General features: G+C 60.1%; 222 protein-coding genes, 2 tRNA genes and 1 pseudogene (2 of these 225 only partly in view). 106 read left to right on the top strand and 119 right to left on the bottom strand.

The window, feature by feature from the left end:
* The 7 genes from hisI to M0808_RS09655 all read left to right on the top strand — a co-directional run.
* Positions 1–147, top strand: partial view of a phosphoribosyl-AMP cyclohydrolase gene (gene hisI / locus M0808_RS09685; RefSeq protein ID WP_003220851.1) — the end only. 255 nt of this gene lie to the left of the window's left edge; 147 of the gene's 402 nt are visible here — the last part of the coding sequence; its start codon lies off the left edge, out of view; its stop codon occupies positions 145–147.
* On the top strand, positions 140–472 hold the full coding sequence (locus M0808_RS09680) for a phosphoribosyl-ATP diphosphatase (RefSeq protein WP_003220849.1): 333 nt from the start codon (positions 140–142) through the stop codon (positions 470–472). Before hisI ends, M0808_RS09680 begins: the two co-directional genes overlap by 8 nt.
* A gap of 25 nt (positions 473–497) precedes the next feature.
* Complete coding sequence (locus tag M0808_RS09675; protein ID WP_003220847.1) at positions 498–779, top strand: twin-arginine translocase TatA/TatE family subunit; 282 nt, start codon at positions 498–500, stop codon at positions 777–779.
* Positions 780–788: 9 nt separating this feature from the next.
* Positions 789–1,244, top strand: coding sequence for a Sec-independent protein translocase protein TatB (tatB, locus tag M0808_RS09670; protein ID WP_098966798.1), 456 nt, complete (start codon positions 789–791; stop codon positions 1,242–1,244).
* Entirely contained in the window at positions 1,241–2,032 is a 792-nt protein-coding gene (tatC, locus tag M0808_RS09665) for a twin-arginine translocase subunit TatC (RefSeq protein ID WP_027611295.1), read from the top strand. Before tatB ends, tatC begins: the two co-directional genes overlap by 4 nt.
* On the top strand, positions 2,029–2,736 hold the full coding sequence (locus M0808_RS09660; protein ID WP_098966796.1) for a 16S rRNA (uracil(1498)-N(3))-methyltransferase: 708 nt from the start codon (positions 2,029–2,031) through the stop codon (positions 2,734–2,736). Before tatC ends, M0808_RS09660 begins: the two co-directional genes overlap by 4 nt.
* Positions 2,737–2,860: 124 nt before the next feature.
* Positions 2,861–4,777, top strand: coding sequence for a methyl-accepting chemotaxis protein (locus M0808_RS09655; RefSeq protein ID WP_247840902.1), 1,917 nt, complete (start codon positions 2,861–2,863; stop codon positions 4,775–4,777).
* Positions 4,778–4,923: 146 nt separating this feature from the next.
* On the opposite strand, the gene M0808_RS09650 is transcribed toward M0808_RS09655, so the two are convergent.
* From M0808_RS09650 to hutC, 18 genes are all read right to left on the bottom strand, one after another.
* Positions 4,924–5,658 carry an amino acid ABC transporter ATP-binding protein gene (locus M0808_RS09650; protein ID WP_247840900.1) on the bottom strand — a complete coding sequence of 245 codons (735 nt, stop codon included), beginning with the start codon at positions 5,656–5,658 and terminating at the stop codon, positions 4,924–4,926.
* Positions 5,651–6,610 (bottom strand): amino acid ABC transporter permease, encoded by a 960-nt coding sequence (locus M0808_RS09645; RefSeq protein WP_027611292.1) that lies wholly within the window; start codon positions 6,608–6,610, stop codon positions 5,651–5,653. The genes M0808_RS09650 and M0808_RS09645 overlap by 8 nt, the downstream gene beginning before the upstream one ends.
* A gap of 132 nt (positions 6,611–6,742) precedes the next feature.
* Positions 6,743–7,540, bottom strand: coding sequence for a transporter substrate-binding domain-containing protein (locus M0808_RS09640; protein WP_003220833.1), 798 nt, complete (start codon positions 7,538–7,540; stop codon positions 6,743–6,745).
* Between the two features lie 371 nt (positions 7,541–7,911).
* Positions 7,912–10,482 carry a glucans biosynthesis glucosyltransferase MdoH gene (gene mdoH, locus M0808_RS09635; RefSeq protein ID WP_223007183.1) on the bottom strand — a complete coding sequence of 857 codons (2,571 nt, stop codon included), beginning with the start codon at positions 10,480–10,482 and terminating at the stop codon, positions 7,912–7,914.
* Positions 10,475–12,259 (bottom strand): glucan biosynthesis protein G, encoded by a 1,785-nt coding sequence (locus M0808_RS09630; RefSeq protein ID WP_167734086.1) that lies wholly within the window; start codon positions 12,257–12,259, stop codon positions 10,475–10,477. The genes mdoH and M0808_RS09630 overlap by 8 nt, the downstream gene beginning before the upstream one ends.
* Before the next feature lie 307 nt (positions 12,260–12,566).
* Positions 12,567–13,004 carry a D-aminoacyl-tRNA deacylase gene (gene dtd / locus M0808_RS09625; RefSeq protein WP_098966789.1) on the bottom strand — a complete coding sequence of 146 codons (438 nt, stop codon included), beginning with the start codon at positions 13,002–13,004 and terminating at the stop codon, positions 12,567–12,569.
* Positions 13,001–13,972, bottom strand: a complete 972-nt coding sequence (gene pip / locus M0808_RS09620) for a prolyl aminopeptidase (RefSeq protein ID WP_003220824.1) — start codon at positions 13,970–13,972, stop codon at positions 13,001–13,003. The genes dtd and pip overlap by 4 nt, the downstream gene beginning before the upstream one ends.
* Before the next feature lie 227 nt (positions 13,973–14,199).
* Positions 14,200–15,003, bottom strand: a complete 804-nt coding sequence (gene hutG / locus M0808_RS09615) for an N-formylglutamate deformylase (protein WP_247840898.1) — start codon at positions 15,001–15,003, stop codon at positions 14,200–14,202.
* A 10-nt stretch (positions 15,004–15,013) separates the two neighbouring features.
* Positions 15,014–16,219: an imidazolonepropionase gene (hutI, locus tag M0808_RS09610; RefSeq protein WP_247840896.1), complete on the bottom strand. Its 1,206-nt coding sequence runs from the start codon at positions 16,217–16,219 to the stop codon at positions 15,014–15,016.
* A 245-nt stretch (positions 16,220–16,464) separates the two neighbouring features.
* The gene (gene hutH / locus M0808_RS09605; RefSeq protein WP_247840894.1) at positions 16,465–17,997 is read right to left on the bottom strand and encodes a histidine ammonia-lyase; all 1,533 of its coding nucleotides are present in this window, start codon (positions 17,995–17,997) and stop codon (positions 16,465–16,467) included.
* Between the two features lie 116 nt (positions 17,998–18,113).
* Complete coding sequence (hutH, locus tag M0808_RS09600) at positions 18,114–19,637, bottom strand: histidine ammonia-lyase (protein WP_247840893.1); 1,524 nt, start codon at positions 19,635–19,637, stop codon at positions 18,114–18,116.
* Between the two features lie 179 nt (positions 19,638–19,816).
* Positions 19,817–20,647, bottom strand: coding sequence for a glycine betaine/L-proline ABC transporter ATP-binding protein (locus M0808_RS09595; protein WP_047601084.1), 831 nt, complete (start codon positions 20,645–20,647; stop codon positions 19,817–19,819).
* Positions 20,644–21,495 (bottom strand): proline/glycine betaine ABC transporter permease, encoded by an 852-nt coding sequence (locus M0808_RS09590; protein ID WP_007949591.1) that lies wholly within the window; start codon positions 21,493–21,495, stop codon positions 20,644–20,646. Before M0808_RS09590 ends, M0808_RS09595 begins: the two co-directional genes overlap by 4 nt.
* A gap of 84 nt (positions 21,496–21,579) precedes the next feature.
* On the bottom strand, positions 21,580–22,548 hold the full coding sequence (locus M0808_RS09585) for an ABC transporter substrate-binding protein (RefSeq protein WP_097086983.1): 969 nt from the start codon (positions 22,546–22,548) through the stop codon (positions 21,580–21,582).
* A 69-nt stretch (positions 22,549–22,617) separates the two neighbouring features.
* On the bottom strand, positions 22,618–24,090 hold the full coding sequence (locus tag M0808_RS09580) for a cytosine permease (protein WP_247840891.1): 1,473 nt from the start codon (positions 24,088–24,090) through the stop codon (positions 22,618–22,620).
* Positions 24,091–24,253: 163 nt separating this feature from the next.
* Positions 24,254–25,954 (bottom strand): urocanate hydratase, encoded by a 1,701-nt coding sequence (gene hutU / locus M0808_RS09575; RefSeq protein ID WP_183783819.1) that lies wholly within the window; start codon positions 25,952–25,954, stop codon positions 24,254–24,256.
* A gap of 458 nt (positions 25,955–26,412) precedes the next feature.
* The gene (locus M0808_RS09570; protein WP_247840889.1) at positions 26,413–26,982 is read right to left on the bottom strand and encodes a HutD family protein; all 570 of its coding nucleotides are present in this window, start codon (positions 26,980–26,982) and stop codon (positions 26,413–26,415) included.
* A complete protein-coding gene (hutC, locus tag M0808_RS09565) occupies positions 26,979–27,647 on the bottom strand; it encodes a histidine utilization repressor (protein WP_230679353.1) in 669 nt (222 codons plus the stop codon). Before hutC ends, M0808_RS09570 begins: the two co-directional genes overlap by 4 nt.
* A 189-nt stretch (positions 27,648–27,836) precedes the next feature.
* Here hutC and M0808_RS09560 point away from each other — a divergent pair, with 189 nt between their 5' ends.
* Positions 27,837–29,201 carry a formimidoylglutamate deiminase gene (locus M0808_RS09560; protein ID WP_247840887.1) on the top strand — a complete coding sequence of 455 codons (1,365 nt, stop codon included), beginning with the start codon at positions 27,837–27,839 and terminating at the stop codon, positions 29,199–29,201.
* Between the two features lie 118 nt (positions 29,202–29,319).
* Here M0808_RS09560 and M0808_RS09555 read toward each other — a convergent pair whose 3' ends face one another.
* Both M0808_RS09555 and M0808_RS09550 read right to left on the bottom strand, forming a co-directional pair.
* The gene (locus M0808_RS09555; RefSeq protein WP_096794672.1) at positions 29,320–29,889 is read right to left on the bottom strand and encodes a lipocalin family protein; all 570 of its coding nucleotides are present in this window, start codon (positions 29,887–29,889) and stop codon (positions 29,320–29,322) included.
* A gap of 31 nt (positions 29,890–29,920) precedes the next feature.
* On the bottom strand, positions 29,921–30,175 hold the full coding sequence (locus M0808_RS09550) for a hypothetical protein (protein ID WP_003220802.1): 255 nt from the start codon (positions 30,173–30,175) through the stop codon (positions 29,921–29,923).
* 282 nt (positions 30,176–30,457) lie between these two features.
* Here M0808_RS09550 and M0808_RS09545 point away from each other — a divergent pair, with 282 nt between their 5' ends.
* Positions 30,458–32,350, top strand: a complete 1,893-nt coding sequence (locus M0808_RS09545) for a methyl-accepting chemotaxis protein (RefSeq protein ID WP_201136020.1) — start codon at positions 30,458–30,460, stop codon at positions 32,348–32,350.
* Between the two features lie 201 nt (positions 32,351–32,551).
* On the opposite strand, the gene M0808_RS09540 is transcribed toward M0808_RS09545, so the two are convergent.
* The 5 genes from M0808_RS09540 to M0808_RS09520 all read right to left on the bottom strand — a co-directional run bounded on the left by M0808_RS09540 (position 32,552) and on the right by M0808_RS09520 (position 42,162).
* Positions 32,552–33,154 carry a DUF924 family protein gene (locus M0808_RS09540; RefSeq protein WP_247840885.1) on the bottom strand — a complete coding sequence of 201 codons (603 nt, stop codon included), beginning with the start codon at positions 33,152–33,154 and terminating at the stop codon, positions 32,552–32,554.
* 3 nt (positions 33,155–33,157) lie between these two features.
* Entirely contained in the window at positions 33,158–34,168 is a 1,011-nt protein-coding gene (locus M0808_RS09535; protein WP_007961744.1) for a class 1 fructose-bisphosphatase, read from the bottom strand.
* 329 nt (positions 34,169–34,497) lie between these two features.
* Positions 34,498–35,862: a DUF3999 domain-containing protein gene (locus M0808_RS09530; RefSeq protein WP_247840883.1), complete on the bottom strand. Its 1,365-nt coding sequence runs from the start codon at positions 35,860–35,862 to the stop codon at positions 34,498–34,500.
* On the bottom strand, positions 35,859–39,455 hold the full coding sequence (locus tag M0808_RS09525) for a DUF2339 domain-containing protein (protein ID WP_247840881.1): 3,597 nt from the start codon (positions 39,453–39,455) through the stop codon (positions 35,859–35,861). The genes M0808_RS09530 and M0808_RS09525 overlap by 4 nt, the downstream gene beginning before the upstream one ends.
* Positions 39,456–39,711: 256 nt before the next feature.
* A complete protein-coding gene (locus tag M0808_RS09520; RefSeq protein WP_097086973.1) occupies positions 39,712–42,162 on the bottom strand; it encodes a glycogen/starch/alpha-glucan phosphorylase in 2,451 nt (816 codons plus the stop codon).
* A gap of 259 nt (positions 42,163–42,421) precedes the next feature.
* Here M0808_RS09520 and M0808_RS09515 point away from each other — a divergent pair, with 259 nt between their 5' ends.
* Positions 42,422–42,859 (top strand): YkgJ family cysteine cluster protein, encoded by a 438-nt coding sequence (locus M0808_RS09515; RefSeq protein ID WP_016985748.1) that lies wholly within the window; start codon positions 42,422–42,424, stop codon positions 42,857–42,859.
* Positions 42,860–43,187: 328 nt separating this feature from the next.
* Here the strand turns inward: M0808_RS09515 and typA are convergent, their stop codons facing one another.
* Positions 43,188–45,008: a translational GTPase TypA gene (gene typA / locus M0808_RS09510; RefSeq protein WP_007961739.1), complete on the bottom strand. Its 1,821-nt coding sequence runs from the start codon at positions 45,006–45,008 to the stop codon at positions 43,188–43,190.
* 139 nt (positions 45,009–45,147) lie between these two features.
* On the bottom strand, positions 45,148–46,602 hold the full coding sequence (gene thiI / locus M0808_RS09505; protein ID WP_027611269.1) for a tRNA uracil 4-sulfurtransferase ThiI: 1,455 nt from the start codon (positions 46,600–46,602) through the stop codon (positions 45,148–45,150).
* Between the two features lie 328 nt (positions 46,603–46,930).
* On the opposite strand from thiI, the gene glnA reads away from it, so the two are divergent.
* The 5 genes from glnA (at position 46,931) to ntrC (ending at position 52,499) form a co-directional block, all read left to right on the top strand.
* Positions 46,931–48,337, top strand: a complete 1,407-nt coding sequence (glnA, locus tag M0808_RS09500; RefSeq protein ID WP_003220788.1) for a glutamate--ammonia ligase — start codon at positions 46,931–46,933, stop codon at positions 48,335–48,337.
* A 285-nt stretch (positions 48,338–48,622) separates the two neighbouring features.
* Positions 48,623–49,135: a DUF4124 domain-containing protein gene (locus M0808_RS09495; RefSeq protein WP_226499821.1), complete on the top strand. Its 513-nt coding sequence runs from the start codon at positions 48,623–48,625 to the stop codon at positions 49,133–49,135.
* Entirely contained in the window at positions 49,132–49,749 is a 618-nt protein-coding gene (locus M0808_RS09490; protein ID WP_247840879.1) for a DUF4124 domain-containing protein, read from the top strand. Before M0808_RS09495 ends, M0808_RS09490 begins: the two co-directional genes overlap by 4 nt.
* A gap of 231 nt (positions 49,750–49,980) precedes the next feature.
* A complete protein-coding gene (glnL, locus tag M0808_RS09485; RefSeq protein WP_007961730.1) occupies positions 49,981–51,066 on the top strand; it encodes a nitrogen regulation protein NR(II) in 1,086 nt (361 codons plus the stop codon).
* The gene (gene ntrC, locus M0808_RS09480; RefSeq protein WP_007961729.1) at positions 51,063–52,499 is read left to right on the top strand and encodes a nitrogen regulation protein NR(I); all 1,437 of its coding nucleotides are present in this window, start codon (positions 51,063–51,065) and stop codon (positions 52,497–52,499) included. Before glnL ends, ntrC begins: the two co-directional genes overlap by 4 nt.
* A gap of 519 nt (positions 52,500–53,018) precedes the next feature.
* Here the strand turns inward: ntrC and M0808_RS09475 are convergent.
* Positions 53,019–53,459, bottom strand: a complete 441-nt coding sequence (locus tag M0808_RS09475; protein ID WP_098966760.1) for a hypothetical protein — start codon at positions 53,457–53,459, stop codon at positions 53,019–53,021.
* On the opposite strand from M0808_RS09475, the gene M0808_RS09470 reads away from it, so the two are divergent.
* Entirely contained in the window at positions 53,458–53,913 is a 456-nt protein-coding gene (locus tag M0808_RS09470) for a tRNA (cytidine(34)-2'-O)-methyltransferase (protein WP_003220777.1), read from the top strand. The two genes, M0808_RS09475 and M0808_RS09470, sit on opposite strands and share 2 nt — an antisense overlap.
* Before the next feature lie 130 nt (positions 53,914–54,043).
* Here the strand turns inward: M0808_RS09470 and secB are convergent, their stop codons facing one another.
* The 3 genes from secB to M0808_RS09455 are packed head-to-tail and all read right to left on the bottom strand — an operon-like array spanning position 54,044 to position 55,256.
* Positions 54,044–54,529 (bottom strand): protein-export chaperone SecB, encoded by a 486-nt coding sequence (gene secB, locus M0808_RS09465; protein WP_027611264.1) that lies wholly within the window; start codon positions 54,527–54,529, stop codon positions 54,044–54,046.
* Positions 54,530–54,586: 57 nt separating this feature from the next.
* Positions 54,587–54,841, bottom strand: a complete 255-nt coding sequence (grxC, locus tag M0808_RS09460; protein ID WP_247840877.1) for a glutaredoxin 3 — start codon at positions 54,839–54,841, stop codon at positions 54,587–54,589.
* A gap of 1 nt (position 54,842) precedes the next feature.
* Positions 54,843–55,256 (bottom strand): rhodanese-like domain-containing protein, encoded by a 414-nt coding sequence (locus M0808_RS09455; RefSeq protein WP_007961724.1) that lies wholly within the window; start codon positions 55,254–55,256, stop codon positions 54,843–54,845.
* Positions 55,257–55,410: 154 nt separating this feature from the next.
* On the opposite strand from M0808_RS09455, the gene gpmI reads away from it, so the two are divergent.
* The 6 genes from gpmI (at position 55,411) to M0808_RS09425 (ending at position 63,715) form a co-directional block, all read left to right on the top strand.
* Positions 55,411–56,937, top strand: coding sequence for a 2,3-bisphosphoglycerate-independent phosphoglycerate mutase (gene gpmI / locus M0808_RS09450; RefSeq protein ID WP_202370820.1), 1,527 nt, complete (start codon positions 55,411–55,413; stop codon positions 56,935–56,937).
* 240 nt (positions 56,938–57,177) lie between these two features.
* The gene (locus M0808_RS09445; protein ID WP_027611262.1) at positions 57,178–58,464 is read left to right on the top strand and encodes a murein hydrolase activator EnvC; all 1,287 of its coding nucleotides are present in this window, start codon (positions 57,178–57,180) and stop codon (positions 58,462–58,464) included.
* A gap of 31 nt (positions 58,465–58,495) precedes the next feature.
* Positions 58,496–59,815, top strand: a complete 1,320-nt coding sequence (locus M0808_RS09440) for a S41 family peptidase (RefSeq protein ID WP_247840875.1) — start codon at positions 58,496–58,498, stop codon at positions 59,813–59,815.
* Between the two features lie 2 nt (positions 59,816–59,817).
* Positions 59,818–60,594, top strand: a complete 777-nt coding sequence (locus M0808_RS09435) for a divergent polysaccharide deacetylase family protein (protein ID WP_247840873.1) — start codon at positions 59,818–59,820, stop codon at positions 60,592–60,594.
* A gap of 130 nt (positions 60,595–60,724) precedes the next feature.
* A complete protein-coding gene (locus M0808_RS09430) occupies positions 60,725–62,203 on the top strand; it encodes a serine protease (protein ID WP_247840871.1) in 1,479 nt (492 codons plus the stop codon).
* Between the two features lie 207 nt (positions 62,204–62,410).
* Positions 62,411–63,715 (top strand): Vps62-related protein, encoded by a 1,305-nt coding sequence (locus M0808_RS09425; RefSeq protein WP_247840869.1) that lies wholly within the window; start codon positions 62,411–62,413, stop codon positions 63,713–63,715.
* On the opposite strand, the gene M0808_RS09420 is transcribed toward M0808_RS09425, so the two are convergent.
* The 7 genes from M0808_RS09420 to M0808_RS09390 all read right to left on the bottom strand — a co-directional run bounded on the left by M0808_RS09420 (position 63,696) and on the right by M0808_RS09390 (position 69,512).
* The gene (locus M0808_RS09420; RefSeq protein WP_247840867.1) at positions 63,696–64,451 is read right to left on the bottom strand and encodes an ABC transporter substrate-binding protein; all 756 of its coding nucleotides are present in this window, start codon (positions 64,449–64,451) and stop codon (positions 63,696–63,698) included. The genes M0808_RS09425 and M0808_RS09420 overlap by 20 nt on opposite strands.
* Positions 64,452–64,524: 73 nt before the next feature.
* Complete coding sequence (gene hisF / locus M0808_RS09415) at positions 64,525–65,295, bottom strand: imidazole glycerol phosphate synthase subunit HisF (RefSeq protein WP_007909211.1); 771 nt, start codon at positions 65,293–65,295, stop codon at positions 64,525–64,527.
* Between the two features lie 9 nt (positions 65,296–65,304).
* Entirely contained in the window at positions 65,305–66,042 is a 738-nt protein-coding gene (gene hisA / locus M0808_RS09410; protein WP_096796693.1) for a 1-(5-phosphoribosyl)-5-[(5-phosphoribosylamino)methylideneamino]imidazole-4-carboxamide isomerase, read from the bottom strand.
* Between the two features lie 42 nt (positions 66,043–66,084).
* Positions 66,085–66,345, bottom strand: coding sequence for a DUF2164 domain-containing protein (locus tag M0808_RS09405; RefSeq protein WP_003220751.1), 261 nt, complete (start codon positions 66,343–66,345; stop codon positions 66,085–66,087).
* A complete protein-coding gene (hisH, locus tag M0808_RS09400) occupies positions 66,346–66,984 on the bottom strand; it encodes an imidazole glycerol phosphate synthase subunit HisH (RefSeq protein ID WP_027611254.1) in 639 nt (212 codons plus the stop codon).
* On the bottom strand, positions 66,984–67,577 hold the full coding sequence (hisB, locus tag M0808_RS09395) for an imidazoleglycerol-phosphate dehydratase HisB (RefSeq protein ID WP_007909204.1): 594 nt from the start codon (positions 67,575–67,577) through the stop codon (positions 66,984–66,986). Before hisB ends, hisH begins: the two co-directional genes overlap by 1 nt.
* A 270-nt stretch (positions 67,578–67,847) precedes the next feature.
* Positions 67,848–69,512 (bottom strand): OFA family MFS transporter, encoded by a 1,665-nt coding sequence (locus M0808_RS09390; RefSeq protein ID WP_096796694.1) that lies wholly within the window; start codon positions 69,510–69,512, stop codon positions 67,848–67,850.
* 223 nt (positions 69,513–69,735) lie between these two features.
* On the opposite strand from M0808_RS09390, the gene M0808_RS09385 reads away from it, so the two are divergent.
* The 6 genes from M0808_RS09385 (at position 69,736) to M0808_RS09360 (ending at position 74,518) form a co-directional block, all read left to right on the top strand.
* Positions 69,736–70,140 (top strand): acetyl-CoA sensor PanZ family protein, encoded by a 405-nt coding sequence (locus M0808_RS09385; protein ID WP_135294767.1) that lies wholly within the window; start codon positions 69,736–69,738, stop codon positions 70,138–70,140.
* A 78-nt stretch (positions 70,141–70,218) separates the two neighbouring features.
* Positions 70,219–72,444: an AsmA family protein gene (locus tag M0808_RS09380; protein WP_247840865.1), complete on the top strand. Its 2,226-nt coding sequence runs from the start codon at positions 70,219–70,221 to the stop codon at positions 72,442–72,444.
* Positions 72,441–73,508, top strand: a complete 1,068-nt coding sequence (gene mutY, locus M0808_RS09375) for an A/G-specific adenine glycosylase (protein ID WP_247840863.1) — start codon at positions 72,441–72,443, stop codon at positions 73,506–73,508. The genes M0808_RS09380 and mutY overlap by 4 nt, the downstream gene beginning before the upstream one ends.
* Positions 73,505–73,777: an oxidative damage protection protein gene (locus M0808_RS09370; RefSeq protein ID WP_003220737.1), complete on the top strand. Its 273-nt coding sequence runs from the start codon at positions 73,505–73,507 to the stop codon at positions 73,775–73,777. The genes mutY and M0808_RS09370 overlap by 4 nt, the downstream gene beginning before the upstream one ends.
* A 103-nt stretch (positions 73,778–73,880) precedes the next feature.
* Positions 73,881–73,956: transfer RNA gene (locus M0808_RS09365), tRNA-Phe, on the top strand.
* Between the two features lie 211 nt (positions 73,957–74,167).
* On the top strand, positions 74,168–74,518 hold the full coding sequence (locus M0808_RS09360) for a hypothetical protein (RefSeq protein ID WP_247840861.1): 351 nt from the start codon (positions 74,168–74,170) through the stop codon (positions 74,516–74,518).
* A 48-nt stretch (positions 74,519–74,566) separates the two neighbouring features.
* Here M0808_RS09360 and M0808_RS09355 read toward each other — a convergent pair whose 3' ends face one another.
* A complete protein-coding gene (locus tag M0808_RS09355; RefSeq protein WP_247840859.1) occupies positions 74,567–75,016 on the bottom strand; it encodes a carboxypeptidase regulatory-like domain-containing protein in 450 nt (149 codons plus the stop codon).
* A gap of 261 nt (positions 75,017–75,277) precedes the next feature.
* Here M0808_RS09355 and M0808_RS09350 point away from each other — a divergent pair, with 261 nt between their 5' ends.
* From M0808_RS09350 to M0808_RS09335, 4 genes are all read left to right on the top strand, one after another.
* A complete protein-coding gene (locus M0808_RS09350) occupies positions 75,278–76,336 on the top strand; it encodes a PDDEXK nuclease domain-containing protein (RefSeq protein ID WP_247840947.1) in 1,059 nt (352 codons plus the stop codon).
* Between the two features lie 68 nt (positions 76,337–76,404).
* Positions 76,405–77,379 carry an alpha/beta fold hydrolase gene (locus tag M0808_RS09345; RefSeq protein ID WP_247840857.1) on the top strand — a complete coding sequence of 325 codons (975 nt, stop codon included), beginning with the start codon at positions 76,405–76,407 and terminating at the stop codon, positions 77,377–77,379.
* 28 nt (positions 77,380–77,407) lie between these two features.
* Complete coding sequence (locus tag M0808_RS09340; protein ID WP_247840856.1) at positions 77,408–77,821, top strand: hypothetical protein; 414 nt, start codon at positions 77,408–77,410, stop codon at positions 77,819–77,821.
* A 6-nt stretch (positions 77,822–77,827) separates the two neighbouring features.
* On the top strand, positions 77,828–78,280 hold the full coding sequence (locus tag M0808_RS09335; RefSeq protein ID WP_247840854.1) for a hypothetical protein: 453 nt from the start codon (positions 77,828–77,830) through the stop codon (positions 78,278–78,280).
* Between the two features lie 70 nt (positions 78,281–78,350).
* Here the strand turns inward: M0808_RS09335 and gabP are convergent, their stop codons facing one another.
* Positions 78,351–79,742 (bottom strand): GABA permease, encoded by a 1,392-nt coding sequence (gene gabP, locus M0808_RS09330; RefSeq protein WP_027611243.1) that lies wholly within the window; start codon positions 79,740–79,742, stop codon positions 78,351–78,353.
* Positions 79,743–80,294: 552 nt separating this feature from the next.
* Here gabP and M0808_RS09325 point away from each other — a divergent pair.
* From M0808_RS09325 to M0808_RS09285, 9 genes are all read left to right on the top strand, one after another.
* Positions 80,295–81,068 (top strand): ABC transporter ATP-binding protein, encoded by a 774-nt coding sequence (locus M0808_RS09325; RefSeq protein ID WP_041071351.1) that lies wholly within the window; start codon positions 80,295–80,297, stop codon positions 81,066–81,068.
* 13 nt (positions 81,069–81,081) lie between these two features.
* On the top strand, positions 81,082–81,831 hold the full coding sequence (locus tag M0808_RS09320) for an ABC transporter substrate-binding protein (RefSeq protein ID WP_027611242.1): 750 nt from the start codon (positions 81,082–81,084) through the stop codon (positions 81,829–81,831).
* A gap of 77 nt (positions 81,832–81,908) precedes the next feature.
* The gene (locus M0808_RS09315; protein ID WP_007961693.1) at positions 81,909–82,604 is read left to right on the top strand and encodes an ABC transporter permease; all 696 of its coding nucleotides are present in this window, start codon (positions 81,909–81,911) and stop codon (positions 82,602–82,604) included.
* Positions 82,601–83,290: an ABC transporter permease gene (locus M0808_RS09310; RefSeq protein WP_007961692.1), complete on the top strand. Its 690-nt coding sequence runs from the start codon at positions 82,601–82,603 to the stop codon at positions 83,288–83,290. The genes M0808_RS09315 and M0808_RS09310 overlap by 4 nt, the downstream gene beginning before the upstream one ends.
* Positions 83,271–84,506 carry a methyltransferase gene (locus tag M0808_RS09305; protein WP_247840852.1) on the top strand — a complete coding sequence of 412 codons (1,236 nt, stop codon included), beginning with the start codon at positions 83,271–83,273 and terminating at the stop codon, positions 84,504–84,506. The genes M0808_RS09310 and M0808_RS09305 overlap by 20 nt, the downstream gene beginning before the upstream one ends.
* Positions 84,507–84,926: 420 nt before the next feature.
* Positions 84,927–85,002, top strand: a tRNA-Thr gene (locus M0808_RS09300).
* Positions 85,003–85,127: 125 nt separating this feature from the next.
* On the top strand, positions 85,128–85,631 hold the full coding sequence (locus tag M0808_RS09295) for a hypothetical protein (RefSeq protein ID WP_247840850.1): 504 nt from the start codon (positions 85,128–85,130) through the stop codon (positions 85,629–85,631).
* On the top strand, positions 85,628–86,077 hold the full coding sequence (locus M0808_RS09290) for a hypothetical protein (protein ID WP_247840848.1): 450 nt from the start codon (positions 85,628–85,630) through the stop codon (positions 86,075–86,077). The genes M0808_RS09295 and M0808_RS09290 overlap by 4 nt, the downstream gene beginning before the upstream one ends.
* Before the next feature lie 452 nt (positions 86,078–86,529).
* On the top strand, positions 86,530–86,901 hold the full coding sequence (locus M0808_RS09285; RefSeq protein WP_247840846.1) for a hypothetical protein: 372 nt from the start codon (positions 86,530–86,532) through the stop codon (positions 86,899–86,901).
* Positions 86,902–87,359: 458 nt separating this feature from the next.
* On the opposite strand, the gene M0808_RS09280 is transcribed toward M0808_RS09285, so the two are convergent.
* Positions 87,360–87,578: a hypothetical protein gene (locus M0808_RS09280; protein ID WP_247840844.1), complete on the bottom strand. Its 219-nt coding sequence runs from the start codon at positions 87,576–87,578 to the stop codon at positions 87,360–87,362.
* 244 nt (positions 87,579–87,822) lie between these two features.
* On the opposite strand from M0808_RS09280, the gene M0808_RS09275 reads away from it, so the two are divergent.
* Both M0808_RS09275 and M0808_RS09270 read left to right on the top strand, forming a co-directional pair.
* Complete coding sequence (locus M0808_RS09275) at positions 87,823–88,011, top strand: hypothetical protein (protein WP_247840842.1); 189 nt, start codon at positions 87,823–87,825, stop codon at positions 88,009–88,011.
* 8 nt (positions 88,012–88,019) lie between these two features.
* A complete protein-coding gene (locus M0808_RS09270; RefSeq protein WP_247840840.1) occupies positions 88,020–88,316 on the top strand; it encodes a hypothetical protein in 297 nt (98 codons plus the stop codon).
* A gap of 723 nt (positions 88,317–89,039) precedes the next feature.
* Here the strand turns inward: M0808_RS09270 and M0808_RS09265 are convergent.
* The 24 genes from M0808_RS09265 to M0808_RS09150 form a co-directional block, all read right to left on the bottom strand.
* On the bottom strand, positions 89,040–90,017 hold the full coding sequence (locus M0808_RS09265) for a hypothetical protein (RefSeq protein WP_247840838.1): 978 nt from the start codon (positions 90,015–90,017) through the stop codon (positions 89,040–89,042).
* Positions 89,990–90,694: a hypothetical protein gene (locus M0808_RS09260; protein WP_247840836.1), complete on the bottom strand. Its 705-nt coding sequence runs from the start codon at positions 90,692–90,694 to the stop codon at positions 89,990–89,992. The genes M0808_RS09265 and M0808_RS09260 overlap by 28 nt, the downstream gene beginning before the upstream one ends.
* The gene (locus tag M0808_RS09255) at positions 90,691–91,236 is read right to left on the bottom strand and encodes a DNA-binding protein (RefSeq protein WP_247840834.1); all 546 of its coding nucleotides are present in this window, start codon (positions 91,234–91,236) and stop codon (positions 90,691–90,693) included. The genes M0808_RS09260 and M0808_RS09255 overlap by 4 nt, the downstream gene beginning before the upstream one ends.
* Complete coding sequence (locus M0808_RS09250) at positions 91,233–92,156, bottom strand: hypothetical protein (RefSeq protein WP_247840832.1); 924 nt, start codon at positions 92,154–92,156, stop codon at positions 91,233–91,235. Before M0808_RS09250 ends, M0808_RS09255 begins: the two co-directional genes overlap by 4 nt.
* On the bottom strand, positions 92,153–92,860 hold the full coding sequence (locus M0808_RS09245) for a hypothetical protein (RefSeq protein ID WP_247840830.1): 708 nt from the start codon (positions 92,858–92,860) through the stop codon (positions 92,153–92,155). Before M0808_RS09245 ends, M0808_RS09250 begins: the two co-directional genes overlap by 4 nt.
* An 8-nt stretch (positions 92,861–92,868) precedes the next feature.
* Positions 92,869–94,527, bottom strand: a complete 1,659-nt coding sequence (locus M0808_RS09240; RefSeq protein WP_247840828.1) for a phage tail protein — start codon at positions 94,525–94,527, stop codon at positions 92,869–92,871.
* 9 nt (positions 94,528–94,536) lie between these two features.
* Positions 94,537–95,061 (bottom strand): phage tail protein, encoded by a 525-nt coding sequence (locus M0808_RS09235; protein WP_226500337.1) that lies wholly within the window; start codon positions 95,059–95,061, stop codon positions 94,537–94,539.
* Positions 95,058–96,230, bottom strand: a complete 1,173-nt coding sequence (locus M0808_RS09230; protein WP_247840826.1) for a baseplate J/gp47 family protein — start codon at positions 96,228–96,230, stop codon at positions 95,058–95,060. The genes M0808_RS09235 and M0808_RS09230 overlap by 4 nt, the downstream gene beginning before the upstream one ends.
* Positions 96,227–96,544, bottom strand: coding sequence for a DUF2590 family protein (locus M0808_RS09225; RefSeq protein WP_047293153.1), 318 nt, complete (start codon positions 96,542–96,544; stop codon positions 96,227–96,229). The genes M0808_RS09230 and M0808_RS09225 overlap by 4 nt, the downstream gene beginning before the upstream one ends.
* The gene (locus tag M0808_RS09220) at positions 96,541–98,526 is read right to left on the bottom strand and encodes a phage tail tape measure protein (protein WP_247840824.1); all 1,986 of its coding nucleotides are present in this window, start codon (positions 98,524–98,526) and stop codon (positions 96,541–96,543) included. The genes M0808_RS09225 and M0808_RS09220 overlap by 4 nt, the downstream gene beginning before the upstream one ends.
* Before the next feature lie 5 nt (positions 98,527–98,531).
* Positions 98,532–98,672, bottom strand: a complete 141-nt coding sequence (locus tag M0808_RS09215; RefSeq protein WP_039013052.1) for a hypothetical protein — start codon at positions 98,670–98,672, stop codon at positions 98,532–98,534.
* A gap of 23 nt (positions 98,673–98,695) precedes the next feature.
* Entirely contained in the window at positions 98,696–98,986 is a 291-nt protein-coding gene (locus M0808_RS09210) for a putative phage tail assembly chaperone (protein WP_247840822.1), read from the bottom strand.
* 8 nt (positions 98,987–98,994) lie between these two features.
* On the bottom strand, positions 98,995–99,498 hold the full coding sequence (locus M0808_RS09205; protein ID WP_247840820.1) for a lysis system i-spanin subunit Rz: 504 nt from the start codon (positions 99,496–99,498) through the stop codon (positions 98,995–98,997).
* Complete coding sequence (locus tag M0808_RS09200) at positions 99,498–100,031, bottom strand: lysozyme (RefSeq protein ID WP_247840945.1); 534 nt, start codon at positions 100,029–100,031, stop codon at positions 99,498–99,500. Before M0808_RS09200 ends, M0808_RS09205 begins: the two co-directional genes overlap by 1 nt.
* A complete protein-coding gene (locus tag M0808_RS09195; RefSeq protein ID WP_247840818.1) occupies positions 100,028–100,324 on the bottom strand; it encodes a hypothetical protein in 297 nt (98 codons plus the stop codon). Before M0808_RS09195 ends, M0808_RS09200 begins: the two co-directional genes overlap by 4 nt.
* On the bottom strand, positions 100,321–100,533 hold the full coding sequence (locus tag M0808_RS09190) for a TraR/DksA C4-type zinc finger protein (protein ID WP_047293138.1): 213 nt from the start codon (positions 100,531–100,533) through the stop codon (positions 100,321–100,323). Before M0808_RS09190 ends, M0808_RS09195 begins: the two co-directional genes overlap by 4 nt.
* Positions 100,533–100,985, bottom strand: coding sequence for a phage protein (locus M0808_RS09185; protein WP_247840816.1), 453 nt, complete (start codon positions 100,983–100,985; stop codon positions 100,533–100,535). The genes M0808_RS09190 and M0808_RS09185 overlap by 1 nt, the downstream gene beginning before the upstream one ends.
* A 6-nt stretch (positions 100,986–100,991) precedes the next feature.
* The gene (locus tag M0808_RS09180; protein WP_247840814.1) at positions 100,992–102,107 is read right to left on the bottom strand and encodes a DUF2586 domain-containing protein; all 1,116 of its coding nucleotides are present in this window, start codon (positions 102,105–102,107) and stop codon (positions 100,992–100,994) included.
* A gap of 11 nt (positions 102,108–102,118) precedes the next feature.
* A complete protein-coding gene (locus M0808_RS09175) occupies positions 102,119–102,802 on the bottom strand; it encodes a virion morphogenesis protein (protein WP_247840812.1) in 684 nt (227 codons plus the stop codon).
* Positions 102,789–103,241: a phage tail protein gene (locus tag M0808_RS09170; RefSeq protein ID WP_247840810.1), complete on the bottom strand. Its 453-nt coding sequence runs from the start codon at positions 103,239–103,241 to the stop codon at positions 102,789–102,791. Before M0808_RS09170 ends, M0808_RS09175 begins: the two co-directional genes overlap by 14 nt.
* Positions 103,238–103,699 (bottom strand): head completion/stabilization protein, encoded by a 462-nt coding sequence (locus tag M0808_RS09165; RefSeq protein ID WP_247840809.1) that lies wholly within the window; start codon positions 103,697–103,699, stop codon positions 103,238–103,240. Before M0808_RS09165 ends, M0808_RS09170 begins: the two co-directional genes overlap by 4 nt.
* Positions 103,700–103,797: 98 nt before the next feature.
* Positions 103,798–104,517 (bottom strand): phage terminase small subunit, encoded by a 720-nt coding sequence (gene gpM / locus M0808_RS09160; protein WP_247840808.1) that lies wholly within the window; start codon positions 104,515–104,517, stop codon positions 103,798–103,800.
* On the bottom strand, positions 104,514–105,533 hold the full coding sequence (locus M0808_RS09155) for a phage major capsid protein, P2 family (protein ID WP_041074608.1): 1,020 nt from the start codon (positions 105,531–105,533) through the stop codon (positions 104,514–104,516). Before M0808_RS09155 ends, gpM begins: the two co-directional genes overlap by 4 nt.
* Before the next feature lie 2 nt (positions 105,534–105,535).
* Positions 105,536–106,477 carry a GPO family capsid scaffolding protein gene (locus M0808_RS09150; RefSeq protein WP_041074610.1) on the bottom strand — a complete coding sequence of 314 codons (942 nt, stop codon included), beginning with the start codon at positions 106,475–106,477 and terminating at the stop codon, positions 105,536–105,538.
* Positions 106,478–106,639: 162 nt separating this feature from the next.
* Between M0808_RS09150 and M0808_RS09145 the strand changes: the two genes are divergently transcribed.
* The 3 genes from M0808_RS09145 (at position 106,640) to M0808_RS09135 (ending at position 109,796) form a co-directional block, all read left to right on the top strand.
* Complete coding sequence (locus tag M0808_RS09145; protein WP_247840807.1) at positions 106,640–108,682, top strand: terminase family protein; 2,043 nt, start codon at positions 106,640–106,642, stop codon at positions 108,680–108,682.
* Entirely contained in the window at positions 108,594–109,463 is an 870-nt protein-coding gene (locus M0808_RS09140) for a phage portal protein (protein WP_247840943.1), read from the top strand. Before M0808_RS09145 ends, M0808_RS09140 begins: the two co-directional genes overlap by 89 nt.
* A 75-nt stretch (positions 109,464–109,538) precedes the next feature.
* The gene (locus tag M0808_RS09135; RefSeq protein ID WP_047293252.1) at positions 109,539–109,796 is read left to right on the top strand and encodes an ogr/Delta-like zinc finger family protein; all 258 of its coding nucleotides are present in this window, start codon (positions 109,539–109,541) and stop codon (positions 109,794–109,796) included.
* 55 nt (positions 109,797–109,851) lie between these two features.
* On the opposite strand, the gene M0808_RS09130 is transcribed toward M0808_RS09135, so the two are convergent.
* Positions 109,852–110,037 carry a hypothetical protein gene (locus tag M0808_RS09130; RefSeq protein ID WP_121183161.1) on the bottom strand — a complete coding sequence of 62 codons (186 nt, stop codon included), beginning with the start codon at positions 110,035–110,037 and terminating at the stop codon, positions 109,852–109,854.
* 102 nt (positions 110,038–110,139) lie between these two features.
* Positions 110,140–110,490, bottom strand: coding sequence for a helix-turn-helix transcriptional regulator (locus M0808_RS09125; RefSeq protein WP_121183159.1), 351 nt, complete (start codon positions 110,488–110,490; stop codon positions 110,140–110,142).
* An 84-nt stretch (positions 110,491–110,574) separates the two neighbouring features.
* On the opposite strand from M0808_RS09125, the gene M0808_RS09120 reads away from it, so the two are divergent.
* From M0808_RS09120 to M0808_RS09065, 12 genes are all read left to right on the top strand, one after another.
* Positions 110,575–110,787 (top strand): DNA-binding protein, encoded by a 213-nt coding sequence (locus M0808_RS09120; protein WP_121183157.1) that lies wholly within the window; start codon positions 110,575–110,577, stop codon positions 110,785–110,787.
* A gap of 29 nt (positions 110,788–110,816) precedes the next feature.
* Complete coding sequence (locus tag M0808_RS09115; protein WP_121183155.1) at positions 110,817–111,290, top strand: YmfL family putative regulatory protein; 474 nt, start codon at positions 110,817–110,819, stop codon at positions 111,288–111,290.
* Positions 111,287–111,652 (top strand): hypothetical protein, encoded by a 366-nt coding sequence (locus M0808_RS09110; protein ID WP_247840806.1) that lies wholly within the window; start codon positions 111,287–111,289, stop codon positions 111,650–111,652. Before M0808_RS09115 ends, M0808_RS09110 begins: the two co-directional genes overlap by 4 nt.
* A gap of 74 nt (positions 111,653–111,726) precedes the next feature.
* A complete protein-coding gene (locus tag M0808_RS09105; RefSeq protein ID WP_247840805.1) occupies positions 111,727–111,978 on the top strand; it encodes a hypothetical protein in 252 nt (83 codons plus the stop codon).
* Entirely contained in the window at positions 111,975–114,668 is a 2,694-nt protein-coding gene (locus M0808_RS09100) for a toprim domain-containing protein (protein WP_247840804.1), read from the top strand. The genes M0808_RS09105 and M0808_RS09100 overlap by 4 nt, the downstream gene beginning before the upstream one ends.
* 23 nt (positions 114,669–114,691) lie before the next feature.
* Positions 114,692–115,525, top strand: coding sequence for a hypothetical protein (locus M0808_RS09095; protein ID WP_247840803.1), 834 nt, complete (start codon positions 114,692–114,694; stop codon positions 115,523–115,525).
* A gap of 81 nt (positions 115,526–115,606) precedes the next feature.
* Entirely contained in the window at positions 115,607–115,870 is a 264-nt protein-coding gene (locus M0808_RS09090; protein ID WP_121183147.1) for a hypothetical protein, read from the top strand.
* Positions 115,867–116,079: a hypothetical protein gene (locus M0808_RS09085; RefSeq protein WP_121183145.1), complete on the top strand. Its 213-nt coding sequence runs from the start codon at positions 115,867–115,869 to the stop codon at positions 116,077–116,079. The genes M0808_RS09090 and M0808_RS09085 overlap by 4 nt, the downstream gene beginning before the upstream one ends.
* A gap of 120 nt (positions 116,080–116,199) precedes the next feature.
* A complete protein-coding gene (locus tag M0808_RS09080) occupies positions 116,200–116,412 on the top strand; it encodes a hypothetical protein (protein ID WP_080769328.1) in 213 nt (70 codons plus the stop codon).
* The gene (locus M0808_RS09075) at positions 116,409–117,557 is read left to right on the top strand and encodes an integrase (RefSeq protein WP_247840802.1); all 1,149 of its coding nucleotides are present in this window, start codon (positions 116,409–116,411) and stop codon (positions 117,555–117,557) included. The genes M0808_RS09080 and M0808_RS09075 overlap by 4 nt, the downstream gene beginning before the upstream one ends.
* Before the next feature lie 107 nt (positions 117,558–117,664).
* A complete protein-coding gene (locus M0808_RS09070) occupies positions 117,665–118,795 on the top strand; it encodes a hypothetical protein (protein ID WP_247840801.1) in 1,131 nt (376 codons plus the stop codon).
* Positions 118,796–119,344: 549 nt separating this feature from the next.
* Positions 119,345–119,584 (top strand): hypothetical protein, encoded by a 240-nt coding sequence (locus M0808_RS09065; RefSeq protein WP_041071339.1) that lies wholly within the window; start codon positions 119,345–119,347, stop codon positions 119,582–119,584.
* An 81-nt stretch (positions 119,585–119,665) separates the two neighbouring features.
* Here the strand turns inward: M0808_RS09065 and M0808_RS09060 are convergent.
* The 3 genes and pseudogenes from M0808_RS09060 to M0808_RS09050 all read right to left on the bottom strand — a co-directional run.
* Positions 119,666–119,821, bottom strand: a pseudogene (locus tag M0808_RS09060) (transcriptional regulator); the annotation flags it as partial.
* 48 nt (positions 119,822–119,869) lie between these two features.
* Positions 119,870–120,295: a type II toxin-antitoxin system HicB family antitoxin gene (locus tag M0808_RS09055; protein ID WP_139053587.1), complete on the bottom strand. Its 426-nt coding sequence runs from the start codon at positions 120,293–120,295 to the stop codon at positions 119,870–119,872.
* A gap of 30 nt (positions 120,296–120,325) precedes the next feature.
* Positions 120,326–120,508: a type II toxin-antitoxin system HicA family toxin gene (locus tag M0808_RS09050; protein WP_041071532.1), complete on the bottom strand. Its 183-nt coding sequence runs from the start codon at positions 120,506–120,508 to the stop codon at positions 120,326–120,328.
* A 468-nt stretch (positions 120,509–120,976) separates the two neighbouring features.
* On the opposite strand from M0808_RS09050, the gene M0808_RS09045 reads away from it, so the two are divergent.
* Positions 120,977–121,252, top strand: a complete 276-nt coding sequence (locus M0808_RS09045; protein WP_115985254.1) for a DUF3077 domain-containing protein — start codon at positions 120,977–120,979, stop codon at positions 121,250–121,252.
* Between the two features lie 51 nt (positions 121,253–121,303).
* On the opposite strand, the gene M0808_RS09040 is transcribed toward M0808_RS09045, so the two are convergent.
* Together M0808_RS09040 and M0808_RS09035 are read right to left on the bottom strand one after the other, a co-directional pair.
* The gene (locus tag M0808_RS09040) at positions 121,304–121,984 is read right to left on the bottom strand and encodes an RES family NAD+ phosphorylase (protein ID WP_247840800.1); all 681 of its coding nucleotides are present in this window, start codon (positions 121,982–121,984) and stop codon (positions 121,304–121,306) included.
* The gene (locus M0808_RS09035) at positions 121,981–122,391 is read right to left on the bottom strand and encodes an MbcA/ParS/Xre antitoxin family protein (RefSeq protein ID WP_007961687.1); all 411 of its coding nucleotides are present in this window, start codon (positions 122,389–122,391) and stop codon (positions 121,981–121,983) included. Before M0808_RS09035 ends, M0808_RS09040 begins: the two co-directional genes overlap by 4 nt.
* A 738-nt stretch (positions 122,392–123,129) precedes the next feature.
* On the opposite strand from M0808_RS09035, the gene M0808_RS09030 reads away from it, so the two are divergent.
* Entirely contained in the window at positions 123,130–124,056 is a 927-nt protein-coding gene (locus M0808_RS09030) for a LysR family transcriptional regulator (protein WP_007961685.1), read from the top strand.
* Here M0808_RS09030 and M0808_RS09025 read toward each other — a convergent pair.
* The 6 genes from M0808_RS09025 to M0808_RS09000 all read right to left on the bottom strand — a co-directional run bounded on the left by M0808_RS09025 (position 123,973) and on the right by M0808_RS09000 (position 128,668).
* Positions 123,973–124,290, bottom strand: a complete 318-nt coding sequence (locus tag M0808_RS09025) for an AzlD domain-containing protein (protein ID WP_003220702.1) — start codon at positions 124,288–124,290, stop codon at positions 123,973–123,975. The two genes, M0808_RS09030 and M0808_RS09025, sit on opposite strands and share 84 nt — an antisense overlap.
* A complete protein-coding gene (locus M0808_RS09020; RefSeq protein ID WP_247840798.1) occupies positions 124,269–124,985 on the bottom strand; it encodes an AzlC family ABC transporter permease in 717 nt (238 codons plus the stop codon). The genes M0808_RS09025 and M0808_RS09020 overlap by 22 nt, the downstream gene beginning before the upstream one ends.
* Positions 124,982–125,359, bottom strand: coding sequence for a GNAT family N-acetyltransferase (locus M0808_RS09015; protein WP_003220700.1), 378 nt, complete (start codon positions 125,357–125,359; stop codon positions 124,982–124,984). The genes M0808_RS09020 and M0808_RS09015 overlap by 4 nt, the downstream gene beginning before the upstream one ends.
* A 79-nt stretch (positions 125,360–125,438) precedes the next feature.
* Entirely contained in the window at positions 125,439–126,185 is a 747-nt protein-coding gene (locus M0808_RS09010; protein WP_003220699.1) for a 2OG-Fe dioxygenase family protein, read from the bottom strand.
* Positions 126,186–126,416: 231 nt separating this feature from the next.
* Positions 126,417–127,703, bottom strand: a complete 1,287-nt coding sequence (locus M0808_RS09005; protein WP_027611233.1) for an OprD family porin — start codon at positions 127,701–127,703, stop codon at positions 126,417–126,419.
* A 296-nt stretch (positions 127,704–127,999) separates the two neighbouring features.
* Complete coding sequence (locus tag M0808_RS09000) at positions 128,000–128,668, bottom strand: DsbA family protein (protein ID WP_247840796.1); 669 nt, start codon at positions 128,666–128,668, stop codon at positions 128,000–128,002.
* 256 nt (positions 128,669–128,924) lie between these two features.
* Between M0808_RS09000 and M0808_RS08995 the strand changes: the two genes are divergently transcribed.
* A complete protein-coding gene (locus M0808_RS08995; protein WP_247840794.1) occupies positions 128,925–131,018 on the top strand; it encodes a TonB-dependent siderophore receptor in 2,094 nt (697 codons plus the stop codon).
* 186 nt (positions 131,019–131,204) lie between these two features.
* Here M0808_RS08995 and M0808_RS08990 read toward each other — a convergent pair whose 3' ends face one another.
* The 3 genes from M0808_RS08990 to M0808_RS08980 form a co-directional block, all read right to left on the bottom strand.
* Positions 131,205–131,417 carry a hypothetical protein gene (locus M0808_RS08990; RefSeq protein WP_007961849.1) on the bottom strand — a complete coding sequence of 71 codons (213 nt, stop codon included), beginning with the start codon at positions 131,415–131,417 and terminating at the stop codon, positions 131,205–131,207.
* Positions 131,418–131,662: 245 nt separating this feature from the next.
* A complete protein-coding gene (gene aguA / locus M0808_RS08985) occupies positions 131,663–132,769 on the bottom strand; it encodes an agmatine deiminase (protein WP_247840792.1) in 1,107 nt (368 codons plus the stop codon).
* A 250-nt stretch (positions 132,770–133,019) separates the two neighbouring features.
* Complete coding sequence (locus M0808_RS08980) at positions 133,020–135,932, bottom strand: aminotransferase (protein WP_247840790.1); 2,913 nt, start codon at positions 135,930–135,932, stop codon at positions 133,020–133,022.
* 147 nt (positions 135,933–136,079) lie between these two features.
* Here M0808_RS08980 and rfbC point away from each other — a divergent pair, with 147 nt between their 5' ends.
* Genes rfbC through M0808_RS08960 form a run of 4 tightly spaced genes read left to right on the top strand, consistent with a single transcriptional unit; the run spans position 136,080 to position 140,310 of the window.
* Complete coding sequence (gene rfbC / locus M0808_RS08975) at positions 136,080–136,625, top strand: dTDP-4-dehydrorhamnose 3,5-epimerase (protein WP_103368291.1); 546 nt, start codon at positions 136,080–136,082, stop codon at positions 136,623–136,625.
* Between the two features lie 42 nt (positions 136,626–136,667).
* Positions 136,668–138,476: an ATP-binding protein gene (locus M0808_RS08970; protein WP_247840788.1), complete on the top strand. Its 1,809-nt coding sequence runs from the start codon at positions 136,668–136,670 to the stop codon at positions 138,474–138,476.
* The gene (locus M0808_RS08965; RefSeq protein WP_098966712.1) at positions 138,473–139,858 is read left to right on the top strand and encodes a sigma-54 dependent transcriptional regulator; all 1,386 of its coding nucleotides are present in this window, start codon (positions 138,473–138,475) and stop codon (positions 139,856–139,858) included. Before M0808_RS08970 ends, M0808_RS08965 begins: the two co-directional genes overlap by 4 nt.
* Entirely contained in the window at positions 139,855–140,310 is a 456-nt protein-coding gene (locus M0808_RS08960; RefSeq protein ID WP_134785197.1) for a YiiD C-terminal domain-containing protein, read from the top strand. The genes M0808_RS08965 and M0808_RS08960 overlap by 4 nt, the downstream gene beginning before the upstream one ends.
* 207 nt (positions 140,311–140,517) lie before the next feature.
* Here the strand turns inward: M0808_RS08960 and cysQ are convergent, their stop codons facing one another.
* Positions 140,518–141,351, bottom strand: a complete 834-nt coding sequence (gene cysQ, locus M0808_RS08955) for a 3'(2'),5'-bisphosphate nucleotidase CysQ (RefSeq protein ID WP_098966709.1) — start codon at positions 141,349–141,351, stop codon at positions 140,518–140,520.
* A 5-nt stretch (positions 141,352–141,356) separates the two neighbouring features.
* On the bottom strand, positions 141,357–141,923 hold the full coding sequence (gene nudE, locus M0808_RS08950; protein ID WP_047600934.1) for an ADP compounds hydrolase NudE: 567 nt from the start codon (positions 141,921–141,923) through the stop codon (positions 141,357–141,359).
* 88 nt (positions 141,924–142,011) lie between these two features.
* Here nudE and yrfG point away from each other — a divergent pair, with 88 nt between their 5' ends.
* A complete protein-coding gene (yrfG, locus tag M0808_RS08945) occupies positions 142,012–142,674 on the top strand; it encodes a GMP/IMP nucleotidase (RefSeq protein ID WP_247840786.1) in 663 nt (220 codons plus the stop codon).
* 102 nt (positions 142,675–142,776) lie between these two features.
* On the opposite strand, the gene lysM is transcribed toward yrfG, so the two are convergent.
* Entirely contained in the window at positions 142,777–143,217 is a 441-nt protein-coding gene (gene lysM, locus M0808_RS08940) for a peptidoglycan-binding protein LysM (RefSeq protein WP_027611221.1), read from the bottom strand.
* Positions 143,218–143,405: 188 nt separating this feature from the next.
* Between lysM and fdhD the strand changes: the two genes are divergently transcribed.
* The 3 genes from fdhD to M0808_RS08925 all read left to right on the top strand — a co-directional run bounded on the left by fdhD (position 143,406) and on the right by M0808_RS08925 (position 147,399).
* A complete protein-coding gene (gene fdhD, locus M0808_RS08935; RefSeq protein ID WP_027611220.1) occupies positions 143,406–144,245 on the top strand; it encodes a formate dehydrogenase accessory sulfurtransferase FdhD in 840 nt (279 codons plus the stop codon).
* Positions 144,242–146,590 carry an FdhF/YdeP family oxidoreductase gene (locus M0808_RS08930; RefSeq protein WP_247840784.1) on the top strand — a complete coding sequence of 783 codons (2,349 nt, stop codon included), beginning with the start codon at positions 144,242–144,244 and terminating at the stop codon, positions 146,588–146,590. Before fdhD ends, M0808_RS08930 begins: the two co-directional genes overlap by 4 nt.
* Before the next feature lie 329 nt (positions 146,591–146,919).
* The gene (locus M0808_RS08925; RefSeq protein WP_027611218.1) at positions 146,920–147,399 is read left to right on the top strand and encodes a glycine zipper domain-containing protein; all 480 of its coding nucleotides are present in this window, start codon (positions 146,920–146,922) and stop codon (positions 147,397–147,399) included.
* A gap of 64 nt (positions 147,400–147,463) precedes the next feature.
* Here the strand turns inward: M0808_RS08925 and M0808_RS08920 are convergent, their stop codons facing one another.
* From M0808_RS08920 to M0808_RS08905, 4 genes are all read right to left on the bottom strand, one after another.
* Entirely contained in the window at positions 147,464–147,895 is a 432-nt protein-coding gene (locus M0808_RS08920) for a thioesterase family protein (protein WP_247840782.1), read from the bottom strand.
* A gap of 31 nt (positions 147,896–147,926) precedes the next feature.
* Positions 147,927–149,150: a 3-hydroxyacyl-CoA dehydrogenase gene (locus tag M0808_RS08915; RefSeq protein ID WP_247840780.1), complete on the bottom strand. Its 1,224-nt coding sequence runs from the start codon at positions 149,148–149,150 to the stop codon at positions 147,927–147,929.
* A 142-nt stretch (positions 149,151–149,292) separates the two neighbouring features.
* Positions 149,293–151,227: an ATP-dependent DNA helicase RecQ gene (locus M0808_RS08910; protein ID WP_247840778.1), complete on the bottom strand. Its 1,935-nt coding sequence runs from the start codon at positions 151,225–151,227 to the stop codon at positions 149,293–149,295.
* Positions 151,228–151,408: 181 nt separating this feature from the next.
* Positions 151,409–151,912 (bottom strand): polysaccharide deacetylase, encoded by a 504-nt coding sequence (locus tag M0808_RS08905; protein WP_096796723.1) that lies wholly within the window; start codon positions 151,910–151,912, stop codon positions 151,409–151,411.
* Between the two features lie 302 nt (positions 151,913–152,214).
* On the opposite strand from M0808_RS08905, the gene M0808_RS08900 reads away from it, so the two are divergent.
* The 5 genes from M0808_RS08900 to nadS all read left to right on the top strand — a co-directional run bounded on the left by M0808_RS08900 (position 152,215) and on the right by nadS (position 155,082).
* Positions 152,215–152,499: a hypothetical protein gene (locus M0808_RS08900; protein WP_027611213.1), complete on the top strand. Its 285-nt coding sequence runs from the start codon at positions 152,215–152,217 to the stop codon at positions 152,497–152,499.
* Between the two features lie 82 nt (positions 152,500–152,581).
* On the top strand, positions 152,582–153,724 hold the full coding sequence (locus M0808_RS08895; RefSeq protein ID WP_223008833.1) for a hypothetical protein: 1,143 nt from the start codon (positions 152,582–152,584) through the stop codon (positions 153,722–153,724).
* 342 nt (positions 153,725–154,066) lie between these two features.
* A complete protein-coding gene (locus M0808_RS08890) occupies positions 154,067–154,366 on the top strand; it encodes a hypothetical protein (protein ID WP_098966691.1) in 300 nt (99 codons plus the stop codon).
* A 111-nt stretch (positions 154,367–154,477) separates the two neighbouring features.
* Complete coding sequence (locus tag M0808_RS08885; protein ID WP_011331970.1) at positions 154,478–154,792, top strand: type II toxin-antitoxin system RelE/ParE family toxin; 315 nt, start codon at positions 154,478–154,480, stop codon at positions 154,790–154,792.
* A gap of 2 nt (positions 154,793–154,794) precedes the next feature.
* Entirely contained in the window at positions 154,795–155,082 is a 288-nt protein-coding gene (gene nadS / locus M0808_RS08880; RefSeq protein WP_098966690.1) for a NadS family protein, read from the top strand.
* Positions 155,083–155,147: 65 nt separating this feature from the next.
* Here nadS and M0808_RS08875 read toward each other — a convergent pair whose 3' ends face one another.
* Positions 155,148–156,689: a phosphoenolpyruvate carboxykinase gene (locus tag M0808_RS08875; protein ID WP_027611209.1), complete on the bottom strand. Its 1,542-nt coding sequence runs from the start codon at positions 156,687–156,689 to the stop codon at positions 155,148–155,150.
* A 181-nt stretch (positions 156,690–156,870) separates the two neighbouring features.
* Positions 156,871–157,773 carry an Hsp33 family molecular chaperone HslO gene (gene hslO / locus M0808_RS08870; RefSeq protein WP_247840776.1) on the bottom strand — a complete coding sequence of 301 codons (903 nt, stop codon included), beginning with the start codon at positions 157,771–157,773 and terminating at the stop codon, positions 156,871–156,873.
* Positions 157,774–157,878: 105 nt separating this feature from the next.
* On the opposite strand from hslO, the gene M0808_RS08865 reads away from it, so the two are divergent.
* On the top strand, positions 157,879–158,682 hold the full coding sequence (locus M0808_RS08865) for a phosphatase PAP2 family protein (RefSeq protein WP_247840774.1): 804 nt from the start codon (positions 157,879–157,881) through the stop codon (positions 158,680–158,682).
* Positions 158,683–158,848: 166 nt separating this feature from the next.
* Here M0808_RS08865 and M0808_RS08860 read toward each other — a convergent pair whose 3' ends face one another.
* The gene (locus M0808_RS08860) at positions 158,849–159,256 is read right to left on the bottom strand and encodes an RNA-binding S4 domain-containing protein (RefSeq protein ID WP_098966686.1); all 408 of its coding nucleotides are present in this window, start codon (positions 159,254–159,256) and stop codon (positions 158,849–158,851) included.
* A 234-nt stretch (positions 159,257–159,490) separates the two neighbouring features.
* Here M0808_RS08860 and M0808_RS08855 point away from each other — a divergent pair, with 234 nt between their 5' ends.
* The gene (locus M0808_RS08855) at positions 159,491–159,952 is read left to right on the top strand and encodes an ATP-dependent zinc protease (protein ID WP_007964698.1); all 462 of its coding nucleotides are present in this window, start codon (positions 159,491–159,493) and stop codon (positions 159,950–159,952) included.
* On the top strand, positions 159,949–160,854 hold the full coding sequence (rimK, locus tag M0808_RS08850) for a 30S ribosomal protein S6--L-glutamate ligase (RefSeq protein WP_007949201.1): 906 nt from the start codon (positions 159,949–159,951) through the stop codon (positions 160,852–160,854). The genes M0808_RS08855 and rimK overlap by 4 nt, the downstream gene beginning before the upstream one ends.
* Before the next feature lie 194 nt (positions 160,855–161,048).
* Here the strand turns inward: rimK and M0808_RS08845 are convergent, their stop codons facing one another.
* Entirely contained in the window at positions 161,049–162,362 is a 1,314-nt protein-coding gene (locus M0808_RS08845) for an ATP-binding protein (RefSeq protein WP_027611205.1), read from the bottom strand.
* Between the two features lie 112 nt (positions 162,363–162,474).
* Positions 162,475–163,215: a two-component system response regulator OmpR gene (ompR, locus tag M0808_RS08840; protein WP_003220637.1), complete on the bottom strand. Its 741-nt coding sequence runs from the start codon at positions 163,213–163,215 to the stop codon at positions 162,475–162,477.
* A gap of 358 nt (positions 163,216–163,573) precedes the next feature.
* Between ompR and M0808_RS08835 the strand changes: the two genes are divergently transcribed.
* The 7 genes from M0808_RS08835 (at position 163,574) to tauD (ending at position 172,129) form a co-directional block, all read left to right on the top strand.
* Complete coding sequence (locus M0808_RS08835) at positions 163,574–165,898, top strand: Tex family protein (RefSeq protein WP_247840772.1); 2,325 nt, start codon at positions 163,574–163,576, stop codon at positions 165,896–165,898.
* Entirely contained in the window at positions 165,898–166,281 is a 384-nt protein-coding gene (locus M0808_RS08830) for a PaaI family thioesterase (RefSeq protein WP_134785189.1), read from the top strand. The genes M0808_RS08835 and M0808_RS08830 overlap by 1 nt, the downstream gene beginning before the upstream one ends.
* A 318-nt stretch (positions 166,282–166,599) precedes the next feature.
* On the top strand, positions 166,600–168,183 hold the full coding sequence (gene gshA / locus M0808_RS08825; protein ID WP_247840770.1) for a glutamate--cysteine ligase: 1,584 nt from the start codon (positions 166,600–166,602) through the stop codon (positions 168,181–168,183).
* Positions 168,184–168,512: 329 nt separating this feature from the next.
* Complete coding sequence (tauA, locus tag M0808_RS08820) at positions 168,513–169,490, top strand: taurine ABC transporter substrate-binding protein (RefSeq protein ID WP_098966681.1); 978 nt, start codon at positions 168,513–168,515, stop codon at positions 169,488–169,490.
* A gap of 16 nt (positions 169,491–169,506) precedes the next feature.
* Positions 169,507–170,301 (top strand): taurine ABC transporter ATP-binding subunit, encoded by a 795-nt coding sequence (gene tauB / locus M0808_RS08815; RefSeq protein ID WP_098966679.1) that lies wholly within the window; start codon positions 169,507–169,509, stop codon positions 170,299–170,301.
* A complete protein-coding gene (gene tauC / locus M0808_RS08810; RefSeq protein ID WP_247840768.1) occupies positions 170,298–171,131 on the top strand; it encodes a taurine ABC transporter permease TauC in 834 nt (277 codons plus the stop codon). Before tauB ends, tauC begins: the two co-directional genes overlap by 4 nt.
* A 155-nt stretch (positions 171,132–171,286) precedes the next feature.
* Entirely contained in the window at positions 171,287–172,129 is an 843-nt protein-coding gene (gene tauD, locus M0808_RS08805; protein WP_247840766.1) for a taurine dioxygenase, read from the top strand.
* 209 nt (positions 172,130–172,338) lie between these two features.
* Here the strand turns inward: tauD and mgrA are convergent, their stop codons facing one another.
* The 3 genes from mgrA to M0808_RS08790 all read right to left on the bottom strand — a co-directional run bounded on the left by mgrA (position 172,339) and on the right by M0808_RS08790 (position 177,085).
* Positions 172,339–173,376, bottom strand: a complete 1,038-nt coding sequence (gene mgrA, locus M0808_RS08800) for an L-glyceraldehyde 3-phosphate reductase (protein WP_115988448.1) — start codon at positions 173,374–173,376, stop codon at positions 172,339–172,341.
* Between the two features lie 159 nt (positions 173,377–173,535).
* Entirely contained in the window at positions 173,536–174,855 is a 1,320-nt protein-coding gene (locus tag M0808_RS08795) for an LLM class flavin-dependent oxidoreductase (RefSeq protein WP_247840765.1), read from the bottom strand.
* 1 nt (position 174,856) lies between these two features.
* Complete coding sequence (locus tag M0808_RS08790) at positions 174,857–177,085, bottom strand: TonB-dependent receptor (RefSeq protein WP_247840764.1); 2,229 nt, start codon at positions 177,083–177,085, stop codon at positions 174,857–174,859.
* Between the two features lie 205 nt (positions 177,086–177,290).
* Between M0808_RS08790 and M0808_RS08785 the strand changes: the two genes are divergently transcribed.
* Together M0808_RS08785 and M0808_RS08780 are read left to right on the top strand one after the other, a co-directional pair.
* A complete protein-coding gene (locus M0808_RS08785) occupies positions 177,291–178,328 on the top strand; it encodes a LacI family DNA-binding transcriptional regulator (protein ID WP_247840762.1) in 1,038 nt (345 codons plus the stop codon).
* Positions 178,329–178,511: 183 nt separating this feature from the next.
* A complete protein-coding gene (locus tag M0808_RS08780; RefSeq protein ID WP_025110994.1) occupies positions 178,512–178,772 on the top strand; it encodes a hypothetical protein in 261 nt (86 codons plus the stop codon).
* A 24-nt stretch (positions 178,773–178,796) separates the two neighbouring features.
* Here the strand turns inward: M0808_RS08780 and betT are convergent, their stop codons facing one another.
* Together betT and epsC are read right to left on the bottom strand one after the other, a co-directional pair.
* The gene (gene betT, locus M0808_RS08775; RefSeq protein WP_247840941.1) at positions 178,797–180,758 is read right to left on the bottom strand and encodes a choline transporter BetT; all 1,962 of its coding nucleotides are present in this window, start codon (positions 180,756–180,758) and stop codon (positions 178,797–178,799) included.
* Between the two features lie 471 nt (positions 180,759–181,229).
* On the bottom strand, positions 181,230–182,156 hold the full coding sequence (epsC, locus tag M0808_RS08770; protein WP_103368657.1) for a serine O-acetyltransferase EpsC: 927 nt from the start codon (positions 182,154–182,156) through the stop codon (positions 181,230–181,232).
* Between the two features lie 190 nt (positions 182,157–182,346).
* Between epsC and M0808_RS08765 the strand changes: the two genes are divergently transcribed.
* From M0808_RS08765 to M0808_RS08710, 12 genes are all read left to right on the top strand, one after another.
* Entirely contained in the window at positions 182,347–183,345 is a 999-nt protein-coding gene (locus M0808_RS08765) for a D-cysteine desulfhydrase (protein ID WP_247840760.1), read from the top strand.
* A 332-nt stretch (positions 183,346–183,677) separates the two neighbouring features.
* Positions 183,678–184,478: a cystine ABC transporter substrate-binding protein gene (gene tcyJ, locus M0808_RS08760; RefSeq protein ID WP_247840758.1), complete on the top strand. Its 801-nt coding sequence runs from the start codon at positions 183,678–183,680 to the stop codon at positions 184,476–184,478.
* Positions 184,478–185,143, top strand: coding sequence for a cystine ABC transporter permease (gene tcyL / locus M0808_RS08755; RefSeq protein WP_003220607.1), 666 nt, complete (start codon positions 184,478–184,480; stop codon positions 185,141–185,143). Before tcyJ ends, tcyL begins: the two co-directional genes overlap by 1 nt.
* A gap of 4 nt (positions 185,144–185,147) precedes the next feature.
* Complete coding sequence (tcyN, locus tag M0808_RS08750; RefSeq protein ID WP_098966659.1) at positions 185,148–185,897, top strand: L-cystine ABC transporter ATP-binding protein TcyN; 750 nt, start codon at positions 185,148–185,150, stop codon at positions 185,895–185,897.
* A gap of 465 nt (positions 185,898–186,362) precedes the next feature.
* Positions 186,363–187,127 carry a hypothetical protein gene (locus M0808_RS08745; RefSeq protein WP_115988455.1) on the top strand — a complete coding sequence of 255 codons (765 nt, stop codon included), beginning with the start codon at positions 186,363–186,365 and terminating at the stop codon, positions 187,125–187,127.
* A gap of 395 nt (positions 187,128–187,522) precedes the next feature.
* Positions 187,523–188,764: an SfnB family sulfur acquisition oxidoreductase gene (locus M0808_RS08740; RefSeq protein ID WP_097086876.1), complete on the top strand. Its 1,242-nt coding sequence runs from the start codon at positions 187,523–187,525 to the stop codon at positions 188,762–188,764.
* A gap of 35 nt (positions 188,765–188,799) precedes the next feature.
* The gene (locus tag M0808_RS08735; protein ID WP_247840756.1) at positions 188,800–189,993 is read left to right on the top strand and encodes an SfnB family sulfur acquisition oxidoreductase; all 1,194 of its coding nucleotides are present in this window, start codon (positions 188,800–188,802) and stop codon (positions 189,991–189,993) included.
* Complete coding sequence (locus M0808_RS08730) at positions 189,993–191,351, top strand: LLM class flavin-dependent oxidoreductase (RefSeq protein WP_247840754.1); 1,359 nt, start codon at positions 189,993–189,995, stop codon at positions 191,349–191,351. The genes M0808_RS08735 and M0808_RS08730 overlap by 1 nt, the downstream gene beginning before the upstream one ends.
* Positions 191,352–191,472: 121 nt before the next feature.
* A complete protein-coding gene (locus M0808_RS08725; protein WP_134785177.1) occupies positions 191,473–192,282 on the top strand; it encodes a MetQ/NlpA family ABC transporter substrate-binding protein in 810 nt (269 codons plus the stop codon).
* Between the two features lie 2 nt (positions 192,283–192,284).
* On the top strand, positions 192,285–193,406 hold the full coding sequence (locus tag M0808_RS08720) for an ATP-binding cassette domain-containing protein (protein WP_247840752.1): 1,122 nt from the start codon (positions 192,285–192,287) through the stop codon (positions 193,404–193,406).
* Entirely contained in the window at positions 193,396–194,040 is a 645-nt protein-coding gene (locus M0808_RS08715; protein WP_027611182.1) for a methionine ABC transporter permease, read from the top strand. The genes M0808_RS08720 and M0808_RS08715 overlap by 11 nt, the downstream gene beginning before the upstream one ends.
* Before the next feature lie 172 nt (positions 194,041–194,212).
* Positions 194,213–194,842 carry a class I SAM-dependent methyltransferase gene (locus tag M0808_RS08710; protein ID WP_247840750.1) on the top strand — a complete coding sequence of 210 codons (630 nt, stop codon included), beginning with the start codon at positions 194,213–194,215 and terminating at the stop codon, positions 194,840–194,842.
* A gap of 102 nt (positions 194,843–194,944) precedes the next feature.
* Here the strand turns inward: M0808_RS08710 and M0808_RS08705 are convergent, their stop codons facing one another.
* From M0808_RS08705 to M0808_RS08695, 3 genes are read right to left on the bottom strand one after another with little or no spacing between them, the layout of a single operon-like run.
* Complete coding sequence (locus M0808_RS08705) at positions 194,945–197,998, bottom strand: efflux RND transporter permease subunit (RefSeq protein WP_027611180.1); 3,054 nt, start codon at positions 197,996–197,998, stop codon at positions 194,945–194,947.
* Positions 197,995–199,059 carry an efflux RND transporter periplasmic adaptor subunit gene (locus tag M0808_RS08700; RefSeq protein ID WP_247840748.1) on the bottom strand — a complete coding sequence of 355 codons (1,065 nt, stop codon included), beginning with the start codon at positions 199,057–199,059 and terminating at the stop codon, positions 197,995–197,997. The genes M0808_RS08705 and M0808_RS08700 overlap by 4 nt, the downstream gene beginning before the upstream one ends.
* On the bottom strand, positions 199,056–200,159 hold the full coding sequence (locus M0808_RS08695; RefSeq protein ID WP_247840746.1) for an efflux RND transporter periplasmic adaptor subunit: 1,104 nt from the start codon (positions 200,157–200,159) through the stop codon (positions 199,056–199,058). Before M0808_RS08695 ends, M0808_RS08700 begins: the two co-directional genes overlap by 4 nt.
* 202 nt (positions 200,160–200,361) lie before the next feature.
* Here M0808_RS08695 and M0808_RS08690 point away from each other — a divergent pair, with 202 nt between their 5' ends.
* A complete protein-coding gene (locus tag M0808_RS08690; protein ID WP_247840744.1) occupies positions 200,362–201,558 on the top strand; it encodes an AAA family ATPase in 1,197 nt (398 codons plus the stop codon).
* Between the two features lie 120 nt (positions 201,559–201,678).
* On the opposite strand, the gene M0808_RS08685 is transcribed toward M0808_RS08690, so the two are convergent.
* The 15 genes from M0808_RS08685 to M0808_RS08615 all read right to left on the bottom strand — a co-directional run bounded on the left by M0808_RS08685 (position 201,679) and on the right by M0808_RS08615 (position 215,500).
* Positions 201,679–202,560 carry a transporter substrate-binding domain-containing protein gene (locus tag M0808_RS08685; RefSeq protein WP_096797446.1) on the bottom strand — a complete coding sequence of 294 codons (882 nt, stop codon included), beginning with the start codon at positions 202,558–202,560 and terminating at the stop codon, positions 201,679–201,681.
* Positions 202,557–203,339 carry an amino acid ABC transporter ATP-binding protein gene (locus M0808_RS08680; protein WP_247840742.1) on the bottom strand — a complete coding sequence of 261 codons (783 nt, stop codon included), beginning with the start codon at positions 203,337–203,339 and terminating at the stop codon, positions 202,557–202,559. Before M0808_RS08680 ends, M0808_RS08685 begins: the two co-directional genes overlap by 4 nt.
* Positions 203,336–203,995, bottom strand: coding sequence for an amino acid ABC transporter permease (locus M0808_RS08675; protein WP_047290785.1), 660 nt, complete (start codon positions 203,993–203,995; stop codon positions 203,336–203,338). The genes M0808_RS08680 and M0808_RS08675 overlap by 4 nt, the downstream gene beginning before the upstream one ends.
* Positions 203,976–204,641 (bottom strand): amino acid ABC transporter permease, encoded by a 666-nt coding sequence (locus M0808_RS08670; RefSeq protein ID WP_247840741.1) that lies wholly within the window; start codon positions 204,639–204,641, stop codon positions 203,976–203,978. Before M0808_RS08670 ends, M0808_RS08675 begins: the two co-directional genes overlap by 20 nt.
* Before the next feature lie 654 nt (positions 204,642–205,295).
* Positions 205,296–206,093: a MetQ/NlpA family ABC transporter substrate-binding protein gene (locus M0808_RS08665; RefSeq protein WP_027611172.1), complete on the bottom strand. Its 798-nt coding sequence runs from the start codon at positions 206,091–206,093 to the stop codon at positions 205,296–205,298.
* Positions 206,094–206,260: 167 nt separating this feature from the next.
* Complete coding sequence (locus M0808_RS08660; RefSeq protein ID WP_096797445.1) at positions 206,261–207,193, bottom strand: sigma 54-interacting transcriptional regulator; 933 nt, start codon at positions 207,191–207,193, stop codon at positions 206,261–206,263.
* Between the two features lie 56 nt (positions 207,194–207,249).
* On the bottom strand, positions 207,250–207,831 hold the full coding sequence (locus tag M0808_RS08655; protein ID WP_103520458.1) for an alpha/beta hydrolase: 582 nt from the start codon (positions 207,829–207,831) through the stop codon (positions 207,250–207,252).
* A gap of 290 nt (positions 207,832–208,121) precedes the next feature.
* Positions 208,122–208,523 carry a biopolymer transporter ExbD gene (locus tag M0808_RS08650; RefSeq protein WP_003220570.1) on the bottom strand — a complete coding sequence of 134 codons (402 nt, stop codon included), beginning with the start codon at positions 208,521–208,523 and terminating at the stop codon, positions 208,122–208,124.
* A gap of 1 nt (position 208,524) precedes the next feature.
* A complete protein-coding gene (locus tag M0808_RS08645) occupies positions 208,525–209,250 on the bottom strand; it encodes a MotA/TolQ/ExbB proton channel family protein (RefSeq protein ID WP_027611170.1) in 726 nt (241 codons plus the stop codon).
* A 44-nt stretch (positions 209,251–209,294) separates the two neighbouring features.
* Positions 209,295–210,110, bottom strand: a complete 816-nt coding sequence (locus tag M0808_RS08640) for an energy transducer TonB (RefSeq protein WP_247840739.1) — start codon at positions 210,108–210,110, stop codon at positions 209,295–209,297.
* Between the two features lie 274 nt (positions 210,111–210,384).
* Positions 210,385–210,720, bottom strand: coding sequence for a hypothetical protein (locus tag M0808_RS08635; RefSeq protein ID WP_247840737.1), 336 nt, complete (start codon positions 210,718–210,720; stop codon positions 210,385–210,387).
* Positions 210,721–210,770: 50 nt separating this feature from the next.
* Complete coding sequence (locus M0808_RS08630) at positions 210,771–211,094, bottom strand: hypothetical protein (RefSeq protein WP_098966632.1); 324 nt, start codon at positions 211,092–211,094, stop codon at positions 210,771–210,773.
* 162 nt (positions 211,095–211,256) lie between these two features.
* A complete protein-coding gene (locus M0808_RS08625; RefSeq protein ID WP_098966630.1) occupies positions 211,257–211,583 on the bottom strand; it encodes a hypothetical protein in 327 nt (108 codons plus the stop codon).
* Positions 211,584–211,772: 189 nt separating this feature from the next.
* Entirely contained in the window at positions 211,773–213,116 is a 1,344-nt protein-coding gene (locus M0808_RS08620; protein WP_247840735.1) for an aryl-sulfate sulfotransferase, read from the bottom strand.
* A gap of 23 nt (positions 213,117–213,139) precedes the next feature.
* Complete coding sequence (locus tag M0808_RS08615; RefSeq protein WP_247840733.1) at positions 213,140–215,500, bottom strand: TonB-dependent receptor; 2,361 nt, start codon at positions 215,498–215,500, stop codon at positions 213,140–213,142.
* Between the two features lie 165 nt (positions 215,501–215,665).
* On the opposite strand from M0808_RS08615, the gene M0808_RS08610 reads away from it, so the two are divergent.
* The gene (locus tag M0808_RS08610; RefSeq protein WP_247840731.1) at positions 215,666–216,610 is read left to right on the top strand and encodes a LysR family transcriptional regulator; all 945 of its coding nucleotides are present in this window, start codon (positions 215,666–215,668) and stop codon (positions 216,608–216,610) included.
* 190 nt (positions 216,611–216,800) lie between these two features.
* Positions 216,801–218,417 (top strand): alkaline phosphatase family protein, encoded by a 1,617-nt coding sequence (locus M0808_RS08605; RefSeq protein ID WP_247840729.1) that lies wholly within the window; start codon positions 216,801–216,803, stop codon positions 218,415–218,417.
* A gap of 107 nt (positions 218,418–218,524) precedes the next feature.
* On the opposite strand, the gene M0808_RS08600 is transcribed toward M0808_RS08605, so the two are convergent.
* Positions 218,525–219,445, bottom strand: coding sequence for a TauD/TfdA family dioxygenase (locus M0808_RS08600; RefSeq protein ID WP_247840727.1), 921 nt, complete (start codon positions 219,443–219,445; stop codon positions 218,525–218,527).
* Between the two features lie 181 nt (positions 219,446–219,626).
* Here M0808_RS08600 and M0808_RS08595 point away from each other — a divergent pair, with 181 nt between their 5' ends.
* Positions 219,627–220,547, top strand: coding sequence for a LysR family transcriptional regulator (locus M0808_RS08595; RefSeq protein WP_045122247.1), 921 nt, complete (start codon positions 219,627–219,629; stop codon positions 220,545–220,547).
* A 122-nt stretch (positions 220,548–220,669) separates the two neighbouring features.
* Here the strand turns inward: M0808_RS08595 and M0808_RS08590 are convergent, their stop codons facing one another.
* A complete protein-coding gene (locus tag M0808_RS08590; RefSeq protein WP_247840725.1) occupies positions 220,670–221,683 on the bottom strand; it encodes an ABC transporter substrate-binding protein in 1,014 nt (337 codons plus the stop codon).
* A gap of 408 nt (positions 221,684–222,091) precedes the next feature.
* On the opposite strand from M0808_RS08590, the gene M0808_RS08585 reads away from it, so the two are divergent.
* The 3 genes from M0808_RS08585 to M0808_RS08575 are packed head-to-tail and all read left to right on the top strand — an operon-like array spanning position 222,092 to position 226,126.
* Positions 222,092–223,690: an ABC transporter permease gene (locus tag M0808_RS08585; RefSeq protein WP_247840723.1), complete on the top strand. Its 1,599-nt coding sequence runs from the start codon at positions 222,092–222,094 to the stop codon at positions 223,688–223,690.
* Positions 223,687–224,502 carry an ABC transporter ATP-binding protein gene (locus M0808_RS08580; protein WP_134785163.1) on the top strand — a complete coding sequence of 272 codons (816 nt, stop codon included), beginning with the start codon at positions 223,687–223,689 and terminating at the stop codon, positions 224,500–224,502. The genes M0808_RS08585 and M0808_RS08580 overlap by 4 nt, the downstream gene beginning before the upstream one ends.
* Positions 224,503–224,515: 13 nt before the next feature.
* Positions 224,516–226,126 carry an arylsulfatase gene (locus M0808_RS08575; RefSeq protein ID WP_247840721.1) on the top strand — a complete coding sequence of 537 codons (1,611 nt, stop codon included), beginning with the start codon at positions 224,516–224,518 and terminating at the stop codon, positions 226,124–226,126.
* 103 nt (positions 226,127–226,229) lie between these two features.
* Here the strand turns inward: M0808_RS08575 and M0808_RS08570 are convergent, their stop codons facing one another.
* Positions 226,230–227,303, bottom strand: coding sequence for a fatty acid desaturase (locus M0808_RS08570; RefSeq protein ID WP_247840720.1), 1,074 nt, complete (start codon positions 227,301–227,303; stop codon positions 226,230–226,232).
* Between the two features lie 100 nt (positions 227,304–227,403).
* Here M0808_RS08570 and M0808_RS08565 point away from each other — a divergent pair, with 100 nt between their 5' ends.
* A protein-coding gene (locus M0808_RS08565) for an AraC family transcriptional regulator (RefSeq protein WP_047601016.1) crosses the window boundary here: on the top strand, positions 227,404–227,932 show its 5' portion. Its footprint extends 476 nt past the window's final position; only the first 529 of its 1,005 coding nucleotides appear in the window; it begins with the start codon at positions 227,404–227,406; the stop codon falls past the right edge of the window.

Here is a 227,932-nt window from a genome sequence, read left to right as displayed (position 1 = left end):
ATGGTCGAACAGATCGGCGACATCGCTTGCCATACCGGCCGTCAAAGCTGCTTTTACCGCGTCTACGAAAACGGCGACTGGAAGACAGTCGACCCGGTTCTGAAAGACCCGCACGCTATCTATTCCGCAGGACACAAACATGAGTGACACCCTGACCCGCCTCGCTCAGGTGCTTGAAGAGCGCAAGGGCGCCGCTGCCGACAGCTCATATGTAGCTAGTCTGTATCACAAGGGCCTGAACAAGATTCTGGAGAAAGTCGGCGAAGAGTCGGTCGAAACCATTATTGCCGCCAAGGACGCCGCCATCAGCGGTGACTGCAGCGATGTGATCTACGAGACTGCCGACCTGTGGTTCCACAGCATGGTCATGCTCGCCCAACTGGGGCAGCATCCGCAGGCCGTGCTGGATGAACTGGATCGTCGCTTCGGTCTGTCCGGACACGTCGAGAAAGCCTCGCGTCCGTCCGCCTGAACAATTTTTAGAGAGGAACAGCAACATGGGCATTTTTGACTGGAAACACTGGATCGTCATTCTGGTAGTCGTGGTGCTGGTGTTCGGCACCAAGAAACTGAAAAACCTCGGCACCGACGTCGGCGAGTCGATCAAGGGCTTCCGTAAAGCCATGAACGATGACGAAAAACCGGCCGCCGATCCGACCGTAACGCCTGCGCAGCCCGTTCCACCGGTGCAGCCGCAGGCCACCGCTCAGGCCAATCCGCCGCACACCATCGACGTGCAGGCGCAGAAAGTCGAAGAGCCGATCCGCAAAGACGTGTGAGACTGACAAATGTTTGGTATCAGCTTCTCTGAACTGCTGCTCGTCGGCCTCGTCGCCCTGCTGGTGCTGGGCCCCGAGCGTCTGCCGGGCGCTGCGCGCACCGCCGGCCTGTGGGTCGGCCGGCTGAAGCGCAGCTTCAACGCGATCAAACAGGAAGTTGAACGTGAAATCGGTGCCGACGAGATCCGTCGGCAACTGCACAACGAGCACATTCTGTCGCTGGAGCAGGAGGCGCGGAAGATTTTCACGCCGGTTCAGCAGGAGCCGACGCCGGTTGAGCATGTGGGTGAGCAGACGATTCACAGCCCTGCTGCCGCGACGGCGCCACCAGCACCTGCTGCCGTTGTAGCTCCGACAGAAACGGCGCCAGCCGCCGTGGAACCATCTGTTGAACACGTTGCGCCAAACGCCGCGCCGATTACACCCGCGCCTCACGACCCAACACTGCCGCCGCGAGCCCCATGAGCGATCTCCCTGAAAACGACCAGCACATGCCGCTGGTATCGCACCTCACCGAGTTGCGCACCCGCCTGCTGCGTTGTGTGGCGGCGGTGTTCATCATCTTCGCCGGGTTGTTCGCGTTCACCCAGCAGATCTACACCTTCGTCTCGACGCCGCTGCGCCAGTACCTGCCGGTCGGCGCGACGATGATCGCCACGGATGTGTCGTCGCCGTTCCTGACGCCGCTGAAGCTGACGATGATGGTCTCGCTGTTCCTCGCGATTCCGGTGATCCTGCATCAGATCTGGGGCTTCATCGCGCCGGGGCTGTACAAACATGAGAAGCGCATCGCCGTGCCGCTGCTGGTGTCGAGCATCCTGCTGTTCTACACCGGCATGGCATTCGCCTATTACTTCGTGTTCCCGCTGATCTTCAAGTTCTTCGCCGCCGCCACCCCGGCCGGCGTGGAAATGATGACCGACATCACCAGTTACCTCGACTTCGTGATGACGCTGTTCTTTGCCTTTGGTGTCGCGTTCGAAATCCCGGTGGCCGTGGTGCTGCTGGTGTGGATCGGCGTGGTCGACGTCAAATACCTGAAGAAGATCCGCCCGTACGTGATCATCGGCTGCTTCGTGGTCGGCATGATCCTTACGCCGCCGGACATCTTCTCGCAGACCCTGCTGGCGGTACCGATGTGGATGCTGTTTGAAATCGGCATTCTATTCGGCGGCCTGATCAGCAAGCGCGAACGCCCGGACGAAACACCGGCCGACGATCACAACGACCAGCCGCCAGCGACCCAGGCATGAACCTGCTGTTGCTCGAAGAGGCCGACTTCATCGCGGCCGACCGCGTCGTGCTGCGTGACCGGCGCCTGACCCACATGCAGGAAGTTCACCGCTCGGAAGTCGGCGACAGCCTGCGGGTCGGGCGCATCAATGGCTTGATGGGCTCAGCCGAACTGCTGCGCCTTGAGGCCGGCGAAGCGGAATTGCGCGTCAGCCTCGATCAGTCACCGCCGGCCAAGCTGCCGCTGACCCTGGTACTGGCCCTGCCGCGTCCGAAGATGCTGCGGCGGGTGTTCCAGACCGTGGCGACCATGGGCGTGTCGAAGGTGATTCTGGTCAACAGCTACCGGGTCGAGAAGAGTTTCTGGCAGACGCCGTTTCTCGAGCCGGAAGCGATTCGCGAGAACCTGATTCTCGGCCTCGAACAGGCCCGCGATACCGTGCTGCCGGAAGTCATCATCGAGAAGCGCTTCAAACCGTTCGTCGAAGATCGTCTGCCAGCGATCAGCGAAGGCACCCTCGGCCTGGTCGGCCATCCCGGCAATTACCCGCCGTGCCCACGTGCATTGAGCGAACCGGTGACCCTGGCGATCGGCCCCGAAGGTGGCTGGATTCCCTACGAAATCGACCTGCTGGGCAAATCCGGCCTGCAACCGGTGCAACTGGGCGAACGTATCCTGCGCGTCGAAACCGCCGTCACCGCCCTGCTCGCCCGCCTGTTCTGACACACCGCTCCCCTGCGGCAGCTCCTACAGAGTGGCGGTGTCGGACAAATCGGGTTACAGATTGCCATCACCCAGCCGATACAGTCCCCATAAGTCCAATTAGTGGTCCGAGGGGAGTCGTCGCATGTACCGTTGGTTAGCCGAGAATCTTGGGAACGTCAGCGTCAAACGCAAGCTGGGCATCGGTTTCGGCCTGGTGCTGTTGCTCACCCTGCTGATTACCTTTACCGGCTGGACCGGCATGGGCGGCATTATCAGCCGTGGCGACAAGCTCGGCTTCATCTCCAGCCTCAATGAACTGACCAAGGACCTGCGCCTGGCGCGTCTGGACTATGAAGCGCGTCGTGGCGAACAAGGCCCGGGCGCGGTCAACGAGTTGCTGGCCAAACTCGCCAGCGGCTTGCAAACCGCGCGCGGCCTGATCGAGCAGCCCTCAGATGCGGCCATGGTCGATCAGCAACTGGCCGCTGTCGCCGAGTACAAACGTGCCTTCGCCGACATGACACAGGCCACCGTGCAGCGTGAGGACGCGCGCAGCAAGCTCGGCGCGAGTGCCGACAATGCCGTGGCCAAAGTCTCGGAAGTCGAGAAATCCATGCTGCAGGGTGACAGCGTCGCGCAATTCAACAGCGTGATCGAACTGAGCAAACTGTTGCAGCAAGCGCGCTATCAGGTGCGCGGCTACACCTACAGCGGTAAGGCCGAGGCGGAGCAGCCCGCGCTGGACGCCATCGACAACGCACTGAAAAACCTCGACAGCCTGCCGGCGAAACTGCCCGAACAGCACATCGCCAACCTGCAACAGGCCACCGACTCGATCAAGGCTTATCGCGCGGCGGTCGCTCAGTTCCGCGACTCGCAGGTGAACAATGCCAAGGCCGGGGCAACCATGACGGCGCAGGGCGACATCCTCCTCGACGTCAGCAAGAAGCTCACCGAATCACAAACCGTGGTGCGCGATACCGATGCCGCGCACGCCAAGAACCTGCTGATCATCGCCACCCTGCTGGCCGTGGCCTTCGGTTTGCTGGCCGCGTGGGCGATCACCCGGCAGATCATCATTCCGCTGAATCAGACCCTGAAGGTCGCCGAGCGCGTGGCTGCCGGCGACCTGACCCACAATCTGGTGTCTCAGCGTCGCGACGAACTCGGCCAGTTGCAACGTTCGATGCAGAGCATGACCCAAGGCCTGCGCGAGTTGATCGGTGGCATCAGCGACGGCGTTACGCAAATCGCCAGCGCTGCCGAGGAATTGTCAGCGGTGACCGAGCAGACCAGCGCCGGGGTCAACAATCAGAAGATCGAGACCGATCAGGTCGCCACCGCCATGAACGAAATGGCCGCCACTGTGCAGGAAGTCGCGCGCAACGCCGAGGAGGCTTCCGAAGCCGCCGTGGCCGCCGACCAGCAAGCCCGCGAAGGCGACAAGGTGGTCGGTGAAGCCATCGCGCAGATCGAGCGTCTGGCCGTCGAAGTCGGCCACTCCACCGAAGCCATGGGCGAACTCAAGCGCGAGAGCGACAAGATCGGCAGCGTGCTCGACGTGATCAAGTCGGTGGCCCAGCAAACCAACCTGCTGGCGCTCAACGCCGCGATCGAAGCAGCGCGTGCCGGTGAGGCCGGGCGTGGTTTTGCGGTGGTCGCCGATGAAGTGCGCAGCCTCGCCCAGCGCACGCAGAAGTCCACCGAAGAGATCGAAGAGCTGATCGTCGGCCTGCAGAACGGCACCCAGCAAGTGGCAACGATCATGGACAACAGCCGCAGCCTGACCGACAGCAGCGTCGAACTGACCCGCCGCGCCGGTGGCTCACTGGAAAGCATCACCCGCACCGTCTCGGCGATTCAGGCGATGAACCAGCAGATTGCAGCGGCAGCCGAGCAGCAGAGTGCCGTGGCCGAGGAGATCAACCGTAGCGTGCTGAATGTGCGGGATGTGTCGGATCAGACGTCGGCGGCGAGTGAAGAAACGGCGGCGTCGAGTGTTGAGCTGGCGCGGCTGGGGACGCATCTGCAGATGCTGGTGGGGCGGTTCAAGGTTTGAGGTGATCCGAAAACCTCGGTTCGCTCTGAACCGAGGTGATGCATTCGCGAGCAAGCCCGCTCCCACAGTTGACCTGGTTGTCCATGCGGACGCGGTCTAATGTGGGAGCGGGCTTGCTCGCGAAAGCGGTAGCTCAGACGCTGAAATTAAAGGACCTGACGCAGAAAGGCTTGCGCCCGCGAATCCTTCGGCGCATCAAAGAACTCCGCCGGGGAAGCATCTTCCAGCAATTTGCCGTGATCGAAGAACAGCACCCGATCCGCCACTTCCCGGGCGAAACCCATTTCGTGGGTCACGCAAACCATGGTCATGCCTTCCACGGCCAGGTTCTTCATCACATCCAGCACTTCGCCGACCATTTCCGGGTCGAGGGCCGAAGTCGGTTCGTCGAACAGCATCACTTTCGGGTCCATCGCCAGCGCCCGGGCAATCGCCACACGCTGTTGCTGACCGCCGGACAGGCGTGACGGGTATTCGCGAGCCTTTTGCGCAATACCGACCTTTTCCAGCAACGCCAAGGCCTTGGCCTCGCTTTCCTTCTGCCCACGCTTGCGCACGACTTTCTGCGCCAGACAGAGGTTTTCCAGCACGGTCATGTGCGGGAACAGGTTGAAGTGCTGGAAGACCATGCCGACTTCGCGGCGGTAGGCGTTGACGTCGGTTTTCGGGTCGGCCAGTTGCAGCCCGTCGATGCTCACCGAACCCGAGTCGAATTCTTCCAGGCCATTGAGGCAGCGCAGGAAGGTCGATTTACCCGAGCCGGACGGGCCGATCACCACCAGCACTTCGCCCTTGGCCACCGTAGTAGTGACGTTATCCACAGCCCGGACTACCTGACCACGGGTGTCGAAAACTTTTACCAGATCGCGGACTTCAATCACTTTGCGCGAGCCTCCGCTCAAGACGGCTGGCGATTTTCGACAGCGGCAGGTTAATCAACAGATACAGGCCGGCAACGCAGAACAGAATCTCGAACGGCGAGAACGAGGTGGTGATGACTTCACGGCCGCTTTTCAGCAGCTCGGTGATGGCGATCACCGACACCAGCGAGGTGTCCTTGACCAGACTGATGAACTGCCCGGCCAGCGGCGGCAGTACGCGTTTGAATGCTTGCGGCAGTACCACGTGGCGCATCGACTGGCCCGCGCTCAGACCGAGCGAACGCGCCGCTTCGTTCTGGCCACGGGCAATCGACTGCACCCCGGAACGGATAATCTCGGCCACGTAGGCGCCGGTAAACAGCGACAGCGCGGCGATCCCGGCGAACTCCCGGGACAGGTTCATCACCGTGCCGATGAAGAAGTAGAAAATGAAGATCTGCACCAGCAGCGGCGTGCCGCGCACCAGTTCGACGTAGATGCTCGACAGGTCGCGCAGGGTCGGGTTGCTCGACAGGCGGCACAACCCGGTGACGAGACCGATCAGCAGACCGAGCACACCCGACACCACCGACAGCCACAGCGTGGTCCAAAGGCCCCACAGCAGCGGCCCTGCCGCCCAGTGCCGGGTCACGCCCACGACGTCGCCTTCGGCCACATCGTCGCCCTGAGCGAATTGCAGGCTGTTCTCGTCGACAGTCAGGTGCTGCTCGTCACCGGCATCGTTGCGCAGAGTGACCTGCGCGCTACCGCCCTTGCGCACCAGCTCGGTGACGGTGGAGATATCGGTGGCACGCTGGGATTCTTCGGCCTGATAGGCGAAGTACTGCGGCACGCGGTTCCAGCGCCATTCGTAGGACATCAGCGACGTGGCGTAATACAACGCGCCCGCCAGGCCGACCAGCACCAGCACGGTCAGGACGTGCCAGGGCCATTGGGCTTTTTTCTGTTTCATTGCAGGTTCCGGATTTTGTGTTGCCTGGCAGGCCCTCTTCGCGAGCAAGCCCGCTCCCACATTTGGACTGCATTTCAAATGTGGGAGCGGGCTTGCTCGCGAATGGGGCGACTCGGTCTGACTGACCCAGTGTTATTCCATGTCCTTGAGCCACTCGGTGCTCTTGAACCACTTGTCATGGATGCGATCGTAGGTGCCGTCTTCGTGGATCTGGTGCAGGAAGTTGTTGATGAAGTTGATGCTGTCGTAATCACCCTTCTTCAGACCGAAGGCCAGCGGCTCGTAGGTGAACGGCTTGTCGAGGAACACCAGTTTGCCGGCGCCGACCTTGTTCACCGCGACCACGTTGTACGGCGCGTCGTAGATGAAGGCGTCGGCCTTGCCATTGACCACGTCGAGCACGGCTTCCTGCTCGTTGTCGTAGCCGTGGTACTTGGCTTTGGCGATCAGCTTCTTGGCGACCATCTCACCGGTGGTGCCGAGCTTGGAGGTGATGCGATAGTCGGCGGTGTTCAGGTCTTTATAGGACTTGATGGTGCCTTCCAGCTCCTTGCGGATCAGCAGGGTCTGGCCGACCACGATGAACGGTTCGCTGAAGTTCAGGCGCAGGTTGCGCTCCTGAGTCAGGGTCATGCCGCTGCCGATCATGTCGAACTTGTCGGTCATCAGGGCCGGAATGATCCCGTCGTAACCGGTGGACACCAGCTCCAGCTTGACGCCCATGGCCTTGGACATGGCTTTGAGGATGTCGACTTCGAAGCCGATGATTTCGCCGCGCTTGTTGGTCATTTCGAACGGCATGTAGGTCGGATCCATACCGACTTTCAACGTGCCGCGCTTGACCGCGTCATCGATTGCACCGGCGTGCGCCGCATTGACTGCAACCAGTGCCGTGACGCCGACCAGCAGCATCGACAGATACTTCTTCATCTTCAAGTCCCCAAAACCATTGCAATTGCGGCGCGAAAACCGACTGAAATGGACAAGATCGTCCGGGCGCGCCAATTCGGGGACGGATGCTAACGCACTCGATTTTTTGCACAAGGTTTAATGGACGATTTGTTTAACATTCAAAGGCCACCCCTCACCCCAGCCCTCTCCCAGAGGGGAGAGGGGGAAAGGGAGCCGATCGGGGAAATATTCGAAAGCTAAGTTCGACTCGATTTCTCAGGTCGATGCAACTCGAATATACAATCCGGTCAGTCCCCTCTCCCTCCGGGAGAGGGTTAGGCGGGCGGCGTTCCGATGAGGGGGCTTTTCAGCGCCATAAAAAAACCCCGCTAGTTAGCGGGGTTTCTTCATCAGGCCGGTTGCGCCTGCAAGCTCACAGGCTTGAGTGGCAACAGCGGCGCATGCGGATCGGCTTTTACCGAAGCACGCCAGGCATCCAGCCATTCCTTGTGATCTTCGGACCAGACCAGCTCGTGCAGACGCGCCAGGGCCACCGGATCGCTCAGCAGTTGCAGGCGATCATGGTTGCTCAGTGCCGCCGGGCCAGCCTTCAGGGCGTGACGTACACGTTCCTGACGCAGCCATTCGATCGGCTCGGCCTGACCGTGACGGGCCGTCGCCAGCGAGCACGCCAGGGCGTTCTGCTGCGGATCGACCACGGCGCGGATGAAGCCGTCGTTCAGTGCATGCCAGCGGTTCTCGTGGGTGTACTGATCGGTCGCCAGCAGCGCCTGTGGCGGATTGTATTCCTCTGGGATGAGGAACAGGCTCTCGTCACGGGACTTCAGGCCCAGACCGACACGGCTGGAAATCACCGACACCGGGATCGACAGCATCAGCGAACCGACGATCGGCACCAGCCACCACAGGAAGCTCGGGTTCAGCCAGATCACCAGCAGCGCCCAGCAGAAGCCCAGCAGGGTCTGCGGACCGTGGCGCTTGACCGCCTCGCTCCAAGGTGTGGAGTCATCGTCACGCTGCGGCGAGTTCCAGGTCGCGGCCCAGCCGAGGAACGCGGCGAGCACGAAACGGGTGTGGAAAATCATCCGCACCGGCGCCAGCAGCATGGAGAACAACATCTCCAGCAGCATCGACAGGGTCACCTTGAACTTGCCACCGAACTCTTTCGCGCCCTTGGCCCAGATCAGGATGATGCTCAGCAGTTTCGGCAGGAACAGCAGCACGATGGTGGTCGAGAACAGCGCGATCGCCTTGTCCGGGTGCCATTGTGGCCACAGCGGATAGAGCTGACGCGGTTCCAGGAAGTACTGCGGCTCCATCAGTGTGTTCACCGCCAACAGCGCGGTCGACAGCACCAGGAAGAAGAACCACAACGGCGCCGACAGGTACGACATCACGCCGGTGAGGAACACTGCGCGGTGCACCGGGTGCATACCTTTGACCAGGAACAGGCGGAAGTTCATCAGGTTGCCGTGGCACCAGCGACGGTCACGCTTGAGCTCGTCGAGCAGGTTCGGCGGCAGTTCTTCATAGCTGCCCGGCAAGTCGTAGGCAATCCACACGCCCCAGCCGGCACGGCGCATCAGCGCAGCTTCGACGAAGTCGTGAGACAGGATCGCCCCGGAGAACGCACCTTTGCCCGGCAACGGCGCCAAGGCACAGTGGTCGATGAACGGCTTCATGCGGATGATCGCGTTGTGACCCCAGTAGTGGGATTCACCCAACTGCCAGAAGTGCAGACCGGCGGTGAACAGCGGACCGTACACGCGGGTAGCGAACTGCTGCATGCGCGCATACAGGGTGTCCATGCCCGACGCTCGCGGCGCGGTCTGGATGATCCCGGCGTCCGGCGTGGCTTCCATCAGGCGCACCAGACTGGTCAGGCACTCGCCGCTCATCACCGAGTCGGCGTCGAGCACGACCATGTACTTGTAGTCACCACCCCAGCGACGGCAGAAGTCGTCGAGGTTGCCGCTCTTGCGTTTCACACGGCGGCGACGGCGGCGATAGAAGATTTTGCCGAAGCCCTTGGCTTCACGGCAGACGTCCAGCCAGGCTTGCTGCTCGGCGACGCAGATATCGGTGTCGTTACTATCGCTGAGGACGAAGAAGTCGAAGCGATCCAGATCACCGGTAGCGGCGACCGACTCGAAGGTGGCGCGCAGACCGGCGAATACCCGAGGCACGTCTTCGTTGCAGATCGGCATCACCAGCGCAGTACGAGCATCTTTCGGAATCGGCTCGTTGCCCGCGCTTTTGCCGGAGATACGGTATTTATCGTGACCGGTGAGCAACTCGAGGAAGCCCATCAGTGCCGTCCAGAAACCGGCCGAGACCCAGCAGAACAGAATCCCGAACAGGATCAGGATGCTGGTCTGCAGCGCATACGGCAGAACTTGCGTGGCGGTTTGCAGCAGCGGCTGGTGCAGCACTTCGTCCAGATCGACGAACGACCAGCCCTGGTACGGCATGATGCCTTTCATGTACCAGCCGGCAACGATGGTCTGACCGAGCATCAGCAGCAACAGAATGTAACGTCGAATCGAACCAACCGTGCGCCAGCGCGCTGCCGGCAAGACGTTTTCGTCCTTCGGCGGCTGCGGCGGGTTGGTGCGCCCGGTCAGGCGGCGCCAGCCACGCACCAGAATATTGGTGCGCCATGGCTCCGGCACGACTTTGGTCCGACGGATCGGCGGAGTCGCCTTCATGCTGACCCGACCGCTGGCGTCGAGCACCAGCATTTCCGCCTCTTCCAGCTCCTCGGCGGTGCTCAGGGTCAGGCGCTTGCCCACCGAAGCCTGGGCGGCTTCGGCAGGCGCGTCGAACGTCGGCGACGACAGGCGCTGGTGCAGTTCGCTGAAGGACTGGCAGCCCGCGAGTTCCGCGCGCTGCTCGTCGGTCATCGGCAGATGCGCCAGATACTCGGACAGAGTCTCTGGCTGTACTTGAGAGTTACTCATCGGCAGGCAACTGATAGCTCCAGGTCTCGGTCAGGACTTCTTCAGTCGGTGCCGATTCCGGTGTGGCTGGGGCCGCGTTCGCAGCCGCTGGCTGCTTGGCGTCTTTGTTGGCCTTGTCCTTGGCATCTGCGGCTGGCTTGGCGTCGGCCTGTTTGGCCTCGGCTGCCTTGGCTTCCTTCTCGTCTTTCTCTTGTTGCTTGGCCGCGACCTTGTCCGCCTTGGCCACCGACGAATTCGACGCCGGTACCGAAGACTTGGCCAGATCAGCGGTCACCACTGGCTGTACCAGGGCAGCACGCATCTCGGTGGACTTGCTCGCGTCCTTGATCTTCATCCGCAGGGTCAGGCGCCAGCCCTTGGTTTCCGGGTTGTAACGCACGCTGTTCTCGACCAGTTCGGCGTTATCGCCAACGCTGACCTGACTGCGCACGTCGGCATCCGGGGCCAGAGCCGCCAGCGATGGACCTTCGAAGTCGACCAGGTAGGCAACGCTGCCATCCGGTTGACGGATCAGGTTCGACTGCTTGACGTCACCGGTCGAACGCAGCGTCTGCTTAACCCAGGCGCTGTCGGGGGCGTGAATCGCCGCTTCGTCCATGGTCCAGTGCAGGCGGTAGGCGAAGTCCAGCGGCTTGCCTGGCTCCGGCATGGTTTCCGGGCTCCAGAACGCAACGATGTTGTCGTTGGTTTCGTCGGCAGTCGGAATCTCTACCAGATCAACGGTGCCCTTGCCCCACTCGCCCTTCGGCTCGATCCAGGCGCTTGGGCGCTTGTCATAGCGGTCGTCGAGGTCTTCGTAGTGGCTGAAGTCGCGACCACGCTGCAGCAGACCGAAACCACGCGGGTTCTCGACGCTGAAGTTGCTCACGGCCAGGTGTTTCGGGTTGTTCAGCGGACGCCAGATCCACTCGCCGTTGCCGGCATGGATCGACAGACCGCTGGAGTCGTGCAGTTCACGACGGTAGTTGAGGACTTTCGACGGCTGGTTGGCGCCGAACAGGAACATGCTGGTCAACGGTGCGATGCCCAGTTTGCCGACCTTGTCACGCAGGAACATCTGCGCCTTGACGTCGACAATGGTGTCGCTGCCCGGACGCAGGATCAGGCGATAGGCACCGGTGGCGCGCGGCGAATCCAGCAGGGCGAAGATCACCAGATGCTTGTCGCCCGGCTTCGGCTGCTGAATCCAGAACTCGCGGAAACGCGGGAACTCTTCGCCCGACGGCAGCGCGGTGTCGATGGCCAGACCACGGGCCGACAGACCGTAAGTGTGACCCTTGCCGACGACGCGGAAGTAGCTCGCGCCGAGCATGGTCATGATTTCGTCTTGCTTGTCGGCCTTGTTGATCGGGTACAGCACACGGAAACCGGCGTAGCCCAGTTGCTCAGTGGCTTTCGGATCGAACTTGAGGTCGCCGAAATCGAAGCGGGTCGGATCGTATTTGATCTCTTCGACGGTGTTCGCCGTGATTTCGTTGATTTTCACCGGCGTATCGAAGTGCATGCCCTGGTGATAGAAGGACAGCTTGAACGGTGTCTTCTGATCGGCCCACTCAGCCTTTTCGGTGAGGAAGCGGATTTTCTGATAATCCGCGAACTTCATGTCACGGAATTCGTTCGGCAGGTTGCTGCGCGGGGCTTCGAACTTCTGCCCGGCCAGCTCTTTAGCCTTGGCTGATACATCGTCAAGATTGAACGCCCAAAGCTGGCCGGCGCTGAGCAGGCACAGGAGCGCCGAGCCGGCTACCAGGGCACTTCGCATGCGTTTGGCAGACATTTTTGCTGCATTACAGGGACTAACAATCACGAGCAACCCTCGCCGAAAACAGATCAAAAAACCAACGGCCAGCTATCTATATGCCAGGTTGGCGAGCATTGTTCCGACTCCGCTGGGGCAAAATGATTCCCCAATCGGATCCAGACAAGTCTCTACCTAAGTCAAAAATGGAACAGCGAACGCTGATCCCCATAGCGCGCGATTATCTAGTAGCCCGCGTGACAACGCATCAGGGGTAACAAAGTATTTATCGCGAAAAACGCCTGTTTTCAGTCGAAAAGCCCTTGAAAAGGTGTTTCAAGGGCTTTCATGTCTGTAACAGGAAGGTTACCGGGCCATCGTTGACCAGGTGCACCTGCATATCCGCGCCGAATCTACCTGATGCCACAGTGCCATGCATCTGTTTCGCTTTGCTGAATAGATAGTCGAACAATTCCTCGCCCAATGCCGGAGGGGCCGCGGTCGAGAAACTCGGACGCAACCCGCTCTTGGTGTCGGCAGCCAGGGTGAACTGAGAGACCAGCAGCAACCCGCCGCCCACATCCGCCAGGGACAGATTCATCTTGCCCTCGGCGTCACTGAATACCCGATAGTTAAGCAGCTTATGCAAAAGTTTGTCGGCACTGGTACGCGTGTCGTCGGGTTCGACCGCCACCAACACCAGCAAACCCTGATCCACCGCGCCGACTGTCTCTCCCGCAACCTCTACCCGCGCACCGCGCACGCGTTGTAAAAGCCCCTTCATGCTTCTTCGGGCGGCAGGTCGAGCAAGCGACGGGCCATGTTGCTCGCGGCACGCACCAGCGCATCGGTGATGCCCGGCTCGGAGGCGGCGTGACCGGCGTCGCGAATCACCTGCAGTTCGCTGTTCGGCCACGCCTGATGCAGCTCCCAGGCGTTGTCCAGCGGACAGATCACGTCGTAACGACCGTGAATGATCACCCCCGGCAGATGGGCGATCTTGCCCATGTCGCGGATCAGTTGATTCGGCTCGAGGAACGCATTATTGGTGAAGTAGTGACACTCGATCCGCGCGATCGACAGGGCGCGCTGCGGTTCGGAGAAACGGTCGACCACCAGCGGGTTCGGCCGCAGGGTCGCGGTGCGTCCTTCCCACGTCGACCAGGCCTTGGCCGCGTGCATCTGAGCGATCTGATCGTTACCGACCAGGCGCTTGTGGAAGGCGCTGAGCAGATCGTCGCGCTCGTCCAGCGGGATCGGCGCGATGTAATCCTGCCAGTAATCGGGAAACAGACGGCTGGCACCGGCCTGATAGAACCACTCGATTTCCTGCGGACGGCAGAGAAAGATCCCACGCAGGATCAGACCGTGTACGCGCTCCGGGTGGGTTTGCGCGTAGGCCAGCGCCAGAGTCGAACCCCACGAACCGCCGAACAGCACCCATTTATCGATGCCCAAGTGCTTGCGGATACGCTCAAGGTCAGCGACCAGATCCCAGGTGGTGTTGTTTTCCAGGCTCGCATGCGGGGTGGAGCGTCCGCAGCCGCGCTGGTCGAAGGTGACAATGCGATACAGGTTCGGATCGAAATAGCGACGGCTCTGCGCGTCGCAACCGGCACCCGGGCCGCCGTGGATGAACACCACCGGCAAGCCTTCCGGCGAGCCGCTTTCATCGACGTACAGCGTGTGGGTGTCATCGACAGCCAGATCGTGCCGGGCGTGGGGTTTGATCTGCGGAAACAATGTCTGCATTGCGCGCTCCGTAAGGGGTCGAGGTCATCCCTGGGGGGACTTCTATTATTCTGCCGTCCGGCATCATAAACCCGATTTACGTCAATGAGCATGCCCGTACGCAGTCACAATTTTTCTGCTGCATACAAAACCTGTGGGAGCGGGCTTGCTCGCGAAAGCGCTGTGTCATTCAACGCATATGTTGCCTGATGCGCCGCCTTCGCGAGCAAGCCCGCTCCCACAGTGGGTTATGCGGTGTAATGCGACTTTGCCCAGGCCAGCAGGCCCTGCAGCAATTCCTTGAGCACCACCCGCGTCGGCTCCGCCAGATCGGCGCGGTAGCGGAACGGTTCGAACTCTTCCATGTAGGTGCTCTGGCACAACTCCAGTTGCACGGCGTGGATGTTCTCGGCCGGGTTGCCGTAATGGCGGGTGATGTGGCCGCCCTTGAAGCGGCCGTTGAGCACGTGGCTGAAATGGTCGTGACGGGCGCAGATGGCTTCCAGTTGCGTCGCCAATTGTGGATCGCAACTGGCGCCATTGAAGGTGCCAAGGTTGAAATCCGGCAGTTTGCCGTCGAACAGGTGCGGAATGATCGAGCGGATCGAGTGCGCGTCGAACAACAACGCGTAGCCGAACTCGGCCTTCAACCGCGCAAGCTCTTCCTGCAAGGTGCGGTGGTATGGCGTCCAGATCTGCTCCAGATAAGTCGCGCGCTCCTCTTTCGAAGGCTCCAGGCCTTCCTTGAACAACGGGATACCGTCAAACAGCGTCGCCGGGTACAGCCCGGTGGTGGCGCCGGCATACAACGGTTTGTCATCGGACGGACGGTTAAGGTCGATGACGAACCGCGAGTATTCGGCGGCCAACGTGCTGGCGCCCAGTTCCTCGGCAAAGTCATAGAGCTGCGGAATGTGCCAGTCGGTGTCCGGCAGGCTTTTCGCGTCCGCGATCAGCCCGGCTTCGACCGCTGGCGTCAGGCGCACGCCGGCATGCGGCATGCTGATCAGCAGCGGTACGCGACCTTGTTTGAAACTCAGAACCTTATCCACAACCGCTCTCCTACAGACTTGATTCGACGCCGTGACGCACGACGCGTTTGTCCAGATCACCGCCGAGCCAATAGGCCAGATCCGCCGGACGATCGATGTGCCAGGCGACGAAATCCGCGACCTTGCCGACTTCCAGCGAACCGTGGGAATCAGCCATGCCCAGCGCTTGTGCGGCATGGATGGTCGCGCCGGCCAGGGCTTCTTCCGGAGTCATGCGGAAGCAGGTGCAGGCCATGTTCAGCATCAGGCGCAACGACAGCGCCGGCGAGGTACCGGGGTTGAGGTCGCTGGCGATGGCGATCTTGACCTTGTGCTTGCGCAAAGCGTCCATTGGCGGCAGCCGGGTTTCGCGCAGGAAGTAGAACGCCCCCGGCAGCAGCACGGCGACGGTGTCGGATTTGGCCATGGCGATGGCGTCGTCTTCGTCCATGAACTCCAGATGATCGGCGGACAACGCGTGATACCGCGCCGCCAGACTGGAGCCGTGCAGCGATGACAGTTGTTCGGCATGCAGCTTCACCGGCAGGCCGAGTTTTTGCGCGGTGATGAACACCCGCTCGACCTGCTCCGGCGAGAACGCCAGGTATTCACAGAACGCGTCCACCGCATCGACCAGCCCTTCGGCGGCCAGCGCCGGAAGCATCTCGGCGCAGATGTGCTCGATGTAGTCGTCAGCGCGATCCTTGTACTCCGGCGGCAGCGCATGAGCCGCCAGACAGGTGCTGCGCACGCTGATCGGCAGCTCTTTTTCCAGGCGACGAATGACGCGCAGGATCTTGCGTTCGCTGGCCAGATCCAGACCGTAGCCAGACTTCATCTCGACCGTGGTCACGCCGTCGAGCATCAGGCTTTTCAGGCGCTTGGCGGCGCTGGCAAACAGCTCGTCTTCAGTCGCTTCACGGGTGGCGCGCACAGTGCTGGCGATGCCGCCGCCCTGCGCGGCGATCTCGGCGTAGCTGACGCCTTGCAGGCGCTTCTCGAATTCGCCGCTGCGGTTGCCGCCGAACACTGTGTGGGTGTGGCAGTCGATCAGCCCCGGGGTGACCCACGCGCCTTGCAGATCGTTGACCGCCGGATATTCGCCGGAAGGCAGCAGATTGCGCGGACCGATCCACTCGATGTGCGCACCGGACGTGACGATGGCTGCGTCCTCGATGATCGAGTAGACGCCCTGCGCCATGGTTGCGACGTGGCAGTGTTGCCAGAGGGTTTTCACTGTTGGCCTCCGTTGGAATTGGTTTGGTGGGGAGCCTTCAAAAGCCCCTCACCCTAACCCTCTCCCGGAGGGAGAGGGGACTGACCGGGTTGTTCTGTCGAGATACATCGACCTGAGAATCTTGAGCCGAACTCCGGCTCTGAAAACAATGAAGATTGGCTCCCTTCCCCTTCTCCCCCTTGGGGGAGAGGGCTGGGGTGAGGGGGATCGATTTCAGCAACAACAAAACTCCCCCTGAAAAACACTTACAAACTAGGCAGCAATTTCGCCGGAACCAATTCGCTCAAGCAGCGCGACGCCAACAACTCGGTCGCCGCATTGATGTCCGGCGCAAAGAAGCGATCCTTCTCATAGAACGGTACTTCGCGGCGCAGAATCGCCCGCGCCTGCTCCAGCTTGGCCGAAGTCTTCAGACCGTTACGCAGATCCAACCCCTGCACCGCCGCCAGCCATTCCACCGCGAGAATCCCGCGGGTGTTCTCGGCCATTTCCCACAGGCGCTTGCCGGCGGCCGGAGCCATCGACACGTGGTCTTCCTGGTTGGCCGAGGTCGGCAGGCTGTCGACCGAATGCGGATGGGACAGCGCCTTGTTCTCGCTGGCCAATGCTGCGGCGGTGACCTGAGCGATCATGAAGCCGGAGTTGACCCCGCCATTGGCCACCAGGAACGGCGGCAGTTGCGACATGTGCTTGTCCATCATCAGCGAGATACGGCGTTCGCTCAGCGAGCCGATTTCAGCGATGGCCAAGGCCATGTTGTCGGCGGCCATGGCCACCGGTTCGGCGTGGAAGTTGCCACCGGAAATCACATCGCCTTCAGCGGCGAATACCAACGGGTTGTCGGAGACGGCGTTGGCTTCAACCACCAGCACGTCGGCGGCCTGACGGAACTGGGTCAGGCAGGCACCCATGACTTGTGGCTGGCAACGCAAGGAGTACGGGTCCTGAACCTTCTCGCAGTCCTGGTGCGAGTCGGACACTTCGCTGCGCTCGCCGAGCAGATCGCGATATGCGGCTGCAGCATCGATCTGACCTTTCTGACCGCGAGCGGCGTGAATACGTGCATCGAACGGCGAGCGCGAACCGAGCACCGCTTCCACCGTCAGACCGCCAATAGCCAGCGCGCCGGCAAACAGGTCTTCACCTTCAAACAGACCGCGCAGGGCAAATGCGGTAGACACTTGAGTGCCGTTGAGCAGTGCCAGACCTTCTTTCGCCGCCAGGGTCAGCGGGGTCAGACCGGCGACGTTCAGCGCTTCGGTGGCTTCCATCCACTCGCCCTTGTAGCGCGCCTTGCCTTCGCCCAGCAGCACCAGCGACATATGCGCCAATGGCGCGAGGTCACCGGATGCACCCACCGAACCCTTGAGCGGAATATGCGGATAAACCTCGGTGTTGATCAGCGCGATCAGCGCGTCGATCACCACGCGGCGGATGCCGGAAAAACCACGGCTGAGGCTGTTGACCTTGAGCACCATGATCAGGCGCACCAGTTCATCGCTGATCGGCTGGCCGACGCCGGCGGCATGCGACAGCACCAGCGAACGCTGCAGGTTTTCCAGGTCTTCGCTGGCGATCCGGGTCGAAGCCAGCAGGCCGAAACCGGTGTTGATGCCGTAGGCGGTGCGGCTCTCGGCGAGGATCTGTTCGACGCAAGCGACGCTGGCCTCGATCTGCGCCGCAGCGCTGTGGTCGAGGGTCAGCTTGACCGGTTGCTGATAGACGTCACGCAGTTGGGCCAGGCTCAGTTGGCCGGGAATCAGGTTCAGCGCAGTCATTAAAATGCTCCTTTTGAACATTGTTATTAACTACCAGTCGCTCCGGAGCATTCCGTTATCCGTCACTTCTCGTCTTGTGGACGATCCGCGCCTTGGCACGCTGGTATGGGTAGTTGTCAGTGCAGATTCGGTAATACGTTGTGCAGCGCATTCGGGTTTTTCAGCACGCTGGCGGCGGCGGCGATATCCGGCGCCAGCCAGCGATCCTGATCGTAGGCCGGGACGGTTTCCCGCAGCAGCCGCCACGCCCGGTCAGTGCCCGCGCCAAAGCGCTGCTCCTTGAGGAATTCAAAGGCCTGCGCCGCCAGCAGATATTCGATGGCGAGGATCTGCGTGCAGTTTTCCAGGGCGCGGTGCAGCTTCAGTGCAGCGCTGGTGCCCATGCTCAGGTGGTCTTCCTGCAGGCCCGAGGTGACGTAGTTGTCGAGCACCGCCGGTTGCGCCAGTTGGCGATTCTCGGCACATAGCGAAGCGGCGACGTATTGCACGATCATCATCCCGGAGTTCACCCCCGGGTTGGCCACCAGAAACGCCGGCAGACCGCTGACGTGCGGGTTGACCAGACGATCGAGGCGGCGCTCGGCAATCGAGCCGATTTCAGCCATGGCAATCGCCAGCAGATCCGCCGCCATCGCCACCGACTGACCGTGCGGGTTGGCTTGGGACATCACCCGGAAGTTGTCCGGCGTGCCCAGCAGCAACGGGTTGTCGGTGCAGCCGTTGAGTTCGGCTTCGACCTGTTTGATCGCATGTTCCAGTTGATCGCGCGCAGCGCCATGCACTTGCGGGATCGAGCGGATGCTCAGCGCATCCTGAGTACGAATGCCTTTGCTCGTCGCGATCACTTCACTGCCATCGAGCAAGGCGCGCAGGTTGCTACCGACCTGCTGCATGCCGGGGTGCGGCTTGAGCGCGATGATCTCGGCATCGAACGCGGCGATCTGCCCGCGCTGCGCTTCGAAACTCATGGCGCCGATCACATCGGCCCATTGCACCAGACGCGTCGCGTCGGCAATCGCCAGGCAACTGAGGCCGGTCATGCACGGCGTACCGTTGACCAGGCACAAACCGTCTTTCGCGCCGAGTTGCACCGGTTGCAGGCCTTCTTCGGCCAGCGCCTGTTGCGCCGAAGTGATCTGCCCGCGATAGCTGACATTGCCCACGCCCAGCAGCGCGATGCCGATGTGCGCCATGTGCGTCAGGTAACCCACCGAACCTTGCGACGGAACCTGCGGGGTGATGCCGCGATTGAGCAGCGCCAGCAACGCTTCGACCACCCGCCGGTGAATGCCGGATTTGCCGTGGCTGTAGTTGTGGATTGCGGCGCAGATGATCGCGCGGGTCTGCTCATCAGGCAGCACCGGGCCGACGCCGCAGGCGTGGCTGAGCAAGGTGTTGCGTGAGAGCTGGCTGAGTTGTTCGTCCTTCAGCGAAACGTTGGACAGACCACCCAGACCGGTGTTGACGCCATAGGCACGCTCGCCGCTTTCGACGATGCGCTGGACGATGCCCTGAGCGTTTTCGATGCGCGCCCAGGTTTCGCTCGATAACTCCAGTTGCGCGCCGTGACGGGCGACGGCGACCACGTCCTGCCAACGCAGGGGGCTACCGGTGATGATGATTTTTTCAGCCTGGGACATCTAAAACCTCATGCCAATTATTTGATACAAAACCTGTGGTGAGGGGATTTATCCCCGATGGGCTGCGCAGCAGTCCCAAAACCTGCAGCCAGGATGTTTCAGGTGCATCGCATGCAATGTTTGGGGGCGCCTTCGCCACCCATCGGGGATAAATCCCCTCGCCACAAAGGCAATCCATTTCAGACTACTGCCGCCCGCCGCTGCACGAACCGGTCGACATACTCATCCGCTGGCGAATGCAGGATCTCTCTTGGCGTGCCGACCTGAATCAGGCGGCCATCCTTGAGGATCGCGATGCGGTTGCCGATGCGCACGGCCTCGTCGAGGTCGTGAGTGATGAAGACGATGGTCTTATGCAGGGTCTTTTGCAGCTCCAGCAACTGGTCCTGCATCTCGGCGCGGATCAGCGGGTCCAGCGCACTGAACGCTTCGTCCATCAGGATGATGTCGGTGTCGGCCGCCAGTGCCCGGGCCAGGCCCACGCGCTGACGCATGCCGCCGGAGAGCTGGTGCGGATATTTGTTTTCGTAGCCTTTGAGGCCGACGGTGTTGATCCAGTGCAACGCGCGTTCAGCGCACAGTTGCTTGCTTTCACCGCGCACTTTCAGGCCGTAGGCGACGTTCTCGATCACGGTCTTGTGCGGCAGCAGACCGAAGCTCTGGAACACCATGCTGATCTTGTGCCGGCGAAATTCGCGCAGCGCTTCCATGTCGTATTGCAGGATGTCCACGCCGTCGACCAGGATCGCACCGCTGGTGGGGTCGATCAGGCGATTGAAGTGGCGCACCAGGGTCGATTTGCCGGAGCCGGACAGGCCCATGATCACGAAGATCTCGCCGGTGCCGATACTCAGCGACAGGTCGTTGACCCCGACCACGCAGCCGGTTTCGTTCAGCACCTGATCCTTGGTCTTGCCTTGGCCGACCATCGCCAGTGCGTCCTTGGCGCGGTTGCCGAAAATCTTGAAGACGTTTTTGACTTCGATCTTGCTCACGGTTGCGTTATTCATTTGCTCACCTCATGCCGTGGCCGACCGTACGCCTGAGTAATGCGGTCGATGACCACCGCGAGAATCACGATCGCCAGACCGGCTTCGAGGCCGCGTCCGACGTTGAGGGTCTGAATCCCCACCAGCACATCTTCACCCAGGCCACGGGCGCCGATCATCGAGGCGATCACCACCATCGACAGGGCCATCATGGTGGTCTGGTTGATCCCGGCCATGATGCTTGGCAAAGCCAGCGGCAGTTGCACGCCGAACAGTTGCTGCCAGCGGTTGGCACCGAAAGCATTGATCGCTTCCATCACTTCACCATCGACCTGGCGAATGCCCAGATCGGTCAGACGGATCAGCGGCGGCGCGGCGTAGATCACCGTGGCGAAAATCGCCGGGACCTTGCCCAGACCGAACAGCATCAGCACCGGGATCAGGTACACGAAACTCGGCATGGTCTGCATGATGTCGAGCAGCGGCATCAGCACCGAACGCAGGCGGTTGCTGCGCGCCGAGAGAATCCCCAGCGGAATGCCGATCAGCACCGAAATGATCGTCGCAACCATCATCAGCGCCAGGGTCTGCATGAGTTTGTCCCACAGGCCGACAGCACCCACCAGAAACAGCAGACCGACGATGACGGCGGTGGTCACCACTTTGCGCGTGGCGTGCCAGGCGACGACGCCGACGATCGCCAGCATCAACCACCACGGCGCCGCTCGCAGCAGGCCTTCGAGGTTGACGATGGCCCACAGCAGGGTGTCCGAGATATGGCGGAACACATCACCGTAGTTGGTGACCAGCGAATCGACCCAACCGTTGACCCAGTCGGCGATGGAAAAGGTAAAGCTTTCGGGAAACATAAGCGGCTCTCAATCAGAAATCTCAATCAAGCGATTTACGGCATATCTCCCGGCCAGCCTCACGGTTGACCGGGAGGTATCGACCTACAGCGCCGCGTCGATTTTCTTGGCTGCGTCGTCACTGACCCACGCATGCCAGACTTCAGGATGTTCCTTGAGGAAGATTTTCGCCAGTTTTGGCGACTCGATACGTTCCTTCGCCATGCGTCCCAGGTTCTGGTTCAGCAGGTCGATCGGCAGGTTGACCTTTTCCAGCACGGCCACCAGTTCTGGCGCCTGCTCGTGGAAGGTTTTCGACAGGCCGACCTTGATGCTCACGCTTTTGTCGACGCCCGGTTTTTCTTCGAGTTTGACCGCGTCGATCTGGCCCATCAGCGGGGTTGGCGACCAGTAATAAAACAGGATCGGCTCGCCACGCTTGTAGCTCGACAGCACCGCCGCATCCAGCGCCGGGCCGGTGCCCGGGCGGAAGTTGGTGTAGCTGTTTTCCAGACCGTAGCTCTTGAGCATTTCGCTGTTGTCCAGCTCGCAGGTCCAGCCCGCCGGGCAGTTATAGAAACGGCCCTTGGACGGCTCTTCGGCGTCTTTGAAAACAGCCGCGTACTTGCCCAGATCGGCAATGTTTTTCAGCTCCGGGGCTTTTGCCTCGATCTTGCGTTTGGCGTCGCCTTCGATCACGTAGCGCGGCACGTACCAGCCTTCGATTGCGCCGACGATCGGGGCGCCGACACCGACGACCTTGCCGGCCTTCTCGGCCTTGTTCCAGACTTCGCTGCGGCCGACCCATTCTTCGGCGAACACTTGAATGTCGTTGCTGCTCAGGGCGTTCTCCATGGTGATGGAGTTGCCCGGCAGGCTGTCGGTCTTGCAGTCGTAACCTTTCTCCAGCACCACTTGCAGCACGTCGGTCAGCAGCATGCCGCTTTCCCAGTTCAGACCGGCGAATTTCACCGGTTTACCGGACTCGCACCAGCCGGCAGCCTGAGTGGCACCGGCACTGGCCAGCAGGCCCATGGACAGCAGTGTGGTGAGCAGGGTCTTGTTCGATTTCATTGTTGCGACGCTCCTAATCATGAATTGGCTTACGGCAGTCAAGAGGCATCCAGCCCTGTCCACGTCCAATCAGGCCTGCGCCGCAGCGCGCCCGGCCCCACTTTTTTCAGGTGGTACAACGCTGTTCTGCTCGACCGGCAGAATCAGTTGATCAGGCACCGAGCCGTGCCATTTTTTTGCGCACACGTAATAGAGGGCAGCAGGCAGCACCAGACCGATGATCCAGGAGATATCCACGTCACCGAGGGAGGCCACCAGCGGGCCGGTATAGAACTTGGTGGAGATGAACGGCAGTTGCACCAGCACGCCGAACACATAGACGCTGATCCCGAGCAGGTTCCAGCGCCCGTAGCGACCGTTCGGATCGGCCAGCGCCGGCACGTCATAGCGCTCGCGGGTGATGCAGTAGTAGTCGACCAGGTTGATCGCGCTCCATGGCGTGAAGAACGCCAGCAGGAACAGGATGAACGACTTGAACGCACCGAGGAACGAGTGCTGACCGAGCAAGGCGATCAGGGTTGCCGCGCCGACGATCACCAGCACGAACACCAGACGCTGCATACGCGTAACGGTCAGGTGCCCTTTGAAACCACTGATGATGGTGGCGATGCACATGAAGCTGCCGTAGGAGTTCAGCGTCGAAATGGTCACCTTGCCGAAGGCGATGCTGAAGTACAGCAGCGCGGCGGTGGCACCTGTGCCGCCCAGACCGACGATGTAGGCCACTTCGTGACCGGCAAACTGGCCGTTGGCCGAAGCTGCCGCGAACACGCCGAGGACCATCGCCACCTGCGCGCCGATGACCGAACCTGCGCCAGCGGCAAAGAAGGTTTTCACCGAAGAAACCTTGCTCGGCAGGTAACGCGAATAGTCAGCCACATAAGGGCCGAACGCGATCTGCCAGGAGGCCGCGAGCGACACCGCCAGCAGGAAGCTGCTCCAGCTGAAGTGACGGATCTGCAACAGTGCGCCCACGTCCACCTGACTCAGCAGACGGCTGAACAGATACACGAAGGCAATCACGCCGATGACACTGGCAACCCGGCCGATCCAGTGGATCACCCGATAACCGAGCACCGTGACCACTACGATGACACTGGCGAACAGCAGGATGCCGACGGTGTCGCTGACGCCAAACAACTGGCCCAGCGCCTGGCCGGAAAGCACCGTACCGGTGGCGGTGAAGCCCAGGTACATCAGGCACACCAGCACGATCGGGATCGCCGCGCCGTAGACGCCGAATTGCACGCGGCTGGAAATCATCTGCGGCAGGCCCAGTTTCGGCCCTTGCGCCGCATGCAGCGCCATCACGCCACCGCCCAGCAGTTGACCGATCAACAGACCGATCAACGACCAGAACACATCACCGCCCAGCACCACGGCCAGGGCCCCGGTGACAATCGCAGTGATTTGCAGATTCGCACCCATCCACAGGGTGAACTGGCTCAACAGACGACCGTGTCTTTCCGCTTCCGGGATGTAGTCGATCGAACGCCTTTCGATCAACGGTTTGTTGCCTGCACGATCGGGGGTTACAGCCATGATTCAACCTCTGTGGATTGTTTTAATTGTTCACTGAGCTTCGGTAGGGCTGCTTTTCTGTGGGAGCGAGCTTGCTCGCGAATTGGCCAGCACATTCAACATCTGTGCTGGCTGACAGATTGCTTTCGCGAGCAAGCTCGCTCCCACATAAAGCCAAAGCGTTTTACTTGCCGCCGGTAATCATCGGCAGGTTCAGGCCCTGCTCCTTGGCGCAGTCGATAGCGATCTGGTAACCGGCATCGGCGTGACGCATGACACCGGTCGCCGGGTCGTTGTGCAGCACGCGTGCAATACGCTCGGCCGCTTCGTCAGTACCGTCGCAGACAATCACCATGCCCGAGTGCTGTGAGAAGCCCATGCCCACGCCACCGCCGTGGTGCAGGGAAACCCAGGTCGCGCCGCTCGCGGTGTTCAGCAGGGCGTTGAGCAGTGGCCAGTCGGACACGGCGTCGGAACCGTCCTGCATCGATTCGGTTTCGCGGTTCGGGCTGGCAACGGAGCCGGAGTCGAGGTGGTCGCGACCGATCACGATCGGTGCCGACAGCTCGCCGCTGCGCACCATTTCGTTGAACGCCAGACCGAGCTTGGCGCGCAGGCCCAGACCGACCCAGCAGATACGTGCCGGCAGACCCTGGAAGCTGATGCGCTCACGGGCCATGTCCAGCCAGTTGTGCAGGTGCGCGTCGTCCGGGATCAGCTCTTTGACTTTGGCGTCGGTTTTGTAGATGTCCTGCGGATCACCCGACAGCGCCGCCCAGCGGAACGGGCCGATGCCACGGCAGAACAGTGGGCGGATGTAGGCCGGTACAAAGCCTGGGAAGTCGAACGCGTTCTCCACGCCTTCTTCTTGCGCCATCTGACGGATGTTGTTGCCGTAGTCGAAGGTCGGAATGCCTTGTTTCTGGAAGTCCAGCATCGCTTTGACGTGGACGGCCATCGACTGCTTGGCGGCCTTGATCACAGCGGCCGGCTCGGTCTTGGCGCGGGCGCGGTATTCGTCCCAAGTCCAGCCAGCCGGCAGGTAGCCGTTCAGTGGGTCGTGGGCGCTGGTCTGGTCGGTGACCATGTCCGGGCGCACACCGCGCTTGACCAGTTCCGGGAGAATTTCTGCCGCGTTGCCCAGCAGCGCGATCGAGATCGCCTTGCCTTCAGCGGTGTATTTGGCGATGCGCGCCAGGGCGTCGTCGAGGTCTTTGGCTTGCTCGTCGACATAACGGCTTTTCAGGCGGAAATCGATGCTCACCTGCTGGCATTCGATGTTCAGCGAGCAGGCACCGGCCAGGGTAGCGGCCAGTGGCTGAGCACCGCCCATGCCACCCAGACCTGCGGTGAGCACCCACTTGCCTTTGAGGTTGTCGTTGTAGTGCTGGCGACCGGCTTCGACGAAAGTTTCGTAGGTACCCTGAACGATGCCTTGGCTGCCGATGTAGATCCAGCTGCCGGCGGTCATCTGGCCGTACATGGCCAGGCCTTTGGCGTCGAGTTCGTTGAAGTGTTCCCAGCTCGCCCAGTGCGGCACCAGGTTGGAGTTGGCGATCAATACGCGCGGGGCGTTGCTGTGGGTCTTGAACACGCCGACCGGTTTGCCCGACTGCACCAGCAGGGTTTCATCGTCGTTCAGATTGGTCAGGCTTTCGACGATCTTGTCGTAGCACTCCCAGTTACGCGCAGCGCGACCGATGCCACCGTAGACCACCAGCTCTTTCGGGTTCTCGGCCACTTCCGGATCGAGGTTGTTCATCAGCATGCGCAGCGGCGCTTCGGTCAGCCAGCTCTTGGCGGTCAGCTTGTTGCCGCGCGATGCACGGATTTCGACGTCACGTCTCTTTGTATAAACGGCAGTTGTAGGCTTATTGTCAGTCACGAAAAAGACTCCTCAGCGATCAATTCAAACCAACCCTGGCAGTGGGCAAGCAGCCTGCGCACCTCAATGCGCGACAAGCGAATCAGTGGACGCTGCGGACTTATACGCATACGTCTTTACTTGTACATACAAGCATATGCAATCAAGCGGCCAACTTGCTGAAGGATCGCTCAGGAAAAATTGCGGACAGGGCCGCAGAGCGCCTGAGACAAGGGTTGCGGCGTGGATGAAAATTTTTGCGGGGAGGAATTGAGGATTCGGCAGATCGTTACGAACCCGTGGTTTTGCGCCACGCTGGGGCGTTCGGTAACAAGTTGGTGCGCCGAGGGAAACAGGAATTAAAATGCAATTGTGGTGAGGGGATTTATCCCCGATGGAGCGCGTAGCGGTCCCAAAAGGTCTGCTGCGCCGCCATCGGGGATAAATCCCCTCACCACAGGAGTGTTACCAGAGTTGGATCAGCGCGCGGTCAGCTCAATCACGCAGCAGCCCGCATTGACCGCGACTTCAACCAGCCCGGTGTTACCGTCCAGTTGCAGGCAATCATGGCGCCCCAGTTGCGCGACGCTGTCACCGACTTTCGCCTCAAGTAGCTCACTGACACTGAACACCAGCACCGTCGTCGCCGAGCTGAAAAACCGCTGCTCGCCTTCCAGCCACTGCAACCGCGCGCTGTAACGCTGTGGCGCGTAGATCAGGTTGAAGTCGCGGATCGCACCACCGAGCAAAGTGCAGGACACCTGGCTTTCGCCGCTGAACGCAAACGGATCCAGCGGTAACAATGGGCGCGTGTCATCGCCGTCGACACACAGGGTCATGCCATCGCCCTGCAGCACCGTAATCACTCGCTGGTAACCAGCAAAAGTCGAGAATCCACCGGACTCGGCAATGTCGGCAATCGACAGGCGCCAGCCGAAACCATCCAGACCTGCACCGGCGTCACGGGTGATTTCCTCGGTGCTGCCGCCGCCGTTTTTCCACGGCATGCGCGGGTAACCCTCAGCGCGTAAAACCTTCAAACCATTCATTTATGAAAGCGTCCTTCCAGACGATGACGGGAACCTGGGTGAATCAAACGCGCGGCGGTCACCGGCTGACGCCCCGACCACGTACGGCGACGGATCAGCAGGCAAGGCTCGCCTTTTTCGATCTGCAGCAACTTGCACTCGGACGGCTCGGCGAGGATCGCCTCGACGACGTGCTCGCCTTCGGTCAGTGGCGCGACCTGGTTGAGATAGGCGTAAGGGGTCTGCAGGGTGAAATCCTGCTTGAGGTATTCCGGGGCGACCAGCGCGTTGACGAAGCGGTCTTCGATTTGCACAGGAATGTCGTTTTCGTAATGCACAATCAGCGAGTGGAAGACCTTCTGCCCTTCGCGCATGTCCAGCGCCAGCGCGCGCTCGGAGCCGGCGGCCTCTTCTTCGAGGGTGATCACCTGACAGGTGTGGCGATGGCCACGGGAGGCAATTTCATCAGCGATGTTGTGCACTTCGAACAACGCAGACTGGCTCTTCGGTTCAGCGACAAACGTGCCTACACCTTGCATGCGCACGAGCAGGCCGTCGGCGGTCATTTCACGCAGCGCGCGGTTGATGGTCATGCGGCTGAAACCGAGCTGGCTGACCAGTTCGCTTTCCGATGGCACGCGGTAGTGCGGTGGCCAGTTACCGCTGTCGATCTGCTGGGTGATCATCTGTTTGACGCGGGCGTACAAGGGCGCCGGACTGTCGCCCAGGTTCGCGGCCAACGGAGAGACTGGAGGCGGAGTCGGCACGGTTGATCCCTGTTCATTGGATGAAGGTTGCTAGCTTGCCGGAGTTTACCGGGCAGGCAAACGTCTGTATATGTATATACAAATAACACACGATGGGGGTGCTGAACCATGTCCGCTTTCTTTGCCGAACGCGCGCTGCTGCCTAACGGATGGGCCAACAATGTACGTCTTGAGGTCAGCGCCGATGGCGTGCTGACCCAAATCCTGGCCGATTCCACCGCAGACGGCGCCGAACGGCTGAGCGGTCCGCTGCTGCCGGGCATGCCCAATCTGCACTCCCACGCCTTCCAGCGCGCGATGGCCGGGCTGGCTGAAGTAGCCGGCAATCCCAACGACAGTTTCTGGACCTGGCGTGACTTGATGTATCGCCTCGTCGGAAAAATCAGCCCCGAGCAACTCGGCGTGATCGCCCGTCAGCTGTACATCGAAATGCTCAAGGCCGGTTACACCTCGGTTGCTGAATTCCACTACGTGCACCACGACAACAACGGTCAGCCGTATGCCGATCCGGCCGAACTGGCACTGCGCATCAGTCAGGCAGCGAGCGAAAGCGGCATCGGTCTGACCCTGCTGCCGGTGCTTTACAGCCATTCCGGATTCGGCGGCCAGACGCCGAATGATGGGCAGCGCCGCTTTATCAACAGCACCGAAAATTACCTGAATCTGCAATCGCGCTTGCAGCCATTACTCGCTCAGCAAAAAGCGCAGTCGCTGGGTCTGTGCTTCCACTCGTTGCGCGCGGTTACCCCGCAGCAGATCAGCGAAGTGCTGGCAGCCAGCGACAAGCAGTGCCCGGTGCACATTCACATCGCCGAACAGCAGAAGGAAGTCGATGACTGCCTGAGCTGGAGCGGTCGTCGTCCGCTGCAATGGCTCTACGAAAACACCGAGGTCGATCAGCGCTGGTGCCTGGTTCACGCGACCCACGCCAACCCGGAAGAAGTCACGCTGATGGCCAAGAGTCGCGCCATCGCCGGCCTGTGCCTGACCACCGAAGCGAATCTGGGCGACGGGATTTTCCCGGCGGTGGATTTCCTCGCTCAGGGCGGGCGCATGGGCATCGGTTCCGACAGCCATGTGTCGCTCAGCGTGGTCGAGGAATTGCGCTGGCTGGAATACGGCCAGCGCCTGCGCGATCAGCGGCGTAACCGTTTGTATGGCGCGGATCAACCGATGGTCGGGCGCACGTTGTATGACGCGGCGCTGGACGGCGGTGCCCAGGCTTTGGGGCAGCCGATTGGCGCGCTGCAAGTCGGCAAGCGGGCGGATTGGATCGTGCTCGATGGCAATGATCCGTATCTGGCCACCGCCAGTGGTGACGGGATTTTGAATCGCTGGTTGTTCGCTGGCGGAGATCGCCAGGTGCGCGATGTGCTGGTCAATGGTCAGTGGGTGGTGCGCGATGGACGGCACGCGGGCGAAGAGGAAAGCGCACGTGCCTTCACCCAGGTCCTGCGCGAACTTTTAGGCTGACACAAAACAAAATGTGGGAGCGGGCTTGCTCGCGAAAGCGGTGTATCAGTCAATATTTCAATCGACTGACACGCCCTCTTCGCGAGCAAGCCCGCTCCCACATTTGATCTTCGAAGGCTTAGTTCGAAGTCTTGGCCATCTGCCGATCCGACGCTCGCCAGATCAGTCGCGTGGTGTCGTAACCCTGCTGCCGCGCCTTGCTCAGCAACTCCTCACGCACCACACCGTTGACGGTCGGCGTGCGCGACAGCAACCACATGTACTTGCGACTCGGGTCGCCGACGATGGCGGTCTTGTAGTCGTCGCTGACGTACAACACCCAGTATTCGCCTTTCGCCACACCCGGAATCAATCGCGAGAACCAGGTATCGAACTCGACCCACAACTTGTCGGTCTTGCCCGGCACCTGTGGATAAGCCTTGCCTTTGGCTTCTTCCCACTGCCAGTCGGAGGTCAGGCAGCGATTGAGCACATCGACATTGCCGTCGGGTCTGAGCGAGTAGTGGGCTTCGGACTGCGCGCAGTTGCGCTGGAAGTACATCGGCAGGCGCGCCAGTTCATACCAGGTGCCCTGATAACGCTTGAGATTGACACTGTGAGCCGTCTTGGGCGCCAGCGGATCTTCACCGTGGGTGGCGCAGCCGGCCAGTACCAGGCCGGCAAAAAGGACGAACAATAACCGCTTCATTATTTTTCTCCCGTGGGCGCGTAGCCCCGGTTTACTTCAGGCCTTGGCCGGAAAACATCAGCACTTTGTCACCGGCGTACTGCACGCTGATAAAGCTGTTTTTATCGCCCCAGGTGCAACTGGACATGCCGAGCGCGCCCGAACAGTCGGTGGGTTTGCCGAGCAGCGTCTCAACCTCGGCCTTGGCCATGCCGGCCGAAAGCTTGGAATAGTTTTCCTGATTGACCTTGCTGCACGCGGCCAACAGCACGCAAAAAGTCAGAAGGGCGATAGATCGCAGCGACATGAAGTAACTCCTGGAGCGGAAGGGGGATGGCATGGTGCCAACCAGAAGCTTAGAAGAGAAAACCCTCATCTGGTTCCCTTCAGAAAGGGCTATTTATCGCTCCGCTCGTCTGGCATTTACCGGTAAATCAGACACTTTGTGCGGCTATTGAGCATTTCGTCGCATTTCATCAAAGACGCCTAATCTTTGGCGCGCGGCGGTCGAAATAAGAGCAGCGCAAAGCTCCCGAGTGTGGCAAATTGCCGCCCTTTCTCGACCAGCCCCTTCGCGGTAGTTCATTCGATGACCAGAAACATGAAATTCAGCCACAAGATCTTGTTGGCTGCCGCCCTCGTGGTGGCCGTTGCGTTCGCCTGTTTCATTTTGTTCAACGACTATCGACAACGCGAAGCCCTGAGCAGCAGCACCGAAGCCTCGATGCAGGAACTCGGCAGCCTGACCACCAGCAACATCCAGACCTGGCTGGAAAGCCGTATCCAGTTGCTGCAATCGCTGTCGCAGCAGGTCGCCGCCGACGGCAGCGCCCCGGCCAGCCTCAAGCGCATCATCGACCTGCCCGCCTATACCGGCAATTTCCAGCTCAGCTACTTCGGCGGCGCTGACGGCGTGATGTTCTCGGTACCCGCCGGCAATCGCGCGCCGGACTACGACCCGCGCGCCCGTGGCTGGTACAAGGCCGCCAACAGCGCCCAACAGACCATCGTCACCGAACCCTACATCGCCGCTTCCTCGGGCAAACTGGTAATCACCGTCGCCACTCCGGTGCAGCGTCAGGGCCAGATGATCGGTGTGGCCGGCGCGGATATCGACCTGACCAGCGTCAGCGCGATCATCAACTCGCTCAACTTTGGTGGCCACGGCCATGCGTTCATCGTCAGCGCCGATGGCAAGATCCTGATTCACCCGGACAGCAAACTGGTGCTGAAAACCCTCGCCGAGGCTTATCCAAACGGCGCACCGAAAGTCAGCCCGGGCCTGAAAGAAGTCGAATTCGACGGCAAGACTCAACTGATCTCCTTCACCCGCGTTAACGGCGTGCCATCGGCCGACTGGTACGTGGCGCTGGTGCTGGACAAAGACACCGCGTTCTCGATGCTCAGCGAATTCCGCACCTCGGCGCTGATAGCCATGGTGATCGCGGTGGTGATCATCATCGCCCTGCTCGGCATGCTGATCCGCGTGCTGATGCAACCGCTGCTGACCATGGGCCGCGCCATGCACGACATCGCCGAAGGTGAAGGCGACCTGACCAAGCGTCTGGTGATCCACGGCCATGATGAATTTGGCGCGCTTGGCCTGTCGTTCAACCGCTTCGTCGAGCGTATTCACACCTCGATCCGCGAAGTGTCCTCGGCCACCGGCCAGGTCAACGAAGTCGCCCTGCGTGTGGTCGCCGCATCGAATTCGTCGATGTACAACTCTGATCAGCAGGCCAGCCGCACCAACAGCGTGGCCGCGGCGATCAACCAGCTCGGCGCCGCCGCTCAGGAAATCGCCCAGAACGCCGCCCTCGCCTCGCAGCACTCCAGTGATGCGCGCAGTCTGGCGGTCGACGGTCAGCAGGTTGTTGATAAAACCATTCAGGCCATGCAGCAACTGTCGGCAAAAATCAGCGACTCCTGCGGCAACATCGAAACCCTCAACAGCAACACAGTGAACATCGGGCAGATTCTGGAAGTGATCACCAGCATCTCGCAGCAGACCAACCTGCTGGCGCTAAACGCTGCCATCGAAGCGGCCCGCGCCGGTGAGGCTGGCCGTGGTTTCGCCGTGGTCGCTGACGAGGTGCGCAACCTCGCTCACCGCACCCAGGATTCGGCGCAGCAAGTGCAGAAGATGATCGAAGAACTGCAAGTCGGCGCGCGTCAGGCCGTGAGCATCATGACCGAGAGCCAGCGCGAGAGCGAAAGCAGCGTCGGCATCGCCAACCAGGCCGGCGAACGCCTGGGCAGCGTGACCCAGCGCATCGGCGAGATCGACGGGATGAACCAGTCGGTGGCTACCGCGACTGAGGAGCAGACGGCTGTGGTCGAATCGATCAACGTCGACATCAACGAGATCAACACGCTGAACCAGGAAGGTGTGGAGAACCTGCAGGCAACCTTGCGCGCTTGTTCGGATCTGGAGCAGCAGGCGGCGCGATTGAAGCAGCTGGTGGGCAGCTTCCGGATCTAAGATCAAGAGCCACCCCCTCACCCCAGCCCTCTCCCCCAAGGGGGCGAGGGGGGGAAGGGAGTAGATCTTCAAGCTTTTCAAACCTGAGTTCGACTGGATGCTTCAGGTCGACGTATAGCGACAAAACACCTCGGTCAGTCCCCTCTCCCTCCGGGAGAGGGTTAGGGTGAGGGCTGGTTGTTGAGGTTGCCGAGAATCGTTCTAAAAACGCGAACCTGGCTCTTTCAAAAACGCCAACTCCTCAGCTGTCGACTCCCGCCCCAACACCGCATTGCGATGCGGAAACCGTCCAAATCGTGCAATCACCTTCCGATGCCGCTCGGCATAATCCAGATTGTCGGCGAACACTGCACGTTGCGCTTGCGGCTGTTCAGCCAGCAGATCGATAAAACGCGAAACGGCTTCGTTCTGCACCGCGAGGTTTTCGCAGTGTTCGAACACCAGATAAATGAATACCCGCTGAATCGGCTTCAGTTGCCGGTCGAAGTCCGCCGCAATGCCCTGCGCGACAAGTTTCTGCGCGCGCAGATCACCGGAAAATGCTTTGGGAGAGTCGCGAAAGATCATTCGCGGCAGTTGATCGAGCAGCAGCAGCACCGCCAGCCAACCTTCGGGACGTTGCGTCCATTCGGCCAATTCGCCAGCGAGGGCCTGATCGACAAAGACCCCGAAACGCTCACGCGCTTCGAGGTCCTGGCTGTCTTTCTTGCCAAACCACAACTTGCCCTTGTCAGCCGCAATCTCGTCCGGTGATTCGGCATGTCCGAACCACCAATCGAGCAACGGCTGCCAGGGCGCGGTCATGGCTTATTCCTTGTGGTAAGCCGTGGCGCGGGCGACTTCTTCTTTCGAGCCGAGGAACACCGCTACGCGCTGGTGCAGGCCTTCGGGCTGAATGTCGAGGATGCGTTGGTGACCGTCGGTGGACGCGCCGCCGGCCTGTTCCACCAGGAACGACATCGGGTTGGCTTCGTACATCAGACGCAGTTTGCCGGGCTTGGATGGCTCACGGCTGTCGCGTGGGTACATGAACAGACCGCCACGGGTCAGGATGCGATGCACGTCGGCCACCATCGCCGCGACCCAGCGCATGTTGTAGTTCTTCTTCAGCGGGCCTTCTTCGCCGGCCAGCAGTTCGCTGACGTAGCGTTGTACCGGGGCTTCCCAGTGGCGCTGGTTGGACATGTTGATCGCGAATTCCTGGGTGGTTTCAGGAATGGTGATGTCTTCGTGGGTCAGTACGAAGCTGCCCATTTCGCGGTCCAGGGTGAAGCCTTTGACGCCGTCGCCCAGAGTCAGCACCAGCATGGTCTGCGGGCCGTAGATCGCGTAACCGGCGGCAACCTGCTGGGTGCCTGGCTGCAGGAAGGCTTTTTCGTTCAGCGGCTCGTTCTGGCTCAGGTATTCGTTCGGGCAACGCAGTACCGAGAAGATGGTGCCGACCGGAGCGTTGATGTCGATGTTCGACGAGCCGTCCAGTGGGTCGAACACCAGCAGGTAGGCGCCTTTCGGGTATTTGCCCGGGATCTGGTAGGCATTATCCATTTCTTCGGACGCCATGCCGGCCAGGTGACCGCCCCATTCGTTGGCTTCGAGCAGGATCTCGTTCGACAGCACGTCGAGCTTCTTCTGCACTTCGCCTTGGACGTTTTCAGTGCCCATGCTGCCCAGAACACCACCCAGGGCGCCTTTGGACACGGCGTGGCTGATCTCTTTGCAGGCACGCGCCACCACTTCGATCAGGAAGCGCAGATCGGCAGGAGTGTTATTGCTGCGGGTCTGCTCAATCAAATAGCGACTCAGGGTAACGCGGGACATGGACGGCTCCGGTGGAATGGGGGGCTAAAAACCCGCGCAGTTTACAGGGAGTCTGAAAACGTAGCGAGCGATGACGCCCGGTAACGTGCATTGGGGCGCAATTGCTTGTATCAGACGTGATCGGGTCGAGAGAGTTCAGGTACCGGATTGAGCGTAGTTCGAAACGGGACGGGTGGTGCGTGCGCAACCGCGACCGATCTGAAATTCTCGTTGGCCGATCAGCCGCCTTCGCGAGCAAGCCCGCTCCCACAGTTGACCGAGTAGCCCTGCTGGACGCGATCAATGTGGGAGCGGGCTTGCTCGCGAATGGCGCGCAGCGCCAGCCATTCTCAGGAATTGGTCGGCGGCTTGCGCAACAGGCTCGCCGCCATCGCCCCGAGGAACACCACACTCACCAGCAACACCGCCCACAGGCCGATTTTCTTCCAGTTGGTCTCGGCTACCGCCGTCGTGGTTGCCGGCGTAGCCTGTGTGGCAATCACTTCACCCTGCACCGTTGCCTTGCCCAGCGCCGCGAGTTTTTCCGCTTTGAAATCCGGAATCAGCGTGCTCAGCGGCAGGTTCGCGGTTTTCACCGTCGGATTGCCCAGCGCCAGGCTGTAAGGCCCGTCACCCCGTGCGAGGAAAATCACCTGGGTCGCCCGCACCGCGTACTTCAGGCTCGGTGCCTGCTCACCCAGACCGCCGCCGCGCTCGTCCACGCTCAGTTTCAGCTGCTGCACAGTCTGCCCGTACAACTGCAATTCGTTCTGCACCACGTCCTGACCATTCTGAGTCAGGCGATACAGCAAACCGTTGCTCAGTGTCTGCCACGGCAGGCTGCTTTCGCGGCGGCCCGCGAGTGTGACCGGAGCCAGACTGTTCGGTTGTTTCAGCTCGACCTGCACCCGCTCGACATTCAGCCCCATCGGCAATTGCCATGTGTACTCGCCGGGCTTGGTGCTACTGCCCGCGAGCGCTTGCGACCAGACCAACGGCAGCGGCACGTTACGCGGATCGCTGCTTTTCAGTTGCGCCGACGTGAGGATGGGCGCCGAGGTTGGCGCATCCCACAGCAGGCGCAGATAGCGCGCCGATTGCCCCGGCAGCGTCACCTCATGCTGCTCGATGCGCTCGTCGGAAAAGGTCAGCCGTGCCACCTGCCCATCACCCCACGCCTGCCAATGCTGCAAGTCATCACTGGCCTCGATGCTGAAACGCTGGAAGCCGTCACGCTCGCTGGTCCAGTCGAGAATCAGCTGCTGCAGCGGCGCCTTGATCGCACTGGCATCGAGCAGCCAGCCACGCAGCACTTCTTCACCAGCCTCCAGCTGAGTCGACGGTTGCACTTCCACCAGTGTGCCGGTGGTGGTCGATTGCACGCGCACGTTCGGCGCACGCTCACTGGCATCGGCGGCGTTGTACAGCGGGAACCACTTCACCTCATGCAACTGCCCGTCGTCGCGGGTCTGCGCCGATTCGCGGGCCAGGGCGTAGGCTTGCGGTTCACCGGCGGCGTTGAATATGCGCAGGTCGCTGAGATCGGTCTGGCGTGCCTGCAATTGCGCGCTCAGCGGCAGGTCGAGGCGATACCACGGACCGTTGCCACTCACCGCCAGCGGCACCTGCGTGGCGAAGTCCGCCGGTTTTTCCAGGGCGCCGGCAGTCATCACCACACCCAGCGCCAACCACCCCAGATTCAGCATGCGACTCAAGATGAAACTCCTTCGGTGTCCGGGACGGGTTTGTCCGCCGCCGGTTCGGCTTCGACGCGTTTCGGTGGCAGCGGTGCAAAGTAGCCCACCACCAGCAGCAACACACCGACACCGATAAACGAGACGATCCGGGCGAGGCCGCCACGGTTGCTCAATTCGACAAAAATCAGTTTGGCCACCACCAGCGCAATCAGCGCCGCGCCGATCAGCCACACTTCGCGACGATGGCGCAGATGCCCGCCGATCATCAGCCCCAGCGCCATCAGGGTCCAGACGATGGACAACCCGGCCTGCACCAGCATCGATTCGAGCAGCAGATCCAGCTCGAACGGAATGCCCGCCCAATGGTGTGCGGCGCGGGTCACCAGCGCGGTGCAGAAGGCGAACAGCGAAACCCCGGCGACCAGTTGCGTGGCGTACTCGGCGTAATCCTTGCGCAGGGCAAACTGCGTCACCGCATGACGCGACCACACGTAAACCCCGAACAGGGCGAACAGCAGGCCCAATTCCAGCGGGTTGAGCAGCGGCACATACGGCAGCGGTTCGGCGTTGCCGTCGCTGACACCGTTGGCCAGCCAGAACCACGCCAGCATCAGCACTGCCAGCGGCGCGGCGGCGTACAAACGATATTCGCGAGGGAACGCTGCCACCGGCCACGGCCAGTTGCGCGGAGCCGCCGCCAACAGCAGATACAGGCTCGGCAGGATCGCCCAGCCCAGCCAGCGCCAGGCGTTGTATTGCTCGGACAACAGCAGCAGACCGTAGCGCAGCTCCAGCGCCAGTACGCCGATCAGCAGCCAGCAACCCAGCACATGCGCAGTGCTCAAGGCCCGAGCCGGCAGCATCGGCGCCAGACGCCGCAGGCTGAAGAAATGCACGGCGAACACCAATACCCACGCCAGCCAACCAAAATTCGCCGCTGGGTGATAACGCGCATGCCACGCCGCCAGCAACACCAGCCCCGTCGCCGGAATCAGCAAGGAGCAGAGCAGGCCCAACGCCGGCCATTTCAGGCGCAGCGCCAACAGCGTCCACAACGCCACACTCAGCGCAGCGACCAGCAGCAACAGCGACGCCTGCAGATTCAGCGGCGCAAAACGCAGCACCTCACTGACCCACGCCAACGCCCACCAACCGGCGCCCCACACCAGCAGCACTTCAGACAGGCGTTGCAAACTCAGCGCATCGAAGGCCGAGGCGTGATTGCCCAGTTGCAGACGCCAGGCACCGACCAGCGCGGCCAGCCCCAATACCAGCGGCGTCCAGAAACCGCCATGGGCCAACGGCCGCAGACCTTCGCTGGACAGCGGCCCGAGCAACTCGGGGCCGGCCAACAAGAACGCCGCGCCACCGATCAACTGCAACAACAGCCCAAAGACAAAACTCACGCGCTGTTTGAGGTACAGGCTCAGCCAGATGATCAACAGACCGCTCGCCGCCCACACCGCACTCGCGGTTTGCCACGGCAGCACGAACAGCACCGCCAGATTGATCAGCACCAACCCCGCCAGCAACACCACCGACAACCCGCGCAGCAGCCGCACATCGCCGCGCACCATCTCGTCGCGCGCCGCCAGCAGCATCCCGCCGATCAACGCCACACCGATCAGCGATGCGCTGAGCAAACCGCTCCACCCGGCGCTGAACACGGCCGCCGAATCCTCACCTGCACCTTGCAGGCGCAACAGGAACAACGCACCGCCGAGCAACTGCACGGCGAACGCGGTGAACAGGAACGTGCGCGATTGCAGGCGCAGGCCGACGAACAGGGTCACCAGTCCGGCCAAGGCCCAACTGATCGCTGTCGCCTGAACCAGGAAAAACAGCGGCGCCAACAGGTACAGGAAGGTCAGACCCAGCGCCGCCAGCACCGGCAAGCCCTGGCGCTCCCACGGCGAAGCCTGTTCCGCCGAGGCTTTGCGCAATTGATAGAAACTGAACAGCAGCGCGATGCCGAGCATCAATGCGCCCAACGGTGCGCCGTCGAGCAGGCTGCTTTCACCAACTCGCAACTGACTGAGAAAGGCCAGCGCCGACCCCAGTTGCAGCAGCAGGGCAAACGCTCGGGCGAACGGCCGATGCTGACGCAGGCCGAGCCAGAAAATCCCCGCGCCCTCCACTGCCCACGCCGCCGAAGTCCAGCGCGCATCGAGGCCCAGCGGGATCGCCAGACTGGCGAAAATCACCCCCAGCGCCAGACAGGTTTCACCCAGCAACAAGGCGCGGCCGCCCATCAACACCCGGGCCAGGCCCATGTAGATCACGCCCAGTGCGAGTGCGCTGAACGCAGCGGCGAACTCCAGGTGCTGCACCAGCGCAAACTGCAGACCGAAGCCCACGATCGGCGGGCCGAACAGCATCGTGCCGTCGACGTAGTCGCCCTTGCGCGCCGACCAGTGCAGCAGCGCCTCGCGATCGCCGTCTGCTGGCGCATCGGGCATGTCGAGCAACTTGCGTCGGGCGAACAACTGGCCGATGCCCAGGTACATCAGGAAGAACAGGATCAGGAACGGCTCGGTGCTCCACAGCAACTCAGGTGCGTAGGAACGCAGTCCCCAGGCGAAACCGATGCCGAAGGTACCGACAAAACCGATCAGGTTGAGCAGGCGCCAGGCCTTGAACCAGGCAATGGCGAGAATGCCGGCATTGAGCAACGCGAAATAGCTGAACAGCGCGACATGGTTGCCCTCCCCGGTCGAGGTCAGGATCGGCGCGGCGAAACCGCCCAATGCTGCAGCCGCCGCCAGCCCCAGCGCATCCTGAGTGATGGCGAGAATCGCCGAGAAAACCGTGACCGCCACCAGCAACCCCAGCGCGGCGGACGGATCGAGCAACGGATGCAGACGCATCGCCGCAAACACCGTCAGGTACAGCACCGCGATCCCGGTGCCTTGCAGGATCAGCGCATAGCTGTTGTTGCGTGTGCGCAGCCACCAGCCCAGCGCCAGCAGGGCCAACGCCGCTGCCGCAACACCGGCGTAACGCAATTCGATCGGCACTACCATGCCCTCGGTGGCGTAGCGCAGCAGGAACGCCAGACCGAAAAACAGCAGCACCACGCCAACCCGCAGCACGGTGTTGCCACCGAACAGCCAGTTACGCGCAGCGCTGATGCCACGCTCGATCAGGTTCGGGCCACGAGGTTCGGCAGGCTGTGCCGGCGCTGCTGGCTCGTCGGTAACAGCATCCAGACGCCAGACATCCGCCGGCAGCGGCTGGCTGGTTTCGCTGGCAACGGCAGAGATCGGTTCGAGTTCGGGTGGCAGTTCCCAGACCAAATCCGGCGTGGGGGAGGATGATTGTTCGGCGACGATGATCGGCTCAACGATGGCGTCCGGCATCGGCGCCACGCTCGGCGGTGTGGTGCGCACGCTGGCACCTTCCAGCAGAAACAGACGCTGCTCGACAGCTTGCAGGGCGACCTTGGCCTGTTCCAGTTGACGCTGTTGGTCGGTGGCCTGCGAGCCAAGCCGGGCGATACGCAGCGTTTGCCCGATCGCCAGCCCGAGCAGTGCACCGAGCAGCGCGGCACTGAACGACTCGTCGAGCAGCCAGCCGAGCAGCAGCCCGATCAACATGAACATCCATTGCATGGTCGATATCCCTAAGCAGCCCCGAGGCGGGGCAATCCCGACAGTTGCTTCAGTCTAGGCAAAATCCAATGTGGGAGCGGGCTTGCTCGCGAAGGCGTTGTGTCAGTCGATATCCGGTTGACTGATACAACGCCTTCGCGAGCAAGCCCGCTCCCACAAGGGGTCTTATGCTGACTGACACATTCGGTAAACCGGCGCTCAGTATATCGATCCGGCCCAACAAACGTTGGGCCTTACGCACATTTGTTGCAGAAAATCACTCCAGTGCCTTCCAGATATCCGTGGCGTACTCGCGAATCGTCCGGTCGGACGAGAACCAGCCCATCCGCGCCGTGTTGAGCACTGCCGAGCGCCACCAGTTGTTGGAATCGTGCCAGTGCGCATCGACGCGTTTTTGCGCTTCCCAATAGGAATCGAAGTCGGCGCAGACCAGGAAGCGATCGTAGTCCACCAGCGAATCGATCAGCCCGGTGTAGCGCGACGTGTCATCCGGCGAGAACACACCACTGCGGATCGCTTGCAGCACGTCGCTCAAACGATGCGACGCGGCGATGTCCGGCGCGGCGCTGAACTCGTGGTTCTGTTTGCGCGCCTCGACCTGCTGTGCGCTGAGGCCGAAGATGAACATGTGCTCGGCGCCGATGCGCTCGCACATTTCCACGTTGGCGCCGTCGAGGGTGCCGATGGTCAGCGCACCGTTGAGGCCGAACTTCATGTTACTGGTGCCCGAGGCTTCGAACCCGGCCGTGGAAATCTGCTCGGACAAGTCCGCCGCAGGAATGATGCTTTCCGCCAGGCTGACGTTGTAGTTGGGCAGGAACACCACTTTCAGCAAACCGCGCACTGTCGGGTCGTTGTTCACTACCCGGGCGATGTCGTTGGTCAGTTTGATGATCAATTTGGCCTGGTGATAACTGGCCGCCGCTTTACCGGCGAAGATTTTCACCCGAGGTACCCAGTCGACTTCAGGCTCGGCGCGGATTGCCTGATACAGCGCCACGGTGTGCATCAGGTTGAGCAACTGGCGCTTGTATTCGTGGATCCGTTTGACCTGCACGTCGAACATCGCCGCCGGGTTGACCGCGATCCCCAGCCGCTCGTGAATCAGATAGGCCAGGGCCTTTTTGCTGTGCAGGCGCTGTTCGGCGAAGGCTTTGCGGAAGGCGGGTTGCTCGGCGAACGGTTCGAGGTCGAGCAAGCGTTCTTCCGGGTTATCCAGCACCTCCGGGCCGAGGGAGTCGACCAGCATCGAGGTCAGCTCGGAGTTGGCCTGGAACAGCCAACGGCGGAAGGTGATGCCGTTGGTTTTGTTGTTGATCCGTTCCGGGTAGAGCTTGTGCAGTTCGGCGAATACAGTCTTGCGCATCAACTGCGTGTGCAGCCCGGATACGCCGTTGACGCTGTGCGAACCGAGGAACGCGAGGTTGCCCATGCGCACCCGGCGACCGTTGTCCTCTTCGATCAGCGACACCGCGCGCAGCACGTCGAAATCGTGAATCCCTTTGGCCCGCAGCGAGTCGATGTGCTGGGCGTTGATCAGATAAATGATCTGCATGTGCCGCGGCAGCATGCGCTCCATCAGGCCGACCGGCCAGGTTTCCAGCGCTTCGGGCAACAGCGTGTGGTTGGTGTACGACAAGGTATCGACGGTGACTTGCCACGCCGCATCCCAGGCCACGTCGTAGACGTCGACCAGTTGCCGCATCAATTCAGCAACGGCAATCGAAGGGTGGGTGTCGTTGAGCTGGATCGCCGCGTGATCGCCCAAGGTCAGCACCGAGGTGTGCATGTTGCGATGACGACGCAGCAAATCCTGCAAGGAAGCGGCGACGAAGAAGTATTCCTGGCGCAGGCGCAGTTCCTGCCCGGCCTCAGTGCTGTCTGCCGGGTAAAGCACGCGGGAAATACTTTCAGCGCGGGCGACTTCGGCGACGGCACCCAAGTGGTCACCGGCGTTGAAGCGCTCCAGGTGCAGATCTTCCATGGCTCGCGCACGCCACAGCCGCAGGGTGTTGACGCTCGCCCCGCGCCAGCCGACCACTGGCGTGTCATAGGCAATCGCGCGCACGGTTTCCGCAGGCGACCAGACCTGTTTGGTCTTGCCGCTGGCATCGGTGACGGTTTCGACGCTGCCGCCGAAGCCGATCGAGTACACCACTTCCGGACGTTCGAACTCCCACGGGTTGCCGAAATCCAGCCAGTGCTCGGTCTGCTCCTGCTGCCAACCATCGACGATGGCCTGCCGGAACAGCCCATGCTCGTAGCGAATGCCGTAGCCGTGCCCGGCGATGCCGAGGGTCGACATGCTTTCCATGAAGCACGCCGCCAGACGCCCGAGGCCGCCGTTGCCGAGTGCCGCGTCGGGTTCCAGCAGGCGGATCCGTTCCAGATCGACGCCCAGCTCGGTCAGCGCTTCACGGGCGACGTCGAGCAGGCCAAGGTTGCTCAGGCTGTCGTAGAGCAAACGGCCGATGAGAAATTCCAGCGAGAGGTAATACACCCGCTTCTGGCCTTTGCGGTAGATCTGCCGGGTGTGGTCCATCCAGTGTTCGACCATGTGGTCGCGCGCCGCCAGGGCAATGGCTTCGAACCAGTCATGGTCGAAAGCGTGATCCGGGTCTTTACCCACTGCATAGGTGAGCTTGGTCAGGACGGCATCGCGGAATGCGGCCACCTCTGCTTCGCGAACTAGTGGTTCTTGAGTCATCGATAGGACCTCGAGCGAGCGGGGAATTGTCTGAGCCTAGACGGTCTGACCGACGGTAGAGGCGCTGGTTCGGCAGTTTTTCCGAAGTCGGTGAGATAGCCCGGCATTACCTTGGCGAGTGGGCTAATGAATGCAGGGGCCGTGCCGGACTGAATGACATTTGCGCGGCATTTGCAAAAATCTGGCGAAAGGTTGTTCAAAAATCCACCAGTCCCGGTATGATCGCGCGCCCTGATGCACACACGCCTGGTAACCCCCGATGATGAAGCCCAACCTGATTGCCGCCGCCGAGATCGACCGTCTCGATACGTGGGCCAAATATTCGGCCCCGATGTGCGGCTCTTGTGTCTCCAGCTGCTGCACCCTGCCGGTCGAGGTCAAGATCAAGGACCTGGTACGCATCGGCGTGGTCGACGAGTTCGAGCTGGGCGATCCGCCGAAGAACATCGCCAAGCGCCTGCAAAAGGAAGGGCTGGTCGAGCGCTTCAACCAGAAGTCGGGGATCTTTACTCTACAGCGCATGAGCAACAACGATTGCTACTACCTGGATCGTAAGAGCCGCCTGTGCACCATTTATGACAAACGCCCGGACACTTGCCGCAACCACCCGAAAATCGGCCCGCGGCCGGGGTATTGCGCGTACAAGCCGAAAGAAGTCGAGCGGGTGCAGAATTTCCGCGCGATTGAGAAGTTCTAAAAGCTTACCCTCACCCCAGCCCTCTCCCGGAGGGAGAGGGGGCCGACCGAGGTGTCTGGCGCCATACATCGACCTGAAACACCCAGTCGATTATGGATTCGATAAAGCCCCACCAAATCGATTATGGATTCAGCAGAATTCTTGCAAGTCGGTGCATCTCACGAATATCCCCCATTCAGTCCCCTCTCCCTCCGGGCGGTCCGACGTTTCGGGAGGGCTAGGGTGAGGGGCTTTTGATCTTCAAGGCTCAATCCACATTTCCCCCAGACAAACAAAAACGCCCCCGGTCTCGCGACCGGGGGCGTTTTTTTTCAGCCTGGGCTAAATCTTATGCCTTGGCTTTCTTGGCAGCGCGGGTACGCTCGCTTTCGTCCAGGATCTTCTTGCGAAGACGGATGGACTTAGGCGTGACTTCGCACAGCTCGTCTTCCTGGATGTATTCCAGAGCCTGTTCCAGAGTGAAGCGAACAGGTGGTACCAGAGCGATGGTTTCGTCTTTACCCGAAGCACGCATGTTGTCGAGCTTCTTGCCTTTGGTAGGGTTCACACCCAGGTCGTTGTCGCGGCTGTTCTGACCAACGATCTGACCGTTGTAGATCTCCTGGCCGTGTTCTACGAACAGCTTGCCACGAGCCTGCAGGGTTTCCAGCGAGTAGGTCAGTGCCTTGCCGGTTTCAACCGAAACCAGAACGCCGTTCTGACGGCCGGACATGTGGCCCGACTTCACTGGAGCGTAACGATCGAAGATCGAGGTCAGGATGCCAGCACCGTTGGTCAGGGTCAGGAACTGGTTACGGAAACCGATCAGACCGCGAGCAGGGATGTTGTATTCCAGACGAACACGGCCCTTGCCATCCGGCACCATGTTGCTCAGGTCGCCCTTACGCAGACCCATCTCTTCCATGACCTTGCCCTGCGATTCTTCAGGGATGTCGATGGTGACGTTTTCGAACGGTTCCTGCTTCACGCCGTCAACTTCACGGATGATCACTTCAGGACGGCCCAGGGCCAGCTCGAAGCCTTCGCGACGCATGGTTTCGATCAGTACCGAGAGGTGCAGCTCACCACGGCCGGAAACCTTGAACTTGTCAGCCGAGTCGCCTTCTTCAACGCGCAGTGCAACGTTGTACAGCAGCTCTTTGTCCAGACGATCCTTGATGTTACGGGAGGTCACGAACTTGCCTTCTTTACCGCAGAATGGCGAATCGTTTACCTGGAAGGTCATGGAAACGGTTGGCTCGTCAACGGTCAGCGGCTTCATCGCCTCGACGGTGTTGATGTCGCACAGGGTGTCGGAGATGAACAGCTCGTCGAAGCCGCTGATGCAGACGATGTCGCCGGCTGCTGCTTCTTCAACGTCAATGCGGTGCAGACCGTGGTGACCCATCAGCTTCAGGATACGACCGTTGCGGCGCTTGCCGTCGGCGCTGATCGCGACAACCGGGGTGTTCGGCTTGACGCGACCACGAGCGATACGGCCAACACCGATAACACCCAGGAAGCTGTTGTAGTCCAGAGCGGAGATCTGCATCTGGAACGGACCGTCACGGTCAACGGCCGGAGGCGGAACGTGGTCGACAACTGCCTGGTACAGCGCAGTCATGTCTTCGCCCATGGCGGTGTGATCCAGACCGGCGATACCGTTCAGGGCCGAAGCGTAAACAACCTGGAAGTCCAGTTGTTCTTCGGTAGCACCGAGGTTGTCGAACAGGTCGAAGATCTGGTCCAGAACCCAGTCCGGACGCGCGCCTGGACGGTCAACCTTGTTGATGACCACGATTGGACGCAGGCCGGCTTCGAACGCCTTCTTGGTCACGAAACGGGTTTGCGGCATAGGGCCGTCTTGAGCGTCAACCAGCAGCAGAACGGAGTCAACCATCGACATTACGCGTTCTACTTCGCCGCCGAAGTCGGCGTGGCCCGGGGTGTCCACGATGTTGATGTGGTAGCCGTTCCAGTTGATGGCGGTGTTTTTCGCCAGAATGGTAATACCGCGCTCTTTTTCCTGGTCGTTGGAGTCCATCACGCGCTCGTCGTTGAGCTCGTTGCGCTCCAGAGTGCCGGATTGACGCAGGAGTTTGTCTACCAGGGTGGTCTTACCATGGTCAACGTGGGCAATGATGGCGATGTTACGTAGATTTTCGATCACTTGTGTATCTCGATCAGAGGATTCGGTTTGCTGACAAGTCTTGGCAGCGATTAACAGTAGTGTCCGGCATGGCCGTTACAGCTTGACGGCGGTGTCGGGGGGCCGGTGACGCAGGCCACAGGCAAACAGCCCCGGGCACTTAGCTCGGTCGATAAACGCGCACATTGGCATGCCCCTCACTGAGCAAATGGTGAGCATGCAGGCGACTCATCACGCCTTTGTCGCAATACAGCAGGTACTGGCGAGTCGGATCCAGCTCCTTGAAACGAGCGTTCACTGCGTAGAACGGCATCGTCTGTACTTCTATGCCGGCAAGTTCCAGCGGGTCATCCTCGGCCGCATCCGGGTGACGGATGTCGATGACGATCTGACCGGCCAGCGCTTCGCCGACTTCTTCGATCTGCAAGTCCTGGCCCAATTCGTCGATCACTCGATCGATCGGCACCAGCTTGGCGTTTTCGAGCGCACGCTCGAGAACCGCCATGTCGAATTCTTTCTCTTCGTGCTCAACACGGTGGCGCTTGGCGGCAGTCTTCGGATTGACCGAGATGACCCCGCAGTACTCCGGCATGTGCCGGGCGAAATCGGCGGTGCCGATCTCGTTGGCCGTGTCGATGATGTCCTGCTTGTGCGCAACGATCAGTGGGCGCAGGACCAGTTTGTCGGTCACACAGTCGATCACCGACAGGTTCGGCAGCGTCTGGCTCGATACCTGGGAGATCGCTTCGCCGGTAACCAGCGCGTCGATGTGCAGCCGGTCGGCGATGGCCGACGATGCGCGCAACATCATACGCTTCAATACGACGCCCATATGACTGTTATCGACTTTGCCGAGAATTTCGCCCAACACTTCTTCGAACGGAACACTGACAAATAGCACGCGTTGCGAGCTGCCGTACTTCTTCCAGATGAAATGCGCGACTTCCATCACGCCCAATTCGTGGGCACGACCGCCGAGATTGAAGAAGCAGAAATGCGCCATCAGGCCGCGGCGCATGATCTGGTACGCGGCAACCGTCGAGTCAAAGCCGCCGGACATCAGTACCAGCGTCTGCTCCAGGGCGCCGAGCGGGTAACCGCCGATGCCGTTGTGCTGGCTGTGGATGACAAACAACCGTTGGTCGCGAACTTCGATGCGAACTTCGATTTCCGGGTCTTTGAGGTCGATTCCGGCCGCACCGCACTCACGACGCAGCTTGCTGCCGACGTATTTTTCGACGTCCATCGAGCTGAACGGGTGCTTGCCGGCACGCTTGCAGCGCACCGAGAAAATCTTCCCGGCCAGTACATCGCCGTAGTGCTGTTTGCACTTCTCGGTGATGTCGTCGAAGTCGCCCAGCGGGTACTCGTCGATCTGCAGAAAATGCGCGACACCCGGGGTGCAGGTCAGGCGCTCACCCATCTCTTTCAAGGCTTTGGGGTCGGTAACGCGGGTTTCCAGCTCGAGATTGTCCCACACACCGTTCACCACCACGGCCGGGTCCAGATCGCGGAGCACGGCGCGGATGTTCTTGGCCAACTGGCGGATGAAACGCATCCGGACAGGGCGGCTTTTGATGGTGATCTCGGGGAAGACTTTTACGATTAGTTTCATGAAAACAGCGCGCGCAGGGCCAGCCGAAAAAGGGGGGCGCGGATTATAGCGGAAATTGCTCAAGGTTTAACCAGTTAATATGCAGAAGGTTTCACTTGCACCAAAACGGGTCATTTCTGATTTGAAGCGCTACATTAAGGGGCGAGATTTTCGCCTTTATGGCGCTTTGCAGTGCTCAAAGCGTGAAATTGGGGCAAAAAACCCATGCTGGGGCACTGGCATGCAATTTGCTCCCTTGTGAGGCAGGTTGCCTTGGCAGAGTATCTGCGCCGGCATCACCCCTATTAAGGGCATCCACTACCAAGCCCTAAGCCACCCGGAGGACACTATGTCGAAGTCGGTTCAACTCATCAAAGATCATGACGTCAAGTGGATTGATCTGCGCTTCACGGACACCAAAGGCACTCAGCACCACGTGACCATGCCGGCTCGCGATGCGCTGGAAGACGACTTCTTCGAAGTCGGCAAGATGTTCGACGGCTCCTCCATCGCTGGCTGGAAAGGCATCGAAGCCTCCGACATGATCCTGCTGCCGGACGACGATACTGCCGTTCTCGACCCGTTCACCGAAGACGCAACCCTGATCCTGGTTTGCGACATCATCGAACCGTCGACCATGCAAGGTTACGATCGCGACCCGCGCGCCATCGCTCACCGCGCCGAGGAATACCTGAAGACCACCGGTATCGGTGACACCGTCTTCGCCGGTCCCGAGCCAGAATTCTTCATCTTCGACGAAGTGAAGTTCAAGTCCGACATCTCCGGCTCGATGTTCAAGATCTACTCCGAACAAGGCTCGTGGATGTCCGACCAGGACATCGAAGGCGGCAACAAAGGCCACCGTCCTGGCATCAAAGGCGGCTACTTCCCGGTTCCGCCGTTCGACCACGACCACGAAATCCGTACTGCCATGTGCAACGCACTGGAAGAGATGGGCCAGACCGTTGAAGTTCACCACCACGAAGTGGCGACTGCCGGTCAGAACGAAATCGGTGTCAAGTTCAACACCCTGGTGAAGAAAGCTGACGAAGTTCAGACTCTGAAATACGTTGTCCACAACGTTGCCGACGCTTACGGCCGCACTGCGACCTTCATGCCGAAGCCACTGTACGGCGACAACGGCTCGGGCATGCACGTGCACATGTCCATCGCCAAAGACGGCAAGAACACCTTCGCAGGTGAAGGCTATGCCGGCCTGTCCGAAACCGCCCTGTACTTCATCGGCGGCATCATCAAGCACGGTAAGGCCCTGAACGGCTTCACCAACCCGGCTACCAACTCCTACAAGCGTCTGGTGCCAGGTTTCGAAGCGCCGGTGATGCTGGCCTACTCGGCTCGCAACCGTTCCGCCTCGATCCGTATTCCTTACGTCAACAGCCCACGCGGCCGTCGTATCGAAGCACGCTTCCCGGATCCGGCTGCCAACCCGTACCTGGCTTTCGCAGCACTGCTGATGGCCGGTCTGGACGGCATCCAGAACAAGATCCACCCAGGCGATGCCGCTGACAAAAACCTGTACGACCTGCCGCCTGAAGAGGCGAAAGAGATCCCACAAGTTTGCGGCAGCCTGAAAGAAGCCCTGGAAGAGCTGGACAAGGGCCGTGCGTTCCTGACCAAGGGCGGCGTGTTCTCCGACGACTTCATCGACGCTTACATCGCGCTGAAATCCGAAGAGGAAATCAAAGTCCGCACCTTCGTACACCCACTGGAATATGAGCTGTACTACAGCTGCTGATCCGGTAGCGCCGCGCTACGCGGCGTGACAAAAAGAGGCCTCCTTCGGGAGGCCTTTTTATTGCCCAAGATTTATGAAACTACGCAAACCCCCTGTGGGAGCGGGCTTGCTCGCGAAGGCGTCGTGTCAGCCACCATCACCTTCAATGACCGACCGCATTCGCGAGCAAGCCCACTCCCACAGGGATTTTTGGCGTCTGAATGATCTCCGGATATGTCCCGGGTTGGGCCAACCGCCGCACCTGGCCTATGCTGCACCCCATCGCTTTCTTTCCCGGTCGATTTCATGGGTCGCACCTTTCTCTACCTCCTGCTGCTGATCGCCCTGCCCGCCGCCGCGCAGATCTACAAGTACACCGATGCCAATGGCAACACGGTTTACAGCGATCACTCGCCGGACGGTGTTCAGGCGCAGCCGGTGGAGTTGCCGCCACTCAACCGCGTCGAGCCACAGGCACCGAGCGCGCCAGCGCCTTCAAGCACCGACACACGCCCCGCGGCACGCAGTGCCTACGAGGTGCTGGAACTGACCGGCCTGCCCAGCGAAGAAGCGCTGCGCGCCAACAACGGCACCTTCACTGTCAATGTGCTGATCAAGCCGCGCCTGCAGGCGCCGCACCAATTAAGGCTGGTGCTGGACGACGCACCTTACGGCCAGCCGAGCAACGTGCCGATCCTGCAATTGGTGAATGTCGATCGCGGCGAGCATCGTCTCGCGGTGCAGGTGATCGACGGCGAAGCGATCATCCAGCAGAGCCCGGCGGTGGTGTTCACCGTACAGCGGGTGCACAAGCCATGAGATTTTTCTGGCTGATCCTGTGCCTGTTCGCCCTGCCCGCTTCGGCAGAGGTCTTCACCTATGTCGACGCGCAGGGCAATCGCGTCTACACCGACCAGCCGCGCGGCAACGCCAAGCGCGTGCCTATCGCCACCAGCAATCGCATGTCGGCCAACCCCACGGCTGCAGCACCGATCAGCGCTGTAAAAAAGGTCGCGGAACAACCACCGTTTCACTACGACATGCTGCGCATCCTGATCCCCGAGCCGGATGCGACCCTTCGCAGCAGCGCGGGCGAGGTGATCGTCAGTGTCACCAGCGAACCTGGCTTACAGCAGGGCCATCGCTATCGCCTGCTGCTGGACGGCCAGGCCACTGGCGAGCCGGGACTGAGTCCGGTATTCCCGCTGAGCAACATCGACCGCGGCAGTCACAACCTGTCGGTGGAAATCCTTGATGAGCAGGGTCGCACTGTCGAGCGCACCGCCAACCAGCCGTTCCACATGCTGCGCATCTCGCTGGCGCAGAAACGCCAGGTCAAACCCTGCGTCAGCGAGGACTACGGCGTGCGCCCGGAATGTCCGCTGAAAGACAAACCCGCCGAAGAAAAAAATCCCTTCCTGCGCTTCTTCTAACGCCATTCAGCTTTACGCACTATATTGGTGCAACAGGCTGCACCGTACCCAGATTCCAACCCATTTTGGTTCGAAACTTCCCGTTTGAGCTGGCACCCTGCCACGCAAACGAGCGTCAAACGCCTGTTTCACGGGTTGAACGCTTCTTTTCGGAGCCTTGGTTTGGTTTTTGCATTTTCCGTTTAACGACGCCTGCTTCTTGCGCACGCTCCGCCCCCAAAAGAGGCTCCGATGACTATTAGCGACGCAATCCACCGTTTGCTGCTCGACAACCTGACCACCGCCACCATCCTGCTCGACGCCGAACTGCGCCTCGAATACATGAACCCGGCGGCCGAGATGCTGCTGGCCATCAGCGGTCAGCGCAGCCATGGGCAGTTCATCAGCGAGTTGTTCACCGAGTCCACCGAGGCGCTCAACTCGCTGCGTCAGGCGGTCGAACAGGCGCACCCTTTCACCAAGCGCGAAGCGATGCTCACCGCCCTCACCGGCCAGACTCTGACCGTGGACTACGCAGTGACACCGATCCTCAGCAACGGCGCGACCATGCTTCTGCTTGAGGTGCACCCGCGTGATCGCCTGCTGCGGATCACCAAGGAAGAGGCGCAACTGTCCAAGCAGGAAACCAGCAAGATGCTGGTGCGTGGTCTCGCTCACGAGATCAAGAACCCGCTCGGCGGCATCCGGGGCGCCGCGCAGTTGCTGGCCCGCGAACTGCCGGAAGACAGCCTGCGCGACTACACCAACGTGATCATTGAAGAGGCCGACCGTCTGCGCAATCTGGTCGACCGCATGCTCGGCTCGAACAAGCTGCCGTCGCTGGCGCTGTGCAACGTTCACGAAGTGCTGGAGCGCGTCTGCCAACTGGTCGAAGCGGAAAGCCAGGGCTGCATCACCTTGGTGCGCGACTACGACCCGAGCATTCCCGACGTATTGATCGACCGCGAACAAATGATTCAGGCCGTACTGAACATCGTGCGCAACGCCATGCAGGCGATCAGCAGCCAGAACGAGCTGCGTCTGGGCCGCATCAGCCTGCGCACCCGGACCATGCGCCAGTTCACCATCGGCCACGTCCGTCATCGCCTGGTGACCAAAATCGAGATCATCGACAACGGCCCGGGGATCCCTGCAGAACTTCAGGAAACCATCTTCTTTCCCATGGTCAGCGGCCGCCCGGACGGTACCGGGCTGGGCCTGGCCATCACCCAGAACATCATCAGCCAGCACCAGGGCCTGATCGAGTGTGACAGCCACCCCGGCCACACCACGTTCTCGATCTTTCTGCCACTGGAACAAGGAGCCACATCGACATGAGCCGTAGTGAAACCGTGTGGATCGTCGATGACGACCGTTCTATCCGTTGGGTTCTGGAAAAGGCCTTGCAGCAGGAAGGCATGACCACGCAGAGCTTCGACAGCGCCGATGGCGTGATGAGTCGTCTGGCCCGTCAGCAGCCTGATGTGATCATTTCCGACATCCGCATGCCGGGCGCCAGTGGCCTCGACCTGCTGGCACGTATCCGCGAACAGCACCCACGGCTGCCAGTGATCATCATGACCGCGCACTCCGACCTCGACAGCGCCGTTGCGTCTTATCAGGGCGGCGCTTTCGAATACCTGCCGAAGCCGTTCGACGTCGACGAGGCGGTATCGCTGGTCAAGCGCGCCAATCAGCATGCGCAAGAGCAGCAAGGCCTGGAAGTGGTGCCGGCGCTGACCCGCACCCCGGAAATCATCGGCGAAGCGCCGGCGATGCAGGAGGTGTTTCGCGCCATCGGCCGCTTGAGTCACTCCAACATCACCGTGCTGATCAACGGCGAATCCGGCACCGGTAAAGAACTGGTGGCCCACGCCCTGCACCGCCACAGCCCACGCGCGGCCTCGCCGTTCATCGCGCTGAACATGGCGGCGATCCCCAAGGACCTGATGGAATCCGAGCTGTTCGGCCACGAGAAAGGCGCATTCACTGGCGCGGCCAACCTGCGTCGCGGACGCTTCGAACAGGCTGACGGCGGCACGCTGTTCCTCGACGAAATCGGCGACATGCCGGCCGATACCCAGACCCGTTTGCTGCGGGTGCTGGCCGACGGCGAGTTCTATCGCGTTGGCGGGCATGTGCCGGTCAAGGTCGACGTGCGGATCATTGCTGCAACTCACCAGAATCTGGAAACCCTGGTGCATGCCGGGAAATTCCGTGAGGACTTGTTCCACCGCCTCAACGTGATCCGCATCCACATCCCGCGTCTGTCTGATCGTCGCGAAGACATCCCGACCCTGGCCAAGCACTTCCTCAGCCGCGCTGCGCAAGAACTGGCGGTGGAGCCGAAGCTGCTGAAAAGCGAGACCGAGGAATACCTGAAGAACCTGCCATGGCCGGGCAACGTGCGGCAGCTGGAGAACACCTGCCGCTGGATCACCGTGATGGCCTCCGGACGCGAAGTGCACATCAGTGACCTGCCACCGGAACTGCTGAGCCTGCCGCAGGACTCGGCGCCAGTGACCAACTGGGAGCAGGCGCTGCGCCAGTGGGCCGATCAGGCGTTGGCCCGTGGCCAGTCGAGCCTGCTCGACAGCGCGGTACCGGCGTTCGAGCGGATCATGATCGAGACTGCACTGAAGCACACGGCCGGTCGCCGTCGTGATGCGGCGGTATTGCTCGGCTGGGGGCGTAATACCCTGACGCGCAAGATCAAGGAATTGGGGATGAAAGTGGACGGTGGGGATGATGATGAGGGGGATGAGGGCTGATCAACCACGCCCTCTGTGAGAGTGGGCTTGCTCACGAAAGCGCTGTTCATGAAACGTATCAGTGACTGACGCGACGCCTTCGCGAGCAAGCCCGCTCCCACAGTGGCCCCGCCGTGCACCAACCTAATGCACTTTGACCCGTGATCGGGCATCGCAGCCGGTGCAAAAACCATCCAGGCAAGACTGAAAAAACCGACCAGTAAAAACTCGAAAGCCCCGATTTATGGGGCTTTCGCGCATCTGAATCTTTTTTCTGTTTCGAAATACTAAAACTGGCACGCGCCCTGCAATAACCCTTACAGGTGATTCGATTCACCACCCGTTTCGGGGACCTTGGTACAGGCAGGCCGGGGATTCCCCTCTTTACACCGGGTTCAAACCGCAACGCGGCGAACCCACCCTTTTGGGATCCTTGGTACAGGCAGGCCGGGGGTTCCCTCTTTACACCGGACCGACGCTCTCAGCGAAGTCCACCCCGTTTTGGGAGCCCTGGTACAGGCAGGCCGGGGATTCCCGCTTTTATTGCTCCCGGAGATGGATCTCCAGCCGCCAGCGGTCATCGACCTTGCTCCCGGCCCACTCCCCTTGCAGCGGCCGCGCCGCCAGCACCGTCAGCAACAACCCACCGTCACTCACGCGCGTTCGCCAGTTCACATCCTTGCCGTTGAGCTTGAGCTGACCCTTTTGCGCCTTGCCCTCTGCCTGAAACAACAGGGCCACGGTGCCATCGATGATTTCACCGTGCAGCTTCGGTTCGTTGTTGAACCACACCACCAGGCCGTCACCGGTCACGTCGACCTGCTGCAGCACGCTGGGGTCCGGCGTGGTCAGGCGGCCGATCATCAAACCGACCATCACGCCGACAATCGCCAGCGAACCGATCACCCGCGGGAATAGTTTCGAACGCGGGTCGGCTTGCGGCGTAGAATGCGCGTCATCTTTACCTTCGGAGCCGTGCATGTTTCACGTCATCCTTTTTCAACCAGAAATTCCGCCGAACACCGGCAACGTTATCAGGCTGTGCGCCAACAGCGGCTGCCACCTGCATTTGATCGAACCGCTGGGTTTCGAGATGGACGACAAGCGCTTGCGCCGGGCCGGTCTCGACTACCACGAATATGCCACGTTGCAGCGCCACGCCGACCTCGCCAGTTGCCTGGAAAGCCTCGGCAACCCACGGCTGTTCGCGTTCACCACCAAGGGCTCGCGGCCGTTTCACGACGCCGCGTTCGTCCCGGGCGATGCGTTCATCTTCGGCCCGGAAAGCCGTGGCCTGCCGCCGGAAGTGCTCGACGCCCTGCCCGCCGAACAGCGCCTGCGCCTGCCGATGCGTGAAGGCTGCCGCAGCCTGAACCTGTCCAACACCGTGGCGGTGGCTGTTTACGAAGCGTGGCGGCAGAACGACTTCAAATAACACCGGATAACAAATGTGGGAGCGGGCTTGCTCGCGAAGGCGTCGGATCAGATGACATTGATGTCGCCTGACACTGCGCTTTCGCGAGCAAGCCCGCTCCCACATTGGACTTGCGTCGTCGCTCAGATACTTACTGAACGGTCGGCGTCTCGCCAGCTTCCTGCATGCGCTGCAGCTCTTGCGCGTACAGGGCGTCGAAATTCACCGGCGCCAGCATCAGGGCCGGGAACGAACCACGGGTCACCAGGCTGTCCAGGGTTTCGCGCGCGTACGGGAACAGGATGTTCGGGCAGAACGCACCCAGAGTGTGGCTCATCGAAGCCGCGTCGAGGTTCTTGATCAGGAAGATACCGGCCTGTTGCACTTCAGCGATGAAAGCCACTTCGTCGCCGTTTTTCACGGTCACGGACAGGGTCAGTACCACTTCGTAGAAATCGCCTTCCAGCTCTTTCTGACGAGTGTTCAGGTCCAGGCCGACGGTCGGGTCCCACTGCTGGCGGAAGATCGCCGGGCTTTTCGGGGCTTCGAAGGACAGATCGCGTACGTAGATGCGCTGCAAGGAGAATTGCGGTGCGGTTTCTTCTTCGCTGGCTGCAGTGTTCTGTTGGTCAGTCATCTCAGATCCTTTCTGATCTTGGGTCTTTTAGGGATTGCTGTACGTGGGTGCAGCCGTTCAGGCCTTGAGCAGCGCGTCGAGCTTGCCGGCGCGCTCCAGGGCATACAAATCATCACAACCGCCGATGTGCTTGTCGCCGATCCAGATCTGCGGCACGGAGGTGCGTCCGGCCTTCTGGCTCATGGCAGCACGAATCTGCGGCTTGCCATCGACCTTGATCTCTTCGAAGGCCACACCTTTGTTCACGAGCAATTGCTTGGCTCGCATGCAGTAAGGGCAGTAATCGCTGGAGTAGACGATGACTTCGCTCATATCACTTCACCAGCGGCAGGTTGTCGCCTTTCCAGCTGGAGATCCCGCCGGACAGCTTGGCGGCAGTGAAGCCGGATTTCATCAGCTCGCGAGCGTGGGTGCCAGCGGTCTGGCCCAGGGCGTCGACCAGAATGATGGTCTTGGCCTTGTGCTTTTCCAGCTCGCCGGTACGCGCAGCCAGCTTGTCTTGAGGAATGTTGATCGCGCCAACGATATGGCCGGCGGCGTAATCTTTCGCCGGACGGATGTCCACCACCACGCCTGCGTCCTTGTTGACCAGTGCGGTCAGTTCGCCGGTGCTCAGGCTTTTACCGCCGCCCTGCATCGTGTGCGCCAGCAGCAGAGCCAGCAGTACGACGAAGATACCGACAAGAATGTAGTGGTTAGTGGCAAATTCAATCAGGTGAGCAACCATCGAAGGAGGTTCCAGGGCGTTAAAATGTCGGCCAGTATACACAGCCACTATGGTGGGCCAAACCCCGTCCGGCGGTGACGTGGTCGGAACTAAGCATTAAACTCGCCACTCCCTTTTCCATCGCCCTCTTCTTTATTAGCCACGAGTGGATTCCATGACTACCACGCCTAAACCTTTGGTCCTGATGATTCTCGACGGCTTCGGTCACAGTGACAGCCACGAATCCAATGCCGTGTATGCGGCGAAGAAGCCTGTGCTCGATCGTCTGTGGGCCACGGTGCCGAACGGCCTGATCTCGGGCAGCGGCATGGACGTTGGTCTGCCGGACGGCCAGATGGGCAACTCCGAAGTCGGCCACATGAACCTCGGCGCCGGGCGCGTGGTGTATCAGGACTTCACTCGCGTGACAAAAGCGATCCGCGACGGTGAGTTCTTCGACAACCCGACCATCTGCGCTGCCGTGGATAAAGCCGTGGCCGCCGGCAAAGCCGTGCATTTCATGGGTCTGCTGTCCGATGGCGGCGTGCACAGCCACCAGGATCACCTGATCGCCATGGCCGAACTGGCCTTCAAGCGCGGCGCCGAGAAAATCTACCTGCACGCCTTCCTCGACGGTCGCGACACGCCACCGAAAAGCGCCGCGTCGTCAATCGAACTGCTCGACGCGACCTTCCAGGCGCTCGGCAAGGGCCGCATCGCCAGCCTCATCGGTCGCTACTTCGCGATGGACCGTGACAACCGTTGGGACCGCGTATCTCAGGCCTACAACCTGATCGTTGACGGCAACGCCGAATTCAACGCCGCCACCGCTCAGGAAGGCCTCGACGCCGCCTACGCCCGTGGCGAGAGCGACGAATTCGTCAAAGCCACCACCATCGGCGAGCCGGTCAAGGTCGAAGACGGCGACGCCGTGGTGTTCATGAACTTCCGCGCCGATCGTGCCCGCGAGCTGAGCCGAGTATTTGTCGAAGACGATTTCAAGGAATTCGAGCGCGCGCGCCAGCCAAAAGTGCAGTACGTGGGCTTGACCCAATACGCCGCCAGCATTCCAGCCCCTGCAGCCTTTGCTCCGGGCAGTCTGGAAAACGTGCTTGGCGACTACCTGGCAAAAAACGGCAAGACTCAGCTACGCATCGCCGAAACCGAAAAATACGCGCACGTGACCTTCTTCTTCTCCGGCGGCCGCGAAGAGCCGTTCCCGGGTGAAGAGCGCATTCTGATCCCGTCGCCGAAAGTCGCCACCTACGACCTGCAACCGGAAATGAGCGCACCCGAGGTCACCGACCGCATCGTCGACGCCATCGAGCATCAGCGTTACGACGTGATCGTGGTCAACTACGCCAACGGCGACATGGTCGGCCACAGCGGCGTGTTCGACGCTGCGGTAAAAGCCGTGGAATGCCTGGACACCTGCGTCGGGCGCATCGTCGAGGCGCTGGAAAAGGTTGGCGGCGAAGCGTTGATCACCGCCGACCACGGCAACGTCGAAAAAATGGCCGATGAAGAAACCCATCAGGCGCACACCGCGCACACCACCGAGCCGGTGCCGTTCATTTATGTCGGCAAGCGTGACCTCAAGGTTCGTGAAGGCGGCGTATTGGCGGACGTCGCGCCGACCATGCTGATGCTGCTGGGCCTGGAAAAACCGGCGGAGATGACGGGGACTTCGATTCTGGTGTAATTCGCCAGATCAAACACCGCCAAACCCTGTGGGAGCGGGCTTGCTCGCGAATGCGGAGTATCAGCAACGTTGATGTTGACTGACGCCCCGCATTCGCGAGCAAGCCCGCTCCCACATTGGTTTTGCGCTATTTTTATTACCGAATCTGCTCCAGTTATCACACAAGCCCAATTGGGCGTTTTTTTTGCAGCCCCGGGCGGGCATACTAGGCCGTCCATTACCCTGGTGCCGCCCGCCTCTATGCTCCGCGTCCTGATCGCCCTCGCTCTGACCTGCCTGCTCCAACCGGCCTTCGCTGACGAGCGCGCGCAAACCCAACAGCAGCTGGATGCCACGCGTCAGGACATTGCCGAGCTGAAAAAGCTGCTGGGCAAGCTACAGGAAGAAAAATCCGGTGTGCAGAAAGAGCTCAAGGGCACCGAAACCGAGATGGGCAAGCTCGAGAAGCAGGTCGACGCCCTGCAGAAAGAGCTGAAGAAAAGCGAATCCGAGCTGCAGCGACTCGATGCGGAGAAAAAAAAACTCCAGAGCGCGCGCACTGAACAGCAGCGACTGATCGCCATCCAGGCCCGCGCGGCCTACCAGAATGGCCGTCAGGAATACCTCAAGCTGCTGCTCAACCAGCAGAATCCCGAGAAATTCGCCCGCACCCTCACCTATTACGATTACCTGAGCCAGGCCCGCCTGGAGCAGTTGAAGAACTTCAACGAAACCCTGCGCCAACTGGCCAATGTCGAAAAAGACATTGCCATGCAGCAGGCGCAATTGCTGGTGCAGAAAAGCAGCCTCGACACCCAGCGCGACGAGCTGGAAAAAGTCCGCAAGGAACGCCAGCAAGTCCTCGCCAAGCTCAACGATGACGTGAAAGCCCGCGACCAGAAACTGGCCGCCCGCGAGCAGGATCAGGCAGACCTGTCTAAAGTCCTTAAAACCATTGAAGAAACCCTGGCCCGTCAGGCCCGTGAGGCAGAAGAAGCGCGGCAGAAAGCGCTGATCGCCCAGCAGGAAGCGGAAAAAAAGCGTTTGCGTGAGGCGCAGGCTGACAACAGCGACGCCCCACGAAAACCCGTCAAATCAACCCCCGGCGCACTGGTGTCCAGCAGCGGCGAGACCTTCGGTGGCCCTTTTGCTGCAACCCGGGGAAAACTTCCGTGGCCGGTTGATGGTCGATTGCTGGCACGCTTCGGCGAAAGCCGTGGCGACGATGCCCGCACCAAGTGGGATGGCGTGATGATCAGCGCCGCCGCCGGCAGCCAGGTGCATGCCGTGCACGGCGGGCGCGTGGTGTTCGCCGACTGGCTGCGTGGCGCCGGGCTGCTGGTGATCCTTGATCACGGCAATGGTTATCTGAGTCTTTACGGTCACAACCAGACACTGCTCAAGTCGGCCGGTGACGTGGTAAAAGCCGGTGAGTCGATCTCCACTGTGGGTAACAGTGGCGGTCAGGACACACCAGCGCTGTATTTCGCAATTCGTCAGCAGGGTCACCCGAGTGATCCGGCGCAATGGTGTCACGCGCAAGGATAAGCGCGTCGCCTAATTCAGGAGTTCGTTCGACATGCTGCATTTGTCCCGCCTTACCTCGCTGGCCCTGACGATCGCCCTGGTGATCGGCGCGCCTCTGGCGTTCGCCGCTCAACCGGCTCCGGCCGTCGCCCCGGCAGGCACTGCCGCGACCGCCAAGGCACCGTTGCCGCTGGAAGAGTTGCGCACCTTTGCCGAGGTCATGGACCGGATCAAGGCGGCGTATGTCGAGCCGGTGGATGACAAGACCCTGCTGGAAAACGCGATCAAGGGCATGCTCAGCAACCTCGATCCGCACTCCGCGTATCTCGGCCCTGAAGACTTCACCGAACTGCAGGAAAGCACCAGCGGCGAATTCGGCGGTCTGGGCATCGAAGTCGGCTCCGAGGATGGCTTCATCAAGGTCGTCTCGCCGATCGACGACACCCCGGCGTCGAAGGCCGGCATTCAGGCCGGTGACTTCATCGTCAAGATCAACGGCCAGCCGACCCGTGGCCAGACCATGACCGAAGCCGTGGACAAGATGCGCGGCAAGATCGGCCAGAAGATCACCCTGACCCTGGTGCGCGATGGCGGCACGCCGTTCGATGTGACCCTGGCCCGCGCCGTGATTCAGGTGAAGAGCGTCAAGGCGCAGCTACTGGAATCTGGCTACGGCTACATCCGTATCACCCAGTTCCAGGTCAAGACCGGCGAGGAGGTCTCCAAGGCTCTGGCCAAGTTGCGCAAGGACAACGGCAAGAAGCTCAACGGCATCATCCTCGACCTGCGCAACAACCCGGGCGGCGTGTTGCAGGCAGCAGTGGAAGTGGTCGACCACTTCATCAAGAAAGGCCTGATCGTTTACACCAAAGGCCGGATCGCCAACTCCGAACTGCGCTTCTCCGCCACCGGCAAGGACGAAAGCGAAGCGGTGCCGATGGTCGTGCTGATCAACGGTGGCAGTGCCTCGGCTTCGGAAATCGTCGCCGGCGCCCTGCAGGATCAGAAACGCGCGGTAGTCATGGGCACCACCAGTTTCGGCAAAGGCTCGGTGCAGACCGTGCTGCCGCTGAACAACGACCGCGCGCTGAAGATCACCACCGCGCTGTACTTCACGCCGAACGGCCGCTCGATCCAGGCCCAGGGCATCGTCCCGGACATCGAAGTGCGCAAGGCCAAGATCACCAACGAAGCGGACGGCGATTACTTCAAGGAAGCCGACCTGCAAGGCCACCTGGGCAACGGCAACGGCGGCGCGGACAAGCCGACCGGTTCCGGCACCAAGGCCAAGGCCATGCCGCAGGATGACGATTACCAGTTGGCCCAGGCCTTGAGCCTGCTCAAAGGGCTGAGCATCACGTCCGGCCGTTGAGGATGTCGTTGCGCTTCCTCCTCGTCCTGCTCTGCTGTCTGGCGGGTGCTGCTCACGCAGAACCCGCCAGGACGCCACCGCAAAAAGCCTACCTGACGCTGATCATCGACGACCTGGGGCAGAACCTGCCCCGGGATCGCCGCGTGCTGGCCCTGCCCGGCCCGGTGACCACGGCGATCATGCCAGATACCCCGCACGCCACTGAATTCGCCCGCGAAGCCCATCGCGCCGGCAAGATCGTGATCCTGCATATGCCCATGGACCCGGCCACCGGCCCGTATGCCTGGCATCCCGAACTGCCGCTCGAAGAGCTGCAAAAGCGCCTCGACGCCGCGTTCAAAATGGTCCCTTACACCGCGGGCATCAACAACCACATGGGCAGTCGCATGACCGCCCAGCCTGTGGCGATGGCGTGGCTGATGGGCGAGTTGCAGCGTCGGCACAAGTTCTTCGTCGACAGCCGCACCAGCGCCCAGACCGTGGCGGCGCAGCAAGCACAGAAGATCGATCTGGCGAGTGTTTCGCGCGATGTGTTTCTCGATGACGAACGCACCGAAGCCGCCATTTTCAACCAGCTGCAGACGGCGATCAGCCTGGCCCGCAAGCAGGGCTCGGCAGTGATGATCGGCCACCCTTACCCGCAGACGCTGGCGGTGCTGGAACGTGAATTGCCGAAGCTCAAGGCGCAAGGCATCGAGTGGATCGATATCAAGCAGATGATCAGCGTGCGGAGTAACAAAGCGACAGCTGCGCACGGGAAAAATGGAATTTATCGTTAAGCTATCAACTTATTAAATTCTCATAAGCCTCTACGTCCAAAATAAGCAGCAATAACTTATAGAACCGACTCAAACATAACTGTCTTATTCTGCGCCAGTCTTGCACCCATATATTAGCCAAGGACTGGCCATGAACTTTAAATATATCCACCCAAGCTTTTTATTACTGACTGCCTTCTCACTTCCTGCCTGTTCCAGCCCTGTCGATTACGGCAAGGGCGCTGAAAACTTCTCACCGTCGCAACACCTGACTAACAAAGATGGCGAAAATAACCACTGGATGGGAATCGGTGAGTACAAAAGCCGCGAGCACGGCTCCTGCACCGCCTTCCTGATCGACACAAACAGCTCTCGCCCCTCTGATTCCGCCTATGCACTGACCAGTGCCCACTGCGTGGGCAAGGAAAACGGGGTCATGCGAACAGATGACCCTATCGAAGCCAGCATTACCTTCAACAACTTCATCGATACGACTGCTGCCTCCAGGACTGTGCCTCTGAAGAAAGTAGCCTGGAGCAGTATTCAGGGTGTCGACCTGGCTCTGTTGGGGCTTGGAGTGTCACAGGGCGAACTTCTGGCTCAGGGCATCACGCCCATGAAACTGGCCCGGCAGGCGCCGGCAGAAGATAGCGACATTCTGATTGTGCACAAACCCGTTGGCTCTCCATTACAAATGTCAGCCTGCACCCACATGCCCTCCCCGGCGATTTTCGAAAAGCCTTGGGTTTGGCGGCATACCGTCAGCAACCAATGCAAAGATATTGCTTCCGGAAGCTCGGGGAGTCCGGTCATCGTTCGAGCGACCAACGAGGTCTATGGCGTCCTTGGGACCTTGGCTCACCATCTGACGCCGCTGCCTGGATACGGTCAGATGCCGAGCGGCAGTTACGGCAGTCCCACCTCGGCTTTCAACAACTGCTTTATCGATGGCAAACTCAATACGGATCCGCAGGTGTGCGAATTATTTCCGGCAGCCTCTATCAGACTGCATGCCCAACTGCCAACGCATGCAAAGATCAGCGTAAACGCTCAGGGCAACTACGTTTATCCAGAATGGAACTTTGAAATAACCGCCAGCACCCGGTTTATCCGGACCAAACGCACGTCGGACCCGGTCGAATGCGAAGTTCCGCAAGACTACAGCCAGCCAATCACCACCGGCACTGCGCCGACTCGATTAAATGTTCCGATGGGACCTGAAACCGGGCCTAGCAACCTTTGCATCATCGCCACAAACAGTACTGAGGACATATTACCCGCAGGCACTTATCGCAATGCCGTCACTGTTCCCACTTATCTGGTTGATGCGGGCCCGACGCCTGTTCCGACCATAGAGACTTCGTTCAACAAAGAGATAAACAGGGCGCTGATTCTGTGGCCGGAACGCAAGAACGAAGGTCTTGATCGATACGAGGTAAAAGGCGGCCTTGCTGAAAAAGTCAGTTGCGAAGACCCACAGGGTTATAGGCATGTGACCTCCAATTGGCTACGCCCGCAAAGCAACTTCCCCCTCAAACTCTGCGTTTACGCTGTCGACCCCAACAATCAGCGCTCAGAATTGAAGGAATACATCCTGGAATGGGAAGCGCTCGAAAACAGCGCCCCCTGAGCTGATCAGTGACGTCGGCCTTGTGCTTCTGCATCAATAGGCAAAACAGGAGCGCAAGGCTGCCCAAGGCAAGGAACGGTTTTTTTGGAAATAACTGGTCACGACGTCATACATAGTTACCGCCAGAGACCGGTTGCGATTACCGATAGTGAGACCTGCAACGGGTCGCGACTCCCTTGAGTCGCCGTTCAACTATCAGGAGTGACCATGACCATTCATGACCAGGCCGCAGCGCCATCCAGGCAAATCGAGCCGATCCGACACGACAATCTGCTGATCCATTTCACCACGGAATTTCACCGGATCTGGGACAGCACCGGCTCACGGGCTAAACCCGCGGCCTTCTGGCGCCCGACTCCGGCGCCGGATGTATTGCCGGGCTATTTCCCGCTCGGCGACGTGTTCGTCGCCGGGCACGACAACATTAACGGCAGCACCGTGGTAGCTGTGGTTTGCGAAGCCGATGCACCCAGTGCAGATCCGGCCAGGGGCCCGGCATTAAGGCGCCCGGACGATTTCGAGCTGATCTGGAAAGATTCCGGCTCAGGCTCGAAGAAAGACGGTGCAGTATGGCGACCGATCGCCCCGCAAGGCTATGTGGCCATGGGCGCGGTCTGCTCCAATGATCACGAAAAACCTTCACTCAACGCGGTTCGCTGTGTACGGGCCGATCTGGTGATCGCCTCGGACGTTGGCGAACTGATCTGGAATGACAGGGGCAGCGGTGCCAGACAGAGTTTCAGCGCCTGGAGCGTCACGCCGACGAATGCGCCGCCGGGAGAGATTCATTTCGCACCAGGCACCTTTGTTGGGGCAAGCAGTTTCAACCGGCCAGAGAGCAATGTCGGTGCCTATTCACTACGGATGCAGATCGCGCCACTGATCCAGTCATCGCCACAGCTGCCGATGCTCTTGGCAGCGGATGCCCCCGAAACCAAGGGAGCGGCCACCCTCGCCCAAGTCATCGAGCTGCCATGGTTCGTGGTCAAGGATGACTTGTCGCCAATTGATCAATTACGCACCACGCCGTTTTATCGCCTGGAAAGAACCGACCAGTACTATCTGGTTGGGAGCGGACACAACACGGGCGAGGAGGCACGGGCTTTCAAGTGGACTGCGCAGCGGCTGCAGAATCCGAAGACGCTGCGTCTGTTCACTCAACTTACTGCGATCAGTTTTGTGAGCCCGTGGGCAACGAAGGCAGACGCTCCTGCGTCACTCCCATTTTCGGCAAGACTGGACAGCCAGTTCACTCACAGCGAGACGTCAACCAGTGGCTGGCAGACTCCGTTTGTTACCCATGTGATCGCGATGGCCGGCAAAGGCAAATTCGTCGCGGTTTATCAGCTGGAGAGTTTCTACGAGCTGCGTCGTGCTGACGGCTCGCAAGCGGGGATCAATCTGGCTTACACCCAGAACGATAACCTGAGTCTGCTGCAGTATCCGCCGCAAGAATGCACCCACCAGGCAACAGACAAGTCGTTGCCGACGGCTACAGATAGCGCCCCATGATCTCGTCGACAACCCCGTCCTTGCGCATCTGATCCAGCGCCGCCTGCAGCCTGGCGACCGTTGCGTCCGACACATCCTTGTTCAGCGCCAGATATAACTCGGCGCTGTTGAAGCGCAACACGGTCTTGAGCCCAGTGACCCCGTCCTGCCGCGCCAGATAACGCCCGGCAGGATCACCCGTGGCCCACAGGTCGATCTGGCCGTTGACCAGTTTTTTCGCGTTGTCCTGATCGCGCAGTACGACCATAGGCTTCAAGCCCTGCTTGGCCAGCGTCTCGGCAATCGCATCGCCTTTGTAGGCACCGATCTTGTATTTGCGTGCATCGTTGAGGGTGTCGAGGGTGATCTTGCTGTCGGCCCTGGCCAACATGATCCAGTCGTCCGGACCGATCGGGCCGACCCATTTGAACAGGTTTTCGCGGTCCGGCAGGCGGGCCATCACGAAGGCGCCGTAACCGGGGTTTTCCAGCGCCAGTTTGTAGACGCGCTCCCATGGGAAGCGCAGCGTCAGGCTATAGGTGAGCCCGGCGCGCTTGAACATTTCGCGCACGATGTCGGCGGCAATGCCGTTGATGTTCTCGCCCTTGGCGAAATTCTTGCCGTCTTTCGCCATGTTGTAGGGCGGAAAGTTTTCGGTGAGGAGCACCAGATCGGTGTCGGGACTGTTTTCGGCCCGCGCCGTGTTGAGCAACAACACAGAGGCACTGGCGAGAACAAGAAGCAGGCGTTTGATCATGTCGGGCTACCGGAATCCATGGCGTGCCCAAGAGTGCCTTGGGTACGCCATGCTGTCCACTGGCCTGTACGGTTTAGCGCATCACGATGCCGCGTTTGGCCATGTACGCTTTCGCTTCCTGCACGGTGTATTCGCCGAAGTGGAAAATACTCGCCGCCAGTACCGCGCTGGCGTGGCCTTCAAGGATGCCGTCGGCCAGATGCTGCAGGTTGCCGACGCCGCCGGAAGCGATCACCGGAATGCCCAGCGCATCGCTGATCGCGCGAGTCACGCCGAGGTCGAAGCCGTTTTTCATGCCGTCCTGATCCATGCTGGTCAGCAGGATCTCGCCGGCACCGAGGCCTTCCATTTTCTTCGCCCACTCGACCGCGTCGAGACCGGTCGGCTTGCGCCCGCCGTGGGTGAAGATTTCCCAGCGCGGGGTTTCGCCCGGGCCGGAGACTTTCTTCGCGTCGATGGCGACGACGATGCATTGCGAGCCGAAATGCTGCGCCGCTTCGCCAACGAATTCCGGATTGAACACCGCTGCGGTGTTGATCGAGACCTTGTCCGCACCGGCATTGAGCAGGTTGCGGATGTCCTGCACGGTGCGCACGCCACCGCCGACGGTCAGCGGAATGAACACCTGGCTGGCCATGCGCTCGACGGTATGCAGCGTGGTGTCGCGACCATCGACGCTGGCAGTGATATCGAGAAAGGTAATCTCGTCGGCACCCTGCTCGTCATAACGACGGGCGATTTCCACCGGGTCGCCGGCATCGCGGATGTTCTCGAACTTCACACCTTTGACGACCCGGCCGTTGTCCACGTCCAGGCAAGGGATGATGCGTTTGGCCAGCGCCATGGTCAGTCCTCAGCCTTGGTACGCATCGCAGAAAGCTTGCGCTTCAGCGACGTCGAGGGTGCCTTCGTAGATCGCCCGGCCGGTGATTGCACCGATGATGCCCGGCGCCTTGGCGTCGAGCAGCGACTTGATGTCACCCAGATTGTGGATACCGCCGGACGCGATCACCGGGATCTTCGTCGCTGCCGCCAGTGCAGCGGTGAACGGTACGTTGCAGCCCTGCATCATGCCGTCTTTGGCGATGTCGGTATAAACGATCGACGATACACCGTCGGCTTCAAACTGCTTGGCCAGGTCGATGACCTGCACGGTGCTGATTTCAGCCCAGCCGTCGGTGGCGACGAACCCGTCTTTGGCATCCAGACCAACGATGATCTTGCCCGGGAACGCGCGGCAGGCTTCAGCGACGAACGCCGGATCTTTAACGGCTTTGGTGCCGATGATCACGTAGCTCACGCCCGCCTTGACGTAGTGCTCGATGGTTTCCAGCGAGCGGATACCGCCACCGATCTGGATCGGCAGGTTCGGGTAGCGCTTGGCGATCGCAGTAACCACTTCACCGTTGACCGGCTGACCTTCGAATGCGCCGTTCAGATCGACCAGATGCAGACGACGGCAACCGCCCTCCACCCACTTGGCAGCCATGCTCACCGGGTCCTCGGAGAACACTGTGGAATCTTCCATGCGGCCCTGGCGCAGACGTACGCAGGCACCGTCCTTGAGATCGATAGCGGGAATAATCAGCATCTGGCAAACCTTCAAATTTGAATGTTCAGCTTGGCTCGGAAATCAGTTTTTCTCGAGCGCCCACAGGTCGCTTTCGATGCTTTCAAACCGCTCTTTGAGGTGGGTCTGCACATCGAAAATCGCCCTGTTGTAATAGTGCGGAGCAATTTCGCGGGTAAACAACTCAAGAATTTCCGCCGCCTCGAACGAACCCAGGTCAAGTTCGAACCGATCCTCCATGAACCGCTGGATCTTGCGGTTGGCCTCGTTCTCCTGTTCGGGAGTGAGGGTCAGGATCGGCGGTTTGGACTTCTTGGCAGCCATTTACCAGCGACCGTCCCACGCGGCGAAGTTCTGCAGCAATTGCAGGCCATGGGTATGGCTCTTCTCCGGGTGGAATTGCACGGCGAAACGCGAGCCTTCGGCCAGCGCTGCAGCGAAATCGACCCCGTAATGACCGCTACCGACTACCTGCCGCGCATTGGCGGCAGCGATGTAGTAGCTGTGCACGAAGTAGAAGCGCGCCATGTCCGGAATGTCGTGCCACAGTGGGTGACTGACCTTCTGCTGCACTTCGTTCCAGCCCATGTGCGGGACTTTCAGGTGCTCGCCGTCTTCGTGCAGGTCTTTGCCGAAGAACTTCACCGCGCCCGGGAACAGGCCGATACAGTCGACACCGTCGTTCTCTTCGCTGCTGTCGAGCAGGGCTTGCATGCCGACGCAGATGCCGAGGAACGGACGATCCTGGCTGACTTCACGCACCAGCGCGTCGAAACCGAGGCGACGGATCTCCGCCATGCAATCGCGGATCGCACCAACGCCCGGGAATACCACACGGTCGGCTTCGCGGATCACGTCGGCATCGCTGGTGATCAGCACCTTGCCGGCACCGACGTGCTCGAGGGCCTTGGCCACCGAGTGCAGGTTGCCCATGCCGTAGTCGATAACTGCAACCGTCTGCATTACAGAACGCCTTTGGTCGATGGCATTTGCCCGGCCATGCGCTCGTCCAGCTCGACGGCCATGCGCAGCGCGCGGCCGAAAGCCTTGAACACGGTTTCGATCTGGTGGTGGGTGTTGGTGCCACGCAGGTTGTCGATGTGCAGGCTGACCAGTGCGTGGTTGACGAAGCCCTGGAAGAATTCCTGGAACAGGTCGACGTCGAAGCCGCCCACGGTGGCGCGGGTGTAGGGCACGTGCATCTGCAGGCCTGGACGGCCGGAGAAGTCGATCACCACACGCGACAGCGCTTCATCGAGCGGCACGTAGGCGTGACCGTAGCGACGGATGCCTTTCTTGTCGCCGATGGCTTTGGCAAAGGCCTGGCCGAGGGTGATACCGACGTCTTCCACGGTATGGTGGTCGTCGATATGCAGATCGCCCTTGCATTCAATATCCAGGTCGATCAACCCGTGACGGGCGATCTGATCCAGCATGTGCTCAAGAAAAGGAACGCCGATATCGAATCGGGCCTTTCCGGTGCCATCAAGGTTGATCGAGGCTTTGATCTGGGTTTCCAGAGTGTCGCGCTCGACAGACGCCTTACGTTCGGCCATCACCAGCTCCGCAAAATCATTGGGCGAAAAAGGCAGCCATTATAGGCACGCGGGGCCGAAACAGAAACACGCGACGTGATATGCCTGACGGACAGACTCCCGTGTTGTCGGGGATAGACATATCCATACAAGCCATTTGAAGCAGCACAAAACAAATGTGGGAGCGGGCTTGCTCGCGAAGAGGGAGTGTCAGTCAACATCAATGCTGAATGACATACCGCCTTCGCGAGCAAGCCCGCTCCCACAGGGGTACTGCGTTTTACCCATTACTTAGTGAAACAGTACCGCCGTCTTCTGCAGGGTCACCCACACACCCCACGCCAACGGAATACCCACCACCAGCCACGCAGCGATTGCCAGCGGCTTGCTGCCCGGTGCGGCTTTCCACTCCAGCACGGTGCTCGCATCAGCCCCTTTGTCGTGGCCCAGCGCCTGTTCGGCGGCCAGTTCGGCGTCGGTCATGAAGTACTTGTCGGCCACCGGACGCACCATCAGGTTGCACAGGAAACCCAGCACCAGCAGGCCGGCGAGGATGTACAGAGTGATGTCGTAAGCGGCAGCGCGTTCAACGCCGATGCTCAACTGATACTCACGCAGGTAGTTCACCAGCACCGGGCCGAGCACGCCGGCGGCGGCCCAGGCAGTCAGCAGACGACCGTGGATCGCACCGACCATTTGCGTGCCGAACAGGTCGGCCAGATACGCTGGAACGGTCGCAAAACCACCGCCGTACATCGACAGGATGATGCAGAACGCCGCCACGAACAGCGCAACGTTGCCCAGATGCCCCATGTTCGGGATCAGCGCGTACAGGGCAAAACCGAGGGCGAAGAACACGAAGTAAGTGTTTTTGCGACCCAGGTAGTCCGAGAACGAAGCCCAGAAGAAGCGGCCACCGATGTTGAACAGGCTCAGCAGACCGGTGAAGCCGGCAGCGATCGCGGCGATCGAAGCCAGTTGCCCGGCATCCAGTTGACCGAACGGCACGTCAACGCCCAGCAACTTGCCGCCGAACACTTCCTGCAGCAGTGGCGAAGCCATGCCGAGAATGCCGATACCGGCGGATACGTTCAGGCACAGCACCAGCCACACCAGACGGAACTGCGGGGTTTTCCACGCAACATTCACGTGCACGTGACGGTGGGTGATCATCGCGTTCGAAGCTTTCTTCGCTGGAGCGGTCCAGCCTTCAGGCTTCCAGCCGGTTGGCGGCACGCGGTAAGCCAGGGCGCCACCGATCATGAACACGAAGTAGATCGCAGCCATGGCCACGAAGCTTTGCCACACGCCGACACCGGCAGGCGAAGCGAAGTGGCTCATCAGCGCAGTGGCCAACGGTGCACCGACCATCGCGCCGCCACCGAAGCCCATGATCGCCATGCCGGTCGCCATGCCGCGCTTGTCCGGGAACCACTTGATCAGGGTCGAGACCGGCGAAATGTAGCCCAGGCCCAGACCGATACCGCCGATCACCCCGGAGCCGATCCACATCAGCCAGATCTGGTGGGTGTAGATACCCAGTGCAGAGATCAGCAGACCGCCGCACCAGCACAGTGCCGATACCACACCGGCCTTGCGTGGCCCGGCGTGTTCCAGCCAGCCACCCCAGATCGCTGCCGAGCAGCCGAGGAAGATGAAGAACAGGGTGTAGATCCAGCCGAGCATGGAGATCGGCCAGTCGCATTGCGAAGAGAAGACCTGAGCGATGAAGCTCATGTCCGGTGCGCAAGCCACCGGAGCCGTGACGCCCAATGCCTTGGACAGCGGCAGCCAGAACACCGAGAAACCGTAGGCCATGCCGATGCACAGGTGGATGGCCAGAGCGGCCGGTGGCACCAGCCAACGGTTGAAACCGGGCTTGGCGATGATGCGTTCCTTGGACAGGAACGCAGGCTGGTCGGCGCGAAGGCCGTCCGCCGTGATGCTCGTGCTCATTGTGTATCCCCCAATTATTAGTATGGTTCGCCAGCCACTGCTCACCCTCGGCCTTTATGCACGCAGGCATGACCGTTTTTTCGGGTGAAGCTCCTTGAAGGCGCGACGTTAAGTCGCAGAAGGACGGACGAACCGGCGAAGGTTACCATTTGCACGTGACAGAAAAACCAAACTGATATCACCTTTTTCATGTCATCTGATCTCGTCCCCACAGGAAAAAGCCATGCCGATCGCTGTCCAAGCGCTGAACGATGCCAGTTACCAGGATCAACAGGACCTGCAAAAAATCTATCGTGACGCTCCGCAATGGCTGTTCGCACCGTATTCCGGGGACGCTCAACTGATCGAAAACAGCCTGGCTGACGGCTCTTTGATTGCAGGACGTTTCAACGATCGCCTGCTCGGTGCAGCACGCCTGACAAGGCACGACAAGGTTTGGTACTTGTCACATTTGTGTGTACGAAAAGTCACCCGGCGCCGTGGGGTAGCCGAGAGACTGGTGAACCAAGCACAGAAAATGGCGTCGCAAGCGGGTGCCCAACTGCGCCTGCTGGCACCGGCCGGACACCTTGAAATCCAGGCGCTGGCCGCCAAATTGCAATTGCCGCTGGACGTCATCGCGACATGACAGCGCCCCGAACCGGGCGGATGCAGCGCTATACTCCCCGGCTAAATTACGAATTCGACTAACTACAAGGACTCGCCCATGAAAGCGTTCGGCAAAATCCTGGGTCTGGTACTTCTCGGGCTGTTGCTGATCATTGTGGCGGCGGGCTTCGCCCTGACCCACCTGTTTGATCCCAACGACTACAAAGACGAGATCCGCCAGATAGCCCGCGACAAGGCCCACATCGAGCTGACGCTCAATGGCGATATCGGCTGGAGCCTGTTCCCGTGGCTCGGCCTGGAACTGCATGAGGCCAGCATCGCCACCCTGATCAACCCGACCGAACCGTATGCCGACCTGCAGATGCTCGGCCTGTCCGTGCGCGTGCTGCCGCTGTTGCGCCGCGAAGTGCAGATGAGTGATGTGCGTGTCGAAGGCCTGAACCTGCGCCTCAAACGCGACAAGAACGGCCACGGCAACTGGGAAGACATCGGCAAGCTGCCACCTCCCGCCACGCCTGCCGGCAGCCCGACGCCTGCCAGCCCGCCTGTTGCAGAGGCCCCCGTCCAGCCGGAAAAACCGCCGCAGCCGATCCGCCTCGACATCGACAGCCTGACCGTCAACAACGCCCGTGTTGAATACACCGACGAGCAGACCGGCAAGCAGTACAGCGCCGAAAGCATCCAGCTGAGCACCGGTGCAGTACACGACTCGACCAACATTCCGCTGAAAGCCACGGCGTTCCTCAGCACCAATCAGCCTGTGCTGCGGGTGCGCACCGAGCTTAACGGCGAGCTGCGCATCGAACGCGCCCTGCAACGTTACAAGTTCGAAGACATGAAACTGTCCGGCGAACTGACCGGCGACCCACTACAGGGCAAGGCCATGACCTTCTCCGCCCAAGGCCAGATTTCCCTGGACAAGGCGGCGAACGTCGCCGAATGGACCGGGATCAAGATCTCCGCCAACCAGTTGCGTGCCCTCGGTGAGCTGAAAGCCAACGACCTCGACAAGACCCCGCAGATCACTGGCGGAATCTCGATCGCCCAGTTCGATCTGGCGAAATTTGTCGACAGCATCGGCCAGACGTTGCCAGCCATGGCGCCCGGCAGCCTGAGCAAGGTCGAACTGGTCAGCCGCGTGGCCGCCACGCCAACCAGCGTCGCCTTCGACAACATCAACCTGAAACTCGACGACAGCAGCTTCAGCGGGCGCATTGCCGTGGAAGATTTCGCCAAGCAGTCGCTGCGCGCGATCCTCAAGGCTGACACGTTCGACGTCGACCGCTACCTGCCGCCGAAATCGGAAAAAGCCAAAAACGCCACGCAAGTGCGTCAGGCCGAAGTCGCCAGCACCGAAGCCGATGCCATGGCCGGCGCCGGCAGCACACCGTTGCCGGACAAACCAAGCAAAAGCGCCTGGAGCACCGAGCGTCTGCTGCCGGTCGAGCGTCTGGCCAAACTCGACGTCGATGCCGACCTGACCTTCGGCCAACTAACCCTCGACAAACTGCCGATCCAGAACGCCGCGCTCAAAGCCACCGGCCAGGGCGGCCTGCTGACCCTGGAGAACCTGCGCGGTGGCCTGTACAACGGCGACTTCGAAGCCAAGGGCACCCTCGACGTGCGCCCGAGTGCGCCGGTGCTGAACCTGCAAACCAGGATCAACCGCGTGCCGGCCGAGAAAATCCTCGAAAGCAAGGGCAAGAATCCGCCGGTCAAAGGTCTGGTCACGCTGACCAGCAGCCTCACCGGCAGCGGCAACAGCCAGCAGGCGCTGATCGAAACCCTCAACGGCAACGCCAGTTTCGTGATCAACAATGGTGTGCTGCTCAACGCCAACCTTGAACAGCAACTGTGCAAAGGCATCGCCACCCTCAACCGCAAAACCCTCAGCGGCGAGCCACGGGGCAAGGACACGCCGTTCCAGGAACTCAAGGGCAACCTGACCTTCCGCAACGGTATCGCCAGCAACCCGGACCTGAAAGTGCGCATCCCCGGCATGACCGTCAACGGCGATGGCGACATCGACCTGCGGGTGCTGGGCATGGATTACCGCGTCGGCATCATCGTCGAAGGCGACACCAGCGCCATGCCGGATCCGGCCTGTCAGGTCGGCGAGAAATTCGTCGGCATCGAGTGGCCGCTGCGTTGCCGTGGCCCGCTGGAGCTGGGCGCCAAGGCCTGCCGTGTGGATAACGAACGTCTCGGCCAGGTCGCGACCAAAATGGCCGGCGACAAACTCAGCGAGAAGATCGATGAAAAACTCGGCGACAAGGTCAGCCCGGAATTGAAAAACGCATTGAAGGGGCTGTTCAAGCGATGACAGCGGAGCAGTTTTCCACGGCGGTGCTGGAATGGTTCGACCGCCACGGCCGCCACGATTTGCCTTGGCAGCAGGACATCAACCCGTATCGGGTGTGGGTCTCGGAGATCATGTTGCAGCAGACCCAGGTCAGCACCGTGCTCAATTACTTCGACCGCTTTATGGCCGCGCTGCCAACGGTGCAAGCCCTGGCCGAAGCGCCGGAGGACGAAGTGCTGCACCTGTGGACCGGGCTGGGTTACTACACCCGCGCGCGCAATTTGCAGAAGACCGCGAAGATCGTCGTCAGCCAGTACGACGGCGAATTTCCGCGGGACGTCGAAAAGCTGACGGATTTGCCGGGAATCGGCCTGTCCACCGCCGGCGCCATCGCCAGCATCAGCATGGGCCTGCGCGCGCCGATCCTCGATGGCAACGTCAAACGCGTTCTGGCGCGCTTTACCGCGCAGGAGGGTTACCCGGGTGAACCGAAGGTCGCCAAACAGCTGTGGGCCAATGCAGAGCGTTTCACGCCGCACGATCGGGTCAACGCCTACACCCAGGCGATGATGGATCTCGGCGCCACGCTGTGTACGCGCAGCAAACCGAGCTGCCTGCTGTGTCCGCTGGAAAAGGGCTGCGAGGCGCACATGCTCGGGCTGGAGACACGCTACCCGATCCCCAAACCGCGCAAGGCCATCCCGCAGAAACGCACGCTGATGCCGCTGCTGGCCAACGGCGAAGGCGCGATTCTGCTTTATCGCCGCCCGTCCACGGGGCTTTGGGGCGGCTTATGGAGCCTGCCGGAACTCGATGATCTCGACGACCTGCAACATCTGGCCGCCCAGCACTCGCTGACCATGGGCGAGCAGCAGGCGCTGCCAAGCCTCATCCACACGTTCAGCCATTTCCAGCTGTCCATCGAACCCTGGCTGGTTCAGGTGCAGGAGGCCGGTCAGCACGTGGCCGAGGCCGACTGGCTCTGGTATAACCTCGCCACCCCGCCGCGCCTGGGCCTTGCCGCCCCGGTCAAAACCTTGCTCGAACGCGCGGCCGCCGTATTGAACGCAGGAGAGTCGTCATGACCCGCACCATCATGTGCCGCAAGTACAAAGAAGAACTGCCCGCGCTGGAACGCGCTCCTTTCCCGGGCGCCAAAGGTCAGGATATTTTTGACCACGTCTCGGCCAAAGCCTGGGCTGACTGGCAGAAACACCAGACCCTGCTGATCAACGAAAAGCGCCTGAACATGATGAACGCCGAAGACCGCAAATATCTGCAGGGCGAAATGGACAAGTACTTCTCCGGCGAGGATTACGCCAAGGCGGAAGGCTACGTTCCGCCTGCAGAGTAAACCTGCAAAATCGGGGGGCGGATCGTAAGCGACGGAATTAATTTAAGAAATTTTAAAAAAGTCGTTGACGTAAATCCGAAAAACCCTTTTAATGCGCCCCGTTGCCCAGATAGCTCAGTCGGTAGAGCAGGGGATTGAAAATCCCCGTGTCGGCGGTTCGATTCCGTCTCTGGGCACCAAATACCGAAAACCCTGAATCGCAAGATTCAGGGTTTTTTTATGCCTGCGATTTGATGGCGGCTCAATCCAGCCCCTTTGCGCAGCCCAGAAAAAACCCGCGAGCCTTTCCCAGGCATCGCGGGTTTTGATTGCGCAAATGCGCGACGGGTTTCGAACAAAGGCGATCCGCGCTACTTTGGCTGCACCTTATGGAAGAGGGTCATCCGTTCGATGAACCAGAAAAGAACCCGCGTGCCCCTGCCCCATCCGCCACCCTATCGCCAGAGTCGGACTGCATTCTGGCTGACGGCGCTGGTCGGCGTACTGATCGCCTTCCTCATCGGCGCGTCGATTTATCTGATCGTCCACAGCTTGATCAGCGGCTCCATCACCACATGGAACCGCTCCGGTCCACGCCACACCTACACCCTTGCACTGCAACCGCGAATGTTCTGGTTCGAGATCGTGTCGCAGTGCGTTGGTACCCTGTTCCTGATAGCCGTCGGCTGGATTGGACTGTGGATTCACCGCATGGCGCGCGAGCCCGGCGACAAGCAGAAGGCCAAGCGTACGCGGGGGTAAGGAAGGCGCGGGATTGAACCGCGCCTCGATTCTTCAATACACCCGACGTTATCCAGCGTCATTCCAGTGGAACACCAGATTGCGCGCAGTGCCGCTGCCAACGTCTGTTACGTCACGCCGTGTTTCGCCATTGCGCGTGGCGACCACGGTGTATTTACCAGGTGGCAATTGCACGTAAACCAGCGGGCCGGTTTGGGTGAGAGTCAGTACGGTTTGCCCTGGTGACTTTTGAATCATCACATCGACATCAGCGGTGTACTGGTCTTGCGCCCCCACCGCGAACGTCATGTGCAGGTTGTAACCGGTGGATTGTTGAATGGCTTTTGCCTCATCAACGCCAATCCCGCCGGACAAGTAGTTGATGCCGTTTTGCTGCTGTTGTTGAGCCTGTACGCCTGCGCTGTCGACGGGCTCAAGGCTGGCCGCCTGCAGCATCGCCGGAAAAGCCAATACAGCGACCGCAGCGACTGGCAGCATGAATGAAAGAATGCGCTTCATAATCTCTACTCCCGGACTCTTTTAGAGCCCAACCGTGGCTCCTTATTTGATCCAGCCAGGGAAGCACGCGTTTTAGATTGATTGGAACTTGGCCTGTGTACGAAATGGACTACAGACCATCACTCACTGAAACACCTTTTGCCGGCAACGTCCTGCAATACCCATCCCTTCTTCCTGCCGCCTATACAGGGCTCGCCCGACATCGCCGAGCGGCGAATCCCGGCATGCTTTGCGTCTGTTTCCACTGATGCGGAAGACTCGATGAGCCAGGTAAAACCTACTGAGGCGCAAGACCCGAAAATCGATTCATTGCTGGGGGATTTGGGCGAACTGATTCGCCAGGCGCGGCAAAAAGTGCTGCGTGCGGTTGATACGATTCAAGTCCAGACCTGTTGGCAGATCGGCCGGCATATTGTCGAGTTTGAACAGCAAGGGGCGCAGCGGGCGGGGTATGGCAAGCAGTTGCTGGCCTTGTTGGCGAAGGATCTGACGGCGCAGTTCGGGAAGGGATTTGATGCTTCCAACCTGCGCTATATGCGCCTCTTTTATCAGGCATTTCCAATTCGTGACGCACTGCGTCACGAATTGAGCTGGACCCACTATCGGCGGCTTTTGGGCGTCACCAGTGAAAAGGCTCGCCATTGGTACATGGAAGAATCTGCCAATCTGAACTGGTCCAGTCGCGCCCTTGATCGACAGATCAATACGCTTTACTACGAGCGACTGCTGATGAGTCGAGACAAAGCCGATGTGATCGAAGAGGCCACCACCCACATTGAAGCCATGAAACCCCATCCTCGGGAATTCATTCGCGACCCCGTCATACTCGAGTTTCTTGGGCTGCCGTCGGCCGGCAAGGTCAGGGAGAGCCGTCTTGAACAGGCCCTCATCGACCATCTGCAGGGGTTTCTCCTGGAGCTGGGTAAAGGCTTTTCCTTTGTCGCTCGGCAACAACGCATCAGTACCGATGGTGACGATCTGTACATCGATCTGGTGTTCTACAACTACCTGCTCAAATGCTTCGTGATCATTGACCTCAAGCGCGGCAAGCTCAGCGCCGGCGATGTCGGACAGATGGACATGTATGTACGCATGTACGACGAACTCAAGCGCAACGAGGGCGACAAGCCGACAGTCGGGATCATTCTGTGTGCAGAAAGCAATGATTCGGTCGCGCGTTACTCGATGCTCAAGGGCAATGAGCAACTGTTCGCCAGCAGTTACAAGACGATTCTGCCGAGTGAGGAAGAATTACGCGCAGAACTCAATCGGGAACAGGCCTTGATCGAAGAACGCCTGCTCATTCAATCGACTGAATAAACCTTCTGGATTGTTGCCGGGCGGCGCCGAGACTATCGTTGGCAACTTAACCGCAAAGGTGGAAAGCCATGACCTGTCAGGACACGCCCGCGATGCAGGATATGCAGTCAAGGTTGCCAATTTTGACCGCGGCGCAAGGTGAACCCTTCACGGAAGCCGCCGAGGATGGCTTTGCCCTGGGCGGCTTCACCTGGCGTCACGCCCTGCCCGATGCGCAATGCCCGGTAGTCATCATCAACGCCGCCACCTCGGTACGCTGCCGACACTATTCACGCTTCGCCGATTACCTGTTCGCCAATGGCTTCGACGTGATCACCTACGACTACCGAGGCATCGGCGAATCGCGTCCGGCAACCCTGAAAGGCCTTGAGGCTTCATGGACCGACTGGGGCGCGCTGGATTTCGAGGCGATGCTCAAACGCGCGCAACGGGAGTTTCCCGGCCAGCCAATCGATGTGGTCGGCCATAGCTTCGGCGGTTGCGCGGCTGGGCTCGGCGAGTCCGGGCAGGTCATTCGTCGACTGGTGACGGTCGGCGCGCAGTTCGCTTACTGGCGCGACTATGCGCCGGCACAGCGCTGGCGCATGTTTGGTAAATGGCATTTGCTGATGCCGCTGCTGACGCGGCTCTGTGGCTATTTCCCGGGCAAACGCCTCGGCTGGCTCGAGGACACGCCAGCAGGCGTCGTACGCGACTGGAGCACGCCTGCCGCGCGCTACGAGCAGCGTCCGAGCGGTCGCCGACTGCTGAAGGCAAGCGGTCGCCTGCCCTTCGCCAACGTCCGCGCACACACCCTGGCGATCAGTATCAGCGACGACCCGTACGGCACGATCCCGGCCATCGAACGCCTGCTCGGCTACTTCAGTCATGCGCACAAAACCCACTTGCGCATCGAGCCGCAGGACATCGGCGAACAACAAGTCGGACATTTCGCCTTTTTTCGCAGCGCATACCAAGCCACACTATGGCCCATCGCTCTGACCTGGCTGCAAACCGGCGAGTTGGCCCCCGACACACCCGGGCGGCCAGTGCCACGCAGCTGAGCCCTTTCAACGCACGACGGAACACACCATGGCCTCCGCCAACAAGCAGCAAAAACGCGCCGCCCGGGCCAAGACCAAGGCCAAGCAAAACCGCAGCAAACGCGCCGAGGCGCCGGTCGAACTGGACCCGAACGATGACCGTATCGACTTCGAGTCGGTGGACCTGACCGAGCTGTTCAAGAAAATGATCGACGCCGAGAAGATCAGCCAGCAAGTCATGTGCACCACATTCCTGGAAGATCCGCTGCTGGAGCTGGTTTACGAGCAGGAAGGCGAAGAAGGCGCGATGGACTTCATCCTCGCCGCGCTGATCGAGTATCGCCAGTGGTCCCAGGAAACCGACGAAGCCGGCGCCCTGGCGTGGATCGAATCCCCGGCCTTCCAGGCCGACTATGTGGCGGCGTCCGACGCGATCGCCGCACAAACCCAACAGAAGAACTGAGTTCCCATGGCATCCCTGAACAAGCAACAGAAACGCGCCAAACGCGCCAAGGCCAAAGCCAAACACATCCGCATGGTCGGCCGTAAGCCGCTGGACCAGGACGACAGCCTCGGGCATCTGGAAGAGCCGATCCCGGAATACACCCTCGCAATGTTCAGCAAAATGCGCGACGCCGAAGCCGTCAGCCGCAACGAAATGCTGCTGACCCTGCTGCGCGAACTGGCCTTCATCATCGTTGACCATCCAGAGCTGCTGGACATGGAAAATGCCGAGAACGAAGGCATGGCCGCCACTCACCTGGCCGCCGACATGCTGATCGACTACCGCATGTGGGCCGACGGCATGGACATCGAAACCGCCCAGGCCTGGCTGACCGAGCCACAGTTCATCACCGATTTCGGGATTGCGCTGGATACTTACGGCAAGTCGCTGGACACCCAGGAAGACAAGGGCGAATAAACCCCGCGCACAAACAAAAACGGCCGCTCGTCATCACTGACAGCGGCCGTTTTGCATTACGCGTTACGGATCAGTTCAACACCACCGCACCACGGTTTTCCAGCTTGCGGCGGCGCGCCACCAGCAGGCCTGCGGCAACGACCATGAGGCTCAGCAGGCCGGTTGCGAGGATTTCCACGCGGTGGGCTTCCTGGAACAGCATGATAGTCAGGGCCGCGACGATGAAGATGATCACCGCGTAGGTCAGGCCCGGGAACAGCCACATGCTGAAGACGATTTTCTCGCCGCGGGCCATGCGTTGTTTACGCATGCGCAGTTGCGAGAACGCGATCACCAGGTACACCAGCAGCGCGATGGCGCCGGAGCTGGCCAGCAGGAATTCGAACACGGCAGCCGGGGCCACGTAGTTGGCGAAGGTGCAGAGGAACGCCGCGCCGGTCGACAGCATGACGGCCCAGTAAGGCGTACCGCTTTTGTTGACCCGAGTCGACATCGCCGGTGCATCACCGCGCTTGCCGAGGGAGAACAGCATGCGCGACGAGGTGTACAGCGCCGAGTTCAGGCAGCTGGTTACCGCGACCAGCACCACGATGTCGACGATCATTTTCGCGTTCGGAATGCCCATGCGCTCAAGCACGGTCTGGTAGGAACCGAGGTTGGCCAGCGTAGGATCGTTCCACGGTACCAGGGCCACAACGATGAAGATCGATACGAGGTAGAACAGGCCGATCCGCCAGATCACCGAGTTGGTGGCCTTGGAAATCTGCTTGCCCGGGTTCTTCGATTCCGCAGCCGCGATGGTCACGATTTCGGTACCCATGAACGAGAACATGGTGGTCAGGATTGCACCCAGCACCGCGCCCATGCCGTTTGGCAGGAAGCCGCCGGAATCAAACAGGTGCGAAACACCGCTGACCTGGCTGTTCGGCAGGAAGCCGAAAACGGCCGCAAGACCCAGCGCGATGAAGCCGATGATCGCCAGGACTTTGATCAAGGCAAACCAGAATTCGAATTCACCGTAGTTTTTCACGCTGAACAGGTTGGTGACCGTCAGCAGCATGGTGATGATCAGTGCAAACGCCCAGATCTCGATCCCCGGGAACCAGGCATGGAGAATGGTCGCGGCGGCGTTGGCTTCCAGTGGAATCACCAACACCCAGAACCACCAGTACAACCAGCCGATGGTGAAACCGGCCCAGTGCCCGATGGCACGGTCGGCGTATGTCGAGAACGAGCCGGTGTCGGGCGAGGCGACAGCCATCTCACCGAGCATGCGCATCACCAGCACCACCAGGGTACCGGCGGCGGCGTAGGCCAGCAGCACGGCGGGGCCGGCGGCAGCGATCGCGTGGCCGGAGCCAACGAACAGACCTGCGCCGATAACACCGGCGATCGACAACATGGTCACATGACGCGGTTTGAGCCCCTGTTCGAGGCCATTGGAGCTTGGGGTACTGCTCATCGGAACTACCTTTGCGAGGAAAGCGATTGCGTCCGTCCTGTCTGGTTTTCCTTCTCGTAAAAAGAAACCAACAGGGCGTTCCAGATTCTGCACGCAATAAATGCGCCAAAATGTTTCAAACTCTTCTGGGCCGCGGTTTTCAGCGAGACCGGACAGTCATCGCAAGTCATTGGAATGAATGGCAATTCGCCAGAGCGTTACCCTGCGACTCACTTTTCAGACGATTCAGCGCACCAGAAACACACTGAAAAAGTGTGGGATGCACAATAAAAGGGCGATTCAGGAACGTTCGGCCGGATAGCGCTTCCAACACCCCGCCAAAGCTGGCAACATCGCGCCTTTTTTTACGCGACACCCACGGGTTTGCACGATCAAACACCCGTTCGGTTGTTGATGGGGCGACAGTCTGCTGTGCCGATGCGACAACCTGCCACACGCCATCCGCTTACCGCTCGTAGCGCTGTTGGCTGCCATTGAAACGCTATGCTAGCTTGGCCGCCTCGCCAGGAAGGCCCGCCAACAGCAGGAGCGCAACATATATGAGGAACGCACATGGCTGAGGCCACGCCCGCGCTTGAAATCCGCAACTTGCACAAACGCTACGGACAGCTTGAGGTGCTCAAAGGCATCTCGCTGACCGCCCGCGACGGCGATGTGATCTCGATCCTCGGTTCCTCCGGTTCCGGCAAGTCCACGTTCCTGCGTTGCATCAACCTGTTGGAAAACCCGCACCAGGGTCAGATTCTGGTGGCCGGGGAAGAACTCAAGCTCAAGCCCGCCAAGAATGGCGAACTGGTTGCCGCTGATGGCAAACAGATCAACCGCCTGCGTTCCGAGATAGGTTTTGTATTTCAAAACTTTAATCTGTGGCCGCACATGAGTGTGCTCGACAACATCATCGAGGCCCCGCGCCGCGTGCTCGGCCAGAGCAAGGCCGAGGCGATCGAAGTCGCCGAAGCGCTGCTGGCCAAGGTCGGTATCGCCGACAAGCGCCACGCCTACCCGTCGCAACTGTCCGGCGGTCAACAACAACGCGCCGCGATTGCCCGCACGCTGGCGATGCAGCCGAAGGTGATTCTGTTCGACGAGCCCACCTCCGCCCTTGACCCGGAAATGGTTCAGGAAGTACTTAGTGTCATCCGCGCACTGGCCGAAGAAGGCCGCACCATGTTGTTGGTGACCCACGAAATGGGCTTTGCCCGTCAGGTCTCCAGCGAAGTGGTGTTCCTCCACCAGGGGCTGGTGGAAGAGCAAGGATCGCCTCAGCAGGTGTTCGAAAACCCGCTTTCGGCGCGCTGCAAACAATTCATGTCCAGCAACCGCTAACGGAGCAACATGCATGCAGAATTTTAAAAAGGTCTTCCTGGCCGCCGCCGTCACCCTCGCGTTCAGCGCCGGAGCCATGGCCGAGACCCTGAAGATGGGCATCGAAGCGGCGTACCCGCCGTTCAACAACAAAGACGCCAGCGGCAACGTGGTCGGCTTCGACAAAGACATCGGCGACGCCCTGTGCGCCAAGATGAAAGTCGAGTGCAGCGTGGTTACCTCCGACTGGGACGGCATCATTCCTGCGCTGAACGCCAAGAAGTTCGACTTCCTGGTCTCCTCGCTGTCGATCACCGAAGAACGCAAGGGCGCGGTGGATTTCACCGACCCGTACTACTCGAACAAACTGCAGTTCATCGCACCGAAAGATAAAGACTTCAAAACCGACAAGGATTCGCTCAAAGGCAAGATCATCGGCACCCAGCGCGCCACCCTCGCCGGCACCTGGCTGGAGGACACCTACGGTAGCGATATCGAAGTCAAACTCTACGACACCCAGGAAAACGCCTACCTGGACCTGACCTCCGGTCGTGTCGACGCCATCCTGGCCGACAAGTACGCCAACTACGACTGGCTGAAAAGCGACGCCGGCAAGAACTATGAGTTCAAGGGCGATGCTGTCGTGGAAAGCGACAAGATCGGCATCGCGGTGCGTAAAGGTGATCCGCTGCGTGAGAAGCTGAATGCCGCGCTGAAGGAAATCGTCGCTGACGGTACCTACAAGAAGATCAACGACAAGTACTTCCCGTTCAGCATCTATTGATCTGACCTGCGGGACCGGCACCGTGATCCGACGGCGCCGGCTCCCGGCCTTGCCTGCCGCGATTTGAAAAGAAATCCATGATTATCGACCTCTACGGATTCGGCCCGGCCCTCGCCGCCGGTGCGCTGATGACCGTCAAACTGGCGCTGACGGCCCTGTGCCTGGGACTGGTGCTCGGTCTGCTCGGCGCCTTGGCCAAGACTTCCCCGTACAAGCCGCTGCAATGGCTTGGCGGCACTTATTCGACGCTGGTGCGTGGCGTCCCGGAATTGCTCTGGGTGCTGTTGATCTACTTCGGTACGGTCAACCTGATGCGCAGCCTCGGTGAGTTTTTCGGCAATCCCGACCTGCAACTCAGCGCCTTCGCCGCCGGCGTGATTGCGCTGGGCCTGTGCTTCGGCGCCTACGCCACGGAAGTGTTCCGCGGCGCGATCCTCGCCATTCCCAAGGGCCACCGTGAGGCCGGCGTGGCGCTGGGCCTGTCGAAATGGCGGATCTTCACCAAGCTGATCATGCCGCAGATGTGGCGCATCGCCCTGCCCGGCCTGGGCAACCTGTTTATGATTCTGATGAAAGACACCGCGCTGGTGTCGGTGATCGGCCTGGAAGAAATCATGCGCCACGCGCAGATCGGCGTGACCGTGTCGAAACAACCGTTCACCTTCTATCTGGTGGCGGCGGTCATGTACCTGGGCCTCACCGTGCTGGCGATGACCGGCATGCACTTCCTGGAAAAACGCGCCGCTCGCGGCTTTGCGAGGAGCGCTTCATGAACTGGGAAGTGATCATCAAATGGCTGCCAAAACTGGCGCAGGGCGCGACCCTGACCTTGGAGCTGGTGGCGATTGCCGTGATTGCCGGCCTGTTGCTGGCCATTCCGCTGGGCATCGCCCGCTCCTCAAAGCTGTGGTATGTGCGCGCCTTGCCCTACGCCTACATCTTCTTTTTCCGTGGCACGCCGTTGCTGGTGCAACTGTTCCTCGTCTATTACGGCCTGGCGCAGTTCGATGCAGTGCGTAACAGCGCGCTGTGGCCTTACCTGCGCGATCCGTTCTGGTGTACTACCGCGACCATGACCCTGCACACGGCGGCGTACATCGCCGAAATTCTGCGCGGCGCGATTCAGGCGATTCCACCCGGCGAGATCGAAGCGGCGCGAGCGCTGGGCATGTCCAAACCCAAGGCGATGTTCTACATCATGCTGCCGCGAGCGGCGCGCATCGGCCTGCCGGCCTACAGCAATGAAGTGATCCTGATGCTCAAGGCCAGCGCGCTGGCGAGCACCGTGACCCTGCTGGAACTGACCGGCATGGCCCGCACGATCATTGCTCGCACCTACCTGCCGGTGGAAATCTTCTTCGCCGCCGGCGTGTTCTATCTGCTGATGTCCTACGTGCTGGTGCGCGGCTTCAAGCTGCTGGAGCGCTGGCTGCGCGTCGATGCCTGCCAAGGGCGCTGAAACTTCACACGTGCTGACGGGCGAGGCCCTACTCGCCCGCTTCACCGCGCTGGATGCTTGTCTGATTGAGCATCAGGCGCTGTGGAAACCTCGTCCGTTCACCCATCTTTCGCTTCCATGGGAAACCGACTACCCCGAATTGTCCAAGTGGCTACGCGGACGATCGCTGGAAGATGCAGAGCGGGCGCATAACCATCCTGCCGATCTCGTCGATGCCCCGGAGCCGTTCGCTTCATTGGCGGCATTGTCGATTGAGCTGAGCGCGGTTGGTGAGCTACCGGAGCATGCGCTGGAAACCCCAGGCCATCGATTGAATGTCGATGTGCCGGGGCGCAAGTGGCAGCAGATCGAGGCGTTCGCCAGTCGCTTGTCTTTCGCCTCGCAGCCGACGCACTGGCTGGACTGGTGTTCCGGCAAGGGACATCTGGGCCGACGCCTGTTGGGTACGGGGCAACAACTGACTTGTGTCGAATACGATCCGGCGTTGGTCGCCAGTGGTCAGGCATTAAGTCAGCGCCATCATTTGCACGCCCTGCATGTCGAGCAGGATGTACTGGCGGCAGACGCAGCGAGCGTTATAAGCGCTCAGCACACCCCGGTCGCCCTGCATGCCTGCGGCGACCTGCATGTGCGCCTGATGCAACTGGCAAGCGCTGCCGGATGTCAGCAGATGGCCATCGCCCCGTGCTGCTACAACCGGATCGATCGCAGCGAGTACCAGGCATTGTCCTCAGCGGGCTTGCGATCCGCCCTACAGCTCTCGCTCGAAGATCTGGCGCTGCCCATGAGCGAAACCGTCACCGCCGGTGCAAGAGTCCGACGTCAGCGCGACACCTCCATGGCCCGACGTTTGGCCTTTGATCTGCTGCAACGACAAGTGCGCGGAGTAGACGAATACCTGCCCACCCCGTCCCTGCCCAGCGCCTGGCTGGAAAAACCCTTCGCCGATTACTGCCGCGACCTGGCAGCGCTGAAAGAGTTATCCACAATCGGCACGCCAGACTGGCAGGTACTGGAAGCCTCCGGTTGGCAGCGGTTGGCCGAAGTTCGCAACCTGGAATTACTGCGCGGACTGTTCCGACGACCGCTGGAGCTTTGGCTGAATCTTGATCGAGCCATTTTTCTCGCCGAACAGGGATACGTCGTAAGCCTCGGCACCTTCTGCGACGCACCGCTGACTCCGCGTAATTTCATGCTGCTGGCCGAGCGCGCTTGAAATCTTTACAGCCTGTGGATAACTCTGTTGATGGTTTTCCCGTGGATCCAATATTCACGGCCGTTAGACCGCTTAAACAGCATTGGTCATTTTTTGTTCATGTTGATAAAAAACCTGTAAAACAGGGATTTGCGCACAAAATGAGAACGTGTCCACAAAATCCCCTGCAATACTGCAGTTGCGTCGATCCGTTGTGCATAAGCTTCCAATCAAAACGACATAAACGGGTGAAATGGGTGCTTGAACGGTGCAGAAATCCTGCCCTCACGCTCATTCTGGCTTGATCGCGTAGCACCTCGGTTTTGCGGCTAAAAACTCGGCGACACCGCTCACGCCAAGCCTGATCCAGCGCCTGCGTAAAAATAGTCTGAATTCAGGGGTTTACAGAACCAACCCAATCGCTATAATCGTCGCCCACACGCCGGTATAGCTCAGTTGGTAGAGCAACTGACTTGTAATCAGTAGGTCCCGGGTTCGATTCCTGGTGCCGGCACCATATAAATCAAAGGCCTGCAGCGATGCAGGCCTTTGTTTTTTGTGCTACACGTAACAAACCACGTAACAAGGCTGCCTTATTACAAATCGCGGCCCGTCCCCAAGTCAATCATTCAGGGAACAGTGATGGCGTTGATGGTCGGCAGTCCTCCTCCAGAAAGTGTCAGCGGTGCTTCTGGTGACCAGCAACCAGGATCGACTGGAAACGTCGCGCCCACGCCTCCGCCGCTGCTCCCAGATCAACTTCCTCGCGTTCTCATGACGGTAATTGCCGAAAGCCCAGAATTCTTTGGCGGGCCACAACTGGCGCCAGTGATGTCTGCGATGATCGGCGATGCAAGCGTTGAGAAGGCTCAAGCGCGAACCGCTGTTGACGCAATTCAATTGAAACTTGATAGCAAAATTGCCGAATTCAGTGATTTGAAGGAGCAATATGCAAGGTTAGAAGAGCGGCTAGAGGGTGCGGAGACACTTGGGACCCAGCAGAAGTATTGTACTTTTTTCGGCACTGCCGCCGTTGGCTTCGCGATTGAACTCTACAAATCGCAATACAAAATCCCTGCAGTTTTGTTAGGTCTTCTCGGCATTGGTCTGCTTTTGATGAATCTGAAGCGAGGTAAAAAGTCATGAGTATGGGAGTCATCGACGCCCTTCAGATAGCTGAGGTCCAATTCCACGGTGTTGCCAATCATGAACGCATAGCGATCTACGTGCATAAATACTGTGAAATCGGTGAGTACTGCTTGATGCTACGCATGCCTACCGCCGACGGCACATCGGTTCCAGTGAAGGACCACATGTTGTGGTTCGGCACAGGAATCGTAAATCCGGGTGATTGGATCTTTGTGTATACCGGCGCCGGCGCCACAACAATTTTGCCAGGTCAGTTTGTAGCGGGTTCAGTGATTCAGCCTCGGATCATCAGCTTGCATTGGGGCAAGGATCACACAATCTTCCAAAACCGAGCCCTCAGCCCTGTACTTGTGAAGATCGGTGCCGTGAGCGGCTTACCCCAAGCCATTCCGGCTTATCAAGGTAATCCTGGTAACAAGCAACAGGGACTGTTGTTTAACTGAGAGTGCTCAGCGGCGACCCTGAAGCCTGTACAACCTTGTCGATTTAAAATGTGTGCCACCTCAAAAAAAAGTAATAAAGGTGATATGCCTTTCCGAATTCCGCTGTAAGCCACGTCCTGTAAGGCTTTGAGCGATTTTCGAAAAAGGTGATATTTGAGTGATAGAGAAGTAATCGTATTACTCTTTTCTAAGGTGATATTTCAGAACCACGAAACCCAATGAAACCGGGGGGTTGGCGGAAATATCACTTTCCATATCACTTCATATTACTTTTCCGTGTGATATCGAAAACCCAGTAAATCCGGGGCTTTCAGAGCAGTTTTCTCGTCGTGTTACCTTTATTACTCTTTTTTAAAAGCCCGCCCTGTGCCTGAGATCGAATCTCATCTACATGACGTATTCCCGCGTCCGGTTTAGACTGGCTGCTGTTCCCCAAACCATCAGGAGTAGCCATGCGACAACTGACCAAAAACCCAGCACTTCCGATAATCGAGGTTTCGAAGGAAGGTCGACATTGGCGGGTGGATTGGGATTACCAGGAAGCGCCCGAGAGCAAAGTCTTGACCGACAGAAAAGAGTTTTTGAACGGGTATATAAGTGGTCTCCTTGACTCATTCGGAGCCTCCGCAGGCGCATACGCTCTACCGTCTGCCCGTACCGGTACAGTCAAAAAGCTGAGTGAGGAAACCGCTCAAAAACTGGCGAAGCTGCTTACAGACCTTCTGCACTCGCACGTCAAAGCAGAGCATCGTCGGCTGTTAAAAGCCGCAGAAGTCAGTAGATTCATTGCGGGTGCGGGAGTGAAAGAGACTGCAATCGATTGATATTGGTCCAAGCCAAGCACGACGGGGCTTGTAGCGCCCAGTTGACATGCAGCGCAGATTGAACAGTTTCCCTTTTGTCGATCTGCGCTAAAACCGAAAACTCCCATTCTCATCAGTTTTTCGAAGCACCGCCCTTGTCAACCGGGCCTTTCAGAATCACTGCCCTCTCCCGCTAGCCAATGCACGTCGAGCAAGCTCGTAGCAATTCTTTGCAATTCCTTTCAATCGATGAAACGGCCAAATGCTCCACAGACCCCGCTGGGGCCATAGGCGGGGCTAGGGTTCGCACCGTCACGCTGTTTTGCAAAAAAAAGGGACACAAACCCCGCCGGCGGGAGGGGGATAAGTGCTTTTTCACCGATTTTTTTTGAGAGGATCAATTTGTTGCAAAAGATAGAACGCCCGCAGGACTGAGTCCCCGTGAACCCAGCCATTTCGCGTGCGAGCAGGGAGAATCGCTAGCACTGCCGTAGTCGCATTATCGCGTCGGTAATCGCTTGTGCATTTGTGTCCAAGGTTTCCATGGCGAGGAATGCATTATTTGCAACATCCGCCCCCCCGCTCTCAGAGAGCCACTTGGTAATCTCCTCTATCGCCGCGCCGATTGCATGCTGGTTGTGTAGTAGCAATGTCAGAGCATCTGCCGTGGCGATCTTGCAGTCCGAGTTATCCGGCATGGTGGCCATCCCTTGAAAAGTGGTTCCGGAAGCCTAGTCCATCCTCCGGATAGCTCACCGGGCGTTGCTTGGTTATAGAGCTACGAACCGCCTCTGCCGCCAGTCGGCCTATTGATGTAGGCGATATGCATATCGGTATACTGTTTTTATATACAGTGCGCGGATTAGGTAGGCAGTGCTGATGAATAGAGAATCTGAGAATGCCGTCATCTCGCGAACGCACCGAGTAGATCAATGGCGGGCCATGCTGCGTGACGAATTGGCATTGCTGGCAATGCCCGGTGCCCATCACAAAGCTTTGCTCAGGCAAGCGCATGCGCTTCATCAAGGCCAGGTTATCGATGCTGATGAACTTGGAGACTTGCTTGAGTTAGCGGACGCGGCGCTTGCCTACGCGGTCGAATCGTTATTAGACCTCGACACTGACGAGTAGGAGAAACCATGCACCTACTTGTTACGCCTATGCGCTTGCGTGGTGTCGCGCTGGAACCGAAGGAACGGCGCCGTTATCCGCCAGTCCGGGGCAATGTCATGGTCAACTCTGCTAACTGTCATGAGTTAGGCCGGGCGGCGAATATTGCCCGCGTTGAGGTGGGAATGCCGCTCGATCCGGATCCTCTCCCTCCTTTGCTTGATGCGACTCTGGCAGGAATGGCGGTCACAGGATTTGTTTTAAGCGGCATTGAGTACATCGATGGTTGCGCGTATGCGCAATCATGGTGGTGCAGACAAGAGTGATGAAGCAGGGGCCAGAGGCCCCTGTTTCAGTTTCTTACAGCTGCTGAATGATCTTATACAACCGAATCGACCAATACGCAGCTTGAAGCGCTCGGATCAATTCTTCAGGGATAAAACGGTATAATTTTTTCACCGTTTCTATTCTCTTTTGAAGGGACAGACAAAGTTCCGTTTATTGGAACTCACCTCCCACCTACCGCCACTCAGCTGGCTACAAAAAATTCACCCACATGTTACGGGAAATATATTTCCCACAACTTACGTAATTACTTACGTATTTATGCAACCTAATCAGGTTGACTGAGGGCTGATCAGACCATAACCTTCATATTGCGAGTATAAAAAGTGATGGGCTGATGCGGCGGTTGAGAGAATCATCAGGTTTTTTTTGAACCAGAGCAACCACCAAATTCAGCGCGAGAAGCCCGGCCCCGCCCGGGCTTTCTTGTGTCTGGCGCCCGGGCGACAACGCCAACTCGACCCCGCCGCCTGAAACATAAGGGTTTCGCTCAAGCATTGATCAAATTTGTTAACCGTATTCGGTTTACTTCGGTAAACACCTGTCAACACCATGTTGACCGATAATTCCGACGAACGGTATACGGCAACTAATTGATGGAAAAAGATATCAACTGATATCAGGACTTTTGAGGGCCTCTAAAGGGCCTCAAAAGCTCCTTATTAGGCCTGCTACTCTGCCCTCAGAGTAACTTAACTCTCTTCTCAGAGAGTAATTAGCTTTAACTTCTCAGCAATTGATTTTGCTTTGACCGCTTTCTCGGCAAATGCAGCCACATCATTTGGACTGGGCGAAGGGCCTGCCAAATGGGTATGAGCGGATAGCTGGGAATTCATCTGTTCCACTAGATCGATCAAGTCGCAAACGATCCGAAACAGATTCACATCCTCTGAACCGACCCAGTTTTTTGGTGCCTGCATGCGCTGGCCAACCGCTGCGACGCTTTCGCGCAAACCTTCGATCCTTTCCTGCATATCGCCACCCACCGTGGCGTTGAGCTTCTGACCAACAACTAGGTTCAGATCTCTGCCGGTAGCCTGGTGAAGGTCGCCAACCGCCGCAAGGCTCGCGGATCCACCCGACAGCAGCTTGAGCGCGCCCAGCGCCTCGATCTTCTTCACGCCGCCCACCGTCTCGGTTGAGTGGTCATCGACCGCCCGCGTGTGGCTCTGGAACTGCTCGCGGTTGTCCAGAGCTTCAACCTCACGCTCGATCGCGTGATCCCGGATCTTGCCGTCGGTTTGGCGTAGCCAGTTGCCGTCCGCGTCGACGCGCTGCTGTGCCGTGCCGCTGTGCTGCCACACCTGGTCACCCTTCGGCACCTTCGGCATGCTCAGCCCGTGAGGCAAGATCGATTGAATGTAGGGCTTGTTCGGCAAGCCGTAGGCGAAGCACACCACGACGCGCGTGCCTTCCTCGGGAAAGGCATAAATGCCCATGTCCTCGCCACCTGTTGGCAATGGCAGCGGGACACCGGTCAGCGGCGGCATGGCTGGATCTGGCTCGCCATCGGCGCCCAGGACTTCAATGTCCACCGCGTAGCGCGGACGAAAATCGTCACAGATCCCGGCATCCGTCGGGGCATCGGCCACGGCGCTGACGCGGGCGAAGCGTGGCAGATGATAACCGCCGGTGAGTTCGGGAAATTGGCGCACTACAGCGCGGCGGATTGCGTCTTCCATCGGATAGCCATCTGGTCATTGGCGAGTGCCACACTGGTGACACGTTCGCCGGCATTGATCGTTGCACCAGGTCGCAGCCCTGGAAGGGCCGCCACCATTGCGCTCTGGTTGCCCTGGTAGCCGTCGAACAGCTCCGTGGGGATCTGCAGCGCCGCCCGGGCGCCAAAAAAACCGTCGGCCCAACTGCCGGCGAACACTTCGCCGTTGCCCATTTGGTGCCATGTGAAGTCCGGGATGCTGAACACCCGGGCGAGACTGTCCATTGCCTGGTAACCGGCGGCAAGGCTGTAGAAGTACGGCGCCTTCACGCCAGCGTAAGGCCGATCGGGAACGCGAAAGCGCAGGCCCGTCTGCTCGCTGATGGCAGCCAACACGGCGCGCAGATCGACGTGACGCAGGTTCAGCGGCAGCGGGTTGGCCAGCACTGCAGCCAGCTCACGGCAGAACAGCATCTGCTCCTTGGCATTGGCGGCGGTGCAGCGCTCGACGTAGCCGATGAAGTGGCGCTGCAGCGTGCGGTCGTTGTAGCCGATATCCAGCGTCACCAACCCTTTCAGCGGCTCGGCAGACTGAACGGTGAAGCTCGCCCGCCCCGGACTGGTGACGTCCAGGCGAACGTCTTCCTTGACCAACCGAACAGGCGCGCCATTGATCGACAGAACCTTGTGCAGTTTCACGTCTGCTCACTCCCCAGCCATTTGTCGACGCGGCCCAGCACCTTTTCAAAGCCGCTCAGTTTCGGGTTGTCGCTCGAACCGGAGTTACTACCCCCCTCACCGACCGCGCTGCCCGTGGCGCCCTGGGCGTCGACCTTATTGCCGGCACGCCGACCCTCGACCTTTTCCGGGTTCGACTCGCGCTCGCTCAGCGAGAACTGCACCAGCCAGGCTTTCAGGTTGTCGGCTTCGCGGGCGCTGACGCCTTCGGAGAACTCCACCTGACGCACGCCGAAGGCCTCGGCGGTGTCATTCACCACGCGGTACAGATGGAGCTGGCCACCGCTCGCCGTGGCTTCGGCCAAGCGCATCAAGTCAGTCAATTGCACCCGATCGACGAAGGGGATCATCAGCGACACGGCCAGCGTCTTGGGCTTGAAGCCCTTGTGCGCCTTGTCGGTGTTGCTGGTCTGCCCGGACATGTCGCCGCTTTCGATACGCAGATTGGCCGTGACCTTGAGGTTCTTCCCCTGGACTTTTTGCCCGTCGAGTAACAGCGTCATAGGCCCACCAGTTCCTGTACAAAACTCAACCCTTCCTTGGTGCCGACCAGCAGCATTCCCGCGCACTGCACCCATTCATGCCCCGGCGCGTCACCGCTCAGCAACTCCTGGCGCAGCTCGCTGGAGTTACCCGGGCCGATCAGGCGTGCGCGGATGCTGACATCCGGATTGCCCTCGGCCAGCAGATTTTTCAGGTCAGCCAGTTGTTGATCCCGGCCCTTTTGCTGGGCGACTTTGCGAGCGGCCAGCGCTGCCAGATCGCCCAGCGGCGAGCTATCGGCGGCGTAGCCCTCCAGCACGGCCAACTGGCCGGCCATGGACTGTTTCGCGGCCTTCACCACCGTGCAGCGCTCCAGCGGCAGCGCTTGCCAGCGCGGGAGCGGGCCGGCGCCGGGGATCTCCCACTTGTCGCTCTCCAGCTTCATCAGGTGCTGGGCGCGCCGTTCCGTGCGCACCAGGTCGGGAATCGGCAGCAATGCATTGAATCGCGACAGGCCGCTGGCCAACTGCTCCAGGCGCGTGCCCAGGAACAAAATCGACAGGGCATATTGCGGCCCCGCCGGACGCCCGTTGTCGGTCGCGTCCTCCAGCTTTCTGGCCAAGTGTTCCAGCACGTTCGGCGCCGACAGGAACCGCTGATAGCCTTGGCCCTGGCCGATGCCACTTTGAAACGGCGTCACCACCAGGCACGCCGGCACCTGGCCCAGTTGATCGGCCAGCGCCGCCCGACCGGCTTCAATGGCGCCTTTCGCGGCCTCCGCGACTGGCCCCGGGTTGGTGTTGGCCAGCCCGTCCAGACCGGCCAGCCGTTGCGTGGTGCTGGCCAGCTCGCCGGTGGCCAGATCCTTGGCAGCGGACAGCCCGCCCATCCATTGCGTGGCCTGCTCGGGCCAACGCATCGTCACCGGTGCCCAGTTCATGCCGGCGGCGTCCAGGTGATGGCTTTCATGGCCTTGAGGTTTTTGTCTTTCAGGGTTTTATCCACAGCCTGACGCAACGATTCCGCGCACTGCTGGGCTGCTTGGCGAAAGCGCACCAGGTCATGGCTGACTTTCTGCAACTGGGCGATGGTATGGGGACGAAAGGCCAGCACCTGGTCGCCGTCGGTGCATGGGTACACGTCATCGAGACCCAGCAACACCTGGGCATTGAGGTTCACCTGGTCATCGATGGCGCTGCCGTAACGGTGCACGTCGCCCAACGCGCTGGAGTTGAAACCGCCGGCGACGTATTCGGCGCAGTCGGCCCCGATCATCTGCAGCTTTTTGTCCCGAAGCGCATTCAGCACGGCATCAATGTCGTCGACCCATTGCCCGTCCTTCCAGATCTGGTTTGGCCCCGGCTTTTTCATGGTGAAGCCTGCCGGCACTGGCTCAAAGCCTTCGAGCGTGCGCGGCTCGCCCGTGTCGGTGCTGTACACCACCGCACCGCCGAAGTAATCCACCAACTGCCAGGCGGTGCCGTTCCACCAGGCGGCTTTGTGTTCCGGGATTGCCGGCGGAGCTGTCTCCACGCATCCGCCGGGGATCATGTACACGCCCGGTTCCAGCGGCGACTCATCAGCCTTCACGGCCCCTACGAAAATGCCCAGATGGTTGGTCTGATAGACAAGTTTCTCAGTCATGCTCGATCTCAATACTTGATGCAGAAAAGAAGGGCCAAGTTCTTGGGCCGGGTTTCGTTACCGCCGGCGGCGGCAACGGTCACGCCGTGGGTGTGCGCACCACCGCCCCCTACACCAACGTTGTGGGCGTGGTGGCCGGCAGCGTCCATACCGATGTTGTGCGCGTGATTTCCTGCCCAGGACGTTTCGTGTGCACCACCCGACTGCTGTACAGAATTGAGGCCGCCGGCACCTTGGCCAATACCTGGCGAGCTGGGTGCTGTATGTGCGTGAGCGCCCTGAGCGTCAGTCCAGGTTCGGTGAACGTGGTTGCCCTGGGCATCCGTCCAGGCAGCGTGAAGGTGGTCACCCACCGCTGCGGCAGAGGCGGTGTGCGCGTGGGAATGGATCATCATGTCCTGAAAGGTGCCGAACGCCCGGCTTGCATCAACACCGCGCCCGTCGTCCCAACCTCTTGGGAACAAGCCGCGCATATCGGGCAAGTTGAAGGTTGTCGAGCCGTCGCCGGCGCCGTAATGAGCGCCCAACATTGCAAAGAGGCGGGCGTAGGTTGTGCGCGAAACCGCCGCACCGTTGCACCTCAACCAACCTTCCGGTGGCCAACTCATGGAAAACCCGGCCACCATCCCGGTCATTGAGTCGCTGACCTGTTTCTGCAACTTGTTCAGCGCGGCCGTCGTGGCGAGGATCTCACTGCTGTTCGTGTTCGGGTCATCGCTCTTGGCGTTGGGCAGGTTGCCCAGATCCACGTCTTCTTTGGTCGTGCCTCGGGCGCGCAGGTTCGCGTAATCGCCATTGCGCGCCGCGAAATGCTGCATAAGCGCGCCGACGATCGGCTCCGCTGGGCGTGCATCGTAGATTTCTGTCGCAGAGGCGAAATAGACGATCGGCACGCAGTAGTGACGGACACCTGCCGCGTCGGTGTAATCGCCCTTTTCTCCATAGACGACCTTCCACGTCGCCACCCGATCGTTCAACTGCCGTTCCAGGCACACGTCGAGGGTGATAGTTCCAACGGGAATAACACCAGTGAATGGCCAGGGCTTCGACATGAACACCCGTATGCCTTCGATGTACGCCGTGCCGGCATTCAACTGGAACCCGTTTTCACTTTTCCCGAATGCCAGCGAGTTACCGAAGAAACAGGCTCGACCGTACATTTCACGATTGCTCAGTCGCTCGCGCTCATCGATCCCGGCCAGGCGCACGGTAAAGTCGTGCTGCCAGGTGCTGGCATCGATCTTTACGCCGGTCAGCGCCTGGGCGCCGTCGAAGGCCACCAGAAAATTACGGGTGACGTTGTTGCCGATCTGCAGCGGCGGGATGTTCTTGCGCTTCTGCTGCAGCGGCACATAGGAGACCGCGAACAGCAGGCCGTCTTCATCTTCCAGGCCGACCCAGTTGAAGTCCCAATCGCCAATGTCGGAACCCAGCTGGGCGCTGTACACGACCTGGTTGGGATTCACGAATCCGGCGTTTTCCTTGGGAATGTCATAGGTCTGCACGATCTGCCCTGCGGGGGGCTTGCCGGCGGCACGATCCACCGGGGCTTCGGTGTTCAGCCCGGGCACGTTGGCAAAAATGAATTTCGTGATGACCAGGGGCTTTTTCTGGCTTTGTTTCAGGGCGATCTGGCCTTCACCGGCCAACGTAATACTGGCGCTCACAGTGCGCTCCTACAGGCTGGCGACCAGCGTTTGCTGGTCGTCGTTGAAATCGACAAGGCCCACTTGAAGGCCCACGGGGGTGATGGTTACGAAGTCGTAGCGCCGGCACGTCCGACCGTATTGCTGGATCAGCACGCGCAGCAGTTCGGGATTGAGTGACAGCTGCGCGTTGCTGAATTTCAGCAGCACCACGTCCCAATCACGGTCGGGCTGGCGTTCCTCGATCTCGACGTAGCCGACGCCCAGGCGCTCGAAAATACGTTTCATGCCGGCGGTGCTGCCGGCGTCGACCGAGTTGATGAAGGCGAATTTCACCCGCAAGCGAAACAGCGATTCCGGCTCGCCGGTGAAGCGCGTCACGTCGCGCTGCCAGGCCCACAGTTCAAGGATGCTCAGGTGGCAGGTGTCGGGATCGATCTGCGAGTAAGGCCAGCGCAGCCAGCCGGTGACGGTTTCCCACCAGGACTGTGCGGCAGCGGTCAATTTCGACAGCTCGGTGCCGGCGAGCCAGAACGGCAATTTGAGCTTTATCACTTGATGTTCACCGTCAGATTTTCCAGCCGGGGAATCGACAGGCCGCTGACGATGTCGACCACGGGCGTGAATTTCACCGCCTCGATGCCGGGAAACTGTCGGTGCAGTTCTTCGGTCAGGCGACTGGTGCTAAATCTCGATTGCGGGTAAGTCAGCGTCGGCTGGTAGTCGCGAGGCGTGCTTTCGCGAAACGCGGCGCGCACAAACAGTTCAATTTCGTGCTTGAGGTCGGCGATCTGCGCCGGCGTCTGGTTGGCGAAAGGCCAGACGTTTACCAGGATATTGACCAGCGTTTCAGGCATGACCATGGCCAGCAAGTCGTCGCCATGGCCGTGGTTGCCCAGGTCGCGGATATGCGCGTTGATTTGCTCCAGGTACGTCGCCGCCGGCACACCGGCATCAAACAGGATGTAGGCGTTAGCGCTACCGGGGCCACGCGGGGCGCCGTGTTCGAAGTACACGCCGTCAGGGCGCACGCCGGGGAAGGCGGAAATCATGGCGCGATAGACCGCGTCGGTGTGCCACTGGTTGACTGCCGAAAACTGGTTACGCACGCGCAGGCGCAGCTGCTCGTTGGGTTCCGGATCTGCGCCTGGTGAATCCAGCCACCCGTCTTTGTTGACCACCTGCACGATGCCAGGGATCGGCGCCGGCAGGATCGCGTAATAACCCGGCGCCAGGTTAAAACCACTGCCGGCTTCGATCGCCTCGACAGGAACGTCCAGCTGCAGCTGGCCCTGCTGGAACGTCGCCGGCGCTGTCGTGACAAGTTTGTAGACGTTCCCGTTGATCGCGGCAGACTGCACCACGATGCCCTTTTCCAGCTCCAGCACACCGTCCGGAATGGCCCGGGTAAACAGCAATTTGCCCTTCGCCTTGGTCGCGCCCTTGCGCTCGACGTTGACCGCCCATGCGAGCGTGTCCAGCCAGGCGTCGACCGCCGTTTTCACGAAGAAATTGGGCAGCACGGTCAAGCACAGGAAGTCCAACAACCACAGCACCGGCTTGGTGACTAGCGCGGTCATCACCCGCCAGAACGGCGAATAACTACTGGTGTTGGCGACTTTCGCGCCCTGAGCTTCCACCTCTTTTTCCCAAGCAGCCTTCAAGCCTGCTTCGGTGGTCGGGATGCCAGTATCGGCAATCACCTTTTTGAAATCGACGCTCACAGACTTACCTCGATCGATCCGAATTTGATGGTTTTCGCGGTGACCAGGTACACGCCTGGCGCCTGCTCGGTGATGCGCGCCGTACCTGGCACCAGACGCACGTCGTCTTCCACCAGCAGTTCCATCTGCTGGATGCAATCGCGTTGGCGCAGGCGGTCACGCTCGGCCACCAGCGTCACCAGCAGGCCGCTGTCGCGGATCATGTGGGCGATGTCCTGGGCGATGCAGGCGCGGTCATCAATCAGCCTGGGCTGGTTCGAAGGATCGAGCGCCAGGTCGTTGTCGGCGATCAGCAAATCCACGTATTCGCTCATCCGCCCACCGCCATCGCGACCATGTTTTCCATCTCCAGCGGCGTCATCTGCTTGCCGGTGTGGATGTTCACGTTTTCCACATGCGTGCCCTTGTTCTGGCTGCTGTTGTTGTTCTGAATACTGGTCAGCAGGCCACCCGGCGGCACTGCAGACGGGCGTGCCGGCGACAGGCTGGGAATGGCCGCATTGATGGTCTGCTGGGCTTTCTGCGCGGCGTTGGCGGTATCGGATGCGCTGGTGGCCGCGTCGACACCTGGCACTTCGGGCATACCGCCGAAACGTGCCTCGATGTTCACGCCCGGGATGCTGTTCAGCAGCTCGATCACGCCGTTTACGGCCTTGGTGAAAATACCGACGATGCTGTCCCACGCAGCCTTGGCCATGCCCGACCAGCCGCCCATGGAGTTGAACCAGTCGGACAGTTTCTGGAACGTTTCGGCAACGGCTTGGAACGCGGCGGTGTTCATCAGGGCCGTCGTCCATTCGTCCCAGTAATAGACCGCTGCAGCGATCGCGGCGACCAGGGCAACGATGCCGACCACGATCCACACCACCGGGTTGGCCAACAGCGCCGCGTTCACCAGCCAGATCGCGCCCTGCCACAGCAACATGGCGCCACGAATGACCGCCAGAACGGCGCTCAGCGTGTGAATCACCACGACGTAAGCGAGGATCGCCATTTTCTGCAGGATGAACATCGCGACCGTGCGCAGGCCCATGGCCTGGAACAGTTTCCAGACGGTAAGCATGCCCAGCCACGTCATCCGCGCGATGCCCACCACCATGGTCAAGGCTGACATGGCGGCGACGATGCCCATGATCGACAGCGCAGTAATGCCGACCACGCGGGTGATGTTGGGGAACAGCTGCGACCAGCGCACCAGCGTTTTGCCAATGTCGACCATCTTGGCCATGAACGGCGACAGCACCGGGATCAGCACCTGACCGAACACCACGCGCATGACTTCGACCAGGGACGCCCACTGCTGCCACGGGTCAACCATCGCCCGCGCCATCTGCTCGGCGTTCTCAAGTCCGCGCACCTTGCCCAACTGCTCGATGCCGTTGCGCAGCCGATCGGTATCCTTGGCCAGCGCACCGATCACCTGGGCGCCTTCGCCGCCGAAAGCCTCCATCAGCTTGGCGCCGGCGGAGGCGCTGGTCAGGTCGCCGAACTTGCCCTGGAGCTTGTCCAAGATGGTCATCATCGGCAGCATTTTTCCCTGCTGGTCGGTGAACTTCATCCCCAGCTTTTCCGAGGCGGCACTGATGTTTTCGAAAAACGCCTTGTAGCGTCCGCCGGCGTCGCCCCCTTCCATGGTGCTGCTCAGCGTGCCGATCACCGCCATCTGTTCAGCCAGGTCGACGCCGGACGTCGTGGCGATCGCCCCGGCTTCCTTAAAGGCGTCTTTCATGGCCGCGCCGCTGGTGCGGAACAGTTGCACCGCCAGCGCCGTCTGACCGCCGAGCTTTTCCACCCACGCGCCCTTCCCCATCGCATCGGCCTGGGACTTTTGCAGGTTGTAGAGCGTGCCGACGTACTCGCCCATCGTTTCGGCGTCGGATTTGGTGGCCTTGGCCAACAGGTTGCTGGTGTTGGTAAACGTAGCCAGTTGGTTGCCGGCAAGCCCCTTGATAGCGCCCTCAATCAGGTACGCGGACGCCACGAAGTCCTTGGCGTTCTCCCCGTAGTTCACGGCGAATTCCAGCGACTTGGTGTTGAGCGCCGACAGCGCTTCCTCGGCCACGCCCAGCGAGCGCACGTCGCCCAGGGCGCGATTGACCTCCAGCGCCGGCTCCATGGATTCGCGAATGGCGACCACGCCCGCCGTCAGCCCGCCCAAGCCCAGGCCGATCGTCTTAATGTGCTTTTCGCTTTGATCGGCAAGCTCGGAAAAGCCCATTTTCACCTTGCCCAGGGGCGCGGTGACTTTGTCCTGTAAGCTGAGAATGAAAGCCAGGCTGGCGCTACGGTCTGCCAATGTCGTTACCCGTTCAGCGCAAGGGCGATGCCGTTAGCCACGGCAAACTCCATGCGTCTCCAGTGTTCGTCCTCCAGCCACTTGGCCGTACCCATCGCCTCGGGCGTGGGTTCGGCACCAGGTAGCCAGCGGTTCGTCAGGGCCATCAGCTGGCCCAGGCCGTTTTCACTCAGGCGCTCAGCGTGCTCGAGCGCTTTTTTACGATCACCTCAACGTTGGGTGCGTATTCCTCCAGCAGCGCGCCGGCCAGCTGCATCACCATCACCGGGTTGGCCAGCAGCGGTTTCAGCGTGGCTTTTTCTTCCTGCTTGACGGTGTTCATCAGCAGGTTGTGGCCCGGGCTGACCTTGTTGGTTTGGGTCAGCGCGTTGAAGTATTTGGTCACGTCAGCCGGGGTCAAGCTGAAGGTGAATTCGTTTTCGCCGACTTCCAGGGTGATTTCTGCGTTTTGTTCGTTCATTGGATGACTCACTTGTTGAGGTTGGGTGAAGGGTTGGCCAGGGGCGCCGGCGATCGCCGGCAAACGCCCATGGCGTATTGCTGCAGTCCGACGATCATTTGCCGGCTTTGGGCGAGTTGATCTCGGAGGGTGAAATAATCCTGTCGAGCGTCTGCTGCGAGTTCGGAGCGTCCTGCATCAGCCACGCGGGCGGCGCCGGCGGTAGCGGACACAGATCCGGTGGCGGGACAGGTGGCGCTGACGTACAGCCGACCAGTGCCATCGCCAATAGCGCGGCGCAGGCGTTCGTTTTCAGTGCGTGCATCGGTCAATTCCTTGGTGTTTCGTTGGTCGATCGCGTCCCGCTCGGCGAGCATTTCGCCGCTGATGCGTGCCGCTTCGCGCAGGCCGCTGGCCTCCCATTTCGCGCTGTCGCGCTCGCGCCTGGCTTCGTCGCGCTGGCGTTCCAGTACGTCAAAACCGATCCAGGCAACCAGGCACAGCACGACCAGGAACAAGGCTTCGCGCAGCATCAATAGCCCTCCGCACACAGCTGGGATTCGGCCAGCCGGCGGTTGTGCAGCCCCGGCACAAAGCGCTTCTGGCCCTTGGCGTCGGTCACAAAGGCCCATACCGGCGTCTTGCCGTCCGGCGCCCATGCCAGGGCTTTGCAGCCCTCGGCGATGCGACCGGCGTTGATGAGCGCGACCGCTCGACTGGCGCAGGTGCTGGTCACGCCGAAGTTGTGGCCATGACTGGTGAGTGCGTCGAACGTGTTCTGGCGCACGTTCGGGTTGGTGATGCACTCGGCCAGCTGCAGCTGCGTTTTACGGATCACCAGCTGCTCCACCTCTGCGCACTTGGCGGGCGACCAGTAGTCGCCGACGACGACCGGGTACGGGCTGGTAAACCGGGTGATGCCTTTGCAAACCGTGGGCAGTCCGCTGGCGAGTTTGTCCGCGTAAACGGTGTTCTGGCCGTTGCCTTCCCAGGTGCCCAGGAAGATCACCAACGGGGCGCTGGCCAGCGCGATCAAACCGGCGGTGATACGTCCGCGCAGGCTCATGGGAACCACACGCGCAGCACTGCCGGCACCACCATCTGCAGCACGGCGCCGACCAGTGTCAGGATGGTCAGCAAACGCCCGACCTTCGAGCCGATCACGTTGACCGCAAGGGTCAACGCCTGCTGCCCCTTGTTCAGTTCCTTGAGCTGGCCAGTCATGTTTTCGAATTGCTGCTCAAGCTTGGTCACGCGAGTGGGCACGGTGTCGTGACGATCTTCAAACTCGTTCATGCGGTGCTCGATCACGGCGATTTGCCGCTCCAGCGTTCCCAAACGTGCGGTTTCAGTGGTCATCGGCGGTTGCTCTTCTCAACGTCCGTTTGGCACGGGACACACCGGGTGATACCGCCATGCGCCTGGCGCGCCGGCGGAATAGGTTTGTCGCAGTCCTGGCAATGGGTCAGGCTCGGCCCGACCGGCACAGGCTTGCTCAGCTGGGCTTTGATCGCCTGGTCACGTTGGCGCTGCTCCAGATCCTGGGCACGGTCGAACCAGTCCACCATCAGCGCAGCCCCTCGATCTCGGTCGCTGCCAGGTACGGCACGCCATTGACGTGGATGAAATCCGGGCTGGTTACGTCGAACGGAACCTTGTGTTTGGACTTCTCGCCGCCCTTCGGATCGATCGCCAGAAGGCTGGACAGCTTTACCTTGCAGCCGAAGGCTTCCACCCGCAGTTCCTCGTCTTCGCCGGCCTTGGCGAAAAACACCGCATCGAAGGGTTTGAGGCCACGGAAGCTGCCCGCCGAGCGCGCCGCGTCGATCAGCAGATTGAAGTTGGTGGTATCCAGCTCGAATTCGCCGGCAGCGGCCACGTCACCGTCCACGGTGCCGTCTGGCACGCCCCGGGTTTGGGCCACTGCAGAGTTGTCGGTGATATCCAAAGTGCAGCTTTCGACGTGCAGCGCGATATCGCCCAGGCTCACGTCAAAGTTCTTGCCGCCAATCTTCGCCATGGGGCGTTACTCCTGTTTGTCGGTGGAAAGATCCAACGCGATGTTTGCGGTCAGGTCTTTCGGGCAGTTGTGGGGCTTCAGCTTGATGTAGGCCGCGACCTTGGTTTTCGTCTCCCAGGTCAGCACCAGGTCGCCGTCCTTCGGCGGCTCGATGTCACCAGGGAACACCTGGCCCGCGAACGTGGTGGACTTGGCCATGGCGCGCAGTGGCGCCATCAACTGGTTGGTGTTGACGGCCATGCTGTTGGGGGTGTTGTTCAGGCGGCGATCGGCCACGCGGCGAATCAGCAGCGGGCGGATCTGGCGAGCGGCCTTGTCAGTGATGCGCAGGTATTCCACGACCTGAAAGTCACTGCCGGCGGTGTCCAGCATGTTGCCGTCGCCCCAGTACACGCCCGGGTAATCGGGATAGGTCTGCGAAACCGAGTAGCGCGCCCGATCCAGTTCGCTGCGCACAGCCGAGGTCAGCGGGACTTTTTCGCCGTCGATCGGAACAGGGCCGAGGCCCAGCACGGCTCCGGTGGCCACACGCATGGGGCTGTCAGCGATGCTCACAGAAGCGTTGGCCAAACGACCGGCCAGCACGCCCAGGTCATTGCCGTGCAGTTGCGGCACGACCAGCACACGCGGCGCCGCCAGATTGGCCAGCAGCCCTTTGCGCTCGCTGACGTACTGTGCCCAGGTCTGTTCGGCGGTGATGCCAGGCACGGACGCCATGACGAACACGCGGCGCCCGTAGGTGTTGTTCAGGGCGATCGCCGCGTCATGCATCGCAGACAGTTCGGCGGCAGCGGTCACCGGCTTGGTAATCACCGCAGCTTCCACGGAATAGCCCTGCTGCTGGGCCTTTTCCAACGCCTCGTCCCATTTGCCCTCGGCACCGATCGGAGCCGCGACACACGCCCAGCGCTGGCCACCGTTGAGACGGGCAGCAGTGATTTGGGTTTTCAGGTCGCTGGCCGGAACGCCCAGTTCGGCGTCCAGATCGCTGTCCGTGTTCAGCGGCAGGATCTGGCCGACGTTCTTGCCGGCAGGGCCGATGAAAAGAAAATAACGCTCAATCTCGCTCACAGGCCCCTGGCCCAGGTTGAGATTGTCGACGGTGACTTGACCGAGTGCCATGCAGTGCCTCGTTAGCGGGGTGAAGTTAGGATTTGTTGCAACACCTGGGTAATCAGCAGGTCGGTGTCGCGTTCGGATTCGGCGCCGATGAACTGGCGTTTCGGCAAAGTGATTTCCCAGCTCTGCGCGCCCGACGACTCGCTGCGCTGGTCGTCCAGGATGCGGATCAACAGACCCGCCTTGGCGTAATTCACATGTTCTTGAATCCACGCCACAGACGGCCTGGTCAGGCTCTTTTTGCCGGCCTGGCGCACGCGGAAACCCAAACGACGCAAGCGCTTGGCTTGTTTCTCGGTCGCGGCCAGGCCGGGCGGGGTTTTGTTCCAGCGGCGCATCTGCGCGGCGGTGCGGCGCTCGCTGACGCCATAGTGCTGCTGGGCGGCGACCCATCGGGTCAGAGCGTTTTTCCAGCCCAGTTCCGCTTCATCAGCCGTCAGCCTGGTGACCACCATCAGCTTGGCTAGGCCGGCTTCCATCTTCTTTTTGCCTTTGCCGTCGCCCTGACGCGGGGCGAACGCCGAACCGTCCAGGTTCTGCTGGGCACGCTGACGCTTGCGGCTCATCGTCCGCACGCGCTTTGTCACCTGGTTCAGCAAACGCCGGCGCAACTGCGGCGGCAGGCTCAGCAACGCCAGTTGCTCGCGCACGCCCAAGCGTCCGCGCACGTCGAGTTCGAACGTGCTACGCCCCGCCATTGGTGGCCACCTCGCCGCGCTCGGCGATCCACAGATCAAATGGAACGAACGCCCAGGTCTTGCCGAAGGCCTGGATCTCGCCGCCCGGATCTTCAGAGAGATACTGCGGCTCGACGAATTCCAGCGTGACTTCCACGTCGAACAGATCGCTGTCCAAGGGCTCTACGGCGAATTCCGGCGCTGGCAGTTCGTGGCGGTCGCGGTCGGCGTCGTGGTTTTCCAGCCAGCTGCCGACCAGGGCCATCAGGCGTGCCGGATGATCGGCGAAGCGTTCCAGGATGATCGCTGCGCGATAGTGCATATCGCCCAGGTGCATGCCGTCCACGCCGGGCTTCCAAACGAGATGGAGCTTTACCTGTTCGGTGAAGCTGTCGAGCTGTTCAGGCTCGACCAGGCGGCGTTCGAGTAGGTAGGAAGTCAGTGCCTGAAGCTTGGTCATAGCAACTTCGCCGTGATGCGGCCACGGCCCTGCAAGGCGCGCACAGCCTGCTGACTGAATGCCAGAAACGTGTCTTCACGCTCCGGCGCTTCCTTGCCGGTGTTCTCGGCGCTCTCACGGCGGGTCACGGTGGCGAACTGCTGCAGGGCGCTGGCCTTGGCGCGGCAATACACGGCGCGCTTGTACAGCCGGGCTTTGAAAGCACGCTCAGGCAGCAGCATCGGATCGGCTGTTTCCACGGCAACGATGCCCGCTGCAAGCCAGCTGGTTTTGAGCTTGGCCAGGTCGGTATTGACCTCGGCCATCGCGATAAACAAAGCGTCGGTCAGCAGGTCGCCCAGGAACTCCGCCGGCAGGCGATAGCCCTTTTGAAACTCGGCCACGGAGAGGTTCGGCCAGAAGCCGTCGTTCTCGATCGCCTGTTCCACGATGGTGGTGGGTTTCCCGGAAAAGCTCATTGCTGACCGCTCGAATTAGGGCGGGGAGACTGTTTTTCGTGGGGCTGTCCATAAATGGCAGACACACGTCCACAGTTCCCCGCTGGGGGGGTAGTCGGTTATTGGGCGCCGGTGACGGCGGGTGTTTGTTTAGCCAGAGCAATGCGGCACTTCTTGATCCGCGTCTCGTTGCCGGCCTTCGCGTACAGCTCGGTGGAGCGCTCCAGGTGCTCGAGCGCGGTTTCCCACTGCTCGGCTTCCATGGCGCGCATGCCGATCAATTTGTGGTACTTGCTCGGGATCTGCTCGGGCAGATTCCACTCACCGTCAACACGCGGCAGCAGATCGGACAGGTACGGTTCCGGGCTGCGCTGGGCGTTGTATTCGGCGTAGGCCCAGTCGATCACTGCATCCGCGACAAAGGTCTGCACGTCACGCTTGAAGCGCTCCGGCATCTCCTGGCCCTGCTCGATCGCGAAGTCCGCCAGTTCCAGGCCGTCTTCGAATTGCTCGGTGTCGAACAGCCAGATCATTACCTGCACCAATACACGGTTCGGCATCACCAGGCCCGAATCCATGTAGCGCTGGATGAAGTCCTGGTACTTGGGCAGCAACTCAGTTCGCTTAAGCGTTTGCTTGCTCGCCAAGTTCTTTAAATCGCTCAAGCGCTTCAGGTCTTCATCCAGCGAGGCTTCCATCAGCAACAGGTGCTTTTTCGCGTTGGCCGGACTGCTCAGGGCTTCCGCCGGCGAATACGCCAGCGGTGCCGCTGCAGCAGCGATCACTGCAGCGGTTCCCATAGCCAGGGTGCGGCGCTTGTGGGCGAGAGCCAGGCTCACTTCACCAGCTCCACGTTCTCGGTCAGCGCGATCTTTTCCAGCTGCTCGATCACGTAACCCTCGTTGCGGCTGTTGTAGTCCTCAACGCGGGAACGCTTCGGGTTATCCACGGTTTGCTTGCGCCAGCTGGAGTCCTGGAAGTAAATCGACAGGTTGTCCCAACTGGTGACCAGCACGCCGTTGACCGGGAAGAACGGCACGCTAAAGCTCGGCAGACCACCGTAGGTGGCGATCACCTGGGCGTCCTCGATGCGCTCTTTTTCGGTCGGGGTGTCGCCCTGTTTGGCGTACAGCTTCGCCTTGTCAGCAGCCAGAAGGTCGGTGCCGATGATCGCCACCAGGTCGCCGCCGTCGCGCAGACGCTCGTCCACCATTTGCTTGGTGTCATGCACCAGGCCGTCCAGGTTCTCGTAATCACCGCCCGGCCCCATGGTGACCTTGCCGGGTGTTTTGCCTTCCTTGAGTACCTGTTGCGGCGCCTGTTCACGCAGCTGCTGCAGCCAGCCTTTGTTCACGTCCTGCAGCATCGGATAGGCTTCGATGTCGGTCTGTGCAGCCGCTTTCACACCATGGAAACCGACCATGATGCGATCCAGGGCGATCTGTTTCTGCACGGCAGCCGAGTAGCGTTGATGGAAGTCCGGGAACTTGGCCCAGGCATCGATCTTCGCGTAAGGCAGTCCCACGTCCGACTCAGTCGACGACAGCTCGTAGGTGCTGTTATCCAGCGCCGAAGCGTCTTTCGCCACGCGATCGGTGGTCTTGGTGTTGGTGCGGCCAGTCACCGGGCCGGAAACGCCAATGAATACCTTCTCGCCCTTGATCTCGGTCACCGGAATGACGTTGATGCGCTGCAGGAAGTCCGCTTTGGCGGTAATGGCGTCGTTCAGCTCCTGGGCGATCGACGGTTCAACGGAGAACATCTTGCTGGCCAGCTCGACACCGTAGGTCTCGGCGATCGCCAGCTGCATTTCGGCGTACATCTTGGCGCCGTAGGCGCTCAGAGAACGGGCCATGGTCAGAGTACCCGCGCTTTGGTTTTGTCAGTGGCGCCAGTGGTACGCGGCAACTGACGACCAGTGCTGGTGTTCTGCAGTGCGGAGAACTGCTTTTGCAGGTTGCCAAGCGCCGCCAGCACTGCCTTGTTACCGCCGCCGTTGCGCTTGAATTCGCGCTCTTCCTCGGCGGTGGTGACGATCTCGTCCACTGCAGCGCTGACGTCATCGATCGGGGCTTGATCGGGTTCTGGTGCGTCTTCGGCGGCAGGCTCGATCACGGCCTGAATGCCGGCAGCGACGACCAGCAGCTGGGCCAGCAGGGCTTTCAAAGCCGTTGCGGTAGCTTCATCCATTGGGGGTTTGCTCTCGGTTGGGGTTTGCGGGGTGGTTTCGGCGGACGTTTCTTCAATGCCGAAACGCTTGAACAGGCGGGTGAACATGGCGGCGAGGCGCCCGATCTCGCCCTGCGGCTCGGTCTCAGATTTGGTCTTAGTCACGGGTAGCGGGCCCAACTCCAGCGATGCGGCGTAGTACGCGGCGCGGCTGGTTCGGTTGGAGAAATACAGCTCTTGCGTGCCGAGGCTGGCCGGCGAATCAGTCACCGCCAGCCCGGTCAGATAGGCCTTGCCGCTGCCGGCAAAATTCGGCGTGATTTCGATGCTGCTGAACAGCTTCTGCCCCTGATCGTTGAGGTACAGCAGGCGGTCATTCGGTTTCAGCTGCGCTTCCAGGGCAATTTGCCCCGGTTCCAGATCCTCATCCTCTTCCACCAGGCGCACGGCAAATACGGTGCCGTGCGAGCCTGTCCAGCGTTCGTGGTCACACCAGATCACAGCGGTGTATTTGGCCGGGGTGTAGGTCTCAGCGATGTCGCGCAGTTCCTGGGGCAGAATCTCGCGGCCATCGACGGTCGGGCCGCTGGTGGCAACACGTTTCCAGTAGGAGATAAGGGAACGGGGCATGGTGGGTAACTGCGCTCAATCACTGAATGAGCCGCCACGATAGGGAGCCGATTTGCCCCAAACAAACGGTTGGTTTTCGGCGATCTCCTATTTTCCGGATATAGGCGAATGATGGGATTTAACCCCGCGTTTCCGGCGTTTTCGCCGCATAGACTGCGGCCCATGAACTACCCGACCGAAGTCAAAGAAGTCGCAAAACGCCTCTACCTGCGCCGCTGTTCGGTGAAGGAAATCCAGGCGCATTTGAAGCTGCCAAACATTCGTATCGTCTACTACTGGATTCGCCAAGGCGGCTGGGACGAGATGCTTACGGATGAAGAACCGTTGAGCGCCGTCAACCGACGGATCACCCTAATTCTGGAGAAGATCGAGCCGCTGACGAAAGCCGAACTGGACGAACTGGAGCGGCTGACAAGCCTGCTTGAGCGACTGAAAAAGCTCGTGGCCAAACCTGCGCCGGCGGCGGCAACAGATCGTCCGGACGAGCCTCGCGAACGTCAGCCTGGTCAACGCCGTGAGCGTGGCGAAGGCGGCGGCAAGAAGCGCGAAAAGAAGGCAAAGAACGACATCAGCGGCCTGACCGAAGTGGACTTCCTGGATAAGTTCATCTCGAAAATGTACGGCTACCAGAGAGAACTGTTCGAGGCGAAACAGAACCCGCTGACCCGCCGTGTCCGAAACATCCTCAAAAGCCGTCAGGTCGGCCTGACCTACTACTTCGCCGGCGAAGCGTTCATGGACGCCGTGTTGAGCGGTGATAACCAGGTGTTCCTGTCGGCCAGCCGATCGCAATCCGAGATCTTCCGCAGCTACATCATCCAGTTCGCCAAGCAATGGTTTGATATTGAGCTGACCGGTAACCCGATCACCCTGAGCAACGGCGCCGAGCTGCGCTTTCTCAGCACCAACAGCAGCACCGCCCAGGGCTACCACGGCCACGTCTACGTGGACGAATATTTCTGGATTCGCGACTTCGAAAAACTCAGCACCGTGGCCAGCGCCATGGGCACCCACAAGAAGTGGCGCAAAACCTATTTCTCGACGCCCAGCGCCGTGTCGCACCAGGCGTATCCGTTCTGGTCGGGCGAAGAGTTCCGCAACAGCAAGCGCGGCAAGAAGGCCGGCGGGGTGTGGCCGAGCGAAACGGCCTACACACAGGGGGCGCTGTGTCCGGACGGCCAATGGCGCAAAACGATCACCCTGGACGATGCGATCGCCGGCGGCTGCGATTTGTTCGACCTGGAGCAGCTGCAGCTGGAGTACGACGAGGACAAGTTTCAGCAGCTGTTCTACTGCAAGTTCATCGACAGCACCCAAAGCGCATTCAGCCTCAAGGATCTGGAGCGCTGCTATTCGGATCTGTCGTTGTGGGAGGACTACAACCCGGATCTGGATCGCCCGTTCGGCAACAGCCCGGTGTGGCTGGGGTACGACCCGAGTCGCACCCGCGACGACGCCACCTGTGTGGTCATCGCGCCGCCGCTCGAACCCGGGGCGAAGTTCCGGATCCTGGAGAAGCACAGCTGGCGGGGCCATTCGTTCACCTACCAGGCCGCGCAGGTCAAGAAGCTGACCGAGCGCTTCAACGTGCAGCACATCGGCATCGATGTAACCGGCGTGGGTTACGGCGTTTTCGACTTGGTGCGCGACTTCTACGCCAAGGCGACACCGATTCACTACAGCCTGGAAGCGAAAAACGCCCTGGTGCTCAAAGCCCAGGACACGATTCAAGGCAGTCGCATCGAGTGGGACGCCGGATGGACGGATATCGCCCAGGCCTTCCTGACCATCAAGCGCGGCGCCACTAACAGCGGTCAGATCACCTACAGCGCATCCCGTACCGAAGCCACCGGTCACGCCGACATTGCCTGGGCGGTGATGCACGCCCTGTCCAACGAACCTTTGAACACCAACAAGCGGCGTCGTAGCCGCTACGTCACGAGTAACCAGAGCAGCCATGGCCAACCGCAAACGCAGAAAGCACCACGTAGCCCAACCACAGCAGCAGCCGATGCGCTCATTTACGTTCGGGGAGCCGGAACAGGTGCTGTCGGGCAACATCGGCGAATACGTGGGCGTGTTTCCCAGCGACGACGGCAAGATCTACAAGCCGCCAGTGTCCCGGGCTGGTCTGGCCAAGCTATTGCGCGCCAACGCGCACCACGGCGCCATTCCGAAGTTCAAGCGCAACCTGCTGCTGCGTGAGTTCATCGCCTCAGCTGGCTGCAGCACGGAGACGATGGGCCGTGCGGGGCTAGACTACATGGTGTTTGGCGAAGCGTACTTCTACAACGACACCAACGCGTTCGGCCAGGTGCTGGAGCTGCAGCACCTGCCAGCGATCAACATGCGCGTGAAGGTCGACGGCGGTTTCGTGATGCTGCTGCCCGACAACAAGGAAATGGAGTTCGAGGCGCACGAAATCTCCCACGTCTTGGACTACGACGTGGAACAGAACATTTACGGGATTCCGGACTACCTGGGCGGCCTGCAGGCGTTGCTGCTGAATGAGGCTGCGACCCTCTTCCGCCGGCGCTACTACAGCAACGGCGCGCACGCCGGCTACATCTTCTACACCAACGATCCCGACCTGACCGAAGAGGACGAAGACGAGCTGCGCGCCCAAATCAGCGCCAGTAAAGGTGTGGGCAACTTCCGCTCAATGTTCGTCAACATCCCCAACGGCAAAGAGAACGCAATTCAGATCATCCCCGTGGGTGACTTCCAGGCGAAAGACGAGCTGGAGAAAGTGAAGAACATCACCCGAAACGATGTCATTGCGGCCTGGCGGATGAACCCCGCGCTGGCCGGCATCATCCCGGAGAACACCGGTGGGTTTGGCGACATTGAAAAGATCGATCGCGTGTACACCAGCAACGAGATTCGACCGATTTGCCAGCTGTTCGATCAGTTGAACGACCGGTTACGCGAAGACAGGCGCTTTAGCTGGAAACATGTGAAAGATGCAGTGGATACCACTGCATGAAGCACCTTTCGAAGCGAATGCCACTACAAATTGTGGCAACATGGTGGCGATCAGCTGCCCCTGGGGAGGGACACAATGAGAGTTGTATGCAAGTGCGGCCACAAGGGCCGAATTGCTTCACGGGAAGAGGTAACAACGGAGTTCGTGAAGCTGTATTGCCAATGCCTGGACGCAAGGTGCGGGCATACGTGGGTGTCGAACCTGACGTTCTCGCACACGCTCAGTCCGTCTTCGCAAACCTTCGAACGCATGTTGATCGATCGGTTTCGCGAGTTGCCCAGGGCAAAGCAGCGGGAGCTTTTCGAGCAGTTGGGATCGCAGGCGGTGGCGTAACTGCAAATCGCCAACGCAGAAGCGTCGGCGATCGGGATCACTCAAGGAATGAGCTTCAGCCCTCTACTGGCTCTTTTGGGTTCACAGCCAGTATCTCGGCAACTCGGCGGACTTGCTGCTGCTCCACCTGGCTCAACCGTCGATAGAGATCGATCAAACGGCGCTCGATATTTGTGAGTCCAGACGTATCGAACTCGGTTTTCTCGAACGCGGTGCGATCGTTCATCTTGCGATCCAACATGCTTACTACTCCATAAAGTGCATTGCTGAAATGGCTTTATGGGGCGTAGCAAACGGCATTGGAATGGGAGTTATCCCAATGGATGAAAGGCTTTGTTGCGATTTAAGACCGGTGCCGGGCGGCGTCGTCGGCCATGGCTTCGAGGATGCGTCGAATCGCTTTCTGGTCGTCTTCAGGAATGCTACGGAACTGTTTTACCAAGCAATCTTCGACGTCTGTCAGTGCCTCATTCGGCAACGTCTTACGCGATCCATGAACGATATACGCAATGTCAAAATCGAGCAGCGAGTTAGCAAGACTCAGGTAGGACGCAGGCGCATCGCTGGCGCCCGATTCGTAGTTGCCCTGGGTACGTTTGGACACGCCAAGTTTTTCAGCCAGTTGATCTTGAGTCAGGCCAGCACCGGCGCGAAGTTCCCGCAGCCTAGCGCCGATCTCTTCGGAGAGAGTCAATATTTTTCCACTCGCATATTTACATTGGCAGTTTTTTGCCACATTCTGCGCTCGTCATCACACGAAAACGCAGAGATTTGCACTATGCCGAACACAAGCATCACCGAGCAAGCCCGCAAGAAAGCCCGTGAAGCGTTGGAGAAGCGCGGTCAGTCCGCGAAAGATTTTGCTGCTTTGCACAACCTGAGTCCCAGCACCGTTTATGCGGTGCTGAGTGGACAGAGCCAATGTCGCCGTGGGGAGGCACACCGAGCTGCCGTTTTACTAGGCATTAAACAAGGTGTGATCGAACAGTAATGGCATGGGCCAACAGGGAAAAGTAGAAGATGAAAAGCCCGATCCTAGACACCCGCAAAGAAGTTATGAGCGAGATCATCCGCAGCTATACCGGCGGACGCGAAGCCGCCGCTGCACGCTTGGGGCTGAAGCTCAAGAAGTTCGACAATCATGCCTACGAAAACGCCGGATGCAGTCCTCTCAGTGACTCTCAGGTTTTCATGCTTGAGCAGGACTGCGGAACTCACCACTTCCCAAACTACGTCGCCTCAATGTACGGCGGATTGTTCGTTCCAGTGGCTGATCCTGAAACGCTAGACAACGTCGAGCTATACGCTCGATCGCTACAGGTAGCGGCAAAACGCGGTTGCGTCGACCAGGCGATCGCCAAGGCGCTGGAGGACGGTTCAATCAGCGAAGAAGAAGCCGAACAGATTCTGGACGCTCACAACCTCCACGTTGCTGCAAGGCACGCCGAAGTGCTTGCCGCAATAGCTCTTTACCGCGCAGGGAAAGCTCAATGAACAATCTGCCTGCAGTACAGGAATATCAGGACATGCTCAAATCTGCGGCGTCGGTGTTTCTTGAACGGCACCGGTGCGAACATTTGAGCGACGATCAGCAACTGATCAAACGAGCTGTGCAGCATTTGGTCGCGGACTTCGACGTACTCACTCCGACAGCTGAAAAAATTGTTCACCTGGCCTACAGCGATTTGTCTGTTGTAAGCGATCGGCAGCGACTGGATGTAATGACCAGCACACCGACACACACCGTTATCACTGACACAGGCACCGGTGAGGTTTGGGCCATTCCCGTCAGCCTGATTTATGAACGCATCCTCAACGCACCGGACAACGGGCGTTTCCGCGTCACCACTCCGTAACACCTAACCACTAAATCCCCGATCCCCCATTCCCGTGGGTTTGGGTGAGCTGCGCCCGAAATTGAGGTTTGACGATGGAAAACGCCCTGAACATCAACGCAAAACTGCCACCGGTGCAGGCCGAAGCGCTCTTGGCCAACCTGCGCGAGCAGTACCGTCTCAGCCTCAATGACCTTTGGTATTCCGACCATTACCGCCTGATCCCCGAAGGGCTGCGCCACGGGTCGATCCTCACGAACGATCCGATTATGGCCGCTCGAAAACATCTGATCGGCGCCCTCGCCGGCGCCCTGACTCAAAGCCTCAAAACAGTGAAAAAACCATGAGAGACGATCTCCGCTCCGACGTCCTGCAGCGCCTTGAGAATGACTACGGCCTAAAACACCGTACCGGCACCGACTACATGCGCGGTGGTGAATGCCCCAAGTGCAGGAAGAAAGAGCTGTATTCACGTCACGACAAGCCGTGGCTGGTTATCTGCGGTCGCCCTGAAAAGTGCGGCCACACCATGCACGTCAAGGAGATCTACGACGATCTTTTCGAAGACTGGAGCAAGCGAGCCCCCGCTACGGACAGTGCACCAACGGCCACAGCCCGCGCCTATCTGGAGTTCGGCCGGGGCTTTGACATCCAGTTGATTGCTGGCTGGTTCACGCAAGACACCTACTACTCCTCTCAGCACAACGCAGGCAGCGCGACAGTGCGTTTCGCCTTGGAGAAAGGCGGCTACTGGGAACGCTTGATCGACAAGCCGGGACGCTTCGGAAAGATGAAAGCGCGTTTCGCTCCGGGTGAAAGCTACCGGGGGGTGTGGTGGTGCCCGCCCTGTGTGGATCTGCTCGAAGCGAAAGAAGTGTGGATCGTGGAAGGCATCTTTGACGCCATCGCCCTGGTGCACCACTGCATTGCCGCCGTGTCCGCCATGTCATCCAACGCCTTCCCGGCTGACTCGCTGCAGGCGTTGGTCACAGCACGCCCGGGCAATCTGCCGAAGCTGGTTTGGGCGTTGGACAACGAACCAGGTGCACACGCCTACACTAAACGTTGGGTACGTATGGCCCGCGAATTGGGCTTTACCTGTGAGGCCGCGCAGATCCCTCAGCGGGACAAACGCAAGGTCGATTGGAACGACTTACACCAGCGCTGGCAGTTCCTGGACGAAGGCGAGAAGCGCGACACCCAAATTGAAAAAGACATCACCATTGCTCGGCATCACGGCGCGCTGCTGATCGCTGAGAACGCTACCGAAAAAGCCCTGGTGATGTTCGATTGGAAGCGTCGAAGCGAATTTCATCTGGAGTTCGGCAATCGCCTGTATTGGTTCAAGCTTGATCTGGAGAAGTACAACAAGGCCATTCAGGAACTGGAAGACAGCGAGCATCACGACGATCAGCAGCTGAACAACAAACAGATGCGGGCGAAAGCCATGCAGCAATGCGGCGCGCTGCAGCGCATCGCTACCTGCAATCCGAAAGCCCTGTACTACCAGGAAAACAAGCTCACAGACGAGTCCTGGTATTACTTCCGGATCACGTTTGCACACGACGCTGCGCCGATTAAAAACACTTTCACCAGCGCTCAGATCTCTTCATCGGCCGAGTTCAAAAAGCGTCTGTTGGGCATTGCCCCCGGTGGGATGTTCACCGGTACAACGCAGCAATTGGACGCGTTCATTGAGGAACAAACCGACGCTCTCAAGACCGTTCAAACCATCGACTTCACGGGCTACACCCGCGAACACGGCGCATACGTGTACGGCGATGTGGCGGTACGCGACGGTAAAATCTTCAAACTGAACGAAGAAGACTTCTTCGACATGGATCGCTTGAGCATTAAAACGCTCAGCCAGTCAGTGACCTTGAACCTGAACACTGACCTGGAGAAATTCGACACCGAATGGCTCGACATCATTTGGCAATGCTTCGGTGCCAAAGGGATGGTCGCCCTCGCCTTCTGGTTCGGCTCATTGTTCGCCGAGCAGATCCGGCAGCATCAAAAGAGTTACCCCTTCATGGAAATTATCGGTGAGCCAGGCGCCGGTAAATCCACCCTGATCGAATTCCTATGGAAGTTGTGCGGACGCCTCGACTACGAAGGTTTTGACCCCACTAAAGGCACCCCAGTTGCTCGGGCACGAAACTTTGCCCAGGTCGGGAATCTGCCGGTGGTGTTGATTGAATCTGAGCGCGAAAAATCAGATGGAAGCCAAACCCGCCAATACGACTGGGACGAACTGAAGACCGCCTACAACGGCCGCAGCGTTCGCTCAACCGGTGTAAAAAACAACGGTAACGACACCCGCGAACCGCCCTTCCGTGGCGCCGTGGTCATCGGTCAGAACCACGCGGTGAACGCCTCTGAACCGATCCTGCAGCGCCTGGTGCACATCGCCATGACGAAGGACGGGCAGACCCCGCAAACCAAGCTGTTGGTTGAAAAACTTGAGCGTATGCCCGTCGACCGCGTGAGCGGGTTTCTGCTCAAGGCAACCACGTCGGAGTCCTCCGTGATGGAGACCATCCGCGCGGAGGTTCCGACCTACGAACAGGCGCTGCTGGCCCTGCCTGAAATTCGCACCGTCCGGATCGCAAAGAATCATGCCCAGCTGCACGCGCTCGTAGACGCACTGGTGCACGTCGTTCCTCTGAAAAAGCATCAGTTGGAAGCCACACACGCGGAGATCCAGAACATGGCCAAGGATCGCCAGTTGGCCATCAATGCTGATCACCCGGTCGTCGTCGAGTTTTGGGAACTGTACGAATACCTAAACAGCGCTGCCGGCGGACTCAACCACTCACGCAATGACAGCTTGATTGCGGTGAACCTCAACGACTTTGCCAAAGAAGCCGCGGAGAAACGCCAGAAAGTCCCGGACATGACCGAGCTGAAACGCCACCTGAAAACCAGCAAGTGCCCGAAGTTCGTGGAGACAAACCGAACCGTTTGCTCTGCCTGGGAGTTGGACGCTGCAGACAAACCGAAAACCGTGCGCTGCTGGATTTTCCAAAGCGCCTAAACCCGCAACTCAGGAGTGACCCAATGAAAGTAGAGACTATAAATCTGAAGTCGGCGATTCGCTTTGGTGACTTTTACAACGTCTTCGGGCCTGACGGTGTTGTGACCATGGCCTGGTGGCTTGGTGCATTGCACGCCGATCGCATTCGCAAAGAACAAGGAAGCTTTCCGTTTCTACAAATAACCGGCCAGCCAGGTGGCGGCAAAGGCCTGCTGCTCGACTACCTGTGGAAACTGAGTGGGGAGGAACATTTTCAGGGGTGTGCTCCTGATCACGCATCACGAGCAGGCCGGTCTCGCTTTATGACCAACGCCGGCAACAAGGTCACCGCACTGGTGCCTATCCATGAGAAAGCAACTGGCGACTGGGCGGACGAGCTGAAGCCGCTTTATGACTCCAATGCGGAGTTTTTAGACCACAGCCGAGGTGGCGAACTGACTAAGTTTAAGGGAGCGATTTTGATCGTTGCTGATGCCCCTTTGCGCTGCAGTGAGGCCGTCAAAAGCAGAATGCAGACAGTGTTTTTGCATCCATCCAAACAAGACAAGAAATTCCGATCGGTGGCACAGCTTATTGAGTTAAGCGCTGACCGTGCAGGTGCATTTGCCGGAGTGTTCCGACATCACGAAGACCTGATTCTGACGGCGCTACAAGGAATGGTGCCAGCACAGATGGCCGAGTATGAAAGGCAATTCCGCGAGGATTTGAATGGGCGGTATGCAAGGAATTTCGCTCAGGTCGCGGCATTAATCGAAGCGCTGTGCGACCTCGTTGGCCTATCCGAACGACAACGCTCTGCAGCACTGAGCAGGCTACACAGCACGGATTACCTGATGAATAACGACGTACCGTTCTGAAACAGTCGGCGTACGCCATGAATTGAAGGGGTGTCGAGGAGTTGCACCTCCCCGACACCAACCACTACCGAGGGCAGAACCATGCAAGCACAGCACCCGAGCAGCAGCGATCCGAAGGCTAACACACAGGGCAGTAACGACGCTCAATCAGCCCGGCACCTAATGGCAATTCGGATAGTCGGCACAGCGATATTCGACTACCAGGTTACCAAGACTGACGAAGCGCGAATCCGCCTTGAGTGCTTGGCCACCTTCGCCAAGCAGCAGGGCGATATTGATGCGGCCGAAGCCGCCATTGTGGCCCAGCTACTGGCCAGCAACGCGTCATCGGGGGTCAGCATATGAGCGATGGCAAAACAATCCGGGAGCGGCCAGCGATGGCCAGTAAGCGATTGGATTTACCGAGCATCTGCGACATCTGCGGCAACGCCCGATCTACCCGAAAACATCAAAAGTGCAGCCGTATTCGCCAGCATCGAAAGACTGAGGAATGGGCCGCTGTAATGGCCGAAAAGGCTGCAATCAGAAAAGCAAAGGAACGCCGTTATGTTTAAACGCCGCGAGCAAGCAGCACCAGAATCAAATCCAGTAGTTTCTACTACGCTTTCAGCAGAACCCGCCTCTACACTGGTCTGTCATCAGGCGCGGGAATACACAGGTTCGAGGGTTGTACCGTGAGCCAAGCAACAACAGGTGTTTTGACCTTTCAAGACCTGCAGCACATCACCGGTTATCAGCGTCGATCCGATGTTGAGCGCTCGCTGATCGCCCAGGGTGTGCGCTTGTTCCGTGGCCGAACTGGCCCGTGGACAACGCTTGACCTGATTAATCACGCCGGCGGCGTCACGTCGGCGAGCGCTGAAAGGTACGACACCGACATATTATGAGGCGAGCGAGGAAACGTAAGCATAACCCCCATATCCCTGCCCATATCGATCAGGCCGCCCTCCCGGCGGCCGTTTACTTCGACCATCGCGACAGTGGTGTCTGGTACACCCTTCATCGGGACGAGACAGGAAAGCAGCGCCGCCAAAACGTGGCGCCCGCTGCCGTGTCGCTGGCAGAACTCCATCAAATCATGGACGAGGCGTCCAACGTCGATCGGGGAACGCTGCGCTACGTGTGCGAACAGTTCCACCTAAGCGACCGATACAAAAAACTCGCTCCCAAAACCCACGACGATTACTGCTACTCCCGCGATGTACTGCTGAACATTCCCACCAAATTGGGCAAGCCGCTGGGCGATCTCGCAGTGAAGAAATTCACCGCCGCCCTGGTGCAACGTATTGTTGATCGGATCGCAGACGAGGGTACGCCCTCAAAGGCGGCGCACGCACTGCGTTATCTGCGCCGCGTTCTGCAGTGGGGACGTAATCGGGGTTTCCTTGAAGTGAACCCAGCCCTGGGCATCGAAGCGCCGGTAGAACGTAAACAACGCCGGTTGCCACGGTTGAACGTTATGGACGTACTCATCGATCGCGCAACGGCGCGTGGACGTCTGGCACGTAACGAGCCTGGCGGTTGTCCCGAATACCTGGCCAGCGTGATGGAGTTGGCCTACCTTTGCCGACTACGCGGCATTGAGGTCGTGACGCTCACGGATGCGAACGAGCTGCAGGAAGGGATTCTGACCAATCGGCGCAAGGGCAGTCGGGACAACATCGTCCGATGGACGCCGCGACTGCGCACCGTTTGGGAAGGCGCGAAGGCTTTGCGCGCCAAGGTTTGGGAACGCCGTAAAACGCCTATCCCGATTGCGGCGTCAAAGCGCTTTATCATCGTGGCCAGCCACGGTGGCCCGCTTCGAAAAACAAGCCTCGACACCGCTTGGCAACGCTTCATCACTTTGGCGATCGCAGACGGAAACATCGATCCGGAAGATCGCTTCGCGCTGCACGATCTGAAACGGCGCGGCATCACTGACACGACCGGCACCAGGGCCGACAAACAGGAAGCGAGTGGCCACCGTGACGCGAAGATGATGGACGTGTACGACCACAGTATCCCTGTCGTTTCACCCTCTGCTGACTGACGGCACGATCCTAGAAGGACGGCTGCCTTCAAAAAATAACGAAGGCAGCCGCGTAAAAGCTAAGCTGACAAGCCACGGCCGAATGCGCCAAAGTAGGGAAGCAAGGCATGAGAACTGACGAACCGAGCAAAGGACGCAGCGCTAAATCTGCGCGAGATGAGTTCAGCCCTTCCACAAAAAGCATTCTTGCACTGCGCGTTGCCTACCGTTGTTCATTTAAAAACTGTGACAAGACAACCATTGGCCCCAGCGATTCCGCTATCAACAAAACCATAAGCATTGGCGAGGCTGCCCATATCACCGCTGCTGCGCCGGGAGGCGCGCGGTACGATCCCACTCTGACCTCAGAGCAGCGGAGTAGCATCAGCAACGGGATATGGATGTGCAAAATTCACGCTCGGCTCATCGATGTTGATCCCTCTGTCTATCCCGCACACCTACTCCACGCGATGAAGGCAGAACACGAGTCGCGCATAAACCTCGAAATTTCCGGTTTGAACCCCGGACAAAACGCGTTCGACTTCATAGCCATTGGCCCTTCGATAGTCTTTGTTGGAGATTTGGTAGCTGCAGAACAGAGCAAGTGGAGCTATCGCGTAGAACACTTTGTTATAGGAGATCTTTCTGAACTGTTGAGATACATCGACCAGTTCGAAAGCACGGATCCTTATGACAAATACGTGCTTGTCAATGAACTTGGAGACGGCCGCGAGCTGTTGGCCGCACCATCATGGTCGAAAAAGGGCAATGACTGTGTGATCACAACTCAGGTTAAGCCCAGTTTTCCGAAGATTGATGTACATAAGCTGCCAATGACGATGGCACTCAGTCAAGACAATGATTTTCAAATCATCAACGGAAGTTTTGCTCGTATAAGAGGCTTGGAGGCGCTCCCTCAACAAGTCAAAACGTGCCTTTCAATGAGCCGTGGAGAGTCCTATTTCGCTCCCAGCTACGGCACGCGAATTCGTGAGTATTCCGTCGGTTTCTTTGGCTCGCCCTGGCTTCCAAGGCTAATCAAGCTGGAGGCCATCAGGATGGCCGCAATTCCATACGTAGACAGCCTCGGGATAACGCCGCCGACGACACCGCTTCGCTGCGTTCGGAAGGTTATTTCAATTGAGCAAATCGACACTGTCGGTGACCGTGGCTGGTATCGATTCCGTGTTGACTTGGAGATTGAGGGGTTAGGCGAATGGTCACGGGAAATTCAGATCCTCATATCCGAGAATCTTTGAAGTGATCATCTGCCCCGTAACAGGCGAGCCAAAACCCGCGAAACCCGAGGTTTCTGGCGTGGTCGCACGTAACAACAAATCACGTAAGCCATTGTTTTTATTGTTTAAAGCACCTTCCTTGTAATCAGTAGGTCCCGGGTTCGACTCCTGGTGCCGGCACCATACAAAACGAAGCCCCTGCAGAAATGCAGGGGCTTTGTTGTTTCTGGCGTTTGAATATGAAAAGCGCAACAGCTGAGTGTTCATGACTTTGACCATGAGGTTATGAGCGCTCACCCTATCTAAAAGATCTTTGCTGTAGATCGCGGCAACCCACACAAGACCGCCTGACTTTATCAGCGCAAAAGGCCTCCCCATGGAGCAAAGCCAACAATCTGCAGACACGCCATTCAGCACCTCGCCAGCAGTTGAGATATCGAACTCCCCCACCGACAAAATTCAAATAAGCGAGCGCTGAAGGTCCGTCACAAGTTGATACGCGAAGTTGATTTTGACGCAGAGCTTTGCGCATAAACTCGCCGCCGACAACATGGAACAGGGAGTCAACTGATGTCTACATGCAAAAAAGCCTTGGAAATCCGCGAAGCATTTGAGGAGGCCGGAAACGCGCTCTCGTTATTCATCGATCTGTGCACATCTGATATTCAACTCACCCAACGCAGCATACTGGCCTTGTCGGCTTATGGCAGAACTTGCATGAACACCTTTGAGGACGCCGAACGCTGGTTGCGCAGTCAAGACGAGGCACGAGCCAACGTCCTCCCTGAACAGACCAAAGCAGGGAAATAAGGGACAGACCACTTTTTGAGCTGAGACTGTGGTCTGAATCTATTTTTCCCCACCTTATTTTGCTCGTGTCACTACGGAGCTTAGGTTGGCGAAAACGCTTTGAGAAACCCCGGCCTTCCTTTGCACTTCAGTGGCCGCCGAGAGCGGCAGCAGCGTTACGCGCGAGGCCTTTCCAGCCTTCATCTGTCGTACAGATTCCATCAAGTCCGTCTGAAATCGCTCTAGCTCATTTGCCATGCCTTTTCTTCGCCTTCAGCTATTTTCTCCAACGCTCGCTTGCTGAACTTATGCAGCTTGAACCGAAAGCGAAATCCGCCTTCCAAGTTGCTGCAACGCACGCTCAACATTCTCGATTTTGGAGTGATGCAGAAAATCTACCAAGCGATCGACCTGGGGCCGTTGTACGCCGAGACGACGTGCCAACTCGGCCTTGCTTAAACCTGACTCCAAAAGCGTATTCCACAGAGCAACCTTTGCTGCAGTCAGCGCAGGCAGACGCAATACGACGCCACTTGCCTGTTCTCCTGCCTGCCCGGTCGGAATCAACCGGCGATCATCAACGTATATCGAGAGCGCCGTCTCGATTGCATCAATGGCGGTGTCCAACGCTTGCTCGAGGGTGTCGCCAACGGCGTGCATCTCAGGAATTTCTGCGCAGGTCAGCCAGACACTGCCCGGCTCTTCGTGAACTTCCAACGCATATTCGAACATCACACTTCCTCAGATGGGTACAGCCGGGTCTCAATCCTTGAGGCCCAGCTGCTTGATTATCGATTTTCTCAACCCTTCGCCCATTTCCTTGGCTCCATGGTCGGGAAACACAGTTGATTTGCCATTCAAGGAAACCTTGAAGTGACTGCCCTTGCCGGTTTGAAACTCAACGCCTTGCGCTTTCAACCATCGCCGAAACTCGCTGTACTTCATGTGCATCACTCGCCATTTCGGCAAAGCGAATGTGCAACATATTTGCTGCGATCGCAACATAAGTGTTGCACTACACAGAGATGGCAACGGCACCACCTGGCCACGATTGCGCACCCGTCCTCCGCAAGCTACCGTCAAACCCGTCGCTGCCAATTCAGCGACCGGGCCTGAGAACCCGCGTAAGATACAGGCGCACCAGCGCCCAAAATCACGATTGCCGGCGCTTTTTTGTGTCCGCATTCACGTGTAATGGCGGCTGTGCGTGGGAGACCTTCGGGTCTGCCGGGTTCCTGTATCTCCGGTTTCTCAGCCTGCGCATAGCTGCCACCCTTTCGCCTGAGAACGAAAATGGCAGCTCTCATTTGATACAGGGAGTTCACAAATGAATGCCATCGATCCATCCGTAATCCGCCGCGCTGCCACACCGGTCACCTCACACCACGCCTTACGTACGGCAGGTGAAGCGAAATGACCGACTACCTCGATTTGAAAACACCAGGCCTTACGCACTTTTCCTTCCAGGCCAATCAAGCGCTGTTCCGCACCAATCGTGGTGTTCCAGTGATGGCCGCCCTCTCGCACGCCTCACACTTGCTTCACATTTCCAAGTTACTGACTGCAGATTCCACAGTTTCTCGCGATCCTGACCTTCACGCTTACGCCTCGCAGTATCTGCAGGAGTTGAGCAAGGCGCTGATTGACGATGTGGTGAAAGTTCTGGATGCGCCAACAGCAAGCCATTGACGTAAACCGCCAAAAGAAAGCCCTCGCCATACCGCGAGGGCTTCTTGTGTTTCAAACCTGACTGATCTCAAACACAAACGAAATCCTGCGTTGACTCGCACTCCACACATAACGCAGATGTTTGCCCTGCTTCGGAATCGACACCGCTGGCGGCCGGAAAGCGGCGACACATTCGTGGCCCGGCAGGCGAACGCTGTTGTAGAGCATCCCCCACGATTCAGACTCACGCAGTTGTCGGGCAAACGCCTGGGATGGGCCATAGGCGTCTGGATCGGGTTGATGCAAATCGGGAAAGTCATCACGAACATCATGCAGCGGCTTAACCACACGATTGACGTAAGTACGCATGGTCAACTCAAGATCCGCCTCGTTGGTGGCCGCGAGGAAACGTTCCTGGTGATAGCAGGTTTCGGCGATGGCCGCGGCCTGGCTGCTGGCGGCGTAGTAGACGCCGAAGGTGCCATCGGTGAAGCGGCTGCTTTTGCCGATGTGGGTAAACGCCGCCATCACCGGAGTTGAACCGGGGCCGGAGAGTCGGTCTTCGGGACGCACGCGGGCGAGGACGCCGGCCTGCTCGATCAGGCGATCGTTGGTCAGCGCTTCCAGCGCGTAGGCGATTTCCAGGTCTTCGGGGTCGAGCACGTCTTCGAACAACGCAATCGGCGGGAAGCTGCTGTTGACGATCCGGTAGGCCTTGGGCCATTGCGGATCGGCCAGCGGGGGGGCCTTCAACCGCGCACCCCGTCGAGGTAGCGGCGCACATCAGCGATGTCGACCACCCTCCCCGCCAGCATGTAATCCAGCGCGGTCCGGCCATTGAATGGCGCCGCCGTGTTGGGGCTGCTGACCCACGTATAGGCGCGCTCGCGGCTGTTGCTGAAGATGATGCTCAGCGCCTTGTGAATGCCCATCAGATACGAGATGCGCTCCAGCGTGTCATGCGGCAGACGAATGTTCGGCGGCAGGTGTTTGTACTTGTAGAACGTGGTGTTGCCAACGCCGCCCAACAGCGTGCGCTGCTGCTCGGCGTTGCAACCCCAGCGCTCCATGAGGTTGAAGAAAAACTTCAGCGCGACGCGCCCGGCTTCGGGGACGTCGAGTTGTTCACGCGGGGTGAGGGCTGGGGATGAGGTAGGCATGATTGTCCTTCTTCGCAGGTCCGCAAGCTGAGCGTAGTACAGATATGAATATTTTCAATGAAATTATTCGTATACGAATAAACGCCTAAGAATCCCAAGTTGACACGTTAATGTCCCGTGGCAGAGGATCTGCCTCAAGAGCGCGAAACCGACTGCCATCAGGTGGCGATAGTCGGCGTTAGGAACCCCGTTGATTACCTGAAAATCAGCGCTCGGGTGAGACCTCTTCCCCCGTTCAATGGAGCAAAAAGCCGACAGCAATGTCGGTTTTTTTTGCCTGTTTTACTTGAGCATTTCGCTTGCCTGGTCGGAGTGTTGGCGAACTTTCCCTATGTGCATTCACATACGGACGCTCTTCAGCGCCCCGTAAATGGCAGCTCCAGAGTCGCAACAACCCGGTGGCGAAGAAATTGGAAAGCCTCCCTGATGCTAAGGGCACTCGCGCTCAAAGCTGAAAAATATCCGCATAAGTCGCCGGGGAAATTACAGGAGCCATAAGCCGTTTCTCCTCGAAAAACCCACCCTGCGCACCAAAACCACGCACTTTTCTTGACCCCAATCACCCCCACGTCATCAAAAATCCCGATCCTGTGTCAGCTTCCAGCCATCGGCGGGGACATCAATTCGCTACTAAACCCGCGACAACTATGCTCAGGTGCTGGAATATAGCCGGCATATGACGCCGGATCGGCAGTCTCGTAAACAACAATACCCAGCCCACTTCAGAGGGCATTACCCATGGATAGCAGAACCTTACGCAACCTCATGCGCATCGTGCAGACCGGCTCGTTGTCGGCCGCAGCCGAGCATTCGTGCCTGACTGTGCAGGCCCTGGCCGCGCAGTTGAACAAGGTCGAAGAGCAGTTCGGTTTCCGCTTGTTTCGACGTTCCAACAAAGGGCTGACGCTGACGCCGCAAGGCACGGAGCTGACGCCCTACATGGACAAAGTGCTGATTGCCACGCGACAGATGGAAGAAAAGGTCGAGGCGCTCAAGGTGCCGGGCCAGCGCACATTGAAGGTTGCGTTGAACAACACGTTGTCGTCTGACTTCAACCGGCGAATGATCGGACGCCTGATCGAGGTGTTTCCCGATTACCAGATGGAATTCAGCTACGCCGAGTCGATGGAGAACCTCAGCAAGCTGAAGAACGAAGACTTTGACCTCGCGGTGCTGATCGGCCCGCAGCGGCCGGGTTTGCCGAGCATTGTTTTGCCGGATGTACAGGTGCAGGTGGTCGGTGCCCATTGCGGGCAGGAAAACGATCCACTGACGTTGCTGGGCAACAAGTTTCAGGTGCGTCCTGCGGAAGATTGTCCGTATTCCCACAGTTTCCTGCGTTTTCTCGACGCCGGACTGGGCAATCACGAGAACGGTCAACGCATGGTCTATTCCTGCAGCGAAACCCTGACCCTGTCGCTGATCACGCAGATGGACGCGGTGGGCATGGTGTCTCGTGAGGCCGCGCAAAAGAACGGCCTGACGATTTTCCCCGGATTCGAGGATTTCCTCGAAGTGCGTCTGGCGGTGAACAACCCGAACCTGTCGGGGCAGGCCCTGAATGACGTGGTCGATCTGCCGCTACATGAACGAGCCGAGCGCAATGTACGCAGCCGTCCCAACCGCCACACTGAGAAAGAGGTTTTTGCTGAAATACGCACATAACAACGTCGGAATGGCTGCATAAAATTCCGGGCGATCGAGCTGTAGGTGCTGATCCTTGATCAACAAGGGTGTCAGGCTGATCGCAGCGACGATCGCCACCGGCAGGTACTCCAGCGCCCGCGCAACGAACGGCGGCCAGTGCTCGGTGTTGACTTGCAGCGGCAGCGCGCGTGGCAGGAAGGTCACGGCCATCATCAGCGCGACCACCAGAATCAGGAACGTTTGGTCAGGCATACACCCACTCCGCAGCCCACGAACGTGGCGATGAAAACGTTGAACGGCGAAGTACCGACCAGGCTCAGCGCGCCCATGCAGACGACGGCAGCCGCGGCGGCGATGAGTTTGTTGCGGGTGTTGCACAGCGACACCAGCACGTAGAGCATCATCGCGGTCAGTGCGTAGTCGAGCTGATATTTGATCAGGTGCGATGCATATTGCGCGCAGATAGCGCCCAACAATCCGCCCAGCACCCAAGAGGTGTGGCAGAACAGGTTGAAGCCGATCAGGTAACGGATGTTGACCGGCGCGCCGGTGCCCAGTTTGACGCTGTGGAACGCAAAGGATTCGTCGGTCAGGCCACCAGCGTAGGCCCAGCGCTCCATGCGGCTGAGCCCCAGTGCGCGCAGGGCCTTGGCCATGTACACCGACATCAGCATGTGCCGTGCATTGATCAGGAAGGTGGTCAGCACGATGGTGGTCAGCGAAGCGCCGCTGGAGATCAGCGCCAGTGCGGCGAATTGCGAAGCGCCGGCGTAGACGAACAAGCACATCGCCACCGGCAGCCACATCGGCAGCCCGGCGTTGACCGCCATCAGCCCGAACACGAACGACACCGTGAAGTAACCGGCCACCACCGGGCTGGCTTCGGCAAACGTGCGCGATGGCTGATGAGCAGCCATCGGCGGCGCACTGCCGGACGTTTCATTCATAGATCCCTCTCAAATGTCCGCTCGCCGTGGGGTTCGCAAAAACCCTGGGCAGTCCAGAATCGCTTGCCCGCGAGGTTAGCATCGTCGACGAACAGAAACATCCGTAATACACCGACCCGTTTCATGTCGGATGACGCTGCTTCCACCAACCGCTGGCCGACGCCCTGACTGCGATAGCGTGGGCTGACCGCCAAGTGGTTGATGGTGCCGCGACTACCGAGCATGCCGCCGAGCACCGCACCGACGATTTCGCCTTCGACGTCGAAGGCCAGATAGGCCGTGGTGGTCTTCTGGATCAATACACCGCGCAGGCATTTGGCGTCCTGCCATTCGCAGAACGACACTTCGTCGAACTGCCGGAAGAAGCGCTCCATGCGCTGCGCGTCCTTGGCGGTGGCGCGTCGCAGCACCACCGGCGTCGAGCACTCGACGCCATCGATTGGGGTGATCTGATTAGCGAACAATGTCGAAAGCGGTCCCGGGCCGCGAGAAGGAAATCGCCAGAATCTGCCGGTACGCCATGGCATGCGTGTGGGTGTTGCGCGCCGGAGTCACGTAATGGCGCATGTCGCGATCAAGGAAGTACGTGGTGTCGAGGATTTCCTTGTAGGTGGTCGACGCCAGTTGATGCTCGTGAACATCGTACAAACGGCTTTCCGCGCCCTCGACGTTGTTGCGCCCCCAGAAGTGCACACCACTGAACGGATAGCCGTCGCAGTGAATCCCTTCCGGGGTGATTTCCAGTTGCTTGCCGGGTTTGATCTCGATGCGGATCTGATGAATCTGGCACTGCCAAATCTCATCGTGCAATTCTTCCGGCAACACGCTTTTGTACACTTCAAAATCGGTGTCGATCAGGCTGCGCATTACCGGCGACGTGATCACTTCATCAGAGAAGTCCTGAAAGTGCCGCACAACACCGCCCACGTAGGCGTTGTTCTCTTTCGACTGCACGTACGCGCGATGCTCGAGTTGCTTCAATTCACGTGTTTTCGGGTTGTACTCAAAGTCGCTGTAACGACGGTAACGCATGCCGGCTTCGGCCTGACCGTAATAACTGTCTGGCTCCATGTTTTCCCAACTTTTGGTCAGTCTGACGAAGTCGGCAAAATGACCGTAGAGATTGAAGTCACCACCCTGGACGTTGACATATTTGTCGCGCCGTAGCGATTCGCCCACTTCTCTGTTCAAAACGATCATTACCAAATTCTCCGCTGCGTTGAGCGGCCTAATCTATTAGGTGGAGAATTTGCGTCCATGAGAAAGAATTTCAGGCATTTAAAGCCCTGCTTGAAACGGTACTTGAAGACGCTTCAAAACAACTTTTACGTGACAAAAACACGGGTTTTTTACGGTTTTTGCGAAAAAGACGTCGAAAAAAAACCCCGAGCCAGTCGGGGTTTTCTCATGTTTCTTACACCGGATCGTTCATCAGAAGATGTTGATCGGGTAGTCCACGAATACACGCACTTCGTTGCCGCTGCTGTTGTAGTCGGCGGATTTCTGCGACACGCGCAGAATCGAGCTGCGCAGTTTCACGCTAAGGTCTTTCGCCGGACCGCTTTGCACGACGTATTTGACCTGGTTGAAGATCTCACGCTCGGTGCCGCCACTGCTGGTGTCGGTGGTGATGTTGTCGCCACGCACGTAAGCAAAGTTGTAGCTCAGGCCAGGTACGCCAAAGGCACCGAAGTCCAGGCCGTAGCCCAGTTGCCAGCTGCGCTCGTCTTCAGCGTTGAAGTCCGACCAGTACGAGTTGGCCAAGTAAATGGTGTTGCCACCGTCGCCCTGACGACGACCATCGTTCTGATAACCGCCGTACGGATAACCCAGGTTGCTGTCACCGGTACTGCGCTGGTGCGCCACGGTGAACGAGTGCGGGCCGGTGGCGAATGTGGCCGCCAGGCTCCAGATCTTGTTGTCCTGGCCGCCGGTGTTCTTGATGTCGGCATAAGACTTGTCGAGCTTGGTGCGATAGCCGTTGAAGTCCAGGGTCAGGGACTGATCCTTGTCGATCGGGAACACGTAGTTGGCGTTCACGTACTGCTTCTTCATGACGTCTTCAACGTCGGAAGCGTACAACGCCGCCTTGAACTGTTCGGTGAACTGGTAGCTACCGCCCAATACGTTGATCGACTTCAGACCACCGCTGTCACGGCCTTCAGCGCTTTTACGCGATTCGGCAGTGAAACGACCGGCGTCCAGTTGCAGGCCTTTGATCTCTTTGGAGGTGATCAAGGTACCGGTGTAGCTTTCCGGCAGCAGACGCGAGTTGTCGTAGTTCAGCACCGGCAGGGCCGGCATCTGGTCGCCGTAGGTCAGCACGGTGTTGGACACGCGGAATTTGACCGCAGCGCCACCCTTGGACAGGTCGTCAGCCGCATTGCCGCTGTCACCCTGTTTGAAGAAGTCGATACCACCGGCGCCGCTGCGGCCCTTGCCGCCATCCAGACGCAGTGCGTAAAGACCGAAAGCATCGACACCCACACCAACGGTGCCTTGGGTGAAACCGGACGAAAACGTACCGATGGCCGCTTGGCCCCACTCGGCTTTGTCCGGGTTGCCGTCTTTGTAATCACGATTGATGTAGGCATTGCGCAGCAGCACTTTCAGGCTGCTGTCTTCAACAAAACCCTTGGATTCGGCCTGGCCGTCAGCCATTGCCGAAGTGGCACTCAACATCCCCAGTGCGATCAGACTGATTCGCTTGTTCAACATTTTGTTTTCCTTATTACGGGTTGAAACGCGCTGTGTCGAACGGCTGAAACGGCGCTATTGCACTCTTTTTTCACCCCGAAACAAAAAGACCCGCCCACGGTAAAACCGTGTCGGGCCCTTTTATTATTTTTGAGTCATGGCGGTTGGCCACAGGCGTTGGGCCGAATCGTAGCCGCGCCCTCAATAATGTGTCAATTTCAAGAATCGTCTTTAAATAGGTAAAAATCGTCTAAGAATCGTAAATTTTGCGATAGCGTATTGCTCGGAAATGCGCTCAGCCAGTGAATCCAGTGCGATTACGCGCAACCGTCGAGACCGCATTGCGCGGCGGATTGCCCCGACTCAACAGTGACAACCGCTTGCCCCAACCAGTCGGCGAAGGCCTGCGGTTTGCCAAGCCATGGGCTGATGTCGATCAAGGTAAATTGCCCGTCCTGCTCCAGCGCCAACGTCGGAAATCCCTGGCCGCCCAGTTGTGCCAAGAGCTCTCGGCTGGCTTTTACATGCGCTGTCGTATCAACGGACTTAAACGCAGCCGCGAAGATGTCACGGGTGTAGCCCAACTCACGGGCGAGTTCGAAAAGTACGGATTCATCGGCAATCCGCCGTCCTTCCACGTAATGCGCCGTCTGCAAACGTCCGAGCATCTGCAAACCGCGACCGTCGATGGACTCTGCCGCCATCACCGCCGCGATCGGCGGCGTCGAATCGAAAACCGCCGATTGATCACGCAGCAGGCCTTCGAAATACGCTTCGCCAAAGGGTTGTCCGGTGTATTCGGCAATGCGCCGGTCGTGGGGCATGACGTAATCACGCAGTTGCGGCGAAACGCGCTGGCGATTCGCGCCGCTCATCATTCCGCCCGCATGGGCAACGACCGGCAACACTTGCTGCGCCGCTTGCACCAGCGGTTTGGCACCGTAGCACCAGCCGCACAATGGATCGTAAATGTAGTGAAGGATCATGGGAGAACTCCGGCAACAAAGTAGAAATATTCGATGCCGGCAGACTATTCCTACGCGTGTTGGGGAAAAACGCCGGAATGGCTCTCAGACTGTTTCGAGAATCGGTCGAATGGATCGACCGGTCAGGATGTATCGAAATCGACATAAATTGAAACAATCTGACAGGGGAACTTCTCAGGAATAAATTACGGGAGCAAATGCAAAGCATTACCATTCGCGCGTTTGAATTTCCTTACCCTTTCGGATGCGCTTTTCCATGCCTGCCCCGTTCCGCCTCACGCCTGTCACCCTTGGATTGTCTGCCTTTCTGTCCAGCGGTTTTGCTTACTCCGCCACCGAACTGCCCGCCACCGCGATCAGCGCCGAAGAACAAGCCGAGGACCCGCGCGTCAAGATCAGCAACACCGCGACTCGCACCTCCACCCCGGTGCGTTACGTGCCGCAGGCCATCGACTCGATCAAGACCACGAATGTCGCCGACTACGGCACCAATGACATCGGTGACGCCCTGAGCGGGATTCCCAACGTCAGCAGCAGCGCCGACACGCGCTTCGACAGTCTGCGCATCCGCGGCTTCGACGCCAGCAACGACTTCTATCTGGACGGCATCCGCGACGACAGCCAGTACAAGCGCGACCTGCACAACATCGAGCGGGTCGAAGTGCTCAAAGGTCCGGCGGCGGTACTTTACGGCCGTGGCAGCCAGGGCGGGATCGTCAACCGCGTGAGCAAGCTGCCCGAGTTCGGTCGTCGTTCGACCATCGAGGCCCAGGGCGGCAGCGACGACCTGCGCAGCCTGTACGCCGACCTCAGCACCGACCCCAGCGAAAACCTCAGCCTGCGCCTGAACATGGGCAACATGGATGAAAACAGCTTCCGCGACGGCGTCAGCGGCAACCGCCAGCTGTTCGCGCCGTCGATGAGCTGGCAACTGACCCCAGACTTGAACTGGCTGGTGCAATACGAATACAGCCGCTACAACCGCACACCGGATCGCGGCATTCCCGGTGTGAATGGCCGCCCGGCGGATGTCGGTCGCGACACCACCTACGGCAACGATCACGATTTCATCGACGACAAGGCGCAGTCCCTGCGCTCGAAACTCACCTACGAGATCAACGACAACTGGCAGCTGCGCCAGACCCTCGGCGTGTTCAAGCTCGACAGCGATTTCGACAACACCTACCTGACCAGCTTCGATCCGAAAACCAACAAGGTCGCGCGCCAGCACTGGCAGCAGGATCTGACCACCCGCAACGTCTACAACAACCTCGAACTGGAAGGTGGTTTCGATACCTTTGGCCTTGAGCATCGCCTGTTGACCGGCGTCGAGATCGGCAGCCAGCGCCGTGATCCGAAGTTGTACAACGCCGCGACTGGCAAGACCCCAGGCGCACAACCGGTGCCGTCACTTGACCTGTTCAACCCCAACCGCGAGCTCCGTCACACCGGCAGCATGCAGGTGTTCAGCGACAGCCACACCGAAGTCGAAAGCCGCGCGGTGTACGTGCAGGATCAGTTGCGTCTGAACGATCAATGGCAACTGCTGGCCGGCTTGCGCTACGACACGTTCGATATCGAGTCGACCAACCAGCTCAAGAACCTCACTGAGGATCGTGACAGCCACAGCACCAGCCCGCGCTTCGGGATTGTCTGGACGCCACTGCAGAATCATTCGTTCTATGCCTCGTGGTCGAAGACTTTCTCGCCCGTTGGCGGCGGCCTGATCGGCATCACCCCGGGGGCTGCCGGCAATAGCAACGACTTGAGTCCGGAGCTGACCAAACAGAAAGAAATCGGCGTGAAAAGCGACTGGCTGGATGATCGCTTGAGCACCACCCTGGCGGTCTACGACCTGGAACTCTACAACCGCCGCACCAGCGACCCGAACGATCCGACCCTGACCGTCATGACCGGTCTTCAGCGCTCACGGGGTGTGGAGCTGACCGCCACCGGCAAATTGGTCGGCAACTGGTACATGCGCGGTGGCGTCGGCGTGCAGGACACCACCATCGAAAAGGATAACAACGGCCTGGAAGGTAAACGCGTCAACAACGTGGCCAAACACAACGGCAGCCTGTTTCTGACCTGGAAACCGGAGATGGGCTGGTACGGCGAAACCGGTCTGACCCTGGTCGGCCAGCGTTATGCCGACAACGCCAACACCACCGTGCTGCCGGGTTACGGCCGCTGGGATGCGCTGGTCGGCTATCGTTTCAAGGACTGGGACTTGCGCGCGGCACTGAACAACATCACCGACCGCGAGTATTACGCTTCGGCCACCAGCCAATATCAGATCCAGCCAGGCGCACCGCGCAGTGTGGTGATGACCGGTACTTACAGTTTCTGAATGCACACAAACCCTGTGGGAGGGGGCTTGCTCCCGAAGGCTTCGTGTCAGGCAACACCATCGTCACTGACTGATTGCATTCGGGAGCAAGCCCCCTCCACAGGTTCAATGTTCGCAATGGTTTCCATCGTGCATAAAAAAGCGCCGCCATCCCGGCAGCGCTTTTACCAATCCCTGTTGTTTTTCTTATCCTTCCATCACAGCCCATAACGCTTCCAGTTCGGCCTCGCTGAACAGGCCAGCGGGGTAGCGCTCGATCATCATCCGGCGCGGATCAGGTTCCCTGATCTGACGCGTTCCATTGGACTTCAAAAAGTGCGCGACAATCTGGAGCGATTCGCCGTTGACGGCCATGGGATGCAAAGTCCGCTCGCTGACTACGTTCACTTCGGCGTTCATTTCAGCGCTCTCTCCCCGTTCGTGAGCGGCCAAGTTATCCAAGGTATATGACAGAACTGTTGAAGTTCCCCCCTCTCCCTAGTGCACTTTGTCCGATACAAGAGCTATGCCAAGGTTTCCGATTTGTCGACAGGCGGATACAAACAAGCCCGCGGTCCAACAGGGCCGCGGGCTTGTTTGAATGTGTAGCAAGCTAATCTTTGCCTGGCCGATTTATGAATCAACTCAAGCTGTTACGTCTCAACTCACTCTTTGTGCGGGGCTGGCTGTTGTTGGGTAAGGCAGTGGATATTGCCGCCGCCCAGTAACAGTTCACGGCCCGGCACCATCACCACTTCGTGTTGCGGGAACAGCTTCTGCAGGATTTCCCGCGCAGGCGCGTCCATCGGATCGTCGAAGCTCGGCGCGATGATGCCGCCGTTGACGATCAGGAAGTTCACGTAGGAACCGGCCAGGCGCACGGAAGGGTTGCGCTCCTGCGTACCGTCGACCGGATCGACACCGGCGCACTCCTCTTCGGTCGCGTACAGCGGCCCCGGAATCGGCATCTTGTGCACCGTGAACGGGCGCCCCTTGGCGTCGGTGCTGCTTTGCAGCACGTTCATCGCCGCCTGGCAGCGCGGGTAGTTCGGATCCTGCGGATCGTCGGTCCACGCCAGCAGCACTTCGCCCGGGCGCACGTAGCAGCAGAAGTTATCCACATGACCGTCGGTTTCGTCGTTGAACAGACCATCCGGCAGCCAGATGATCTTATCCACAGACAGATTGTCGCGCAGCACCGCTTCGATCTCTTCGCGGCCCAGGTGCGGGTTGCGGTTGTGATTGAGCAGGCACTCTTCAGTAGTGATCAGCGTGCCTTCGCCGTCGACGTGAATCGAACCGCCTTCAAGCATAAAACCTTCGGTGCGATAACGCGGGCTGCGCTCGATCTCGAGGATCTTGCCACCGACCTGCGAATCACGGTTCCACGGCGAATACAGACCGCCTTCAAACCCACCCCAAGAGTTGAAGTCCCAGTTCACACCGCGCACTTCACCACTGTTGTTGATGACGAACGTCGGCCCGGTGTCACGCACCCAGGCATCATCGCTGGACATCTCGACCACGCGGATATTTGGCACGTCGAGACGTGCGCGTGCGTTCTCGTACTGACCGGCCGACACGGCAACCGTCACCGGTTCAAAACGGGCGATGGCCTTGGCCACTGCAACGTGCGCGGCCTGCGCCGGCTTGCCACCCAGGCGCCAGTTGTCCGGACGCTCAGGCCAGATCATCCAGGTCTGGGTCTGCGGCGCCCACTCGGCCGGCATGTAGAAGCCATCGTCACGCGGGGTACTTTTCAAAGTGGTCATCGGATCAGGACTCCTGGGAACCGTCGAAGGGTTGCAAAGCGATGGCGACTTTATAACCGATAAATATCGTATTTTAAATGCTTTAAAATGACGCTCGTCTAAAAAAAACAGTTAAATACCGATACAAATCGAATTAGCACTGCCCCCCCATGTGGGAGCGGGCTTGCTCGCGAAGGCGGCACATCCGTCGATATCACCTTTGAATGAAGAACCGTATTCGCGAGCAAGCCCGCTCCCACAAAAGCAGCGTTTACAAACCTTCTTCGAGTACGCGATCCAGCATGTCGACAAAGAAGTCCACGCTGCGCCGCGAGGTGACCATCGGCGGTTTGATCTTGAGAATGTTCAGGTCATCCCCGGTCGGTTGCATGAAGATCCCCAGCTCGCGCAGGCGATCGCACAACAACGTGGTCTCCTCGGTGGCCGGCTCCAGCGTCTCGCGGTTGCGGATCAGCTCTACCCCCAGATAGAACCCGGAACCATGCACCGCGCCGACCAGCGGATGTTTATCGATCAACGCCTCGAGCCGCGTCTTGAAATGCCCGCCAACCACCTGGGCGTTTTCCCAGAGCTTTTCTTCTTCCATGACATCCAGCACCGCCATACCGACCTGGCAGCTCACCGGACTGCCGCCGGCCGACGAGAAGAAATAGCCTTCAGCTTCCAGCGCCTCGGCGATTTCCCGACGCGTAATAACGGCGCCGAGCGGCTGGCCGTTGCCCATGCCCTTGGCCATGGTGATGATGTCCGGCACCACGCCCTGCTCTTCGAAGCCCCAGAAGAAGTGGCCCATGCGCCCGTAACCGACCTGCACTTCGTCGGCGATGCACACCCCGCCCTGCGCACGTACCAGCGCATAGACCTGTTTCAGATAACCGGGCGGCAGGGAAATCCCGCCGGCATTGCCGTAAACCGGTTCGCAGATGAACCCGGCCAGTTGGCGCTTCTGCGCGGCGATATGCGCCAGTTGTGCCTCGACGCTGCGCACATAGTCCGGCGCAGAATCCAGGCCACGGAATTGGCCACGATAAATATTCGGCGCGTTCACCGGGTGCACCCAGTCCGGACGGCTTTCCAGCGCACGCGGGTTGTCGGCGATGGATGTCGATACCGCATCGGCGCCGACCGTCCAGCCGTGATAGGCCTCGAGCACACTGAGCATGTCGCGCCCGCCGCTGTAGGCCCACGCCAGACGGATCGCCAGGTCGTTGGCTTCGCTGCCGCTGTTGACCAGAAACACCCGGTCCATGCCGTCCGGCGCCAGCTTCAGCAAGCGTTCGGAAAACTCCGCCACTGCCGCATAGTTGAAGCGCGAGTTGGTGTTGAGCAGCGACCACTGTCGCGCCGCCACCTGAGCCATGCGCGGATGACCATGGCCGAGCACTGCAACGTTGTTGAGCATGTCGAGATAGGAACGGCCCTGCATGTCGATCAGGTGATTACGCCAGCCACGCTCGATGCGCGGCGGGTCGACGTAATAATGCTTTTGCGTGCGGGCGAAACTGGCGTCGCGTCGTTCGAGCAAGGTTTTCGCATCCAGCTCGGGTTCGGCATCGCAGGCCAGACCCAGCAAAGTGGCTGGCGATGGACACAGGGCCTGCCAGGCTGCAGCGCGCGCAGGACTGCAGAACAATGGCGCATCCAGCGATGCAACGCGGCTCAACTGTACCTTCAACGGACCGTCGACCGAACCCAGCACCTGACCTTTGACCAGCGCCGCGCCGCTGTGCAGCGAGGCGTTCACGCCCCATAGGCGCACGCTGAGCTGTGGTCCGTCGAGTTGCAGCACACCATCCGCCGCGTGATGCAGCACACCGGCAAACGGCGCTTCCACCGCCGAGCCCTGCGGCACGCGCAACTCAACGTGCAGCGGGAAAGTCTCCGGTTCGACGGCACTGTCGGGCCGCGTCTGCGACAAGCGATATTGCCCGTAACGACTGGCCGCCAGGCCATGCGCGGCCGCGGCTTCAGTGAGCAGTCGTTGATCGATACCCTCCTGCTCCCAGTTGCCCGCCTCGAAATGCGGACTCAGGACACCAAGGTCGATCAGCGCAAATTCGCGCCCGACCAGCTCTGGCAACAGTGGCGCAAAACCCTCGCTGCCGACCGTCGGCAGACGCTGGCCGACTGACGTGAGGATCGCCGCTTCCATCAGCGCCAGGGGTACAGAAGTGGCCACGTGGAAAATTTCCCATTCGTGGCCAAGGTTGTCGCGACTATAGGTATTACCCGGATCGATGCTGACCTGTTGCTCGCCACTGAGCACCAGCACCGCCGCCCGCGCCACGATCAACGGCCACAACGCCAGCAACTCCTCATGTTGCAGCGGATTGACCGCGTGATAGGCCTGCACCGCCGGCAGAATCACAAACGGATCACCGCCGGCATGGTGCAGCAGCGCCGCGCACGTCACCGACAGATCGGTGATACGCCAGGTGCGCACCAGATCACCGAAGTCGATCACGCCCTGCAATTGCCAATGACGCTTGGCATCGCGTTGCCAGACAGCGTTATCGTCGGTGATGTCCATGTGGATCGCCTGCACCGGCAGCTTGTCCTGCAACGGCTGCAAGCGACGTTCGGCCTGTTCGGCGGCTTGCGCGATCAAGGCGCGCTGGCGCTCATCCTGAATCACCGGCAGCAGATGGCTGATCAGCGCACTGGCGTGGCGGGCGTCCCATTGCAGCGTGCGCTGAAGGCCCGGGTGATCGAAGCCGGCCAGGGCCAGGTCCATCTCGCCACACAACCGACCGAATCCGGCCACCACGTCATGGCCCAAATGCTCAAGATGAGTCAGCGGCTGACCTTCGATGTAGTCCAGCAACCGCACGTGCACCGGCTCGCCGTCGGCTTCCAGCGACAACAGATCCTCGCCGTTACTGGCCGGGATCACTTTGGGCACGTGCACCGACGAGTGCTCGGCAAGGTACTTGAGGCCTGCATGCTGAGCCTGCAACTCCACAAGTGCATAATCGCCGCGGCAGATTTTCAGGACAAAGCGCCCACGCTCACTGTCGACCCGATAATTCAGGTCCTGCTGACTGCCCAGCGCCTGTAGCGTGCCGCTGAGCCCGTAATGCTCGGCCAACCACTGCCGTGCCTGCGCTTCAGAAACCTGCGGGCTGGGCAAACTGGCGCGATGAATCAACGTGGCGAGCGGCATGGGACGACCCCTGAGATTTTATTAGGTGCCTATATCGCCATTGCTGCAGTGGATGCGCAACCCCCGACCGGAGATATTCAAGCGCTCGCATCCGCCGGCACTTTGCGCAAGAATGTCGGCCATTCACCCCTATCTGGAAAAAACCTCATGAATGTAATCACCACCGATCTGCCCGGTGTTCTGATCATCGAACCCAAGGTATTTGGTGACGAGCGCGGCTTCTTCTACGAGAGTTTCAACGCCAAGGCGTTCCAGGATGCAACCGGTCTGGACACTCAATTCGTTCAGGACAACCATTCGCGCTCGCAGAAAGGCGTGCTGCGCGGCCTGCATTACCAGCTGCAGAATACTCAAGGCAAACTGGTTCGGGTGACCGCCGGTGAAGTGCTCGATGTAGCCGTGGACATCCGTCGCAGCTCGCCGCACTTCGGCAAGTGGGTTGCTGTACGCCTGTCGGCCGAGAACCACCGTCAATTGTGGGTTCCGGAAGGCTTTGCCCATGGTTTCGTGGTGCTGAGCGAGTTCGCCGAATTCCTCTACAAGACCACCAACTACTACGATCCATCGTCCGAACGCAGCATTCGCTGGGACGACCCTGCTCTGGGCATCGACTGGCAACTGGACGAAGCGCCGAAGCTGTCGGCCAAGGATCAGGTCGGTGCCTTGCTCAAGGACGCTGACGTCTTCGCCTGAGCCTAGGCATAATGCGCCTGTTCACTCAGGCGCATCCGGCTCATGAAACCTACCCTTCCCCGCAGACCCCGCTGGCGCAGCCTCGCCCTGCTGGCCCTGTGTCTGGCACCGCTGCTGTGGCCGCTGGAGCATCTGGCCGAACGTTATTACCGCAGCGAACTGGCCGGGCAAAACCGCCAGACCCTCGACCTCTACGTCGCCAACCTGCTGGGCACCCTGCACCGTTATGAAGTGTTGCCGCAGATTCTCGGCGACCTGCCGGCCCTGCGCGCCGTGCTCGGTGCACCGGACGACGGCGTCACCCAGGGCAATGCCAATCGCCTGCTGAAAAACATTGCCGCACAGACTGGCGCCGAGGTCATGTACCTGATGGACACCAGCGGCCAGACTCTCGCGGCGTCGAACTGGGACAAACACGACAGTTTCGTCGGACGCAATTTCGCTTTCCGTCCGTATTTCAGCGAAGCCATGGCCGGACGTCTGGGGCGTTTCTTCGGCCTCGGCACCACTTCGGCCAAACGCGGTTATTTCTTCGCCGCCGCAGTGCGCAACGGCGAAAAAATCATCGGCGTGCTGGTGATCAAAGTCGACCTCGATCACACCGAAAGCCTGTGGGGCAAAACCCCGGAACAACTGTTGGTGACCGACCACAACGGCGTGGTGATTCTCACCTCGCGCCCGGAATGGCGCTTTCGCTCGACCCGTATCTTGAGCGACACCGAGCGCTCGGCGATCACCGCCATCCTGCCCTATCCGACCCGCGAGCCACGTCCTCTGAACCTCAGCGACAACGCCTGGCTGACCCAAACCGTCGATATCGCCGAAACCGGCTGGAGCGTCAGCATCCTCGCTCCGCGCACGCTGATCGATCGTCCGGTGCGCACCGTGGTCGCAATCGGCGGCGCCACGCTGTTGGTGGTGATGCTGTTGCTGGGGCTGATGATGCAGCGCCGTCGGCATTATCTGGAACGCATCGCCTTTGAAGCCAAGGCCCGTCGTGAACTGGAAGGTCGGGTGGCCGAGCGGACCAGCGATCTGGAAGGCCTCAACCGCCGACTCAAGCAGGAAGTGCTGGAGCGCGAACAGGCCCAGCAGGAGCTGGTCCGCGCTCAGGACGATCTGGTCCAGGCCGGCAAACTCTCGGCGCTGGGTACGATGTCGGCGAGTATTAGCCACGAGCTCAACCAGCCGCTGGCGGCGATCCGCAGCTATGCGGAAAACGCCGAAGTACTGCTCGATCATCAACGCATCGACGATGCTCGCGGCAACCTCAAACTGATCAGCGAACTGACCGGGCGCATGGCCTCGATCATCGCTCACCTGCGTGCCTTCGCCCGCCGCGACCGCCATGCCCCGGAAAGCGTGGCCCTGCAACCGGCGCTGGACGATGCGCTCGCATTGCTGGCCAAACGGCGCCGCAGCATGGAAGTCGAACTGATCCGCGATCTGCCCGCCGCCACGCTGTGGGTCGAGGCCGGGGAAACCCGTCTACGCCAGGTGCTCGGCAATCTGCTGGCCAACGCCCTCGATGCGCTGACCGAAAAAGGCCCGCCGCGCAAACTGTGGCTGAGTGCCGAATCCACGGCCGAGGGCGTCAATCTGTACATTCGCGACAACGGTCCGGGTTTCTGCATGGAAGCCCTCGGCCGCGCCAGCGAGCCCTTCTACACCACCAAGACCCGCACTCAGGGCCTTGGCCTGGGGCTGGCCATCTGTGAAACCCTGATGCGCGCCTTCGGTGGTGAACTGTCGTTCGCCAACCACAAGCAAGGCGGCGCCTTGATCACCCTGCGGCTGCGCGCCGGCGCGCCCGGGGTCAGCCTGCAACCGTCCGAGGATCGAAGTGCATGACCATCGACAATCGCATTCAGGTGGTGTTGATCGACGACGATCCGCACCTGCGTCAGGCCCTCGGCCAGACCCTGGACCTGGCCGGGCTGAAAATCCTTCCGCTGTCCGAAGCCAAAGGTCTGGCCGGGCAACTGGAGCGTGACTGGCCCGGCGTGGTGGTCAGCGACATCCGCATGCCGGGCATGGACGGCCTGGAGCTATTAAGCGAATTGCACGCTCAGGATCCGGAGCTGCCGGTGCTGCTGATCACCGGCCACGGCGACGTGCCGTTGGCGGTGCAGGCGATGCGTGCCGGCGCCTATGACTTTCTGGAAAAACCGTTCGCCAGTGACGCGCTGCTCGACAGCGTGCGCCGCGCCTTGGCCCTGCGCCGGCTGGTACTGGACAACCGCAGCCTGCGCCTGGCCCTGAGCGATCGCAACGAACTGAGCGCACGCCTGGTCGGCCACTCGGCGCCGATGCTGCGCCTGCGCGAGCAGATCGGCGCGCTGGCGGCGACCAAGGCGGACGTGCTGATCCTCGGTGAAACCGGCGCCGGTAAAGAGGTCGTGGCCCGCGCGCTGCACGATTTGTCGAGCCGGCGCAACGGCCCGTTCGTGGCGATCAACGCCGGGGCGCTGGCCGAATCGGTGGTCGAAAGTGAGCTGTTCGGGCATGAGCCAGGCGCGTTTACCGGCGCGCAGAAACGCCGGATCGGCAAGTTCGAATTCGCCAACGGCGGCACGCTGTTCCTCGATGAAATCGAAAGCATGAGCATGGACGTGCAGGTGAAACTGCTGCGCATGCTGCAAGAGCGCGTGGTCGAACGTCTGGGTGGCAATCAGTTGATCCCGCTGGACATCCGCGTCATCGCCGCGACCAAGGAAGACCTGCGTCAGGCTGCCGATCAAGGGCGTTTTCGCGCCGACTTGTACTATCGATTGAACGTTGCACCGCTGCGCATTCCGCCACTGCGCGAACGCGGCGAGGACGCGCTGGTGTTGTTCCAGCACTACGCCGATGAAGCCAGCGCCCGCCATGGTCTGCCGCCTCACGAACTGCAACCGGCGCAACGCGCATTGCTGCTGCGCCACACCTGGCCGGGCAACGTGCGCGAATTGCAGAACGCTGCCGAGCGTTTCGCCCTCGGTCTGGAACTGGCGCTGGATAACAGTGGAAGCGAAAGCGGCGGCACCAGCGTGGAAGTCATCAGTGGCGGCCTGAGCGAGCAAGTGGAAAACTTCGAGAAGTCGTTGATTGCCGCCGAACTGGCGCGCTCCCACAGTTCGGTGCGCAGCCTCGCCGAAGCCCTGGGTATTCCGCGCAAGACCCTGCACGACAAACTGCGCAAGCACGGCTTGAATTTCGCCGACAGTAACGCCAATGGAGACGAAGCCGAATGAGCCGCGACAGTCGCTATCTGGAGTCGGTGCTGCATCACGACATTCCCCTGACGCGCGAGATGGGCCTCAAGGTCCTCGCCTGGCACGAGCAGCAGTTGAGCCTGCACTTGCCGCTGGAGCCGAACGTCAATCACAAAAGCACCATGTTCGGCGGCAGCCTCTATTGTGGCGCGGTGCTGGCGGGCTGGGGCTGGCTGCATTTGCGCCTGAAGGAAGAAGGCATCGACGACGGGCACATCGTGATTCAGGAAGGCCAGATCAGTTATCCGCTGCCCGTGACCGATGATGCCACAGCGATTTGTCCGCCACCGGAAGCGGCGGTCTGGAAGAAGTTTCTGGCGATGTATCAGCGTTATGGGCGCGCACGGTTGACGCTCAATACGCGAATCGTCAACGCCGGCAGTGATGAGAATGCAGTGACGTTCAGCGGGCAATACGTTCTGCACCGCTGAACGTCAACAGCCCCTCACCCTAACCCTCTCCCGGAGGGAGAAGGGACTGACCGAGGCGTCTTGCGTCAGGCATCGACCTGAAAGATCGGCAGCGATTATGGATTCAGTAGAACTGGCTCAAGTCGGTGAACCTCACCAGCATCCCCCAATCGGCCCCCTCTCCCTCCGGGAGAGGGCTGGGGTGAGGGGAATCGAGAATCCACCCACTTACCCCCGAGCCAGTTCCAGCAATCTTGAACGCCACGCCGCCTTCGCCGGCAACGCCAGAAAGAACTCATTGAGCAGCGATTCCCGCGCCGGATAACAGAACGCTTCGCCCTGCAGATCCAACACTTCGCCGCCAGCACCTTCGAGCACGCCCTGCGCCGCCGCGGTGTCCCACTGCGAAGTTGGCGCCAATCGCGGATAACAATCCGCCGCCCCTTCAGCCAACAGACAAAACTTCAACGAACTGCCGATGTTTGCCAGTTGCAACTCGCCCAAACTGGCGCTCAGACCGGCAAGCAGCCGCTCTTGCTCCGGACTCGAGTGCCGACGGCTCGCCACCACGGTGAACGCTTCACCGGGCGCGAGCACCTCACGCACCTCAATCGCCACCGGCGAACCACCTTTGTCCCCACGCCACGCGCCGAGACCGGCTCCGCCGACATAGAACCGGCCATTGGTCGGCATCGTCACCACGCCAAACACCACCCGCCCGTTTTCGATCAGGGCGATGTTGACGGTGAATTCTTCACTGCCGCTGATGAACTCCTTGGTGCCATCCAGCGGATCCACCAGCCACCAGCGCTGCCACCCGGCGCGCACGCTCTGCGGAATGTTGGCGTCTTCCTCGGACAGAATCGGAATACTGGAGTCCAGCGCGGTCAGCCCGGCGACGATGACATGGTGCGCGGCCATGTCCGCTGCGGTCACCGGTGAATCATCGGACTTGGCGGTGACCTCCACGCCAGAGCGCCAGAACGGCAGAATCGCCTCGCCAGCCTGCAACGCCAGCTCAACCACCGGCGCCATCAACGGATGGGAAAACTTCATCGACATCTCACTCATGACTGAAAGAACCCGCGCTGCGTCAGCAGATCACGCGCCAGATACAGCGCAGCCAGGGCACGGCCTTCGGTAAATTGCGGGTTTTGCGCCAGCGCCGCCAGTTCACGCAGGTTGACCTTGTCGACGCGCATCGGCTCCGGCTCGTCGCCCTCCAGACGCTCCTCGTACAAATCGGTGGCCAACACCACCTGGATCTTCTGGCTCATGTAACCGGGCGACAGCGACAACTCGGTCAGATGTTCCAGCTGGCGCGCGCCGAAACCGGCCTCCTCCTTGAGTTCGCGCTCGGCCGCTGCCAGCACATCTTCACCCGGCTCGATCAAGCCTTTGGGCAGGGACAGTTCGTACTCGTCAGTGCCGCCGCAGTATTCCTCGACCAGCACCGCGTGTTCGCTGTCGAGCATCGCCACAATCATCACCGCGCCATAACCCGCGCCTTTGCCAACCAGACGCTCGTAAGTGCGTTCCACGCCATTGGAAAAACGCAGCTTCAGTTCTTCGACGCAAAACAGACGACTGGTGGCGACAATCTCGCGGGCGAGTACAGTGGGTTTCTGGCGCATGCAAAGCTCCTTGGCGTGAACGCGCTACTATAACGCGGCTTTCCCGATTGTTTGTGTCGGATATCTTTCTACCGCTCGAGACGTTGCCATGCCTTCTTTACCGTGGTCTGACATCGATACCGTCCTGCTGGACATGGACGGTACCCTGCTGGATCTGCACTTCGACAACCATTTCTGGCTGGAACACCTGCCGCAACGCTACGCCGAACTGCACGGGGTGAGCCGGGCCATGGCCGACATGGAGTTGCAGCCGCTGTTCGAGCGCCATGCCGGGCAACTGCAGTGGTACTGCCTGGATTTCTGGAGTGCCGAACTGAAGCTCTCGGTGCGCGAGCTGAAACTGGAAACCGCGCACCTGATCGCGCTGCGTCCGGATGCCGACACCTTTCTGCAGGCGATCAAAAAAGCCGGCAAACGGGTGATCATGATCACCAACGCGCACCGCGATTCGCTCTCACTGAAACTGGAGCGGATCGAACTGGCGCCGTACTTCGAGCGGCTGATCAGCTCCCACGATTACGGTTATCCCAAGGAGAACCCGCAGTTCTGGGATGCCTTGCAGGCGGATATCGATTTTGATCCGGCACGCAGTCTTTTCATCGACGATACGTTGCCGATTCTGCGTAGTGCGCGGGAATTTGGCGTGACGCATTTGTTGGCGGTGAAAGAGCCGGACAGTCGCAAAGGGCCGAAGGACACGGCTGAGTTTGCGGCACTTGAAGACTACCGCGATTTGATTCGTGGTCTCTGATTTCCTGCAGGAGCTGCCTAAGGCTGCGATCTTTTGACTTTGATTGTTTAAAAAACACGATCAAAAGATCGCAGCCTTCGGCAGCTCCTACAGGGTGTTGTGTTACTCCGGGATACGCAGGGTCTGGCCCGGGTAGATTTTGTTTACATCCTTGAGCATTGGTTTGTTGGCCTCAAAGATCTTGTTGTACTGATTGGCGTTGCCATACACCGCGAGGGAAATCGCACTGAGGGTGTCGCCTTTTTTCACCACGACAAAACGTGCGGCAGCCACAACCGGCCCGGTCACGGTGATCTGATCATCAACACTGCCCACGCCTTCGATGTTACCCACCGCCAGCAGAATTTTTTCCTTCTCCTCCTGACTTGCAACTTCACCGGTGACCGTCACCTTGTCGCCGTCCACGGTTGCCTGAACATTCGGGTTGCCCAACCCGACCTTGCTGATATGTTCCTTCAACTGTTCGCTGGCATTGGCATTACCCGGGGTCAGCAGGTCGATCAGCTTTTCACCGGCTTCTTTCACAAAGCTCAACAGACTCATAGCGCACACTCCTTGATTTGGATTCCAGACGTCAAAGCCTAGACCACACCAGACCAACCCGGTTCCGGGCCGACCAATGACCCGACAGCCGCTTGATCGACGCCATCTATCAATAGATCGACAGTACCGATTAGACGCGACAAGTTGCCGCGCCTAGTCTTAGCGTTGATCAATCCGTCGGTGATGCCATGAACGCCAAGCGCCCAACTTGCGCGGCGCCTGCACTCGAAACGCCCGCGCCCGCCGCCAGCCAGACCTACAGCTACAGCGATCTGCCCCTTGTGGAATCGGCCAGCACCGCGCTCGCCGAGGAAGTCGCGTTGGCGATCGCCTACAACGGTATCAGTCAGGCTGTGATGCTGGTGACGCCGACGGATCTGGAAGACTTCATCGTCGGTTTCAGCCTTGGCAGCGGCATCATCGAAGACGCCAGCGACATTTATGACCTGCAACTGACCGGCGCGGGCTCGGCGCAATACGCGCAGGTGACCATCGCCAACCGCGCGTTCTGGAACCTCAAGCAACAGCGCCGGCAACTGGCCGGCACCAGCGGTTGCGGGCTGTGCGGCGTTGAAGCCGTCGAGCAAGCGTTGCCCGATCTGAACGTCCTGCCAGGTGCACCGTTACCGCCCGCCGCATGGCTCGACGGCCTGCGCCAGCGCATCGGGGCATTTCAGCCGCTCGGTCAGCACTGCGGCGCGGTACACGCGGCGGTGTTCATGAACGCCAGCGGTGAATTGCTGCTGGGCCGTGAAGACATCGGCCGGCACAACGCCCTCGACAAACTGATTGGCGGGCTGATCCGCCAGAAGATTTCCACAGAAGGTGGCCTGGCGATTGTCACCAGCCGTTGCAGTCTCGAATTGATCCAGAAAGTTTTACGCGCCGGCATCCAGACTCTGGTCAGCCTGTCCGCGCCCACGGGCCTTGCCGTGCAATGGGCCCGTCGCCACAACCTCAATCTCATCCACCTGCCGCAGAAGAATGCGCCGCGGGTCTACAGCCCAGCGATGGAGAATCAAGCGTGAGCCAACATCATCAAGCCGACCAGAAACCTGTCCCGCGCTACAAACCTTACAAAGGTGCAGCCGGCGGCTGGGGTGCGCTGATCAGCGTGGCCCAGGCCTGGTTGACCAGCGACAACGCGTTGAAAAACCTGCGCATGATGCTCAAGACCAACCAGAACGGCGGCTTCGACTGCCCGGGCTGCGCCTGGGGCGATTCGCCGGAAAGCGGCATGGTCAAGTTTTGCGAGAACGGCGCCAAAGCAGTGAACTGGGAAGCGACCAAGCGGCGGGTGGACGGAAAGTTCTTCGCCAAACACAGCGTCACTTCGTTGCTGGAGCAGAGCGACTATTGGCTTGAATACCAGGGCCGCCTGACCGAGCCGATGGTCTACGACGCGCAGACCGACCGCTACAAACCCATCGCCTGGGACGATGCCTTTGCAATGATCGGCAAACACCTGCAAGCGCTGTCGAGCCCGGACCAGGCCGAGTTCTACACCTCGGGCCGTGCCAGCAACGAAGCGGCGTACCTGTATCAGCTGTTCGTGCGCGCCTACGGCACCAACAACTTCCCCGACTGCTCGAACATGTGCCACGAGGCCAGCGGTGTGGCGTTGGCGCAGAGCGTTGGCGTCGGCAAAGGCACCGTGACTTTCGACGACTTCGAACACGCCGACGCGATTTTCGTCTGGGGCCAGAACCCCGGCACCAACCATCCGCGGATGCTCGAACCCCTGCGTGAAGCGGTGAAGCGCGGCGCGCAAGTAGTGTGCATCAACCCGCTGAAAGAACGTGGCCTGGAACGTTTCCAGCACCCGCAGCACCCGATCGAAATGCTCACCAACGGCGACAAGCCGACCAACACCGCGTACTTCCGTCCGGCACTGGGCGGCGACATGGCGGTGCTGCGCGGCATGGCCAAGTTCCTCTTACAGTGGGAGCGCGATGCGCAGAAGGCCGGCACGCCGGCAGTGTTCGATCATGACTTCCTCAATGCGCACAGCGCCAACGTGCTGGAGTATCTCGGCGTGGTCGATGACACGCCTTGGGAGCAAATCGTCGCGCAATCCGGCCTGACCCTGGTGGAGATCGAGCAAGCGGCGCGCATGTACGCCAAAGGCAAGAACGTCATCATGTGCTGGGCGATGGGTATCACTCAGCATCGCCACTCGGTGCCGACCATCCAGGAAATCGCCAACCTGATGCTGCTGCGCGGCAACGTCGGCAAACCCGGCGCCGGCCTGTGTCCGGTGCGCGGTCACAGTAACGTGCAGGGCGACCGCACCATGGGTATCAACGAGCGTCCGCCGGTGGCGTTCCTCGATTCCCTTGAGCGGCGTTTCCAGTTCAAGGTGCCGCGTGACAACGGGCACAACGTGGTCGAGGCGATCCATGCGATGGCCGAGGGCCGCGCGAAGGTCTTCATCGGTCTGGGCGGCAACTTTGCCCAGGCCACGCCGGACAGCCCGCGCACCTTCGCGGCGCTGAGCAATTGCGACCTGACCGTGCAGATCAGCACCAAGCTCAACCGCAGCCACCTGGCCCACGGTAAAGACGCACTGATCCTGCCGTGCCTGGGTCGAACCGACATCGATATCCAGGCCGAAGGCCCGCAAGCGGTCACCGTGGAAGACTCGTTCAGCATGGTTCACGCGTCCAACGGCCAGTTGCAGCCGCTGTCGAACCAGATGCGCTCGGAACCGGCAATCATCGCCGGCATCGCCGCCGCCACGCTGGGCAGCAAACCGGTGGACTGGAACTGGCTGGTGGCCGATTACCGGCGCATCCGCGACCTGATCGCCGATACCATTCCGGGCTTCAAGGACTTCAACGAAAAGGTCAAGAACCCGGGCGGTTTCTACCTCGGCAACAGTGCCGGTGCACGCAAGTGGAACACCCCGTCGGGCCGGGCCAATTTCCGCGCGAACCTGCTGCCCAAGGATCTGGTGCACGAGCGTACCCGCGCCACCGGGCAACTGCCGGATCTGATCCTGCAATCGATGCGCTCCCACGATCAGTACAACACCACGATCTATGGCCTCGACGACCGTTACCGTGGGGTCAAGGGCCAGCGCGATGTGTTGTTCGCCAACGAGGCCGACATCATTCGTCTGGGCTTCCGCCCGGGGCAGAAGGCCGACATCGTGTCGATCTGGGACGATGGCCGTGAGCGTCGGGTGAAGGGCTTTACCTTGCTGGCGTTTGATATTCCGGCGGGTCAGGCAGCGGCTTACTACCCGGAAGTGAATCCGCTGGTGCCGCTGGAAAGCACCGGGGATGGCAGCCATACGCCGACATCGAAGTTCATTGCGATCCGGCTGGAGGCAGCAAGCGAGACTGGGTTGATCATGGCCAAATCTGCGTAAAGCGTTGCCTGGACTGACCCCTTCGCGAGCAAGCCCGCTCCCACATTGGAATGCATTTCAAATGTGGGAGCGGGCTTGCTCGCGAAAGCGGTGGCACATTCAACAAAAATCTTTGTACCCTGCACCCTTCCAACGCCCACAAAAAAGGCCGCTTTTTCTCAAAAGCGGCCTGTCCGAAGTAGCTAAAGACCGGCGAAAATCGCTTAAGTTCCGCATACAAAACAGCAACTTGCATAATTGTATACAAGTCGTGTTATTCGTCGGATTTCGATTGTCAGCCTTGTTACACAGCCTCAGGATCGGCGCCGTCATCCCTTTGAGGCTCCTCTATGAAGTTCTCCTCGATTCTCTTGTTGTCCCTTGGCCTGGTCAGTGGCTTCGCTTCTGCCGGAGGCACCACCGAAGCAGGTGTGGGCGGCGCATTGGGCGGGGTTCTTGGCTCGGTCGTCGGTCAGTCTTTAGGCGGCAGCACAGGTTCAACCATTGGCGCAGCTCTGGGCGGCGCGGGTGGTAGCGCGGTCGGCGCCAACAAACACAGCCGTGGCGAAGCGGCCATCGGCGGTGCGTTGGGCGCAGCCGGCGGTAACGTGGTTGGCCGCAGCATGGGCGGCACCACCGGCAGTCTGATCGGCGCCGCAGCAGGTGGCGGTGCCGGTGGCGCGCTGGGCAATTACATGGGTAACCAGAGCAATGACGAGGGTCGTCATTACGATCGCGGCCGTGACGACCGTCGCTACTATCGCGACCGTCACCCTGGCCGTGGCCACGCTTATGGCCACCGCAAGCATCACCGCTACTATCGCGACTAATCCGTTGCGTTAAGCGCGAAAGCAAAATTCGCAGCCCAAGGGCTGCGATTTTTTTTGCTCTGGTTCAAACCACCAGACGCTCCAGCGCGTCACGCAATCTGCCTGGAGTCGGCACCGGCTGATTGCTCGTCCGGTCCACGAATACATGGACAAAACGCCCCGCCGCACACGCCTCGCTTTCACCGACCTTGAACACCGCCAGTTCATATTGCACCGAACTGTTACCCAGCTTGCCGACCCGCAGACCGATCTCGATCAGGTCCGGGAAAGCGATCGAGGCGAAATAATCGCAAGATGAACTCACGACAAAACCCACTACCTCGCCGTCGTGGATATCCAGGCCACCGACCTGAATCAGGTAAGTGTTCACGGCAGTATCGAAAAAGCTGTAGTAGGTGACGTTGTTGATGTGGCCATAAGCATCGTTGTCGTGCCAGCGGGTGGTGATCGGCTGGAAATGCGGGTAATCGGCGCGTTGCGCCATGGTGCTGGACATCGGTATCGACTCCTTGAGTTATCTGTCCAGTCTAAAGGTAAAAACCTTTGCCTCGCGCCGCCAGCTCGCCAATCAGTGGCGCCGGCCGCCATTGATCGCCCTGTCGCGTCTCCAGCGCCAGCAAGCGCTTGTGAATGTCCGCCAGCCCCTGATCGTCCGCCCAGGCCATCGGGCCGCCTCTGTCCGCCGGGAAGCCGTAGCCATTGAGGTACACCTGATCGATGTCATGTGCCGATTCGGCAATGCCGTCCTGAAGAATTTTCGCGCCCTCGTTGACCAGCGCCAGAAGACACCGCTCGAGGATTTCCTCGGACCCAATCTCCCGGCGCTGAAAGCCGAGGCCTTCGCTGACGCTCAATATCAGCGCATCGACCTCAGGATCATGCTCTGCCTGACGACTGCCCGGCTCGTAGTGGTAGTAACCGTTGCCGGACTTCTGCCCGAAACGCCCCAGTTCGCATAAACGGTTGTCGACCTGAACCTCTGGCGCATCCTGCCCCTTGCCGGCCAATTCGCGCGCGCGCCATTCCAGATCGATGCCCACGACGTCATACATGCGGAACGGTCCCATGGCGAAACCGAAGCCCTGCAAAACCGTATCGACCTGCTGTGGATAAGCGCCCTCGAGCAGCATCTTGCGCGCCTCCAGTACATACGGATGCAACATGCGATTGCCGATAAAACCGTGGCAGTTGCCCGACACCACACTGACCTTGCCCATGCGTTTGCCCAGCACCAGCGCCGCTTCCAGTGCGGCTGGCGACGTCTGCGCGCCACGTACAATTTCCAGCAGTTTCATGATGTGCGCGGGGCTGAAGAAATGCAGGCCGAGCACTTGCGATGGACGTTTTGTTGCAGCGGCAATCGCATCAATATCCAGTGCCGAGGTGTTGCTCGCCAACAACGCCTCAGGCTTGAGCAGGCCATCCAGTTCGCGAAAGATCTTCTGCTTGAGCGCGAGGTTTTCGTACACCGCTTCGATCACCAGATCGACGTTGCGGATCGCCACATAGTCTGCCGCCGCACTGACACGGGCAATCCGCGCATCGGCCTCGGCCTGGTCGATCCGTCCCTGTCGCACGTTGTGCGCATAGGTATCGGCCACGGTGGACAGCGCCTGTTCGAGCATCTGTGGATTGTTATCGACCCACTGCACGGCGATGCCGGCATTGGCCAGGCACATGACAATACCGCGGCCCATGGTGCCCGCGCCGATCACGGCAGCTTGCTGAATATCGAAGGATGTCTGGCTCATGTTGTTCTCTTGTTGGCGATCCGAAGACAGCCTTCACCATAGTCAGGCACCGGGCGTTTTTGAAGTTTATTACCGTGATGAGCGACATTCAGCGCATGGATACAGGCCGCCATGGCATCACACGCTCCCACAGGGTTTGTATTTACTCGAGCAGATGATTGTCAGCCCAACTGCGGACTTCCGCGTACGGATACTGCTCCAGCGCCGCATACCCCGAGATCGTCCGCGCCTTCAACTTGGTAAACAGCGGCACGCTGATCCCGCACAGAAAACGCGTCAGGCGCTCCGCCGTCGGCACATGGCCGGTGTGCAGTTCGTGCCTGTGGATAAAATCACCGCACAACGCCGCGAAGTTCTTATCCACAAGCGCTGGCAACTCGGGAGGTGCCGGAAGCCGCGCGACATCACCGTGGCACACCGAACAGTGCCCGCAGTGCTCGGGCGCATTGTGGTCGCCGAAGTACTCGGCCAGGCGATAACCCAGGCAGCGCTCAGTGGCGAACAGTTCGAGCATGGCGTGAATCCGCGCGACTTCAGTCTGTTCATGCCGGGTGAAGTATTCGTGCAACTCGGCGCTCAGCACAGCGCTGTCGAAATCGCTGTGCAGCACGTTGTAGACCTCGGTCATCTGCTTGCTCTCAAGCTCGACCCAGCCCTTCTCCTGAAAATAATCCAGCGCCGTCACCACCCGATTGCGTTCAGCCGAATACTGCGTGTACATCGCCTCGAAATTCACCGTGGCCCAGGTACGTGCGCGGCTGGAGGTGTGAATGATGGCCGCGACAAACTCCCTGCGCTCTCCCTCGAAACGCTCAAGCAACGCTTCCGGCTCCAGCAGGTATTTGAAACGGTACTCGGCGTAATAGGCATAGCGCGGAGCAATCAGGCCGCGAAGCTCCATTTGCACTAACAACGTCTTCAGCGGCAGCGTGCGAATGTTGCTCTGATCCGCCAACGGCCCGAGCAGAAACTCCCACTGTCCTTCGGGCGTGGCAGCCTGCATTTCCTCCAGCACACAACGAATTCCCTCGCGCTCCGGGGTATCGCCGTAGACGAAATTTTCCAGCACGTTGAGGCTGTCGCGGTTGGCCAGCACCAGGCAATCCGATGGCTGCCCGTCCCGCCCGGCGCGACCGATTTCCTGACTGTAGTTCTCGATGGATTTCGGCAGGTCGAAATGCACCACGTTGCGGATGTCACTCTTGTCGATGCCCATGCCGAACGCAATGGTCGCGACAATGCAATTGGACTGTCCGGCCATGAAGCGCTTCTGGATCGCCTCGCGCTGATCGTTGGGTAAACCGGCGTGATAAGCCTCGGCCTGTATGCCGTTGCGCCCCAGATGTTCGGCGATGTGCTCGGCGGTTTTCTGCAGCGTGACGTAGACGATGCTCGGCTGGCTCGGGCGCTCGCTCATCCACTCCACCAGACGTCGGCGTTTGTCCTGGCCGCGCACCGGCTCCACCAGCAGATTGAGGTTTGGGCGATAGAAACCGGTGGTCACAACATCTTCGGCAGCGATGGCGAATTTGGCTTGCATATCGGCGATGACTTTCGGCGTCGCCGTGGCCGTCAGCAGCAGGGTTTGCGGGATATTGAACTGACGCTGGTAGTCCGGCAGCTTCAGGTAGTCGGGGCGGAAGTTGTGACCCCACTCCGAGATGCAGTGCGCCTCGTCAATCACCAGCAGCGAGATCGGCACCTGCTGCAAAAAATTGCGAAAACGCTCGTTCTTCAGGCGCTCCACCGAGATCATCAGGATCTTCAATTCACCCGAACGGGCGCGGGCCATCACATCATTGGCGTCATCGCGGCTTTGTGCCGAATCGATGCTGCCGGCACTGATGCCGTGACGCTTGAGGAATGCCAGTTGATCCTGCATCAACGCCAACAGTGGCGAGACCACCAGGGTCAGATGTGGCAGCAACAGTGCCGGTACTTGATAGCACAGCGACTTGCCAGACCCGGTGGGGAAAATCGCTGCCGCCGAGCGCCCGGCCAGTACCGCGCTGATCGCGGCTTCCTGCCCGGGTCGAAACTGTGGATAACCGAAAACCTGTTCCAGGGTGTTGTGCATGCGCTGTCACTCCGTTGACCGCTGTGATGCCAACAGCCTAGCGGGCGATCGCAGCGAGTCGAGAAAAGGCCGGGGTCAATTCAATACGGGATGATACAGCCAATAGCGCAGACAACTCGGTCCACTGCAGGAGCGAGCCTGCTCGCGAAGGGGCACAAAACAGCGATACAAACTTACCCGTTCAGGGCCGCAAAACCGCCACTCGCAGTTGCTCGTTCAACACCTGCTCATGCACGCCTTGGCTTTTGCTCGCCCACAACGCATGAGCCGGGCTGATGTCACCGGTGAAGGCCGCCGCCAATTGCCGCAGTTCCGCAACACTGCGCACGCGCGGGCAGAACGGCTGCCCGTCACAGTCAACGCTGGCGTTGCGATAGGTGCTCAGCAAACGATCCCACAGACCGTCACGCACCTGCCTGATCGACTTGAGCTGCACATGCGGCACACCCAGTCGCTGCTCCAGCCCTGCCTCGTCCAGCGCTTCACTGGCGAGCAAGGCCCTGCCGAACATCAACACCTCGGCGCGCGAGGCGGTATCGATGCCAGTCTGGCTGGAGAGCGCATCGGGCCAACCGGTGCGTTCGAGGTCGGCAAACGTCCAGCCGTTGCCGGCATCAGACGCCATGGCCAAACGGCAACCACTGGCCCATAGCAATAAAATCGAGGCCATACGTAGCCACTGCATACTCAATTCCCTTTAAGCGCGTATCGGACGTTTGGAAACGTCCTACAGATTCTGGCGCGCACCATACATAGATCTGCCAAGAAACGCCTGTGAATCCTGTGGGAAATTTCTGCGCTAGGGGTTTCACCCCGAAAAAACCGCAAAACCTTGTAGGGCATATGCCCGGCCCTCGGAAAATCCCCTACGAACGGCGTCCATTGCGGCGCTCTTGTGAGTGCTCGCCACGCACTTCTATAGTGGCCGGCGCGACTGACCACTGAATCAGCCCCGCCCGAGTGCCTTTGTAAAGGACAAGCCTCACCATGATTACCCGCTATCGCCCTTTGAAGACTTGCTACAACGAAAATCCCGTATTGGTCATCGATACTCACTCCAGCCATCGCGATCTGCTTGATGCCGCGGACCAGCGACTGCGTGCCGCCAGCGATCTGCTGGAAACCCTTTACTGTTTATGTTTCAAACAGGCCGACGTGAAAGATATACCTAACATCGTCAATGCTCTTTATTTATTAGTGCAGGATGGCTGTGACTTGCTCGAAGTAGCAAAACATAAACCCCAACAACAGACCGACACTGAAAACAACTAAAATCCAGAAACAACAGAATGCTTTAATAAACATCCAAAAAAGTCCTAAGTTGTTGACTCTTACTTTAACCGAGAGCAACACAATGACTGTTTTAACTATATTTTTTTGCGGAACTGGTTCCAATAAATTCGACGTCACCCACGAAAACTTCTGGAACGGTGAACTGATTTCCACCTTGGCTGCCAATCATACGGGTTACGAGTTTGCCGAGTGGATCGTGGTCGATGGCCCCGGCAGCGGCAACCTGCAGGCCGACGATCTATTCACCAAGACCAAGGAATACGGCATGAGCGGCACCTTGTTCGGCAAGGGCTGGGAAGAAAACGTGTTGCATGCGCTCAATATCATCAAGGGCAAATGCGACTGGCAACGCGAGCAACTGACTGAAGCCGAATACAATCGCCTGAAAGCTGCCGGCATTCCGATCGAAGATGTAAAAGTCGAGGGTTCCTGGTTCTGGCGCAAATATAATTACGGTAATCGCAGCATTACCCAGCAGCAATTACAGGAAGGAATCATCAAAACCCACCGCAAGGATGGTGTTATTCCGACTCAAGTCAATCTCGTCGGTTGGAGCCGGGGCGGCATCAGTTGCCATATGTTGGCCAATGCAATGTTCAAGGACAGTCTGCTGAAAAACATCCCGGTCAATATCTTCGCTCTTGATCCCGTGCCAGGTATTGGTAACTTTCAGGAAGAGCGCGTCAAACTCGCGGGCAATGTCAAAGAGTATGTAGCGTTCTATGCTCGTGACGAACGCTCAAAAGGTTTCAGCTGCGTCATTCCACAGACCGCTACCGGCACTAAAACCTACATCTATCCTATGGCTGGCCGCCACGCCACCATGGCCGGCAATGCCACCAGCAGCGGCGGCGTCCCGACCGGCGCCAGTGATCTGAAAGCGCTGTCCGAGCCCGGACGCATCGTGCGCCACCTCGCCGAAACCTGCCTCAAACGCTGGGGCGTGCAACTGCAAAAAACGTTGAATCTGACCCAGGCCGATCTGGAAAACCTCACCAACGGCATCGCACGCGACGAAGCCAAATACACACTGATGCACAAACATTCCTACACCTACTTCACCGAGCTGGACCAAGGCGAGCGCTACGTTTCGCTGGGCAGCAAAGGTGTACCGTTCACCAGCGTGAAAGGCGAGATCTACAAGCCGGCAACCGGCCTGGCAACCAGCTTGCTGGATATTTCGGCGTATCAGCATTTACGTTGAAAAACGAAGAAAGACCGGTAGGAACGCCCGATGAGATCTTCATCCCGTTCCTACACGCCAAGACTCTTTGTCGCCTATCGCGGCTTGAGATCACAAATCTATAGTCGTGACTGTCGCTGGCAAATCAGCGGCTCGGGCTTGGTCACCCGGTGGGACACATAAATGCGTCCGTTGTATGCTGCCGGCAATTCAAATGTCTGCACGCTTAATGGTGGCTGTGTTTGGGACGCCTTTGAGCGTGCCGGACTTGTGTGTTCCTTCGGTTGACCAACCCGAACACAGTTCGCCTCCCATCGCTTGGTCACGGTGGGATGAATCCTCACGACATTTGGAATACACACTATGAAAGCATGGACCCCGCTTCCCCTCGATCGCTACCGCTCACTCGAATCCAACCTCACCGACACCAAGCCCCTGATCATCGACACAACGGCCAACCCGCAAGACATCCTCGAATGCGCCGTCCAACGCCTGCGCGCCTCCAGCGACCTGCTGAAAACCCTCTACTGCCTCAGCTTCAAACAAGCCGACGTCGAAGACATCCCCCACATCACCCACGCCCTCTATCTGCTGACGCAGGATGGCTGTGACCTGCTGCAGGTCGCGCAGCAGCAGATGCTCGGCTGGAAAGCTCCAGTCTGAGGTTGAGTGATCAGATCGTTCCCATGTTCGACATGAGAACGATCACTTACCAGTCATCTACTCAAATCACTTCAGCATTGCTGAAAAGTAAGCCAATGGCGTACATTTACGATGATTTTTATTGAGACTCGGATCTTTACCCGTCGAGTAAAAGAGCTGCTGGATGATGACACGTACGCCGCTTTTCAGAAGCAACTGGTTGTAAGCCCTTCGATTGGCGATGTAATTGAAGGCACAGGCGGGATTCGCAAAACCCGAATTGCAGCGAAAGGACACGGCAAGCGAGGCGGAGCACGTGTTATTTACTACCACTTCGTTTCGGCGTCACAAATCGGGTTATTGATGATCTACCCTAAAAATGAACAACACGATCTGTCCAGCGATGAGCGTAAAGCACTCAAGGTCTTGATCGAAAAATGGAGATGACCATGAGCAAGTTTTTTGATGAGCTGATGGAAAGTGTGCAAGAGATGGACGAGATCGTACGAGGCGAGCGCACACCTTCTCGCGAATTCCACGTTGATGCATTGCAGGTCAAAGAAATTCGTAAAGCTACCGGTTTGACCCAGACCAAATTTGCGGCACTGATCGACGTCCAACTCGGCACTCTACGAAATTGGGAACAGGGCCGTCGCGAGCCAACCGGGCCGGCAAAAGCTTTGCTCAAGGCCATTCATAACGACCCGGTTCATGTTTTGAATGCATTGGCTCATTGAGAAAATGAACACCCACAAAAAAGCCGCCCCTAAGAGGCGGCTTTTTTATTCACCAGAACTAAGCCTTACAACTTAGGACCCGCAGCCTTGATCGCGTCGCTCACTTCGAACTTCTTGAAGTTCTCGATGAACAGACCGGCCAGCGCCTTGGCAGCTTCGTCGTACGCAGCCTTGTCAGCCCAGGTGTTGCGTGGGTTGAGCAGGTTGGTTTCAACGCCCGGTACGGCCAGTGGCACGTCGAGGTTGATGGTGTCCAAGTGCTCGGTGGCAGCACCGATCAGCGCGCCGCTCTGGATCGCTGCGATCACCGCACGGGTGGTCGGGATGTTGAAGCGTTTGCCGACGCCGTAGCCACCGCCGGTCCAGCCGGTGTTGACCAGGTAGACCTTGGAGCCGAAGCCGCGGATGCGCTTGATCAGCAGTTCTGCGTATTCGCCAGCCGGACGCGGGAAGAACGGTGCGCCGAAGCAGGTGGAGAAGGTCGATTTGATGCCGCTGCCCGAACCCATTTCAGTCGAGCCCACCAGCGCGGTGTAGCCGGACAGGAAGTGATAGGCCGCTTGTTCTTCGTTGAGGATCGACACTGGCGGCAACACGCCGGTCAGGTCGCAGGTCAGGAAGATCACCGCGTTTGGCTCGCCGCCCAGGTTCTTCTCGGAACGCTTGGCGACGTGCTCCAGCGGGTAGGCCGCGCGGCTGTTCTGGGTCAGGCTGACATCGGCGTAGTCAGCGTGTTTGGCGTCGTCGATGACCACGTTTTCCAGGACTGCGCCGTGCTTGATGGCTTTCCAGATGACCGGCTCGTTCTTCTCGGACAGGTCGATGCACTTGGCATAGCAGCCGCCTTCGATGTTGAACACCACGCCTTCGCCCCAGCCGTGTTCGTCGTCACCGATCAGGTAACGGCTTTCGTCGGCCGACAGGGTGGTTTTACCGGTGCCCGACAGACCGAAGAACAGGGTCACGTCGCCTTCTTCGCCGATGTTGGCAGCGCAGTGCATTGGCAGCACGTCAGCGGCCGGCAGCAGGAAGTTCTGCACGGAGAACATGGCTTTCTTCATTTCACCGGCGTAACGCATACCGGCGATCAGCACTTTCTTCTGCGCGAAGTTGATGATCACGCAACCGTCGGAGTTGGTGCCGTCACGCTCAGGCACGCACTCGAAGTTGGCCACGTTGAGCACTTGCCACTCGTCACGACCGGCCGGGTTGTACTGGGCCGGGTTGATGAACAGGCAACGACCGAACAGGTTCTGCCAGGCAGTCTGGGTGGTCATTTTCACGGCCAGGTAGTGATCTTCAGCCGCACCTACATGCACGTGGGAAACAAAGTGCTCTTGCGCGTTGTTGAACGCCTCGACACGAGCCCACAGCGCGTCGAACTTGTCGGCCGGGAACTTGCGGTTGATCGGGCCCCAGGCGATAGCGGCCTGGGTGGAAGGCTCTTCAACGATGAAACGATCGACTGGCGAACGGCCGGTGCGATGACCGGTGCGGACTACCAGAGCGCCGGTATCGGCAAGCTCGCCCTCACCGCGTTGCAGGGCTTCTTTAACCAGATCATCAACACTCAGATCGGTGTACACGGCGTTATTGGCTTGCGTCATGAGGTTCCCCGTCGGCCAGTGGCCGAGTGTGCTCCAAACGTTTTGTAGTAGAAAGTCGTGCACTACTACCGCGAAAAAAGTGGGCCGGATTATGCCAGAAAAGCCCAAAAAGAGTAGGGTCCTCCCGTCGTAACGGCGAAATTCCGTCGTTACGCAGTGAATTTACCTGCGCTGAACCGTTTTAGTGCCGGGTATCTGACGGCGTGTCGACGCCTGCGCCAGCAAACAATTGAGCAATATCGGCCGCATCGAACAGGTAACGCTGGTTGCAGAACTGGCAATCGATCTCGATTTCGCCACCGCGTTCTGCCACCAGTGCCTGCGCGTCTTCCAGACCCAGACTGACCAGCGCATTGCCCGAGCGTTCCCGCGAGCAGCTGCAACGGAAGCGCAGGTTCTGCACATCGAACAGGCGCACCTGCTCTTCGTGGTAGAGGCGATGCAGCACGGTTTCGTTGTCCAGGCTGAGCAATTCATCGGCGGTCAGGGTGCTGGCCAGGGCGGTGATGTGCTGCCAGCTTTCGGCGCGCTCTTCTTCGTCTTTCAGGCGGTCGGCCGGCAGTTGCTGCAGTAGCATTCCGCGAGCACGGCGGCCGTCGGCGAACAGCTTGAAGCGGGTGCCGACCTGTTGCGACATGACGAAATAATTGGTGAAACACTCGGACAGGGTTTCGCCGTCGAGATCGACGATGCCTTGATAACGCTGGCCAATCGTCGGGTCGACGGTCAGGGTCAGGTCACCGCCCGGCATCAGGTCGGCAAGGGTCGCGTCCGCGGCGATCTGCTCGGCGTTATAACGCGCCAGGCCACGGATCTCGCGCTCGCTGGAGCATTCGATCATCAGCAGTGGAATCGGGCCTTCAGAGCGTGCCTGCAAAATCAGCAAGCCGTCGAACTTCAGGGTGCCCACCAGCAACGAAGCGGCCGCCATCAGTTCGCCCAGCAACTGCGCGACCGGCTCCGGGTACGGGTGCTTGGCGAGGACTTCGGCGTAGCTGCGTTCCAGCGCCACCAGTTCGCCGCGAGTGTCGCTGTCATCGAAGATGAAGCGTTGGGTGTAGTCGGTATCCGGTAGGTCGGTCATAGGTCTGGGTATCTGAATTGATGACAAAAAGGTTACAAAAGATGAAAATCCCGCGCTTTCTTCGCACCTGTTTGGTGCAAAACGTTCAGCCACGGGAGGCATTTTATGAACAATCCGGGTTTGTTCCAATCAAGGTGGAACCTCGGCCGGCTGGTTCTGTGCAACGTAGTGCCATTAGCGCTACTGGCTTTCTGGTTATGGCCTACGGGCCAGATGCTGTGTGTGATTTTCGACGAGTGGCTGTTCCGCTCACTCAATGCACCACTGGCCAGCAACCCCATATGGCTCCACATCTGGGCAATTGCAAGTCTGCGTCCGTTCGACATCGTCGTCGGTCTGATCCTGCTGACGCTGCTGATCAAGGGCGACTGGGTGTTCAAGGCGATTGATGTACGTCGCGCCTTCTTCGGTTTTTTCTCGATTCTGCTGCTGATGGTGGTGATTCGCGCGCTGTTTTCCAAATTCGCCGACTACATGGACTGGCAGCACAGCAGCCCATCGATGGTGCTGGAAGGCGCGGTGCACCTGAGCGACTATTTCCCGCATCTGGAAAAAGCCTGGGAGCTGAAGGATCGCTCGAGCCAGAGCTTCCCCGGTGACCACGCTTCGGTGTTGCTGATCTGGGCGCTGTTCATGGGGGTCTTCAGTCGCTCAGTCGGCCAGTTCCTGACGATCTGGGGCCTGGCGTTGCTGTTCATGCTGCCACGTCTGGTGGCCGGCGCGCATTGGGGCCAGGACGATTACATCGGCGGCATGCTGCTGGCGGTGTGGGCGTTGGGCTGGGGTTACTACACGCCGTTTGCCTATCACGCCGCCAACTTCTGGCTGAAGGTGACTGCGCCGATTTTCGCTTTGCTGGGCAAGCTGCCGCTGGTTTCGCGGATGAGTGTGGTGTCTGCCGCGAACTGACAGTTTGCACACACCTGTGGTGAGGGAGCTTGCTCCCGCTTGGCTGCGTAGCAGTCACTGAACCAGTCGACTCGGTTGTACTTTGAAATACATGATCGACTGGATTGGGAGTCCTTCGGCCTCCAGCGGGAGCAAGCTCCCTCGCCACAATGGTGCGCCGTGCCGGTCAATCGCTATTGCTGTTCCCACGAAATTTAAACAGATCCCGCCGCTGCTTCTTGCTCGGTTTGCCGTCGGTACTCACACCTAACGCCCCGGCCTTGCGCATCGCCGCTGCCGCTTCACGTTTGGCAATACTCGCCTCGGTCTCGGTATACAGCGTCTGCGCTTCGGGCGCGCCGCGACGCACGATCGACAAGGCCTCGACCCTCACCGTGCGCTCTTCAAAACCGGTACGAATCTCGAACTCATCGCCAATGCGTGGCTCTTTGCCAGGCTTGCAGCGGTCGCCTCGGCAATGCACCTTGCCACTCTCGATGGCCGCTTTGGCCAGGGCCCGGGTTTTATAAAAGCGCGCCGCCCACAACCACTTGTCGAGACGGACCTTGTCGTCCTCTTCGCTTTTTTGTGCCATGGAATTTCCTCATTCTGAAATATTGATGAACTGTACTACCGTTTCTGTCGTGCCATGAATGACCCCGTCCCGGATTACAATGCACACCTGCCGACACCTGCTTGAGGGGTCGGCGATCCGGGCCGTAGATATCTGTCGCCTTTTAACCCTTATTCTGCGTGAATACCGCGAATTCGGCCGCACGCGGCCCGAGCGGTTTCTGCCGGTTGAGCACCTTTGAAGACATTTGACCATTTGACCGTTGTCGGTCTGCGCGAGTGGGTGGCGCTCCCTGATCTGGGAGTCGCCGGCCTGCGGGCGAAAATCGACACCGGTGCCAGCACCTCCAGCCTGCATGCCACCGACATCGAGCCGTTCGAACGCGACGGCGAGAAGTGGGTGCGTTTCACCGCGCACCTGGGCACGGTGGTGCAGTTGCGTCACCGGCGCTGCGAAGCGCCGCTGGTGACGCGCAAAACCATTAAAAGCTCCAATGGCCAGGCGCAGGTGCGCTATGTGATCAGCACCACCCTGGCCCTCGGTGATCGGGTCTGGGCAGTCGAGTTCACCCTCGCCTGCCGCAAGTCCATGCGCTATCGCCTGTTGCTCGGTTCCAAAGCCCTGATCGACGGCCAGTTGGTGGTCAATCCGGGCATCAAATATGTACAAGACAAGCCGGTGTTCCCGGTATCTACCTCCTCCACAGGTGTTGCATGAAGATCGCTGTGCTGTCGCGGAATCCGCGTCTGTATTCCACCCGTCGTCTGGTCGAGGCCGGCACCGAGCGCGGGCATGAAATGGTGGTGATCGACACCTTGCGCGCCTACATGAACATCGCTAGCCACAAGCCGCAGATCCACTATCGCGGCAAGCCGCTGGAAGGGTTCGATGCGGTAATCCCGCGGATCGGTGCGTCGGTGACGTTCTACGGTTGCGCCGTGTTGCGCCAGTTCGAAATGATGGGGGTGTTTCCGCTCAACGAATCGGTGGCCATCGCCCGCTCGCGGGACAAATTGCGTTCGCTGCAACTGCTGTCGCGTCGTGGCATCGGCCTGCCGGTCACCGGTTTCGCTCACTCGCCGGATGACATTCCCGATTTGATCGACATGGTCAACGGCGCGCCGCTGGTGATCAAGGTGCTGGAAGGCACCCAGGGCATCGGCGTGGTGCTGTGCGAAACCGCTACGGCGGCCGAGTCGGTGATCGAGGCGTTCATGGGCCTGAAGCAGAACATCATGGTTCAGGAATACATCAAGGAGGCGGGCGGTGCGGACATCCGCTGCTTCGTGGTTGGCGACAAGGTGATCGCAGCCATGAAGCGTCAGGCCAAGCCGGGCGAGTTCCGCTCCAACCTGCATCGCGGCGGCAGCGCCAGCCTGATCAAGATCACCCCGGAAGAACGCATGACCGCGTTGCGCGCGGCCAAGGTCATGGGGCTGGCCGTGGCGGGTGTGGATATCCTGCGTTCGAACCACGGGCCGCTGGTGATGGAGGTGAACTCGTCGCCGGGCCTGGAAGGGATCGAGACCACCACCGGCAAGAACGTAGCGGGGATCATCATCGAACACCTTGAGAAGAATGGCGGGCCGAACATGACCCGGACCAAAGGCAAAGGCTAAAGCGAGGAGCAAGAGCCCTCTCCCTCTCCCAAAGGGAGAGGGGACTGATTGGGGGATGCTTAAAAGACACGCCGACCTGATCCTGCTGTGCCGAATCCGCAATCGCCCCAGTCTTTCAGGTCGATGTATGACGCCAGACACCTCGGTCAGCTCCCTCTCCCTCTGGGAGAGGGCTGGGGTGAGGGTTTTATGGTTTAAACGGCATCCCGAGGCAACATCAACCCCAGCGGTAACCTGACTCGCGCTTCCAGTCCGCCCCCGGAGCGGTTGCGCAACTCGACATTGCCGCCATGCATCGAAGCAATCCGCTTCACGATCGCCAACCCCAGCCCCGTACCTTTCCCGCCCCGGGCACGGTCGCCACGGGTGAACGGGTTGAAGATCGCTTCCAGCTCCGACGGATCGATCCCAGCGCCACGGTCCATCACGCTCAACACCACGTACGGCGCGCTGGTGTCACCGGACACATAAGCCGCGACCTCGACGCCGCTACCGGCATGGTTCAGGGCGTTGCCGATCAGGTTGTTCAGCAGGCGTTTCATCGACACTCGACGCAACGGAAACGGCTGGATCGGTTCCAGACGCAGACGCACTTTCTCTTCGCTCTGGTTGTACGGCGCGGCCACCTCACGCACCAGATCGCTCAGGTCCACTTCCTCCACCGACTCGTCACGACCGTCGCGAATGAACGCGAGGAACTGGTCGAGAATCGCGTCCATGTCTTCGATGTCGCGCACCATGTCATCGGTCAGATCGTTGCGATCACCCATCAGCTCCAGCGACAGACGCAAGCGGGTCAGCGGCGTGCGCAAATCATGGGAGACCCCGGCCAGCATCAGCTCACGCTCACGGCCGGCCTGCTCGACGTCTTCGGCCATCTGGTTGAAGGCGCGATACACCTCGGTCATCTCGCTGGGCGTATCGCTGATCGGCAGGCGCACGCTGCGACCCTGACCGAGTTGCCGTGCGGCATATACCAGACGTTTCAACGGCTGGTTGAGCTGGCTGACGAAAATCCATGCAGAGGCGGTGGACAGCAAACCGATGGCGAGGAACCAGCCGAGTACGTTCCAGATTTTCTGCCCGCGCAGCGGATGCGGGTACAGCGGCACTTTCAGCCAACCGTCGCCGAGGCTTGGCGCACGCACCCACAGCGCCGGCGGCGAGTGCATGCGCAAACGCACTTCGGTGTCGGCGCCCAGCTCCGCCTGCATCTGCCGCTGATAGATTTCACTGTACGGCCAGTGCTGCTCGCCCTCCGGCACTCCGGCGCCGACCACCCGGATCAGGGTCGCGGCATCGGCGATCTTCGCGCGGTTTTCTTCATCAGCCGCCCAATAGGCGCGCAGCGTCAGGGCGACGCCGTGGCTGTATTGGCGATCCACCAGCACGTCCTCGTTCATCAACAGATAAACCAGGGTCAGCGCCTTGGAAAACAGCACGACGATGAGCACCAGCCAAAGGGTGCGGGAGAAAAAACTTTGGGGGAACCAGACGGGGGTTTTCATCGATAACCGTTAAACACTTGCAGGAGCGAGCCATGCTCGCATATTGCGGATTGCGAGTCTGCGTAGAGGGTCGATCAACCCGATGCGCAGACCCGCTCCTACAAATCGCCGATCACTTGGTGGCGGCGCCGTCCGGTACGAACACGTAGCCCACACCCCAGACAGTCTGGATATAGCGTGGTTTCGACGGATCCGGTTCGATCATCCGGCGCAGACGGGAAATCTGCACGTCGATGGAACGCTCCAGGGCATCCCACTCGCGGCCACGGGCCAGGTTCATCAGTTTGTCGCGGGTCAGCGGCTGACGCGCGTTCATTACCAGCGCCTTGAGTACTGCAAACTCACCGGTGGTGAGCATGTGCACTTCTTCGCCACGTTTCAGCTCGCGGGTCGCCAGCGACAGCACGTAATCACCGAAGGTGACGTTTTCGTCTTCGCTGCCCGGCGCGCCCGGCACCGGTGCGGCCTGACGACGCAGAACCGCTTTGACCCGCGCCATCAGCTCGTCCGGGTTGAACGGCTTGGCCAGATAGTCATCGGCGCCCAGTTCCAGGCCTTTGATGCGGCTCATTTCATCGCCCTTGGCGGTGAGCATGATGATCGGAATCTGATTGTTCGCCGCCCGCAGGCGACGGCATGCGGTCAGGCCGTCTTCGCCCGGCAGCATCAGGTCGAGGACGACCAGATTGAACACTTCACGCGACAGCAGACGGTCCATTTGCTCGGTGTTCGGTACGGCACGGGCACGGTAGCCCTTGCTGACGAAGAAACGTTCCAGCAGGCTGCTCAGCCCCGGATCGTCGTCAACAATAAGAATTTTTTCGCCTTCAGCATTGTTTGCAGTGCTGCTCATTGGATGCTCCTTTTAGCTCGGCGCGCATTATGGCGTAGCTGCCGTTATACGCACCGTGTGCATTGTTAGCAGATTTTTCCTTCACTGCCAGAAAACCGGGGTTTCTACCTACAGACTGCTACACCCCCGAATGACAGAACGCTGGTTATAATGCGCGGCGTTTTGTGCCAGGCAACGTCTGAATCGTTACCGCAGGTGGCCGCGATATTTTCCGGGCCTGCGCAGTAATTATTCGATTTCACGGGTCAATGGGGTGCCTTTTGACCCAGGCAGCGGCAATTTTCTAGCCGCTCAACCAGACTCCGGGCCTTTATTTCCGTGCCTGCGAGCCTGCTTTCACAATATGTCAGGTGGTTTTATGGACAGCATCAACAGCCGCATCGCCGAGGAACTCGGCGTACGCCCGCAACAGGTCGAAGCGGCCGTCGCGCTACTCGATGAAGGCTCTACCGTTCCCTTCATCGCCCGTTACCGGAAAGAAGTCACCGGCAGCCTCGATGACACCCAGTTGCGTCATCTGGAAGAGCGTCTGCGCTACCTGCGAGAACTCGACGAACGGCGCATCAGCATCCTCGCCAGTATCCAGGAGCAGGGCAAACTCACCCCTGCCCTCGAACGCGACATCAAGCTCGCCGACACCAAGACCCGCCTCGAAGACTTGTACCTGCCGTACAAGCAGAAGCGCCGCACCAAGGGCCAGATTGCCTTGGAAGCCGGCCTCGGCGAGCTGGCCGACGGCCTGTTCAACGACCCGAACCTGACGCCAGAAACCGAAGCCGCACGCTTCGTCGACGCCGAGAAAGGCGTAGCCGACGTGAAAGCTGCGCTGGAAGGCGCTAAGTACATCCTGATGGAGCGCTTCGCCGAAGACGCCAGCCTGCTGGAGAAGCTGCGCAACTTCCTCAAGCAGGAAGCGACCATCAGCGCCCGCGTGATCGCCGGCAAGGAAGAAGAAGGCGCGAAGTTCCGCGACTACTTCGAACACGACGAGCCGCTGAAAAGCATGCCGTCGCACCGCGCACTCGCGATTTTCCGTGGCCGCAACGAAGGCATCCTCAGCTCCGCGCTGAAAGTCGGCGAAGAGCTGCCGGGCACCATGCACCCGTGCGAAGGCATGATCGGCCAGCAATTCGGCATCCAGAATCAGAACCGCCCGGCCGACAAATGGCTCGGTGAAGTGGTGCGCTGGACCTGGAAGGTCAAGCTCTACACGCACCTGGAAACCGACCTGCTCGGCGAGCTGCGCGACGGCGCCGAAACCGAGGCGATCAACGTCTTCGCCCACAACCTGCACGACCTGCTGCTGGCCGCGCCGGCCGGCCCGCGCGCCACCCTGGGCCTCGACCCGGGCCTGCGTACCGGCTGCAAGGTCGCGGTGGTCGACTCCACCGGCAAGCTGCTCGATCACGCCACGGTTTACCCGCACGTGCCGCACAACAAATGGGATCAGACCATCGCCATTCTGGCCGCCCTGTGCGCCAAGCACTCGGTTGACCTGATCGCCATCGGCAACGGCACCGCCAGCCGCGAAACCGACAAACTGGCAATCGAGCTGATCAAAAAGTATCCAGCGATGAAGATGACCAAGGTCATGGTCTCCGAGGCCGGTGCATCGGTGTACTCGGCGTCGGAACTGGCTGCCAAGGAATTCCCGGATCTGGACGTGTCGATCCGTGGCGCGGTGTCCATCGCCCGTCGTCTGCAGGATCCACTGGCCGAACTGGTGAAGATCGATCCGAAATCCATCGGTGTCGGCCAGTACCAGCACGACGTGTCGCAGCTGAAACTGGCGCGTGGTCTGGATGCGGTGGTCGAGGACTGCGTAAACGCCGTCGGCGTCGATGTAAACACCGCCTCGGTGGCCTTGCTGGCGCGAATTTCCGGCCTCAACGCGACCCTGGCGCAGAACATCGTCGCTCACCGTGACGAGCACGGCGCGTTCAAGACCCGTGCAGCGCTGAAGAAAGTTGCGCGTCTGGGCGAGAAAACCTTCGAACAGGCCGCAGGCTTCCTGCGCGTGATGAACGGCGACAACCCGCTCGATTCCTCGGCTGTTCACCCGGAAGCCTATCCACTGGTACAGCGCATCGCCGCTGAAACCGACCGCGACATTCGCTCGCTGATCGGCGACGCCGCGTTCCTCAAGCGTCTGGACCCGAAGAAGTTCACCGACGAGACCTTCGGTCTGCCCACCGTCACCGACATCCTGCAAGAACTGGAAAAACCCGGTCGCGACCCGCGTCCGGAGTTCAAGACCGCCGAGTTCCAGGAAGGCGTCGAAGACCTGAAAGACCTGCAACTGGGGATGATCCTCGAAGGCGTCGTCACCAACGTGACCGCGTTCGGCGCGTTCGTCGACATCGGCGTGCATCAGGACGGCCTGGTGCACATCTCGGCGTTGTCGGAGAAGTTCATCAAGGACCCACGCGAAGCGGTGAAGGCCGGTGACGTGGTGAAAGTGAAGGTCATGGAAGTCGACATCCCGCGCAAGCGCGTCGGCCTGTCGATGCGCATGAGCGACACCCCGGGCGAGAAAATCGACGGTGCCCGTGGTTCGCGTCCGGGCTCGGCACCGCGCCAGTCGTCGAACAGCGCGCCACGCAAGGAAACGGCCACAGCCGCACCGGTGAACAACGCCATGGCTTCGCTGTTCGCCAACGCCAAGCAGTTGAAGAAACGCTGATGGAAGTTCCGGCCGGGCTCGTCGAGAGCGCGTTTTTCAAGCTGTTGGGCTGCCGCCTGCACAGCCTGGAAACCGGGGTGGCGCAAGTCGTCCTGGTGCTGGAACCACAACTGCGCAATCGCGGCGGCAAGTTGCACGGTGGCGCGCTGTTCAGTCTGGTCGATATCGCCATGGGGCTGGCCTGTTCCAGCACCCACGGCTTCGATCAGCAGAGCGCGACCATCGAGTGCAAGATCAACTACATCCGCGCCGTATCCGACGGTGAGGTGCTGTGCACGGCGCGGGTCATCCACCCGGGCCGCCGCACGCTGGTGGTCGAGGCCGACGTGATGCAGGGCGACAAACTGGTCGCAAAAGCGCAAGGCACGTTCGCTGTCCTGTAGATGTTGTTCATCATTTTGAGTTAATTTCGGCGCTGTGATCGCAGCGTCGAGCTTTTCTGTGAGAGCGGGCTTGCTCGCGAAGGGGGCGTGTCAGTGTGCATGGCAGTGACTGATACACCGCATTCGCGAGCAAGCCCGCTCCCACAGGGACCGCATAATCTTCGCGTGCATCTGCCAGATTCAGGGATTGAAGTCGGCGGTTCGAAAGGGGCTTCGTGAGCCCAAAAAACCAGGCGAAAACGCCAGTTTCAACTTCACCCTTGTAGACCGTCCTGCCCACCCCCATATTGGGGCGACTGACGCGTGAAGGAATCCAAATTGAGCGAACTTCTCAACCGCCGCCTGGCTCTGCTCGGCGAGCGCGCCAACCACTCTCTGCTCGAACAGTGCCTCCACGGTATCGAACGTGAATGCCTGCGCGTGACCAGTGAAGGTCGTCTGGCGCAAACGCCGCACCCGGAAGCCTTGGGTTCCGCGCTGACCAATGAACAGATCACCACCGACTACTCCGAGTCGCTGCTGGAATTCATCACCCCCGCCCTGCCCGATCCGGCCGATACGCTGGCGAGCCTGGACAAGATTCATCGCTTTGCCTACAGCAAGCTCGGCAACGAGTACCTGTGGAGTCCATCGATGCCGTGCCCGTTGCCGGCCGAGGAAGACATCCCGATCGCCTATTACGGCACCTCCAACATCGGTCAGCTCAAGTATGTCTACCGCAAGGGCTTGGCCCTGCGGTACGGCAAGACCATGCAGTGCATCGCCGGGATTCACTACAACTTTTCCCTGCCGGAAAAGCTCTGGCCGCTGCTGCGCGAAGCCGAGGGTTACGTCGGCACCGACCGCGATTTCCAGTCGTCGTCGTACATCGCGCTGATCCGTAACTTCCGCCGCTACAGCTGGCTGCTGATGTACCTGTTCGGTGCTTCGCCGGCGCTGGACGCAGGCTTCCTGCGCGGCCGTTCGCACCAGTTGGAACAACTGGATCCGGACACCCTGTATCTGCCGTACGCCACCAGCCTGCGCATGAGCGACCTCGGTTACCAGAGCAACGCCCAAGCCGGCCTGACGCCGTGCTACAACGATCTGGCGAGCTACACCGACAGCCTGCGCAAGGCCGTGGCCACGCCATACCCGCCGTACGTGGAAGTCGGCACGCACCAGGATGGCGAGTGGGTACAGCTCAACACCAACATCCTGCAGATCGAAAACGAGTACTACTCCAACATCCGCCCGAAACGCGTGACCTACACCGGCGAGCGGCCGATCCAGGCCCTGATGGCCCGTGGCATTCAGTACGTCGAAGTGCGTTGCCTGGACATCAACCCGTTCCTGCCAATGGGCATCGACGTCACCGAATCACGCTTCCTCGACGCGTTCCTGCTGTACTGCGCGCTGAACGACAGTCCGCTGCTGACCAACACTTCGTGCGGCAATGCCACTTCGAACTTCCTCAGCGTGGTCAAGGAAGGTCGGCGTCCGGGCCTGCAATTGCAGCGCGACGGTGAAGCGGTCGAATTGAAGGTTTGGGCAGCCGAGCTGCTGGAAAAAATCGCACCGCTGGCGGCCCTGCTCGATCAGAGCCATGGCGGCGACGCACACAGCAAGGCGCTCGACGCGCAACTGGCCAAGGTCAAGGATTCGTCCCTGACCCCATCGGCCCAAGTGCTGGCGACCATGGCCGAGCACAAGGAAAGCTTCGCGCAATTCTCCCTGCGCCAGAGCCAGGCGCATGCCGAGTTCTTCCGCAGCGAGCCGTTGGCTGCTGATGAACAGGCGAAGTTTGAAGAGCTGGCGCGTTCGTCGCTGGCGCAACAGGCTGAGCTGGAGCAGAACGAGGTTGGCGATTTCGATGTGTTTGTCGGGTCGTATCAGGCGAGCATTCTGGCGATCAGTAATTAAAAGCCCCTCACCCTAACCCTCTCCCGGAGGGAGAGGGGACTGATTCAGGTGCTCTTGAGATTGACGCCGACCTGAAATATCCAGCCGAACTCAGGCCTTGAAAAGCATAAGATCGGCTCCCTTTCCCCCTCGCCCCCTTGGGGGAGAGGGTTGGGGTGAGGGGGCAAAGACCTAACGTCTGACACAAGATCCGAAGTATCCACAATCCCTCACGCCTTAGATTTTTCCGCTCATAAGCTAAGTCTAAAAAGTTATTTATTTTTAGATTCTTAGATCATTTAGTCTCCTTTCACGCCGATCGTCGGTCGCCTGATTTGGAGCACTCCCCCATGAAACTGAATTTCCCGCTTCGCCTGCTGGCCGTGGCCTCGTTGGCTGCTGCGAGCTTTCTGGCGCAGGCCGCCGACCTTACCGTCGCCTACCAGACCACCGTTGACCCGGCGAAAGTCGCCCAGGCCGACGGCGCTTACGAAAAAGCCACCAAGGCCGACATCAGCTGGCGCAAGTTCGACAACGGCGCCGACATCATCGCCGCCATCGCGTCCGGTGACGTGCAGATCGGCTACCTCGGTTCCAGCCCGCTGACCGCTGCGATCACCCGCAAGGTTCCGGTGGAAACCTTTCTCATCGCCACCCAGATCGGCGCCGCCGAAGCACTGGTCGCTCGCGACGGTTCCGGGATCAAGACCCCGCAGGATCTGGTCGGCAAGAAAATCGCCGTGCCGTTCGTGTCCACCGGTCACTACAGCCTGCTCGCGGCGTTGAAGCACTGGAACATCGATCCGTCGAAAGTCACCGTGCTCAACCTCGCCCCGCCAGCAATCATCGCCGCCTGGAAACGCGGTGACATCGACGCGACTTACGTGTGGGATCCGGCCCTCGGTGTGGCCAAGGAAAACGGCAAAGTGTTGATCACCTCCGGGGAACTGGCCAAGTTCGGCGCGCCGACCTTCGATGCCTGGATCGTGCGCAAGGACTTCGCCGAGAAGCACCCGGAAATCGTCACCGCGTTCGCCAAGGTCACCCTCGACGCCTACGCCGACTACCGCAAGGATCCACAAGCCTGGCTCGCCGATCAGTCCCACGTCGACAAGCTGGTGAAGCTCTCCGGAGCCAAGGCCAGCGACATTCCATTGCTGCTGCAAGGCAACGTCTACCCGCTGGCGGCTGATCAGGTGATCACACTCGGCGCGCCGACCACCAAAGCCATCACCGACACCGCCGCGTTCCTCAAGGAGCAAGGCAAGGTCGAAGCCGTACTGCCGGACTACGCGCCGTACGTCAGCGCCAAATACATCACTAACTGATCGGGAGTTAATTGCGATGGCCTTGCTACAGCTGGAGCGCATCAGCGCACAGTACCCGGGCAGCCCGGAACCGGTGCTGGCGGACATTTCCCTGACCCTCGGGCCTCAGCAATTGCTGGTCGCCCTCGGCCCGTCCGGCAGTGGCAAGACTTCGCTGTTGAACCTGATTGCCGGCTTCGTCGAACCCAGCGCCGGGCGCATCACCCTCGACGGCGTGCCGGTCAAAGGCCCGAGCGCCGAACGTGGCGTGGTGTTTCAGGATGACGCCCTGCTGCCCTGGCAGGATGTGTTGGCTAACGTGGCTTTCGGTCTGGAGCTGGCGGGTGTCGCCAAAGACAAACGTGAAAAGATCGCCCGGGAAATGCTCGCACTGGTTGATCTCTCGGGGTTCGAAAGCCGCCGCATCTGGCAACTCTCCGGAGGCCAGAAACAGCGCGTCGGCCTGGCCCGCGCCCTCGCCGCCGACCCGCGCGTGCTGCTGATGGACGAACCTTTCGGCGCCCTCGACGCATTCACCCGCGAGCAGATGCAGGAGCTGTTGCTGCAAGTCTGGCAGCGCACTGCCAAACCGGTGTTCCTGATTACCCACGACATCGAAGAAGCGGTATTCCTCGCCACTGACCTGATTCTGCTGGCGCCGAATCCGGGGCAGATCGTCGAGCGTCTGCAGCTGGATTTCGGTCAACGCTACGCTGCCGGTGAGTCGGCGCGGGCGATCAAATCCGACCCGCGTTTTATCGAGACCCGCGAGCACGTGCTGAGCAAAGTGTTCTCGCAACGCAGCGCCGTTCAACGGCAGGAGCGCGCATGAGCAGTTACGACGTTTCCGCCCCCGCAGTGAAAAGCCCATCGGTGGCGATTCCGGTGCGGCGCAGCCTCAGCACCCGCTGGATCAGCCTGCTGACCCTGTTCACGTTGCTGGTGATCTGGTGGGCGGTGACTGCCAGCGGTTTGATCGAACCGCTGTTCCTGCCACCACCGTCCGCCGTGCTGCAAAAAGGCTGGTTGCTCGCGACCACCGGTTACATGGATTCGACCCTGTGGCAGCACTTGGGCGCGAGCCTGAGCCGCATTGGCCTGGGTCTGGGTTTCGCGATACTGACCGCGGTGCCGGTGGGCATCGCCATCGGCGCCAACCGTATTGCCCGTGGTGTGCTTGATCCGTTGATCGAGTTCTACCGGCCGATTCCGCCATTGGCTTATCTGCCGCTGATCGTGATCTGGTGCGGCATCGGCGAGTTGTCGAAAGTGCTGCTGATCTACCTGGCGATCTTCGCGCCGATCACCATCGCTACCGCGACCGGTGTGCGCACTGTAGACCCGGCCAAATTGCGCGCCGCGCAGTCGCTCGGAGCGACTCGCGCACAACTGATCCGCCATGTGATTTTGCCCAGCGCCCTGCCGGACATCCTCACCGGTGTGCGCATTGGTCTGGGCGTTGGCTGGTCGACCCTGGTCGCCGCCGAACTGATCGCCGCCACCAGCGGTTTGGGGTTCATGGTGCAGTCGGCTGCGCAATTTCTGGTCACCGATGTGGTGGTGCTGGGGATTCTGGTGATCGCCCTGATCGCCTTCGCCATGGAAATGGGCCTGCGCGCCCTGCAGCGCAAACTGGTGCCGTGGCACGGCCAGGCGCATTGAATACTTGCCATCCAAAACCTGTGGGAGCGGGCTTGCTCGCGAATGCGGTGTATCAGTCACAGAAATGTCTTCTGACACACCGCATTCGTCGGAACGCCGCCCGGAGCAAGCCCGCTCCCACCAAAAGCTCAAAACCCGAATTCCAGAGACCCACCATGAGCAGCCTGACCATCACCCCATTAAGCTCGGCCCTCGGCGCGCAGATCAGCGGCGTCGACGTCAGCCAGCCGTTGAACCTGGAACAGCGCGACGCCATCGAGCAGGCGCTGCTCAAGTACCAGGTGCTGTTCTTCCGCAACCAGCCGATCGAGCCTTCGCAACAGGCACGTTTCGCCGCGTACTTCGGCGACCTGCACATCCATCCGATTTACCCGAACGTGCCGGAGCAGCCCGAAGTGCTGATCCTCGACACCGCGGTCACCGATGTCCGTGACAACGCGATCTGGCACACCGACGTGACCTTCCTGCCAACGCCGGCGATGGGCGCAGTGCTCAGCGCCAAACTGCTGCCAGAGTTCGGCGGCGATACGTTGTGGGCCAGCGGGATTGCCGCCTACGAAGCACTGTCGGCGCCGATGAAAACCTTGCTCGAAGGGTTGACTGCAACTCACGATTTCACTCGCTCGTTTCCGCTGGAGCGCTACGGCAACACGCCGCAAGCACTGGCACAGTGGGAAGAGGCACGACGCAAGAACCCACCGTTGTCACACCCGGTAATCCGCTCCCATCCGGTCAGCGGACGGCGCTCGTTGTTCGTCAACGAAGGCTTCACCTCGAAGATCAACGAGCTGTCGGACACCGAGAGCGAGGCGATTCTGAAGTTCCTGTTCGCCCACGCAACGCGGCCGGAATTCACCATTCGCTGGCGCTGGCAGCAGAACGACATTGCATTCTGGGACAACCGCGTGACCCAGCATTATGCGGTGGATGATTACCGCCCGGCGCGGCGGGTGATGCAGCGGGCTACGGTGTTGGGGGATGTGCCGTTTTTTCGCTGAGCGTTGAAGCCCAGAGCAGAATCAAAAGCCCCTCACCCTAACCCTCTCCCGGAGGGAGAGGGGACTGATTGGGGGATGCATCAGAAGTACGCCAACCTGATCAATCTGTGCTGAATCCATAATCGACCCGGTTTCTCATGTCGATTTACGACGCAAGACACCTCGGTCGGCTCCCTCTCCCTCCGGGAGAGGGCTGGGGTGAGGGTGACTCACTCCGCCGTCGAAGGCTTCTCCCAAAGATTGATCCCGCCCTCCTGGGCAAACCGGTCGATCTCCGCCAGTTCCTCAGCACTGAAACTCAGATTCTTCAACGCCCCGACGTTCTCGATGATCTGCTCCGGCCGGCTCGCGCCGATCAGCGCCGAGGTCACCCGTGGATCACGCAGGGTCCAGGCCAGTGCCAGTTGCGCCAGGCTCTGACCGCGACGTTTGGCGATCTCGTTCAACGCGCGCACGTGGGCAATGTTGGCCTCGGACAGGTGCGAAGCCTGCAACGAACCGCCACCCGGGCGATTGACCCGCGCATCCGCCGGCACGCCGTTGAGGTACTTGTCGGTCAGCAGACCTTGCGCCAGCGGGGTGAAGGCGATCACGCCAGTGCCGAGTTCTTCGGTGGTGTCGAGCAGGTCTTTTTCGACCCAGCGATTGAGCAGGTTGTACGCCGGCTGATGAATCAGCAGCGGCACTTTCCATTCCTTGAGCAGCGCAGCGATCTCGCGGGTTTTCACCCCGGAGTACGACGAGATGCCGATGTACAGCGCCTTGCCCTGTTGCACGGCGGTGGCGAGGGCGCTGGCGGTTTCTTCCAGCGGGGTGTCCGGGTCGAAGCGGTGCGAGTAGAAGATATCCACATAGTCCAGACCGAGGCGCTGCAGGCTCTGGTCGAGGCTGGCCAGCACGTATTTGCGCGAGCCGCCGCCCTGGCCATAAGGGCCGGGCCACATGTCCCAACCGGCCTTGCTTGAAATGATCAGTTCATCGCGGTACTGCTTGAAGTCTTCACGCAGCAAACGACCGAAGTTGATCTCGGCGCTGCCATACGGCGGGCCGTAGTTGTTGGCCAGGTCGAAGTGATTGATCCCCAGGTCGAACGCGGTACGCAGCAGGGCGCGCTGGGTGTCGATCGGCGTGCTGTCGCCGAAGTTGTGCCACAGGCCCAGCGACAGCGCCGGCAGCACCAGACCGCTGCGGCCGACGCGGCGGTAAGGAATGGAGTCGTAGCGGTTTTCGGCAGCGGTGTAAGTCATCGAATCCTCTCTTGTTTGCCTTGAATGGGTGTCGACTTCTTCGCGAGCAGGCTCGCTCCCACATTTGGAATGCACTCCCCTGTGGGAGCGAGCCTGCTCGCGAAATTTTCGGGTGGCTTTCGCCACCCATCGGGGATAAATCCCCTCACCACAGGGTGTTTACACAAATCTGTTTTGCGGTCGGGCGAGGCCCAGGTTTTCGCGCAAGGTCCGACCCTCATACTCGGTTCTGAACAGCCCACGGCGCTGCAGTTCCGGGACCACGCCATTAGCGAAATCTTCGAGCCCGCCCGGCAAGTGCGGTACCAGCACATTGAAGCCATCCGCCGCGCCCTGTTCGAACCACTCCTGCAAGCGATCGGCGATCTGCGCCGGTGTGCCGACCAGGCTGTAATGCCCGCGCCCACCGGCAATCCTGCGGCCCAATTCGGCGAGGGTCAGATTCTCCCGCCCCGCCAGTTCAGTCAGCAATTTCTGCCGGCTCTGCTGACCGCTGTCGGTCAATGGCAACTCTGGCAGCGGCCCGTCCAGCGGGTACTTCGACAAGTCGAAGTTGCCCAGCATACGCCCAAGCAACGCCACGCCAACCTCCGGTTCGACCAATTGCTGAAACGTTTCACATTTTTCCTGCGCTTCGGTTTCTGTCTGGCCGACGACGACAAACACCCCGGGCATGATTTTCAGCGAATCGGCACTGCGTCCGTACTTGGGCATACGTCCCTTGAGGTCGGCGTAGAACGCCTGTGCGCCGGCCAGCGAAGTCTGCGCGGTGAACACCACCTCAGCGGTCTGTGCCGCCAGTTCACGCCCGGTTTCGGATGAACCGGCCTGCACAATCACCGGTTGCCCCTGCGGCGAGCGCGCCACGTTCAGCGGGCCTTTCACCCGAAAATGCTCGCCGACGTGATCCAGCACGTGCAGCTTCGACGGGTCGTAATACGCGCCACTTGCCTTGTCGCGGACAAAGGCATCGTCCTCCCAACTGTCCCACAGCCCGGTGACCACCTGATGAAACTCGCGGGCACGGCTGTAGCGTTCGGCGTGGCCGATGTGTTCGTCGCGACCGAAATTCAGCGCTTCGGCGGCGTTGTCCGAGGTCACCAGATTCCACCCCGCACGCCCGCCCGACAGATGATCGAGCGAGGCGAATTTGCGCGCCACGTGGTACGGCTCGTTGTAGCTGGTGGTCGCCGTGGCGATCAGGCCGATGCGCTCGGTCACCGCGCTCAGGGCCGAGAGCAAGGTCAGCGGTTCGAAGTGATCGGAGCGCGCCATGCGGCTGGCGATGTCCTGCGTCGGCGCGGCCACACTGTCGGCGACGAACAGCGTGTCGAACTTCGCCGCCTCGGCAATCTGCGCCAGACGCTTGTAGTGGGCGAAATCCAGCCCGGCATTGGCCGGTACCTGCGGGTGCCGCCACGCGGCGACGTGGTGCCCGGTGGCCATGAGAAAGGCGCCGAGTTTCAGCTGTCTGCTCATCTCAGAAATCCTTGCGCAATTGCACGCCGAAGTAGCGCTCGTCATCCCGTGGCACGGCGCGGTAGATGTAGCTGCCGCCGCTGGCCAGCAGCGGTGAGTAGGATTTGTCGGCGAGGTTCTTTCCCAGCAGCGCCACGCGCCAGCCGTTGCTGTAATCGGCGAGCGCGACGCTGGCGTTCCAGATGCCGTAGGCACCCTGTTTGGTGTCGGCATTCTGGCTGATGTCGTACTGCACTTCGCTCTGCCAGCTATAGTCGGTGCCGAGTTCGATATCTAGACCGTTTTCCAGCGGAATCGTGTAGTCGGCACGCACGTAGCTTTTCCAGTCCGGGCTGAACGGCAGCGGCTTGCCATTGACGTTGCACGAGGCCGCCGCGCCCGCCGGGCAGCTGAATTGGTCGATGCGTGCGCGGGTGTAGGCCAGCGCCCCGGAGAACTTCAGTTGCTGGGTCGCCTGCAAGGCGTAATCGAGTTCGACGCCTTCGGTGCTGACGCTGCCGGCGTTGATCAGGCGCGTTACCACTTGCCCGGCAACGGTGTCGAAAAAGTTCGCCTGATAGTTGTCGTAGTCGCTGTGGAACACCGCGAGGTTGGTGGTCAGCCGGTTGTTCCAGCTGGTGGCCTTGATCCCCGCCTCCCAAGTGTTGGAGGTCTCCGGCTTCAGCGCTTCGGTGTCACGCGGCTGCATGTTGAAGAACACGTTGTAGGCCGGGCCTTTGTAGCCGCGCGAATAGGTCAGATACGTGGTGACCGCATCGCTGAGGTCGTACTGCACGCCGAGCCGGCCGGACCAGCCGTCCTCGTCCACCGAACCGGAACTGCTGGTGGCCGGTTGAATGCCGCTGACCGTGGTCGCCGAGGTCGAGATGCGGCGGTGATCGTATTCCAGATCATCGTGGGTGTAGCGCAGGCCGGCGATGCCACGAAAGTCCGAGGTGAAGTTCAACGTGGCTTCGCCGAACGCGGCGTAGCTGTCGCTGGTGGTGCTGTAATCGGCGACGCCACGGTCGGTGCGCGTGGTGGTGGTGGTCAAGGTGCGCTGATAAGTCTCGTCATCCTTGCCATGCATGTAGAACAGGCCGCCAACGTATTCAAGGAACTCACCTTTCGGCGAGGCCAGGCGCAGCTCTTGCGAGTACTGGTCGAAGGCCAGATCGCCTTTGTCGGCGGTGCCGGGGAACGCTGCAGTGATCGTGCTCAGCCGATCGCCATCCTGATATTGGGTGTTGTCCCAGCCGCGCCACGCGGTGATCGAGGTCAGTGTGTAATCGCCCAGTTGCCAGTCGAGCTGGCCGGACAGGCCTTTGTTGGTGTCCTCGACATGGCTGCGGGTGTCGGTGTTGATGTCGCGGTTGTGGCTGCTGGCGTAGACCGGGCTCAGCGCGTTGGCGAAGGCCGGGGTCAACGACTTGCTGACGACGCCGTTGGGACCGTCGTCGTGGGACTGCATGTAGTCGGCGATCAGGGTGAAGGTGACGTCGTCATTCGGGGTGAATTCAAGCTTGCCGCGCACGCCGCGATGGTTGTAGCCGTTGACCTCCTGGCCGTTGTATTTGTTGTCGACGTTGCCGTCGTAGCTGCTGACCAGGGTGCTGATCGAGCCCTTCAACGTATCCGGAATCAGGCTACCGCCAATGCCGAAGCGGGTGCGGCTTTCATTGCCGCTGTAGTACGACTGGTCGATGTAACCGTGGGCCTCGTTGGTCGGCGCCTTGCTGGTGATGTTGAGCACACCGGCCGAGGCATTCTTGCCGAACAGCGTGCCCTGCGGGCCGCGCAGCACTTCGACGCGCTCCAGATCCAGCAGGTCCAGGGTCGATTGACCGGGACGCGCATAGACCACGCCATCGATCACCGTGGCCACGGTTGGCTCGACGCCGGGCGAGGTGGAAATCGTGCCGACGCCTCGCACAAACAACGAGGTGTCCTTGTTCGACGCACCGGTACGGAAATTCAGCGACGGCACTTGCTGGACGATGCTCGCCACGCCGTTGCGGTTGTCGCGTTCCAGTTGTTCGCCGTCGATCACCGAGACTGCCACCGGCACCTTCTGCAGCGACTCTTCACGGCGGGTGGCGGTGACTGTGACGGACTTGAGGGTCGGCTCTTGTTCGCTGCTGTCGGCGGCGAAAGCCGTGGGCAGCGGCAACGCCGCCAGCCCGGTAAAGATCCAGCCAGCGGCGCGAATCGACTGCGCCAGTTTGTGTGTCGCCCCAGGAATGTTGTGCATGGTTGCCCGCTCGAAATTGGCCCTGAACCGCTGCCGTTCTGCGACGACAGCGCCTGAATCGGTGTCTTGGGCATTCGCTCGAGCGAGTAGCAGACAATGCGCCTTGTTAGCGCTAACATCGGCAGTATCGACAAGCCTGGCATAGACCGTCCAATACTGAAAAATTACTTTTATATGCGTTTTTGTTTTTAACAAGGATCGAGTCGTGAGCGAAGAAAAAACGCGCAAACGCCGTGGTGCCGGGCGTGTGACCCTCAATGCGGTGGCGCGCGAGGCGGGCGTATCGGCGATTACCGTGTCGCGTTATTTCAATCAGCCGGAAACCGTCTCGCCGGAGCGCCGCGAGCGGATTGCGGCGGTGGTCTCCGAGTTGGGTTACGTGCCGAACCTGGTGGCCGGCGGGCTGGCTTCGGCGCGGGGCAAAATCGTCGGCATGGTGATTCCGAACATCTCCGGGCCGATCTTTGCCAACACCATCCAGGGCTTCAGCGACACCCTCAGCCGCCACGGTTATCAATTGCTGCTGGCGTCGAGTTACTTCAGTACCGAACAGGAAGAAAACGCCGTGCGCGCATTTCTTGGCTGGTCGCCAGCGGCGCTGGTGCTGACCAGCCATTTCCATAGTGCGGGCACGGAAAAGATGATCGCCGAAGCGGACGTTCCGGTGATCGAAACCTGGGATTACCAGCCGGATCGCGAGCCGATGCAGATCGGCTTTTCGCACTATGAAGTCGGCGTGACCGCTGCGCGTTATCTGCATGACAAAGGCTATCGCCGCATCGCCTTCGTGCAGAACAGCGCCCCTGGTGACCTCAGTGCCCTCGAACGTCGCGACGGTTACGCCGCCACCGTGCGCGAGTTCGGACTGCAGCCGCGGGTGTTCGCCCCGGACGCCGACCGCGCGCCGTTCGAAGCCGGCAAGCAAGCAATGGAAGCGCTGATGAACGCCGCTCCGCGCCCCGACGCGATCATCTTCGCCAACGACAACCTCGCCGCCGGCGGCTTGCTCGCCGGGCAACGCGCAGGCATCAAGATCCCCGAAGACTGCGCCGTGCTCGGCTTCGGCGATTACCCGTTCGCCGAGATGCTGTTGCCGAGCCTGAGCACGATCAAGCCACCGGCACTGGAGATCGGCGTACTGGCGGCAACGCGGGTATTGGAAAGCCTTGGGGTGTTGCCGAGCGATGATGTGCAGCGCCTGAATCTGTTGCAGTGCAAGGTGATCGAGCGCGAGAGCACCTGACCAAAATGGCCTAGGCTGGATTGGCTATGCTCCAAGTAACACCGAGGTGGCCCTTTCGCGAGCAAGCCCGCTCCCACAGGATCTTGGTTGTACGCAGAATCTGTGAATGACCGAGATCACTGTGGGAGCGGGCTTGCCCGCGAAGGCGTCTGATCAAGCACCGCATAAGCCGCAGGCACATCCATGCACACTGCCATCATCATCTTCTTCGGCTTGGTCCTGCTCGCCCTGATGCTCTACATCGGCGAGCGCATTGGCTTCAGCCGGCAGACCCTGGCCTACAGCTTCGCCGCGCTGTGGCTGGCGTTGACGGTGATCAATGGTGCGGTGGGGGTGGTGCATGCCGGGCAGCCGCTGGGTTCGGAGATCGCGGTGGGCAGTGCGGTGTTCGGGGTGCCGATGGCGGCGATGGTGTTGTTTATGGTGCTGAGCGCCGAGTCGTGAGACGTCCCGGCGCTCAGTTGCCGATCAACGCACCAGATGCAGGAACTGCATGTGACGTTCGTACTGGTCGAGAATGTCGTTGATGATCTGTTCCTTGGTGTAGCCGACCAGATCGTAGTCCTGACTGCCCTCGCTCAAGTGCACTTCAGCGCGGTAGTAGCGGCGGTTGTTGAGCTGCTTGGAACCCATGCCACCCCGGGCGAACGACGGCGTGAAGTAGCCGCGCATCTGCACCTGATAGATGAACGGATGCTGCTCGCCGTGGCCGATTTCCAGGCTGATGTTGTCGTGCGCCGGATCCGGCTGAGTGACCACGTTCAAGCCCTTCTCGACGAACACCGCCGTCACTTCTTCAATCGCCGGGCGCACCGTGGTGTCCATGAAGCGGTACACCTCGTCACGCGACGGGAAGTGCACCGCCTGACTCAGACGCTGGCGCCAGCCGCCCGTGCCACGCCGCGAACCGGAGACCGGTGCCAGCGAATGCAGTTGCGCGATCTGCTTCTGCGATTCCAGATAGAACGCCTTGTGCAGGCCCCACATCATCAGCAGCAAAATCAAGGAGAACGGCAGCGAGGTCAGCACCACCGCCGATTTCAGCGCATCGATGCTGCCGGAGAACAGCAGCGCACTGGTCACCAGCGCGGTCATCGCGCCCCAAAACACTCGCAGCCATTTCGGCCCGTCTTCGTCCGGGTTGCCACCCTTGGCCGACAGCGTCGAGAGCACCACGGTACCGGAGTCGGCGGAAGTGACGAAGAACACGAAGCTGATGAACACCGTCACCGCGATGACGGTCTTGCTCCACGGGTAGGTTTCCAGCAGCAGGTAAAGGCTCATCGACGGATTGTCGAGGGCCGACATGCCCAGCGCCGACATGCCGTGGTTGAGCACCTGATCGATGGCGCTGTTGCCGAAAATCGACATCCACGCCAGGGTGAAACCGAGCGGAATCAGCAGCACGCCGAAGACGAATTCGCGGATGGTGCGGCCACGGGAAATCCGCGCGATGAACAGTCCCACGAACGGCGACCATGCAATCCACCAGGCCCAGTAGAACACCGTCCAGCCACCGAGCCAGTCGCTTGGTTTGTCGTAGGCGTAGAGGTCGAAACTCTTCATCGGCAAGGCGCCGAGGTAATCGCCGAGGTTCTGGATCAGCGTGTTGAGCAGGTGCTGGGTGGGACCTGCGAACAACACGAACAGCAGCAGCGCACACGCCAGCAGCATGTTGATGTCGGACATCACCCGCACACCCTTGTCCACACCCGACACGGCGACGATGATCGCCGCACCCATCATCAGCGTGATCAGGCCGACCTGAATCCACTGGGTGTGTGCGATGCCGAACAGGTAGTCGAGACCGGAGTTGAGGTGCAATACGCCGAAGCCCATGTCGGCGCCCAGACCGAACACCGTGGCGATGATGCCGAAGCCGTCCACCGCGTAGCCGATGGGGCCGTTGATGCGCTTGCCGATCAGCGGGTACAGCGCCGAACGCAAGGCCAGCGGCAGGTTATGCCGGTAGGCGAAATAGGCCAGCGCCATGCCGACGAAGGCGAACACGCCCCAGCCGTGCAGGCCCCAGTGCAGAAACAGAATCTGCATCGCCTGGCGCGCCGCATCGGCGGTGCCGGCCTCGCCTTGCGGCGGTTGGGCCAGGTGCGTCAGCGGCTCCGACACGCAAAAGAAAAACAGCGTGATGCTGATCCCGGCGGCAAACAGCATGCCGGCCCAGGACAGGTAACTGAACTCGGGTTCGTCGTGGTCGGCACCGAGTTTGATCTTGCCGTAGCCCGATAACGCGGTGACCACCACGAAGACCAGATACAGCGTCATCGCGAGCATGTAGTACCAGCCGACCGTGTTGGCCGCCCAGTTTTGCGCAGTCAGCAACCAGGCGCCGGCCTGCTCCGGCATGGCGATGACAACCAGACCAAACAGCAGAATCACCGTCGCGGCGAAGTAGAACACCGGCGGATTCATGCGCACCAGACCGCTGGCGGGGGTAGACGATGCACTCATGAAACGTGCACCTCGAGGGGTTGAAACGTGGCTGAAATGATCGGACTCAGCAAAGGCAAGCCTCCTGTTGTGAGCGGGCAGCGAACCACCGGTTTAACTTGAATGAACGTTCAAGTTAAACATGGATAGGGTGGTAAGGACTAATCGCAGGGCCAGGCGGTAGTTTTCCTACAATAGCCCAAGGAGGGGTATGACGCGGGTTTGAGGGGATTCGTTCAGTGGAAAAATCAAAGTCAAAAGCGCCCTCACCCTAACCCTCTCCCGGGGGGAGAGGGGACTGATTGGGGGATGCTTGAGAACTTCGCTGACCTGATCTTGCTGTACCGAATCCATAATCGACTGTTTTTTTCAGGTCGATGTATAGCGCCAGACACCTCCGTCGGCTCCCTCTCCCCCGGGGAGAGGGCTGGGGTGAGGGTGGCTTTTGATGTTTTACTTCTGCGTCCCGTCATCATGCTGCAGATTGGCCTGAGTCAGGTTGCTCCCTGCCGGCACGCTGCGCGTCAGCCACACATTACCGCCGATGGTCGAACCCTGGCCGATGGTGATCCGTCCCAGAATTGTCGCGCCGGCATAAATCACCACGTCGTCCTCGACAATCGGATGGCGTGGATGGCCCTTCTGCAACTGCCCGTCTTCATCCGCCGGGAAGCGCTTGGCGCCCAAAGTCACGGCCTGATAGATCCGCACCCGCTCGCCGATGATCGCGGTCTCGCCGATCACCACACCCGTACCGTGGTCGATGAAGAAACTGCGGCCGATCTGCGCGCCTGGATGGATATCGATGCCGGTGGCCGAATGCGCAATCTCCGCGCTGATTCGCGCGAGTAACGGCAACCCAGCGCGGTACAAATGGTGCGCCAGACGATGGTGAATCACCGCCAGAATTCCCGGATAGCACAGCAACACTTCATCGACGCTGCGCGCCGCCGGATCGCCGTGATAGGCGGCCAGCACGTCGGTGTCGAGCAGGCTGCGCAGGCCCGGCAAGGCCAGGGCGAAATCCTGAATGATACGGATCGCCTGAGCTTCGACGTCGGCATCGCCTTGAGCGCTGTGCCGCGCGACATAACGCAACTCCAGCCGCGCCTGCGCCAGCAACGCATTCAGGGCTGCATCGAGGGTATGCCCGACATAGAAGTCCTCACTCTCCTCACGCAGGTCCACCGGCCCCAGCCGCATCGGGAACAACGCGCCACATAGCGCCTCGAGAATCTCGGCCATCGCCGCGCGGGACGGTAACTCGCGACCACCCTGCTCGCCGCTGGCCCGGCCATTCTGGGTACGCCACTGATCCCGCGCGGTACGCAGTTGGCTGACGATGGTCTGCAATTGCCAATGGCTGGAACGCTCGCTCACGGTAAAGACTCCTCACGGGCGGCCGGACGGTCTGGCCGCGTCAACGGCGACTACTTTACGGCATGCCCGTGAGGGCGAATTAAGAACCGATAGTGCTGGACTAAGCACATTTGGCTATAAGCGATTCACGGTTGCCCCGGTAAAACGGCGTGCCTATAGTCCTGTCATCTTTCTCCGCCAGTACGGACTCATGATCAAACAACAGCTGGATCGCTTTAACCGTCTCGACCTGCTCGCCCAACCCACGCCGCTGGAAAAACTTGAACGTCTGTCCGCCTGGCTGGGCCGCGATGTGTACATCAAACGCGATGACCTGACGCCGCTGGCCATGGGCGGCAACAAGCTGCGCAAACTCGAATACCTCGCCGCCGATGCCCTCGCCCAGGGCGCCGACACGCTGATCACCGCCGGCGCCCTGCAATCGAACCACGTGCGCCAGACCGCCGCGCTGGCGGCCAAACTCGGCCTGGGGTGCGTGGCGCTGCTGGAGAATCCGCTGGGCACCGACGACAGCAACTACACCGGCAACGGCAACCGCCTGCTGCTCGATCTGTTCGACACCAAGGTCGAGCTGGTGGACAACCTCGACAACGCCGACGAACAACTGGCCGCACTCGCCGTGCGCCTGCGCAGCAATGGCAAGAAACCGTATCTGGTGCCGATCGGTGGCTCGAATGCCCTTGGTGCATTGGGCTACGTACGTGCCGGCCTGGAACTGGCCGAGCAGATCAAGGACACCGGCCTGAATTTCGCCGCCGTGGTGCTGGCCTCGGGCAGCGCCGGGACCCACAGCGGTCTGGCGCTGGCCTTGAGCGAAGCGCTGCCGCAGTTGCCGGTGATCGGCGTGACCGTCTCGCGCAGCGAAGAAGATCAGCGCCCGAAAGTGCAGGGTCTGGCCGAACGCACGGCGGAGCTGCTGGGTGTGAAATTACCAGTGAACTTCAAGGTCGAGTTGTGGGACGAATACTTCGGCCCGCGTTACGGCGAACCCAATGCCGGGACACTGGCGGCGGTGAAACTGTTGGCCAGTCAGGACGCGGTGCTGCTCGACCCGGTATACACCGGCAAGGCCATGGCCGGGTTGCTCGACGGGATCGGCCGCCAGCGTTTCGACGAGGGCCCGATCATCTTCCTGCATACCGGTGGGGCGCCGGCGTTGTTTGCCTACAAGGATTCGCTGACAAGCTGATCCTCCCTGCTGCAAGAATTTCTGTGGTGAGGGGATTTATCCCCGTTGGACTGCGCAGCAGTCCCCTGCTCTTCAAGTCAGAAGAGAGGGCCGCTTCGCGCCCCATCGGGGATAAATCCCCTCGCCACAATTGATCATATATATTCGAAACTGGAATAACAGAAAGAACATTAAGTATTTTCAAGTCTAAAGCAGACATCTTATAGTCTCGCCGCAGGCGAATTTCGGGCAAGACGCATAAGCTGCTTTAGGGCACGATAACGCAGTCGTTCAACTCCCGGATTCGCCAACCTTCCTTAAGCGTCTTCCATAAGAAAACACAGGGGCTTGTCATGAATTTTTCCGCACTACGTCGCACTCTGCTGGTAGGTTCGCTGGGCCTTGCACTGAGCGCCGGCCTGATCGGCCAAGCAAACGCCGGTGAGCAGCTGCAACAGATCAAGGACAAAGGCGTTATCAACGTCGGCCTGGAAGGCACTTACCCACCGTTCAGTTTTGTTGACGAGAACGGCAAGCTGTCCGGTTTCGAAGTCGAACTCTCCGAAGCCCTGGCGCAGAAACTCGGCGTCAAAGCCAAGATTCAGCCAACCAAGTGGGACGGTATCCTCGCTGCGCTGGAATCCAAACGTCTGGACGTCGTGGTCAACCAGGTGACCATCTCCGACGAGCGCAAGAAGAAGTATGACTTCTCCGAGCCGTACACCGTTTCCGGGATTCAGGCGCTGGTGCTGAAGGACAAGGAAGCCAAGTTGAACATCAAGACTGCCGCCGACCTGTCCGGCAAGAAAGTCGGTGTCGGCCTGGGCACCAACTACGAACAGTGGGTCCGCGCCAACGTGCCGGGCGCTGACGTGCGTACCTACGACGATGATCCGACCAAGTTCGCCGACCTGAACAACGGCCGCACCGACGCCATCCTGATCGACCGTCTGGCTGCACTTGAATACGCCAAGAAAGCCCCGAAAACCGTGGCTGCCGGAGAAGCGTTCTCCCGTCAGGAATCCGGTATCGCCCTGCGCAAAGGCGAGCCTGAGCTGCTGGCTGCGGTGAACAAGGCTCTCGACGAACTGCGTGCCGACGGTACCCTTGAGAAGCTGTCGAAGAAATACTTCAACGCTGACGTCACCAAATAATGGAAGAAGCTTTCCAACTCGCACTGGATTCCGCGCCCTTTCTGCTCAAGGGCGCGTACTACACGGTCATCCTCAGTCTGGGCGGCATGTTCTTCGGCTTGCTGCTGGGCTTCGGCCTGGCCTTGATGCGCCTGTCGCGCTTCAAACTGGTGAGCTGGATTGCCCGCATCTACGTGTCGTTCTTTCGCGGCACGCCGTTGCTGGTGCAACTGTTCGTGATCTATTACGGCTTGCCGCAATTGGGTCTGGAACTGGATCCGCTCCCAGCGGCGCTGATCGGCTTCTCGCTGAACATGGCCGCCTACGCCTGTGAAATCCTCCGTGCGGCAATCGGTTCGATCGAGCGCGGCCAGTGGGAAGCCGCCGCAAGCATCGGCATGACCCGCGCGCAAACCTTGCGCCGGGCCATTCTGCCGCAGGCCATGCGCACAGCACTGCCGCCACTGGGTAACAGCTTCATTTCGCTGGTCAAGGACACGGCACTGGCCGCCACCATTCAGGTGCCGGAACTGTTCCGCCAGGCGCAACTGATTACCGCCCGGACTTTCGAAGTCTTCACCATGTATCTTGCCGCCGCGCTGATCTACTGGATTCTGGCCACGGTGCTGTCGCACCTGCAGAACAAGTTGGAAGAGCGGGCCAATCGGCACGACCAGGAGTCCTGACCCCATGATTGTCGTAGAAAAACTGACAAAGCAGTTCAAGGGTCAAGAGGTGCTCAAGGGCATCGATCTTGAGGTGAAGGAAGGCGAGGTCGTGGCCATCATCGGTCCCAGCGGTTCGGGCAAGACCACGTTCCTGCGCTGCCTGAATTTCCTTGAGGAGCCCACCAGCGGCCGGATCAAGGTCGGCGATATCGAGATTGATACCAGCCGCCCGCTGAGCCAGCAGCAGAGTCTGGTGCGCAACCTGCGCCAGCACGTGGGTTTCGTGTTCCAGAACTTCAACCTGTTCCCCCACCGCACCGCACTGGAAAACGTCATCGAAGGGCCGATCGTGGTCAAGAAGATGCCGCGCGAGCAAGCCGTTGCCCTGGGCATGAAGCTGCTGGCCAAGGTCGGTCTGGCCGGCAAGGAAGATGCGTATCCGCGTCGTCTGTCCGGTGGTCAGCAACAGCGCGTGGCGATTGCCCGGGCGCTGGCGATGGAGCCGGAAGTGATCCTGTTCGACGAGCCAACTTCGGCCCTCGACCCGGAACTGGTGGGCGAAGTACTGGCGACCATTCGCGGTCTCGCTGAAGAAAAACGCACCATGGTCATCGTCACCCACGAAATGGGTTTCGCCCGCGACGTGGCCAACCGTGTAGTGTTTTTCGACAAGGGCGTGATCGTCGAGCAAGGCGAAGCCAAGGCGTTGTTTGCCAACCCGAAAGAAGAACGCACCAGACAGTTTCTCAGCAAGTTCCTGAATCACGCCTGAGATACTTATTTTCTTGAGTCATCAACTTCCATGGACGGAAGTTTTACTTACCGCGCCTGAAAACTTCCAAATCCCTCCAGCTTAAACCTGTCAAAACAATACATATATGTTCTGCAACAGATACAAGTAATCTGCGGCGCGCTTTCGTGCCTGTGAAATGATCTAAATCGACCGGCACAAAAATCGCAAAACTCGCGAAAAATCGTAGTTCCATTCGCCATCACCGCTAGGCAGGATGCCTCGTCAGCGTAGGACGCTTCTGATTAATCGGTAATTCACAGATTAACTAAGGCACTCTATTGACACTCTTTCCGGCACGCTCTTATCTAGTCGCCAACCGGCACCCATTAGTTGAATCAACGCTTACTCAGCCCGAACAAAGTTCACGGTTGTATTACCGATTCATCACGCCTTTTGTTGTTTCAAGAAACGGAATTCGCTGCAAGACTTCAAGGAGAGAACCCGATGACCCGCACTTCGCACGCCCCCGAACTGGCAGCGCCGAATCTGGCGTCCGCATCCAAAAACGCCATCAATCTGGCCGCTGCCGCGCATTTGCTGATCGATGTCCTGCCCTACTCCGGCATGGACGCCGGTGATCTGATCGAACTGTTCTGGAACAACTGCTACGTCGCCTCGCGAGTCTTGACCAGCGAAGACGTCGGCGCATCGATCAGCCTGCGGGTGCCGGAGAGCTTTATCGCCAGTGGCACCGCACGGATTCACTATCGAGTGATGCAGATCGGTCAGGGACCGGCGCTGTCGGCGGCAACGCGGGTTCAGGTCAAGCTCGACTGCCCCGGCGGCCAGCCTTCGCCGCTCTGCGGTGACGAGAATCAGCAACTGGCACCCGTCTCGCTGCCCGACACCATTCGCCGCCAGGGCGTGAACCCCAATCAGATCAAACGCGGTGTGCCACTGACCATCGAACCCTACCTGAACATGGCCGAGGACGACGCCATCACCTTGCGCTGGGGCGACGTGCGTATGGACCTGGCCCGGATCACCGCTGCCGATGTCGGCCTGCCGATTCAGGTCTGGGTGCCACCGGCAGTGATCGTCGAGGGCGGTGAGGATCTGCGTCTGGACGTGACCTACTGCGTCATCGACTGGGTGGGCAACAACTCACGCTGGGCACCGCCACGGACGCTGAAGATCGGTTGCGTGAATCCTTATCTGAAGGTGCCGCTGCGCCAAACGCTGAAGGCCGCTGAATCGACCAAGGATTGATGCCGCATTCCTGTGCTCATGGGGCTTTGTAGTGAGGTGATTTAGCGAAACGTCGCACCGCCCCGATGGACTGCGAAGCAATCCCGTTTTTTATGACTCAGAAAAGGCCGCTGCGCGGCCTGTCGGGGATGAATCCCCTCACCACAGGTTGTATTGCCACGGCTGAGAGACTGTTAACCAACCCGACCACCGCCCCTTCTATACATATTCCTAAAAGTTAGTTTATTTAATATTTATACACGCTTAGGGTATATAAACCGGACCACCGGACATTCTTTCGTTCGCCGCACTTTTGCGGCGTTTTTCATGAGATGTGAGGTAGGTAGTATGGTCCGGAACACAATCACCCCAGTGCAGATCGCCAGGGCATTGCGTGCAGCCAAGGAGCGGCACTGATGTCCAGCCTGGCAGACGCAAATCTCCAGTCTGATCTGGACATCGCCCCACTGTTGTTGCCCGCGCAGGTTTTGCGCAACGACGCCCAAGCCATCAAGGCAGCCCACGAACTGGCGCAAGTCGCCCGCGCGCAGGCCGCCAAGCGCGACCGCCAGCGCAAGCTGCCATGGTCGGAAATCGAACAGTTCACCCGCAGCGGCCTCGGCAGCATTGCGATCCCGCGCGAATACGGTGGCCCCCAAGTTTCATTCGTCACATTGGCCGAAGTGTTCGCAATCATTTCCGCGGCCGATCCGGCGCTGGGACAGATCCCGCAGAACCAGTTCGGCATCATCAATCTGGTACTCGGCAGCGCCACCGAAGCGCAGAAAAAACAGCTGTTCCAGAGTGTTCTGGAAGGTTGGCGCATCGGCAATGCGGGTCCTGAGCGCGGCACCAAAAACACCCTGGAATTGAAAGCGCGCATCACCGCCGACGGCGACGATTACGTGATCAACGGCCAGAAGTTCTACTCCACCGGCGCGCTGTTCGCGCACTGGGTGGCGGTCAAGGCGCTCAATGACGACGGCAAACAAGTGCTGGCCTTCGTCCGCCGTGGCACCCCGGGCCTGCGCATCGTTGATGACTGGTCGGGCTTCGGTCAGCGCACCACTGCCAGCGGCACGATTCTGCTGAACAACGTGCGCGTCGAGTCGAGCCTGGTCGTCGATAACTGGAAGATCAACGAGAAGCCCAACACTCAAGGCGCGGTGTCGCAGCTGATTCAGGCAGCCATCGACGCCGGCATCGCCCGTGGCGCCATCGACGATGCCATCGAGTTCGTCAAAACTCGCGCGCGGCCCTGGATCGACGCCAAGGTTGAGCGCGCCAGCGATGACCTCTACGTGATCGCCGACATCGGCAAACTGAAAATCGAACTTCACGCGGCTGAAGCACTGTTGCGCAAGGCCGGCAAAGTGCTCGACCAAGTCCATGCCGCGCCGCTGACCGCCGAGTCCGCCGCCCGCGCTTCGATTGCGGTGGCCGAGGCCAAAGTGCTGACCACCGAGATCTCGCTGCAGGCCAGCGAAAAACTCTTCGAACTGGCCGGCAGCCGCGCGACCCTCGCCGAATTCAACCTCGACCGCCACTGGCGCAACGCCCGGGTGCACACCCTGCACGACCCGGTGCGCTGGAAATATCACGCGGTCGGCGCCTATCGCCTGAACGGTACTTTGCCGGCCCGCCATTCCTGGATTTAACGACCGCACACTTTCTCAAGAGCCTGGAGAAACCCATGACTTTTTCCCACCCCGTCGCGGTCATCACCAGCGATGAGCAAGCCCTGATCGTCGCCAGCGACCTGGCCGAAGATTTCAAACGCGACAGTGCCGTGCGCGACCGTGAACGCCGCCTGCCACTGCCGGAGCTCGACGTATTTTCCCGCTCCGGCCTGTGGGGCATCAGCGTCCCCAAGGAGTATGGCGGCGCCGGCGTGTCCAACGTGACCCTGGCCAAAGTCATTGCCCTGATCGCTCAGGCTGACGGCTCCCTCGGGCAGATTCCACAAAACCACTTTTACGCCCTTGAAGTGCTGCGCGTTAACGGCAGCCACGAGCAGAAACAACGCCTGTACGCCGAGGTGCTGGCCGGCCAGCGCTTCGGCAACGCCTTGGCGGAACTGGGTACCAAAACCGCCCACGACCGCGTCACCAGCCTCAAGCGTGACGGCGACGGCTATCGCATCAACGGGCGCAAGTTTTACGCGACCGGCGCGATCTACGCGCAGCGTATCCCGACCTCCGTGGTCGATGAAAATGGCGTGCAGCAACTGGCCTTCGTCCCGCGTGACAGCAAGGGCCTGACGGTGATCGACGACTGGAGTGGTTTCGGTCAGCGCACCACCGGCAGCGGATCCGTGGTGTTCGAAGACGTCTACGTTGCCGCCGAGGACGTAATACCGTTTCAGAGCGCTTTCGAGCGTCCGACCACGGTCGGCCCGCTGGCGCAGATCCTTCACGCCGCCATCGACACTGGCATCGCTCGCGCCGCTTATGAAGATGCGCTGCACTTCGTGCGCAGCAAGACCCGGCCATGGATCGACTCCGGTAACGACAAGGCCACCGAAGACCCGCTGACCCTGAAGAGCTTCGGCCACTTGAGCATTCGTCTGCACGCCACCGAAGCACTGCTGGAGCGCTCCGGCGAATTCCTCGACAAGGCCCAGGCCGAGACCAATGCCGAAACTGTCGCTGCCGCGTCGATTGCCGTCGCCGAAGCACGGGCGATCAGCACCGAAATCTCGCTCGCCGCAGGCAGCACGCTGTTCGAACTGGCCGGCAGTCAGGCCACCCTGATCGAGCACGGCCTCGACCGCCACTGGCGCAACGCTCGGGTGCACACCCTGCACGACCCGGTGCGCTGGAAGTATCACGCGGTGGGCAATTACTACCTCAACGATGAAAAGCCTCCGCTGCGAGGAACGATCTGATGAGCGGCGCAAAAAAGAAGATCCTGCTCAACGCGTTCAACATGAACTGCATCGGCCACATCAACCACGGCCTGTGGACGCATCCACGCGACACGTCGACGCGCTACAACACCATCGAGTACTGGACCGAGCTGGCGCAGTTGCTGGAGCGCGGTTTGTTCGACGGACTGTTCATCGCCGACATCGTCGGCGTATACGACGTCTACCAGAACTCGGTGGACGTCACGCTCAAAGAGTCGATCCAGTTGCCGGTCAACGACCCGTTGCTGCTGGTGTCGGCAATGGCCGCCGTGACGAAAAATCTCGGCTTCGGCCTCACCGCCAACCTCACTTACGAGCCGCCCTATCTGTTCGCCCGGCGCATGTCGTCGCTCGATCATCTGAGTCGTGGGAGGGTCGGCTGGAACATCGTCACCGGTTACCTCGACAGCGCCGCCAAGGCCATGGGCCTGCGCGAACAGGTCGAGCATGACCGGCGCTACGATCAGGCCGACGAGTACCTCGAAGTGCTCTACAAACTCTGGGAAGGCAGTTGGGAAAACGGCGCGGTGCTCAATGACCGTGAGCAGCGCATCTATGCGCAGCCGGAGAAGGTGCACAAGGTCGAGCACCACGGCGAGTTCTATCAGGTCGAGGGTTATCACCTCTGCGAGCCGTCGCCGCAGCGCACGCCGGTGCTGTTCCAGGCTGGCAGTTCGGACCGCGGTTTGCTGTTCGCCGGGCGTCACGCCGAGTGCGTGTTCATCAGCGGCCAGAACAAACCGTCGACCAAAGTGCAGGTGGACAAGGTCCGCGCCAGCGCCGTCGAAGCCGGACGCAATCCCGAGGACATCAAGGTGTTCATGGGCCTCAACGTGATCGTCGGCGCGACCGAAGAGGCCGCGTGGGCCAAGCACTCCGAGTACCTGAGTTATGCCAGCGCCGAGGCCGGCGTCGCGCATTTCTCAGCCTCCACCGGCATCGACTTTTCCCAGTACGAAATCGACGAACCGATCCAGTACGTCAAGAGCAATGCCATCCAGTCCGCGACCAAAAACCTGCAGAACAACGACTGGACCCGACGCAAATTGCTCGATCAGCACGCCCTCGGTGGCCGCTACATCACCGTGGTCGGCTCGCCTGAGCAGGTGGCGGATGAACTGGAAGCGTGGATCGCCGAAACCGGGCTGGACGGCTTCAACCTGACGCGCATCGTTACCCCGGAAAGCTATGTCGATTTCATTGAGCTGGTGATTCCGGAGCTGCAACGGCGTGGGTCGTACAAGACTGCGTATGACAGCGGCAGTTTGCGCGAGAAGCTGTTTCACGGGGCGGCGCAACTCCCAGAGCAACACATCGGGTCTTCATTTCGCCACTAAAAGCTTCGCGAGCAAGCCCGCTCCCACAGGGGGGAACGCATTCCAAAATGTGGGAGCGGGCTTGCTCGCGAAGAGGCCCGACCAGACACCACAAACTTTTGCACTGACTGGAAAAACCACCATGACCAACAAATTCCTGTCCCACCCAGTCAAAGCACTGGCCCTGGCCTTCGGCCTGTTCAGCTCGGCGGTGTTCGCCGCCGATGCACCCCTTAAAATCGGCACCACCGCCGCCTTCGCCATTCCCCTGGAAGCCGCCGTCGAAGAGGCCTCCAAACAAGGCCTGAAAGTCGAGCTGGTGGAGTTCACCGACTGGATCGCACCGAACGTCAGCCTCGCCGCCGGCGACATCGATGTGAATTACTTCCAGCACATCCCGTTCCTCGAAAACGCCAAGGCTGCCTCCGGTTTTGACCTGGTGCCGTTCGCCCCGGGGATCATCAACAACGTCGGCCTCTATTCGAAAAAATACAAAAGCTTCGACGAGTTGCCGGAAGGCGCCAGCGTCGCCATCGCCAACGACCCGATCAACAGCGGTCGCGGTCTGCAACTGCTGGCCAAGGCTGGTCTGATCACCCTGAAACCGGGGGTCGGCTACAAGGCCACCGAAGACGACATCGTCGCCAACCCGAAGAAGATCAAGATCCTGCAAGTCGAAGCCGTGCAACTGGTGCGCGCCTACGATGACGCCGATCTGGTCCAGGGCTACCCGGCCTACATCCGTCTGGCGAAAACCTTCGATGCCGGCTCGGCGCTGCTGTTCGACGGTCTCGACCACAAGGAATACGTGATCCAGTTCGTCATCCAGCCTAAGAGCAAGGACGACCCGCGCCTGATCAAATTCGTCGACATCTACCAGCACTCGCCGGCCGTTCGCGCCGCGCTGGATAAGGCTCACGGCAAGCTGTATCAGGCCGGTTGGGAAAGCTGAACATGACGGCCGCGATCCAACGGCGACTGGAGATTCCAGAGCCAGAAAATGCTGAAAAAACCGAACTGCATCCCGAGCTGAATCGCGCCCACGTGCGCTTCATCGGCCTGGGTAAAACCTACGAAGGTCGACAAGGCCCGGTGGCGGCCCTGCAAGGCATCGATCTGGCGATCCAGCGCGGCGAGGTGTTCGGCATCATCGGGCGCAGCGGCGCCGGCAAGTCGTCGCTGATCCGCACGATCAATCGTCTGGAACAACCGACTGCGGGGCGGGTGCTGATCGATCAGGTCGACATCGGCGAGTTCGATGAAGACCGGCTGGTCGCCCTGCGCCGACGCATCGGCATGATCTTCCAGCACTTCAACCTGATGTCGGCCAAGACCGTGTGGCAGAACGTCGAACTGCCGCTGAAAGTCGCGGGCGTACCGAAGGCGCAACGCGAGCAGAAGGTGCGTGAACTGCTCGAACTGGTCGGCCTGCAAGCCAAGCACAAGGCTTACCCGGCGCAGCTCTCCGGTGGGCAGAAACAGCGTGTCGGCATCGCCCGCGCATTGGTGCATGACCCGGACATTCTGCTGTGCGACGAAGCCACTTCGGCGCTCGATCCCGAGACCACCCAGTCGATCCTCGGCCTGCTGCGCGAGATCAATCAGCGCCTGGGCCTGACCATTGTACTGATCACTCACGAAATGGCGGTGATCCGCGAAATCTGCGACCGCGTGGTGGTCCTGGAACACGGGCGGATCGTCGAGCAGGGCCCGGTCTGGGAAGTGTTCGGCAATCCGCAGCACGAGGTCAGCCAGACCTTGCTCGCGCCGCTGCAACACGCCTTGCCGGCAGAACTGCAAAGCCGTCTGCATGCCCAGCCGCCCTCCTCCGAGGCGGCGGTGGTGCTGCGTTTACAGTTCACCGGCGGTGCCAGCGACGAGCCGGATCTGGCAGCGCTGTTCGCCGCCCTCGGCGGACGCGTGAAGTTGCTGCAGGGCGGCGTCGAGCGGATTCAGGGCCACGCGCTGGGACAACTGTTGCTGGCGGTCAGCGGCTCGGCCCTGAGCGCCGAACAATTGCGCGAGCGCGCCGAGCAGTGGGCGCAACGAGTGGAGGTATCGGGTTATGTGGTTTGATCGTTTGCTCCAGGGTTTCATCGACACCTTCCTGATGGTCGGCGTGTCGTCGCTGATCGCGTTGCTGGTGGGAATCCCGATGGCGGTGATTCTGGTCACCAGCGACAAGGGCGGCATCTATCAGGCACCGCTGCTCAACCGCGCGTTGGGCGCGTTCGTGAATCTGTTCCGCTCGATCCCGTTTCTGATTCTGATGGTCGCGCTGATTCCATTTACTCGATTGATTGTCGGCACCACGTACGGGGTGTGGGCGGCGGTGGTACCGCTGACGATTGCCGCGACGCCGTTCTTCGCGCGGATTGCCGAAGTGAGTTTGCGTGAGGTCGATCACGGCTTGATCGAGGCGGCGCAGGCCATGGGCTGCCGACGCTGGCACATCGTCTGGCATGTGCTGTTGCCTGAAGCGCTGCCGGGGATTGTTGGCGGGTTCACGATTACGCTGGTGACGATGATCAACTCGTCGGCCATGGCCGGGGCGATTGGTGCCGGCGGTTTGGGCGATATCGCTTACCGCTACGGTTATCAACGTTTCGACAGCCAGATCATGCTGACAGTGATTGTGTTGCTGGTGGCGTTGGTGGCGGTGATTCAGTTGGGTGGAGATCGTCTGGCACGGGGCCTGAACAAGCGCTGATTTCAGCAGGGCTCATTCGACGCTTTTGAAACCGCTTTCGCGAGCAGGCTCGCTCCCACATTTGGAATGCGTTCCCCTGTGGGAGCGAGCCTGCTCGCGAATGGCTGCGCAGCAGCCCCAGACCTGATGGCGTATATTCGGCAAATCCTCATTGCCCGCGCAGCCCTCGACCATGAAGCAAACGCCCTCCGATCTGGAACAGATCACCGCCACCACCCTCGGCCACTACAACTCGGTGGCCGAAGACTTCCGCGAAGGCACCCGCGATCACGATGTCAGTCAGAACATCGACGCCTTGCTTCGCCATATCCAGGGCACGGCGCCGTTCTCCATTCTCGATTTCGGCTGTGGGCCGGGGCGTGACTTGCGCACGTTCACCCGCATGGGCCACGTTGCGGTCGGCCTCGACGGTGCAGAGCAATTCGCGCAAATGGCACGGGCAGACAGTGGCTGTGAAGTGTGGTGTCAGGACTTTCTGAAACTCGATCTGCCGGCCGAGCGCTTCGACGGGATCTTCGCCAATGCGGTGCTGTTTCATGTGCCGTTGCAGGAGTTGCCGCGTGTGCTCGGGCAGCTGCATGCCACGCTGAAGCCGGGCGGGGTGTTGTTCAGTTCCAATCCTCGCGGGGATAACCGTGAGGGCTGGAACGGGCCGCGCTATGGTTCGTACCACGATCTGGAAGCGTGGCGCGGGTTGCTCACGGCAGCGGGGTTTGTCGAGCTTGAGCATTACTACCGGCCGGCGGGATTGCCGCGCGAGCAACAGCCTTGGCTGGCCAGCGTCTGGCGTAAATCTGCGTAGTCAGTTCTGACGCGTTCGCGAGCAAGCCCGCTCCCACAGTTGGAATGCGTACCTCCTGTGGGAGCGGGCTTGCTCGCGAATAGAGTGCGTAGCGCTCGCTCTTTAGCGGGTCTCTTTCTGCGGTTCGCGAATCTTGTACCAGGCCACATACAGCGCCGGCAGAAACAGCAGGGTCAGCAACGTCGCCACCACGATCCCGCCAATCATCGCGTAGGCCATCGGCCCCCAGAACACTTCCCGGGCAATCGGAATCATGCCCATGCTCGCCGCCGCCGCGGTCAGCAGGATTGGTCGGCGGCGGTGCTCAGTCGCTTCCACCACCGCATCCCATGGCGCAGAGCCGTTGCGCTCGAATTCATCGATCTGCGTCACGAGGATCACCGAGTTGCGGATGATGATGCCGATCAGCGCCAGAATCCCGAGGATCGCCACGAAGCCCATCGGCGTCCCGGTCGGCACCAGCGCCAGCACCACGCCGATCAGCCCCAGCGGCGCGACACTCGCCACCAGGAACATCTTCTGCACGCTGTGCAGCTGGATCATCAGGAAGGTCGCCATCAGGAACAGCATCAACGGCAAGACCTTGGCGATCGGCCCTTGGGCCTTGCCGCTTTCCTCGACCGTACCCCCGGTGGCGACCTTGTAGCCGACCGGCAGTTTTTCAGCGAAGGCATCGATCGACGGTTTGAGCAGTTTCACCAGGTCGGTCGGCTGGATCTCGTCACGCACCGAAGCCTTGATGGTGATGGTCGGCAAGCGGTCGCGACGCCACACCAGCGGCTGCTCCAGCTCATACCGCACGGTGGCGAAGGCCAGCAGCGGAATCGACGTGCCGTTGGGTGTGACGATCTGCAGGTTCTGCAGGGTTTCCGGCGTGCCGCGTTCCGAGTTCACCGCCCGGCCGACCACGTTGATCAGGTAAATGTCGTCGTTGACCTGGGTCAACGGCGAGCCGCTGACGATGCTGTTCATCAACTTCGCCACATCTTCCGAGGACAGCCCGAGCTGACGCGCCTTGTCCTGGGCGATGTCGATGCGCAGGACTTTGCCCGGCTCGTTCCAGTCGTAAATGATCTCGCCGATGTGTTCGTTCTTGTCCAGCTCGGTCGCCAGATCAATGGCGTGCTTGCGCACCTGATCGATGTCCTTGCCGCTGACCCGATACTGAATCGGACGTCCCACCGGCGGGCCCATTTCCAGCGCCTGCACGTAACTGCCGATGCCGACGAAGTCTTTGTGCAAACGCTCGCGCAGGCGTTGGCTCAGCGCCTCACGGGCCTCGAAATCCTTGCTGACGATCACCAGTTGCGCGTAGTACGGGTTCTGCAATTGCTGGTCGAGCGGCAGGTAGAAACGGATCGCACCCTGACCGATGTAGGTGCTCCAGCGCACGATGTCCGGATCGCCCTTGAGCGTGGCTTCGAGCTTGTCCACGGCCTTGCGGGTTTCGTCGATCGAGGCGTTTTGCGGCAGGTTCAGGTCGACGAGAATTTCCGGGCGATCCGACGACGGGAAGAACTGGTTCTGCACAAAGCGCATGCAGAACACCGCCAGCACAAACAGCAGCACGGTGATGCCGATCGCCCACCAACGATTGCGCATGCACCACAGCAAACCACCGTTGAACGCCCGACCGATGCGGCCCGGCTCGGCTTCATGGGGTTTCACGTTGGTGCTGAGGATGTGCACGCCGATCACCGGCGCAAAGAACACCGCCACCACCCACGACACCAGCATCGCCACCGCGATCACCGCAAACAGGGTGAAGGTGTACTCGCCGGCGGAGCTGGCATTGAGGCCGATGGGCACGAAACCGGCGACGGTCACCAGCGTACCGGTGAGCATCGGGAATGCCGTCGAGGTGTAGGCGAACGTCGCCGCCTGCTCCTTGGTCTCACCCATTTCCAGGCGCGTGACCATCATCTCCACGGTGATCATCGCGTCGTCCACTAGCAGGCCGAGGGCGATGATCAGCGCCCCGAGGGAAATCCGCTGCATGGTGATGCCGCTGTATTCCATGAACACGAAGACCATCGCCAGCACCAGCGGAATCGAGCACGCCACCACCAGCCCGGCGCGCACGCCGAGGCTGATGAAGCTGACCACCAGCACGATCACCACCGCTTCGAACAGCGCACTGGTGAAACCGCCGACCGCCTCTTCCACCACCACGGCCTGATCGGACACCGTATGGACGCCGACGCCAACCGGCAAATCAGCGGTGATCTGGTCGATCCGCTGGTGCAGCGCCTTGCCGAATTCCTGGACGTTACCGCCCTTCTGCATGGCAATCGCCAGACCGATTGCCGGCTTGCCGTCGAAACGAAATTCCGGCGTGGCCGGGTCGACGTAACCGCGACTGATGTCGGCGACATCGGCCAGACGATAGAAGCGGTCATTGAGCTTGAGATTGACCTCGGCCAGATCCTTCTCCGAAGCGAACTGCCCCGAGGTGCGCACCGAAATGCGCTCCGGGCCGGCCTCGATCACCCCCGCCGGGGTCACGGCGTTCTGCGATTGCAGGCTCTGCACCACCTGACGCTGGTCGATGCCCAACGCGGCGAGTTTGCGGGTGGAGAAGTTCAGGTAAATCACTTCGTCCTGCTGGCCGATCATTTCGATCTTGCCCAGCCCCGGGACGTTGCGAATCTCGGCGCGGGCCTGCTCCACATAGTCGCGCAACTGGCGCATGGTCAGGCCGTCGGCGGTAAACGCGTAGACCGAGCCGTACACATCGCCAAACTCGTCGTTGAACCCGGGGCCTTGAATGCCCTGGGGAAACTGGCCGCGAATGTCATCGATCTTCTTGCGCACCTGGTACCAGATTTCCGGAATATCCTTGGCGCTGGTGGTGTCGCGCAGGTACACGTAGACCGTCGATTCGCCGGGGCGCGTATAGCTTTTCACGTAGTCGAGGGAGTCGAGCTCCTCGAGCTTTTTCTCGATGCGATCGGTAACCTGCTTGAGGGTTTCCTCCTGGGTCGCACCCGGCCATTTGGTCTGGATGACCATGGTCTTGATGGTGAACGAGGGGTCTTCTTCGCGCCCCAAATTAAAGTACGAAAACACCCCCATCAGCAGCGCGACGAACATCAGGTACCAGACAAACGACTGATGCTTGAGGGCCCATTCGGAGAGATTGAAAGAGCCTTTCATTGACTGTCCTCGTCGAGTTTCACGGCTTGTCCGGGTTTGAGACTGTTAACGCCTGCGGTGACCACCTGCTCGCCGGACTTGACCCCGCCGGCCAGCACCACCGTGCCGTCGGTGCGGCTGATCACGCTGACGTCACGGGGCGCGACGGTTTTGCTTTGGGTGTCGATCACCCAGATGCGGGTCTTGCCGTCGGCTTCCTGCAGGGCGGTGGCAGGCAATTCGATGCGCGGCTTGATCGCCGAACTGAGGGTCACGCTGATCGCCGTGCCGAGGCGGAAACCGTCCGGCGTGTTGGCCAGGGTCAGCCGCGCGCGGCGGGTGCGCGTGGCGCTTTGGGCCTGCGGTTCGATTTCGCGAATGGTTGCGGTGGTGTTGATACTCGGGTCGAGTTGCCCGGCCACCAGAAACACCACGTCGGAAGGAATTTCATCGACCAGCGTGTCCGGCAGATCGATCACCGCTTCCTTGATGTCCGGTTGCGCCAGGGTCACCAATTGCTGACCTGCTGTCACCACTTGCCCGGCCTCGGCATTCCACGCGGTGACCACGGCTTTGTGGTCGGCGCGCAATTCGGTGTAAGCGAGTTGATCCTGGCTCTGGTTGACCGCCGCCCGCGCCTGATCGAGCGAGGCCTGAGTGGTTTTCAGGTCGGTGGTGGCGATGTCCAGTTGCGCCTGCGCGCCAACCCCGCGATCGAACAGCGCCTGCTGCCGACGGGCATTGGCCTGGGCGTTGATCAGTTGCGCCTGAACCTTGGCCAGGTCACCCTGGGCCGAACGCAACTGGTTCTGCTGATCGGACGGGTCGAGGGTCGCCAGCAGCGTACCCTTTTGCACCTCGGCGCCGACATCGACGTTGCGACTGGCAATGCGCCCGCCGACGCGGAACCCGGTGTTGCTCTCGTAACGCGCCTGAATGCTGCCGGCGAAACGCCCGAGGGTTTCCTCGTTCAGCGCCTGTACCTTGATCGACAGCACCGGCCGCACCGGCTCCGGCGGTGGCTCGCTTTTCGAGCAGGCGGCCAGCAGCACGCCAATGGACAACAGCCCCAGACGCTTCATGGCTGCGCTCCCGGTTGCAGACCTTCGTAGGTGTTTTCGGCGATTTCGACTTTCATGCCCGGGTGCAGCAGTTGCCCACCCGCGACAATCACTTTCTCACCGCCCTTGAGGCCGTCGCTGATGATGACCTTGCCGATCAGGTAGCGGCTGACGGTGACGTTGTGCAGCTGCGCTTCGCCCTTGTCGTCAACCATCCACACCGCCGGATCGCTGATGTTTTTGGTCAGCGCCGACCACGGCAATTCCACCGCCGACTTGCCGCTGCCCTTGGCCGTGGCGCTGACCACCGAGCCGAGCTGCATACCCTGCGGCAGGCTGTCGAGGGTGACTTTGACTTGCACCGTGCCGGACTGCGCCGACACCGCCGGGGTGATTTCACGCACCGTGCCGGTGGTCTTGATGTTGGGGTTGTCGAGCAGGCTGACGACAATCGAACGCTCCGCCGGGCGCTCAGCCAGCAACGACTCATAAACGTTGAACACCGCGTCACGATCGCCATCGCGGGCCAGTTTGAAAATCGGCGCGGTGGCCTGGACCACCTGGCCGACTTCAGCCTGGCGCTCGGTAATGATGCCGGGGGCGTCAGCGACCAGCGAGGTGTAACTGAGTTGATCCTTGGCATTGGCCAGTTGCGCCTGCGCCGCGCTCAGGGCGCTCTGGCTGCTGCGCAACGCGGCTTGGGCGGAATCGAATTCGCTCTGGCTGGTGTAGCCCTTGGGCAGCAGCTTTTGCTGACGCACGAATGCCGCCGCACTCTGCTTGACCCGCGCCTGTTCGGCGATGACCTGGGCTTGCACGGAATCGACGTTGGTCTGCAAATCCTTGGGATCGAGCTTGGCCAGTACCTGTTTGGCGCTGACCCGGTCGCCGACATCCACCATGCGCTGAATGATCTTGCCACCGACCCGGAACGACAGTTCGGTCTGCACCCGCGCCTGCACGTCACCGGTGAGAGTCACGGCAGCGGCATAGTCCGCCGGTTTGACCTCTTGCACAAAGACCCGTGGCAGGTACTCCGCCGGGGCTTCTTTCTTGCCGCAAGCGGTCAGCAACGTGAGCAGGCTCAGCACGACAGCTGTTTTCAATCCGGGACTCGCCATGCAGACTCCTTCCTGTGTACGAACGTGCAAGTGACGATACGACTGTGAGCTTAGAACAGGGTTCAACGTTCGCCTGCGTGATCTCTATATTTCCCCTGTAGGAGCTGCCGCAGGCTGCGATCTTTTGACTTTACAAAAGCAAGATCAAAAAATCGCAGCCTTCGGCAGCTCCTACAATGGTCGCCTCAAGAGAAGGATTTTCATGCTCAAGACCCTCGCGGTGGCCAATTACCGCTCGATCAACAAACTGGTGATTCCGCTGGGCCGGCTGAACCTGATCACCGGCCCCAACGGCAGTGGCAAGTCCAATCTCTATCGGGCCTTGCGCCTGCTGGCGGAGACCGCCCAGGGCGGCGTGGTCAATGCACTGGCCCGCGAGGGCGGGCTGGATTCGACGTTCTGGGCCGGGCCGGAAACCATCAGTCGGCGCATGCGCAACGGCGAAGTGGCGATCGAGCCGACGGTGCGTCAGGGCGTCAAACGTCTGCGCCTGGGGTTTGCCGGCGAGGATTTCAGCTACTCCATCAGCCTCGGATTGCCCGACTCCAACGGACATTTCATGCTGCCGGGGGATACTCATCCCAGCCCCTCGCGCTTCAGTCTCGATCCGCAGATCAAGCGCGAATGCATCTGGGCCGGGCCGCTCTATCGCCCGGCCAGCCTGCTGGTGGATCGCAACGGCCCGATGATTCGCGCCCGCGAAGGCCGCAGCTGGGACGTGCTGGCACAGCACACGCCGAATTTCGACAGTCTGTTCGATCAGATCGGCAGCCTGCGCAGTTCGCCGGAAGTGTTCCAGATGCGCGAGTTCATTCGCCGCTGGCGCTTCTACGATCACTTTCGCAGCGACGCCGACGCCCCGGTGCGCCAACCGCAACTGGGTACGCGCACGCCGGTGCTGCACCACGACGGTCGCGACCTCGCCGCAGCCCTGCAGACCATCAATGAAATCGGCGACCCCGAGGCGTTGCAGGCGGCGATCAGCGACGCGTTTCCCGGCGCAAGACTGAACATCGCACCGCTGGCCGGCGGACGCTTTGCCATCGAGTTCTTTCAGGAGGGGTTGCTGCGGCCACTGTCGGCGGCGGAGCTGTCGGACGGCACCCTGCGTTATCTGTTGCTGATCGCCGCGCTGCTGACGCCACGCCCGCCGTCATTGATGGTGCTCAACGAACCGGAAACCAGTCTGCATCCGGATCTGTTGCCGGCGCTGGCGCGCTTGATCATTCGCGCTTCGCAGGCGTGTCAGGTGTGGGTGGTGTCGCATGCGCGACGGTTGATTTCGGCGTTGCAGGAAGATTCCGAATGCAACTGCATCGTGCTGGAGAAGACGCTGGGGCAGACCGGAATTGTTGGCCAGCGGGTGCTGGATGAGCCGGCGTGGAACTGGCCGGATTGAGCGGCACCTGAGCGAGCGCTTTCGCGAGCAGGCTCGCTCCCACAGTTGGAATGCGTACCCCTGTGGGAGCGAGCCTGCTCGCGAAGAGGACCTTCAGGTCAGCGCAGATTTAACGGCCAATCACCCCTGCCACTTGCCACCCTCGACAATCACACTCTCAGGCTGGGTGTCATCGCTCAGTTCTTTACGCACATATTGGTCATACAGCTTGAGCAGATATTTCTCCTCACCCAACTTGGCCAGCTCGGTATTCACCCAGTCACGCAGCTCGACGTTGCCCTTCTTCACTGCCGGGGCAATCGGTGCTTCGGCGCCGAGTTTTTCGTCCAGCACGCGGTAGCCCGGGTTCTGCTTGGCCCAGCTGAACAGCACCAGATTGTCCTGCGCGTAGGCATCGCCGCGACCGTTGGCCAAGGCTTGCAACGACTCGGAATTTTTCTCGAACTTCAGCAGTTTCCAGTCCGGATGATTCTTGGTCAGCCAGATGTCGGCGGTGGTACCGGTGGTAACGATGGTGGTGCGAGTGGCCAGGTCATCCAGATTTTTTACCGCGCTGCTTTGCGGCACCAGCGCCTGCACCGCGACCTTGAGGTTCGGGTTGGTGAATTCCACCGCCTCCTTGCGCTCCGGGGTCACGGTCATGTTGGCGAGGATCAGGTCGACCTTGTCGCTCTGCAGGAACGGAATGCGGCTCGCCGGTTCCACGGCCACGAACTCGACCTTGTTCTCGTCGCCCAGCAGATCCTTGGCGAAACGCCGACCGATATCGGTGTCGAAGCCGACGTAGCGCCCGGCTTCATCGACGAAACCGAACGGTGGCTTGTCGGTGAATACACCGACGATCAGTTTGTCGCGGGCCTTGATCTTGTCCAGGTAACCGGCTGGCGCGGTGCTTTCGCTGGCGACTTTCGGCTTGGCCGGTTCTTCGGATTTGTTGCAGCCGGCGAGCAGCGCGAGCCCCAGCAGCGGCAGTAAAAACAGGGATGACTTGGCAGTTTTCATAGCGGTTCCAGTTCCTTTGTCGGATTCGTTTCAGGCAGTGTTGCAACGAAGGAGAACTTCTCCAGAAACTGCTGCGCGCGTGCGGTTTGCGGGTTCGTAAAGAAAATCTCGGGCGGGTTCTGCTCAAGGATGCGCCCGGCATCCATGAACACGATGCGGTCGGCCACCGCGCGGGCGAAGGCCATTTCATGGGTGACGATCAGCAGGGTCATGCCCTCGCGGGCCAGGCCCTGAATCACTTGCAGCACTTCCTTGACCATCTCCGGATCAAGGGCGGCGGTGACTTCATCAAAGAGCATGACCCGTGGGTTCATGCACAACGAGCGGACGATGGCGATGCGTTGCTGCTGACCGCCGGAGAGCTGGCGTGGAAACGCATCGCGCTTGTCCGCCAGGCCCACCCGCTCGAGCAAGGCTTCGGCCTGCTGCTGCGCTTCACGGCGCTGGCGCTTTTGCACCTTGAGCGGGCCGAGCAGCAAATTGTCGAGCACGCTCATGTGCGGGAACAGGTGATAACTCTGGAACACCATGCCGATCTGCTGGCGCACTTCGCGCCAGTCGGTGGCCTTGTCCAGCAGCCCGCGCCCGGCAAATTTGAGGCTGCCGCTGTGTGCGCTTTCCAGGCCGTTGAGGCAACGCAGCAACGTGCTTTTGCCACAACCGCTGGGGCCGAGGATGACGATCACTTCGCCGCTGCGCACTTGCAGGTCGATGCCCTTGAGCACCTGCTGCTCGCCATAGAATTTGTTGAACCCCTGAAACTCGATCAATGCGCTCATGCTTGCGTCCAGCGCCGCTCCAGCACGCGCGAGGCGGCCGAGAGCGGGTAGCAGATGAAAAAGAAAAACAGAAACAGCGCGCCGTAGATCAGTACCGATTCGTAAGTGCGCTCGATGATCTGTTGGCCGACCTTGATCACATCGACCACGCCAATCAGCACCGCCAGCGAGCTGGTCTTGATGATTCGCGTGTAGACGTTGATGGTCGGCGGCGTCATGCGTTTCAGCGCTTGCGGCAGCAACACGTAGCCGTAGAGTTGCGCGGCGTTCAGGCCAATCGACAGGCCCGCTTCACGCTGCCCGCGCGGCAACGAGTGCAGCGCACCGCGCGCCACCTCGCCAACCTCGCTGGCGCCCCACAACGACAGCACCAGCACCGCACACCAGAAACTCGGCAGGCTCAGGCCGAAGAAAATCGGCAGCCCGAAGAACAACAGATACAACCAGACCAGCACCGGAATCGCCCGGAACAGCTCCAGATACACCCGCAAAATTGCGTTCAGCCATGTCACGTTGAGCGTGCGCAACACGCCGTAGAGCACCCCGCCAACGGTGCTGATAGCGATGCTCAGGAACGAGATCGACAGGGTTTGCCCGGCGCCTTTTGCCAGTTGTGGCAACGACACCCAGAGCAGTTCAAGACCCGAACTGGCCATGCTGGAGCCTCCTTTCCAGACGGCTGAGCAACAGCGACAGCGGCAAGAACAACAGCACGCAGATCAGCGTCAGCACGGCGAGCATTTCGTAGGTTTTGTAATAGAGCGCGATGTAGCTCTTGGTGGTGTAGAGGATTTCCGGCACGGCCACCGCCGAGACCACGGTGGTTTCCTTGAGCAGGAAAACGAAATTGGCGAACAGCGACGGCAGGCTGAGAATCCCCGCTTGCGGCAGGATCACGTAGCGCAGCAACTGACCGTGGGACAGACCAATGGAGCGGCCCGATTCGAGTTGCGCCTGCGGCACCGCATCGACGCCGGCGCGCAGTACTTCGGTGAGGTAGGCACCGCCAAGGAAAGTCATGGTGATGATTGCCGCGGTGAACCCGGAAACCTTGATCCCCAGCGCCGGCAAGGCGAAGTAGACGAAGAACAGTTGAATCAGCAGCGGCGTGTTGCGCGCCAGTTCCACATAAAGGCCCACCAGTTTTTGCAGGTACGGTGTGCGGAACACCAGGATCGTCGCGTTGAGCAGCGCCACCAGCAGCGACGTGCCAATGGCGATGAACCCGACTTGCAGCGTCACGCCCACAGCCTTGAGAAAGGCCGGCAGGGTACTGAGGATAAATGCGTAATCGAAAGTCATGAAGCATCCTGGACGTCGCTCGGTAAGCGACGGTCATGCAGTCCATGGACAGCGGGTAACTGTCCGGCAGGCGCTGACTTTATAGGTATAAAAACAAGAATTTAAATACCGTTAAAGCATATTGATATCACGCAAAAAACTATCCTGTGGGTTTGCCGGGAAGGAATAAGAAGGCTATTTTCCCTTGCGCTGTAGGAAGGATCTTTTTTGCACGAAAGCCCTCCAAGGACGAACAGCTTTTGGCCAGACTCCCCCGGCCAAACCATTACAAGGAAGACAACATGGACGTAAAAGTGCCGCAGCGACTGGATCCGCAGGACATCGTGAAATTGCTCGTGGCGTTGCGCCGGGCGTTGAAGGCTCAGGTAACCTGAGGTCAGGATCAACAGCACCCTCACCCCCAGCCCTCTCCCCGAGGGAGAGGGGGCCGACCGCAGTGTCTGGCGATTAACATCGACCTGAAAGATCGAGTCGATTATGGATTCGGCAGAAAACTTTCACGTCGGTGTACTTCTACAGCATCCCCCAATCAGTCCCCTCTTCCTTTGGGAGAGGGCTAGGGTGAGGGGCTTTTCAACGCAGGCACAAAAACGCCGATGACCATCACTGGCCATCGGCGTTTTCATACCTTGAAGGGGTGGTTCAAGCGGCGAATCAGAACGCCGGCAGTACCGCGCCGTTGTACTTCTTCTCGATGAACGCTTTGACTTCAGGGCTGGTCAGGGCAGCGGCCAGTTTCTTGATGGCGTCGCTGTTCTTGTTGTCCTCACGGGCCACCAGGAAGTTCACGTAAGGCGAGTCAGCGCCTTCGATCACCAGCGCATCCTTGGTCGGGTTCAGCTTGGCTTCCAGCGCGTAGTTGGTGTTGATCATGTCCAGATCAACTTCCTTCAGGACGCGTGGCAGAAGGGCCGATTCCAGTTCCTTGAACTTGAAGTTGTGCGGGTTCTTGGCGATGTCCTTAGGGGTCGCCAAGGCGTTTTTCGGATCTTTCAGTTCGATCAGGCCAGCCTTCTGCAGCAGGATCAGCGCACGGCCGCTGTTGCTGCCTTCGTTCGGGATGGCGATGGTCGCGCCGTCTGGCAGATCAGCCAGTTTCTTGTACTTGCTCGAGTAGCCACCGAACGGTTCAACGTGCACGCCTTGCACGGTCACCAGGTACTTGGACTTGTCGTCCTTGTATTTGCCGGCGTTGAAGCTGTCCAGGTAAGGCTTGGTCTGGAAGTAGTTGGCATCCAGACGCTTCTCGCCAACCTGCACGTTCGGCTGCACGTAGTCGGTGAAGACTTTGATTTCCAGATCCACGCCTTCTTTGGCCAGGGTCGGTTTGATCAGCTCGAGAATTTCCGCGTGCGGCACCGGAGTCGCCGCCACCACCAGTTTCTCGCCGGCCTGGGCCAGGGAAGCAGTCAGAGCAGCCGCCAATGCGGTAAACAACAGAACCTTTTTCATGCAGTGTCCTTATCGAGAATCACGGTCGCGAATGGCGACGGCTATTAATACGAGTGCCAGTGAAGTGCTATCTCTGGCGTGATGCGGACAATACCGGGATTTTTTATTCCCGGACAATAACGTTTATTCACTTTGATATTCCATTTCGTTCATACAGAACCGAACGGCTACAACTGCTGGCTCAAACCAATCAGCAGATCTTTCAAAGCCTTACGTTCGTCGACGCTACCACCGATATTGATTTGTGCTACCAGTCGTTCGATCTGAAGCTGCGGCCCAGACACCTCGGGCAGGTTCAGGTGCTCCGGCAGGATTTCGTCGCCAGTGCTGACCAACAGCGCAAAGTGAATGACGTTTTCCAGCTCGCGGGTGTTGCCCGGCCAGCTGTGGCGCTCCAACAGGTGTTGCGCCGCTTCGCTGATCAACGGCACCGGCAGATCCAGGCGCTGGCTGTAGATGCCGAGGAAATACTCCGCCAGCGACAAGATGTCGCCAATCCGCTCGCGCAGCGCCGGCAATTCCAGCTGACCTTCGCTGAGGTAGTGGTAGAGCCGTTCGTGAAATTTCCCCGCGTCCACCGCTTGCGCCAGATCGATGCTGGTTGCCGCTACCAGCCGCACATCCACCGGGCTTGGCTGATGTGCGCCGACGCGGGTGACTTCATGATTTTCCAGGGCGGCGAGCAGTTTGATCTGGATCGGCAACGGCAGATCGCCGATTTCGTCCAGATACAAAGTGCCGCCGTTGGCCGAACCGAACCAGCCGGCGCGACTGCTCGCCGAACCGGTGTAACTGCCGGCGGCATAACCGAACAGCTCGGCATCGGCGTAGGTCGGGCTGATCGCACCGCAGTTGACCGAGACGAACAGACCGCTGCGATCACTGGCTCGGTGAATGTGACGGGCGAGCAACTCTTTACCGGTACCGGTCTCGCCACGGATCAATACCGAGATGGCACGCGGCGCCAGGTGCTCCAGCTCCTCACGCAACTTGCGGGAACGGGGATCGACGAACACCAGCGCCTTGGCGCGAATGCTCAGGGGACTTTTTTCCGCATCGGGAAAGGTCAGCAACGGCTGACCGAACGTTTCGAAACTCATGGCAGACTCCCGCCCAGAACCGCCGGCAGACGGGGGCGTTCAGAAAAGAAAAAGGTTCAAGCGCGACGCCGGGCGTGGTGTTCCATGCGGTTTTGCAGGCGATACAGATAAGCGAAACCCTGCTCCCAGCGCTGATGCCCGGACTTGACGTTGATGTGCCCCGCCCCGGCAAGAATTCCCGCCTCGGCGCCCCAGTTGCGCGCCAGCTCAAGAGCGCGCGGAGCGCTGACGGCGGCGTCGTTGTCGGAACTGACCACCTGGCTGGGGAACGGCAACAGATCGGTCGGGATCGGCGCGAAATTGCGCAACGCAGGCGCGCAGGCCGGACGCTCGACATCGGCCGGTGCGACCAGCAACGCGCCGCGCACCTGACGCAGGTATTGCACGGGCGCGGTGGCAGCCCAATGCGCAACGGTGACGCAACCCAGACTGTGAGCAATCAGGATCACCGGTGTGCTGTCGGCGGCAATCGCTTCGGCCAGCGCCGCAACCCAGTCTTCACGGCGCGGGGTCAGCCAGTCGGCCTGCTCCACGCGTGCGCTGTTGGGCAGACTGTTCTGCCAGTGGGTTTGCCAATGATCTTCTGGCGATCCTTGCCAGCCCGGCACAATCAGGTAGCGGATTGATTCGTTGCGCATGGGGAGCTCTCCTGCGTCGTGTCTGTTCCTGATCGAGTATAGGGACGGGATTTATATTCGTTAAGGAATAAGAAGCTATTTATTAAGACCCGAAAAGAATATTAGAGATACACCTGTGGGAGCGGGCTTGCTCGCGAAAGCTTCAGCTGCATCGACATAGATGTTGGCTGAGCCACCGCATTCGCGAGCAAGCCCGCTCCCACAATAGGTCGGTGGGGTGGCTTGTTTTGCGGGATAAAAAAAGGGCCGCACCCTGCCAAGGAGACGGCCCCGGAAAAACGTAAATCCTGTTACCGCGCGGTGATCACCGACAATTTGGTAATCCCTGCCCGCTCGATCGAAGCCATGGCCCGCGCCACTTCGCCGTAGTTCACCCCGTCGTCGGCCTGCAATTGCACGCGCACTTCCGGGTCCTTGGCCTTGGCCGACTTGAGGTTGAATTCCAGCAAGTCCGGCTGGATTTCATCCTTGTTGATAAACAGTTTGCCGGCGCCGTCGATGCTCACCACCAGCGGATCTTTCTGCTCGACCGGTGCTACCGCTTCGGTCTTTGGCAGGTTGATCGGGATCGCGTTGGTCAGCAGCGGCGCGGTGACGATAAACACCACCAGCAGCACCAGCATCACGTCCACCAGCGGTGTCACGTTGATCTCGCTCAGCACCTCGTCGCTGTCTTGTGTGGAGAAGGCCATGTCAGGACGCCTCCTTCACTTTTGTCGCGTTGCCCGGTGCCGCGACCTTGTGCGCCGTCGGGTGGATCAGCACGCGAAACGAGCTCTTCTGCGCCAGGCTGTAGAAGTCGTGGGCGAAGTCATCCAGGTCCGCCGCCGTCAGTTTCAGACGACGCAAAAAGTAGTTGTAAACCAGCACCGCCGGTACCGCGACGGCGATCCCCACACCGGTGGCGACCAGTGCCGCACCGATTGGACCGGCGACCGTTTCCAGGCTCGCCGAGCCTGCCGCGCTGATGCCTTTCAACGCCTCCATGATTCCCCACACCGTGCCGAACAGACCAATGAACGGCGAGGTGCTGCCAATACTTGCGACCACTGCCAGACCGGTTTCCAGCGAACGGCGTTCACGGACGATCTGCTGACGCAGGGCACGCTCGAGGCGATCCTGATGATTGATCGCCTGACTCAGGTCATTGGCCTGCGGCGCCTCACCCACCTGAATCGCCGCGTAACCGGCCTGTGCCACCCGGGCCGCAGCGCCAGGTTGGGTTTCGCTCAACTCAGCGGCGGAATCCAGACTCGACGCTGCCCAGAAGCGTTTATGAAACTTGCGATCCTGCGCCTTCAGACGACCGAACTGCACAGCCTTGAGCAGCGCCAGTCCCCAGGTGGCAACGGAAAAAACCACCAGCAGCCAGATCACCGCGCTTTCGATGGATTCCAGTGGAGAGGCCAGTAACGTCATGATGTATTCCCTCGTGTAAACATTTAGCGCGAATAGGTTTCGGTTTAATGAATCTTGAAATCGATGGGCACGCTGACCCAGCCGTCCTGGGCGACATCACCCTGCTTGGCCGGCACGAAGCTCCACTGTTTGACGGCATTGAGTGCCGCATCGTCGAGCTGTTGCCGACCGCTGCTTTTCTGAATCTGAATTTCACCGGGCTTGCCATTGGCCAACACGTGCACCCTTAGCATCACCGTGCCTTCCCAGCCGCGACGCTGGGCCAGCGATGGATATTCCGGCGCCGGGTTCTTCAAATACGCGGCGTTGGCCGAGGCCGGTGTCACTGGCGCGGGAGCCGGTGGGGCGGGCGGTGCCGGGGCGGCAACCGGAGCGGCCGGTTGCGGCGGCGCGGGCGGTTGTTCAACTGCTTTGGGTGCCGGTTTCGGCACCGGTTTGGCCACCGGTTTCGGCTTGGGTTTGGGAATCGGTTTGGGTGGCGGAGGCTTCACCGCCAACTCGTCTTCAACCGGCGGCGGTGGCTCAACGACCGGTGCCGGTGGCGGCGGTTCGACCACTGGTGGCGCGGGTGGCGCCGGCCGCGAAAACTCGATGGTCATCGGCGGAATTTCCGGCGGCACGATCGGCAACGCCGGCGTCGGATGCTGGTTGATCCAGTAGATCACCGCACCGTGCACCAGCAGCGCCAGCACGCCGAGCAGAATGATTTCACGGCGGCTCAGAATGCCCTTGGGCGCACGCTGCAAACGCAACTGCCCCAGCGGCACACGATGCGGCCGGCCGAGATCGACCAATTCGCCACTCGGCGTCTGACGCCACAGCAATTCCTGTGCGCTGGCGGCGGTCTGGACATTGCCCATTGATTCACTCCCTGCGGTCTCTTTGCGAAGTACCCGACCGGTCGCCGCAAACATCCCCCGGGCGACCGGTCGTTGGGTGAATCATTGGAGCAATCGCTTATCTCCGAAAGTAACTTTTATCGATGTGTTTAGATTTTTTACGAATATCAGTTTTCGCAGATTGTCGCGAAGCCACGGCCTGCAAGGCCTGGCGCCGAGGGCTGAATTTACAATGCTTTTCAAGCATGAAAAATATTCGGCGAAGGCATGCGAAACCCGCTCATTTCGCGCTTCTTCAGCGGTTTTTCCGGATGAATTCCAGGCCATTCAACCCGGTGTTGCCCATCAAGTCCGCCGCGCTGCCCATTGCCCGCAAGCGTGTGTAGGCCTGATCGGGCGAGAACATCACCCAGGCTTGCGCCGTGCCATCGGCCGTCAGCTTATTGAAAGAGATAGCGACCGGGCCTGTTGAAAAGCCATGCCTGAAATGAAAATTGCCAAATGCGATCGGGTAATCGGTGCCGGACACGGACAACGTGCCGGTGAAACTGCCGGTGCGGTCATCGCCCTCGGTCAGGGTCAAGGTTGTATCTGAAGGTTCATGACGATAAACGCCATTGATCGTGGACATGTGCAGCATCCTTGCTTGTGTTTGAGAAGAAATCTGGCGCTGGCTGCGCCTCATGCGTGGCGAACGAAGTCGCCCGGCAGGCTGCTGACCACGCCGTCATAAGTAACGCGCACGCAGTGCCCCTGCAATTCATGAGTGCCGCGACTTGGCGAGAACAGGGTCAGGGCGAAATAACCGTGATCCTGGTTATTGGCAATCAGCGTGACCACGGTTGGCGGCTGGTAGCCGTTGAGGCTGGCATAACGGCCATTGACGATGCCGTAGTTGATGCCTTGGTAATGCAACGTGCCGGCGAAGACCCCGGTGCGGTCATCGGAATCGACAATGGTCAGAGAGGGCCCATCGAGGGTGTTGGAATAAAGCGCGTTTTGCATGTAAGCGTCCTGCTCGAATGATTGAGTTCACCGCGAGCTTAGAATCAGACGCCAGCAAAAGCTGTCATCCACAGGAAGCACAACCAACATGAAAATGACTTATTTCATGTAAGAAAAAAGCCGCCAGGCTCAATAGCATGACGGCTTTTTTGTGACACAAAATTACTGTTTAACAAACTCTCCAGCCAGATTAACAACATCACCATCAAAGTTGGTGCGCGAACCCGCAGCACGAACTTTCGAATAGTTGTGATCCGGCGAGAACAGCGCCCAGGATTGATAACCCGTGCCGTCATTCAGAGCCGCGAAGGTGATGATCGTAGGCTGCCCGGTGCTGTTCTGGAAATGGTAGTGCCCGTAGGTGATGTCGTAGTTCACGCCGTTCTGGTTCAACTTGCCGCTGAAGGTGCCGTTGGAGTCGTTGCCATCGGTAATCGTCAGTTTGGCGCCAGCGTTAGCGTTTACATAAGTTCCATTAATGCTCGACATAACGTGATTTCCTTTATCGTTGGATAAGTGTCTTCCGATGAGAGCAAGTTCCCTCCTGGAAACTCACGACACTCAGGATGGTTGGCCATTCACTTATTGTCCACGCGACTTTTCAACGAAATTGCAATAAGCACTATTCATCTCGCACATAACTTATCGCGATTCATTCGAGCATTAATTCCTTTTTAACTAACGACTTGCGCTGGTCTGCTGCGCCGCCGATGTCGGGGCAATCACGGCTGTTTCCGAACGCGGCGTGCCCGTCGGTACCCAGTCGTAACTCACAGGCAACGCGCGATAGACCCAGTTGCTGATCGCGTCACTGCCCGGTGCTTTACCCAGATAAGGACTGACGTATTCCCAGACGTTTTCGCCGCCGGCCGTGACCTGGAAAAAGCGCCCGTTCATGCCTTCGTCGATCAGCGTATTGCCGTTGGGCAAACGTCGCGCGCTGCTGATGAACGAGCTATAGAACGCCCACCCCGGCTGCTTCGAATTCGCCGCGCTGTACTGCCAGACGATTTCATTTTTCTGCGGGTCGATTTCCAGCACTCGCGATCCGGAAATCAGCCCGAGGGTGACGTTCGGATACCCCGCCGAACCCTGGTTGTCGAACACCAGCAGGTTGCCCGCACCGGGCAGCCCGACAGGGATGATGTGCGCGTCGTGCTGGCCGACAAATTGATCCACCGGACGCGGCAGTTTCTGTGCGGTTTTCGGGTTGATCAGCGGCAGGTTCGGGCCGAGGCGCCAGACCACTTTGCCGCTGTGTTTGTCGATGATTGCGATGAAGTTGGCGTTGCGCGAATCGAGCAACAGGTTGTCCGGATTGAAGCGTTTGTCGCCGGCATCGAACCACTTGTTCGGCCCGACCACGCTGAGGTTGTTGATGTGCAGGTAATCCGGGTTGTCGCTGGCGCGCACCAGTTTCAATTGCTCCGGGGTGAAGCCGAATTCGTTCAGGTGTTCCGAGGCCAGCCACTGCCATTTCACCTGCCCGTCGGGGCTGACTTCGTAGATCGCATCGTCGATCACCTCGGGCACTTTGAAGCCTTTGACCTGGTGCACCTTGTTCGCCAGCACCACGGTGTTGCCGTTGCTCAGGCGCCGCTGATCATGGTGTTGCTGCGCTGCGCCGCCGGGCGCCTTGTCGCCCCACTGCCAAACCACTTTGCCGTTCCAGTCCAGCTCGCCGACGCTCTGATTGCCCAGGCCATTACCGGCGGAGCCGAGCTTGCCCGGATCCTTGTCGCTCAGTTGCAGCAGCACATGCCCGCGCTCGCCGCCGACCAGTTGCGGGTCGATGATCGCCGATGGGAAACCCGCCTGTGGCCAGGTTTTCACCTCGTTGCCGTTCATGTCGATCAGGTGCGTCTGCTTGTCGGCGCCACTGAAGATCACGTACTGGTTGAACGCCTTGTCCGGGTCATAACGGGTGACGCCGGTCGGGTACACGCTGGGGGCGGCGAGCGCCCCGGTGCTTGACACTGCGCCGGATAACAACAGCGCTAAAGCGGTTTTGCCTGGCAACATGATGCAGCTCCTTGAATGACAGATCAGAAGTCGTAGCGACCGGTAACGCCGAGGGTGCGCGGCGTACCGAGCAGGCCTTCATAACCGCCGTTGCCGCCGGTCCACAGGGTCGTGTAGTAGGTCTTGTCGAAGGCGTTTTTCAGCCACAGCGAAACGTCCCACTGGCCCTGATTGAAATCGCCGCGCAGACCGGTGGACAGGTTGACCACCGCGTAGCTCGGGATCTGCCCGTAGTCGGAATCTTCGACCGTGCCCACCGCTTTGGAGCGGAACGCGTAGCTGCCGGTGACGTAGGGTTGCAGACCGTTGGCCAGACTCCATTCGTATTTGCCGTTGGCGTTGCCGATCCATTTCGACGCGCCGACCACCTGGTGCCCGCTGAGGTCGCAGGACGCCGGTGCGCCCGGTGCCTGGCTGACTTCCGGCGGGCATGGCGCATCTTTGTACGAGAGGTAGCTGACGTCGTTGTACGAGCCGTTGAAGTTCAGGGTCAGGCCGCGCAACGGGATCACCGTGCTCTCGAATTCGACGCCGCGCGAGCGCACAGAACCGGCGTTGGTCAGGTATTGCACGCGGTTGACGTCGTCGTAGGCGTTGGTCTGATAGGCGTTGACCTGAGTCCAGAAAACGTTGGCGTTGAGCTGCAGACGCCGGTCCCACAAGGTGCTTTTGAAACCGAGTTCGGCGTTGTTCGCGCGTTCGGTGCCGATCAGCAGCGAGTCGGCGCCGGCGGTTGGCGCCGAACCCACTGCGAGGTTCACCCCACCGGATTTTTCGCCGTGAGACAGCGTGGCGTAACCGAGCAGATCATCGGTGAAGCGATAGCTGAGGTTGAGCAATCCGGAGGGGCTTGAGCTGTACTGATTGAGATCGCCGGAATCGTAGGCGCCAGTGCGTCCGCGGCGTGCCGTGGCCGCTGCGCCGGTGACAATGGCGCCACCGACCGGAGCATTGCGAGTGACCCAGGCGTTCTTCTCTTCATAGGTGCCACGCACCCCGGCGGTGAAGTCCAGGCGCTCGGTGAGGTGCCAGGTGCCTTGGGCGAACAGGGCGAAACTGTCGGTCTTGATGTGGCCGTTGCCGACGCTGCCGACGTTGGCCAGGGCACCGCGTGGCGTGCCGTTCCAGATGTCGGCCTGCGGGCCGTAATAGGCGAAGGATTTGTTGTCCAGATCCGAGCCGAAGTAGTACGCGCCCACCACGTAATCGAAGAACTCGCCCTTGGGCGAGGCCAGGCGGAATTCCTGCGAGTACTGTTTGTCTTCGACCGAAACACCGGCGTTGTAAGTCGCCGCAACGTTGAGACCGTCGTCGTTGGCCGGGGTGAAATTCCAGAAGCGATAGGAGCTGATCGAGGTCAGGGTGAAATCGCTCGGCAGCGTCCAGTTGGCCTCCACCGACGTGCCACCCTGATGCACGGTGACGTGCTGGTCGTTGTCCAGATTGACCTTGCGGTGCGAGCCGTTGACCAGCGTCGCACCGGCCGCATTGGCCCGCGATTGATAGAGGTTGACGCCATTGATGGTCGGCCCGGTGTTGTACAGCACGCGGGTGCCGGCGCTGGAATCCTCTTCGTTGTAATCGCCGATCCAGCGCAGATTGAAATCTTCGTTGGGCTTGAACAGCAATTGCGCACGGAAGCCATCGCGCGAGCCTCCGTTCAGGTCATGGCCGTTGTATTCGTTCTTTATATCGCCGTCGCTGCGGGTGCGATAGGCCGAGAAACGTCCGGCCAGTTGATCGTTGAGCGGCCCGGAAATCGTGCCCTTGGTCTGGAAGTAGCCGTCCTCGCCGAACGAGGTTTCGATGCTGCGTTCAGGGGTGAACGTCGGTGCACGGGTGCTGATGTTGATCACCCCGGCGGTGGTGTTCTTGCCGAACAGCGTGCCCTGCGGCCCGCGCAGGACTTCAAGCTGTTCGATGTCCATCAGGTCGAACACCGCCATCCCCGGACGGCCCAGATACACGTTATCGATGTACAGACCGACGCTGCCTTCCAGGCCGTCGCTCGCCGGGTTGTTGCCCAGGCCACGAATCGACACGCTGGACTGGCGCGCGTGCATGTAGGCGACGTTGACGCTCGGCACCAGTTGCTGCAAATCCTGAATCCGGTAGACCCGCTGGGTTTCCAGGGTCTGGCCGCTGACCACGCTCATCGGCGTTGGCACGTCTTGCGAACTTTCTTCGCGCCGGCGGGTGGTAACGGTCACGGTTTCCAGCTGCGAGCTGTTGGCCGCGGGTTTACCGGCGGGAGCTGGCGGCGCGGTTTCGGCGTCGGCGGCGTAGCTGTGAGTCCAGCTGGCACTCCCCGCCAGCAACAGGGCCAGAGGCAGGCGTTTGAGCCGTCGTGGCGTTAAGGGTGACGCAAGGTTCAACGGACTCATGGCGCGGCTCCTGGTCAAAAAATACACAGACATCTTCAGCGCTGCATATTCTTTTCAGTTATTTATTTATGGGTTTACAAATATTTACTGCATAAGAGATTGCCTTTATAAGGAGTCGACCTAATGCATATCCAATGCATTTCCCGGATATTTTTTATGTGAAAAATGCATATCGACTTGCGCCAACTTCGACACTTCATCGCCCTCGCCGAACAACGCAGCTTCGTCGCCGGCGCGCAGGCGGTGAACCTGTCGCAGTCGGCGTTCAGCCGCAGCATTCAGGCGCTGGAGCACAGCGTCGGCTGTCAGTTGGTCGATCGCGCGCGCAAGGATCTGCCGCCTACCAAGCAGGGCCAAGTGCTGCTCGAGCATGCACGGCGACTGGTCAGCGGCGCGCAGCAGATGGCCAACGAGATCAGTCAGTTCAATGGTCTGGAGGCGGGCGAGCTGCGCTTCGGTTGCGGCCCGGCACCGGCAGCCGGATTGATCCCGCGCGCGATCGGCGCGTTCATCGGGCGCTACCCGAAAGCGCGGGTGCAATTTCAGGTCGATGACTGGCAGAGCTTGAGCAAACGCTTGCTCAGTGAGGAATTCGAATTCTTCGTCGCCGACACTCGACACTTCGAGGCCGATCCGGATTACCTGACGTATCGCTTGCGGCCACGCAAATGGCATTTCTGTTGCCGTGCCGGGCATCCGCTGGCCGCTCTTGAACGGGTCACGGCCGAGCAATTGATGAGCTATCCACTGGCGGTGAGCATTCGTCCGCCGAACCTGCGCAAGGTCATCGTCGACCTCAGCGGCCGCCCGGATTTCACCCCCAATGTCGAATGCGAAAACAGTTCCAGCCTGCTCAGCGTGGTACTACGTTCGGAGGCGATCGGGATTGTCGGGGCGTATTCAGATGCGCTGCATCAGGCCAAGGGTGAGCTGGTGTGTTTGCGGATCGACGGCCTGGCGGATGATCTGGAAGAGCTGTACACCCGCTACGGGATTGTCAGTCGGGCGGGGTATCGGTTGTCGCCGCTGGCCGAGGCGATGATTGAGCAGATCAAGGCGATTGATGCGGTGGATGATGAGGTGTGTTCGCTGGAGAATTTTGCCGTCTGAGCCACCCTCTTCGCGAGCAAGCCCGCTCCCACATTTGGAATGCGTACTCCTGTGGGAGCGGGCTTGCTCGCGAAGGCGTCGCCACTCACACCGATGCATCCACTGCATAAAACCCATTCCCCAAATGCACTTGCCGAACACCCCTGCCGAAAGCGACAACCCTCGCCTGTCTTTCTGACCAGTGAATCTCATGTCCAATCCGCAAAACCCTGTGCGCAACGTGCTGTACATCATGTGCGATCAGCTGCGCCGCGATTACCTGTCCTGTTACGGTCATCCGCATCTGCACACGCCGAACATCGATCGCCTGGCCGCCGCTGGTGTGCGCTTCAGCCGTGCCTACACCCAGGGCACGATCTGCGGCCCGTCGCGGATGTCGGCCTACACCGGGCGCTACGTCAGCAGCCATCAGGTCGCGTGGAACGCCGTGCCGTTGCCGCTGGAAGAACTGACGATCGGTGATTACCTGCGCCTCCACGGCATCCGCACCGCGCTGGTCGGCAAGACCCACGCCACGGCCAATGTCGACGCCTTGCAGCGTCTGGCGATCAACCCGGACAGCGCGCAGGCCGAAGTGCTCAACGAGGTCGGTTTCGAGCCGTACTTCCGCCACGACGGAATCTTCCCCGACGACCCGCTGTTCGACGACAAACGCGAATCCGCGCCCTACACCCATTACCTGCGCAAGCAGGGTTTCGACGGGCGCAATCCCTGGCACGACTGGGCCAACGCCGCCGAAGGCGAGAACGGCGAAATCCTCAGCGGCTGGCACATGCGCCATGCGCATTTGCCAGCGCGAATTCCCGAGCAGTTCTCAGAGACTGTCTACACTACAAATCGAGCCATCGACTTCATCACCGAGCAAGGTGAGAAATCCTGGTGTTTACACCTCTCCTACATCAAACCGCACTGGCCCTACATCGCACCGGCGCCATACCATGCCTTGTACAGTACGAAATCGATTCTCGAACCGGTCCGCGCGACGCCCTCCGAAGCCAGCAAACACCCCGTATACACGGCGTTTCGCCAGCATGAGGAAAGCCTCAACTTCTCCCGTGATTCAGTACGATTGAATGTAATCCCCACCTACATGGGTCTGATCAAGCAGGTGGATGACCAACTCGGGCAGCTATTCGATTTTCTGCAGAGCAACGGTCGTTGGGATGACACCTTGATCGTGTTCACCAGCGATCACGGCGACTTTCTCGGCGACCACTGGCTGGGTGAGAAGGAGTTTCTGCTGGAGCAAGCGGTGGGCGTGCCATTGATCGTGCGCGACCCGCGCGCGGCGGCGGATATCACCCGGGGTACGGTGGATGAAAGGCTGGCGGAAACCATTGATGCGTTGCCGACGTTTCTCCAGGCCCTGGGCTTGCCGGGGGCCGAGCATCGCCTGGAAGGGCGCTCGCTGATCCCGCTGCTGCACGGCGAACATCCCGACTGGCGCCGCTACGCGATCAGCGAATACGACTACGCCTTCCAAGCCCCGGCGCGCGAGCGACTTGGCCAGCCGATCGACCGCTGCCGCATGACCATGGTGCGCAGCGAGCGCTGGAAATACCTGGCGTACGACGGCTTCCGGCCGCAGTTGTTTGATCTGCTGAATGATCCGCAGGAGTTGCGCGATCTGGGTGATGACCCGGCCTACGCGGCGGTGCGCGAGGAGCATGCGGGGTATCTGTTCGAATGGGTGCGCGGCTTGAAGCGGCGGACCACGATCAGTCATCAGGAGATCGATTTGCGTGGGCAGCGGTTTCGCTATGGCGAGCCTGAGACCGAGAAAGTCGTGCAGATTGGAGTTTGGTGAAAGAGCTTCGCGAGCAAGCCCACTCCCACAGGGTTCTGTGTCGTTCACATCCACTGTGTTCAACACATTTCCCCTGTGGGAGCGGGCTTGCTCGCGAAGAGGCCCGATCAGACGCCGACGAGCTCGGCACCTTTGATGGTTTGACTACGCTGCCCCGAAGCCCCAACCGGCACTTCACCCTTGAGCGTCACCCGCCGCACGATACGATCCTGAGTGCCGTAATCATCAATCGCATAATGCTGAGTCGAACGGTTATCCCAGATCGCCACGTCACCGGCCTTCCAGCGCCAGCGCACGGTGTTTTCCTGACGAATCACATGGCTCTGCAACAGGCCGAACAGGTGCGCCGAATCGGCTTGCGAATACCCCTTGATGCGTTTGACGAAGTGCCCCAGCAGCAAGCTTTTCTCGCCGCTGATCGGATGCACACGCACCACCGGATGCTCGGTCTCGTAGACGGTCGAGGTGAAGACCTTTCTATAGCGCTCAAGCTTCTCAGCCGACACGTCTGGCTTGGCCCCGGCGTAGTCGTATTCGTTGCTGTGTACGGCGACCAGTTTGTCCGCCAGCTCGCGCAGTTCGCTTGGCAGTTCGTTGTAGGCGGTCGCGGTGTTGGCCCACAGCGTGTCGCCACCGAAGGCCGGCGCCACCACCGAGCGCAGGATCGAGGCTTCCGGGTAGGCGTCGACGAAGGTCACGTCGGTGTGCCAGGAGTTGGCGCGCTGGCCTTCGGCCCCGTCCAGCTCCAGCAGATAACGCGTGCCCTCACGCACCGGTACGGTCGGATGCGCCACGGGCTCGCCGAGCAGATGGGCGAAGGCTTCCTGGCGCTGATCGTCGAGCTGAGTCTGCTCGCGGAAGAACACCACCTTGTACTGGATCAGCGCTTGCTGAATGGCTTCGACCGTGGCGGCGTCCAGTTCACCGGACAAGTGCACGCCACGAATCTCGGCGCCGATACGGCCGGCCACCGGATGGATTTCCAGCGCGTGGACAGCAGGTTTTACAGCGAGTGCGGCATTGCTCATGGGTAGACCCTCATCGACTGCTTGCGGTTAGGCGGCAGCGAAACATCGCTCTATCTATATTCCATTTACATCTAATAGATATTCACATGCTTCGTTGACGGAATAAGAGCTTGCATTTAAAACCTCAAGCAACCCTCGTCGCAAATGCCTTCGAGCTATTTTTAGGATGCCGGAAAAGCATATGGATCTTCGCCAGTTGCGCTACTTCATCGCCCTCAACGAACACCGCAGTTTTGTCCGTGCGGCAGACGCGATGGGCATCACTCAACCGGCGTTCAGCCGCAGCATTCAAGGGCTGGAGCAAGAGTTCGGCTGCGTGCTGGTGGATCGCGGCAACAAGGATCTGCGCCCGACACCCGAAGGCCAGGTGGTGCTGCAACACGCCCTGACCCTGGTGCAAGGCGCGGCGCTGCTCAGCGCGGAAGTGACGCAGATGACCAAGCTTGATGCCGGGGAACTGCACTTCGGCTGCGGCCCGGCCCCGGCGGTGAAACTGGTGCCGGATGCGGTGGCGCAATTCATCAACGCGCACCCGAAAGTGCGCACCTGTTTTCAGGTGGATAACTGGGAAAAACTCAGCCGTGCGCTGAGCCGTGAAGAGATCGAATTCTTCATCGCCGACATCCGCCACTTCGAAGCCGACCCGAACTTCCAGACCCAGGCCCTGACGCCCAAGCGCGGGGTGTTTTTCTGCCGTCCCGGGCACCCGCTGCTGGCCAAGGAGAGCCTGTCGACCAACGACATGTTCGACTACCCGCTGGCGACCACGCTGATCCCGCCGGGGATTCGCAAACTGCTGGCGAACCTCAGCGGCCGGATCGATTTTTCCCCGACCATCGAGACCGAGCATTTCCCGGCGCTGGTGAAAGTGGTGCTGCAATCGAATGCCATCGGCATCGGTACGGAAGAGGCGTTTTACGAGGACATTGCTCAGGGTTCACTGGCGCTGCTGCACTGGCGCAACCTGCCGCAGAATCTGGAGAGCATGAACGCGCGCTGCGGGATTGTCAGTCGCACAGGATTTCGCTTGTCGCCGGCAGCCAGAGCGATGATCGAGACATTGGTGGCGGTGGATAAGCAGGAAGTCAGCGTCGCGGTTTGAGGACGGCTTCGCGAGCAAGCCCGCTCCCACAGTGGATTGTGGTGAACACAGATTTTGTATTCACGCCGATCCACTGTGGGAGCGGGCTTGCTCGCGAAGAGGCCCGTCCAGACACTGGAGATTCAGAGCTTGGCCGCCGCCAGTTCAGGCGCCACCCAATCACTGACCTTGAACGGCTTGCGAATCAGCTTCTGCTGCGCCGCCAGGTCTACCGAGTCCTGCAACTTGCCGAGGAACACCGGGTCCAGCGTCGACGGGAACACTTCACTGAGTTTCTGATCCTGAAGGTCCTGGGTCAGGATCACCGGTGGATAACTTGCCAGCCCCGACACCAGTTGCACGTAGGCAGCCTTGTTGCTGTCCTGAGTCAGCCAATCCACCGCCTGCTGCTGCGCCTTGAGCAGTTTCGCCACGACCTCCGGATGCCCGTCGACAAACTTGCCGGCCCCCACCAGCACCGATTGCACGCTACCGGCGCCCCCCAGGTCCTTGGTGTTGAGCGGCAATTCGGCCAGACCCTTGCTCTGCAAAGCGGCCAGACCTGAGCTGCCCCACGACGCATCAATCTGCTTGGCCGCCAGCGCGGCGGTGGCCCCGCTGAAGTCGAGATTGATCACCTTCAGATCCTTCTCGCTCAAGCCTTGACTGGCCAGCGCCGCATCAAACGACAACTGCGTGGCGGTGCCACGGAAGATCGCCACGCGCTTGCCTTTCAGATCCTGCAGGGTCTTGATCCCCGACCCCGGCACCACGCCCAGATACTGTTTCACCCCGCGCGCACTGGCGCTGAGCAAACGCGTGTCGAGGCCATTGGACTTGCCGATGATCGCCGCCAGGTCGCCCAGATACGCCAGATCGACCTGACCGTTGGCAAACGCCTCGTTGATCACCGGCCCGGCGCCCTTGAAAAAGCTCCACTGAATCTTGATGCCCTGATCGGCGAAGGCTTTTTCGAAGATCTGCTGATCACGCAGCACATCCACCACACCGCCGCCGCTGTGCTGGGTGCCGGCGCTCAGGTCGGGCACAGCGATCCTGATTTCCTTGAGCTCGTCGGCCTGCGCGGTAATCGCCAACAGGCCCGCCAGTGCCGGAATGGCAAACAGACTGAAGACTCGTTTGAAGGGAAAGTTCATGGGTACGGCTCCTTGATCACGACAGGCGTTGAGGAGCCGAAAGTAGGCCGAAGCGTGACCTTCGCTTAAATACTATAAATGCACATTTTTATAGCCTTTAGCGCTAAGCGTGAAATCACGCGGGCTGCAGCGGCGTATGCATTAACAGCATCGAAAATATTCTTCGAATGCATTGGATGCGCGTCGCGCTGCAAGCCTTAAATGGTCTGGCTTATCTCTCAATAGAATTGATTTGAATTTTTATAGATCGATTTTGCATACACCGCTAGCCAATTGTGGGAGCGGGCTTGCTCGCGAAGACGCCGTGTCATTCACCATCATCGGTGCCTGACACTCCGTCTTCGTGAGCAAGCCCACTCCCACACAGGCACAGCGGTTCGCCATGCAACCCGACAACGGAGGTCACCCATGGCCCGTGATTCCCTGCTCAGCCTGCCGCTGCCCGCGCCACCTCTGAAAAGCCGGCGCGCGTGGCCGAGCCTCAACCAACGTCTGTTGCCATGGCTGCTGCCGATCAGCCTGTTCGCTCTGTGGTGGCTGGCCGCACGCAATCAATGGATGAGCGAGCAGATCCTGCCGGCGCCATCGCTGGTGTGGAACAGCGCCATCGAACTGTCCCAAGGCGAGTTGTGGAGTCATTTGTGGATCAGCCTGCAACGCCTGCTTTGGGGCTTGCTGGCAGGGATCTCTGCCGGTGCGCTGTTGGGCGCCGCGCTGGGCTTCAGCCGGCGTCTCGAACGCCTGATCTTCCCGACGTTCGCCGGTCTGGCACAGGTGCCGACGCTGGCGTGGATTCCGCTGTTCATGGTGTTTTTCGGCATCGGCGAAGTGCTGAAACTGGTGGTGCTGATCAAGGCCATCGTGGTGCCGGTGACCCTGCACACCCTGGTCGGCGTTCGTGATGCGCAACCGAAACTGCGCGAAGCCGCCGCCGTACTGCGCCTGCCGTCGTATTTGCTGATCCGGCGCCTTGTGCTGCCCGCTGCACTGCCGGCGTTCATGGCCGGCGTGCGTCTGGCCCTGGCCGCTGGCTGGACTTCATTGCTGGCGGTGGAGCTGTTGGCGTCCAGCGAAGGCATCGGCTACCTGATGGTCTGGGCACGGCAGCTGTTCATGCTCGACATCGTGTTCGTGTGCATCGTGGTCATCGGTGTGCTCGGTGTAGGGATGGATCGCGGCATCGGTTTTCTCGACCGCAAACTGGTGCACTGGCCGCACCCGGCGACCGCAGAAATCCGTCGTGGCCCCCACTATCAAGGCTGGCAGAGGCTGCAACCGTGGCTGTTGCCCCTGAGCCTGATCGGCTTGTGGCAAGTGGCGAGCGATCAGCAGTGGGTCGATGCGAACATTCTGGTCAGCCCGCTGGCGGTGCTGGAAACAACACAAAACGGTCTGCTCGACGGCACGCTGATCAGCGGCATGGCGTTGAGCCTCGGTCGCACCCTGGGCGGTTTGCTACTGGGCGGTGGACTTGGTTTCACCCTCGGCTTGCTGCTGGGGCTTTCACGTACCAGCGAACGGCTGCTCGGGCCGACTCTCGCCGCCATTCGCCAGATCGCGATTTTCGCCTGGGTGCCGCTGCTCACCGCGTGGTTCGGATTGGGTGAATTGGCGAAGTGGGTGTTCGTCGCCCTCGCCGCGTTTTTCCCGCTGTTCATCGCCACCCAGCGCAGCGTCGCCAACCTCTCGCCACAACTCAACGAAGCCGCGCAGGTGCTGCGCCTGAGCCTCGGCCAGCGCCTGCGTCGTCTGGTGCTGCCGGGTGCGGCGCCGGGGATTTTCGCCGGGCTGCGCCTGAGTCTGATCTACGCCTGGCTCGGCACCATCGGCGCCGAGTATTTCATGCCGTCCAACGGCGGCATCGGCAGCCAGATGATCGGCGCCCAACAACTGCTGCGCATGGACCTGATCATGGCCGCGATGCTTTTGGTCGGCCTCAGCGGCGCCCTGCTCAACCTCATCGGCCAACGCCTGGAAATTCGCGCTACTCGCTGGAGACACGCATGAACGCACCGATTGTCAGCTTCACCCACGTAGGCAAATCCTTCGATGTCGACGGTTTCGAACTCGAGGCGATTCGCGAATTCAACCTCGACATCGCCGAGGGCGAATTTGTCGCCATCGTCGGCTCCAGCGGTTGCGGCAAATCCACCTTGCTGCGTTTGCTGGTGGGTCTGGATACGCAGTTTCGTGGGCAGATCAGCGTCGATGGCAAAGCGGTCAGCGGCATCGGCGGCGAGCGTGGCATCGTGTTTCAGGAGCACCGTTTGTTCCCGTGGCTGACGGTGGCCGACAACATCGGCCTCGGCCTGGTCAACGAACCATTGAGCGCCGCTGAAAAGCAGCAGCGCATCAACGATTTCATCGATCTGGTCGGCCTGCGCGATTTCACCCGCGCCTATCCGCACCAGCTCTCCGGCGGCATGGCCCAGCGCGTGGCGATTGCTCGCGGACTGGTCGCCAGCCCACGGATCCTGTTGCTCGACGAACCGTTCGGCGCGCTCGATGCGTTGACCCGTCAGCAAATGCAGGACGAGCTGCTGGCGATCCGCGACCGGGCGAAAATCACCACGATCCTCGTCACCCACGACGTCGAAGAAGCGATCTTTCTCGCCGATCGCGTGGTGGTGATGGAGCCGCGTCCGGGACGGATCAAGCAAGTCGTCGACATCGCCTTGCCGCACCCGCGTCAGCGCAGCAGTTTCGACTTCCATCAGTTGCGCGAAGAGCTGCTGCACGAACTGACCAGTGACGACCATTACCAACCGAGCCTGCCGGTCCAGATCCGCGATCTGCCGCTGTCGTTCATTGCCTGCTGAGAGGAGCTTTTCGATGCCGCAACGCCCCAACTTTCTGGTGATTCTGGCCGACGATCTCGGCTTTTCCGACATCGGCGCCTTCGGTGGCGAAATCGCCACGCCGAACCTCGACGCTCTGGCCAACAATGGCCTGCGCCTGACTGATTTCCACACCGCTCCGACCTGCTCGCCAACGCGTTCGATGCTGCTGACCGGCACCGACCACCACATCGCCGGCATCGGCACCATGGCCGAAGCGCTGACCCCGGAGCTGATCGGCAAACCGGGTTACGAAGGCTATCTCAACGACCGCGTTGTGGCCCTGCCCGAGCTGCTGCGCGAGGCCGGTTATCAAACCTTGATGAGCGGCAAATGGCACCTCGGCCTGACTGCTGAACTGGCGCCGCAGGCCCGCGGTTTCGAGCGTTCGTTTTCGTTGCTGCCGGGTGCGGCCAACCACTATGGTTTCGAGCCGACCTACGATGAACACACCCCTGGCCTGCTGAAATCGACGCCGGCGCTGTACATCGAAGACGGCACCTTTGTCGACGCATTGCCCAAGGATTTCTACTCGTCGGATGCCTTCGGCGACAAGCTGCTGCAGTACCTCAAGGAGCGCGACCAGAGCCGGCCATTCTTCGCTTACCTGCCCTTCTCCGCACCGCACTGGCCGTTGCAGGCACCGGCCGACATCGTCGAAAAATACGGTGGTCGCTACGACGCCGGTCCCGAAGTCTTGCGTCTGGAGCGCCTGGAAAAACTCAAAGCGCTGGGCCTGATCGAGCCGGATGTCGAGCCGCATCCGCTGATTCAACTGAATGCGCAATGGGACGCGCTGAGTGATGAGCAACGGCAGATTTCCGCGCGGGCCATGGAGGTCTACGCGGCCATGGTCGAGCGCATGGACTGGAACATCGGCCGGGTGGTCGATTACCTGCGCCAGCAGGGCCAACTCGATAACACCTTCATCCTGTTCATGTCCGACAACGGTGCCGAGGGCGCACTGCTGGAGGCGTTTCCCAAGTTCGGCCCGGAACTGCTGACCTACCTCAATCAGCATTACGACAACAGCCTCGACAACATCGGCCGCGCCAATTCCTACGTGTGGTACGGGCCGAGCTGGGCGCAGGTGGCGACCGCACCGTCACGGCTGTTCAAGGCGTTCACCACCGAAGGCGGGATTCGCGTACCGGCGCTGCTGCACTATCCGCAACTGCCGATCAAAGGGCAGATCAGCCACGGCTTTGGCACGGTGATGGACATCACCCCGACCATTCTCGATCTGGCCGGCGTGCGCCATCCGGGCAAGCAATGGCACGGCAAACCGGTGGCGCCGCTGCGCGGTAAATCGTGGCTGGGCTTTTTGTCTGGCGAGACGGCGCAGGTGCATGACGAGCACACCGTGACTGGTTGGGAGTTGTTTGGCCGGCGGGCAATTCGCCAAGGGTCGTGGAAAGCCGTGTGGATCCCCGGGCCGGTGGGGCCGGCGACCTGGCAGCTTTATGATCTGAGCAGCGATCCGGGGGAGATTCATGATCTGGCGTCGAGTCAGCCGGACAAGCTCAACAGCTTGATCGGGCATTGGCAGAAATATGTGGAGGAGACTGGGGTGATTCTCAGTGCTTCGCCGTTTCAGCCGGATTGAGGTTGCCTGATCCGGTGCCTTCGCGAGCAAGCCCGCTCCCACAGTTGGAATGCGTTCCCCTGTGGGAGCGGGCTTGCTCGCGAAGAGGCCCGCAAATTCACCATCAAGCCTGAGCCGTACGCGCCTCCTCCGCTACCACTTCATCCCGACGAACAAACCGGTTCGCCCGCCCAAACGTGCCGAAATCATTGAAGCGCACGCCCATCTCGCGCATCACCTTATGTGCCACCGGCACGGTCAGCTGCCGGATGTAAAACGGCTCCTTCACCACAAAATGATGAATCCCGTGGCTGCTGCCGAAGTTGAAGCAGAACGCCTGCAACGGCCACAACCACCAAGGGTTCAACACCTGGCATTGCTGCAGCACGTTGCCCGCCTCGATATCGCCGTAGTAATGCATGTTCGAGCTGATGAAGTGCAGGCAAAAGGTGCGCAGCACGTTCGGGCCGATGATCACCACTGCCGCGATGTCGATCACCTGCATCACCGACAGCGTGGTCGCCGACCATTCAATCGGCGACCCCATGAGGTAGGCGATGCCATTCGCCGCATGGAAGCTGAGGAACACGTACCACGCGCCCCAATGCACCAGCGCCAGTGGCGCATAGACTTTCAGCGTGCGCTTGATGATGTTGATTTTGTGCGCCCAGGTCTTGGCCCTTAGCATGCGGATGAACGCCGACATCACGTTATCGCCGACCATCAGCAAGCGCGCAAAACCCCATGGTTCGCCGTTGGTGATCGCGCGTTCTTCCATGTCGGTTTCGGTGCCGGAGACCTTGTGGTGATTGAGGTGCAGGTGGCGGCGGATCCACGGATTGATCGTGCTCGGCCGCGCCAGCCACACCAGACCCATCATCAGGTTGTGCGGCACGCGCTGCTTGCGGAAATACATGCTGTGGATCAGGTCGTGTTCCAGCTCATGGGTCAGGGAGGCGAAAAATGCGTTCAGCAGCAGGCACACCCACCATGCCATGTGACCCGTGATGTACAGCGCCGCCGAGCCGATCATCCCGGCCAGGGCGAAGGCCAGAATGCCGGCGCCGAGGGCATCCTGATGCTGCAGAATCGGGTAGCGCTCACGCAGTTCGACACCCTTGGCCAGCACCACTTCGCGAATATGCGCTGATCGCTGGGCAGCATTGTGTCGCTGGGGACTTGCAGAAGTACGGTCCATGCTTCCATCCTCTGGTTATTGATGTTCGCATCCTGCCTTGCGAAAGCTGTATTGATGGTAGCCGTGAACGCCAACCTGTTGACCGGAAGCGCCAATCAGCATGAAGGAACCGACCTCTCTCGCCAGCTGGACCCGTGCCTTGCGCAAGCAACTCGATGCGCTGGGGCTGGACAGTCTCGGCCTGTGCCAACAGGCCGGACTCGATCCGCAGTTGATGGACGACCCGAACGCGCGTTATCCGTTGTCCGGCACCACGCGCCTGTGGCAACTGGCAGTACAGTTCAGCGGCGATCCGGCGATCGGCCTGCGAGTGTCGCGGTTCGTCAGCCCGACCACGTTCCATGCGCTGGGTTACGCGCTGGTGGCCAGCGGCAGCCTGCGTGAGGTATTCGAGCGCATCGTGCGTTATCACCCGGTGGTCAGCGATGCATTGGAACTGGAGCTGAGCCGCAGCGATGACCGCTATCTGTTTCGTCTGAAAATTCCGTCAGGCAATCCGGCGCCGGCCTTCGAAGCCATCGACGCGTTTGCCGCGATCTACGTGCGCACCTGCCGCAATCGCCTTGGGCGCGATTACGCGCCGCTGGCGGTGTACCTGCGCCGCCCGGAACCGTCCGATGCGCATCAGT

It is taken from the genome of Pseudomonas sp. MWU12-3103b (assembly GCF_023100615.1).
Taxonomy (GTDB): Bacteria; Pseudomonadota; Gammaproteobacteria; order Pseudomonadales; family Pseudomonadaceae; genus Aquipseudomonas; species Aquipseudomonas putida_A.
Note: the sequence above shows the minus strand (reverse complement) of the source record. Positions and strands in the feature narration are given on the sequence as shown.

Excerpts from the sequence above, each read along its gene's own strand:
- M0808_RS09165 (WP_247840809.1), bottom strand. The coding sequence starts at position 103,699 with ATGAGCTTTTCCGGGAAACCCACCACCATCGTGGAACAGGCGATCGAG.
- yrfG (WP_247840786.1), top strand. The coding sequence starts at position 142,012 with ATGCCTTCTTTACCGTGGTCTGACATCGATACCGTCCTGCTGGACATG.
- M0808_RS08735 (WP_247840756.1), top strand. The coding sequence starts at position 188,800 with ATGACTTTTTCCCACCCCGTCGCGGTCATCACCAGCGATGAGCAAGCC.
- M0808_RS09070 (WP_247840801.1), top strand. The coding sequence starts at position 117,665 with ATGAGAACTGACGAACCGAGCAAAGGACGCAGCGCTAAATCTGCGCGA.
- M0808_RS09015 (WP_003220700.1), bottom strand. The coding sequence starts at position 125,359 with ATGGAGCGCTTCTTCCGGCAGTTCGACGAAGTGTCGTTCTGCGAATGG.
- M0808_RS08980 (WP_247840790.1), bottom strand. The coding sequence starts at position 135,932 with ATGCCGCTCGCCACGTTGATTCATCGCGCCAGTTTGCCCAGCCCGCAG.
- M0808_RS08690 (WP_247840744.1), top strand. The coding sequence starts at position 200,362 with ATGCTCAAGACCCTCGCGGTGGCCAATTACCGCTCGATCAACAAACTG.
- M0808_RS08960 (WP_134785197.1), top strand. The coding sequence starts at position 139,855 with ATGAGCCGCGACAGTCGCTATCTGGAGTCGGTGCTGCATCACGACATT.
- M0808_RS09570 (WP_247840889.1), bottom strand. The coding sequence starts at position 26,982 with ATGAATGGTTTGAAGGTTTTACGCGCTGAGGGTTACCCGCGCATGCCG.
- M0808_RS09355 (WP_247840859.1), bottom strand. The coding sequence starts at position 75,016 with ATGAAGCGCATTCTTTCATTCATGCTGCCAGTCGCTGCGGTCGCTGTA.
- M0808_RS09095 (WP_247840803.1), top strand. The coding sequence starts at position 114,692 with ATGAAAGTAGAGACTATAAATCTGAAGTCGGCGATTCGCTTTGGTGAC.
- M0808_RS08680 (WP_247840742.1), bottom strand. The coding sequence starts at position 203,339 with ATGAGCGCATTGATCGAGTTTCAGGGGTTCAACAAATTCTATGGCGAG.
- M0808_RS09405 (WP_003220751.1), bottom strand. The coding sequence starts at position 66,345 with ATGGCTGCCAAGAAGTCCAAACCGCCGATCCTGACCCTCACTCCCGAA.
- M0808_RS09205 (WP_247840820.1), bottom strand. The coding sequence starts at position 99,498 with ATGCTGCGCGAAGCCTTGTTCCTGGTCGTGCTGTGCCTGGTTGCCTGG.
- hutC (WP_230679353.1), bottom strand. The coding sequence starts at position 27,647 with ATGATCACCCAGCAGATCGACAGCGGTAACTGGCCACCGCACTACCGC.
- M0808_RS08970 (WP_247840788.1), top strand. The coding sequence starts at position 136,668 with ATGAAACCTACCCTTCCCCGCAGACCCCGCTGGCGCAGCCTCGCCCTG.
- M0808_RS08610 (WP_247840731.1), top strand. The coding sequence starts at position 215,666 with ATGCATATCGACTTGCGCCAACTTCGACACTTCATCGCCCTCGCCGAA.
- M0808_RS09180 (WP_247840814.1), bottom strand. The coding sequence starts at position 102,107 with ATGGCACTCGGTCAAGTCACCGTCGACAATCTCAACCTGGGCCAGGGG.
- M0808_RS09030 (WP_007961685.1), top strand. The coding sequence starts at position 123,130 with ATGGATAGCAGAACCTTACGCAACCTCATGCGCATCGTGCAGACCGGC.
- M0808_RS08910 (WP_247840778.1), bottom strand. The coding sequence starts at position 151,227 with ATGCACAACACCCTGGAACAGGTTTTCGGTTATCCACAGTTTCGACCC.
- mgrA (WP_115988448.1), bottom strand. The coding sequence starts at position 173,376 with ATGACTTACACCGCTGCCGAAAACCGCTACGACTCCATTCCTTACCGC.
- M0808_RS09525 (WP_247840881.1), bottom strand. The coding sequence starts at position 39,455 with ATGCAATGGATGTTCATGTTGATCGGGCTGCTGCTCGGCTGGCTGCTC.
- M0808_RS09285 (WP_247840846.1), top strand. The coding sequence starts at position 86,530 with ATGCGACAACTGACCAAAAACCCAGCACTTCCGATAATCGAGGTTTCG.
- M0808_RS08895 (WP_223008833.1), top strand. The coding sequence starts at position 152,582 with ATGACTGTTTTAACTATATTTTTTTGCGGAACTGGTTCCAATAAATTC.
- M0808_RS09280 (WP_247840844.1), bottom strand. The coding sequence starts at position 87,578 with ATGCCGGATAACTCGGACTGCAAGATCGCCACGGCAGATGCTCTGACA.
- M0808_RS09225 (WP_047293153.1), bottom strand. The coding sequence starts at position 96,544 with ATGAGCGAATACGTGGATTTGCTGATCGCCGACAACGACCTGGCGCTC.
- M0808_RS08650 (WP_003220570.1), bottom strand. The coding sequence starts at position 208,523 with ATGGCCTTCTCCACACAAGACAGCGACGAGGTGCTGAGCGAGATCAAC.
- M0808_RS09185 (WP_247840816.1), bottom strand. The coding sequence starts at position 100,985 with ATGGCGAAGATTGGCGGCAAGAACTTTGACGTGAGCCTGGGCGATATC.
- M0808_RS08875 (WP_027611209.1), bottom strand. The coding sequence starts at position 156,689 with ATGACGCAAGCCAATAACGCCGTGTACACCGATCTGAGTGTTGATGAT.
- tauC (WP_247840768.1), top strand. The coding sequence starts at position 170,298 with ATGAGCAGTTACGACGTTTCCGCCCCCGCAGTGAAAAGCCCATCGGTG.
- M0808_RS09255 (WP_247840834.1), bottom strand. The coding sequence starts at position 91,236 with ATGACGCTGTTACTCGACGGGCAAAAAGTCCAGGGGAAGAACCTCAAG.
- M0808_RS09090 (WP_121183147.1), top strand. The coding sequence starts at position 115,607 with ATGCAAGCACAGCACCCGAGCAGCAGCGATCCGAAGGCTAACACACAG.
- M0808_RS09210 (WP_247840822.1), bottom strand. The coding sequence starts at position 98,986 with ATGAACGAACAAAACGCAGAAATCACCCTGGAAGTCGGCGAAAACGAA.
- M0808_RS08695 (WP_247840746.1), bottom strand. The coding sequence starts at position 200,159 with ATGGCGAGTCCCGGATTGAAAACAGCTGTCGTGCTGAGCCTGCTCACG.
- rfbC (WP_103368291.1), top strand. The coding sequence starts at position 136,080 with ATGAATGTAATCACCACCGATCTGCCCGGTGTTCTGATCATCGAACCC.
- M0808_RS09590 (WP_007949591.1), bottom strand. The coding sequence starts at position 21,495 with ATGTTTCCCGAAAGCTTTACCTTTTCCATCGCCGACTGGGTCAACGGT.
- M0808_RS09305 (WP_247840852.1), top strand. The coding sequence starts at position 83,271 with ATGCCTGCCAAGGGCGCTGAAACTTCACACGTGCTGACGGGCGAGGCC.
- M0808_RS09345 (WP_247840857.1), top strand. The coding sequence starts at position 76,405 with ATGACCTGTCAGGACACGCCCGCGATGCAGGATATGCAGTCAAGGTTG.
- tcyJ (WP_247840758.1), top strand. The coding sequence starts at position 183,678 with ATGAATTTTTCCGCACTACGTCGCACTCTGCTGGTAGGTTCGCTGGGC.
- M0808_RS09580 (WP_247840891.1), bottom strand. The coding sequence starts at position 24,090 with ATGGCTGTAACCCCCGATCGTGCAGGCAACAAACCGTTGATCGAAAGG.
- ntrC (WP_007961729.1), top strand. The coding sequence starts at position 51,063 with ATGAGCCGTAGTGAAACCGTGTGGATCGTCGATGACGACCGTTCTATC.
- M0808_RS08630 (WP_098966632.1), bottom strand. The coding sequence starts at position 211,094 with ATGCAAAACGCGCTTTATTCCAACACCCTCGATGGGCCCTCTCTGACC.
- M0808_RS08925 (WP_027611218.1), top strand. The coding sequence starts at position 146,920 with ATGAAGTTCTCCTCGATTCTCTTGTTGTCCCTTGGCCTGGTCAGTGGC.
- M0808_RS08605 (WP_247840729.1), top strand. The coding sequence starts at position 216,801 with ATGTCCAATCCGCAAAACCCTGTGCGCAACGTGCTGTACATCATGTGC.
- grxC (WP_247840877.1), bottom strand. The coding sequence starts at position 54,841 with ATGAGCGAAGTCATCGTCTACTCCAGCGATTACTGCCCTTACTGCATG.
- M0808_RS09135 (WP_047293252.1), top strand. The coding sequence starts at position 109,539 with ATGAGAGTTGTATGCAAGTGCGGCCACAAGGGCCGAATTGCTTCACGG.
- gpmI (WP_202370820.1), top strand. The coding sequence starts at position 55,411 with ATGACTACCACGCCTAAACCTTTGGTCCTGATGATTCTCGACGGCTTC.
- M0808_RS08745 (WP_115988455.1), top strand. The coding sequence starts at position 186,363 with ATGACCCGCACTTCGCACGCCCCCGAACTGGCAGCGCCGAATCTGGCG.
- M0808_RS09435 (WP_247840873.1), top strand. The coding sequence starts at position 59,818 with ATGTCGTTGCGCTTCCTCCTCGTCCTGCTCTGCTGTCTGGCGGGTGCT.
- M0808_RS08765 (WP_247840760.1), top strand. The coding sequence starts at position 182,347 with ATGATCAAACAACAGCTGGATCGCTTTAACCGTCTCGACCTGCTCGCC.
- M0808_RS09320 (WP_027611242.1), top strand. The coding sequence starts at position 81,082 with ATGCAGAATTTTAAAAAGGTCTTCCTGGCCGCCGCCGTCACCCTCGCG.
- hutH (WP_247840894.1), bottom strand. The coding sequence starts at position 17,997 with ATGACTGCGCTGAACCTGATTCCCGGCCAACTGAGCCTGGCCCAACTG.
- M0808_RS08670 (WP_247840741.1), bottom strand. The coding sequence starts at position 204,641 with ATGACTTTCGATTACGCATTTATCCTCAGTACCCTGCCGGCCTTTCTC.
- M0808_RS08675 (WP_047290785.1), bottom strand. The coding sequence starts at position 203,995 with ATGGCCAGTTCGGGTCTTGAACTGCTCTGGGTGTCGTTGCCACAACTG.
- M0808_RS08625 (WP_098966630.1), bottom strand. The coding sequence starts at position 211,583 with ATGTCGAGCATTAATGGAACTTATGTAAACGCTAACGCTGGCGCCAAA.
- lysM (WP_027611221.1), bottom strand. The coding sequence starts at position 143,217 with ATGAGTCTGTTGAGCTTTGTGAAAGAAGCCGGTGAAAAGCTGATCGAC.
- M0808_RS08920 (WP_247840782.1), bottom strand. The coding sequence starts at position 147,895 with ATGTCCAGCACCATGGCGCAACGCGCCGATTACCCGCATTTCCAGCCG.
- M0808_RS09360 (WP_247840861.1), top strand. The coding sequence starts at position 74,168 with ATGAACCAGAAAAGAACCCGCGTGCCCCTGCCCCATCCGCCACCCTAT.
- mdoH (WP_223007183.1), bottom strand. The coding sequence starts at position 10,482 with ATGAGTAACTCTCAAGTACAGCCAGAGACTCTGTCCGAGTATCTGGCG.
- M0808_RS09250 (WP_247840832.1), bottom strand. The coding sequence starts at position 92,156 with ATGAACTGGGCACCGGTGACGATGCGTTGGCCCGAGCAGGCCACGCAA.
- M0808_RS08730 (WP_247840754.1), top strand. The coding sequence starts at position 189,993 with ATGAGCGGCGCAAAAAAGAAGATCCTGCTCAACGCGTTCAACATGAAC.
- M0808_RS09325 (WP_041071351.1), top strand. The coding sequence starts at position 80,295 with ATGGCTGAGGCCACGCCCGCGCTTGAAATCCGCAACTTGCACAAACGC.
- M0808_RS09660 (WP_098966796.1), top strand. The coding sequence starts at position 2,029 with ATGAACCTGCTGTTGCTCGAAGAGGCCGACTTCATCGCGGCCGACCGC.
- M0808_RS09540 (WP_247840885.1), bottom strand. The coding sequence starts at position 33,154 with ATGACCGCGCCCTGGCAGCCGTTGCTCGATTGGTGGTTCGGACATGCC.
- M0808_RS09430 (WP_247840871.1), top strand. The coding sequence starts at position 60,725 with ATGAACTTTAAATATATCCACCCAAGCTTTTTATTACTGACTGCCTTC.
- M0808_RS09555 (WP_096794672.1), bottom strand. The coding sequence starts at position 29,889 with ATGAAGCGGTTATTGTTCGTCCTTTTTGCCGGCCTGGTACTGGCCGGC.
- M0808_RS08835 (WP_247840772.1), top strand. The coding sequence starts at position 163,574 with ATGGACAGCATCAACAGCCGCATCGCCGAGGAACTCGGCGTACGCCCG.
- M0808_RS09035 (WP_007961687.1), bottom strand. The coding sequence starts at position 122,391 with ATGCCTACCTCATCCCCAGCCCTCACCCCGCGTGAACAACTCGACGTC.
- tauA (WP_098966681.1), top strand. The coding sequence starts at position 168,513 with ATGAAACTGAATTTCCCGCTTCGCCTGCTGGCCGTGGCCTCGTTGGCT.
- M0808_RS08740 (WP_097086876.1), top strand. The coding sequence starts at position 187,523 with ATGTCCAGCCTGGCAGACGCAAATCTCCAGTCTGATCTGGACATCGCC.
- tcyL (WP_003220607.1), top strand. The coding sequence starts at position 184,478 with ATGGAAGAAGCTTTCCAACTCGCACTGGATTCCGCGCCCTTTCTGCTC.
- M0808_RS09010 (WP_003220699.1), bottom strand. The coding sequence starts at position 126,185 with ATGATCGTTTTGAACAGAGAAGTGGGCGAATCGCTACGGCGCGACAAA.
- tatB (WP_098966798.1), top strand. The coding sequence starts at position 789 with ATGTTTGGTATCAGCTTCTCTGAACTGCTGCTCGTCGGCCTCGTCGCC.
- M0808_RS08710 (WP_247840750.1), top strand. The coding sequence starts at position 194,213 with ATGAAGCAAACGCCCTCCGATCTGGAACAGATCACCGCCACCACCCTC.
- M0808_RS08660 (WP_096797445.1), bottom strand. The coding sequence starts at position 207,193 with ATGAGTTTCGAAACGTTCGGTCAGCCGTTGCTGACCTTTCCCGATGCG.
- M0808_RS09295 (WP_247840850.1), top strand. The coding sequence starts at position 85,128 with ATGGCGTTGATGGTCGGCAGTCCTCCTCCAGAAAGTGTCAGCGGTGCT.
- M0808_RS09585 (WP_097086983.1), bottom strand. The coding sequence starts at position 22,548 with ATGAAATCGAACAAGACCCTGCTCACCACACTGCTGTCCATGGGCCTG.
- M0808_RS08905 (WP_096796723.1), bottom strand. The coding sequence starts at position 151,912 with ATGCAGTGGCTACGTATGGCCTCGATTTTATTGCTATGGGCCAGTGGT.
- M0808_RS08725 (WP_134785177.1), top strand. The coding sequence starts at position 191,473 with ATGACCAACAAATTCCTGTCCCACCCAGTCAAAGCACTGGCCCTGGCC.
- hisF (WP_007909211.1), bottom strand. The coding sequence starts at position 65,295 with ATGGCGCTGGCCAAACGCATCATCCCTTGCCTGGACGTGGACAACGGC.
- hisH (WP_027611254.1), bottom strand. The coding sequence starts at position 66,984 with ATGCAGACGGTTGCAGTTATCGACTACGGCATGGGCAACCTGCACTCG.
- M0808_RS09645 (WP_027611292.1), bottom strand. The coding sequence starts at position 6,610 with ATGAAACAGAAAAAAGCCCAATGGCCCTGGCACGTCCTGACCGTGCTG.
- fdhD (WP_027611220.1), top strand. The coding sequence starts at position 143,406 with ATGAACGCCAAGCGCCCAACTTGCGCGGCGCCTGCACTCGAAACGCCC.
- M0808_RS09310 (WP_007961692.1), top strand. The coding sequence starts at position 82,601 with ATGAACTGGGAAGTGATCATCAAATGGCTGCCAAAACTGGCGCAGGGC.
- M0808_RS09335 (WP_247840854.1), top strand. The coding sequence starts at position 77,828 with ATGGCATCCCTGAACAAGCAACAGAAACGCGCCAAACGCGCCAAGGCC.
- M0808_RS09055 (WP_139053587.1), bottom strand. The coding sequence starts at position 120,295 with ATGTTCGAATATGCGTTGGAAGTTCACGAAGAGCCGGGCAGTGTCTGG.
- cysQ (WP_098966709.1), bottom strand. The coding sequence starts at position 141,351 with ATGTCGATGAAGTTTTCCCATCCGTTGATGGCGCCGGTGGTTGAGCTG.
- tauD (WP_247840766.1), top strand. The coding sequence starts at position 171,287 with ATGAGCAGCCTGACCATCACCCCATTAAGCTCGGCCCTCGGCGCGCAG.
- M0808_RS08795 (WP_247840765.1), bottom strand. The coding sequence starts at position 174,855 with ATGAGCAGACAGCTGAAACTCGGCGCCTTTCTCATGGCCACCGGGCAC.
- M0808_RS08620 (WP_247840735.1), bottom strand. The coding sequence starts at position 213,116 with ATGTTGCCAGGCAAAACCGCTTTAGCGCTGTTGTTATCCGGCGCAGTG.
- M0808_RS09020 (WP_247840798.1), bottom strand. The coding sequence starts at position 124,985 with ATGAATGAAACGTCCGGCAGTGCGCCGCCGATGGCTGCTCATCAGCCA.
- M0808_RS09380 (WP_247840865.1), top strand. The coding sequence starts at position 70,219 with ATGAAAGCGTTCGGCAAAATCCTGGGTCTGGTACTTCTCGGGCTGTTG.
- M0808_RS09420 (WP_247840867.1), bottom strand. The coding sequence starts at position 64,451 with ATGATCAAACGCCTGCTTCTTGTTCTCGCCAGTGCCTCTGTGTTGTTG.
- hutH (WP_247840893.1), bottom strand. The coding sequence starts at position 19,637 with ATGTCCCAGGCTGAAAAAATCATCATCACCGGTAGCCCCCTGCGTTGG.
- M0808_RS09050 (WP_041071532.1), bottom strand. The coding sequence starts at position 120,508 with ATGAAGTACAGCGAGTTTCGGCGATGGTTGAAAGCGCAAGGCGTTGAG.
- M0808_RS09475 (WP_098966760.1), bottom strand. The coding sequence starts at position 53,459 with ATGCACGGCTCCGAAGGTAAAGATGACGCGCATTCTACGCCGCAAGCC.
- M0808_RS09520 (WP_097086973.1), bottom strand. The coding sequence starts at position 42,162 with ATGACTCAAGAACCACTAGTTCGCGAAGCAGAGGTGGCCGCATTCCGC.
- M0808_RS09275 (WP_247840842.1), top strand. The coding sequence starts at position 87,823 with ATGCTGCGTGACGAATTGGCATTGCTGGCAATGCCCGGTGCCCATCAC.
- glnL (WP_007961730.1), top strand. The coding sequence starts at position 49,981 with ATGACTATTAGCGACGCAATCCACCGTTTGCTGCTCGACAACCTGACC.
- M0808_RS08615 (WP_247840733.1), bottom strand. The coding sequence starts at position 215,500 with ATGAGTCCGTTGAACCTTGCGTCACCCTTAACGCCACGACGGCTCAAA.
- M0808_RS09270 (WP_247840840.1), top strand. The coding sequence starts at position 88,020 with ATGCACCTACTTGTTACGCCTATGCGCTTGCGTGGTGTCGCGCTGGAA.
- ompR (WP_003220637.1), bottom strand. The coding sequence starts at position 163,215 with ATGAGCAGCACTGCAAACAATGCTGAAGGCGAAAAAATTCTTATTGTT.
- M0808_RS09490 (WP_247840879.1), top strand. The coding sequence starts at position 49,132 with ATGAGATTTTTCTGGCTGATCCTGTGCCTGTTCGCCCTGCCCGCTTCG.
- hslO (WP_247840776.1), bottom strand. The coding sequence starts at position 157,773 with ATGACCGACCTACCGGATACCGACTACACCCAACGCTTCATCTTCGAT.
- M0808_RS09190 (WP_047293138.1), bottom strand. The coding sequence starts at position 100,533 with ATGGTGGACTGGTTCGACCGTGCCCAGGATCTGGAGCAGCGCCAACGT.
- gabP (WP_027611243.1), bottom strand. The coding sequence starts at position 79,742 with ATGAGCAGTACCCCAAGCTCCAATGGCCTCGAACAGGGGCTCAAACCG.
- M0808_RS08640 (WP_247840739.1), bottom strand. The coding sequence starts at position 210,110 with ATGGGCAATGTCCAGACCGCCGCCAGCGCACAGGAATTGCTGTGGCGT.
- M0808_RS08585 (WP_247840723.1), top strand. The coding sequence starts at position 222,092 with ATGGCCCGTGATTCCCTGCTCAGCCTGCCGCTGCCCGCGCCACCTCTG.
- M0808_RS09385 (WP_135294767.1), top strand. The coding sequence starts at position 69,736 with ATGCCGATCGCTGTCCAAGCGCTGAACGATGCCAGTTACCAGGATCAA.
- thiI (WP_027611269.1), bottom strand. The coding sequence starts at position 46,602 with ATGAAACTAATCGTAAAAGTCTTCCCCGAGATCACCATCAAAAGCCGC.
- M0808_RS09455 (WP_007961724.1), bottom strand. The coding sequence starts at position 55,256 with ATGGTTGCTCACCTGATTGAATTTGCCACTAACCACTACATTCTTGTC.
- M0808_RS08645 (WP_027611170.1), bottom strand. The coding sequence starts at position 209,250 with ATGACGTTACTGGCCTCTCCACTGGAATCCATCGAAAGCGCGGTGATC.
- tatC (WP_027611295.1), top strand. The coding sequence starts at position 1,241 with ATGAGCGATCTCCCTGAAAACGACCAGCACATGCCGCTGGTATCGCAC.
- dtd (WP_098966789.1), bottom strand. The coding sequence starts at position 13,004 with ATGAAGGGGCTTTTACAACGCGTGCGCGGTGCGCGGGTAGAGGTTGCG.
- M0808_RS09195 (WP_247840818.1), bottom strand. The coding sequence starts at position 100,324 with ATGACCACTGAAACCGCACGTTTGGGAACGCTGGAGCGGCAAATCGCC.
- M0808_RS09245 (WP_247840830.1), bottom strand. The coding sequence starts at position 92,860 with ATGACTGAGAAACTTGTCTATCAGACCAACCATCTGGGCATTTTCGTA.
- M0808_RS09045 (WP_115985254.1), top strand. The coding sequence starts at position 120,977 with ATGACCGACTACCTCGATTTGAAAACACCAGGCCTTACGCACTTTTCC.
- M0808_RS08885 (WP_011331970.1), top strand. The coding sequence starts at position 154,478 with ATGATTTTTATTGAGACTCGGATCTTTACCCGTCGAGTAAAAGAGCTG.
- M0808_RS08990 (WP_007961849.1), bottom strand. The coding sequence starts at position 131,417 with ATGAACGCCGAAGTGAACGTAGTCAGCGAGCGGACTTTGCATCCCATG.
- M0808_RS09155 (WP_041074608.1), bottom strand. The coding sequence starts at position 105,533 with ATGGCCCGTTCTCTGAGCGCCTACGGCGCCAAGATGTACGCCGAAATG.
- M0808_RS08830 (WP_134785189.1), top strand. The coding sequence starts at position 165,898 with ATGGAAGTTCCGGCCGGGCTCGTCGAGAGCGCGTTTTTCAAGCTGTTG.
- M0808_RS09290 (WP_247840848.1), top strand. The coding sequence starts at position 85,628 with ATGAGTATGGGAGTCATCGACGCCCTTCAGATAGCTGAGGTCCAATTC.
- hisA (WP_096796693.1), bottom strand. The coding sequence starts at position 66,042 with ATGCTGATTATTCCCGCTATCGATCTCAAGGACGGTGCCTGCGTACGT.
- M0808_RS09550 (WP_003220802.1), bottom strand. The coding sequence starts at position 30,175 with ATGTCGCTGCGATCTATCGCCCTTCTGACTTTTTGCGTGCTGTTGGCC.
- M0808_RS09175 (WP_247840812.1), bottom strand. The coding sequence starts at position 102,802 with ATGGCGGGGCGTAGCACGTTCGAACTCGACGTGCGCGGACGCTTGGGC.
- M0808_RS09445 (WP_027611262.1), top strand. The coding sequence starts at position 57,178 with ATGCTCCGCGTCCTGATCGCCCTCGCTCTGACCTGCCTGCTCCAACCG.
- M0808_RS08635 (WP_247840737.1), bottom strand. The coding sequence starts at position 210,720 with ATGTCCACGATCAATGGCGTTTATCGTCATGAACCTTCAGATACAACC.
- M0808_RS08570 (WP_247840720.1), bottom strand. The coding sequence starts at position 227,303 with ATGGACCGTACTTCTGCAAGTCCCCAGCGACACAATGCTGCCCAGCGA.
- M0808_RS09425 (WP_247840869.1), top strand. The coding sequence starts at position 62,411 with ATGACCATTCATGACCAGGCCGCAGCGCCATCCAGGCAAATCGAGCCG.
- M0808_RS08715 (WP_027611182.1), top strand. The coding sequence starts at position 193,396 with ATGTGGTTTGATCGTTTGCTCCAGGGTTTCATCGACACCTTCCTGATG.
- M0808_RS08685 (WP_096797446.1), bottom strand. The coding sequence starts at position 202,560 with ATGAAAACTGCCAAGTCATCCCTGTTTTTACTGCCGCTGCTGGGGCTC.
- M0808_RS09640 (WP_003220833.1), bottom strand. The coding sequence starts at position 7,540 with ATGAAGAAGTATCTGTCGATGCTGCTGGTCGGCGTCACGGCACTGGTT.
- M0808_RS09560 (WP_247840887.1), top strand. The coding sequence starts at position 27,837 with ATGTCCGCTTTCTTTGCCGAACGCGCGCTGCTGCCTAACGGATGGGCC.
- M0808_RS09000 (WP_247840796.1), bottom strand. The coding sequence starts at position 128,668 with ATGATCCTTCACTACATTTACGATCCATTGTGCGGCTGGTGCTACGGT.
- nudE (WP_047600934.1), bottom strand. The coding sequence starts at position 141,923 with ATGCGCCAGAAACCCACTGTACTCGCCCGCGAGATTGTCGCCACCAGT.
- M0808_RS08915 (WP_247840780.1), bottom strand. The coding sequence starts at position 149,150 with ATGAGCCAGACATCCTTCGATATTCAGCAAGCTGCCGTGATCGGCGCG.
- M0808_RS08595 (WP_045122247.1), top strand. The coding sequence starts at position 219,627 with ATGGATCTTCGCCAGTTGCGCTACTTCATCGCCCTCAACGAACACCGC.
- nadS (WP_098966690.1), top strand. The coding sequence starts at position 154,795 with ATGAGCAAGTTTTTTGATGAGCTGATGGAAAGTGTGCAAGAGATGGAC.
- hisB (WP_007909204.1), bottom strand. The coding sequence starts at position 67,577 with ATGGCCGAACGTAAGGCGTCTGTCGAGCGCGACACTCTGGAAACCCAG.
- M0808_RS09370 (WP_003220737.1), top strand. The coding sequence starts at position 73,505 with ATGACCCGCACCATCATGTGCCGCAAGTACAAAGAAGAACTGCCCGCG.
- rimK (WP_007949201.1), top strand. The coding sequence starts at position 159,949 with ATGAAGATCGCTGTGCTGTCGCGGAATCCGCGTCTGTATTCCACCCGT.
- aguA (WP_247840792.1), bottom strand. The coding sequence starts at position 132,769 with ATGACCACTTTGAAAAGTACCCCGCGTGACGATGGCTTCTACATGCCG.
- M0808_RS08780 (WP_025110994.1), top strand. The coding sequence starts at position 178,512 with ATGCACACTGCCATCATCATCTTCTTCGGCTTGGTCCTGCTCGCCCTG.
- M0808_RS09630 (WP_167734086.1), bottom strand. The coding sequence starts at position 12,259 with ATGTCTGCCAAACGCATGCGAAGTGCCCTGGTAGCCGGCTCGGCGCTC.
- M0808_RS08575 (WP_247840721.1), top strand. The coding sequence starts at position 224,516 with ATGCCGCAACGCCCCAACTTTCTGGTGATTCTGGCCGACGATCTCGGC.
- M0808_RS09215 (WP_039013052.1), bottom strand. The coding sequence starts at position 98,672 with ATGGCCCTGACGAACCGCTGGCTACCTGGTGCCGAACCCACGCCCGAG.
- M0808_RS09265 (WP_247840838.1), bottom strand. The coding sequence starts at position 90,017 with ATGGAAGACGCAATCCGCCGCGCTGTAGTGCGCCAATTTCCCGAACTC.
- glnA (WP_003220788.1), top strand. The coding sequence starts at position 46,931 with ATGTCGAAGTCGGTTCAACTCATCAAAGATCATGACGTCAAGTGGATT.
- M0808_RS09065 (WP_041071339.1), top strand. The coding sequence starts at position 119,345 with ATGTCTACATGCAAAAAAGCCTTGGAAATCCGCGAAGCATTTGAGGAG.
- M0808_RS08600 (WP_247840727.1), bottom strand. The coding sequence starts at position 219,445 with ATGAGCAATGCCGCACTCGCTGTAAAACCTGCTGTCCACGCGCTGGAA.
- M0808_RS09545 (WP_201136020.1), top strand. The coding sequence starts at position 30,458 with ATGACCAGAAACATGAAATTCAGCCACAAGATCTTGTTGGCTGCCGCC.
- M0808_RS08580 (WP_134785163.1), top strand. The coding sequence starts at position 223,687 with ATGAACGCACCGATTGTCAGCTTCACCCACGTAGGCAAATCCTTCGAT.
- M0808_RS09535 (WP_007961744.1), bottom strand. The coding sequence starts at position 34,168 with ATGTCCCGCGTTACCCTGAGTCGCTATTTGATTGAGCAGACCCGCAGC.
- M0808_RS09515 (WP_016985748.1), top strand. The coding sequence starts at position 42,422 with ATGATGAAGCCCAACCTGATTGCCGCCGCCGAGATCGACCGTCTCGAT.
- M0808_RS08965 (WP_098966712.1), top strand. The coding sequence starts at position 138,473 with ATGACCATCGACAATCGCATTCAGGTGGTGTTGATCGACGACGATCCG.
- M0808_RS09025 (WP_003220702.1), bottom strand. The coding sequence starts at position 124,290 with ATGCCTGACCAAACGTTCCTGATTCTGGTGGTCGCGCTGATGATGGCC.
- tauB (WP_098966679.1), top strand. The coding sequence starts at position 169,507 with ATGGCCTTGCTACAGCTGGAGCGCATCAGCGCACAGTACCCGGGCAGC.
- M0808_RS09470 (WP_003220777.1), top strand. The coding sequence starts at position 53,458 with ATGTTTCACGTCATCCTTTTTCAACCAGAAATTCCGCCGAACACCGGC.
- M0808_RS09120 (WP_121183157.1), top strand. The coding sequence starts at position 110,575 with ATGCCGAACACAAGCATCACCGAGCAAGCCCGCAAGAAAGCCCGTGAA.
- M0808_RS09100 (WP_247840804.1), top strand. The coding sequence starts at position 111,975 with ATGAGAGACGATCTCCGCTCCGACGTCCTGCAGCGCCTTGAGAATGAC.
- M0808_RS09085 (WP_121183145.1), top strand. The coding sequence starts at position 115,867 with ATGAGCGATGGCAAAACAATCCGGGAGCGGCCAGCGATGGCCAGTAAG.
- M0808_RS09680 (WP_003220849.1), top strand. The coding sequence starts at position 140 with ATGAGTGACACCCTGACCCGCCTCGCTCAGGTGCTTGAAGAGCGCAAG.
- M0808_RS08665 (WP_027611172.1), bottom strand. The coding sequence starts at position 206,093 with ATGAAAAAGGTTCTGTTGTTTACCGCATTGGCGGCTGCTCTGACTGCT.
- M0808_RS08590 (WP_247840725.1), bottom strand. The coding sequence starts at position 221,683 with ATGAACTTTCCCTTCAAACGAGTCTTCAGTCTGTTTGCCATTCCGGCA.
- M0808_RS09005 (WP_027611233.1), bottom strand. The coding sequence starts at position 127,703 with ATGTTGAACAAGCGAATCAGTCTGATCGCACTGGGGATGTTGAGTGCC.
- M0808_RS08900 (WP_027611213.1), top strand. The coding sequence starts at position 152,215 with ATGATTACCCGCTATCGCCCTTTGAAGACTTGCTACAACGAAAATCCC.
- M0808_RS09675 (WP_003220847.1), top strand. The coding sequence starts at position 498 with ATGGGCATTTTTGACTGGAAACACTGGATCGTCATTCTGGTAGTCGTG.
- M0808_RS09315 (WP_007961693.1), top strand. The coding sequence starts at position 81,909 with ATGATTATCGACCTCTACGGATTCGGCCCGGCCCTCGCCGCCGGTGCG.
- secB (WP_027611264.1), bottom strand. The coding sequence starts at position 54,529 with ATGACTGACCAACAGAACACTGCAGCCAGCGAAGAAGAAACCGCACCG.
- M0808_RS09110 (WP_247840806.1), top strand. The coding sequence starts at position 111,287 with ATGAACAATCTGCCTGCAGTACAGGAATATCAGGACATGCTCAAATCT.
- M0808_RS08865 (WP_247840774.1), top strand. The coding sequence starts at position 157,879 with ATGAACAATCCGGGTTTGTTCCAATCAAGGTGGAACCTCGGCCGGCTG.
- M0808_RS09150 (WP_041074610.1), bottom strand. The coding sequence starts at position 106,477 with ATGCCCCGTTCCCTTATCTCCTACTGGAAACGTGTTGCCACCAGCGGC.
- M0808_RS08700 (WP_247840748.1), bottom strand. The coding sequence starts at position 199,059 with ATGAAGCGTCTGGGGCTGTTGTCCATTGGCGTGCTGCTGGCCGCCTGC.
- M0808_RS08860 (WP_098966686.1), bottom strand. The coding sequence starts at position 159,256 with ATGGCACAAAAAAGCGAAGAGGACGACAAGGTCCGTCTCGACAAGTGG.
- M0808_RS09495 (WP_226499821.1), top strand. The coding sequence starts at position 48,623 with ATGGGTCGCACCTTTCTCTACCTCCTGCTGCTGATCGCCCTGCCCGCC.
- M0808_RS09105 (WP_247840805.1), top strand. The coding sequence starts at position 111,727 with ATGGAAAACGCCCTGAACATCAACGCAAAACTGCCACCGGTGCAGGCC.
- mutY (WP_247840863.1), top strand. The coding sequence starts at position 72,441 with ATGACAGCGGAGCAGTTTTCCACGGCGGTGCTGGAATGGTTCGACCGC.
- M0808_RS08995 (WP_247840794.1), top strand. The coding sequence starts at position 128,925 with ATGCCTGCCCCGTTCCGCCTCACGCCTGTCACCCTTGGATTGTCTGCC.
- M0808_RS08890 (WP_098966691.1), top strand. The coding sequence starts at position 154,067 with ATGAAAGCATGGACCCCGCTTCCCCTCGATCGCTACCGCTCACTCGAA.
- betT (WP_247840941.1), bottom strand. The coding sequence starts at position 180,758 with ATGAATCCGCCGGTGTTCTACTTCGCCGCGACGGTGATTCTGCTGTTT.
- M0808_RS09115 (WP_121183155.1), top strand. The coding sequence starts at position 110,817 with ATGAAAAGCCCGATCCTAGACACCCGCAAAGAAGTTATGAGCGAGATC.
- tcyN (WP_098966659.1), top strand. The coding sequence starts at position 185,148 with ATGATTGTCGTAGAAAAACTGACAAAGCAGTTCAAGGGTCAAGAGGTG.
- M0808_RS08790 (WP_247840764.1), bottom strand. The coding sequence starts at position 177,085 with ATGCACAACATTCCTGGGGCGACACACAAACTGGCGCAGTCGATTCGC.
- M0808_RS09145 (WP_247840807.1), top strand. The coding sequence starts at position 106,640 with ATGAACTACCCGACCGAAGTCAAAGAAGTCGCAAAACGCCTCTACCTG.
- M0808_RS09350 (WP_247840947.1), top strand. The coding sequence starts at position 75,278 with ATGAGCCAGGTAAAACCTACTGAGGCGCAAGACCCGAAAATCGATTCA.
- M0808_RS09170 (WP_247840810.1), bottom strand. The coding sequence starts at position 103,241 with ATGACCAAGCTTCAGGCACTGACTTCCTACCTACTCGAACGCCGCCTG.
- M0808_RS09655 (WP_247840902.1), top strand. The coding sequence starts at position 2,861 with ATGTACCGTTGGTTAGCCGAGAATCTTGGGAACGTCAGCGTCAAACGC.
- M0808_RS09390 (WP_096796694.1), bottom strand. The coding sequence starts at position 69,512 with ATGAGCACGAGCATCACGGCGGACGGCCTTCGCGCCGACCAGCCTGCG.
- M0808_RS08720 (WP_247840752.1), top strand. The coding sequence starts at position 192,285 with ATGACGGCCGCGATCCAACGGCGACTGGAGATTCCAGAGCCAGAAAAT.
- M0808_RS09130 (WP_121183161.1), bottom strand. The coding sequence starts at position 110,037 with ATGTTGGATCGCAAGATGAACGATCGCACCGCGTTCGAGAAAACCGAG.
- M0808_RS09340 (WP_247840856.1), top strand. The coding sequence starts at position 77,408 with ATGGCCTCCGCCAACAAGCAGCAAAAACGCGCCGCCCGGGCCAAGACC.
- pip (WP_003220824.1), bottom strand. The coding sequence starts at position 13,972 with ATGCAGACATTGTTTCCGCAGATCAAACCCCACGCCCGGCACGATCTG.
- M0808_RS08655 (WP_103520458.1), bottom strand. The coding sequence starts at position 207,831 with ATGCGCAACGAATCAATCCGCTACCTGATTGTGCCGGGCTGGCAAGGA.
- M0808_RS08845 (WP_027611205.1), bottom strand. The coding sequence starts at position 162,362 with ATGAAAACCCCCGTCTGGTTCCCCCAAAGTTTTTTCTCCCGCACCCTT.
- M0808_RS09200 (WP_247840945.1), bottom strand. The coding sequence starts at position 100,031 with ATGAGCCTGCGCGGACGTATCACCGCCGGTTTGATCGCGCTGGCCAGC.
- M0808_RS09075 (WP_247840802.1), top strand. The coding sequence starts at position 116,409 with ATGAGGCGAGCGAGGAAACGTAAGCATAACCCCCATATCCCTGCCCAT.
- M0808_RS08705 (WP_027611180.1), bottom strand. The coding sequence starts at position 197,998 with ATGAAAGGCTCTTTCAATCTCTCCGAATGGGCCCTCAAGCATCAGTCG.
- M0808_RS09595 (WP_047601084.1), bottom strand. The coding sequence starts at position 20,647 with ATGAATAACGCAACCGTGAGCAAGATCGAAGTCAAAAACGTCTTCAAG.
- M0808_RS09440 (WP_247840875.1), top strand. The coding sequence starts at position 58,496 with ATGCTGCATTTGTCCCGCCTTACCTCGCTGGCCCTGACGATCGCCCTG.